Here is a 227,273-nt window from a genome sequence, read left to right as displayed (position 1 = left end):
TTTGCTTTTGCCCAGGTGCTCATTGGGGTAGCCAATGCGGGTATCGAGGCCCGTTACGTACTCGGTGAGCTGCACCAGGTTCTGGAGCTGAGAGCCGCCGCCGGTCAGCACGATGCCAGCCGCGAGCTTGTCGCCGTGGCCAGTGCGCTGAATCTCGGCGTACACCAGCTCGATGATTTCCTCCATCCGGGCCTCGATGATGTGGGCCAGGTTCTTGAGGGAAATTTCCTTAGGAGCCCGGTCGCGCAGGCCGGGGATGCTCACGATTTCGTAGTCGGATGCTTCTTCGGCAATGGCTTTGCCGAATTTCACCTTCAGCTGCTCGGCCTGGTTCTGCATGACGGCGCAGCCCTGCTTGATGTCGCTGGTCACGATGTTGCCACCAAAGGGCAGCACAGCGGCGTGGCGGATGATACCGTCCTTGAAGATAGCCAGGTCGGTGGTGCCGCCTCCAATGTCAATCAGGGCCACACCAGCTTCCTTTTCTTCTTCCGACAGCACCGACATGCTCGAAGCCAGCGGCTCGAGAATCAGGTTATCGATTTCCAGGCCAGCTTTGGTGACGCACTTGTTGATGTTGTTGATGGCCGTGCTCTGGGCCGTGATGATGTGGAAGTTGCCTTCCAGGCGCACGCCCGACATGCCCACGGGGTCCATGATACCTTCCTCGTAGTCCACCTTGTAGTCCTGGGGCATTACGTGGATGATTTCCGAGCCGGGCGGGGTAACCAGGCGGTACATATCGTTGGTAAGACGATTTACATCGTCCACGGTAATCTCCGTTTCGGCGGAATTGCGGGTGATGCTACCGTTATGCTGCAGGCTCTTGATGTGCTGGCCGGCGATGCCCACGTTCACGACGCCAATATTGATTCCGGACTGTTCTTCGGCTTGCCGAATTGCCTTCCGGATTGCATCCACCGTCTTGTCGATGTTCGACACGATACCGCGCACCACTCCTTCCGACACGGCTTTGCCCATGCCCAGGATTTCGAGCTTCCCAAACTCGTTTTTCCGCCCTACCAGAGCGCAAATTTTGGTGGTGCCAATGTCGAGGCCGACTACAATCTTATCGTTTTGCATGAGGAAGGAAGGACGAGTGGGGTGCGGTTGGTGCTATGATTTCAGTTGCAAAAAACGCCGTTTTTGGGCGTTTACGCAAGATTTCGTTACTCACAAATGATTTGATCTTTGAACTCAACGTTGACGCGGTGGTACGTGTCCCAGCCCAAGACCGGAGGAATTTGACGGTAAAATACCATCAGTTTCGCAAATTTTTCCGAAATATTCTCCGGAAAGCCAAATTCTATTCGTTGGTCCCCCACTTGCTGGGTGAAGGAAACTTTGCCATTAGGGCCAATAAATACCTCCGCTACCTGGGCCCGCCAGAACGGATGCTCATCAATATAGCGCAAAAACGCCAGATACTGACGACCGGTGGAATCTTGGAAAAAGCCAGCTTGGAGCGGCCCGCCCCCCAGCCGGGAAATGGGCACCACGCGGGCAGTGAATAACGACGACAACGGCAGTTTCTTGCCCTCGGCATCGAGGTAGCTATCCAGGCGGGTATCGGCGTGTACGAGGCGGGCAATCGGACGGTTTTGGCGCACGTCGGCGTGCAAATTGCCGGCCAGGTCGCGGTATACTTGAGCTTCCTTAACGAAGCTGTGCGCTTTGAGGCGGGCTTCCAGGGCTTTAAGGTCAAGGTCGTCGGGGTGGGCACCCTCGAGCTGCTGGTTGCCATTGCGGGTTAATAAAGCCGTTACTTCCCGCTCACTGATGAAGTAGTTGTTGAACTCGTTGCCAATAGTCACGATGACCTGGCCCACGGGGCGGCTGGCCTGCCGGACTCCGGCAAACACGGCCAGCCCCGAGAGCAGCACGAGGCACCCAGTGGCAAAAATCAGGTTGTTGGCTTTACGCTTCAGCTCCATTCCAGCGAATATCTAAAATATTCCTTAGCCGTGGTACAAGCTGGTCAATATCCCCAGCGCCGACGGTGGCTAACACGTCGAAAGTATCGTCTGATTCGGCCGCAGCCAGGACTTCCGCTTTGGTTTGCAACGACTTGTGCGAAGCCGTTATTTGGGACAAAATCAATTCGGAGGTCACGCCTTCCAGCGGCAGCTCCCGGGCCGGGTAGATGTCGAGCATCACGACTTCATCGGCCAGGCTCAGGCTCTGGGCAAAGCCGGGAGCAAAGTCGCGGGTGCGGGTGAAGAGGTGGGGCTGAAACACGACGCGCAGGCGCTTACCGGGGTACAAAGCCCGTAACGAGCGAAGGAAGGCATCTATTTCACGCGGGTGGTGGGCGTAGTCGTCCACGTACACCTTGTCGCCTTTGGTGACGATAAACTCAAACCGGCGTTTGACGCCCCGATACGCTGCAACCGCACTTTTCAACTGCTCCTCCCCTACGTGTTGTAGTTGAGCAACCAAGCAGGCGGCCAGCATGTTTTCCACATTATGGTAGCCGGGCACGGCCAGCGCCAAATTTTGCACGTCGCCAAGTGGGCTGTGCAGGTCGAAACGGAACTGGTGACCCTGAGCTGTAATCTGGGCGGCGTAGAGCTCGGGACCTTGCTCGGCCGAGAGACCGTAGCGAATAACCCGCACGCCGTTGGCTACCGACTGGGCAATGCTCTGGTCGGCGGTGTGGTTGAGAATAAGCGTGCCGCCGGGCTTGATCTGGGCTACAAACTGCCGGAACGACTCAACCAGCGCCTCCTTATTGCCATAGATGTCGAGGTGGTCGGCATCGGTGCTGGTGACAATGGCAATGTCGGGATGCAAAGTCAGGAAGCTCCGGTCGTACTCGTCGGCCTCGACTACCACTGGAGTCGTTGTCAGTTGTTGGTTGTCTGTTGTTAGCTCACTAGACGGGGGCAGCAGGACGTTGGAGCCCAGGTTCACGGAAATGCCGCCCAAAAAGGCCGCGCAGGGCACGCCGGCGTGGTGCAACAAATGAGCAACCATGCTGCTGGTCGTGGTTTTGCCGTGGGTGCCGGCCACGGCAATGGTGTAGCGGCCGGCCGTGAGTACGCCCAGTACCTGGCTACGCTTACGGATGTCGTAGCCCTGCTCCCGCAGCCAGGCCCATTCCTTGTGGTCTTTGGGAATGGCAGGCGTGAGGACCACCAGCGTCTGGGCGCGGTTTTCGCGCACTTCGGCCGGAATGCTCTCCACGGCATCGTCGTAGTGCACCTGAATGCCTTCGGCGGCCAGGGCCTCGGTCAGGGGCGTGGCGGTTTTGTCGTAGCCGCTTACGCGGTGGCCATTGGCCTGAAACCAACGGGCCAGGGCCGACATGCCAATGCCGCCGATACCCAGAAAATAGACGTTCGGAAATGCGGCTACGGGATTCATGCGCGGTCCATGAGGGCTAAGAGTTCATCCACGATGGTCGTGGTACCGTGGGGATAAGCCAGGCGGCTTACGTTTTGGCTGAGCTGCTGCTGCCGGGCCGGGTCATTGAGCAAAGCCAGAGCCTGGTCGTAAAGCTTCGTGGGAGCTTCAGCGTCCGACACGAGCAGGGCGGCATCTTTATCCACCAGAGCCAGAGCATTCTTGGTTTGGTGGTCTTCGGCCACGTTGGGCGAGGGCACCAGAATGCTGGGCTTGCCGGTCAGGCACAACTCCGACACCGATAAGGCGCCGGCCCGACTGATAACCACGTCGGCGGCGGCGTAGGCCAGATCCATGCGCTGCACAAACTCTAAGGCCTGCAGCTTATCGGCGGCAAATGGGGCTGCTTCGGCGGCAGCTTTAGGGTAGTAGAGCTTGCCGGTTTGCCACAGCAGCTGAATCCCAGCGGCCTGTAGGCGGGTCAGGGCGGCGGCGGTGGCTTCGTTCAGGGTGCGCGCGCCCAGGCTGCCGCCAATGACCAGTAAGGTCTTTTTCTCGGGCGAAAGGCCGAAGAACTCCAGGGCGTCGGCGCGGTTGCCGCTGGCAATTTCGGTGCGCACGGGGTTACCGGTCAGTACGAGCTTATCGGCGGGAAAGAACTTTTCCATGCCGTCATAGGCCACACAAATCCGGTTAACACGGCGGCTGAGCAGCTTATTGACTAGGCCGGCGTAGGAATTCTGCTCCTGAATCAGGGCCGGAATATTGCGCGAGGTGGCCGCCAGCAGCACCGGGGCCGAAGCGTAGCCGCCCACGCCTACCACGGCATCTGGCTTGAACTCCTGGAGCAGCTTGCCCGCCTTGCGCACCGAGCGGAATACTTTCACCGGGAACAGCAGGTTCTGGGGCGTCAGGCGGCGCTGCAGGCCAGCAATATCCAGGCCCACAATCTTATAGCCAGCCTCGGGCACGCGCGTCATTTCCATGCGGCCATTGGCGCCCACAAACAGAATTTCGGCGTCGGGCTGACGGCGACGCAATTCGTTGGCAATGGCCACAGCCGGAAATATATGACCACCCGTACCACCCCCGCTGATTATCACGCGGTACGGCCGGGGCTGGGAAGAGGCGCTATATAAAGTCGTTTTGGGCACTTCTAAGTGGTGAGTTGGTGAGATGGTGAACTGGTGAGCTTGGGGTTCAAGTGGCGCCGATTGAACGACAACGCACTAGTTCACCATCTCACCAACTCACCGCTAGGCGTAAGCCGTTTTCTTCGGGATGCGGACCGTGTCTTCCGGCTCGCCGGTCATGGGCCGAACTTCCCGCTCCCCGCGGCTGACGCTGAGAATAATGCCGATGCTGATACCGGTAAAAATCAGGGAGGTGCCGCCCATGCTCAGCAGGGGCAGCGGCAAGCCGGTAATTGGGCCCAGTCCCACGGCCACGCCCATATTGACCATGGCCTGCAAGACCAGACTAAACGCCAGCCCCGCCGAGAGCAGCCCCCCGAAGGCTCCGTAGCTGTTCATCACCGTTTTGAGCCCTCGATAAAGGAAGGCTAGATACAGGAATAGCACGAAAGCCCCGCCGGCCAACCCGTATTCCTCGATAATAACGGCGTATATAAAGTCGGAATACGGGTGGGGCAAGATGTTGCGCTCCGTACTCTGGCCCGGGCCCTTGCCAGCAATACCGCCGGTGGCAATGGCAATGTAACTGTGCTCCAGCTGGAAGGGCGTCTTTTTGGTCTTGTCGGTAAAATTCGTGATGCGCGACACAAACGTACCCAGGCGCTGTCCGACTACCAGACCGGTACCGCCCAGAACGATGAAAATGCCCACCATGACAGCCATGTGCTTGAGGGGAACCCGCCCAATAAACATCAGCAGCATGCAGGTGGCAAACAGTAGCAGCGCCGTTGAGGCGTTACTCAGAATGATCAGGCCACAGATGGCTCCCACCCACACCATTACCGGCAGCAACGTCGATTTGAAGTCATCGAGGTGCTGCTGGCGGCGGCTAAGCATACTGGCCAGGTGAGAAATCAGGGCCAGTTTGGCCAAGTCGGAGGGCTGAAACGTCTGGTTGATAACCGGAATCGTCATCCAGCGGGAAGCCCCGTTGATGTCGCCGCCCATGAAGAAGGTGAACAACAGCAGGGGCACCGAAATCAGCAGGGCGTAGAGCGACAGGCGCGAGTAGTAGCGGTAGTCGATGCGGTGAGCCAGCCACATGAAGAACAGGCCGATGAAAATCAGGCTGGTGTGCTTGAAAAGGAAATACTCGGTGTTGCCACTCATCTTCTTGTACGCCAGCGTGCCGGTAGCAGAATACACTACGGCAATACTGATGAGCGAAAACAGAATCACAATGGCCCACAGAATAGGGTCACCTTTCAGATTCCGCTGCAGCCAGGTTTTGATCGGGTCCATGATGGTGAAATTGTGAAAAGGTGAACTGGTGAGCTGATGGGCAACGAAGCGGGAGCGGTCATAACGACAAACTCACCATTTCACGATTTCACCATCTCACTGACTGCCGCTGCGAATTGCCGGCCGCGGTCCTCGTAGTTTTTGAACAAGTCGAAGGAGGCGCAGCAGGGCGAGAGCAGCACCACGTCGCCGGGGGCGGCCAGGGCGGCGCCGCGGCGCACGGCGTCGGTCATGCTCCGGGTTTCTTCCAGGTGGGGCACGATGGAGCCGAAGCTGGCCTTGAGCTTTTCGTTGTCGAGGCCCAGGCAGATCAGGGCTTTTACTTTTTCCTGGGCCAAGGGCAGCAGGCTGCTGTAGTCGTTGCCTTTGTCGGTGCCGCCGGCAATCCAGACGATGGGCTGCTGGATTCCGTCGAGGGCAAACCAGGCGGCTTCCACGTTGGTGGCCTTGGAGTCGTTGATGAACCGGGCCCCGTTGATTTCGCCTACAGGCTGCAGGCGGTGGTCGGCGTTGCGGAAGGTAGCCAGGGCGCTTTCAATCTGCTCCTCACTCAGGCCCACCACCCGGGCACAGAGCACGGCGGCCAGGGTATTTTGGCGGTTGTGCTGCCCAATCAGCGGGGAGCCGGCCGTGCTGATCTGTTCCGGCTGCTCATTCAGGCCCGGCGCCAGATTGGTACGAAGCTCGGTTTCTGAAGTATAGTAGCCAGCCAGGTGATAATCGGGGCGGTGGTGCAGACTGAAGGGCAGCAGGTTGGTCTGGCTGAACACCGCGGCGAATTCCTGCTGAATAACCGGGTCGTCGGCGTTGTAAATAAAAAAGCCGCTGCTGTCCATGTTGCGGGTGATGCGCAGCTTGGCGTGGGCGTACTTTTCCAGGGAGTAGTCGTACCGGTCGAGGTGGTCGGGGGTGATGTTGAGCAGCACCGCCACCCAGGCGCGGAAGTCATAAGTGTCGTCGAGCTGGAAGCTGCTGAGCTCCACGACATAGTAGTCGTGCTCGTCGGCAATAACCTGTTCGGCCAGACTGTAGCCCACGTTGCCGGCCAAGCCTACTTTCAGGCCCGCTTCCTTCAGCAAATGGTAGGTGAGCAGCGTGGTCGTGGTTTTGCCATTGGTGCCAGTGATGCAGATGCAGCGGGCCTTGGTGTAGCGCCCGGCCAGCTCTATTTCGGAAATCACCGGAATCTTCTTTTCCCGCAGAGCCTGAATGACGGGCGCCTTTTCCGGAATACCGGGGCTTTTCACCACCTCGTCGGCCGTCAAAATCTCCTCCAGCGTGTGCGTGCTTTCCTCGAAGGGAATACCAGCGGCCGTCAGCTTCTCCTTATAGATAGGCTGAATCGGGCTTTTGTCGGAAACAAACACGGTGTGGCCTTTGGCCTGCGCCAATAGCGCCGCCCCTACTCCACTTTCTGCCGCACCGAGAATGACGATTTTTTTAGACATGGCTTTTGAGAACGTAGACCTTAGAACCTAGAGCTTAGAAATGAGTGGATCAAAAGTCTACGTTCTAAGCTCTGACTTCTGAGTTCTAAAATTTAGCGCAGCTTAAGCGTAACGAGGGTAAAAATGGCCAGCATGATGCCGATGATCCAGAAGCGGGATACAATTTTGGATTCGTGGTAGCCCAGCTTCTGGTAGTGGTGGTGCAGCGGCGACATGCGCAGCAACCGGCGGCCTTCGCCATACTTGCGCTTGGTGTACTTAAACCAGCCCACCTGCAGCATTACCGAGAGGTTTTCAACCAAAAACACGCCGCAGAGCACTGGAATCAGCAGCTCCTTGCGCACAATCAGGGCTAGCACGGCAATAATGCCACCGATGGCCAAAGAGCCGGTGTCGCCCATGAAGACCTGGGCCGGGTAGCTGTTGTACCACAAAAACCCGATGCAAGCCCCCACGAAGGCGGTACAGAAGATTACCAACTCTCCGGAGTTCGGAATGAACATAATATCCAGGTAGTCAGCCAGAATAGAGTTGCCGCTCACGAAAGCGAAAATGGCCAGCGTCACGCCAATGATGGCCGACGTACCGGCTGCCAGCCCGTCGAGGCCGTCGGTGATGTTAGCCCCGTTGGATACTGCCGTGATAATCAGAATCACAATCGGGATGTAGAGGAAGCTGTAGAGGCCGTTGAAAAACGGGCCGGCGTAGGCAAACAGGTTGCCGTAGTTGAGCTCGTTATTCTTGGCAAACGGAATGGTAGTAATCATCAGCTTCACGTCCTGGTACACGGTGCTGGCGTCCACGGCCGAAAGCTGACCATTGGGCAGCAGGTACTGACGCACGGTCACGTCCTTGCTGAAAAACAGCACCCAGCCCACGGTAATACCCAACCCAATCTGGCCCAGCACCTTGAAGCGCCCGCTCAAGCCCTCCTTATTTTTCTGGAACACCTTAATATAGTCGTCCAGAAAACCGATGAGACCCAGCCACACGGTGCTCAGCAGCATAAGCACGATGTAGATATTATCGAGCTTGGCAAACAGCAGCACCGGCACCAGAATGGCCAGCAGAATAATCAGGCCGCCCATGGTGGGAGTGCCCTTCTTCTCCATCTGCCCCTGCAGGCCCAAATCCCGGATACTTTCGCCCACCTGCTTCATCTGCAGCACCCGGATAAGGCGGGCGCCGAAGACCTGGGCAATAATGAGGGATGTAATGACGGCCATAGCCGCCCGAAACGAAATAAACTGGAAAACGCCCGCGCCTGGCAGGTTGTAGTGCTTGTCGAGAAAGGTAAACAGGTAATAAAGCATTGGCGCGGGGTTCAGCGGGTCTCAGTTGGGGTTATTCCAAGCTGCAAAGGTTTGGCTTTTTTGGGGTTGGGCAACTGTTGCGTTTGTGCAGATTTTCTAGTAGTCGGCTGTTAAAAGGCTCTAATGTTGCGAGGCTGAGTTTCACTTTCCCAGCAGCTCAAACATTTCCTGCAAGACCTTCTTGTCGTCGAAGTCATTCTTGACGCCCTTAATTTCCTGGTAGTTTTCGTGGCCTTTGCCGGCTACCAGCACAATGTCGCCGGGCTGGGCCAACGCTACGGCCGTTTTGATGGCCTCGCGCCGGTCGGCAATGGTTAGAACTTTGCCCAAATCGGCGACCTGCACGCCGGCCTGCATCTGCTGCAGGATGTCGTTGGGGTCTTCGAAGCGCGGGTTGTCGGAGGTCAGCACCACGCGGCTGGAGCCCTTGCAGGCCAGGTTGGCCATGATGGGCCGCTTGGCCGCGTCGCGGTTGCCGCCGCAGCCCACCACCGTAATGACCTGCTGGCTGGGCTGGCGAATGTCAGCAATGGTGTCGAGTACGTTTTCCAGGGCGTCGGGCGTGTGGGCGTAGTCCACAATACCAGTAATGCGGGTTTTCTCGGCCAGAATCGGCTCGAAGCGGCCCGGCGCCGAAGTCAGGCCCGATAGCACGGTCAGCACTTCCATCGGCTCCTCGCCCAGCAGCACGGCCGCGCCGTACACGGCCAGGATGTTGTAGGCGTTGAACACCCCGATGAGGCGAAACTGCACGTCGCGGCCGTCGACGTCGAGGTGGAGGCCATGCACAGCATTTTCCACCAGTCGGGCGCGGTAAGTAGCTGGGCCGCGCAGCGAATATGTTTCACGGCGGGCGGCCGTGTTCTGCAGCATCACCATCCCGCGCTTGTCGTCGGCGTTGGTCAGGGCAAAGGCTTTCTTGCCGAGGCTGTCGAAGAAGCCCTTTTTGGCCTTGAGGTAGTTGTCGAAGGTGCCGTGGTAGTCGAGGTGGTCGTGGGTGAGGTTGGTAAACACGCCGCCGGCAAACTGCAAGCCGGTCACCCGGTGCTGGACCACGGCGTGGGAGCTAACCTCCATAAAGCAGTGCGTGCACCCAGCCTTCACCATCTGCGCCAGCAGCTCGTTGAGCCGAATGGCGTCAGGGGTGGTGTGAGTGGCCGGAATAACCTGCTCGTCAATCTGGTTTTGGACCGTGCTCAGCAGGCCTACGTGGTAGCCTAGCTCCCGAAACAGCTTGTGGAGCACCGTAGCGCAGGTGGTTTTCCCATTAGTGCCCGTCACGCCCACTAGCCTGAGCTGGCGCGAAGGATGACCGTAAAACGCCGCCGCCATGTAAGCCATGGCCTCGGCGCTGTCGGCCACTTGCACGTAAGTCGTGGTGGCAACGGTTTCGGCGGGCATTTCCTGGCACACCACTACGGACGCGCCCAGCTCCACAGCTTTGGCAATAAACTGGTGCCCGTCGGTTTGGGCACCGCGCAGGGCGAAGAACACTGCGCCCGGCTTGGACTGGCGGGAGTCCAGGGTGAGGCTTTGCACCGGCGGGTCGTTGGGACCCGCCTGGGCCCGCACCACGAGGTCCGTTAGCAGCGAGGAAAGAGGAACAGCTAGGTTATCGGCAGTATTCAAACGAGGAGGGCGGCAAGAAAACCGCTTTTTCGGGTGAGTAAAAGAGGTAAAACCGGCCTTAGGCTTTGGGCTTGGCCGCTTCGGCGCGTCGGGCAGCTTCCTGGGACAGGCGGTACTGGGCCAGGCGCTTGGCCTTGAGGGCCTTGATACGCTTTGTTTCGTCCTGGTCGACGGCGGTAATCAGCTTGTTTTCGGTGAGCTGGGTAGGCTCGGGTGCCGGCAGGGCCTGGGGAGCCACGGCCGACTTAGAGCCAATCGGCTCCAGGGCCAGGGTCACGACGGTGCCGCGCCGGATGCCACTGCCCGCCGCCACCGACTGCTGCCGTACCCGCCCAGTACCCACCGCCTTGACGCGCAGCCCCCGGTTTTCGAGCAGAAACAGTGCGTCGCGCAGCGTCAGGCCGGTTACGTCGGGCACCCGGCCGGGGCGCACGGCCACCGGCTTCCAGTCCACGGCATTCACGTTCGAGTCAGCCCGGTTGGCCCGCACCCAGTCGTCGCCGGAGGCCTGGGAATGGTTGCTCACGCCCAGCTTCTGGCACACCAGCGTCAGCTCATCCTGCAAGCCGGCCCGCACATACGGCACTTTCGATTTATTAGCAGGAGCCCGGGCCAGCAAGGGGCGCTGGCTGGCCATGTCGCGGGCCATGGCCTTGTCGGCCACCTCCCGGAAAATTGGGGCCGCTACCTGGGCTCCCGACCAGTTGGCTCCTTTCGGCGAATCGACTACCACAATGCAGCTGTACTTGGGGTTGTCGGCGGGGAAATAGCCGCAGAAGCTGGTCGAGTACTGCTTGGTATACTGGCCGTTCTTGAATTTCCAGGCCGTACCGGTTTTGCCGGCAATGCTGTAGTCGGGCGTGCGAATAGCGCTGGCCGTACCTTCCAGCACCACGCCTTCCAGCATCTGGCGCAGCTTGCTCAGGGTTTCATCTGAGCAGATCTTAGGAATCAGCACCTTTGTTTCGAAGCGCTCCAGCACCTTGTCGGCCTGCTTGATTTCGCGCACAATCATGGGCTGCACCTTCACGCCGTTGTTGGCAATGGCGTTGTAGAAAGCCAGCGTCTGCAGGGGCGCCAGCTTGAGCTCGTAGCCAATGCACATGGTGCTGAGCGAAGTCCGGCTCCAGGAACGGTCGTGCGGATCCTTAATATAGGGCCGGGCCTCCCCGGCCATCTGGAAGCCCAGCGGCTGGCCCAGGCCAAACTTTTTCAGGTAGTCCGTGTACTTGCTGGGGTTGGGCGAGAAATGGTCGTTGATGAGCTTGGCTACCCCGATGTTGGAAGATTTCTCAATGACCTGCTTCACCGACAGCTGCCCGTAGGCATGGGTATCGGTCTTGACGGCCCCGGCAATGCGCATGGAGCCCGTGCGGCCGGTATTCACCGTGTCGTCGAGCGAAAGGCTGGGGTTGTCTTCCAGCAGGGCCATCATCGAAGCCAGCTTGAAGGTCGAACCCGGCTCGGTGCGGCCCTGGTCGGCAATGGCGTAGTTGTAATCCTCGCGGTACACGCCGTCGGCCACCTTGCCCAGGTTGGCCACGGCCTTGATTTCGCCGGTCTGCACTTCCATCAGAATCACGCAGCCGTACTGGGCGCTGTTGTCCACCAGCGACTTATACAACGCGTTTTCGGCCACGTCCTGGAGGTTGATGTCCAGGGTAGTTTTCACGTCGTAGCCAGGCTGAGGCTTTACTTCGGTACCGTCGTAGATGGGCTTGTTGCCGCCGGGCAGGCGCTCAAACAAGGCCTCCCCGTCCTTGCCGGCCAGGTGGCGGTTGTAGGTAAACTCCAGGCCCGCGCCGTTTTTGTCTTCGTTCAGGAAGCCGATGGTGCGCTGGGCCAGACCTCCGAAGGGCCGGAAGCGTTTGTCGACCTTCTCGAAAATAACGCCGCCCTTGTTTTTGCCCCCCCGGAAAATGGGCCACTGGGCCAGCATCTTTTTCTCCTGGAAGTTGATCTGCCGGGAGTTGAGTCGCACGTAGCGGAGCTTACCGCTTTTAGCATTCTTCAGCCGGCGGTAATACTCTTTGGGGGTTCGGTCGCCGAAAAAGCGCGACAGCAGCAACGACAGCGAATCAACTCCGCTGTCAAATGTTTTGTCGTCGACCACGCTCGGGTCCCAGGCTACCCGGAAGAAGGGCAGCGAGGTAGCCATGATGCTCTCGTTGTCGGAGTAGATGTTGCCGCGGGTAGCAAATACGGGCTGATACACGATGCGGCGCTCCTGCTCCAGGGCGCGCCACTTGTCACCTTCCTTGAACTGGATGCGCGACACCTTCCAGATGATGGCGCACGAAAACAGGCAGACGCCCAAAAACGCCAGCCGAACCCGGGTTACAATGGATTTTTTAACGCTTCCTTTCATGACTCTGGCGGGAAGGGTTGGTGGTTTTCTTTTTTGTAGTAGTCTTAGCCGCCGGTTTCTTGGCCGTGGCTTTTTTTGCTGCAGACCGCGTTTTGGCCTTCGCCGTGTGGCTACCTGAGCTATGGCTAGTTACGGCGTGCGCCGCAGCCGGCCGGGCTCCAACAGTACCGAGCGAATCGGCCAGCGCCAACGAATCGGCCGCCGACATGGCCGCCAGAGAGTCGGCGGTGATGACGGGCAAGGCATCCAGTTCGGCTTCGTCGAGGCGGCCGGCGGGCACGGTGATGCGGAACGGCGGCGAGGAGCTTTCCACTAAGCCGTAGGCAGCTACTTTGCGGGCCACTTCGCTTTGCTTGCTGGCCTCCATGTAGTCCGACTTCAGGGTTGTGTAATCGGCGCGCAGGTCTTCGGTTTCGAGCTTGAGTTTCTGAATGCTGCGGTTCATGCGGTAGCCCCAGTGGGTGTTGCCGATGTAAATCAGAATCAGAAACATCACGAACAGCACGTGCGGCAGGTACTGCACCGGCAGCCCTTCCCGGAAGATACTGTCGACGCTGGTGAGCCGGTCGAGCAGGGTAAAGACGCTCCAGGTACTGCGGGGCGCGGCCTTCTCACGCTTGGGGGCCTTGGCTCTGGGCTTCGGGGCCGGTTCCGGCTCGGGGGCCGGCACAGGGTCAGGCAGCACCGGCGGGGGCGTCACCTCCCGGGGCACGTTGGCGCGGGGCGGCGTATTAGCGACGGGTTTGAGGGTATTGGTAGCCAAAATCTCGGGAGAGGAAAAGGAGGTTGGCGTATCGGCTTAAAAAGTCAACGGCACGGGGAGGGCGGCGCGGCACGAAAATCCGGCCAAACTCCGCCTCATTCGTCGCGGCGCACCGCAATGCGCAGCTTGGCCGAGCGGGCCCGGCTGTTGAGGGCAATTTCTTCGGCGGTGGCTTCCACGGGTTTGCGCGTGAGCACCTCGAAAGGGGTATTGGTGTGGCCAAACAAGTTTTTTTCGGCTTCCCCGAAGAACTTGCCCTTGGCCATGAAGTTCTTCACCAGCCGGTCTTCCAACGAGTGGTACGACATAACGACGAGGCGGCCGCCGGGGCGCAGCACCTGGGCCGTTTGCTGAAGCATTTCCTGCAGGGCCGCCATTTCGTCGTTCACCTCGATGCGCAGGGCCTGAAATACCTGGGCCAGGTACTTATTTTCCTTGCCCCGGGGCGTGCAGGGCTGGATAGCCTTTTTCAGGGCGGCAATAGTCTGAATGGCCTGCCCGCGCCGGGCTGTGGTGAGCGTTTTGGCCAGGGTCCGGGCATTGGTCACTTCGCCGTACATGCCGAAAATACGGTGCAGTTCGGCCTCGGAATACTCGTTCACAATGTCGGCGGCCGTGCGGTCGGCCTCGGGGTCCATGCGCATGTCCAGGGGCCCGTCGAAGCGGGTGCTGAAGCCGCGCTCCGGCGTATCAAACTGGTGCGACGATACGCCCAGGTCGGCCAGCAGGCCATCTACGGGCAGGGCGTCGCGCTGCTCCAGCTCGGCGTGCAGGTCGCGGAAGTTGGCTCGGATGAAGGTAAACTGGGGCCGGGCCAGTTGCTGGGCTTCGTGCTCGGCGTCGGCGTCCTGGTCGAAGCTGTAGAGATGGCCGGTGGTCAGACGCTCCAGGATGCGGGCCGTGTGCCCGCCGCCGCCGAAGGTCACATCCACGTAGCGGCCATCGGGGCGCAGGTCGAGGGCTTCGAGGCACTCGGTGAGCATCACGGGGCGGTGGTAGGCGGTATCGTTCTCGTAGTCGGGGCTCATGCGGCAAGGGGGCCGCTGGCGGGCGGTGTGTCGGTGGCTAAAAACTTCTGGGCCAGCTTGGAAAAGCTCTGCTGGTCTTTGATCAGGAACTCGTCGTATTTCTCGGGGTCCCAGATTTCGCAACGGTTGCCCAGGCCCACGATAATAGCTTCCTTCTCGATGCCGGAGTAGCGCAGCATGGTGCGGGGCAGCATAAAGCGCCCGATGTTGTCGAGCTCTACCTCGGTCATGCCGCGGAAGAAGTTGCGCTGAAACTGCCGGTACTCCTCGTTAAACTCATCCAGGGCCATCACCTTGTCGTGAATCACGCGCCACGCCTGGCGTGGGTACAAAACCAGACAGGGCTCAAACCCGCGCACCAGCACGAGCTGGTTAGCCGAAGCCTCGGGCAGATTGGCCTTCACCTTGGCGGGCAGCACCAAGCGCCCTTTCGGGTCCAGCTTGCACTCATATTCGCCAGAGAGAAGGTTCATAGATGCCAGGGGTTGCCGACGAGGCGTGGGAACGGGATGATAGCAAAAGTACGCAATGCCTAGGAAAAGGCAACCACGATTTACCATTTTCTACCACTACGTAAAAATGCGTTTTTGAACTAAATAAGCCTGTTTTTATCAATTCAGCGGGCACTACGAGGAAATCCGAGAGGAGTGAGAAAGGTGGTTTTGCCAAAATGGCAGTTAGGCTTTTACAGCTTTACCTCTGGCTTGCATCACTCTTTTACCGTTCCTAAGCCGACCGCCAATAGCGCTGCGGCCCCGCAGATTCTGCCGCCCCTCTGTCCTTTCGTTTGTATCTTTGCCGGCGTGAAACGCCCACTGCGCCACCGGCTCTTCAGCGGCTTTATGGCCCTGCTCGTGCTCCTTACTTCGGTAGGGCTGGCGGTACAGTCGCACACCTGCCGCAGTAGCGGCCTCAGCTCGGCCGCTATTGTATTCAGTGCGCCTGAGCACAAGTGCCCATCTAGGGCGAAGGGCACGGCCCACCAGGAAAACAGAGCGGAATTTAAAAAGTCGTGCTGCGAGTTCGGCACCCACTTTCACAAGCTGGAGGCGGCCCCAGTAAGCCATACCAAGCTACTGCTGCCCACGCCGGTGCTCGGCTGGCTGCCCAGTAGCTATAGCCCCAGCCTCCCCCCTAGCCCGCAGCTGGCTCCCCCGACGCCCTGGCACGCCAGCGACTCGTCGCCACCCCTGCGGGCGGGCCGTGCGTTGCTGAGGTTTGTGTGCACCTGGCAGGTTTAGAATTTCTTCCGGCGCTCCGGGGAGCGAGACCACACCCCGGATTTTTTCCGAGAAGAGTTCTAACTTACTGACTACTATGCCGTCTACTTCAGGGCGACGCTTCACCGCCACGCTTGGCCTTGTGCTGAGTTGCGCGGGGGCCTTCGCCCAATCTGCTGCTATTGCGCCCGTTCAGGGCCAGATTACCGATGCCGTGGCCCAGTCGCCGCTGCCCGGGGCCGTAGTGCGCTGGCTGGAAGCCGCGGGCTCCAGCGCCACCACCGATGCCGCCGGCAAATTCACACTGGTGCGACCCGCTCGGGGCGCAGCCAGCCATTTGATTATCAACTCTATCGGCTACAAAGCCGACACCCTCCTTGTGGAGGCCACAGATCAAAGCTTCGTGCGAGTGGCCCTGCGCCGCTCCGTGGAGCTAGGCGAGGTGACAGTACAGGACCGGGCCCCGGCCTATTCTTCCCTCCCGCCGACCAACACCCAGGTCATTACCAGCCACGACCTGACCAAATCGGCCTGCTGCAACCTGGCCGAAAGCTTCGAAACCAACGCCGCGGTGGAAGTATCGACCACCGACGCCGTGTCGGGAGCCAAGCAGATTCAGCTGCTGGGGCTCGACGGGGCCTATTCCCTGCTTACCGTCGACAACCTGCCGGCGCTACGGGGCCTGGCTACGCCCTACCGCCTGAGCTACCTCTCCGGCACCTGGATTGAGGGCATCGACATCATCAAGGGCATGGGCTCGGTGGTGAATGGCTACGAGAGTATTTCGGGCCAGGTAAACGTCCGCCTGAAGGAGCCCGACAAGGCCGAGCGGCTTTTGTTCAATGCCTACGGCAACGACCTGGGCAAATTTGACCTCAACCTGAACTTGGCTACGCCGCTATCCAAGCAGGTGAGCACGGCCCTGCTGCTACACTCCGACCACCTCGGCCGCCGCGTCGACCGGAACAAGGACGGCTTTCTGGACTTGCCCCTGGCTATGCAGTACAACGTGTTCAATAAGTGGAAGTACAAATCGGGCAACGGCATTGTGAGCGAGTTGGGCCTGGGTGCCCTGCGCGAAACCCGGGAAGGTGGGCAGCTAGGGTTTCGTAAAGATACCCCCGGCAACTATTATGGCACCACACTGACGACGAACCGCTACACCAGCTTTTCCAAAACGTCGTACACCTGGCCCGGCCGCCCGTACCAGAGCCTGGGCTTGCTGCTCAGCGGTACCAACCACACCTTCGATTCCAGCTACGGCGTCCGGACCTACGACGGCACCCAGCGCACGGGGCTGGCTACGCTGCTGTTTCAGAGCGTGCTGGGTACCACAGCCCACACGTACCGGCTGGGGCTGAGTTATTTGCACGACAAATACCAGGAGGCATTTCAGAACGGCTTCTCTTTTCTGGGTACTCCCCCTGTCGAGCCTTACCCGACCGAGCAGCGTAACCGCCTGGAGCAGGTGCCGGGCGCCTTTGCCGAATACACCTACCAGAATGCGCGTAATCTGACCCTGGTGGGCGGCCTGCGCCTCGACCGGCACAACCTCTACGGCTGGATGCTCACGCCGCGCTTGAATGTGAAGTACGACGCCACGGCCAATACCGTGCTGCGCCTGGCCGCGGGTACGGGGTTCCGCACGGCTAATCCTATTGCCGAAAACTCGGGGATGCTGGTTAGCTCCCGCAGTTTTATTATAGCCTCTGATCTGCGGCCAGAAAAGGCTTGGAACGTGGGAGGCAGCTTTACGCAGTACTTCCAGGTAGCTGGCCGGCCCGCCACGTTCGTAACCGACTACTACCACACCACATTCCAGAATCAGGTGGTAGCTGATGCGTATTCGCTGCCCTCGGTGCTGTACATTGCCAACTTGCAGGCGGGCGGACGGTCTTTTTCGCGCAGCTTCCAGACGGAAGTACAGGTTGAGCCCGTTAAAGGCCTGCAGGCCAAGGCGGCTTATAAGTACCTGGATGTGCGCACCACCTACGCCGATAAACTGTTGCCCAAGGCGCTTACGCCCCGCCACCGGCTGTTTGCCAATGTGGGTTATGCCACTGCCTTTGACAAGTGGCGGGCTGATCTGACGGCCCAGTGGTTTGGGCAGCGGCCTTTGGCTCATGCGCCTACCGCTATGGACCTACTGCACGGCCCGATGGTCATGAATCCGGAGCTTCGGTACGCGCCGCGCTATGCCCTGCTCAACACCCAGGTGACCCGGGCCTTTAAGCGGCTGGAAGTGTACGTGGGCGTAGAGAATCTGACCAACTACCGCCAGCCCGATGCCATTGCGGGCGCCAATGCTCCTTTCGGCCCCGACTTCGACGCGGCTATGATTTGGGGCCCTACCTACGGACGACTCACGTACGCCGGCCTGCGCTTTACAATTGAATAACTTCAAGCAATTCTTCCGGCAAGTTCTTTGTTACCGGAACAGTCAAGCTGGACTTTGACCCAACCCTTCTTCCTTTTTTGCTTCGTATGAAAATGCTCCAATCCTTCTGGTTGGCCGCCGCGCTGCTGCTCACCGCCCAGTTCTCCTTTGCGCAAACCGCGCCTACCGCTTCGGCTAAAGCCAAAAGTTCCGCCACGGAGGTCTTCCAAATCAAGACGTCGGCTGTGTGCGACATGTGCAAAGCCCGCCTGGAGAAAACGCTGGCCTACGAGAAAGGCGTGCAGCAAGCTACCCTCGATGTGCCCAGCAAAGTCTTGACCGTTTCGTACCGCCCTGATAAGACCACCCCGGCCACCCTGCGCACTGCCGTGCAGCGCGCCGGCTACGATGCCGACGACCAGGTAGCCGAAACCCGGGCCTACGACCGGCTCCCAGACTGCTGTAAAAAGACCAACAACGTGCACCAGGACGCAGCGCACTAAGCAGCTGTATGACCTGTCCAGGAAAAGCCAGCCTCTCGGGGCTGGCTTTTTTGCTTCCTGACTGCTTCCTCAGGACAGGAAAAGAGCAATTTACAAGCTCAGGCCTGGGCACCGGGGGCTAGCTGCACGTCAAATTCCAGCACCGCGCTAAAGGCCAACGGGCGGGTTAGCCGCCGCCGGTTGGTTCCCGAAATTTCCAGGGTAAAGGCCTCCGCCCGCAAATATTCCAGCAGGTTAGGCTGGCCCAAAGACTCCATCACAATCCGGGTGGGGTGCACGTGCCGCGTGGTGAAGGAGGCAATGGCCACCTTCCGGCCGTTGGCGGTCAGAAAGCAATTGCCGCTTTCCAGGGCGGCCAGCGTGGGGGTGCCGCGCCCAATATTCTGGTTAGCATCCGGGTGCCACTCCAGCCGCACCGAACGGAGCAGCACGGCTATTACGCCGGGCCGCGTCAGGCTGGCCAGGCAGGGTAGGGTGCTGGGCAGCGTGGTTTCGCACAGATAGATGAGGTCCATGCTGGGGTCAATGCGCAGGTTGATGGCCCGCGTATTCAACCCGAAGGCCGACCGGATGGACTTACGCAGACCCTGGTGGTTGGCGATGGTCAGCTCAACGCCCAGAATTACGGGCGGTAGGGCCGCGCTGGGAGTACTGGTGAATCGTTTCATGGCAGAGAGGTGTGTTGGCGGGAGCAGGCATAAGAAGAAAGAGCAATAGCGCCCGTGAATTGAGCAGAACCCGGAAGCCATTTCACTAAAAGGTATCTAAACCAATTACAACGAAGAACTTAAAGTAGAGCAACCCCTTGAAAAAGTAGATGAAAGCTGGCTATTGCTCGACCCATTATTGTTTTGTTCTTATAATAAATTGGATTTATCAATTTATACTTTCTATATTCACCCAACTCCCTGTCTGAAACCCGTGCTATATGAAGATTAGCTGTCTGCTGCTCGACGATGATCCGCTAGTGCTGGATTTGCTGCAAGCCTACGTAGCCATGACCGATGTGCTCGACGTGAAAGCGGCTTTTACCGACCCGCTAGATGCGCACCGTTACCTCATGCACCACGACGTACAGGTGCTGTTTTCGGACGTGACCATGCCCCACCTCAGCGGCCTGGATCTGGTTCGTTCCCTGCAACACCCGCCCCTGGTAGTGCTGATGACTTCCTACCCGCAATACGCCATGGAGGGCTTCAACCTGGACGTAATTGACTTTTTACTCAAGCCGATTTCCCTTGACCGGTTTTTGAAAGCCGTAAACAAGATTGCCGGAATACTACGCACCAGCTTAGTGGAAAACGACGGTAACCAGGATATTCTCTCGGGCTGGGGCTCGTTCTTCATTCGCACCGACGCGCAGTTTGTACGCCTGCACTACCGGGAAGTACTCTACATTGAAGCGCTGAAGGACTTCACCAAAATCAACACGGCCGACGGGCGTACCCACCTCACACTGGTCAACCTCAAAAACATTGAGGAACAGCTACCTCCAGGCCTGTTTGTACGCACCCACCGGTCCTACTTGGTCAATACGGCCCGCATTGAGGCCGTCAGCAACCTGGAGGTACGCGTGGGGGGCCACGCCTTGCCCCTGGGGCAGACCTATCGGGAGCGGGTAACTGAGCGGATTGTCAACCGCTCCCTTATCCGGCGGCAGCAGCCGCAGTAGCCAATGCGGGCGTCGGCTCCGGCGCCGCGGGTGCCGCAACGGGCAGCGTAAACGCAAAAGTGGTTCCCTGCCCTACCCGACTGGTAAAGGTGAGCTGTCCGCCGTTGCGCTCCACAAAGTCCTTGCATAACTGCAGGCCCAGACCAGTGCCTTTTTCCTGGGCCGTACCCAGCGTTGTAAAAGGGGCGTTGCTGCCCAACACCTGGCTAAAGTCGGCGGCCGGAATGCCAATACCGGTATCGTGCACGGCTACGCTCCAGGAGGCACCCTGCAGCGCCGCGGTGAGTGTTACGGAGCCGCCTTCGGGCGTAAACTTGATGGCGTTGCCGAGCAGGTTGCGCAAAATCAGCCGGACCATGTTCACGTCAGCGCGTACCAGCGTGGGTATGGGTAGGTGGTTTTGCAGCAGAATATTTTTACGCTCAGCGTCGCTTAGCAGCAAGGCCAGCGTTTCTTCCGCCAGCACGTCGAGGCGCAGCCGCTCGGGCCGGATCTTGTCGTCCTTTATCTGGGCCGCCGACCAATTCAGCAGGTTATCCAGCAGTTGCAACGTGCTGTTGAGCCCCTGCGTCAGCCGGGCCGAGTGCAGAGCCAGCCGCTCGGGCGGCAACGAACCCATATTCAGCAGCGTCAGCAAGGAATACAAGGAGCTGAGTGGGCTGCGCAGGTCGTGGGATATAATAGAAAACAAGGTATCCTTGGTCCGGTTGAGGCGGCCTAGCTCTTCTTTTTGCCAGCTGATGGCTGCGTTCTTACGCTCCAGCAGCTTATTTATGCGGCTCTGCTGTTGCCGTCCCCGGTAAAGCACGCCCACGATAATGAGCAACAGCAGGGCGCCGGCAGCCAGGGCGTTGCGCAACAGCGTCTGCCGGCGCAGTGTGGCATCCTGAATCTGCCGGTCCTTGATCAGCAACTGAATTTCACGCTCCTTTTTCTCGGTTTCGTAACGCGTTTGCAGCTCGGCAACCTGGGCGGAGCGCTCCTGAGCAAATACACTGTCTTGCAAGCTGGCAACGCGCGTGAGAGCCGCCAACGACTTCTGGTAACGCCCGGTCCGGCGGTAGAGCTCGGCCAGCGCCCGGTATTCTTGGCCCAGCAAGGCCTGGGAGCTACTGTGGCGAGCCATCACCAGTGCCTTGTGCAACGCCTGCTCAGCAGCTTCAAACTGCCCCATCGAGTCATAGGCGGCGGCCATAAGGTGGTAGAGCTGGGCTGGTGCTTCCGCCGCCGCAACAGTTGGTGCCAGCCGGGCTGCCTGCCGGAAGCTTCCCAGCGCGGCTTCGTAATTGCCCACGGCTAAGTATACTTTCCCTATCCCCATCAGGCTTTCACTGTGCCGCAGACTGTCGGTAGCGGCTGCCATTTGCCGGGCTCCGCGCAGGTAGAATAAGGCCCGGCTGTAGGCGCCCTGCTGGCAATACACGCTACCAATAGCGTGTAAGGCTGCAGCTGCGCTAGCCGAATCCCGGTGTTGGAGCCAGCCTTGCAGGGCGCGCGATTGGGAGGCTAAAGCCTTCTCCCACTTTCGCTGCTGGGCGAACAAACTGCCCAACCGGCTCTCGACCTGCGCCACGCCCCGCGACGAGCCCAGGCGTGTAAACGCCCGCAAGGCTACCTGATACACCAAGCGGGCTTGGCTGGTGTCGCCCTGACTACATAGAGTATTGCCCAAACAAAGGCCATCCGCCGCCGCGCCAGCCTGATCATGAGCCTGCTGATCGAGATGCAACGCCCGCCGGAAATGGTAGGCAGCTTGGTTAAACGAGCCCAACTCCTGATGAGCCGAGCCAATCAGGCGGTGGCTAACAGCCTGTTTGCCTACGCTCGTAGCAGCCCGCAACAGAGCCATACCATAGTGCAGCCGTATCCGGGGTGGCGTAGTGGTTAAGACCGCTACAGACTTTCCCCCATCAGCCAACGCTTCCGGCTGTGGACAAGTGGCCCAGGCTGGTCCGACGGACATTAGAACCAAGGCGGCCACAGCTAAAAGCCGGAAGGCTTTGCGGACTTTCGCGCGTGGGTGTGGCAAACGCAGCATGGCTAAGGTGCCCCAACGGTAGGTTAGGCTGCCTGAATATAGCCAGATTCCGGGGTAGAATTTACCTTCTGCCTGATTTCTTTGTCTGCTAATCTTAGCCTGTTGAGCCGTTAATTAAAATGCCCTCAGCCTTCCTTCGTGCGCCACAGCCGCCACCACGGCAGATAGGGCTGGTCGTGGTGCTCATAATGATACCCGAAGAAATAACAGCTCACGAAGGCCCAGAGGTGATGCCGCAGTTGGGTGCGCGACTTATGCACGTTCTCGGGAGCATGCTCACCGCGGTGCGGCAGGTAGGTTCCGAAAAAGAAGAGCTGCACCGTGGCCAGCACCGCCGGTACCATCCAGAACGCAATAACGTTGGGCATCGGGAAAGCCAGCTTCAGCAGGTTGTAGGTCAGGCCCATCAAGGCTATCTGCCACCAAGTCACGTAGTTCAGCGCAAAGCGCAGCAGCCACGGTAAAAAACCCGGGTGCCGGCCGTTGTGAAAGTCAGGATCGGCAGCGGTGCCCACGTGGCGGTGATGCTGGTGATGCCGGGGAAACAGCCGCGGATACCAGTTGAAGGCAAACAAAAAGGCGCAAACTGCCCCAATGGCCGTGTTCAGCCGCTGGTTGGCGCTTACGACGCCGTGCATGGCATCGTGGGCAGTGATAAAGAGGCCCGTGTACAAATGCATCTGTACCAGCACCAGCAGATAGGGCCAGGGCGTGCGCCAGTCGGGGCGGTAAAAGGCCAACAGAAACGTAAGCAGCGCTACCCAGCCTCCAATGATGCCTAACGCAATACCAACGCCCGTATAGCCCAGCGGGGCAGGCTGTACCCGCGTGGAGTGCGGCAGGGGCTGGGACGCTGTTTGGGGCATATTGGGGGATAAAGATGAAATAGCCCGTGAAAGGCGGGTACGTAACGATGGGCAAACGGCAGGAAGCTACGGCTGGTTCGCCCAACTTGGCTTTACATGGCCAGCAGCGCGTCGCGCACGTCTTCCATCAGCCACATCGGCGTGCTCGTAGCTCCGCAGATACCCACCGACTGACCGGGCTGAAACCAGGCCGGACAGAGTTCATCAACCTTGGAAATAAAGTGCGTGTTTGGGTTCGTATCCTTGCAGACCTGGTAGAGGACTTTGCCATTGCTGCTCTTGGTACCCGAAACGAACACCACCTGGTCGTACTGAGCCGCAAATTTACGCAGGTCTTTGTCGCGGTTGCTTACCTGGCGGCAAATCGTGTCGTTGGGATTCACGGCGTAGCCGCGGTGCTCTAGCTCCCCTTTAATACGGTAAAAGCTGTCGGTGCTTTTCGTGGTCTGGCTGTAAAGCGTGATGTTGGACGGCAGCTCGTGGCTCAGCAACTCATCCAGGCTTTCAAACACCACGGCGTTGCCGCTGGTCTGGCCCAGCAGGCCCCGCACTTCGGCGTGGCCATGCTTGCCGTAGATAAAGATTTTCTCCTGCTTGTCGTAGCTGGTCTTGATGCGGTTCTGCAGCTTGAGCACCACCGGGCAGGAGGCGTCAATGAGCGTCAGATCATTCTCCAGGGCCGTTTGGTACGTGCTCGGCGGCTCGCCGTGGGCCCGGATCAGCACTTTCTCGTCGCGCAAGCCGGCAAAGACGTCGTAGTCGATGATGCGCAGGCCGCGCTGCTCGAGGCGCTCTACTTCCTCGTCGTTGTGTACAATGTCGCCCAGGCAATACAGGTAGCCTTGCTCATCGAGAATATCCTCCGCCATCTGAATGGCATAGATTACGCCGAAACAGAAACCGGAATTGGGGTCAATACGGACGCTCAGGTGGTGCGGCATAGCTCGGTAACCAAGGAAGCGGACGGAATGTTACGGCTGGGCTTCACGGAGGCAGAAGATACGAAAAGCAGGTTCGATGCGGTTCTAACGGTTCGACGGTTTCGGATGCAGCCCTTACAGACCAGCACCCTACATCACGCCTCGTACTGCCCGGTTGCTTTTTCCATCAACCTAACGCAGAGTAATTTAGTTTTCTGATTGATATACCCGAAAAAAGCATTTTTGTTTTACTTTTTACCCAAAAAAGTTAAACAAAAATACCAGTGACAAATAAAAAGACCACCCTGTTTGGAGTGGCCCTTTTGCATTACAGACGACTTTGCTAGGCTTACTGACCGACGCGGGCCAGTTGCTGCGCTTCCTCGTCACTCACGTGGCCCCGGTTGACCAGGAAGTTGCGCACGGTCTGGAAAGCTTCCGCGTCTAGGCCAGATTTGGGGTGTTTGAGCAGGGTTTGCACCAGCAGTTGACGGTCTTCGTCCACGTGCTGACTTAGGTTAAGAAAACCAGGCAGGTTGCTTTCCACACTGAAGCGTAGGAAGCGTACCTCCGCGTTCTGGGGCGCCAGGGCCACAGCCTGGTCGAAGGTGCGGCTGGCCGCTTGCACGTAGCTCAGCTTGTTGAACATCGACGCGTCGCGGGCCCGGATGGCTTCGGCAGCGCCTTTGTAGCCCAGCACCACGGCATCTTTGTCGTTGTAGTCGGCCATGAGCTTGTAGAACTTTTCGCCGGCCGTTTTATCGGCAGCGGCTTGCTCATAGTGGCGGCGCAGGGTGGGCAGGTGGTAAGGCGAGGTTTCGGACACAGCGGAAAGAAGTATAAAAAGCGGGAAAAGAGAGAGCAGCAGACGTTTCACGCGAAATGGGGTTCGTGGTCAGATAGCCCGAAGGCGGTAACGAAAGTACGAACCCATTAACAGTAAAAGTTTCGTGTTATCGGGCACGCGCACCCGCTCCCCCAAGATTCGTGCCGCTGGTAGCTGGCGGATTTTATGAAAAAGCTTCAGGTAATACACGTAGGCCAGATACACACCCAGACGGGCCGAGCGGGGCAGCTGCACGATACCCGCGTAACCAGCATCAAAATCGGCCCGAATGTCGGCCTCGATTTCGCGCTTCACCTTATCATCAAACCGCTCATACACCACGCCGGGAAAGTAGACGCGGCCCCGATCTTCGTAGTCGGAGCGAATGTCGCGCAGAAAGTTGATCTTCTGAAACGCCGCTCCCAGCCGCCGGGCCGGCTCGCGCAGCTTGTCAAACAAGGCCCGGTCGCCCTCGCAAAAGATGCGCAGACACATCAGGCCCACCACTTCGGCCGAGCCATAGATGTACTCTTCGTACATCGACTGGTGGTAGCTGCGGTCTTCCAGGTCCATTTCCATGCTCTTCAAAAAAGCATCAATAAACTCCCGGTCGATGCCGTACTGCCGCACCACCAGTTGAAAGGCATGCAGCACTGGGCTCAGGCTAAAGCCCATGGCCAGCGCCTCATCGGTCTGCCGCTTGAAGTCCGCAAACAGGGCCGCTTTGTCGTAATCATGAAACGTATCCACGATTTCATCGGCCCAGCGCACAAAGCCATACACGGCGTATACCGGTAGGTGAAACCGCGGGTCGAGCGTGCGAATTCCCAGCGTAAACGACGTACTGTAGCGCTTGGTAATGAGTTTGCTACAGGCCAGACTGGTTTGGTCGAAGAGGGCAACGTGGTCCACAGGGGGCGGATTTGGGGTCTGAAAGGAAAAGGCACTAACTCGAAGGGCCGGTTATCAATTACGTGGGCAAGTGGCCAAGCAGTTTAGCTGGTTCGATAACCAACTCATTGTCTGATGGTTTGAAATACCGCTGGCAGTATTTCCCGCAGGCTCAGCCGCTCTGGCGGCTCATCGGCGGACCAGCCCCTGCTCCTTCTCCACTTCACCGGCCACTACCTGCCCTGAAATAAGGGAGGGCGGCACACCGGGACCGGGCACGGTCAACTGCCCCGTAAAATACAGATTACTAATCTTTTTGCTTTTGAGAGTGGGCTTCAGAATGGCGGTCTGGCGCAGGGTGTTGGCCAAACCGTAGGCATTGCCCTTGTAGCTGTGGTAGTCGCTTATAAAGTCCTGGTGGGCGTAGCTACGCTTATACACCACCGCGTCGCGGATATTCTCGCCTACGTGCCGCTCCAGCCGGTCCATAATCAAATGGTAATAATGCTCCCGGGTTTGTTCGGGGTCGGGCAGGTTGGGAGCCACCGGAATGAGCAGGAACAGGTTTTCGCAGCCGTCCGGGGCTACCGTGGGGTCGGTCTGCGAAGGGGCCGAAACGTAGAACAAAGGCTTGCTGGGCCACTGCGGCTGCTCGTAGATTTCGTGGGCATGGAGCTGAAAGTCCTCGTCGAAAAACAGGTTGTGGTGGCGCAGCTTGGGCAGGCGCTTGTTCAGCCCGATATAGAAGAGTAACGACGACGGGGCCATGGTGCGCTTGTCCCAGTAGGCTTCGTCGTAGTGCCGGAATTCGGGCCGGAGCAAGTGCTGCTCGGCGTGGTGGTAGTCGGCGCCCGCCACCACAATGTCGGCGGCCAGGAAGCCAGTGGCGGTCTGCACGCCGGTGGCCCGGCCGTTTTCCACTTGTATTTCCTGCACTTCCTGGTTGTATTCGAGCACCACGCCCTGCTCTTGAGCCAGTTGCACCATGCCACGCACAATCTGGTGCATGCCGCCCTTGGGGTACCAAGTGCCCAACGCCAGATCGGCGTAATTCATGAGCGAGTATAGGGCCGGGGTATTTTCGGAAGTAGCACCCAGAAACAGAATCGGAAACTCGACCAGCTGCAGCAGCTTCGGATTCCGGAAAAAGCGGCGTACGTGCTTGTGCATGCTCTGCAGCACATCCATGCGCACCATATCCACGAGCAGCTTAGGGTCGGCAAATTCAAAGACCGAGCGGCTCGGGGCATACACCAGCCGGTTGATGCCCACTTCGTACTTGTATGCGGCCTGCTTCAGAAACTCATCCAGGCGAGCAGCGCTGCCGGGCTCATAGTGCTCAAACAGCTGACGTAGCTCGGCCATTTTCGCCGGAATGTCTACCGCATCATTCGGCCCGAATACTACTTGGTACGACGGGTCGAGGCGCTCCAGCTCGTAATAATCGGACACTTTGCGGCCAAAGCGGGCGAAGTACTTCTCAAATACGTCGGGCATCCAATACCAGCTCGGGCCCATGTCGAAGGTGAAGCCCTGGGCTTGAAAAACCCGGGCCCGGCCGCCGGGTCCCTCGTTCTTTTCGAGCACCGTAACGCGGTACCCGCGCTGGGCTAGGGAGGTAGCCGCCGACAGGCCAGCAAAGCCGGCCCCGATAACCAGGACGTGTGGGGGAGCAGTAGCGGTAGTCAATCTGAGCAGATAGAAGGTGGTGGCAAGCTACAAACCCGCTCCCAACTTTGTTTTGGTAAGCCTCCTGTACCAGGTTTTTCAGACGGGCCGTGTTGGCGGGGAAACAACTTATAAACCAACCCGATCCTACAATAACTTATTATAAAACAACACACTAGCAAGCATATCACAAACTTCAACCAGCAACCAGCCCGCTTTACCGGCTGGAGGCCAACGGCCTGATAAAAAACTACGGGCCGCTGACCTAGAGCTACTGCTCCGTGCCTAGCGGCCCGTATTACGCCCGGACGCGAGTTGTATTCTCCCTATTCCCTACACGCCGGGGGCGTAAACTTTCAGAGCGTCTTTCAGTTCCTTGCGGGCAATGTGAATCCGGTTTTTAACCGTCCCAATTGGAATTTGGAGCTTCTCCGCAATTTCCAGGTACTTGTAGCCAATGTAGTACATCATGAACGGGGTCCGGTAGTCGGCCGAGAGGTTGGCAATGGCCTCGTTGATGTCCGTTACCACAAAGTCGGAAGTGGCTCCGTTGTGGGTGATATAGTTTTCGTCGGTATTGAAATATTGGAAATACTCGGTGCTGTCAATATTGCTATTGCGCTTGGTAATCTTATTGTAATTATTGATGAAGGTGTTACGCATTATAGTGTACAACCACGCCTTCAGGTTGGTGCCGGCCTTAAACTTGTCCTTGTTCAGCATGGCTTTGAGCAGGGTTTCCTGGACTAGGTCCTTGGCATCGTCAGCGTCGCGGGTCAGGTTCATGGCCACGGGCTTCAGGGAGTAGGAAATCTTCTGTACTTGATCGGTGAATTCCAAAGAGGTCATACTGTTTAGCTTTTCGTGGCAAAAGGTTAAACAAATATACGGGAACATTTGAATGTCGACTAGCCTAGTTAAGAATTTTTCTCAACTGGGAGTAAATTCAATGTTGGTACATTAATTCGGCGACCAAGGTACGACCCAGCCACTGCGCAGCCGACGTTTCGGGAATAAATTCGGCTTGCCTTCCTTTTCGGAAGATGAACCGGAATATTCACCCGGTGAAAGAGCCAAGCTGAACTGGCTGAAAACAAGTGCGCAACCCTGTTGAGGTTGCGCTACGGTTCAGCTATAAAGCCAAAATTTTATTTTTCGGCTCTTGTCTTAAGCTCATCTATGAGGGCCAGAAAGTCGGTCATCAGTCGAGGGTTAATGGCGTTGGCGGGCAAGTCCAGATTCTGGGAGCTCATCAGTGGCCCATACAGGACCAGAGAAGAGTCCACGCATAGTTCGGCTAGGTGATTGATGTAGCCCTGTACCTGGCCCCGCTCGGGCACGGCCGTCAGCACGGTGCAAATGGTATGGGGCTGGTACGTCTGGCACACGGCCGTTAGTTCCGATTCGGGCAGGTTCTGGCCCAGGTACAGCACGTGCTGAGTGCGAGCCCGCAAAGCGTAGTGCATAAATAAAAGAGCCAGCTCGTGTAATTCACCCTCAGGCAGAAACAGCACCCAACGCCGAGTCTCACTGGGGCGCACCGGAGGCAGCTGGTCGGTGGCGGCCACAATTTTCTGGCGAATAATATTAGTCACCAAGTGCTCTTGAGCCGGATTGATACTTCCGGTTTGCCACAAAACGCCGATGCGCTGCAAAAACGGGTACATCACGCGTAGCACTGCTGCTTCAAACCCAAGCTGCTGGGTAGCACCGACCAACAGCTTGCAAATCTGGGGCTCGTTCATCTCCAGCGTGGCGGCCAGCAGGGCATTTACCTGACGGCTGTAGTCGTGCGGGTTTTCGCAGCAGGCAATAACGGCCGAAGCCAGTTCCTGCTCACTGAGTTGGGCGACTTTAGAAATCCGGTGGCCCTGCCCACAGAGCGTGGCCACATTTAGCAGGCGACGCAGGTCATCGTCGCAGTAGGTACGGATGTTGGTTTGGGTGCGCACCGGCTGCAGAATGCCGTAACGCTGTTCCCACATCCGGATGGTGTGCGCCTTGATGCCGGAAATGTTTTCCAGGTCACTTATTGAAAATTGTCCCACAATGACCAGCCCTACGAATTTGATGAAGTAGATACGTTTCTGCCCGACCGTGCTGGAGCGGGCTTACGCCGTGCCAGTTCGAGATACTTCGGCGAAACCCAGAGCATGCCAAACTCTTCTGAACCATCGCGGCCGGTGGTTTTATGGTGCATTTTATGCGCCATGTTCAGCGCCCGCAGGTATTTGTTGCTCGACTTACGCCAGAACCGGAGCCGGCCGTGAATCAGCACGTCGTGCACGAAGAAGTACACCGTGCCATAGGCGGCAATACCGATTCCGACCCAGAATGGCCAGCTTTTCTCGTCGGAGCCGTACATAATACCGCCCATAGACAGGGCCCCGTAAAACAGGAAGAAAAAGTCGTTGCGCTCAAAATGGTGCGGGTGCCGCACATGGTGGGAGCGGTGCAAAAACCACAATGCGCCGTGCAGCACGTATTTGTGCATAAACCAGGCGACGAACTCCATTCCCAGAAAAGTAGCCGTCGTGACGGCCACGGCTGCCCACGTTGTCATGGAAAAGAATTAAGCAGTGGAAGAATCAGGGCTTGTATAAAAGCACAAAGCAGCGGTAAGGCAAAAATGTTCTGACCAGGGGCCAGAACATCGTTGTAAATGCAAACAATCTTTTGCCCCTGCCAGGCCGCGCCACCCAAGAGCAAGAGTTAGTTGTCCCAGCTTATTTTCTCCTTGCTCAAAAAGGCCGCAATACCGCGGCGGCAGTCAAGGGAACCGCGGGCTTCGGCATTCATCTGGGCCGCGTAGCGCAGACTATCTTCCAATGCCATTTCCGGGATGCGGGCCAGCATTTCCTTGGTCAGCTCCATGCTCTGCCCGGAGTTTTCGACGCACAGACGGCGGGCAAACGCATACACTTTATCGGCCAGCTCTTCCTTGGGCACCAGGAAGTTGACTAGGCCAAAGTCGGCCGCCGCCTGGGCCGAAATAACGTCGCCGGTGAGCAGCAGCTGCTTGGTACGGGCCTCTCCTATCTTGCGCACCAGAAACACGCTGACGATGGCGGGCAGAAAACCGATTTTCACCTCTGTGTAGCCAAACTTGGCCTCGGGCACGGCAAAGGCAAAGTCGCAGATGGTAGCCAGGCCGCAGCCACCGGCCAGGGCGTGGCCCTGCACCTCCCCGATTACCACCTTTTTGAGGGTGTAAATCTGGTGAAACAGCTGCATCAGGTGGGTAGAGTCGGCCAGGTTATCGGTGTAGCCAAAGCCCTGCAGCTCCTGAATGTAGCCCAGATCGGCACCGGCGCAGAAGGCGGCTCCCTCGGCCCGCAGCACAATTACTTTGCACGATTCATCTTCCTCGGCAAATTCAAACGCTTCCTTAAGCTCCGACACAACGTCGTAGCTGAGGGCATTGCGCTTTTCGGGACGGTTGAGGGTGATATAGCCAATGGCGTCGCGGGTTTCGTAACGAATGTAGCGCAGCGCTTCTAGCTCTTGAGTAGGCAAATTATCCATGACAGGTTCGTTGCAAGGCGGTGAAAAGCAGAGCTGTACGCTACCGAAAAAAACGGCGCACAACCAAAACAGCGTGAGGTCGGGACTGAACCAAACGTAACAAAAATGGTGCTCTAAATAAAGTATATAGCGAGGTTGGGCCCTATTCGGTTTCGGCCAGCACTCCAACTGAGCCGACAAGAGGCCGCGGCCGGATGATGAACGCCCCTTTACTAGTCACGTCATGCGTTTGAAAGCCAGCCGCTTGCAGCAGCGAATCCTGACGAGCAACGTACCAGGATTTGCAGGAAGAATCGAAAACAACCCGGGCACCCGAGCCAAACACTTGGGCTAACTCGCCGGGAGTCACCCAGGCATTGCGGCGCAGCACAACTACCTGTACCGGAGTGGGCTGTTGGGCCCCATCGAGCCGGCCACTCACGAAGGCTAGCGACAGGCCGCGCCACACCGCTACCGTTACCTGGGGCGCAGGCTGGGCTGTGGGCATTGGGGCCTGATTCCAGCCGGTATGATAAGTCACGCGGCGAGCTTCGCGCTGAATAATGCCCGGCACAATGCGGTAGGTCCGCTCGGTTTCCGACAGCGGCAGCGAATCGATAGTGATGATGTGGGCGGTAGCGCCCTGCCAGAAGCCGCACACCGAGCGGCGCGGAATACTATAGATAATCAGCTCTTCGTCAGAGGTCAGCGCACAGGCGGCCCATACGCGGGTGCCGGCAAACCCGGCCATCAGGGCGCAGGCTACTCCCAGCCAGGGCAGCCGCTTAACGGCCAGGAAGACGAGCCCCGCCAGAATCATGGCAAAAATCAGCCAGGCCTGTAGCGGCGTCACGTGCACGTTTTGAATCAGGGCGCCGGGCATGGTGCGGCCAATCCAGAAAATGTACTCGTTGAACAGCCAAATCATTGTCTCAAACAACCAAGCAATGCCCCGGGGCAGCCAGTCGAGGGCCGAAACCACTGTCGCGGGCAGCAACATTCCGCTCACGGCCACCACCCCTTTCACCACCAGCAGCGCCAACCCAACATAAACCGCCAGGGACGAAATGGGCACGGCTACCAGGTTGGAGGCCAGAAAGCTGAGCGGAAACTGGTGGAAATAAAACAACCCCAGCGGAAACGTGGCTACCTGCGCGGCCAACGACAGCGCCATGGCCTGCCAGATCCAGTCGGCTAACCAGCCACCAACCCGCCAGAACTGTTGCACAGCCCGGGGCTGCCAGGGCCGGATGCGGGCCGCCGCTTTATCCTTGAAATCAAGCCAGGCAGCAATACGGGACTGCAAGTACACGATGCTGAGCACAGCCAGAAAGGAGAGCTGAAAACCCACGTCGGCCAGCAGGTAAGGGTCGTAGCAAAGCAGGCAGAAGGCAGCCACAGCCAGCGTATTGTACATATTGCTCTGCCGCCCCGAAGCCCGGGCCAGAATTACGAAGCTGAACATGACGGCCGCCCGCAGCACCGAAGCCGACAAGCCCGTCAGGAAAGCGTAGCTCCAGATAACGCCCAGTCCCAGCCCTGCCGTAATTAGCCGGAACAGCGGCCCGCGCTGACCGGGCAGCAGCCCCAGCAGCCAGGTTACGGCCCCGAACAACAAGCCTACCTGCAAACCCGATACGGCCATAATGTGGGTCGTGCCGGTGCTGGCATAGGCCTGCTTGGTATCCTGGTCCACGTCGTCCTTGATGCCCAGCACCAGCGCCGAAGCCAGAGCATATTCCCGCTTTTCACGCACGTATTGCCGAAAAACTCCATCGAGCACCCGCGCGGCCCGCATGCTGACAGCCTTCAGATACGAGGGCGGCTGAAAGGCAATCAACTGGTACTGGTCGGCGTGAATGAATTGCTGGTGGTACACCTGGTGGTAACCCAGGTAGCGGCGGTAGTCGAACTCACCAGGGTTGAGCGGGGCTTTGGCAGGGGCCGGGCCACCGCGCACGAGCCAGACGTCGCCGTAGCGGGGCACGGTTACGCCCGAGTCGCGCGGCACCGAAACCCGAATGCCGCCCAGTGCCGCCCGCCACTGCCCGGCTATGCGCACGGCCGACACTCGCACGGTGGTGGCGTAGGTAGCGGGTCGGACCACAGTGTAGTCGTCGACGACAGCGCGGTAAAACTCAACAGAACCTTTCAGCTGGCTCAGGTGCTCTGGCTGACGCTTTTCGGTGGCTTGCTGGGTGAGCGTAAGGCCAGCTACAAACAACGCGCACATAGCCAGCAACCCCGCCGCGTCGGTGGGCCCCGAACTGGGCTGACGGCTGGCCCAGGTTTGCAGGCCAATAAAGAGCAGGACAATACTTACCAGGAGCCCGCGCAACTCCGGCAGTTCGGCTCCGAAATACAGGTAAGCCAACACCCCAGCGGCCAGGGCCAGAAATAGGCGCACGAAGGCATACGGAGCCCACTGAATCATAACGAAATAGCCTAAATACCTAACAATAATGCTCTAAAGCACCAAGTATAGGCAAACTAATCCGCAGTTGCTCAGCTTCTGTGCGCCGATTTTCTTCTAAGCTACACCTATTGATTCCAGATCATCTTGAAGTGCTCAATGTCGCACTCGGTGAACTGGTCCCCGACTTTGGTAAAGCCGTGCCGCTCGTAAAACGGTATGGCCCGCAATTGGGCATTCAAGTACACCGTAGCCTCGGGGTGAGCCGCCCGCACATCGTCCAGCACGCGCTTCAGTAGTACGCTGCCCACGGCTTGATTGCGGAATGGCTCCAGCACGGCAAACCGCTCCAGCTTCACCCCGTTCTCGGTGGTGCGCCAGCGGGCCGCCCCACAAGGCGTACCGTCGACGGCACGGGCTAGGTAGTGACGGGCGTCGGTTCGGTCGTGGATGTCGTACTCGGCGTCGGCGGGCACGCCCTGCTCGTGCACGAATACGGTTTCGCGGATGGTAAAGGCGGCGTCCAGGTCGCGCAGGTCAGAAACGGGCTCAGCGGTAATCATAGAGGTAGTAAGGCCTGCAGCAGGCTCAGGAAGATGGAAGTACAAAGTAAAGCCGGCGGCTTCAAAACAAAAGAACCACCAGCGGGGCCAGTGGTTCTTTTTCAGGGTAAGCTCAACGGCCGAGGCCCGTTTACAGCTGCTGCTCGTGATTAACGGGCAAGTTGCTCATCCCGTCATTCTCGGGCCGGGCATCGGGGTGACGGGCTGGGTCGGGCGCCTGGTTAGGGTTGGAGGAGCGGTAAGGCCGGGCCTCGCGCACGGGGCGGTTGGCCTGGTCGCGCTGCTCCTGCACGTCGTGCCGGTCGTAGGCTACCACGATTTCCTTTACCAGACGGTGACGCACCACGTCGTCGGCATTCATTTCCACAAAGCCGATGCCGCGCACATCCTTCAGAATGTCCAGGGCCTGCATCAAGCCCGATTTCTGCTTGGTAGGCAGGTCAATCTGGCTCCGGTCACCGTTGACCATAACTTTCGCCATCGGGCCCATGCGGGTCAAAAACATCTTCAGCTGAGAAGGCGTCGTGTTCTGAGCCTCATCCAGCAGCACGAAGGCGTTGTTGAGCGTGCGGCCGCGCATGTAAGCCAGCGGAGCAATTTCGATGATCTTGTTTTCCTGATAGAATTTCAGCTTTTCGGCCGGAATCATGTCTTCCAGAGCATCGTAAATCGGGCGCAGATAGGGGTCTACCTTTTCCTTCATGTCGCCGGGCAAAAAGCCCAGGCTTTCGCCGGCTTCCACCACGGGACGGGAAATGATGATCTTCTTAACCTCCTTGTTTTTCAGCGCCCGCACGGCCAGGGCCACCGAAATATAGGTTTTACCGGTACCGGCTGGCCCGAGGGCAAAAACGAGGTCATTCTTCATGACGGCGTCCACGAGGCGCTGCTGATTCGGCGTTTTGGCCTTGATAACGCCGCCTTTGGCCCCAAACACGATGACATCGGCCGGCGACGTCATCGCAATCTGCCGCTCCTCCAGCTCGTCATCGGCGGAGGCCAGGTACTGGGCGACGGTTCTATCGGTGATTTGCCCGAATTGGTGATAATGCTCGATTAGGGACGACAGGATTTCATTGATCCTGGCAATTACGGGCGTCTGCCCCTGAATCTTAATTTCGTTGCCTCGCGAAATGATCTTGCTGCCGGGAAAGGCCGCGGCCAGCTGGCGGATGTTCTGATTGTCGGGTCCGAGGAAGTCGACAAGAGAGACGTTTTCGAGCGTGATGATTTTCTCGACCAAACTGTAGTTGCTTTTAAGCTGAGAGAGTTAGAGAATGCTGATGGCGAAAGGGGCACTGGTTCCGTCCAAATCGCCTACTTTTGCCGCCCCTAGAGCAGGGTAAACAATAGTACGAAGAACTGAGAAATTCCGGCATGGGGCTGATTACGTTTCTGTCCGACTTTGGATACCGCGACCATTACGTGGCCGCGGTGAAAGCACGGATTATGCAGCTGGCGCCCACCCAACCGGTTCTGGACATCAGCCACGCTGTCGAACCCTTTAACATCGCGCACGCCTTACACGTTCTCGATTCGGTATTTCGGGACTTTCCCAAGGGCTCGGTGCACCTGGTGGGCGTGAATGACCACGGCGGGGCCCGGGGTAGCTGGCAGGCGGCTTTATTTGAGAACCACTACTTCGTGGCGGCCAACAACGGCCTGCTCACGCTGCTCACCGACGGCAAGCCCGACGAGCTGGTCCAGATTCCGGCCGCGCCGACCTCCTCTCCCACCCGCGACATCCTGGCCCCGGCTGCTGTGCATCTGGCTAAGGGCGGGCTGATTTCCGACCTGGGCCCGACTGCTACCGACTCGTACCAGCTGCTGAACCGGCAGCTACGCCTGCAGGACAACCGCATCACGGGCCACGTCATTCACGTCGACCACTACGGCAACCTGATTACCAACATCAGCCGCACGGCTTTGGAAGTTATTGGCCGAGGCCGGCCCTGCACCATTCATTTCGCCCGCGAAACCGTGCGCGACATTGCTGCTCACTTCCAGGCCTCCGACCCCGGCGACGCGGTGTGTATTTTCAACAGCCAGGACCGGCTCTGCATTGGCGTCAACCAAGGCAACGCCGCTGAGCTGCTCGGTCTTTACTTCGATTCACAGGTAGACATCCGCTTCCCAGTGGAAGGCTAGGGAGAGAGCTTCAACCGTCAAAAACGACTCTAGCATGCTTTAAACAAGCTTTATTATTTTGTTTATTTATTATGTTAAGTATATCTAGTCATTCTGTCAGCTTTTAAGTCCCTTTCCTCCATTGCTTTTGCTGTCTTATGCTGACCCGTATCGTGCGGATGACCTTCCAACCGGAAAAAGTAGCCGATTTCCTGGCCATATTCCGGGATTCGGAAAATAAAATCCGGAATACGCCCGGCTGCCGGCACTTGGAACTGTGGCAAGATGCCGATGTGCCCAACGTGTACTGCACCCACAGCCGCTGGGACTCGGCCACCGATCTGGATAACTACCGCCGCTCGGCGCTGTTTGGACAAGTATGGCCGGCTACCAAAGCATTGTTTGCCGCCCCGCCCCTGGCCTTTTCCGTATACCCGGCGGGCCCGGAGTCCACTTCTTCTCCCCTGTCCACCACCTGATGAGCCCCGACTACTTCGAATTCTACGGCCTGCCCGAAACCTTTCAGCCTGATGCTGCCGCGCTGAAAAGCAAATACTACGCGCTGAGCCGCGAATACCACCCCGACTTCCACGCCACGGCCACGCCCGCGCGGCAGCAGGAGATTTTGCAGCTAGCCACACTCAACACTAACGCCTACCGCACCCTGTCGAACCCCGACCAGCGCATGGCTTACATTCTGAACCGACACGGACTGTTGGAAGAAGGCAAGCAGGAATTGCCCGCCGACTTTCTAATGGAAGTAATGGAGCTGAACGAGCAGCTGATGGAGCTGGAGTTTGAGCCCGACCCGGCCATCGTGCAGCGTGTGGAGCAGGAAGCCCAGGCCCTGACCGCAACTCTGGACGCGGGCATTGCGCCGGTTCTGGCTGGCTATGAGGGCCTACCGTCCGATGTGAAGCCTCAGGCGCTGCAGCAAATCCGCACCTATTATCTGAAAAAGCGGTATTTGTTGCGTATTCACGAAAGTCTCACTAAGTTTGCAACCCGTTCCTGAGTCGTGGGAACGAGATAAGCCCAGATGGCGGAATCGGTAGACGCGTCGGTCTCAAACACCGATATCGAAAGATGTGCCGGTTCGACCCCGGCTCTGGGTACTTTGAGGTAGGGAATCCTACCTACTAGCCTGAAAACGGCCTTTCTAGCATGCTAGAGGGGTCCGTTTTCAGGCTTTTTGCATTTGCACGTTTGACACGAGTTTTTCAGCGAAAGTACCGTAGCGCGAAAAGACGGCCCTTTTCAAGTACGCTTGCCGTGATTCGCCGGGTTATGGTTTTTAAGCCGCTGAGCTTTGCCTAGTGCCCCAAATTATTCGATAACACGCTGGGCTTTTCCAGCCAACTGGGACCGAAAAATCGGTACTTAATGGAGCAACACCTGTTGTCGATGACGTCCTGGGGCCACGTAGCTGTAGCGTAACGGCAACCCGCAATTCGTGCAAATTTGCAGCACCAGGGTCAAGCCTAGCCCGACACCCTCCGCCGAGCCGTCGGAAGCTTTGTGAAAGCGACTGAACAGGCCAGCTTCCTGCAACGACTGTTCCTGGCCGGTGTTTTCTACCGTCAGGGCCTCTGGTGTTAAGCGCACGAGAAGGTGTCCTTGCGCGATATTGTGCCGAATGGCATTGACCAGCAGATTACTGACCAGTACTTCCAGAAGTCCACGGTGAATCTGCATCGGTACGGAGGCCGCAATGTCGGTTTCTAGCGTAAGGCGCCGCGTTGCCACCAAATGCTGTAGGTGGGAAAGTTGCGTGCGCAGGATGGTCGCTACGTCCACGGTTTCCGCGGGGAAAAACAGCTGATTGTCAAGCTGGGCCAGTAGTAGCAGGCTTTTGGTGAGGTGGGTGAGCCTCTGCGTCACGCCCATAATGCCTTCGATGTAGCCGGCTTGCTCTTCCGTCAAGCCCGGCGCCTGAACCAGCAAATCAAGCTGGGTGCGCAACACGGCTAGCGGAGTTTGAATTTCGTGGGCCGCATTTTCCGTGAATTCCTTTTGCTGCCGGTACACGTGCTGGTTTTGGCGCAGCAGCAGCTGCACGGCCTCCTGCAACTGCTGAAACTCCCGGATGGAAGTGGCCGGCAGCGTGATGGGCTCGTTGCGGTTGAGCTTGTAACGCTGTAGTTGCTCGAGCAGCACGTAAAAGGGCTGCCACAGCCGTCGATTCAGCACAAACTGCAGCCCGAACAACCCGAGCACCAGCAGCCCAAACAGCCCTGCGCCCGCCAGCACGATGCGCAAAAGCAGTTGCTGGGTATCGAACAGGGAAACCCGGATTTGCAGCTCGTAGGGGCGGCCCTGAAACAGCACGGCTGAGGAAAGCTGGCGGTAGGGCTGGCTTTTGCCCGTTAGCTCGTTGTACATCAGCCGCTCCCGGAGCTGGTCGGGGCGGCGCGGGGGCGGCGCAGGCAGGGGCACGAACTCCACGTTATGATCCAGCTGATGCCAGTATGCTAGGTCGGCCGGACTGTGCAGATACAGGCGCAGGGCTTTTTCGACCCGCAGCTTGCGTCGGCTCAGGGTCCGGTCGACGTAGGCGTAGTAAAGCTTGTGAATCAGGCCGTAGTACACGAACGTGCCGGCCCCGGCCACCACGCTGGCATACAGCAGAAAAATCAGGGTGGTGCGGGTGAGGAGTTTCATGCAGCCGGGCTAGTACTGAATGGCTATTCTAAATCGGGGTCGAAGCGGTAGCCCAGGCCGTACACCATGCGGATGTAGTTGGGAGCCCCGGCCTCGGTGAGCTTGCGCTTGAGGTTTTTCACGTGCGCGTACACCGTTTCGTAGGTGTCAAACTGCTCGGCGTCGTTACCGGAAAGGTGCTCGGCAATGGCCCCTTTACTGATGACGCGGCCCTGGTTGGCCAGCAGCAGCAACAGCAGGTTCAGCTCAGTACGGGTCAGGTTCAGCGCCTGGCCCCGCAGCGAGGCTAGGCGGGCGGCCACATCCACCTGCAGCTCGCCCACGCTCACCAAGTTGGCGCCGTTGTAGCGGCGGCGGCGCACAATGGCCGCCACGCGGGCACTAAGCTCGGGCAAATGGAAGGGCTTGGGTAAATAGTCATCAGCGCCCAGATGCAAGCCGGCAATCCGGTCATCCACGGCGTTGCGGGCCGAGGTAATGATGACGCCGGCTTCCGGCCGCTGGGCCTTAAGCTCCCGCAGCAGCGCCAGCCCATCCCCGCCCGGCAGCGTTAGATCCAGCAGAATACAGTCGTAGTCATAAAGCAGCATCATCTCCTGGGCCTGATCGAAGGTTGTGGCCAGCTCACACACGTAGTGCTGCCCGCGCAGGTAGCTGCTCATGCCGGCGGCCAGCTCGGGCTCATCTTCAACGATTAATAGTTTCATACGCGGGGTAGGCCGAAGAGCGGAGGGCGGGATAAGTGAATGGTCACTCAGGCAAATAGAAAGAAGCAACGGCTTCCAAATGTATTCTAAATCGGCGGGTATACTCGCTCCAGGTTTCGACCTACTCCTGCCAATCGACCTTCCCGCCCACCCTCTATTTCTGTTGCTATGCTCTCTCTGCTCGGTTTTTTGATGATTAGTACGTTCATGTACCTGATCATGTCCAAGCGCATGTTTGCCATGACGGCGCTGATTCTGATTCCCATTGTCTTTGCCCTCATCGGGGCTTCCGGGCCGAAATCGGCGACATGATGCTGGACGGAGTCAAGAAGATTGCGCCCACCGGCGTGATGCTGATTTTCGCCATCATGTACTTCGGCATCATGACCGACGCGGGCCTGTTCGACCCCATCGTGGCCCGAATTGTGAAAGTGGTGGGCGGCGACCCGCTCAAGGTGGTCCTGGGCACGGCCGTGCTGGCTTTGTCGGTGTCGCTCGACGGCGACGGCACGACTACCTACATCATTGTGGTGGCGGCCATGCTGCCTCTCTACCGGCGGCTGAAAATGAACCCGCTTATCCTCACGGCCACTGCCTTTTTGTCGAGCGCCGTGATGAACATTCTGCCCTGGGGTGGCCCCACGGCCCGCGTCCTGTCGGCCCTGCACCTGGACTCCTCCCAGGTGTTCACCCCGCTTATTCCGGCTATGATTGTGGCGGCGGGCTGGGTGCTGTTTGTGGCCTACATCTTCGGCAAGCGCGAGCAAAAGCGCCTGGGCATCACCGTCATCACCGAAGAGGCCGAAACGCTGGTAGCCGAAGCTCACCCTGAAGAGCTGGCGCTGCGCCGGCCCAGGCTGCTCTGGGTGAATGCACTACTTACTCTGGCCCTGCTCGTGGGCTTGTTTCTGGACATCGTGCCGCTGCCAGTGCTGTTTATGACGGCCTTCGCCCTGGGCATGCTCATTAACTACCCCCAACTGGGCGAGCAGCGGGGCCGCCTGAACGCACACGCCGGCAACGCCATGATTGTGGCCGGGATGGTGTTTGCCGCCGGCATTTTCACCGGCATTCTGGCCGGCACCAAGATGGTAGACGCCATGTCGCTAACCATCGTGACGCTGATTCCCGATTCGCTGGGGCCCCACCTGCCCATCCTGACGGGTATTACCAGTGCCCCCTTTACCTTCTTTATGAGCAACGATGCCTACTATTTTGGCATTCTGCCCCTGGTCACGAAGGCTGCCGCGCAGTTTGGTGTGAGCGTGGTCGATATGGGCCGGGCCTCGTTGCTGGGGCAGTCGGTGCACTTGCTCAGCCCCCTGGTGCCCTCTACTTACCTGCTGGCCGGCCTGGCCGGGGTAGACTTCGGCGACCATCAGCGCTTCACCCTGAAATGGGCCTGCGGCACCGTACTGGTGATGCTCATTACCTGCCTGATTCTGGGCGTGGTGCCGGTGTAGGCAACTTTCCTTCTGACCTGCTTTCTCCCTCTCACCTCCCACCCCACGGCCTGGCAGGCCGCGGCTTCTTATCTACTTATGAAAAAGATTATGTTCTTCCTTCTGTTATTGATGCTGGCCTACGGGCCCACGCGGGCCCAAAACCGGGGCAAGTACAATGGCTGGCTACAATACACGGGTACGTACTCGCTGAACCAGCGCTTCGACGTGAACCTGGGCGCTCAGTACCGCGCTTACAATGGCCTGACCGACAAGCGTCTGCTCCTTGGCCTGGCTAACCTGCAGTATAACCTCAAGAGTCTGCCCATGTCGGTGGCGGCCGGCTACATGTATCTGCAGCTGCAGCCCTACGCCGACGCCGAGCAAACCCAGAAGCTGGATAACCGCGAAAACCGGCTCTATCAGCAGCTCATCGTCAACAATAAGCTGGGCCGGGCCCGGCTGCTGCACCGCTACCGCATCGAGGAGCGCTGGACGCCCGGCGACTTCCGGCTGCGCTTCCGCTACTTGGCCTCATTACGCCTGCCACTGGGTCCCCGGGCCCTGGAAAGCCCGAAATGGTACGTCACCATCAAGGATGAAATTCGCCTCAGCAATGAAGCCAACCCCTTCGACAGCAACCGGGTGTGGGGCGGTGTAGGCTATGTGCTTAACAAGCACCTGGGCGGCGAGCTGCTCTGGATGACCCAGTTCAACGGGGGCTCTGACCGTCCCAACTACCTGGCCTTCATCCTGCGCCACGACTTCGGCTGGTCGGCCGACCAGCCCGAGCGCCGCCCCCGCTTCCTGCCCCAGTAAGCCCTTTTTTCTTTCGTATGCCTACTTACCTCGAACAAATCCTCGAAAACCCGGTGGGCTCCCTGGCCATCGTGGGCAACCTGGTTATCATCGAAAGCCTGCTCTCGGTAGACAATGCGGCGGTGCTGGCCACCATGGTCGGCGACTTGCCCAAGGAGCAGCGCAAAAAAGCCCTGCGCTACGGCATCATCGGCGCCTACGTGTTTCGGGGCCTCTGCATCCTGTTCGCCTCTTTCCTGATTGAGTTCTGGTTTCTCAAACCCTTGGGTGGCCTCTATCTGCTGTACCTGGCCTACGATTATTTCCGGGCGAAAAGCGGCCCGGTAAATCAAGAGCACATGGAGGACAAGCAGCAGAGCTGGTTTTTTCGCCGCACCCTGGGTTTGTTCGGCAAGTTCTGGGCCACCGTAGCCCTGATTGAGCTCATGGACCTGGCCTTCAGCATCGACAACGTGTTTGCCGTCGTTGCCTTCACCGATAACCTGATTCTGATCTGCCTGGGCGTGTTCATCGGCATTCTGTCCATGCGGCTAGTGGCCCAGGCCTTCGTGTTGCTCATGTCCAAGTACCCGTTCCTGGAAACGGCCGCCTTTATTATCATCGGTATTCTGGGGTTCAAGCTGCTGCTCTCCTTGTTCGAGCATTATTTCCCCCACCACCCACTAAGCAGCTTTTTAAGCAGCGAGGCGGCCGATGCGAGCCTGACAGTGCTTACCGTGGCCGTCTTTGCTCTGCCCCTGCTGACCTCCTGGATGAAGCAGCAACGTGCCCGATAAGCGGGGTCTCGTCCGGAAAAAGAGGTGGCGTTTTCTTGTACAACTTAACCGCTAACTGAACCGTCAGCCCAACCTAGCCCCAGCAGCGGGAGATAATTCAGAAAACTGGTACCGCAATCAACCTACCGGATTGGCTGCTTTTGAGACGCTTCACCTGTATAGCTGCCCACGCTAATGGCCTACTGACAAAATAGCCAGCACCAGTTAGTTCAGGAGGGCCACAGTCGTGTCATTGTACCCAACATAGAGCCGTACGTTGGTAAACGTGACAGCTCGTGACTCATATGTCCCCGAGGGTAGCTTCACCAGATTGTAGGTTGATTTGGTGAACTGGTATTCCTGGTTGGGAACTACTTTAACCGTTTGAGTAAAGGCAATGCGCTGGTTGGTGCGAACCGTGTCAGTGAACACGTTAAGTACTGTATACCTTGTGCGAGCAATCATTGCACCCTGAATATTCACGCTGTTCCGGCCCTCCTTGTCGACGACACCAGTTACCTTAATATTCTTATAGGGCGTAACTTTAAAGTTCAGCGAGTTAGTACGTCCGGGTTGCGCATCGAAGTGGCCGTCGTAGCCACGGTCTAAATCATACACCTGATCCTGACGATCCAGCTTAACTTCGTAGTCACGTGTTTCTTTAGCCCCGAAGACAAGCTGATAGTGCCCGGTTTCATCACTATGGGCACCCGCAATGGAATCTATCGAGTGGTTACCGGGGCTGAGAAAACCGCCTGAGATAATCTGGTGTACCACGACAGGCACTCCGGCTACTGGCTGATTGGTATAGGGATTCATTACTCGGCCCTCGACGATAGTGGTCTGGAAAACTTCCTCCTTCTCGGAACAGGAAGTACTACCCAACAGACTAGCGGCAGCAGCATAACAAAGGAATAAGCGTTTCATGGTTCCTGGGATTGAATAGTGGTCTTTGGTGGCAGTAAACCTAGGCAGAACCAGCAGAGACCCGGAAACCAACTTCCACCTTAATTAGACATTATAGCAGGTTACCATAAGAGCCGCAAAAAGCTTATATCCTGCTTTTCCTGCCGAATAAAGGCCACGCACAGTCTAATCTGCATGCTTTATATCAGACATTTTCCCAAGTAGATTCGTAGAGCAGCAGCAAGCACTAGCCCCGCAACACTTCCCCAATAACGCATTCTTGACCTTGGCGGAATATTGAAGTAACATACCAGCGGCAACTTTGCAGCGGAAATTCATCCACGCGCTTGCTCTGACTATGAAAACATTGTTCAACCGCTGCCTGCTCTTCGTGGCCTCATCCCTGCGGCCCACGTCCCTGCCGCCGGATGGCCCCGTCTCCCCTCTGTTTGTATGACGCGGGCTGCCTGCGTTTCCTTTGGCTACCGGCCCGGCTCGTTTGGGTACCGTAAGCCGACTCCACAGGTGCCCCGGCTCCTGCCCGCCTCCCCAGGCCAGCCGGCGGTGCGCCACTTAGTGGCCCCTGGCCCTACTACCTTACAACAAGTGGCTTAATCATTATTACCAGCCTGCTATACCCCCTGCCATTAAGCAAAAAAAGCCCGGAGCGTTCTGCTCCGGGCTTTTTAGTTGGGCGTTGCTTCGCTAGTCCAGGATGTAGCGCAGGCCTACCTGGGCCCGCCAGCGGCTGTTCAGGTCGGTGTTATTGATGAAGGTCTGGTTGCCGCCCCGGAACTGGAACGTGGGGGCATCGGGCGTAGCGGCGGGGTAAGCCGTTTCGATGAAGCGGTTGTTGGCAAATACCCGGCGCACACCCCAGTCAGCGTTGAGCAGGTTGCCCAGATTCTGCACGTCGAAGCTCAACTGCAGCGTATGCTTCTTAGCGCCGGTTTTGACGGAGAAGTCCTGGAGCAGCTTGGAGTCGAGCTGGGTATACCAGGGGCTGATGGCGCCGTTGCGCTCCGTGTACTGCCCGCGGCGGGAGCTCAGGTAGTCGTCCTGCTCGATATAGGCGTTGAGCTGGCTCCACTGCTGGGCGGCCGTTACCAGCACGTTGTTCTGAGCGTCGCGGATGTCGACCAGGTTGATCTGGTTCTGGGAGGCGGGCACAAACAGCAGGTCGTTGCCCACGATACCGTCGCGGTTCAGGTCGCCGGCGTAGGTGTAGGAAAACCGGTTGCCCTGGGCCGCTTCGAAGAAGAAGCTGATAGTCGTGGCCAGCTTGTCGTCGGCATAGGCAAAGCGCTTCCCGGCGGCCCCAATGATGCGGTGCTGCAGGCCAAAGTCGCTGTAGGCCAGCTGGGGGTCGTTGGCATTGCCCACCACGGGGTTGCGCTGATAGGCATCGGCGGCAATTTCGCCGGGGTTTGAGGTAACGTCCTTGGCCTTGGAGTACGTGTAAGCTGCCGTCAGGTATAGGCCGTTGGCGAAGTCCTTCTTGAGCTGGCCGGTCAGGCTGTACTGGTAGCCCTTGTTGGTGTTTTCGAGCACAATCACACCCGCGTCGAGGAAGCTGTCCTGTCCATCAGGACCTTTGAAGGTCGGTGTGATGCGCGGGCCAGATGCCGGGTAAATCAGGCGGTTGTCGGTGCCTTGCAGACGCTCAGTGGGCGTTACGAAGTTGTAGTTGCGGTGAATAGCGGCGTTGCGGTCCTTTGAATAAATGGCTTCCAGCGTAGCCACAATGCCGCCAGGCAGTTGCTGGTCGATGGCCAGGTTGGAGCGCCACACCTGCGGAAACTTGAAGTCGCGGGCCGTACCGTTGATCTGGAAGGTGTAGCCACCGGCGTCAAACTGCGAGTTGGAAGCCTGATTGCTGATCCACACGAACGGAATACGGCCGGTGAAAATACCTGAGCCGCCGCGCAGCTGGGTCGTGTAGGTGTTCTGGTTGAGGGCGTAGTTGAAGCCCAAGCGGGGCGAAAACAGCGGCGTGGCCTTCGGAAACTGCGTCACGTCGACTTGAGCTGGCTGGCCGTTGGAGTCACGCAGCGGGGCGTTGAGGATTTGAGTATTAGCCGGCACCTTGGTGTCATAAATCGGCATATCAGCCCGCACGCCCAGGGTCAACTTGAAGTCGGGCGTTACGTTCCACTCGTCCTGGGCGTAGAGTCCCAGCTGAGCCACATTTACGTCGACGCCCTTCACGGGCCGACGGCCCCCGGCGGTAGCCAAGGCATTCAAATCCACAAAATCAGCCTTATTGGTCGGGTCCGTTACCTTGTAAAACTGGTCAATGTCGAGGCCGCCGAAGAAGGGGTAGCCGTAGCGGGCCAGGTTGAAGGCATTGAAGAAGCTGAACCGCTCGTACGTCAGGCCGGCCGTCAGCACGTGGGCCCCGGCAAAGTAGCTCAGGTTGTCGGTAAACTGGGTAATGTTCTGCTTCAGCTCGTTATTGGCCGAAAACTGCTCGGTGCCCACGCTCACGTAGGTCGTGCCGTTTTTGGTAATGTCAATCTGCGGAAACAGCTTAGCGTCGGGCAGGTCGCGCACGTCGCGGAAGGCCGAAAAGCTAAGCTGGGCCTTGTTGCTAAACTTTTCCCCGAAGCGGGAGTTCAGTTCGCCCACCACCGAGTTCAGGCCGTTGTTAATAGTGTAGCCCGAGTTGGAGTATTGCAGCGTGTTCACGCCCTGCACCCGGGAGGAAGGCGCAATGGCAATGGGGTGCGGACCCTGCTCGCGGAAGCTCTGCAGGAAGTTGTAGCGCACCGAGAAAGTATTGTTGGCGCTGATATTCCAGTCGAGCTTAAGCAGCAGCTTGTCACTGGAAGTACGGTATTTGAAATCCTGGTAAGTGCCTGGGTCGTAGCCGTACACGCTTAGCAGGCGCTGACGAATGGCAATCAGGTCACTTTCCAGCACCCGGCTTACCCCGTCGAGCTGCCCGTTGAGGGCGGCAGTGGCTTCGGCCGCATTCTGGGCGGGCCGAAACGTGAGGCCCGGGTCGTCGCGCCGGGTTATTTCAGCGTTGGTAAAGAAGAACAGCTTGTTCTTAATAATCGGGCCACCCAGGGAAAAGCCAGTCTGGTTGAACTTCAGGTCGGGGTTGCGCACGGTCACGTCGCCGACTTTCTCGCCAATCAGGCTTTCGTTGCGCAGAAAAGTGTAGACCGTGCCCTTAAAGTCATTGGTGCCGCTTTTGGTTACGGCATTCACGCCGGCTCCGGTAAAGCCGCCCTGGCGCACGTCGTAGGGGGCCAGGCTTACTTCGAGCTGCTCAATGGCGTCGAGCGAGACGGGCTGGGAGTTGGTTTGCCCGCCGGGCGTGGGCGCGTCTAGGCCGAAGGAGTTGTTGAAGATCGAGCCGTCGAGGGAGAAGTTGTTGTAAAGCGAGTTGCGCCCCCCGAAGCTCAGGCCGCTGCTTTGCGGGGTGAGGCGAGTGAAGTCCTCCTGGGAGCGGCTGATGGTGGGCAGGGTCCGGATGGCGCCGTTGTTGATGTTGGTCGAAGCCCCGGTCCGGTCCTTGTTGATGAGCCCGTCGCGGTTGCCTTTTACCACCACTTCGTCCAGGGTGCGGCCTTCCTCAGCCAGGGTCACGTTGGCTTCGAAGGTTTTGCCCAGAGCCAGTTGGATGTTGCTTTGGCTGTAAGCCGTGTAGCCCACGAAGGAAACCTTGAGTTCGTAGGGGCCGCCCACGCGCAGGTTGAGCAGGTCAAACTGACCGTTGGAGCGGGTAGCCGTGCCGTAGGGCGTACCGGTGGGCACATGGACGGCAACGACGGTGGCGCCGGGCAGGGGCTCCCCTTTGGCGTCGAGCACTACGCCCTTCATGGCGGCGGTAGTCACGCCCTGGGCGGCGGCAAACTGGCCGTTAGTGAAAAGCACAAAGCCTAACAGCAGCAGTAAATAGGGTTTCAGATTCATACAAAGGGCTTTTTTGTTTATCGGAAGCACTCCTTCCGAATTTCGCCGCGAAGGTAGAATCATGATTTAGTGATGTATGCATAACAATTTACTAACCTGTAAATGATAACACAAGCATAAACAAACCTTAATATACTACCCTTCTCCTACTGCCCAGCTCAAGGCATATTCCTGCGCACCGTAACGGATTTGTTAAGCTGCCCCCAAATACAAAAGCCCTTCGACCAATGGTCCAAGGGCATTTGTGTAAACAGGGCTAACCTAAACAGGCTACTGGCCTTCCGGGAAGTCGGCCGAGTCGCCGAGGCTGGCCACGGCTTCCAGTTCTTTCACGAGGTTAGCAAACTTGTCCCGGGCCCCTTTGACGGCAGCTTTGCCCAGGGGCAGGTGCAGGGGCGGATTTTCCTCTCGTACCAGGTCATACATAATCTGGGCGGCACGCTGCGGGTCGCCGGGCTGCCGGCCGCTGTAGCCCTGAATGCCCTTCAGGTTTTCGCCCACCGTGGCCTGATAGTCCTCGATACCGGTGGTGACGACATTAGCCGAACGGCCGGCCCAATCGGTGCGGAAGCCGCTGGGTTCGATGTTGGTAACCTTGATGCCAAGCGGAGCCACCTGCTGGGCCAGACTTTCGCCAATGGCTTCGAGGGCAAACTTGCTGGCGTTGTAAACGCCCACGCCGGGGAAGGTTTTCAGGCCGCCGATGCTGGTAATGTTGAGCACGTGGCCACTGCGCCGTTCCCGCAGGTGGGGCAATACGGCCCGCAACACGTGCAAAGGCCCGAATACGTTGACGTCGAACTGCCGCTGCACCTCAGCCGCGTCGATTTCCTCGATGCTGCCCAACGAGCCGTAGCCTGCATTGTTGACAATGACATCCAAGTGACCGAAGTGGGCAATGGCGGCGGCAATGCCCCGCTTGACCTGGGCTTCGTCGGTTACTTCGACCACGAAGCCGCGGCCGTTTTCGCCGGCTTTTTGGGTGAACTCGTCGGCTTGCTCCTGCTGGCGGAAGGTAGCGGCTACTTTGTCGCCTTTTTCGAGCAGCAGCTCGGCCAGGGCCGCTCCGAAACCGGTGCTGACGCCGGTAATAAACCAGTGTTTGGGGGTGGTAGCCATTCGCTAGGGGTGATTTTTAAGAGTTGAAAAGCGCCGGCCAAAACCGGCTGGCTGTTTCAACTCGTTCAGGCCGCCTTAGGTTTAGCCCCGCATCCAAATAGGCAACTGCGAAGCTGGTAGCAGCCTAAAAAACCGCCGCTCCGACAGGGAACGGCGGCTGAAAAAGACCTTGTCGAGGTGGCCCGGGCGCTACAGCCGGAACGTAAGCACCGGCGGAAGAGCGTGCCGGGCCACGTTTTCGGCTACGTTGTGGTGCAGAAAATGGCTCAGGCCGGTGCGGGCGTGGGTGGGCATTACGACCAGGTCGGCGTGGGTCTGCCGGGCAAACAGCGGAATACCCACGCTGGCATCGGCGGCGTCAATAACTTCGGGCTCACAGTGTTGCAGGTGGTGGCGCTCGGCAAAGTCCTGAATCCGGGCCATGGCCGTGGCATACTGGTCGATGTCGGGCACGACTTTCAGCAGGTGCAGGGTGGCGTCGGGAAACACGGCCTGAATGCGCTGCAAATCGGGAACGGCGCGGTCGGCCTCGGCCGAGAAGTCGGACGGAAATACGATGTGCCGCACGTTGAACTGCATTTCGGGGTGCTTCACGGTGAGTACCGGGCAGGGTGCGGTGCGGACCAGTCGCTCGGTGTTGGAACCGGCAAAAAAATGCTGCCAGGCACTGTGCTCGTGGGCACCCATCACCACCAAGTCAATCTGCCGCTCGGCAATAACCTCCAGCACCGAGTTGACCAAACTCGACGTGCGCAGCACATCCGTCACCGGCACTTCCGGGGCCAGGTGCCGGGCTTCGGCCATGAGCTCGTGCATCTGCTGCTTGATTTTCTGCAGGTACTTGAGCATAAACACGTCTTCGAGGCTGCTGCCGCCAATACGCCCCCCGGACGAGCTGAAGCGGGGCGTGTCGTTGTGCTCTTCTACGTGTAGCAGCGTGATGGCGCCGCCGGTGCGCTGGGCCAGGCGCACGGCCACGTCAAAAGCATGGTGAGCCGCGGGCGAAAAATCGGTGGGAACCAGGATGTTTTTCATGGGAATCGGGCTGTAGTGAGCAATGCTTGAGGGTAAGACCAACCGCAGAACGGCCGCCGGGCCGGCTCAGCCAGTGCCAGCAAGGCCTGACTGACGAACCAGGATAATATAGCCAATTATTGTAATTTTTACAATAGCCAGCTTCTGTTATGTCACCTAGTTTCCGCAGCCTTTTTGCCGCGTTGCCGACACCTGGTTCTGCCCCGCCTGATTCCGGGTATCTTCACGCCCAGCTACTGCGGCACTAACCCGCCCGATGGATTTGGAGTAGGAACCCTCCCGCTTCTTTCCCATCCGCCCCCGACTTCATGAAAAAACTCTCGTCCAATCTCACGGTACAGGTCTTGACTGCCATAGCGCTGGGCGTGGCAGTAGGAGCCCTGTTTCCCAGCTTCGGCGCTGCCCTCAAGCCCATCGGCGACACATTTATCAACCTGATAAAAATGCTCATCGCGCCCATCATCTTCCTGACGGTGGTGCTGGGCATTGGGGGCATGGGCGACATGAAAAAGGTGGGCCGCGTGGGTGGCAAGGCGTTGCTTTACTTTGAAATAGTCACGACCCTGGCCTTGGTCATTGGGCTAACGGCAGCCAACCTGACCCATCCCGGCGCGGGCATCGACGCACGGGCCGGCGTAGCGACCCAAACGGCAGCCCAGGCTGCCGAAGCCTCGAAATATACCGCCCAGGCCGGCGAAATGAACTGGGTGGAATTCTTCACCCACGTGGTGCCCCACAGCGTGGTTGGAGCCTTTGCCGAGGGCGACGTGCTACAGGTGCTCTTGTTTGCCGTGCTGTTTGGCGTGGCCCTGGGCCGGATTCCGGACGCCTACAGTAAGCCCCTGATCGGCACCTTTGAGCGGTTGTCGCACGTGATGTTTGCCGTGCTGGGACTGGTTATGAAACTGGCTCCGCTGGGCGCGTTCGGGGGCATGGCTTTTACTATCGGCAAGTACGGCATCAGCACGCTGCTGCCGCTGGGCAAGCTCATGCTGGTAGTGTACCTAACGATGTTCCTGTTCATTTTCGGGGTGCTAAACCTGATTATGCGCTACTACGGCCTGAGCTTGTGGCGCTACCTGGGCTTTATCAAGGAGGAAATTCTGCTGGTGCTGGGTACGTCTTCGTCGGAGTCGGCCCTGCCGCGCATGATTGACAAGCTGGAGCGCTACGGCTGCTCCCGCTCGGTGGCTGGTTTGGTCATCCCGACGGGTTATTCCTTTAACCTCGACGGCACGAGTATTTACCTGAGCATTGCCACCGTATTCCTGGCCCAGGCCTTTGATATCGAGCTTTCCCTGACCCAGGAGCTGACTCTAATTGGCATTCTGATGCTGACCAGCAAGGGCGCGGCCGGCGTCACGGGCTCAGGCTTTATTGTGTTGGCCTCTACCCTGGCCGCTACTAAGGTTATACCGGTGGAAGGCGTGGCGTTGCTGCTGGGCGTCGACCGGTTCATGAGTGAGGCCCGGGCTATTACCAACGTCATCGGCAACGGCGTGGCCACGCTGGTCATTGCCAAAAGTGAGGGCGAGTTCGATGAGGAACGGCACCGGTTGGCACTGCAGGGCCAGCTGGTCCCGGCCGAGTCGGACCTGACCCGGGAATCGGCGGGGCCGGGGACCGACAACCGGCAGTAGCCAACGGCGGCCGCAAACCGTTACTTTTGCTGGGCTTGTCGGCCTGATTTCCCGCGCGTCGTTTCCTCTATGCTTTTCTCCTGGCTTCGGCTCAGCTCCTTCAACGCGTTTGTGCTGCTGGGCTTGCTCGGGCCTCTCGGTAGCCAGGCCCAGCAAACTCAACCTGCGCCCAACACTATCCTGTTCGTTGGCAACAGCTTCCTGCACGGCCGCTACAACCCGGTGTTTAATTACAACCCGGAAACGATTACCATCGAGCGGGTTGGCAAACAGAAAACCGGGGCTTGGGGCGGTATTCCGGCCATTTTCAAGAAGTTTGCCGACCAGGCCGGCCTAGCTTACGAGGTGCATTTTCAATGCATCAACGGCGAATCCCTGAAGCTGCACTACGACAGCGCCCGGCATACGCTGCAGCAGCCGCGCTGGAACACGGTGGTTTTGCAGGAGCACAGCATGTACCCGCTGCCCGCCCGCCGCAGCGGCCGCCCCGACACATTCCGCGACTATTCGACCCGCATCGAACAGGCCGTGCACCAGGCCAATCCTGCCGCCCGGCTGTATTTCTACCAAACCTGGGCTCGGGCCGACCAAACCTACCTGCCTGGCAAAGCCTATTCCGGCCTGCCCCTCGACTCGATGACCCAGGATCTGCACCGCGGCTACTACGGCGCGGCCCAGGCCAATGGCCGTTTCGCGGGCGTGGCTCCGGCCGGCGACGCCTGGTTGCGGGCTATGCAGGCCGGCGTGGCCATGCGCAATTCCTACCAGCCCGAAGCGGGCAAGCTCAACCTCTGGGGCGAAGACCATTACCACCCCAGCCGGTGGGGTGCCTACCTGAATGCCTGCGTGCTGTTTGGCGAAATAACCGGCTACGACCCGCGCCGGCTAGGGCCCAACGAACAAGCCGCTGCGGCCTTGGGCATTTCGCCGGCCGATGCCGCCTCCCTGCAGCGCGTGGCCGCCGAACAGGTACTGGGAGCCCGCCCCAACGCTTTTTCGGCAACATCCCGCCAACCAAAATCCGGCAAGAGCAAAGTCAAAATAAAGTCCAAACCAGCCCGTGAGCTGCCCTAAAGCGCCTTACTCTTATTCACAGAAAAGCCCCGCGGAACCTCTGCGGGGCTTTTCTGTTTATAGGCTACTCTGCGTTAAGAAGGCGGGAAGACGGGGCCCGGCCGGGGTATTGTAACTGTGCTGCGCGTCGCCTTACCTTTGCAGAGTCAATTCTTTCTGACCAAAGGATTGTTTTTATACAGAGGCGTGGAGAGACAGGCTCGACGATACGCCGGCAACCCCCAGTGATGAGCTGGAACGGTGCCAAGTCCTGACCATATAAAAACAAGTTGCCGTGGACACTGCCAACAACTTTTCTGCCCTTTCCGCTGCTTTCGTAGCCCAGCCCCAGTCTGCCTCTGCCGCAGGCTGTTGTTGGCCTCTGGCTGGGGCTGGCTGTTGTTGCTAGTTTCCTTCTCCCCTGCCCGCTGACCGACTAGCTCCTGCTCTTCCGGTCCTGCCCCCCTGCTCTGGCTATTAGCCCATTGCTGCCCCTGCCTTGTTGGTTTTTCGCCTGACAGCCCGTTGCTGCGTGGCCGCGCGTCGGTCGGTTCTGGCTGTGGGTTTCTAACGCCTATCAGTTACTGGGCAGGCTCTGCACTTGCGGGCATTGCCGATTCTGCCGCCCAACCGCGGCCTTTCTCTTGTCACACTCCTTTTTTCATACAACTCATGGCCCAGCCCCAAAAGCCGATAGGCATTTATTACGAGCACCCCGAATGGTTCAAGCCCCTGTTTGCCGAGCTTGACCGCCGGGGCCTGCCTTACGAAAAGATTGACGCTGCCCACCACCTCTTCGACCCCTCCGAAACCGAGAGCCGCTACTCGCTGGTAGTGAACCGAATGAGCTCCTCAGCCTACCTGCGCGGCCACGGTCAGGGTATCTTCCACACGGCTGGTTTTGCTACGCATTTGGAGCGTATTGGCACGCGCATCATCAACGGCTCGGCCGCAACGGCCATCGAAACCAACAAGGCCCGGCAGCTTTCCCTGTTTGCTTCCCTGGGCTTGAAATATCCCAAATCCTTCGTGGTCAACCACGCCTCCCGCATTGCCGACGCTGCCCAGCAGCTGCAGTTCCCGATTGTGGTCAAAGTCAACATCGGCGGCAGCGGGGCCGGTATCATCCGCTTCGACACGATTGAGGGCGTAGAATCGGCCGTGGCCGCGGGTCAGATTGACCTGGGCATCGACCAAACGGCCCTGGTGCAGGAGTATGTGACGCCCCGCGGCGGCAACATTCACCGGGTAGAAACCCTCGATGGGAAGTTTCTCTACGCCATGAAGGTGTTTACGACCGGGGAAAGCTTCAACCTCTGCCCGGCCGAAATCTGCCAGATTCCCGAGGAGCAGTCGGCCGAGTTCTGCCTGACCGAAGCGCCCAAGAAAGGCATTCAGGTGGAAGCCTTTACGCCCCCCGCGGAGGTTATCGAAGCCGTGGAGCGCATCGTGGCCGCCGCCAAAATCGACGTGGGCGGCATTGAGTACCTGATTGACGACCGCACCGGCGACGTGCTTTTCTACGACGTCAACGCCCTGTCCAACTTCGTGGCCGACGCCGTGAACGTGGTGGGCTTCGACCCCTACGCCCGCTTCGTGGATTACCTCGAAAGCCAGCTGCCCGGCGTAGCCGCCACCGCCTTTGCTACCGAAGTTCAACCTGAAACCGCCACGGTATAATGCGTTACGGATATTGGATGCCCGTTTTTGGCGGGTGGCTGCGCAACGTCGAGGACGAGAACATGCGCGCCGACTGGGACTACGTCAAGACGCTGGCCCAGCGCAGTGAGGAGTTGGGCTACGACCTGTCGTTGATTGCCGAGCTGAACCTGAACGACATCAAGGGCGAGGAAGCCCCCAGCCTGGATGCCTGGAGCACGGCCGCCGCCCTGGCCGCCGTGACCAAGAAAATCGAGCTGATGGTGGCCGTGCGGCCTACCTTCCACTCGCCGGCCTTGCTGGCCAAGCAGGCCGCCAACATCGACCACATCAGCAACGGGCGCCTGTCGCTGAACGTGGTATCGTCGTGGTGGCAGGATGAGGCCAAGAAGTACGGTGTGCACTTCGAGCAGCACGACGACCGCTACGCCCGCACCGCCGAGTGGCTGCACGTGGTGGACAACATGTGGAAACAGGACCACTTCACCTTCGAGGGCAAGTTCTACCAGGTCACTGACTCGATTCTGCAGCCCAAGCCCGTGTCGCGCCCCCGGCCCTTTATCTACGCCGGCGGAGAGTCGGAGGCGGCCAAGAACATGATAGCAGCCCAGTGCGACGGCTACGTAATGCACGGCGACGAGCCCGAGGCCATCGGCCGCCGCATTCAGGACCTCAGCCAGCGTCGCGACAAGCTCGGTTTGCCACCCATGAAGTTCGGCGTGGCCGCCTACTCAGTGGTGCGCAACACGGAAGCCGAGGTAAAAAAGGAGCTGGAGCGCATCACCAACGTGCAGGGCTCGGCGGCCGGCTACAAAAACTACCAGCAATGGCTGGCCGGCACCCAGCTCGAAAACCAGGTGAGTTTGCAGGATTACTCCGTATCCAACCGCGGCCTGCGCTCCGGCCTCACCGGCACTCCCGACCAGGTGGCCGAGCGTATTGCCGCTTTCGAGGCCGTGGGCGTGGACCTGTTCCTGCTCCAGTGCAGCCCCCAACTCGAAGAAATGGAGCGTTTCTCGGAAGCCGTCATTCAGGTGCTGGCGTAATAAAACGCCCGCACCCGTTTCAGCACGTCATTCCGAGTTCTGCGAAAGATCCGGCGGGCTGACATTGCCAAAATACTCGTCATGCTGAGCGCAGTCGAAGCATCTCTACTGCCACGGTAATCTGCCTATCGTGGTACCAGAGTTGTTCTGACTACGCTCAGCATGACGTTCTTTTGTCTATACTAGCCGATTCATACCGGCTCTATACTCCGCTTTCCGTCCTTTATGAAGTTAGATATTCTGATGATTGCCGCCCACCCCGACGACGCCGAAGTGGGCTGCGCGGGCACGCTGATGAAGCACATTGCCAAGGGCCGCCGCGTGGGTGTCGTCGACCTCACGCGCGGGGAGCTGGGCACCCGGGGCTCGGCCGAGCTGCGCGCCGAGGAAGCCGCCGACTCGGCCCGCATCCTGGGGTTGCACATGCGCGAAAACCTGGGCATGCGCGACGGGTTCTTCCTCAACGATGAGGCCCATCAACGGCAAGTCATCCAGGTTATCCGCCGTTTCCGACCCTCTATTATCCTGACCAACCCCAACGTGGACCGCCACCCCGACCACGGCCGGGCCGCCAACCTAGTCCACGACGCGGCATTTCTCTCGGGCCTGCCCAAAATCGAAACCCTCTGGCAAGACCAGCCCCAGCCCGCCTGGCGGCCCGACCTGATGCTGCAAGTCATCCACAATACCTACGTCAAGCCCGATATCGTCGTGGACATCACCGAGTACTGGGACCGGAAGCTGGAGGCCGTAACAGCGTTCAAAAGCCAGTTTTACCACCCCGACTACGAAGACCCGACCTCGACTTACATTTCCTCCCCCGACTTTCTCAAAATTCTCGAAGGCCAGGCCCGCGACTGTGGCAAGTACATCAACGTGCCCTTCGCCGAGGGCTTTACCTGCCGCCGCCTGCTGGGCGTCGACGACCTGTTTCAGCTGCGCTAACCGGCCTACACTTGGGGGTTTGCCGCATCCTGCGTAATATTGAAACTGTTGTGCTATACTTTTTTGGGCCTGATAGTTACTGAATGCAGCTTTATACTCCCGGGCTCCACATCTTGGCTACGTTCCGCGCCCCAGTGGCCCACCTGACGGATGCCGCGGCCTGCCAGGCGTTTTTCGACCAGCAGATTAATCGTTTAGGGCTAGTAAAAGTGGGCGAAGTGTACCACTCGTTTCCCAACCACAGCTTTACGGCCGTGGTTGGCCTGACCGAGTCCCACCTGAGCATTCACACCTGGCCCGAGTTTGGGCAAGCCACTTTCGACGTGTTTTTGTCGAATTACCAGCGCGACAATTCGGCCACCGTCCGGCAACTGTATGCTGAAACGCTACGGTTTTTCGAAGCCACCGAGCTGACCAAAACCGAAGTAGCCCGATGAGCGGCCAGGTTACTTCTCTCGAAGCCCGGGTCGCCTGCCCTAGCTGCCTGGCCCAGCTCACGTATTATGACCCGCTAGCCAGTACTGTCTTCGGCTGTCCGGAGTGCCACACCCTGTTTAAGCGGCAGCCCAACGGGACGACCGAGCGGCTTAAGTCGTTTCAGGACGTGCCGCGGGAAGCGCCTATCCTGCCGCTGGGCAGCATCGGGACCATGCCCGACGGCCTACAGTACCGTGTAACGGGCTACATGCTCCGCAAGGAAGCCAGTTCGCCGGCCCGCTGGCTCGAATTCATGCTCTTCAACCCCGATACGGGCTATGCCCAGCTGGCCGTGTACGAGGGGCACTGGACGTTTATCAAGCCTTCCGACCAGGAGCACAAGGGCCTGCCGGGCCGCTCGGGCAGCCACCGCGTAGCTCTGGACGGCGACACCACGTTCCATATTTACAACAAGTACCAGCCCCGCATCCTCTACGCTACGGGCGAGTTCGACTGGAACGTCCTGGACGACGAGCAGCTGACCGTCACCGAGTTTGTGGCCCCGCCCCTGATGCTGGTCGAGGAAAAGGCCAAGAACCGGCCGGTGCACTGGTACCGCGCCGAGCACATCGAGCCGAAGCACATTGCCCAGGCTTTCGGGCTGACGATGTCCCGGCTACCCTACCGCTCGGGCGTGGGTGCCGTGCAGCCCCCGCCCGGCGGCAACTCCTGGCCCGCGCTGAAGAACCTGACCTGGCTGCTGCTGATTTTGACCCTGCTCACCGAGCTGGTCATGGTGGGCGTGCGCCCCCGTCGCGAGCTACTGAATCAGGAGTTTGTCAGTGACGTGGGCGCTGCCCCGCTGGCTACGGCCGACGCCACCGGCAAAGTTCAGGTCTCGGAGTCCTTTGAGGTGCACCAGGGGCCGGCGGTGCTCAACTTCGAGGTACACAGTTCCGTGAACAATACCTGGCTGGAGCTACCCGTGAGCTTGGTTAATGAGCAAACCGGACAGGGCTTCGAGTTCACCAAGAGCATTGAGCACTACTCCGGCGTAGAGGATGGCTACAGCTGGTCGGAGGGCAGCGTGGAGGCCGAGGCTACCCTGGCCGAGGTGCCGCCCGGCCGTTACCACCTCAACCTCTACCCTGCCACCGACTACAACCGGCAGGTGACTTTTTCGGTCACCGTCACCGAGAATCCCTGGGTGCCCAGCAACCTGCTGCTCGTCGTGCTGGCGCTGCTGCTTTACCCCGCCGTGCTGTTCTACCGCCGCCACAGCCACGAGCACCAGCGCTGGGAACAAAGCAACTTCCCACCCCCGCACCTGACCTAACGCCTTTTCGCCCGCCCCTATGCTCCGCGACTTGCTGAATCTGCGCCTTTACCTCGTCCTGGCTTTGCTTACCTACGCCAGCTACCTCTACATCAGCCTGCACGGCGTGCGTCTGCTCGGCGACGACAACGAAACCACCGAAAACCTCAACGGCACCGGCGGCCACTCCAGTGGCCACAGCGGCCGCTCCAACTTCTACCATAAATAGGCGAATGAGTGATTGAGTAAATGAGTGAGTTGTCGCTCTTGACTCGCATCCACGCCATCCATCTACTTCACTCATTCACTGAATCACTAACTCACCGATGGAATACCTCAACTTCAAGCTCATTACCGCCTCCATCGTGTATTCGGTGCTGGGCATTCTGATTCTGGTGCTCAGCTTTATCATCATCGACAAGCTCACGCCCAAGACCCTCTGGAAGGAAATCGTGGACGAGCACAACACGGCCCTGGCCATTGTGGCCGCGGCGTTTATGCTCTCGGTAGCCCTGATTATCAGTTCCGCCATTCATGGCTAACCAGCCCGTGCTGACGCCGCCCAACCAGCAGAGCCGCCGCACCAGCAGTAGCCCCGACCACCTGCCGGCCCTGCTGCTGGGCTCGGTGTTCGTCATTGCCACCTGCGGCCTGATCTACGAGCTGATTGCCGGCACCCTGGCCAGCTACCTGCTCGGCGACTCGGTCACGCAGTTTTCTACTATCATCGGGGCCTACCTGTTTTCGATGGGTATCGGCTCCTGGCTTTCCCGCTACCTCGACGGGCTCCTGCTCAAGTGGTTTATCCGGCTCGAAATCCTGGTGGGACTGGTTGGGGGCTTCTCGGCGCCCCTGCTCTTTGTGCTCTTCGAGTACGTCAGCTCCTTTCGGCTGATTCTTTACTCCCTGGTAGGCCTCACCGGCATTCTGGTAGGCCTGGAAATTCCGCTGCTGATGCGGATTCTGGAAAACCGCTACGAGTTCAAGGACCTGGTTTCCCGGGTTTTCACTTTCGACTACATCGGGGCCCTGCTGGCTTCGCTCATCTTCCCGCTGGTGCTGGTGCCCCAGCTCGGTTTGATTCGCACGTCCCTGTTTTTCGGTGCTCTGAACGTGGTGGTGGCCGCCGTGGCGCTCTACCGCTTCCCCGAAACCCGGCCCTACCGCCGCAGCTTTGCAGGTATTATGGTCGGGACCCTGCTGCTGCTGGCCGTGGGCTTTGGCTACGCCGAGCGCATCATGACCTACACCGAAACCATGGCCTTTCAGGACCAGGTTATCTACAGCAAAAGCACTGTGTACCAGCGCATCGTGCTCACGCGCAACAACCGTGAGCTGCGCCTGTTCCTCAACGGCAACCTCCAATTCAGCTCCGCCGACGAGTACCGCTACCACGAAGCCCTGGTACACCCCGCCATGCAGGCTCTGCCGAAAGCCCAGCGCGTCCTCGTGCTTGGCGGCGGCGACGGCCTAGCCGTGCGCGAGCTGCTTAAGTACCCGCAGCTCCAGCACATCCGCCTCGTCGACCTCGACGCGGGTATGACCCATTTATTTCAGCACAACCCCATGCTGCTGGCCCTGAACAAGGGCGCCCTGAACCACCCCAAAGTGCAGGTTATCAACGGCGACGCCTACCAGTGGGTGCGCCACGACACGACCCGCTATGACCTGCTGGTCGTCGACTTTCCTGACCCCTCCAACTACTCCATCGGCAAGCTCTACAGCACCTCGTTTTACACCGAGCTGCACAAATTACTGACTCCCAATGGGCTGATGGTAGTACAAAGCACCTCGCCCTACGTGGCCCAGAAGTCGTTTTGGTGCATCAGCCACACCCTGCAGGCCGCCGGCTTCCACACCATTCCCTACCACACTTATGTGCCTTCCTTCGGGGAGTGGGGCTATGTGCTGGCCGGCCGCAACGGCCACTGGCGCGGCGACGGCGCTTTGCCCAAGGGCCTGCGCTACCTCACCCCTGCCACGCTCAAGGAAATGCTCCACTTCCCGCCCGACATGGCCGAGGTGCCCACCGAAATCAATCAGCTCAACAACCAGGCCCTGGTGCGCTACTTCGAAGACGACTGGGGTCCCTACACCCACTAGCCCTCCGGAAAAAAGCAGAACGTCCTTACGAGCGAAGCAACGCGCAACCGAGGAATCTCGCGGGCTGACGTTGTCAACGTAACCCAAGCCGCCTCCCCAGTAAAGCCTTGCGGTAGCCCATCCTCGCCGGCTACCTACTTTCTCCGCCTTTACCATGCCCGCTCCTGATTTCTCCCAATGCCCCTTTCTTCCTGGCCGGCGCGAATTTCTCGGCCGGACGGGCTTGAGCGTAGCCGGGTTGCTGCTGGGAGGCTCCGGTTTGCTCGAATCCTGCGCGCCCGGCTCCCCGCGGGCCCATATCCGGGGCAGCCTACGTGGGGCCAATAAGGCCACGGGGCATAAGCTCTGGAAGCCCGACCAGCTGCCGCCATCCGCCCGCACCGTCCGTACCGACATTGTCATCATCGGCGGGGGTGTGGCGGGGTTGTCGGCTAAGCGCTGGCTGCACCGCCACGGCCGGCAGCAGGTGCTGCTGCTGGAACTCGATGCCCAGGTCGGCGGCAACTCCAGCTCCGGCCAAAACCCCACGTCGGCCTTTCCCTGGGGGCCCACTACCTGCCCCTGCCCGACCCACGCAACACCGAGCTGCTGGATTTTCTGCGCGAAACGGGCACCATCACCGGCACCGCCCCTACCGACGGCCGGCCCATTTACAACGAGTACCACCTCTGCCACGACCCCGAAGAGCGCCTGCACCTGCACGGCCACTGGCAAACCGGCCTCGTACCCGAGCTGGGCGTCCCGGCCGCCGACCGCGCCCAGATTGCCCGCTTCTTCGAACTCATCGAAACCCTGCGCCACGCCCGCGGCCACGACGGCCTGGACGCCTTCCGCATTCCCGTCGACCTGTCGTCGGCCGATGAGCAGTTCCGCCAGCTCGATACGCTTTCCTTTGCCGACTACCTCACCGAGCACGGCTTTACCTCCGAGTACCTGCGTTGGTACCTCGACTACTGCTGCAAGGACGACTACGGTACCACGGCCGCCACTACCTCGGCCTGGGCCGGCCTGCACTACTTCGCCGCCCGCAAAGGTGATGCCCACAACGCTAGCAGCGCCGACGTGCTGACCTGGCCCCAGGGCAACGGCTTTCTGGTCGAACACCTGCGCCGGCAAACTCCCGCCGGCATTCTGCCCAACACCCTGGCCTACGCCGTGCAGGAAACCGCCACCGGCGTGGCCGTTCTCACCTACGACGCCGCCACTCACGAAACTTGCCGCATCGAGGCCCGGCAGGTGCTGCTGGCCACCCCGCAGTTCGTGACCCAACGCCTGCTGCAAGGTATTCCTGGCCTGTTCCGCCCCGCCCGCCCCCTGCACCACGCGCCCTGGGTAGTGGCCAACCTTACCATCGACGGCCTACCCCAGGGCCCCGGCGCGCCGCTGAGCTGGGACAACGTTATCTACGGCAGTGCGTCGGTGGGCTATGTCAATGCCAACCAGCAGGATGTGGCCCTGGGCAGCCAGCAAAAGGTCATTACCTACTACTGGCCCCTCACCGCCGAGCCACCCAAAGCGGCCCGGCAGCGCGCCTACCGCACCAGCTACGACCAGTGGCTGACCCAGATTCTGGCTGACCTGGAAAAAGCCCACGTCGGCATCACCGCCCGCGTCCGCCACGCCGATGTCTGGGTGTGGGGCCACGGCATGGTGGCACCCACACCCGGCACCCTTTGGCACGCTGGGCGGCAGCTGGCCACTCAGCCCCTGCGCCAGCGGTTCTTTTTCGCCCACACCGACTTGAGCGGCATGTCTATCTTCGAGGAAGGCTTTTACCAGGGCATCCGGGCCGCCCGCCAACTGCTCGACCTTCCCGCATGACCCGCCCCCATCACCTGCCGCCGCCCCAGCCCTGGATTCGCTCCGCCGCCTTCGACGGGCTCTGGGTATTGTCGCCGCCCTTCGTGGCCCTGCTGCTGGTCCTGCTTCTGCCCGCCACTTTCCGTACCTCCGCCCAGATGCCGCTGCTGGGCTGGCTCGTGCTGGTCGTCTTCATTGATGTAGCCCACGTCTACAGCACGCTGTTCCGCACCTATTTCGACCCGACCCGGCGGCGGGAGCAGCAGCGCCTGCTTTGGCTGGTGCCGCTGGGCTGCTACGCCGCCGGGGTAGCCCTACATCAATTTGGCAGCTTGGTCTTCTGGCGGGTGCTGGCCTACCTGGCCGTGTTCCACTTTATCCGTCAGCAATACGGCTTTCTGCGCCTCTACCAGCGCCAGGAGCCCACCCAGCCCCACCGCTGGCTTGATACGGCGCTGGTCTATTATGCTACTATTTACCCGCTGCTGTACTGGCACTTCTCGGCCCCGCGCAACTTCACCTGGTTTGTGGAGGGCGACTTTGTGCAGCACGATTGGCCCGCCGGGCGCTGGTTTGCTACCGGGCTCTACGTGGCGTTGGTACTGCTGTACCTGGCCAAGGAAATCCGCCAGTGGCTGCTCTTACGCCTCATCAATTGGCCCCGCAACCTGCTGCTGGCCGGTACGGCCGTGTCGTGGTATTTTGGCATCGTCTATTTTAACGGCGACCTGGCCTTTACTCTGCTCAATGTAGTATCGCACGGCATTCCCTACCTGGCCCTGATCTGGATCAGCCGCCCGGCCGCTGCCAACGCCCGCGTGGCCCGGCCGCTGGGTCAGATTGTTGCCCTGGTTGGCTTTCTAGGGTTGCTTTTCGGGCTGGCTTACCTGGAAGAAGGTATCTGGGACGGGCTGGTGTGGCGGGAACATGCAGCAGCATTCGGTTGGTTTCAGCAACTGCCTGCCATCAGCAGCACCGGCATTTTGGCCTGGGTAGTGCCGCTGCTGGCTTTGCCTCAGGCGACCCACTACGTTCTGGATGGCTTTATCTGGCGCCGGCCCAAACCAGCAGCATGAGCACCTACCGCTACCTCGGCGACCGGCTAGCCCGCCTTACCCACTCGCCCTTGGTCGGCCAGCTCTGCCACGCCGTGTACGACGAACGAGGTAAGTGCATCCGGGGCCGCAACGGCTCCATGCTAGTTGAGTTTGCCACGGGCCCGGCCGTCGTATTGGCCCGACAACTACGCAAAACCGGCGCTCCGGCCAGTTAAATCCGGCTACGCCGTGTGCAGCTCAATGAGCACGGCCGTCGAGCCGCCCGCGTCATCATCCGTTACCAGCAACGCCTCGTACCGCCCGGCACCCAGGGCCTTACGCACCACGATGCTTTCCACCTTGCCCCGGTAGGGTTGGCCATCCGGCAAGGCCAAATGAGCCAGCTGGAGCAGCGTAGCCTTGCCAACCGGCTGTGGGGCCGGCAACACGCCCACGAAGCTGCCCAGCACTTCGCCATCGGCAATGGCATCCTGGGTATCCTCTACCGAAGCCGTTATAAAGACCTTGTTATCGAAGGTACAGGCCCCGGAAAAACCCGCCGCTTTGCCCGCAATAGTAGGAAGCTGGAATGTTTGCTGCTGCACCGGCGGCACATCGCGCTGGTGCCGGATGCACTCCAAAGCCGCCGCCAGGGGCAGCCGAAATACGATATTGCCCGCTTCCGCGCCCACCGTGCGCTGAAACAACAGCAGCTCGGTAGCCGTGGCCGCCGCCGCTTCCAGGTTCAGCGTGATGCCACTGGGCAAAACCTGCCGCAAGGCGGCGTACAGCCGGCTCAACGACAAAGGCTGCACCGTAGCCGAGCCAGGCCCTTTGGGTAAGTCCACCCAAAAACCTTGCTCCCGGGCCGCCGTAGCTCCCGAGCCACAAGCCAGCAGTGCCGTTTCCTGGCCCGAAACAATGGCCGTCAGACACTCCAGGTCGGGCTTGCGGTCCTTCGGAATCCGGCCCGAGCTGAAATGGGCCGTTTCAAACAAGGCTAGCGGGGCATTCGGGGCCAACGACTGGGCCGAGCAGCTGTAGAGAAACGGGGAATCGTCGCCGATGATGTAGGCTGTGTCGCCGACCAGCTCAATGCCCGAGGCCGAGGGCAGGTTGGGCAGCTCATATTGACGGACGATGGTTGCTTTCATGCGGCAGAAGGGCTAAATCAGCGGATACACGCGGCGTACGAGGCCGCCAAGCAGTTGGTATTCGCAGAAACCTACTGCTTGGTTATCGTAAACTCTACCCGGCGGTTGAGCTTGCGGGTTTCCTCCTTGGCGTTGCTGGCCCGGGGTTTGGTGCCACCAAAGCCTACGGTCGTGATGCGGCTTTCGGCAATGCCCCGCGTGGCCAGGTAGCGCTTCACTTCCTTTACCCGGTCTTCAGAGAGCTGCTGGTTCAGATCAGCCCGGCCCTGATTGTCGGTGTGGCCTTCCAGCCGAATTGTTACCGTGGGGTTGTCGGTGAGGGTACGGGCCAGGCGGTTGAGCTCGGCGTACGAGGCAGGTAGCAGCGTGTATTTGCCCTGGGCAAAAATCAGGGTGGGCAGCTCCAGCTTGGCCCCTACAGCCGCCGGTACCAGCGCTATTTCCCGGGTCAGGGACGCGGCCATGCGCACCGTATCGGTACCGGCCAGATAGCCCGAGCTGGCTGCCGCCAACCGGTAGCTACCCGGGGGTAAGGAAAACTGGAACGAGCCCGTGCCGTCGGTGCGCACCGTGGCGTTGAAAGCAATATCGTTGTCGAGCCGGATGGCCTTTACTTCGGCCTTGACCGGGGTGCGGGTTTTGGCGTCCAGCACTTTGCCCGTCAGCAGGGCGCGCCTGGCCACGGTAGGAGCTGCTGCCACGGCGGGGCGCGTCGTATCGGCCAGCGGCGGCACGCTGGCGGCCGTGCGGTACAGGTCGGCCGGGCCGTTGGGGGCACGCGAGGCCGCGTAATAGGCTTGCTTGCCATCGGCGCTGAGCATGAAGTACGCGTCAAAACCCGGTCCGTTGAGCGTCGGGCCCAGGTTGCGGGGCTCCGTCCACTTCGACCAGGTTTCGTCTAGGCGGGTACTCACAAAAATATCGGCGCTGCCGTAGCCGGCGTGGCCGTAGGAAGAGAAATACAGGGTTTTGCCATCCGGAGCCAGCCAGGGCGCAAACTCAAAGCCCGGCGAGTTCAGCACGCCACCCAGGCTCTGGGGTTCACTCCAACTACCATCAGCCTTGGGGCGGCTCACGTACAGGTCGTTGCCCCCAAACGAGTCGCCCCGCTCCAAGGACAGCAGCAGGGTTTTCTGGTCGGCGGCCATGAAAAAGGTCGTCGCGGCACCCGCCGAGTAGTAGTTATTAATGGTCAGCGGCTGGGGCCGGTCGGGTTTGCTTTTCGTGCTGGCCGCCCGGCTGATCAACGACGCACCTTCGTCGCGGAAGCTACCGTCGCGCTCATACAGCCCGCGTACCAACAATTGGCCACCATCGGCCCCCACCACCGACATCACCCCGTTGTTCTGGCGGGTGTTCAGGGCATCGAGCCGCACGGGAGGGGCCCAGGTTTGCCCATCCGTCGACTGGCTTACCCAGATATCCCCCGATTCGGTATTGCCTTCGGTATTGCCCGCGAATTTGGTGCGGGCAAAGTATAGCGTCTTGCCATCCGGGGCCAGCACCGGCTGCAACTCGTTGCCGGGCGTATTTAAGGCAGTCAACGGCTCAACCGGGCCGAAACCAGACTGGCTGGCGTCCAGGTTGAGGTGCAGCTTGAATAGGCGCCACTGCTGCGTGGCTCGGTTAGCCGGGCGCTGCGCCACCACGGGAGTTCCGTTAAACTTGTCGGCAGCGGCAATGGCAGCACACTTATCATTGCCCCGGTTTACCAGCTCATAGCTACCAATGGGACCGGCTGGCACCAGTTTCCATTGTTGGTAGAGGCTGCCCGTCCAGGGCCGCTGAGCCAGGGGCGCGTTTTCATCGGGCTTCTCGACGGTGAGGCACTTAGCGCTGTGCTTGGCTTCAAGACGGTAGTATTCGCCGCCGGGTGTGATGCGCACAAACCGCCACTGCTGGCTGGCCGCGTGCGTAAACTCCCACTGCACTGCCGCTACCCCGGCTTCCGATGACGACCCGGTGATATCCAGGGAACGGCCGCTGCCGCGGGCCACTACCCCATACCACGCATTTTCTTCCGGAATAAAATCACCCTGCTGGGCCAGTAAAGGCCCGGCCAGCAGCAGAAACAGGAACAACAGGAGGCTACGCGGGGAACGAATCATGCACGCAATAAGGATGAACTGGCGTGCAAGTTAAATGAAATCCGGGGCTGCCCCGGGACCCGGGCTACCGTGCATGCGCCCTGAAGCCTACTCCGCCGGAAGTAGCCACAAGCATTTTGCGCGGTAGCCCGGGTTGTTTAGTACCAAAGCTGTTCAGTCGTTGGTATTGTTGATATACTTGAAGCGGACGAACCGCTCGTTCTCATAAATAGCGGTAAAATGCCCACCTGAGGCCTTCGAATCCGTTTTGCGCTCAGTTACCCGGTTCGTTTTGGCGGGCGTAGGAGCAGTTGGGAAAGCGCTGGGCATCAGTGGGGGCACGTGACAGATGAAGGATAGAATTTTGGATGCCATGATGTGTTGGGTTAGGTGTTGAAATGGAAGAGAAATTTCAAATGCGCGCGGAACTCAAAGTGAAGACAATAACTGAGTAACTCATACAGACAGCTTCATGACGAATATAAAGATATTATCATTAGCTTGTACGTTATTTAGTTAAATTTTTTCTAAGAATAGTATACTTGCGCAAAGCACTACTATCTAGCTCGTTTGAGCCAGTCCTATTACTGGCTTCGCATAATCTAGGCTCAAGCGCGTTTGCAGGTAATCAGATGGGAAAAACCCTTGCTACTCGTGTAGGAGAGCCTATGCCAGCAACAGCACCAACCTGATTGTAGGACAACATGTAAAGCATGAGTAACCACTGTATCCATAAGCGGAAATCTTGCTGTAGAACCTACCTACCAGACAGTAGATTAGATCTACTATTCACAATCAACTACACTTCTCAATCGGGCAAGCAAAGCAGCGCTTCACTCACAAATACAGTTTAAACTTAAACAAATACTAATCACTTTCCAAACTTCACTGATATTAGCACATTTCAATTAATACCTGATTAAATCATAAATACATCGGTTTACCAACCTTGATTTAAACGTTTTTGCAGCGAATTAGCGGCCAATAGACCGTATATGTTACCCCTTCAGCTTTAGCGGGCATGCCAAAATTTTGCACAATTCAGTTTTACGCTGCTCGTACCTAGAAAAGCAACGAGGCGCGACTCAGGGAGCCGCGCCTCGTTGCTTTTGCTATCAGAAAGCCTACTTCATTCCGTATTTGGAGCGAAACTTCTGGTTCAGGTAGGTTTGCTTATTGGTCATGTTGAAAGCCCGGCCATCGATAAAGGCGTGGGTCACGTTATTAGTCCGCATGTCGAGCAAGTCGCCGCTGCTTACCACGAGCGTAGCACTTTTGCCGGCTTCGAGGCTGCCGTAGTCCTTATCGAGGCCCATGATGCGGGCTGGGCTCAGCGTAACGGCCGTCAGGGCCTGCTCCTTGGTCAGGCCATGGCCGGCGGCGGTCCCGGCAATAAAGGCCAGATTGCGCGAGCCAGCCGTTTCCTGGTCGCCCTCGTAGTCGAGGCAGAACCGCACCCCGGCTTGTTGCAGCAGGCTAGGCAGCTTGTAGGGCAGGTCGTAGTCGTCGCCGGCGCGGCGGGGCAGGGCGTGAATGCGGGACAGCACCACGGCCACATCGTTTTGCTTGAGAAAGTCGAGCATCATCCAGGCGTCGCGGGCCCCGATGACGGTGACTTTCTGCACGCCCAGGCGTTTGGCAAACCGGACGCCTTCAATGATTTCCTTGCCGTAGTCGGCGTGAATAAACAGCGTTTTGGAGCCGTCGAATAGGCCGCTCAGCGACGAGAGGCGCAGGTTTTCCTTGCGGCTGGCTGGCAGGGCGCGGTAGGCCGAGGCCTCCGAGAGCAGTTGCTCCAGCTCGCGCAACTGCTGCTGCCGTGCTTTTTCGCGCCGGTCTACAGCTGTCTGGTCTTCGCTCGGGTTGAGTTTGATGACCATCGGAGGCCAGTTCAGGTGCAGGCCGTCGTCGGCTTTTACGGCTGCGTCCTGCCAGTTCCAGGCATCGAGCTGCACGATGCTGCTCTGGCCCGAGAGCATGCCGCCCCGGGGCGTCACTTGAGCCAGCAGCACGCCGTTGGTGCGCACCGTGGGGATAATGTCGGAATCGGTGTTGTAGGCTATTAGGGCCCGCACGTTGGGGTTGAGCATGCCCACTTCCCGCTCGTCGACGGTTGCCCGGATGGCTTCTACTTCGGTCAGGCCCAGGGTTGTGTTGGGCAGAATCAGGCCGGGGTAAATTTCCTGGCCTTTCACGTCGACCACCTCGTAGGCCGACTTATCCTGGCTAAAGCCCGACTGGGCTCCGGCGTAGGTGATGCGGCCTTTGTCGAAAGCCACGGCGGCGTCGGGCACCACGGTGCCGTTGCCTACGTGCAGCGTGCCGCCCACGAGCAGCACAGGCTTGCTCTGGGCCGGCGCCGGGGCAGGCACTTGGGCCAGCAGCGGCGTGGCCGTGAGCAAGCTTAGAGAAAGAAATAATGCGGAAAAACGCATGAGAATGCAGTTAAGTAGGTTGAAGCAGCCAACTTTTCAGAGCGAAAAGGGCGGCCGGCTTAGTTGTCCAGTTCCTTGTCTTCGCCCATCGTGTCGCAGTGGAAGTGCTTGTTGGCCTTGGCCGTAGCACCTTGCGTGGGGGCGCCGGCTTTCTTAGCGTCCAGCATTTTCTGCACGATGCGCAGCCGCTCCTTTTCCACTTCCTGGCGCATGCGGGCGTCCGACTCGACGTCGAACATCTGACGGCCATCGACGAAGGTGCGCTCCGGGTGGGCGTAGATGCTCAGCGGGTGGTCGGTCCAGAGTACCACGTCGGCGTCCTTACCTTCCTTGATGCTGCCCATGTTCTTGTCGAGGTGGAGCATCTTGGCCGGGTTGATGGTCACCAGCTTCAGGGCCTCCTCTTCCGACAACCCGCCGTACTTCACCGTTTTGGCCGCTTCCTGGTTGAGGCGGCGGCTCATTTCGGCGTCGTCCGAGTTGATGGCCACGTTCAGGCCCGCGTCGTGCATAATGGCCGCGTTGTAGGGAATAGCGTCGCGCACTTCGTTTTTGTAGGCCCACCAGTCGGAGAAGGTACTGGCATTCACGCCGTGGGCCTTCATCTTGTCGGCCACCTTATAGCCTTCCAGAATATGGGTGAAGGTGTTGACCTTAAAGCCCATTCGGTCAGCTGTGTTCAGCAGCATGTTGATTTCGCTCTGCACGTAGCTGTGGCAGGTAATGAAGCGCTGCTGGTTCAGGATTTCGACTAGGGCTTCGAGCTCCAGGTCGCGGCGCGGGGCCTCTCCTTTCTTCTGCTTGCCCTTGCCCAGCTTGTTCCAGGCTTTCCACTCCTGCTCGTACTCCTTAGCGCGGGTGAAGGCATCCACGAACACCTGCTCCACGCCCATGCGGGTCTGGGGAAAACGCAGCACGTTCATTTCGCCCCAGTTGCTTTGCTTCACGTTCTCGCCCAAGGCAAACTTGATGAAGCCCGGCGCATCCTCGATTTTCATCTGCTCGGCCGTCATGCCCCAGCGCAGCTTGATCAGGGCCGACTGCCCGCCGATGGGGTTGGCCGAGCCGTGCAGCAGCTGAGCGGCCACCACGCCGCCGGCCAGGTCGCGGTACACATCGATGTCCTCGGCATCGACGACGTCGCTGATGCGCACCTCACTGGTCACGGCCTGGGTTCCTTCGTTTACGCCCTCACTGATGGCAATGTGGGAATGCTCATCAATGATGCCGGGCGTAAGATGCTTGCCGGTACCGTCGATGCTGCGGCCACCTTTGGGCACACTTAGGTTCTTGCCAATCTTCTGGATTTTGCCGTTTTGTAGCAGCACGTCGGTGTTTTCCAGCTTGCCGGCGGCCTCACTGGTCCACACCGTGGCGTTCTTGATGAGCACCGTTTCCTGCTGGGGCACCTGGGTGCGGCCAAAGGCTACAAAGGGAAACAGGGCCTGCCCAATCTGTATGGGCTCAGGCGCTTTAGCCGAGTCGCGGCGGGCAGCGCGGGTAGCTTCCTCCTGGCGCTGGGCGCTCCACTTCACCTGCGAAGCGTCGGCCAGTTGCCCGTCGCCCTGGAACAGGCGGGTTTCGGGCGTATAGAAGCCGCTGAGGCGCACAGCTGCGCCCTTGGTTTTGGGCGTGGGGTTATACACAATAGTAGCCAACTCCCCATTTACCGATAATGCCCCGCGCACGGTATCCTTGGGCGCCATTACAATGCGCATTTCGGGAGCTTCAGGCTTGCCGGCCACTAGCATTTTCAGTTCGGGCTGACTGCCTATTTTGAGCGTATACATACCGCGGTAGTCGCTGGGCACGGTGCTGAGCTGGTAGCGTTGCCCCTGCACCCAGTTGTCGAGCAGTACGTTGTCGTCGGCAAAAAGGCGGTTGGAGCACACCAGGAAGTTAGCCACCATACCGGCCTTGAGGCTACCCACCTGATTCTGCATTTTCAACAGCTCGGCGGGCGTCGCGGTGAGGGCGCGCAGGGCCTGCTCCTCGGTGAGACCATGCTGAATGGCCTTTTTCAGATTGGGCAAGAACTTCTTCTTGTCCTTGAGGTCGGCGGCCGACAACACGAAGGGCACACCGGCTTTGGCCAGGATGGCCGCGTTGGCCGGGGCCATTTCCCAGTGCTTGAGCTCCTCGAGCGAAATGCGGGAGGCGTCATACACGTCGTCCACATTATAGGCATCGGGGAAGTTCAAGCTGACAATGAGGGGAGCTTTGGTAGCCTGAATATCGGCCAGGCGCTGGTACTCGTCGCCGCGGCCTTTCAGGATGTATTGCACCCCGAACTCGTCGCCTACCTTATCGGCCCGCAATGCCGACTGCTTATCGCGCACGTCGAAAATCTGCGGGAGCTGGCGCTGTTGGTTGAAGGCCCTGAGCGACAGGTTTTGCTCTTTGGTTGGATTGCGCTGGTTCCAGTCGGCGTCGAGGTAGGTTTGACGCAGCAGCGCGATGCTGCCCATCAACGAGCTGGGGTAATCCTGGGTGCTGCTGCCTTTGTCGAAGGAAAAGGCGGCGGCGGCGCGGTCAGCCAGCACTACTTCCTGTTCCTTACGGGCCGTATTCAGCGTGACCAGCGCCGCGGTGCCGCGGGCAATGCCGTCGGCCTGCTGGGTGAGCACCGCGCCAAAGCCCAGGCGGCGGTAAGCATCGGCCTGGTCGTCGTTGACTTTGAACAGTTCAGCGGCGCTGGTTTCGGGGTGAATAGCCTGGTTCCAGTCGTAGGCCCCGGCTTTCTGACTTTCAAACTGCGGTCCGCTGCGGCGGCCCTGGCGCTCGGGTGCTTTCACTTCGGGCAGGCCGTAGCTGGCGTACAGATCAACGAAGCCGGGATAGATATAGCGCCCTTTGAGGTCGGTAACCACGGCCCCGGCCGGAATTTTCACCCCGGTGCCCACGGCCTCTACCCTACCGTCCCGGATAAGCAGGGTCGCGTCGGTGAGGCGGGTTTTGTAGTCGGTGAAAATGGTGGCGTGGGTGAAGGCGTACAGGCCCGGGCGCTGGTCGTAGACGCCGTTGCGCGGGTAGGTGCTGGGCTGGGCGTAGGCAACCACGCTGCTCAGCAGCAAGCCGCCCGCCAGGCCTAGCTGGCGTAGAAATAGTGACATGGAAAAACGGTGGATGGTGATGAAGAAAGCATCAGAGTGGAAAGGTAGCGGCAGACTCGCACTTTTCGGCCGTTTCTACTGAAAAATCCGCAAACGAAGACGGGCCGTAAGCTCAACTTTTCCGGGATAAGCACAGTACCTACACATATTCCCCGCTCTAACCCCTCCCGACCATGCGCAAAGGCACCCAAGTCAGCTGGAAATACGGCACCGGCACGGCCACCGGCAAGATTGAAGAAACCCACAAGGAACCCGTGACGCGCAAGCTCAAGGGCAGCGACATCACCCGCAACGGCACCCCGGAAAACCCGGCTTATGTCATCGTGCAAGACAACGGCGACCGGGTCATTAAGCTGCAAAGCGAAGTGAAGCCGGTAAAGAAGTAAGAAAGTAGCTTTTCTGGTCTCTTCACTCCGGATTGTAAACGTTGGGCCGTTAACAAAAAGGCCCCTTCTGCATGCAGAAGGGGCCTTTTCACGCTATTACGCAGTGGCTAGCGGTTGTTGACGTCGGGCTCGATAAAGGCCTGCTCTTCCATTTCGGTAGGCACTACCACAATGCCTTTCTGCAGCATGGAGTTGCGTTTGCCGTAGAGGAAGTACACGACGAAGCCCAGGGCCATCCAGCCCATTGCTACCTTCAGCGTAAAGGCGTCGAGGGCCAGAATCATGCTGGTGCACACCAGAATACCCATGATGGGCACGAAGGGAAACACAGGCGACGACAGCGGCGCGCGGAACGGACGATGCTGCTCGGGGTCGGAGCGGCGCATGATCCAGACGCCGGCCGATACCAGCACGAAGGCCAGCAGGGTACCAAACGAGGTCAAGTCGCCGGCCAGGGAGCCGGGCACAAACGCCGCAAAGCCGCCCACGAACACGAGCAACGCCAGGTTCGATTTATAAGGGGTAGCAAAACGCGGGTGCAATTCCGAAAACGCCTTGGGCATCAGGCCGTCTTTGGCCATGGAAAAGAACACACGGCTCTGCCCCATCAGCATCACCAGGATTACGGACGAAAAACCCAGCAGGATAGCCACCGTTACGGCCGTGCTCAACCACTCAAAACCGGGCATGTGCGCCTTGATGGCGTACGTTACGGAAGCTTCCCCGCCCTTAGCCGGATCAGCAAATTCACGCCAGTTAGCCACGCCCGTCAGCACGTGCCCGAACAGGATATAAAGCACGGTGCAAACGGCCAACGAGCCGAGAATACCGATGGGCATGTCACGCTTGGGATTCTTGGCTTCCTGGGCGGCGGTGCTCACGGCATCAAAGCCGATAAAGGCGAAGAACACGATGGCCGCGCCCCCCAGAATACCACCCCAGCCGTGCTTGTTCCACTCCGTGTACTCGCGCACAACGGTGCCGGCCGCGTTTTTCACGGGCTCCGCGTTTTCGGGAATCAAATAGGGCGTATGGTTGGCGGGGTTGATAAACTGCCAGCCTACGGCAATGAATACCAGCACGATGGCCACCTTCAGGAACACCACCACAGCATTGAACAAGGCCGACTCTTGGGTGCCCTTGATCAGCAGCAACGACAACGCCACGATAACCAGCAGCGCGGGCAGGTTGATAATGCCGGTTTCCGTTACGCCATTTACCACGGCGCTTTCAAACGGGGAATGGCTTAAGCTGTAGGGCACACTGGTGCCAAAGACCTCTAAGAGCTTGTTCAGGTATTCGCTCCAGGCAATAGACACCGTAGCGGCCCCCAGCGCGTATTCCATGATCAGCGCCCAGCCAATAATCCAGGCCACAAACTCCCCCATCGTGGTGTAGGCATAGGTGTAGGCCGAGCCGGCAATGGGAATCATGGCGGCAAACTCGGCGTAGCACAAGCCGGCGAATACGCAGCCGATAGCCGCTACCACAAACGCCAGTGTGACGCCGGGGCCCGAGGCCTGGGCTGCTGCCGCAGCCGTGCGCACAAACAGGCCCGCACCAATAATGGCGCCCACGCCCAGGGCCACGAGGTTGCCCGCGCCCAGTGTGCGCTTGAGCGTGCCGTGCCCGGTGGAGTTAGCCTCGCCCAGTAGCTGAGCTAGTGGTTTTTTGGCGAAAATATTTGCCATACAATAGAAAAGAGAGAAGAAAGAAAGGTGAGAGGTATGGAATTTTCAAATTCGGTATCAGGAGCCCGAATATAGGCGATAATCAGCATTCGGCGGTTAAAGAGGCCGGCACCACTGTATAGTTGCACGGCGCAGTTCCCAAACTCAGTCCTCCACTCCGGCCGGTTTCGGCTCCGGCACTTTCCGGCTTGCCCTATGGCCCGTGAAAGCTCACTCGCAGTTCCTGAAGCGTTATGCGTAGGCGCAACTAAGGCACTCATCTATAAAGCCTGCATACTCTGCAATTAAACCTAATAATTTTGTTATCACTTACTAATCAATTATTTATTCTATTCAACCCGGGTGTAACCCTCGGTATTCTTGCGCTTTTTTAGCCATAAGCTCATCCTGTATTGCGGAGGTGCGTATACACCGCACCTCGGGAGACAGAGCTTTTTCAGTTTTGGTACGACAATTGAAGAGCGCCCAATATCTCCTGTATTTTCTTTCCTTTCTACAACTTGATCATGAAATCTACCACCATAATCCCCCAGCTCCTCGTAGCTTTCGCGTTGCAGGCTCCTGCCTTTGCCGCTCCCGTTGCCGCCCCTATTGCTTCTACTTTCCAGCAGGGCACGATTACCGCTCAGGCTGCCGCTATTCTCAACCGCTTTGAGCAGGGTATTCCCGGTGGTCTGACGACCACGCAGCGCGACCAGATCCGTCAGGCCGCCGAGTCCTATGCCCGCGACCGGGCCACGATCAGCGCTGAGGCTCAGAAGGTGTTTGAAGCCACTTTGCAAGCGGTGCTCAACCCCAGCGTGTACCAGGATGTGTACGTGGCCAATCGTGACTATTTCCTTTCTGGCCGCGGCCAGCGCCCAGCAGCTGGCCCTCGCACCAACGTGCAGCAAGGCTCCGCTATTCTGACCCGCTTCGAGCGTGGCATTCCCGGTGGCCTGACCACCACCCAGCGCGACCAGATCCGTCAGGCCGCTGAGTCGTATGCCAACAACCGCACGACGGATGCAGCAGGGGCTCTGACGGCATTCGAATCGACCTTGAAGGCAGTATTGAATCCCAGCGTGTACCAGGATGTGTACCTGGCGCGGCGGGACTACTTCCTCAACGGCCAGGGCGGTGGTGCCCAGCGTCGTCGCTAAATCAGATGTAGCTTTTTGAAAGCATTACACAAAAGCCCCACCCGACTCGGGTGGGGCTTTTGTGTGATAACTCAATACCCGGCCGTGGATAGAAAACCAGGAACAACAACGGCGCCCGGCTGGCTTATGATCTACCGAGCCGTCAGGAGCAGTTTTTGCGCGTACCGCTGGCCTTGGGAGGTAGACAAGATGATCTGATACATACCCGCGGCCCGGCCTGATAGATCTAGCTGCTGCTGTCCTTTGAGTAGCTGCTGCGTTTGCTGCACCCGCCCGGCCAGGTCATACACGGTAATCTGCTCACCCCCCGCGGCCGGGGCAGCTAGTTGCACCACTCCCGTGGTCGGATTGGGATACAGACCCAGCGCCAGCACTTTCTGCGGCGAGGCGGCCTTCAACACCGAGCCTCCCTTGTAGCGCATAATCATATACTGGTTATAAGTGTAGCGCCCCGGCGAATAGTCAAACGAAGTAGCAAGCCAGAGCATCCCATCGGTGCTGGGCGCTAGCTGCGCATAGCGAATATTCTCGTCAGCAATAATAGACTGCCAAGTGGCGCCTTCATCCTTTGAAATGGAAAAATCTGATCCTACTAAGCGATAATTCGGACTTACAGAATAATACCCCCAGCTTACATAAGTGCCCCCCGAGCCCGGAATTGCCGTTAGAAGCTGGCTACGCACGGGCCCCTGAGGTGTAACCGGGTTCCAGGAAGCGCCACCATCACTGGTGCGCAAAAGGCGCTCCGTGCCTGAACCGGTATTGCTGCCGCCCGCCGTTCCAAACGCTATACCATGCACCCCATCCCGAAAGGTTAGTCCGGTCAGCTTGATACCACTGCGCGTAGCCGACCATGTCAGGCCGGCATCGGTTGTCCGCAAGATTGTATTCGCCGTAGTACCCAGCCACAAGGAATTGCCAATCAGAGCATAGCTAGGCGTAACAGACTCCTTGCTACCAGTTGCTTGGATGGTAGTAGCCACGCTCGTCCAGGTACTGCCCCCATCGGTTGTGCGGTAAATTTGCCAGTTGCTCCCAGCAGCGGTAGCCACGAAAGCCACGCCGGTAGTAGGCGTAAAAAAGTAGATATGGTCAAAAGCCGCGGGCAAAGCAGCTGACACCACGCTGAAATTAGCGGGCCCGGCCGTCGTGCGGAGTAGCGTACGAGTAGCCGAAACAGCATTCTGGGTAATTACCCACGCCCGCTGGTCGTCCAGGGCAAACAGGTTTTCGGCAAAGGACCCAGCAGGCGGGGTAGTGAATGAACCCGCGGCTACTTCGTGCTCCTGCCAGGTTTGCCCATTATCCGTTGTGCGCAGAACCGTGGAGTTGTAGTACCCCCGCACGGGAGCCTTGGTAAACATCCCCCACACCACGTTCGGCTGCGGCGACTTAAAGCCGGATACATCACCGCCCGGAATGTCGGTAAAGTAATTGGGCGCGTTGGGCACTGCTTCCCAAGGGGACTGGGCTGTAGCGCTGAAAAATGGGGTGCTGCCAACCAGCAGAATAAGTACTTGTCTGAATTTCATGGGTGTATCAATTAATTCACTGCTCCCAAGGTACCGCTTTTCGGAGCCAGGCTAATATTAATTCTATGCTATTCACGGCTACTTCAACCGTACTTTCCCGCCGCCGTTTGTTATATTTGACCTATTCGCCTGCTTTTCGAGGCCGGGCGACTCACCAACCGTACACCCCATGAGTCCGCTTCCCAGTAGTACCGCGTCGGTACAGATTCAGCAATTCTACGACAAGGGCCTGGCCCACGCCAGCTATGCCATCCGCTGCGGCCGCCAGGTCGCCATCATCGACCCGGCCCGGGACCCGCAGCAGTACTACGATTTTGCCGATGAGCACGAGGCCGACATCGTGGCCGTCATCGAAACCCATCCGCACGCTGATTTTGTATCGTCGCACCTGGAAATAGCACAGGAAACCGACGCTGTTATTTACTGCAGCAAGCTGGTAAAGGCCAGCTACCCCCACCGCCCCTTCGACGACGGGGACCGTATTTCGCTGGGCACTGTGGAGCTGCACGCCATCAACACCCCCGGCCATTCGCCCGACAGCATCTCTATTCTGCTCATCGACGACCTGGCCCAGACCCGGGCCGTCTTCACCGGCGACACGCTTTTCGTGGGCGACGTAGGCCGGCCCGATTTGCGCGAGAGTGAGCTGGTAGGTGGCCACAAGCGCGAGGAACTGGCGGCCCAGATGTACCATAGTACCCGCAATAAGCTCATGACGCTGCCCCCCACTACGCGGGTGTATCCCGCCCACGGACCGGGCAGCCTCTGCGGCAAAACCACCAGCACCGATCTGGACAGCACCATCGGCAAGGAGCTCAAGACCAACTACGCTCTGCAGCCCATGAGCGAGCAGGAGTTTGTGAAAGTGCTGCTGGAAGACCAGCCCTTCGTGCCCAAGTATTTCGGCCACGACGTGCAGCTCAACAAGCAGGGCGCCCTGCCCTTCGAGGACAGCATCCGGGCCGTGCCCCGCGTGCAGCCTAATGCCGCGCTGGAAAACGCAGTGGTGGTAATTGACACCCGCCCGCAGGCCGAGTTTAAGCAAGCCCATTTGCCGGGCGCCATCAATCTGCAGGACGGGGGCAAGTTTGAAACCTGGTTGGGCTCGGTAGTAGGCCCCAACGAGCCGTTCTACCTCATTGCCGATTCGCAGATTGCCTTGGATACCGTGATTCGCAAAACCGCCAAAATCGGCTACGAGGCCAACATCAAAGGAGCCCTGCTGACGCCCTCGGTACTGCCTGCCACGAGTCCGGCAGTCGATGTGGAGCGGGTGCGCGAGCGGCCCGGAGATTTTACCATCGTCGACATCCGCAACTACACCGAGGCCAAGCAGCCTGTCTTTGCCGATGCCCTAGTGATTCCCTTGCCCGAGCTGCGGGAGCGCGCCCAGGAAGTACCGACCGACAAGCCCATCCTGGTGCACTGCGCCGGCGGTTACCGCTCGGCGGCGGGCAGCAGCATTTTGGAAGCCGCCCTGCCCGGCGCGGAAATCTATGATTTGAGCGAGGCTATTACCGACTTCCAAAAGCAGGCGGTTCATTAATCAAAATGATTAGCGGAAAACGCGGAGGTCTGCGGAGATTATACTCTGCGGACCTCCGCGTTTTTGTGTGACCATCAGCTGCGGGAACCCAATCCGCAGCTAGTATCTTTGAAGAATATGCGCGTACTACACACTGCCGACTGGCACCTGGGCCAACGCTTTATCAGCGGCCACGAGCGAACCGACGAGCACCGCTACTTTCTGGAGTGGCTGGTGGAAGTGGTGCGCGAGCAACGGGTGGAAGTGCTGGTCATCGCCGGCGACATTTTCGATACCGGCTCGCCCTCCAACCAAGCCCTGGAGCTGTATTACTCGTTTCTGCTGAACATGCGCGGCACCGGCTGCCGCGACATTGTGGTGGTGGGCGGCAACCACGACTCCCCGGCCACGCTCAACGCCCCGGCCCGGCTGCTGCGCCACCTGCGGGTGCACGTGGTGGGCTGCGTGCCCGACTGCTTCGACGACCAGGTGCTGGTGCTCGATGACGCGGATGGCAAACCCGGCCTGGTGGTGTGCGCCGTGCCTTTCCTGCGCGACCGGGACGTGCGCCTCTCGGTGCCGGGCGAGTCGGCCGAGGAGCGCGAAGCCCGCATCAAGCAGGGCATTGCCGACCACTACGCCCGCGTAGCCGAAGTAGAGCGGGTATGGCAACTCAAGGAGCTGGGGCTGCCGGTGCTGGCTACCGGCCACCTCTATGCTGCCGGGGCGGCTCCTTCCGATTCGGAGCGCACGATTCACGTGGGCAATCTGGGCCAGGTTACGGCTGACCATTTCCCGACTATTTTCGACTACGTGGCTCTGGGCCATTTGCACCGGCCCCAGCGCGTGGGCGGCCGGGAGCATATTCGCTACAGCGGCTCCCCGATTCCGCTCTCATTTTCGGAAATTGACCATCCCAAGGAAATCCTGCTGCTCAGCTTTGCCGACGGCAAGCTCCAAAGCCTGGAGGCGCTGTTGGTGCCGGGTACGCGGCGGCTGGCCCGTTTCCACGGCGACCTGGCCGAGGTTATTACCGCCCTAACTACCTACGACAATACCGGATTCCAACTGCCGGCCTGGGTAGATGTGGAAGTACGCTCCGAGCTAACCCAGCTGGAAGTAGCCGAGCAGTTGCTCAAAACCATCGAGCTGCTTGACCGCAAGCACATTGAGGTCTTGTCGCGCCGCCACTTCCGCCTGGTCACGCTGCGGGCCCTGGGCGACGAGGCCGACGAAACCCCGCTGACGCCCAGCTTGCACGACTTTACCGAGCGGGAAGTGTTTGAGCGCCGCCTCGCCGACGAGCCCGAGGACAGCCGCCCGGAATTATTAGGCACCTTCGACGAGTTGCTGGAGTGGATGCACCAGGAGCAGCCGTAAGTACATCATGTTGTCAGAAGAGCAAACGCCACCAGCCGAGCGGCACTTGATAATTCGGGACCGGATACCACAATTTCCTGCCGCTTACGCCCGGTTCGATTACTCGGCTCTGGAAAAGCTGCTCACCTCACCTTTGTGGGCTTCGGTAAGCATTGATTACTGCTATACCGATCTGGAGCTGCCCAAAGTCTACGACTACGTTTTTTCACGGGCAAATCCGGCCAAAGCCTGGCGGCAGCGCAGCATTGTGCGCTACGCTTTCAGCTACGGCCATTTGCTTGATCATCTGTCGCATGGACACGCTGTGCATTGCCTGATTGAGTTTCCGGATTCCCTACCTAGTATCTTTACTGAATTGCCGCTCAACAATGGCGGGCTGACCATGCACCCCGGTATTGGCTTATGCACGGCCGAAAACTGGCCCGCTATTTACGAGCACCTCTCCCGTCCCGAATGAAGATTCTCCGCGTCCGTTTTTACAACCTGAACTCCCTGCGCGGGCAGCACGAAGTCGATTTTGCGGCCTCGCCGCTGTCGGATGCGGGCTTGTTTGCCATTACCGGCCCCACCGGCGCGGGCAAAACCACCATTCTGGATGCTATTACCCTGGCCCTCTACGGCCAGGTGCCCCGCCACGACGGCAGCGGCCCCGAGCAGGTGATGAGCCATGGCACCGGGGAAAGCTGGGCCGAAGTCGAGTTTCAGGTAAACGACAAACGCTACCGGGCTAAGTGGGGCCAGTACCGCTCCCGCAAGAAAGCCGATGGCAAGCTCCAGCCGCCGAGCATGGAGCTCAGCGAGTACCAGGAGCCCCAAAACCCCGACGACGAGCCCCAATGGCCGTTTTTGGAAACGTACAAGTCGAAGGTGCCGGGCCGGGTGGCCGAACTCAGCGGCCTGGAGTACCGACAGTTTCTGCGCTCGGTGCTGCTGGCCCAGGGCGAATTCACCAAGTTTCTGAAGTCCAGCCCCGGCGAGAGGGCCCAGCTGCTGGAAAAGATTACTGACACCCGCAAGTACTCCGATATTTCGAGGGCCGCCTTCGACAAAGCCAAGCAGGAAACCCAGCAGGTAGAAGTACTGCGCGCCGGCCTGGCGGGCGTTACCTTGCTCAGTGCCGAGGAAGTAACCGAGCTGGAAGCCGAAGTTGCTGGCTTCACAACCCAGCTCAGCACCGCTACGGCCGAGCAGCAGCGCCTGAGTGAGGCTCAACTCTGGCTGCGCCGCCTAGCCGACCTCACCGCCCGCCAGCAACACGGTCAGCAACGGCTGCTGCTGCTGGCCCAGGAAGCCGAGGCCTTGTCGCCAATCCGGCAGCGGGTGAGCCGGCACGAGCAGGCCCTACCCTTCCGCACGCCCTGGGCTTTGCTGCAGCAGGCCCACACCCTGATTCAGCGGTTGCAGCGCGAAGCCGAGCAGCTGCAGGGAGAGCTGCCACGGCTGCAGGAGCAACTAACCCAGGCCCAGCAAGCCCGCCAGCAGGCTCAGCGCCGCCGCGACGAAGCCGCTGAAACCCAGCAACAGCAGGAACCCAAGCTGCGCGAGGCCGAAAAGCTGGACACTATCATCCAGCTGGCCGAGGTTCAGCTGCAGAAAGACAAGCAGGAATACGACCTCAACAACGAGCAGTGCAAGCAGCTTAAGGCCAATGCTGAGCAAGCGGCAGGCAGGCTGCGCGAATTGCAGGCTCAACTCAAGGAGCTCGGTAAGTGGCTGGCCGTGAATGCCAATGTCAGTGAGCTGGCCGAGCTGTTGCCCGAGCTGTCGGCCAACATTCAGGACTGGGAGCACCTCAACGCCGAGCTGGGTCAGCTGCGCCAGCGCCTGCAGGAGCTGCACCAGCGCCAGCAGCAGGCCGCCACGGCCGTAGCCAAGTACGAGCAGGTCGCTGCCCAGGCCCGGCAGCACCTCTCCGACCTCACCAGCCAGCAGCAGGCCGCTACCGCCGACCGAAACCGGTGGCTGCGCCGCCTGCGCCATCAGGTAGCCGCCTTGCAGAAAGACCAGGAAGCCCAGCAGCAGCACTGGGACGACTTACGCCGCAGTCTGCAGATGCAGCAGTTGGTCTTGTCGCACGAGGGCACCCGGGAGTTGCTGGTGGCCGGGGAGCCTTGCCCGGTGTGCGGGGCCACGGAACACCCCTACCTGGCCGGCGTGTTGGGCATCAGCTCCGACTCGGTGCAGCGCGACACCCAGCGCGAGGAAGAGCTGGGCCAGCGCGTGCGCGCCCTGGGCACCCGTTTCAACCGCCTGAACACCTACGTGACCATGCTGGAGCAAACCAGCGGCGACGCCGAGCTGGGACTGGATGAGCCGATTCAGCTGCTGCCTGAAAGTGAGGAAAGCAGCGTGGGTGAGCATATCCGCGCCTTGGTGAAGCAGCTGCAGGAACTAGAGCGGCAGCGGGGTGGCCTGGAGCTGCAACTGGCCCAGGCCAGCAGTCAGCAGGCCAACGCCGCCCAGCAGCAGCACGACTACACCCAGGACGCTACTAAGCTCAACCAGCAGCTCCGTGACGCTGAAGAGCGGGTACCCACCGTGCGCGGGGTTATTGCCAGTCTGTTGCTCAATTTCGGCCTCGAATTCACCGACCTCAACGGCCGGACCCTGATGAAGCTGGCCAGTGACCGGGCTGCCGAATTCAACCAGAAACAGCAGGAGCAACACAAGGCCCAGCAGGAATTGGCGGGCATCAGCGCCACGTTTGACCAAACCGAGCAGGAACGGGAGCGGCTGCAACTGTGGCTACGTACCCGCAAGCAGGAATTGCTGGAAAAGCACGCCGCCATGCAGCAGCAGAAGCAGGAGCGCCACGAGCTGTTTGCCGGCGCCAACGTGGCGGCCGCCCGCCGGGAGCTGGCCGCCGCCGTGGAAGAAGCTACCAGACAGCTGGATCAGGCCACGGAAGCTCAGAAAAACCGGGAAACGGCTTGGTCGGTGGCGGCTGAGAGCTTGCGCAAAAGTGAGCAGGAAGCCCGGCGCCAACAGCAGGAACACGAGCAGCAGCACGCCGCCTTGGTGGCCGAGCTGCAAACCGCCGGCCTGGCCCCCGACCCCGCGGCCCTGGCCACCCTGCTGCTGCCCGATACGGAAGTGCGCCGCCTGGCCGACCAGCTCCAGACCCACGAGCAGGCCGTGGCTACCACCCAGCAAAACCTGACCGAAGCTGCTCAGCAGTTTCAGCAGGAACAGCAGCGCAACCTAACCGCCGAGCCCGCCGAAACCGTCAGTGAGCAGCTCCAAGCATTGAATGAGCAGCTGGCCCAACTCAACCAGCAGCTTGGGCAGCGGCAGCAGCGTCTACTCGACCACCACCGCGGTCTGGAGCGGCACGCGGCTTTGGCCCAACAGCTCGAAAAGCAGCAACAGGAAGCCCGGCGCTGGCGGCAGTTGGCCGAACTCATCGGCTCCGCCGACGGCAAGAAGTTTAGCGAGTTTGCCCAGGGCCTGACCCTGGCCCGCCTCGTAGACTTGGCCAACCGCCACCTGCACCGCCTCACCGACCGATACCGCATCACCCGCAACCCCGAAGAGCACCTGGACCTGCTTATTATCGACGAGTATCAGGCCGGTAACAGCCGCTCAATGAACTCCTTGTCGGGTGGGGAAAGCTTCTTGGTCAGTCTGGCCCTAGCCCTGGGCCTTTCGGAGCTGGCGGGCCGCAAAACCCAGATTAACACGCTCTTTATCGACGAAGGATTCGGCACGCTCGACCCCGACACGCTGGAGGTAGCGTTGTCGGCCCTGGAAACTCTGCAGGGCACGGGCAAAACCATCGGTATCATTTCTCACGTCGAAGCCCTGAAGGAGCGCGTCAGCACCCAGATCAACGTGCGCAAGGGGGCCGGCGGCGTCAGCTCCCTGCGCGTGGTAGGCTTCGGGGTCGAAACCGAATAGCTGCTACCCGGCGCTGCCCGGCTGTCCGGCAGCCCTGATTTCGGCCCACGTCCAGTAGCGGCGGGGCTGAATCAGGGCGTAGCCTTGGCGAAAAAACTGCACTACGGCTTGCTCCAGCACGTCTTCCGTAATGGACGAGGCAAAGATGGGCCGCTGATCGGGGTCGGCGTAGCGCTCCACTTTCGTCAGCGCTTTGCCCGCCAGGCGCAGTAGTGGCCCCGTGTCGGTGATGCCGTCGAACGTCCAGCGGTGGGGCGGCGCTTCCTGTTCGTTCAGCTGCGCGGCCAGCCCGTCCAGTGGCAGGCGCGGCAGCGCTGGCCTCGATTCCAGGTCAACCCAGGTGGTGTATTTATACTCCAGCTCGTAGCGCTGCCCGTCGTAGATGCTCAGCACGATGTCGGCCCCACCCGTAGGGCCAAACAAGGCGTAGTACGGCAGTGGCTCGGGCGTGCGCACTACCACCAGCCCGATTTCGGGGTAGTGCGTGAGCCGCGTGGCTGGTCCCCGCATAACGGCCGCCGCTAGTTGTACCCGCTGATATTCTGGCTCCCAGGCGGCTCGCCCACTCGCCGGGTTTTGCAGCACTTGGGCGAAGCGGGGCAGAAACCAGTTGAACTTCTCGACGCAGGCCTCGTCCTCGCGGCGGCGCAAAACCGGGGCCCCGAAAGGAGGGTAAAACCGCTCTTTTTCCTCAGCATTCAGCCAGCACACCAATTGCAGGGCCTGGTCGGCCAGGGTGCTACTGCCCTCCCACTCCCGAAAGTCGCCGAGGCGGGCCGTCTGCCGCAGCAGATCTTCGTGCTCCAAGGCCAGGTCGGGGTAAAGCAAGCTCCAGACCCCGACGAAACCATCCACGTCGAAGTGGTTGGCCGTGACGGCCGGAGCGGCCAGGCCGGGCGTAGCGGGCTGGCGCAGGGCGCGCAGCACCGAGCCCGCGCTGGTATCGTCGCGCAGGAGCGGCGGCGTAGGGGCTCCGCGCCAGTGAGCCAGCACCAGGGCCGCGCCATTAGCCGTACTGTCGACCACAATCGTGGGCTGCTCCCGAAGCGTAGCAAAGGGCACAAACTGATAAGCCATAGTAGATCTTCGTGAACAAGCCGCCTACTGCCGTGGCCGCTACACCCAAAGCTAGGCTCTTCCGGGCTCAGAACTACTACCGGCGCCGGCGGTTGGAAATATGCTCGACCCGGCTGCGGCGAACCCAATGCAAATATTTCTGCAGTTCCGGGGCTTGCTGCAAGGCCTCCACCGTCGGATACTTTCGGGCCAGCTCGCGGTTGGTAAGCAGCAAATGCACTGTGCTGTGGCAGGGCTGGCAAAGCGCCACGGTAGGCCCATAGCGCCCACCTTCCTCCCGGGGTACCAAGTGGTGGCGCGACACGGCGCTTACTTCCCGTTCACAGAGTTCACAACGCTTCTCACTCTGCTTAGAAAAATCCAAACGCACCATCCAATTATCGGATTTACTTTGCCTTCGTCCCATAAGCAAAAGAAGAGCAAGTGGTTGCACTACAGATATCTGGCACGCTTTTTATAAATGGCTAGCGACGAGAAATAAAAAAATATGTTGCATCTACATTCCTTTTAATTCTATATTTGGTTGCGGGGATGGAGTGTATACCTGCCAAATCTGCATTTGCACTTCTTTATGAGCTTTTAAGTAGTCGGCTCCCCAGCCGATTTTCTTTATAACATCTTCTCTTTCGCTTTCAGTCAGTACCTCCTAACCTTTTTTCATATACACCATGCGTGACTTTACTCTCAACTCTTCCCTTCGCCTTTCGCATCTGCTCCGGGCAGCCGGCCTGGTGGTAGCCTTGTTGGTATTGACTCCAACAACGTCCCGGGCGCAAACCTGGCTGGTATCAACGGATGCCTACATCAAAATGGGCGTTATGGACAAATTCGGCCAGCTGGGCACTTACACCGCCCGTTTTGTAGTCACCAACCAGGCCAACGGCAAGGAATTTATCCTGGTGAAGCAAGTGGAAAAGGGCCAAAACGGCATCGATGTGCTGTTTCCCTCCGAGCCTTCCGACCCGGATTATTTCAAGACCGAAGCCGGGGAAGCCGCTAAAGGCACTCCCGGCCGTTACACCTGGGAATGCCAGGTAGGCGGAAAGAAGGTTGTGGGTGGCCGCTTCACCTTCCCCGAAGTTGGCAATGATATTACGGTAGTTGACCGGCGCTAAGCCGGCTCCTGCTACCGCTCAGATGAGCCCGCCGTTGCTGCCGCAACGGCGGGCTTTTTCGTGCTACCCCAACTGTCCGGCCGCCCGGCTGCGTATATGCAGGCAGTGCCCTGCCGCCCGGCGAGTGGGCTTTCCTTGGCTCTCATTTTTCAGTCATGCCAAAAAAATCCTTTAGCGAGCTTATTAACAGTCCGGGTATGCCGGTGCTGGTCGACTTTTACGCCGACTGGTGCGGGCCCTGCAAAACCATGGCCCCGATTCTGGAGCAGGTAGCCGCCCAGCACCAGGGCAAGCTCAAAGTCATCAAGATTGACGTAGACAAGAACCCAGCCGTGGCCCAGCAATTCCGGGTGCAGGGCATTCCTACCCTGATTTTGTTCCACAAAGGCCAGCCCGTGTGGCGGCAGTCGGGGGTGGTGCCGGCTCCCCAGCTCAGCCAGACCGTGCAGGCATACCTGTAGGAAAGCAACCTTTCTGATTCAGCGGGGCTCTATTAGAGAGTATTGGCTGCCCAACGATAGTCAGCTTTCCTGACCGGCGCCGACTGGTGCTTGCCACGCACCGAGCCCACCGCTTTGGGCTCGGCCGCAAACTATCCGCCGCATGTGGGCGTTTGACGGGCTAGGCTGACTATCTTTGTGTTAGCTTATGATCTAGTTGCCCCAATGCGTTTAGTGAGTTCGATTCTTCGATTTAGTATTTTCTTTTTGTTAAGTGTAGTGCCCGGCGGGCTACTAGCCCAGCAGCGCTTTACCATCAGCGGCTACGTGCGCTCCGGGGCCGACCGCAGTGTGTTGCCGGGCGCCTCGGTGGCTGTGCCCACGCTGGGTACCGGGGCCACCGCCGACGCCGAAGGATTTTATTCTCTGACGCTGCCCGAGGGCCGCTACCAACTGAGCATTTCCTTTATCGGCTACCAGACTCAGACCCGGGAGCTGAACCTGACCAAGTCGCAGCGGATTTCCTTTAGCTTGCCTGAGGCCAGCAACCAGCTTGGCGAAGTCGTGATTGAGGGCACGGGCACGCTGGAGCAGAAGCTGCAAACCACCCAGATGAGCGTGGAGCACCTCAACGCCCGCGACGCCAAGCTGCTGCCGGCCCTGTTTGGGGAAGTCGATTTACTTAAAACCCTGCAACTCAAGCCCGGCGTGCAAAACGGTGGGGAAGGCACCAGCGGCCTGTTTGTGCGGGGCGGCTCGGCCGACCAGAACCTGTTCCTGCTCGACGACGCGGTGGTGTACAACCCGAGCCACCTGTTCGGCCTGTTTTCGGTGTTCAATGCCGACGCCATTCAAAGTGTGGACCTCTACAAAGGTGGCTTTCCGGCTCAGTACGGCGGCCGGCTTTCGTCGGTGGTGGATGTAAAGACCAAGGACGGCAACCCCGAGAAGCTGGGCGTCAGCGGCGGCCTGGGGCTGATTTCGTCGCGCCTAACTCTGGACGGGCCCATCGTGAAAGACAAGGGCGCCTTTTCGCTGTCGGGCCGCCGCACGTATTTCGACGTCTTCACCCGCCAGATCAATAAGCTCAACAAGGACACTGAGGACTACAGCCCCATTCCCGACTACTATTTCTACGATTTCAACGCCAAGGCCAACTACAAGCTGGGCCAGAAAGACCAAGTGTTTCTGACCGGCTACTACGGCCGGGACGTGTTCGGCTTCAACAGCACCGGGGGCTTCAACTTCGACTTTACCTGGGGCAACGCCGTGGGGGCGCTGCGCTGGAACCACGTTTTTTCGCCCAAGCTGTTTTTGAACACTACTGTTTCGGCCACGCGCTACCAGTACCAGATTGCCAACAAGCTCGACCAGTTCGGCTTCAGTTTGTCGTCGGAAATTCTGGACTATGCCTTGCGCTCCGACCTCGACTACCTGGCTTCCGACAAGCATACGCTCAAGCTAGGCGTGAGTGCCACCAACCACCGCTTCAACGTGGGTCGGCTCTCGGCCAGCAGCACCGACGGCAGCCTGAACATCGGCTCTGAAATCATTTACCGAGGCCAGGAAGCGTCGGTGTATGCCTCTGACAACTTCAAGGCCAGTGACAAGCTGCAGCTGGATTACGGCCTGCGCCTGACCGGTTTCCAGAGTGGCTCCGACCGGTATGCGGCCCTCGAACCGCGCGGGGCCGTGCGCTACTCCCTCACGCCCAAAACGTCGGTGAAGGCCAGCTACGCCATGATGTACCAGTACGTGCACCTCGTCACGAATTCGGGCGCGTCGTTGCCGACCGACATCTGGTATCCGTCCCGTCTCAACGTGAAGCCCCAACGCTCCCAGCAGGTTGCCACCGGCATCAGCTTTTTGCTGGGCGAAGGCAAATACCTGCTCACCGACGAGGTGTACTACAAGTGGGCCCAAAACCAGGTGGATTTCCGCGACGGGGCCCAGTTGTTTGCCAACGAAGATCTGGACGCCGAATTCCTCTTCGGCAAGGGCTGGTCGTATGGCAACGAAATCTACCTGGAAAAGAAATCGGGCCGCACCACGGGCTGGCTCGGCTACTCCCTGGCCTGGACCCAGCGGCAGTTTCCGCCGCAGCGGGGCAGCAGCGGCGTCAACAACGGCAAGGTATTTTACCCTACCTACGACCGGCGCCACAACCTGACGGTGGTGGGTCTGCACCAGCTCAACGAGCGAATCAACCTCACGGCTTCCTTTGTCTTTACCTCGGGGGCACCCACCACGCTACCCCAGGGCCGCTTTCTGGTCCAGGATATTTTCGGCGACAACCCGATGGCCGTTCCGATTTATCCCGACCGCAACACCTACCGCATGGCCCCTTACCACCGCATGGACCTGGGCATGGTGTACAAGCTGCGGCCCAAGCGCGGCGAATCGGACCTGACCTTCTCGGTGTACAACGCCTACAACCGGCGCAACCCCTACTTCATCTATTTCGAGCAGGTGCGCAATAAGGAAACCAGGGAGGTAACCAATTTCCGGGCCCGGCAGGTGTCATTGTTTCCGGTTATTCCCTCAGTCACATATAATTTCAAGTTTTAGGCTCTTCTGTAGGCCTGGCGTTGTTAGCAGTAGCGTATGAATTCCCTCTCTTTCCACCAAAACCGGTATCTACGCAATTTCTGGCTTCGGCTACCGCTGGCGTTAATTAGCCTGCTGGTATTGACCACAGGCTGCAATCTGCAGAAGGATATCGACGTGGAGCTCCCCGCTTTTCCGCCCCAGCTGGTGGTAGAGTGCTACTTGGAGCCCGGCCAGGTGCCTCGCATGACGGTCAGTGAAACCGTGCCCTACCTAAGCAGCCCCACTCCCACCCTGCTCACCGACGTGTCGGTGGTACTGACGCTGCCCTCGGGTCAAAAGGAGGCTTTTCGCTTCTCGCCCGGCCTGGATACGCTTACCAAAAAGTTGTATACCCATCGGGGCAGCCAGCCGCTGGTGGCCAAGCCCGGCGACACGTTCACCCTGGATGTGCAGGATACCCACGGCCGCCACGTGACGGGCCGGGCCACCATGCCGTCCCGGGTAACCATTGATTCGCTGATCTGGAAGTTCAACGACAAACCCACCGAAGAGCGCCGCGCTTATTTGCTGGCCAAGTTCCAGGACCCGGCCGCTACGGCCGACTTCTACCGCCTGCAGATTCACCTGGACAGCATCTCGGATAGTCCCAACCGCGACCTGGAAGTGGATGACCGCCTCACCAATGGCCAGTTTATGACCCTGGGCACCAGCTACCGGTACTCGGCCAACGACACGCTGCTGGTTACGCTCTATCACCTCGACCAGCCTTATTACCGCTTTCTGCAGTCGGTGGACGAGGCCCAGAATGCCAACGGCAACCCCTTCGCTCAGCCTGCCGCCGTGCGCTCGACAGTAGAAGGCGGTGTGGGCGTCTTCACCATCCTGAGCTACCACCGCCGCCGGATTATTATCCGCTAGAGCGTAGCTATTGAAGCTTGAGTAACTACCAAAAAGGCCCGCGGAAGTAGTTCCGCGGGCCTTTTTGGTAGCGCTAAGGTAAGCCTACTGCTGCTCCAGTACCGTGCGCAGCAGGGCCGTCAGGCGGGGCTCGGCCTCGGCGGCCACGCGCAGGATGTCGGCAATTTCCACTCGCTTAAGCTTGCCGGGGGAGCACAGGTCGGTGATAACCGATATGGCCAGCACCGGCAGGCCCATGTGCACGGCGGCAATAACCTCGGGTACGGTGCTCATGCCCACGGCATCGGCCCCGATGGTACGCAGGTAGCGGTATTCGGCCGGGGTTTCGAGCATAGGACCAGGCAGGCTGGCGTACACGCCGCGCCGCACTTTGTCGGCGAAGCCCAGCTGCTGGGCGGCTTCCTGGGCCTGGGTCAGCAAGGCCTGGCTGTAGGGCTCCAGCATGTCGGGGAAGCGCGGGCCCAGCGCGTCGAGGTTCTTGCCTACTAGCGGGTTGGTCGGCTGCAGGTTGATGTGGTCCTCGATGAGCATCAGGTCGCCGTAGTCGTAGTCGGGGTTGAGGCCGCCCGAGGCGTTGCTCACAAACAGCTTCTGAATGCCCAGCAGCTTCATAACCCGCACCGGAAATACCACCTGGGGCATGGAGTAGCCTTCGTAGTAGTGAAAGCGGCCCTGCATCACCAGCACCCGGTGGCCCGCCAGCGTACCGGCCAGCAGGTTGCCTGAGTGGCTTTCCACCGTCGACACGGGGAAGTGTGGAATCTGGGCGTAGGGCAAAGTGAAGGCCACGTCGATGTCGTGAACCAGGGCGCCCAGACCGGTACCGAGGATGATACCGAATTCGGGTTGAAAGTCGCCAATGAGCTGGCGGATGTGGGCGGCGGCTTCGCGGAGGTCTTGCATAAGGGAGGAAAGAATATTTGCAATAATAAGCACTACAACCCCACGCCAAGAAACCTCAGGCTATCTGGTAGCAAAGAGGAATATTTATCCTTGTACATTTAGCTGCACCTATATACAATTCATTCACACCTATGAAGAACTACCTACCACTTATTACCAGCATTTGCTTGGCTTCCTGCTCTACCGACTCAGAAGTAAAGCCAGCAGAAATTAAGCCCGCTACTGCCAACTTTGAAATGCCGGAGAGCAATGAGGCAAGCATTGCAACAGTCTTTCAGAATAAGTCACTGGCAGCCAAGCGCTACGCCTGGAGTTTCGGCGATGGCAGCACGAGTACCGACGAAAACCCCACCCACACTTACACTAGAACCGGACAGTATTTGGTAAAGCTCAAGGCTTTTGGCGAAAGGAATGATTCCATTACCAAAAGCATCACGATTCTACCGTATAAGATATTTACACATTCCTCCACGCGTATTGGTGGGGTGTACAGCTGTAAAATTGTCACGTTTGTGAAACCACCCGGGAGCCCTCTTTCTATACACCGGCTTGCGGATAAGGACATAACGATTACTGAGCAAGCCCCTGATAAAGTGCTCTGGGATTCCAATACCCTTATATATTCTTCTTCATCATCCACTTCCAGGCAACTACCAGGAGGGCCATACCACACGTTTGGTGCCCCTACCGACATCCGGCGCAAGACTGTATTAGCCTTCTTCTACACTAGCGGCGATAGTGCGGTTTTTCTGATAGATGAACTACCTGGCCATGGTTCAATACAGACGTATTACCATGGTAAGCGCCGGCCTTAGCCTACCAATCTCCGTAACGACAACGGCCCGGTTCAGCATCTGAACCGGGCCGTTGTCGTTACGGTAAGTTTCCTTACTGAATGTTCAGCTCAAACGGCAGACGGGCCTGTACGCCGCTCATCGTCGAGAGCTTCTTGTACTGCTCATACATGGGGTACATCGGGCCCATTTCCTCCTTTATCAGGTGCTGGCGCACTTCGGTACTGGTGGTGTTGAACACGTTTTCGAGCATGTTCTTCTGGCGAGGCAGGCGCTGCAGCTGGTAGTCGTCCTCCTTTAGGTTGGCGCGGCGGGCGGCAATGCGCACGGCGTCCTCAAACGAACCGAGCACGTCGACCAAGCCGCGGGCCTTGGCTTCGGTGCCCGACCATACCCGACCCGAAGCCAGGCGGCGCAGGCGCTCTACCGGCATGTGGCGGCCGGCGGCAGCTTTGGTGGTGAAGTCGGCGTAGATGCGGTCTACTTCCTGCTGCAGCTGCTGCTTCTCGAAAGCGGTGAGCGGGCGGGTGATGGTGGGCAGATCGGAGAACTTGCCGGTCGTGACCCGGTCGGTGGTGATGCCGAGCTTGTCGCGCAGCAGGGGCTGAATGTTGGGCAGCACGCCAAATACGCCGATGCTACCGGTAATCGTATTAGGATGGGCCACGATGGTGTCGCAGGCCATGGCAATGAAGTAGCCGCCCGAAGCCGCCACGTCGGACATGGAGCACACGATGGGCTTCACTTTCTTGGTCAGCACTACTTCGCGGTAGATAATGTCGGAAGCCAGCGACGAGCCGCCGGGCGAATTTACGCGCAGCACCACGGCCTTTACCTTGTCGTCGAGGCGGGCCTTGCGGATGGCTTCGGCAAAGCGGGTGCTGCCGATGTTGTCGTTGCCGCCCTTGCCGGTCACGATGTCGCCGTCGGCGTAGATAACAGCAATACGGTTGCCGCTGCCGGCCTCGTCAGCCTTGTCGTCGGCGTCGGCATAGTCGGAGAGGCTTACCAGGCTGAGCTTTTTCTTGATATCCAGGCCCACTTTGCCCTTCATGAAGTCGAGGGCCTGGTCGTAGTAGCCCAGGTTGGTCACCAGGCCGAGGCGCTTGGCGTCGTCGGCGTTGTGCACCAGCATCGAGTCGGAAATCAGCTTGAGCCGGTTTAGCGGAATGCGGCGGGCCGAGGCCACGTTCTGCAGCATGTAGTCGTTGATGGAGTTCAGAAACGACGAGGTTTGCAGCCGGGCCGAGTCCGACATAGAGTCGCGGAAGTAGGGCTCCACGGCGCTCTTAAACGAGCCCACGCGGAAGATGTAGGGCTCAATACCGGCCTTCTCGAACAGGTTCTTGTAATAGTAAGTCTCCGAGCTCAGGCCGTTGAATTCGAGCGTACCCTGGGGGTTGAGGTAGAGCTTGTCGGCCACCGAGGTCAGGTAGTAGCTTTTCTCGGAGGCAATGTCGTTGTAGGCCACGATAAACTTGCCCGACTTCTTGAAGTCCAGCAGCTCGTTGCGGATTTCCTCCAATGAAGCCATGCCGGCCTGCACCAGCTCCACGTTCAGGAAAATACCCTTGATGTCGTCGTCCTGTTTGGCTCGCCGGATGGCCAGCTTAAGCTGCTCCAACCCGATGTTGTCGGCCTGGGAGCTAAACAAAGCCCCAAACGACTCCCGACTTTCGCGCTCGGCTACGGGCCGGTCGAGCTTGAGCTCCAACACTGAGTCTTTGGCCACCGTGGCGGAGTTGTCGCCGCTGACGGCTGATACCAGTAGGCCCAGGCCGATGATAAAGGCCAGCACGCCGAACAGTACCAGCCCGGTAAGCGTGGCCAGCACGTATTTCAGAAATTGTCTCATGGAAAAAGGAAAGGAATAGCGGGTTGGATAGGCAAACAAATGTAGAAGGCTTTCGGCACTCCTGCATAGAGGAGAAAAAGCTGGTTAGCGTTGCTTCTAAGGTGTCTAACGAAATCCGGGGTTTAATACTTTAGCCCCCTGAATATTGCCAATCAGTCTTAGTGCTGGCTCTGGCCCAGGCTAGCATCGATGTCGGCACTGCTGTCGATATCCGGAATTTGGCTCCAGAGTAAAATTAGCACGGCCAGCAAAGCCAGGAAGATAACGACCCCGATTCGCACCACACGTTTCATGGCTAATCATTTAATACCCGTACTTCTCGCCCCACCACTGGCGTAGGCGCTCCTGCATCTTGTGCTCAGCGGCGTTGTTGCCGGGATGGTAGAACACGGTGCCGCTCAGAGCCTCGGGCATAAATTCCTGGTAAGCAAAGCTGCCTTCGTAGTCGTGGGAATACTGGTATTGGTTGCCGTAACCCAGCTCTTTCATGAGCTTGGTGGGCGCGTTGCGCAGCGGGATGGGCACGGCCTGCACGCCCTGCTGCCGCACCAGGGCCCGGGCCTCCCGGATACCTTTATAGCTGGCGTTGCTCTTGGGCGAAGTGGCCAAATATACCACCGTCTGCCCCAGGATAATGTCCGACTCGGGCATGCCGATAACCGTCACGGCCTGAAAGCAGCTCTGGGCCAGCATCAGGGCATTGGGGTTGGCGTTGCCCACGTCTTCGGAGGCCAGAATCAGCAGGCGGCGGGCAATGAATTTGGGGTCTTCGCCGCCTTCCAGCATCACGGCCAGCCAGTAGAGGCCCGCGTTGGGGTCAGAGCCGCGGATACTCTTGATAAAGGCCGAAATGACGTCGTAGTGCATTTCTCCACCCTTATCGTAGCGCGCCAGGTTTTGCTGGGCCAGCTGCTGCACCACGGCGTCGGTAATGACGATTTCGCCGGTAGCTGGGTCGGGCCGGCTCGACTCCACCACGATTTCGAGCAGGTTGAGCAGCTTGCGCGCGTCGCCGCCCGAAATCAGGAGCAGGGCCCCGTACTCGGCCACGCGCACCTTTTTCTGCTTGAGCACCTCGTCCTCGGCCAGGGCTTTGTCCACTAGCTCGGTCAGCACGTCCTTGCTCAAGGGCTCCAGCACGTAGACCTGGGCCCGGCTGAGCACGGCCGGAATAACCTCGAACGAGGGATTCTCCGTCGTGGCCCCGATGAGCGTGACGATGCCCTGCTCCACGGCTCCTAGCAAGGCATCCTGCTGGGACTTGCTGAAGCGGTGAATTTCGTCGATAAACAGCACCGTGCCCCGCTGCCGCTTGGCTTTCTCGATGACGTCGCGCACGTCTTTCACTCCGGCATTCACGGCGCTCAGGGCAGCAAAGGGCTGGCCCAGGGCCTCGGCCAGCAGGTGAGCCAGGGTGGTTTTGCCCACGCCGGGCGGGCCCCACAGAATCAGGGAGGGCAGGCGCTTGGCGTTGAGGTAGCGGCGCAGCACGCCCTCGGGCCCGATGAGGTGCCGCTGCCCGGCGTACTCATCGAGGGTGCGGGGGCGGCGGCGCTCGGCCAGCGGAGCACTGGCTGACACGGGCGGACGGGTGGGCGCTGCGGAAGAAGGTTCGGAGTCGAAAAGGGAGCCGGTAGCCATAGGAAAGGAATGAGGCCTAAAGGTACGGCGCCGGGCGGCGTGGCGTTTGGGACGAGCCCACAAGAAAACTCCCAAGCCCGGCCGTGGTTACTCGTGCACCTCACGCACGGTTCCTGTCCTACCTTTGCCGCCGATGAAAAATACGCTCCGCGTCCATGCGGCTTTATTCGTGGTGGCCGTCATTTACGCGGCCAACTACAGCTTGTCCAAAGATGTCATGCCGCACTACATGGGGCCCTTCGGCATCGTGACCCTGCGGATTCTGGGTGCGGCCCTGTTCTTTGCCGTCGTCAGCCGGCTGGTGGCACCCCACGACCGTATCGTGGGCCGGGCCGACAACATCCGGGCAATTCTGTGCGGGCTTATCGGCATTGGCGGCAATCAGCTGCTGTTCTTTTCGGGCCTAAACCTGACCTCGCCCATCAATGCCTCCCTGCTGCAAACCATTGCCCCGATTGTGGTCGTCATTGCCTCGGCCGTGCTGCTGCGCGAGAAAATAACTCTGCTGCGGGTGCTGGGCATTGCTCTTGGTGCTATTGGGGCGGCTACTGTCATTCTGAGCCGGGAAGTGGGCACCACAGTGTACCCCAACGCCATGTTGGGCAACCTGTTTATTCTGCTTAACGCCACGGCTTTCGGGGTGTACCTGGTTATTGTGACGCCGCTGATGCGCAAGTACCACCCATTCACGGTGCTGGCCCGCATTTTCCTGGTCGGGGCCTTCGTGGCCGTACCTTTTGGCTGGCGCGGCGCCCTTTCGGCCGACTACGCCAGCTTCCCGCTCTACATCTGGGCTGAAATCGTGTACATGATTGTCTGCCTGACAATTCTGGCTTATCTGCTCAACAACTGGGCCCTAAAGTACGCCTCCCCCGCCCTGCTGGGCGTGTACATCTACCTACAGCCGATTCTGGCCGTGCTTATTGCCGTAGCGTTGGGCAAGGACCATTTCACCTGGGCCCGGGCCTTGCAGGCGGCTCTTATTTTCGGGGGCGTATTCCTGGTGAGCCGTAAGCCCAAACCCGCCCCGGACCCAGCCGCCGTGCCCCTGGAAACGGTGGCGGACTAGCTGCGCGAGCACCGGGCGGCGTAGCTAGTCCGCCCCCGTGCCAACAGTTAGCACGGCCTGCTACTGTATATGAAACAGCTCAGTACTTGATTGTTGACTTGCATAGCAATACCTTCAGCCGGACAGCAGGTTCGCGGTATGCTGCTACCCAATAATCTTGATTATGGCTATTTCTACAGACAAAATTTCGGAGCGCAAAGCTGCCTCCGCAGCTGAAGCAACGCCCACTGCTCACGCCGTCAAACGGCCAACAGGCCTTCTCAACAACCGCTCCGATGCGGCAGTGCAGCGAAGGCTGCAGGAAAAGGCCGATGACAGCCCACAGGTACGGCAGTTGCAAGCCTACCAAGCCATGGCCGACAACCGGACCCAACCCGCAGCCCAGGCCGTGGTGCAGCGAGCATCCTTTTTTACTGGCCCCGAGGAGCAGCAGGCAAGATACAACACAGAAAAATTTGCTGATTTTGCCGAGCTTGAGAAGCTGGCTCAAAGCCTGCTCGAAAAAGAGGATAAGAACGGCGTCAAATCCTTAATTGAGGCCCTACAGCGCGATATTAAGCCCGCTGTCAATAAGAGAAGTACTTGGGCCCAGAAAAACCAGGCGGGCATTGAAAAACTGCTGGCTCACCTGACTCAGGGTGGAGCCGCCCCCAACTGCCCCAGACACCGCAGGCCGAAACTCTCACGTTTGATCTGGCCCTGAGCGGGCAAGATCAGGCCAGTATCGTTCCAGGCAAGTTCAGCTCTTTTGAAGGCGAGCAGGGCGACATTCACTTTGCCAAGCACGGCCACGAGTTCGAGGCTGCTAGCAAAGCTGACTACATCAAGCTCGCCAAAGCATTTGGGGAAAATGGCTCCATGCAATACCTGGAAGCTATTATTGGTAATACCTACATCAAAACCGACCCTGCAGGAATGCGCAACCGGGCCGTTTTTATTGCCAACGGCAAAAAAATACGCACATTTTACGTCTGGGACCCCGACTTCAGCTACGACCCTTTCGGGTACGCCATTTACTACACGATTACCAACAACATGGGCAAGCCGCTCAAGAGCCTGGACCCAGCTATCAGCCGACAGCTCAGCGCCGTCGGTGTGGACTTACAGCGGGTTGAAAACGACTACATTCTTAAGTCGCTGAATAACTACAAGAGCTACGCCACCATCAGCAGCGAAACCAAGCTGCCGATCAGCGAAATCCGGCTTGCCGAGCAGTGGGCCCATTCGCATCAACTCCTCAACTATCCGCTGGCCGACCAGTAGCCGCCTCGCTGCTCATCGCAACCTACTGCTTCACCTTATGCTCGTGGCCCACCCCGTCTGCATTATACATCCTACCAACTAAACCTGTCTGCAAGGCCTTGGGAAGCCTGACTACCGAAATATATAATTTATGCGGAGTTAGCCTTCCTGCTGCTGACCCTGCCAGGATGCAGTGTGGCCAAGCATTTCGCTCAGGATTCGCTGGGTTTGCTCGGCATCTACCGCATCGAGCTGGATTCGTTGCTGCGCACTTGCCGGCGCTAACGAGGCGATTAGAAGACATTTACCAGACAAGCTACTTTTCCGTATAGGAGAAGTACACCTCACTATTTCGGCTGAAGGCATGAATCTGGATGCGGAATTACGGGAATTACAAACGCAGGAGGCCGCCTTTTACGTGCGCCTCGGGTTGCTGCTCGAACTGCTCACCCTGGCTGATGTGAGCGACTGGACCGACGAAGCACTATGGCGCGACGAGGAGCCGCAGGAGTTTTTCGTGACGCTTTACGGCCTGTTGCGCACCGGTAAGCCCCGGGTCCCGACCTACCTCAAATCCGCCTTTCCTGCCGAAGCTTACTCGGCCCGGCCCCTGCTAGGCTGGCTGCAACAGCAATGGGCCACGGGCCGCTGGCCGCTCAGCCAGCTGATTCGCTCCCTGTACCGCCTGCGCACCCTGGTACATTCCGATCAGGAAGTGGGCTGGATCTACGCCCTGGCTGCCGACTACGAGCAGGCTGCCGGCGGCCCGCCCGAGGAACTGCTGCCGGTGCAGCAGGAAACCGAAGCCTTTTTGGCCTGCTACCGCGAGTATACCTTTGCCAACCGCGAAAAGTGGCCGCAGCTCGACGCCAAAGTGGAAGGGTATCTGGCTAACTTGCGCCAATAGCAGCCGACTGTTACGTTCTTGCCAGGAGTTCGGTCTGGGGCTGCCGCTACCTTAGCTTGCCTCTGCTGATGACGCCCGAAGAAATTGCCGACTTTACTGCCAGGCTCGCCGCCGAGACGCCCGCGACGGAAGCCTCTTTTGGCATTTTCCAGTACGGCGGCGGGCCTGACGAAAGCTTTATCCGCGCCAACAAGCAGGGGTTACAGCTTTTTGCCGCTGAAATGCTGCAAGCCGCGGCTCGGGTAGATGAAACGCTGGCGCATGAAACGAAATCCATCATCCCGCTTGGTTTTGCAGAGCAGGAGTGGCTGGATGGCGAGGTATTCATGCAGTATATCGAGCCGCTGGCGGGCCGCCCAGAGCCAGAGGTTGCGCATACTGTGTCGTCAACGCTATTCGATAAGCTAATGACCTATGGCCTGCAGGCTGTATTTTTTATTTTGCTTATTGGCCTATTTGTGGGCACTGTTAATGGTTTGAAAACAATGGCAAGCTGGATTTTCGGGTAATTACCAGAGGAACCGGTAGTGGGGCTGCTCACACGCTGGAGTATTATTACCCGGACTAAAATCCTACCGGCATCCTATGTTGGCTACTTTATCCCCCAACTATTAAGTAAGAACCCTTACTCTCCGCCACCGAATTCATGAAAGATATCCTTACCAAGCTCAAACTCGTCGATTATTTTACGACTGAAGTCCCAATTCAGCAGGCTGAGTTCGTGGCCAAGTTTCAGAATTCGGTTGACGAAGGCGACACGGGAGTTTTCTCCGGCGCTTTCGATATGTTTTCTTCCAGCAAGAACGAGTACCGCGGCCACGTTTATGCCAACGGTTTTAAGATCAAGAGGAAAAGGAAGTTTTTTGATGCCAACATGAGTCTGGCCGCAGCTGAAGGTAGCTTCACGCAGCAGGACCAGAACGTAGTTATTGCTACCGAAGTGAATGGCTTCTCCGGTTTGATGATTCCCTTTTTCGGCTTCATCCTGGTGTTCTACGCCATCTTCCTGGTAGGCTTTCTTGTATCGGCAGGCAGGAATGATGGTCAGGCTTTCGTAGCCTTGCCGTTAATTTTTTTCCACGCTTTGTTCATGCTCGGCATTCCGTATTTCATGATGCGTCGGGGGGTGAGCAAGATGAAGCACGAGTTAGAGCGGGAATTTTATTACATGACCAAAAAGTAAGCACCGGGGCCTGCCCGTCGCTACTTTCGGCTTGTTTCGGACACAAAAAGGCCCGCTGCACTGCTGCAGCGGGCCTTTTTTATAAACTAGTTAGAAACAGCTTACAGGTGAATCACCTCGCCGTACGCGGCGGCGGCGGCTTCCATCACGGCTTCCGACATGGTGGGGTGCGGGTGCACGGCCTTGATGATTTCGTGGCCGGTGGTTTCGAGCTTGCGGGCTACGACTACCTCGGCAATCATTTCCGTGACGTTGGAGCCAATCATGTGGGCACCCAGCCACTCACCGTACTTCTTGTCGAAGATAACCTTCACGAAGCCGTCCTTAGCGCCGGCGGCCGAGGCCTTGCCTGAGGCCGAGAAGGGGAACTTACCCACCAGCACGTCGAAGCCTTTGTCGCGGGCCTCTTTCTCGGTGAGGCCTACCGAGGCAATTTCGGGCTGGGCGTAGGTGCAGCCGGGAATGTTCTGGTAGTTGAGCGGCTCGGGGTGGTGACCGGTAATCTGCTCAACGCAGATGATACCTTCGGCCGAAGCCACGTGGGCCAGCGCCGGGCCGGGCACGATGTCGCCGATGGCGTAGATGCCGGGCACGTTGGTCTGGTAGTAGTCGTCCACAATCACGCGGCCCTTCTCCACCTTGATGCCCAGCTCTTCCAGGCCCAGGTTTTCGAGGTTGGTAACCACGCCGGCGGCGCTCAGTACTACGTCGCAGGCAATCTGCTGGTCGCCTTTAGCCGTTTTGATAGTCACGTTGCAGCCTTCGCCGCTGGTATCCACCTTCGTTACCTCGGCCGAGGTCATGACCTCAATACCGATTTTCTTGAAGGATTTCTCCATCTGCCGCGACACTTCCTCGTCTTCCACCGGCACGATGCGGGGCAGGTATTCCACCACCGTTACCTCGGTGCCCATGGTGCGGTAGAAGTAGGCAAACTCGACGCCGATGGCGCCCGAGCCCACAACCACCATTTTCTTGGGCAAGGAAGGCAGCACCATGGCCTGGCGGTAGCCGATGATTTTCTTGCCATCAATCGGCAAGGCGGGCAGCTCGCGCGAACGGGCGCCGGTAGCCAGAATGATGTGCTTGGCCTCTACGGTTTCTTTCGAGCCGTCGGCTTTGGTTACCTCCACCTTGCCGGGGGCCAGCAGCTTGCCCACGCCCGATACGGTTTCGATTTTATTCTTTTTGAACAGGAAATTGATGCCTTTGCTCATGCCATCGGCCACGCCGCGGCTGCGCTTGATAACAGCCTCGAAGTCGAAGCCCGTTTCGCCCACCGTCAGGCCGTAGTCCTGGGCGTGCTGAAGGTACTCATACACCTGAGCCGTTTTGAGCAGGGCTTTGGTCGGGATGCAGCCCCAGTTCAGGCAGATTCCGCCGAGCGACTCGCGCTCTACCACGCCTACCTTCAAGCCGAGCTGGGAAGCCCGAATAGCAGCTACGTAGCCTCCGGGGCCGCTGCCGATAACGACTAGGTCGTATTGCAATGCCATATTAGTTTGTGTTTTGTAAAGAATTGTTTTATCCTTACCAGGAAAACAACTCTTCAGTGGTAACGAATTGAATCTGCCAGCGGGCTTGCGACGGCTCATTCTGGTGCGGTAAAGATAAGGAGCGAATCCGTCTTCCCGCACTTGGTCATGGCAGCGGCTTGGCGGGTGGGCTCCGCTACCGCCGGGAGAGTTTTTTCTGCCCCCGATTTCTACTCCGAACTCAACCCAAACTACCAGATGAAACACGTTTCCGCCTTCCTGCTTTTCAGCGCCCTGGCTTTGCCGGCGGCCCATGCCCAGTCGCTGGTGCCGGCAGTGGCTGCCGCCCCCGTAGCCACGACCAGCATGGCCGCTGCTCCGGCCAAGCGCCTTTCCAACAGCGAGTACAAAGCCCAGATCAAAGCGGCCGACGCCACGCTCAAAACCAAGCCCAAAGACGTGGACGCCCGCCTGAGCCGGGCCACGGCCCACCTGGAGCTGAAAGACTACGAGGAAGCCGTGGCCGACTATACTGCTTTGCTACGCACCCAGCCCACCAATCAGGAATGGTTATATCTGCGGGGCACGGCCTACCTGCGCGGGGAGATGTTTCAGCAAGCCAATAACGACTTCACCAAAATTCTCAAGGCCGACCCCAAGCACAAGCCCAGCCTGCTCTACCGGGGGGTGGCCCGTATGAAAATGCAGAACTTCAAAGGCGCTATTCCCGATTTTGGGGCCATCATTGAGCAGGAGCCCGAAAATGCCGATGCCCTCGAATACCGCGGAGTGTGCTATTCCTACTCGGGTCAGGATGCCCTGGCCGTGCAGGATCTGGAGAAAGCCGCGGCCCTGAACCCCGAGGCGGCCAAGACGCTGAAGCGCTACCGTCCATCGAAGTAACGGGCCGACTACAGCCCAGCTTTATGAAGCGCCCCGACCAGCCCGGCCGGGGCGCTTTTTTCGAAAAAAGCACAACCTCTGCGGCGACTTCACGTCTACACGCTGAGTGCACGGAAAGCCCCGATGGGCGGCCCTCCGGCACCGCGTTGGTACGTGAAGTTTCTTTTGACTATCTGCTTTTTACGAAATGAAAAACCGCATACTCTACTTCGTGGCGGCTACCGCTACGGTTCTGCTTACTACCCAGTGCGCATCCACGGCCGAAAAGGACACGCCCGGCTCGGGCCGGGCCACAGCCACGGAGGTTTCGACCCCGCGGGTACCCACGGCTCCAGCCGTGACGGATGCCTCGACCGGGGCCACGGCTTCGGCCGTTGCTTCTGCACCTGCCACCAGCCCTGGCACGGCCGCTACGATGCCAGTAGTGGAGCCGGCGGCCCGCAAGAACAACGCCGACTACAAAGCGGATATCCGCACGGCCGACGTGGCGCTGAAAGCCAAGCCCCGCGACGCAGATGCGTTGTTGCTGCGGGCCAAAGCCAAAAGCCACCTGAAAGATTACCGCGAGGCCTTAGTGGATTACAACGCGGCCCTGCGCCTGAAGCCCACCAACGCCGAGGCTTACTACAGCCGGGGCCTGACCCGCCTCAAACTCAAGGAATACACGCCCGCCATCAGCGACTTTACCAAGGCCCTCAAGTACCGCCCCGACGATAAGGAGGCTTATTTCGGGCGAGGTGCAGCTAAAATGCAGCTCTTCAACTTCAAAGGCGCCATTCCCGACTTCACCCGCGCCATCAGCATCGACAGCAGCTACGCCGACGCCTGGGAATACCGCGGTATCAGCTACTCCTCCATCAACAAGCCCAAAGAAGCCCAAACCGACCTAGAAAAGGCCACCAAGCTAAACCCCGAAGCCAACAAGAGCCTGCGCCGCTACGCAGGCAAAGAGTAGGACTTAGTTACTGATTGTCAGTTGTTAGCATACGACTGTCATCTTGAACGGCGCGAAGCAAAGGATATGCCTCGCCTACCCCACTGCACATTATACCAATAGGCAAAAGCCCTTTACCACTACTGCGGTAAAGGGCTTTGTCACTTAGGTCAGGAAGGTCCCTCGCCGCCTCATGCGCGGAATGCTTAGGATGACATCCTAAAACCGAACAGCTGGCAACGAACAACCAGCAACTAAACCTTACTTCCGGCCGAAGAGCAGCTTGAGGTAGAAGCTGGGTTGGCGCAGCCGTTCCCGCAGATCAAGGTCGAGGAACATGCCGGAAATGGTTTCGGCCAGCGTCGGGTTGTTGGCGGCACGGTTGGCTACGAAGTTGAACAGGCTGGGAAACTGCAGCAGGCGTTGCAGCCAGTGACTCAGGCGCAGTTCCTGGCCCAGGCGGCGGTACACGGCCGCGTCGTACTGCCGCAGGAAGGCGGCGGAAGTGTCGTGGGCGGCCAGGGCGCGGGCGGCCCAGTCGGCGGCGTGCCGGCCGCTTACCATGGCGTGACTGATGCCTTCCCCGCTGAACGGGTCAATCAGAGAAGCCGCGTCGCCGAGCAGAAGGTAACCGTCGCCGGAAATAACGCGCCGCCTGGAGCCCAGGGGCAAGCCGAACCCTTTTATTGGGCCGAGGCGCTTGGCATCCCGAAACCGGTCTTTCAGGGCCGGGTGGGTAGCCAGCATTTCGGTCATTCGCTCCCGCAGGTTTACCTTTTTGGCCGATACGGCCTTGGTCAGCATGCCGGCGCCTACGTTGGCCTGCCCGTTGGGCAAGGGAAAAACCCACAGGTAGCCCGGTAAAAAATCCTGGATAAAGTGCAGCTCGATAAAGTTGTCGGGACTTAGGCCCGTCACACCTTCGTAGTAGGCCCGCACCCCGGCGCAGTGGTGGGCCGGCTCCAGAGCATGCCCCGCAATCTGGCGTGCAAAGGCCGACTGGGCCCCGTTGGCTACCAGTAGCAGCCGGGCCGAGGCTATTTCATCTCCCCCACCCGAGCGCACCAGCCAGCGGCCCTCAGCCGTGCGTTCGGGCGGGGCCACGTCCACGCCTTCCAGCAGCTCGATTTCGGGCCGCCTACGCACTTCCTCTACCAGGAAGTTGTCGAAATCCAGGCGCTTCATGACGTGGCCGGCGGCAGCATCCACGGTCTTATTGTAGCGCGGCTGAAAGGGCACGCCCAGGCGCTGCCCGTTGGGCGCGAAGAAGTCGATGCCCCAGGATGGCACCTGCCCGGCCGAGGCGGCAAGGCGGGCCGGCAGCTCGGGACCCAGGCGGCGCAGTTCGCTAAGCACCTTGCCACTAAGCGCGTCGCCGCAGATTTTGTCGCGTGGGAATACGGCCTTATCCAGCAGCAGCACCGGCTGACCCGCATTGGCGAGGTGGAGTGCGGCGGATGCGCCGCCCGGCCCGGCTCCCAGAATACAGATATCGACGTGGCGCATAGTACTGGTTGTTCGTTGGTAGTTGTCAGCTGTTCGGCTGGTGTTCGGCAGCTGAAATTAGGTACGAAGATGGGACTTAATGCTGGCTTTGGGCGGCCCCGTGTAGTTCTGCTTTGCGCAAGCATGTGCCTTGCTCCCACTTTCATTCGGCCACCTTGCGAAGTGAAACTTCGCAGTACCAAAGGCCTTGCCCGGCGCAAAAACTAACAACTGACAACTACCAACTAACAACTATATCAGCCTATCTTCGCCGCATGACGAAACTGCTCGACGGAAAAGTGGCCCTCATTACGGGTGCTTCCAAAGGAATTGGCCGCGCCATTGCGGTGTATTTCGCCCAGCTTGGGGCTAATGTGGCATTCACCTACCTCTCCAGCGTGGAGAAAGGCCAGCAATTGGAAGAGGAGCTGGCGGCCCACGGCACCAAAATCAAAGGCTTCCGCTCCGACGCCTCCGACTACGCCCAGGCCGAGAAGCTGGTGGAAGACGTGGTGGCCGAGTTCGGTAAGCTGGACATCCTCGTAAACAACGCCGGCATCACCCAGGACGGCCTGCTCATGCGCATGAGTGAGCAGCAGTGGGACCAGGTACTGGCCGTCAATCTGAAGTCAGTGTTCAACCTGACCAAGGCCGCCACCAAGCCCATGATGCGCGCCAAGAGCGGCAGCATCGTGAACATGACCTCGGTCGTGGGCATCAAGGGCAACGCCGGGCAGGCCAACTACGCCGCTTCCAAGGCCGGTATTATCGGCTTTACCAAGTCGGTGGCCCTGGAGCTGGGCTCGCGCAACATCCGCTGCAACGCCATTGCGCCAGGCTTCATCGAAACCGAAATGACCGATGCCCTCGACCCCAAGCAGGTGGATGAGTGGCGCAAGGCTATTCCGCTGCGCCGCGGCGGCACGCCCGAGGACGTGGCTAAAGCCACCGCCTTCCTCGCCTCCGACGACAGCAGCTACATCAGCGGCCAGGTGCTGCAGGTAGACGGCGGCATGCTGACCTAGGCGAGAACCCTCATTCAGTACCCGTTACAGACAGCGCGGAGCTTCGGCTTCGCGCTGTTTTGCGTTTTGGGGCCAGCCAAATGCTGGGCTAAGGAATCGGGCAGTACCTTTGTCGGGAACTGGCGGCCAGTCGAAGCCGGAACATCTGGAGCAACTGGCGGTTAGTACCCGTTGCTGCGACGCTTTTTTGTAAAAACATGGCCTTGCGTAAAGTAAAGCAGGGTCTTACTCGTCAGCGTATAGGATAGGCGTAACGCGCCTTACCTGCCCTCCCCTTTCTAATGTCTTAGCGCCTTTTCCGCGCCCGGCCGTACGCCGGGCTCCGGAATTGCGCGTGCCGACGCTCCTCGCCATGAAATTTCTGGTAGCCTTTACCCTGCTTACCCTGCTTACCTTAGGCTCAGCCTTTTCGCAGCCTCGTCCGCAAGCCTCTTATTTTTCCGGAGCCTCCACGGCCCGGCCCGCGGCCCGCATAGCCCTGAAGGCAGCCCCCCAGACGGTTAGCCGCCTAGTTAGCTTTGTCGCCAGCCCGATTGTGGCTGCTTCGCCCAGCGTACTAGTCGAAAGCTACTTTTACGAGGGCCAATACGTGCGCCGGGGCCAGGTGCTGGCCAAGCTACGGGTGCGCTCTTCCAATGCCACCGCCTACCTCAATGCCCCACACGACGGGGTGCTGGCCCGGGCCACGGTGCAGGTGGGCGAACTGCTCACGCCCCAAGCACCCTTAACCACCCTTACCGACCAAACCCGCCTACTCGTGCGCCTGACCCCGGCCGCAGCCCAGCAGCTGCACCCCGGCGACAGTGTGCAGGTGGCGCTGGCCAACACGCTGGGCGCGCCCGTGCGGGGCAAAGTCACGGGCTGGAACGGGACAACTGCCAAGCCTGAGCTCCAGTTGCAGCTGCGCAAATCCGTAGCCGGCGCAGCCGTGGGTACAGCCTTGAGCGTAGCCGCCAATCCGGCCGCGGCAGAAGCTACGGTGGCCGAGGTACAGAAGTAGCCACTACACTCAGTGCAGCGCGGAGAAGTCAGCCGGTAATTCCTTGTCCAAACCAGGGTTTGTGGGTAGGTTTGATGGACCATCACCGTTTCCTATGGCCCTTGCTGCCCAGTCAAAAATTTCATTTAGAAGCGCTGTAGCGGCGGCCTTGCTTGTTTTTCTGCTGGTGGCTGGCGTGGCTTACCCCCGCGTGGCCCGTCGGGTTGGCCGCTACCAGGCCATGCGTCAGGCTTCTGCCGCCGTGACCCAGGTGGCGCCCAAACTTCACGATGGGGACCTGATTTTCCAGACCTCACAGTCGGCGCAGAGCCGGGCCATTCAGTTGGCCACGAAGTCGGAGTACAGCCACTGCGGCATCCTGTTTCGGCGAGGTTCGGAGTGGCGGGTATTTGAGGCCGTGCAGCCGGTGAGCGAAACTTCCCTGACCAAGTGGGTAGCCCGCGGCAAGGATGGCAAATTCGTAGTAAAGCGTCTGCGCGACGCCGAAACAGTACTGACGCCCACCGCCTTGCAGCGCCTGCAAGCCGCCGGTCAGCAGTACGCGGGCAAAAACTACGACCTATACTTCGGCTGGAGCGACGAGCGAATTTACTGCTCGGAACTGCTCTGGAAGATGTACAAAACCGCCACCGGCCGCGAAATCGGCCAGCTTCAGACGCTGCGGGAGTTTGACCTGAGCCACCCGGCCGTGCAGGCCAAACTGCGGGAGCGGTACGGCAAGCAGATTCCCCTAGATGAAAAGGTCATTTCCCCGGTCCGGATGCTAGAAAGCCAGGAGCTGGTGACAGTACGGTAGACCGGCAGGCTCTAGCGCCGAGGAAAGCGGAAGCCCAATCGTCCTGCTTCCAAAGCTATTTGCCTTTAAATATCCTGCGCCTTAGCGGTTCAAATCCACTCTATGCATATCTGTCGTCATAAAACACAAATTCCAGATGTTTTCTTGTTCCAGCATATAGCCAAACAGAATATATACTAACATTGGATAATGGTTTCCTTCCTTCCAAGCTGTATGGCAGGAGCTGTTGCATATACTTAACCACAGCAGCTTCAGCGGAAACCCGGCGGCGCGGAACCCATTCTGTGCCTAACTTCGCCCTGCTCTAGTGTTCGGCACTACGCCTTGCTTTTTTGCAAGCAACTTCCCGGCTCGTTTTCGGGTTCTTAGTGCTCCATTCTTCGCCCCTCGCCTTTGCTATCCACCGCTGCTTCTCCCTGGTTAATCTTGCTGTGCCTGGCCGTAGGTGCGGGTTATGCGGCTCTTCTGTACTCGGCTAAGGCTCCCTGGAGCAAGCCCGTGAACTACGCCCTGGCCGCCTTGCGCTTCGTCGTGGTAAGCTTTCTGTGCTTTCTGCTGCTCTCGCCTTTCATCAAAACCACGACGACGACCAAGGAACAGCCTACCATTGTGCTGGCCGTGGATAATTCCCAGTCAGTGGGTTTGTTTACGCCCCAGCCAGTGCTCAGCCAGGCTACGACGGGGCTTACCCAGCTGGCGGCCGCGTTACGCGAGAAAGGCTTTCAGGTCGAAACCCGCACGCTTGGCGGCGCCACAGCCCGCCCGGCCCGTCCGGATTCACTACAATTTAAAAATACTTCTTCCGACCTCGACGGGCTACTCACCGGCATCGGGGAAAGCTACGACGGGCGCAATCTGGCCGGGGTAGTACTCGTGTCGGACGGCATTGTAAACCAGGGCCGGAGCCCGGTGTATTCCGAGTTTCAATTCCCGATTTACAGCGTGGCGGTGGGTGATACGCTACCCAAGAAAGACGTGCGCCTGGCCCAGCTGACCTACAACCGCGTGGCCTTTAGTGGCAACCGGTTTCCGCTGGAGGCCGAAATCGACTACAGCGGCTTCAGCAGTGGGGAAGCCGCCGTGCAGTTGCGCGAAAACGGTCGGGTACTCGAAACCCGCCGTGTGCCGCTCACGGGCAGCCGCCGCAGTCAGAAAACGACCTTCCTGCTCACGGCCAACGCTCCCGGCAAGCACCGCTACGAAGTGGTGGTGCAGCCCCTGCCCGGCGAGTTTACGACGCTCAACAACAGCAAAAGCGCCTACGTGGAAGTAGTGAAGGGTCGGCTGAAAGTGCTGCTGGCCGGTGCCGCCCCTCACCCCGATCTGAAAGCCTTGCGAGCGGCCATTCAGCAAAACGACAACTTTGCCCTAACCACCTATCTGCCCGGCATTACCCCCCTAGCGGCCCAGGATTACGACGTGGCTATTCTGCACCAGCTACCGGCCCGGGGCGGGGTGGGCGCCGAGGTGCTGGCCGCGGTGAAAAGCCGCCGGATTCCGACCCTCTACATTGTGGGGGCCCAGTCCGATTTCAACGCTTACAACACGTTTGGTACGGGCCTGAGCATTACGCCCCGCGGCTCCCAGACCGACGAGGTGACGCCCGTGCTCAACCCCAGCTTTTCGCGCTTTACCTTCGAAGAAGATGCCCTGCGGCGCTTCGCGGCCTACCCACCGGCGGCCGTGCCTTTCGGGGATTTGCGGGTAAATAGCGGGGCTGAAGTGGCCTTGTACCAGCAGGTAGGACGCCTTAAAACCCAGAAGCCCCTGCTGGTGCTCGGTGGTAGTCCGGCCCAGCGCCAGGCGACGCTGCTCACGGACGGCAGCTGGCAGTGGCGCCTGCAGGAAGCCGCCGACCACGCCGACCGGCCCGAGGCCTACGACCGGCTCATCATCCGGACGCTGCAGCTGCTCACGGCCAACGCCAACAAGAAGCGTCTCGACGTGTACCCAACTCAGGACGCCTTCAGCACCGCCGATGACGTGACCTTTGCCGCTGAAACCTACAACGCCATTTTCGAACGAATTTACGGCCAGCAGATCAAGCTGGCTCTGACCGACGAGCAGAACCGCACCCGCACGTTTAGTTTCACCAACAGCGAAGACGGCTCTCCCCTGCACCTGGGCAGTTTGCCCGGCGGCCTCTACCGCTACGCAGCCAGCGCCACGCTCGGCGGCCAGCCCCAGCAGGACCGCGGTGAGCTGCTGGTGCAGGAGCAGCAGCTCGAAACCCTGGAGGCCCGCGCCGACCACAACCTGCTCTACCAGCTGGCCCGCCGCAGTGGTTCGCGCCTGTATTTTCCCGGCCAGTTTGCCCAGCTCACTCAGGATATTCAGAAGGCCAACGCCAAGCCCGTGCTCTACAGCCAGGAAGACCTCAAGGACTTGATTAACCTGAAATGGCTGTTTTTCCTGCTGCTGGCCCTGGTTACGGCCGAGTGGGCCACCCGCAAATACTCCGGTGGCATTTAAGCAAGCAACGCGAAGCAGCGCTTCACGAAACATTAAACGATACCCATTGCAGCAGCGTCCACGCCTCGCGAAGTCAGACTTCGTGTTACGTTGGCAAGCCGCTTTACCCGTGCTATGAAAACTAGTTCCTTCTTTCTTTTCGCCGCTACTTTCCTTGCTGCTTGCAATTCGTCGCCGGAAAAGCAGGCCGAAGCAGTGGTGTCCGAATATGTGAGCAACCGCCTCGATAGCCCGGCAGATTACCGGGCCGAGAAGTTCGACACCAAGCCCTACACCCGCCAGGACTCGGCAGCCTACGCGGCCAGCGTGGCCCGGCTCAACGCCAGTGGTAGCACTCCGGCCCCGGCGGCAGTGCCACAAGTAGCCAACGGCACAGCCCAGATTGGCACCTTCGTACGCCATAGCTATCGGGAGCAAACCAAGGACGGCGACGTGCGGCGCGACAGTGGGGAGTTCGTTGTGTCGCCCAAGGGCGACGTTATTGAGCTCATTCCCAGCTACCGACTCAAGGCCCGCTAACGACAGAGCGGCACGCGGCTTAGTCGGCCGTTTTCCACCGGCTCAGCAGCCCGTAGCCGACCAGCAAGGCCGCGGCAAACCAAGCCAGACTGCTCCATTCGGCCAAGCCTATACCGGACTGAACCGTGAGCAGGCCCTGCGCATCTTTGCCCACCAGGCTCAATACTCGGGTTGGAGCAGCGTAGGGCACCCAGTCGACGTGCTCCCAGCGTAGCAGCGTCAGAGCCGCGACCAGCCCCCCAATACCGAACGCGAAGGGTAGTGCAAAGCTACGCCACCATAGGGCGGCTACGTATTGAATACCCAGAATGCCCAATGTGGCCAGATACGTATGCGCCAGCAAGGGTATTACCCCGGCCAGCGGCACCGGGTAGGCCCCAAACAGCAGCTCAGGCCGGAGCCAACCCAGCAGTTTGCCGGAAGCCAGCAGCAAAACCACATACACCACCTGGGCCAGCAGATTGAGCTGAAGCAAGACCAGCAGCTTGCTTCCGAGCACGGCCCCGCGGCTGACGGGTAAGGCGTAGAGGTGCTTCCAGGCCGTAGCGCGGTTTTCGATGGCCACCAGCAGGCTGGTTAGCAGAATCAGAAATAGGGGCAGCAACAGCACCGAGGCCGTTTGCCAGCTCATGTGAATGTAGTGCCGCCACGGATTCTCTCCGGCCGCCAGCAGCTTTTCGCCGCGGAAATAAATTATCAGAAAGTTGAGCAATACCGGCAAGGCCCCGCCGCCCAGGGCCAGCCACAACGCCAGGGTACGGCGCAGCTTAAGCCAGTCGGCGGTGTGGGTACGACGCAGCAGCAGAAAAGGCGTGGGCGAATGCAGGGGCAGGCTCATGGGGTGGGCGTGGTTTCGGTGAGTTGCAGAAAGGTTTCCTCCAGCGTGGGCTGCTGGCAACTGATATGGTACAGGGGCTGACCGGCCGCTACCAGCTGCCGGGCCAGCTCGGCCACTTGCTCCCGCGACTCGTAGGGCAGCAGCAACGTGCCCGCGCCCGTAACCCGGGCCCTGCCCAGCGCAGCGGGCAGCAGGTTGCGGCAGGTATCGGCGCTGTCGGTTTCGATGAGGAGCTGCTGGTTGTCGCGCTGCCGATTCTGCAATTCCGCCATGTGGCCCTGAAACACCAGTCGCCCGTGCTGAATGATACCCACGTGGGTAGCAACTCGCTCGATTTCGCTGATCAGGTGGCTTGAGAGCAGAATGGTTTTGCCCTGCTCCCGCTGCAGACGCCGCAGCAATTCGCGCATGTCGATGATGCCGTTGGGGTCGAGGCCGTTGGTGGGTTCGTCGAGGATGAGCAGGTCGGGGTCGGGCAGCAGGGCTAAGCCCAGTCCGAGCCGCTGCCGCATGCCCAGCGAGTATTCCCGCACCGGACGGTGGGCCGCCTCCGTGAGTCCGACCAAGGCCAAGACTTCCTCCGAGCGGCCCCGGGCCAGGCCGCGCAACGTGCGGGTTACCTCCAGATTGGCATGGCCACTGAGGTGGTCATAGAGCGAGGGGTTTTCAATCAGGGCACCCACGCGGGTGAGCAGGGCCACGCGGTGCCGGGCCAAGTCGTGACCGAAAAGGCGAACCGTGCCCGCCGGGGCCTGCAACAGGCCCAGCAGCAGCCGGAGCGTTGTGCTTTTGCCTGCCCCATTGGGTCCCAAAAAGCCATAAATACTCCCCTTGGGTACAGCCAGGGATACATCGTGCAGAATAGAACGGGCGCCGTAGGAAAAGGAAAGCTGGTTGGTTTCAACAAGAGAAATAGAGCTCATACAAGGCATTTGGTTGGTAGCAGGTCAAAACTACCGGCTGGTCACCAAGCCCCGCAGGTTATTCAACCAACCCGCCCCGACCGAGCGGAAAACCCCTTTCCGGACCCACAACTCCAGCCTGGCAGCCTCTGGTTGAGCCCGCCGGCCCGTTGGTGGCGCTGCCACCTGTATTCAGGTGCTGAAAGCGGCTGATGGTTGAAAATAGCCCGGCTTATTCGGTCGCCGGAAGCTACTTTGGCGGTTCATTACGTAGCATCTTTCCCACTAATCATGTCGCCCTACCCTGCCTCAATAATGCCACCGCCCTGGCTACCTGCTGCCAGCCGGGTCCCGTTGTGGGCGCATCTGTCCTTATGGGCCGGGCTGGTGGCAATAGATGCCCTACAGATCTATTTTGGCCTCCACGCCCTAAACCGCACCACTGTAAGCCATGCCTTCGATTGGCAGTATGCCCTCGTGCACGGGGTCCTCACCGATATTCTGTACGCGGGATTATTCTACGTCAACTGGCTGATCCTGATTCCCAACATCCTGGCCCACAACCACGTCTGGCGCTACGTGCTGGCCGTAATCGTGACCATAGCCGTATCCGTAGGCCTGCGGGTGGTCATTTCCCGGTACACAATTCCGGATGGCGGCACTGAACCCATTAACCCGTCGCGGCAGGTAGAGCCTTATATTCTTTGGGGCCTGATAACGCTCTTTTTCAGCTCCGGTCTAAAGGTCACCAGCGACTACCTGCAGGGCCAGCGCAACCGCCGGGAACTGGAGCGCCAAAACCTGCTCACCGAGCTGGCTTTGCTCAAGGCCCAGGTCAATCCGCACTTTCTGTTTAACACCCTTAACAACATCTACGCCCTAACCAAGCAGCAGTCGGCAAGGGCGCCGGAAGCCGTGCTCCGCCTGGCCGAAATCATGCGCTACATGCTCTATGAAAGCAATTCAGAGCAGGTCTTGCTGGCTAAGGAGCTGACCAACATCCGCAGCTTTCTGGACTTGCAGCGCCTGCGTCTGCCCGCAGCCGACGCCGAGGCCATTGTCTTTCACAGCCGCGGCGTGCCCAACGACTCAACCTATCAGATTGCGCCCATGCTTTTGCTGCCCCTGGTCGAAAACGCTTTTAAGCACGGCGACCTGGCCATGCGCCCCGAGGCCGTGCGCCTGACCGTGGCGCTAACCACCGCGGGCGAATTGCGCTTCGAGGTACACAACTTCGTCGATGCCAACGCCCACTCCCCTCAAGAGCAAGCCGGTGGTCTGGGCTTGGTTAATTTGCGCCGCCGCCTGAACTTGCTCTACCCCAACCGTCATACCTTACACGTCGAGAGCCAGCCCACGGAGCATACGGTGGTGCTGACCCTGGCCGCCGCGCTTTAACTATGGAACCGGAAACCCCGCTGCGCAAAATCTTCTGCGTCCTCATCGACGACGAGCCCCTGGCCCTCGACGTGCTGGCCGATTATTGCGCGCAAATTTCCTTTCTGGACGTGCGCGGGCAGTTTCATGAGGCCCTGGCGGCCCTGGCCTTTCTGCAGGACAACCCCGTAGACCTGGTTTTTCTCGACATCCACATGCCCCGCCTTACGGGTTTGCAGCTGGCCCAACTGCTGCCCGCTCCGGGCCCACGCATCGTGCTGACTACGGCCTATGATTCCTACGCCGTGCGCAGCTACGAGTTAGGCGTGACGGACTACCTACTCAAGCCCATTTCGTTTGAGCGGTTTTTACAGGCCGTCAACAAGGTGCGCCAGGCCCTGATGCCCCCGCCCGCTCCGGCCCCGGAAGCTGCGCTGGCGGCGCCCGATGCTATGTTCGTCAAAAACGAGCACCGCCTGCTGCGCGTGGCCTTCGATGATATTCTCTACATCGAGGGCATGAAGGAATACCTGATGATTTATACCACCCAGGGCAAAATCCTGACTTTGCAATCCTTCCGGCGAGTGGAGGAAGTACTGCCGCCCGAGCGGTTCGCCCGGATTCACAAGTCGTTTTTGGTTTCGCTCCAGCGCATCGAGCACCTGGAGCGGGGCAAGGTGCAGGTGGCCGGCCGCCTGCTGCCCATCGGCGACACCTACCGTGACTCGTTTGCCACCCTGATCCGGGCCCACAATCAGCTCTAAAAATGTATATACAACAAACCTGCTGGTAGCTTTTCGGGGCAAGAATCCGTTATTCTGGTTTGTTTTTACTGCTGCTTTATGACCTTATCCTGCCCTTTGCTCTTGCTTGGTGATATAACCGGGCTTCTGTGGTTCGTGGGTATCGGGCTGGCCCTTGGGTTTCTAGCCTTTCTCGTTGCCATTCTGAACGTCGGCAAGCGGGACTTTGTGGACAAGGCAGATACAGCTGAGGGGAAGTCCCGCCGCCTGGGCCTATTGCTGGTGGGAGCCCCTTTCCTGGCGTTACTGCTGCTCTATTTGCTGATAGCGGGGCTATAATTTTGGCTGAACGCGTTACACAGCTTAGGCTGCTATTTCAGCCCCTAGCGTGGTAGGTGCTCTGCGGATTGGTACCTTTGTGTGTTCCGCCTGGTTTATAGCCGCCGGAAAACGGACCTATACCGGCTCATTCTCGATTCCCGGGCGGGCAAACCGTCTTCTTCTGCTTTTTCTTACCCCACGTTTTTCCTGCTGATGCGCTACGTTCTCGTCAACAAACCCTACGAAGTTCTCACCCAATTTACCGACGAGAACGGCCGCGCCACGCTCAAAGACTTCGTGCCCGTGCCTGGCGTGTACCCCGTTGGCCGCCTCGATTACGACAGCGAAGGCCTTGTGCTACTCACCGACGACAAAGGCCTGCAGCACCGCCTCTCGGAGCCCCGCTACAAAGTACCCAAAACCTACCTGGCCCAGGTAGAAGGCATTCCGACCGAGGAAGCCCTGGCCCAGCTGCGCCGCGGCGTCGATATCAAAACCAGCTACACCGCTCCGGCTGAAGCCGAATTGCTGGCCGGCCCGCCTTCTTATTTGTGGGAACGCAGCAAGCCTATCCGCTTCCGGGCCGCCATTCCTACTTCCTGGCTGAAAATCACGATTTCGCAGGGCATGAACCGGCAGGTGCGCAAGATGACGGCCGCCGTAGGCTTTCCCACCCTGCGCCTGGTCCGCACCCAGATTGCTCACCTGCCCGTAGACGGCCTCGCGCCCGGGCAGTGGCGGGAACTGACCGAAGCCGAAGCCGCCAAGCTGCGCTCAGCCTACTCGGCCACCAAAATGCCGGGCGAACGGACTGTAGCACCCAAGTCGGCTGCCGGAGCCGCTAAAGCCGACGCACAGGCCAAACCAGCCAGCGCCGGCCGCTCGGCAGGGCCAAAATCTGCCGGTTCTGGCTCAACCGGCACCCGTCCTGCGGCCGGCAAAGGCGGCCGCTCCTTTGACTCGGACAAGCCCAAAGGCCGCTCCGGCGCCAAGCCCGGTGCTAGCGGGGCTGGCCGCAACTCCGGCGGCGGGGGCCGTTCAGGTGGGGGCCGTAGCTCGAGCCGCTAATGAAACGTAGGCTGCTCTGGCTGGCATTGCTGGGTTTTCTGGCCGTCAACGGCGTGGCTTTTCTGCATGCCTGGCGCTTTACCCACTTCACCGACGAGCCCGGCACCCACACCGACAACCCCGAGCAGCTTTCGGCCCTGGATAAAGCCTGGGTGTTGCTGACGGGCATCAAAAACCCCAAGCCCCGCAACGTCGGCGCGCCGGCTTTTGCGTTCAGCACCGTTACCATCCCGAGCTCCAACGGGCAGTTGGAAGCTTGGTACAGTCCGGTGGAACACGAGAAAGGCCGCGTGGCCTTGTTTCACGGCTACACCAGCAACAAGTCCAAGCTGCTGACTGAGGCGGGCACGTTTCGGCAGCTGGGTTACTCCGTCCTGCTCGTTGATTTTGCCGGTAACGGTGGCTCCGAAGGCTTCCAAACTACGGTCGGATTCCGCGAATCGGCTGATGTAAAAGCGGTATTCACCTATCTACAGCAGCAAAACGCAACCACGCCTATCATCCTCTACGGCGCATCTATGGGTGCCGTGGCCATCCTGCGGGCCGAGAGTGAGCTGGGCGTGAGGCCCGCAGCCAATATCATCGAGTGCCCCTACGGCAGCATGCTCCAGACGGCCCAAAACCGCTTCAGCTCCATGCACGTGCCAGCCTTTCCCATGGCCAACCTGCTCGTTTTCTGGGGCGGGGTGCAAAACAGCTTCTGGGCCTTCGACCTCGACGCTACCGAGTTTGCTAAAAAGGTAATGGCTCCTACCCTGCTCATGTGGGGCGAGGCCGACCCGCGCGTCACCCGGGCCGAAACCGACGCCATTTATGCGGCCTTACAAGGGCCCAAGCAGCGCCGCGACTTCCCCGCTGCTGGCCACGAGCCCTATTGGCATAAGTACCCAGCAGAATGGAGAAACACAATTGGTGGGTTTCTAAAGCAGTTTTAAAGTATAAATCGACTCTCATCCTGAGGCACAGCCGAAGGGCCTTGCTCGCCTATCCCACGACAGGTCTTACCAATGTAAAAAGCCCTTTACTATCCCGGTAGTAAAGGGCTTTTCACATTGAAGAGCATTTCTTATAACATGGGGGCAGGTCACGGCGCGTGATGCATGGAATGCTCTGCTTAGGATGACACCCAAAGGGAATTGCTTCAAGTGGGCCTCTCCCCTGCCCCGCTGTCAGCATATCCTGCCGGCTACTTCCCCGTAAAAGTCAGTCCGTCGTAAAACCTGCCTTGGGAGTCGGCTAAAATGACAATGTGTCACAGAAAAACCGCCTTTTTCGGGCTGGTACGCTGCTTGTCATTAGTCCGACGCGAGTGATTCGCAATCTGAAGCAGACACATCCAACACTTACATACATCCAATCAAATGGGAAAAATAATCGGTATTGACCTCGGCACCACCAACTCGTGCGTGTCCGTTATGGAAGGCAACGAGCCGGTGGTGATTCCAAATAGCGAAGGCCGCCGCACGACTCCGTCGATTGTGGCGTTCCTCGACAACGGTAAGGGCGAGCGGAAAGTCGGTGACCCGGCCAAACGTCAAGCCATTACCAATCCCCAGAACACGATTCAGTCGATTAAGCGCTTTATGGGCCGCGGCTTCTCGGAAGTAACCGAAGAGTCGAAGCACGTGTCGTATCAGCTGGAGAAGGGCTCTAACAACACGGTAGCCGTTAAAATCGGTGACCGCCAGTATACGCCCCAGGAAATTTCGGCCATGGTGCTTCAGAAAATGAAGCAGACCGCCGAAGAGTATCTGGGCACGACGGTAACCGAAGCCGTTATTACGGTTCCGGCTTACTTCAACGACGCCCAGCGCCAGGCTACTAAAGAAGCCGGTGCCATTGCCGGCCTCGACGTGAAGCGCATCATCAACGAGCCTACGGCCGCTGCCTTGGCCTACGGCCTCGATAAAAAGCACAAAGACCAGAAGATTGCCGTCTATGACTTGGGTGGCGGTACCTTCGACATCTCGATTCTGGAACTCGGCGACGGCGTATTCGAAGTACTGAGCACCAACGGTGATACCCACCTCGGTGGCGACGACTTCGACCAGGTAATCATCAACTTCCTGGCCGAGACTTTCGCCAGCGAAAACGAAGGCCTCGACCTGCGTAAAGACCCCATGGCTCTGCAGCGCCTGAAAGAAGCCGCTGAGAAAGCCAAGGTTGAGCTGTCGAGCTCTTCGGAGACGGAAATCAACCTGCCCTACGTAACGGCTACCGCCTCGGGCCCCAAGCACCTGGTGGTAAAGCTGAGCCGCGCCAAGTTCGAGCAGCTCGCCGATTCGCTGGTGCGCCGCTCGATGGATCCCGTGAAGAAAGCCCTGCAAGACGCTGGCCTGAGCACGTCGGATATCGACGAGGTAATCTTGGTGGGTGGTTCGACCCGCATTCCCCGCATTCAGGAGGAAGTAGAGAAGTTCTTCGGCAAGAAGCCTTCGAAAGGCGTTAACCCCGACGAAGTAGTAGCCATTGGCGCTGCTATCCAGGGTGGGGTACTGACCGGCGAAGTCAAAGACGTCCTGCTGCTGGACGTAACTCCGCTGAGCCTCGGTATCGAGACCATGGGCGGCGTGATGACCAAGCTGATTGAAAGCAACACGACGATTCCGACCAAGAAGTCCGAGACCTTCTCGACGGCTTCCGACAACCAGCCTTCGGTTGAAATCCACGTGCTGCAAGGCGAGCGTCCCTTGGCTTCCCAGAACCGCACTATCGGCCGCTTCCACCTCTCCGACATTCCGCCAGCACCCCGCGGCGTTCCGCAGATCGAAGTAACCTTCGACATCGACGCCAACGGTATCCTGCACGTATCGGCCAAGGACAAAGGCACCGGCAAAGAGCAGAAGATCCGCATTGAGGCTTCTTCCGGCTTGTCGGATGCTGACATCGAGCGGATGCGCAACGAGGCCAAAGCCAACGAAGAGGCTGACAAGCAGGAAAAGGAGCGCATTGAGAAAGTCAACCAGGCCGACTCGATGATCTTCCAGACCGAGAAGCAGTTGAAAGAGTACGGCGACAAGCTGAGCGCCGGCAACAAGACGGCCGTAGAAAATGCCCTGGCCGACCTCAAGAAGGCCCATGAGAGCAAAGACCTCGGCCAGATTGGCACCGCCATGGAGGCTATCAACGCCGCTTGGCAGGCCGCTTCGCAGGAAATGTATGCTCAAGGCGGCGAAGGTCAGCCCCAGGGCTACCCCGGCGGTGATGGCCAGGCTCAAGGTGGCAACGGCCAGCAAGGCCAGCCCCACGACAACGTGACCGACGTTGACTACGAAGAAGTCGACGGGAACAAGTAATTTGTTGATTGATGATAGAAAAGGCCGGGAGCATTGCTTCCGGCCTTTTTTTGTTGGTTACGTTATGCAGAAATTTATTCGGCGCCCCTGCTCCGGGCTTTATACCGGCAGTTGCGTAAGCCAAACCTTGGCGTCGGCTTCATTATCGAAGAGCCGGTACGTAAGGGCCGACTCCTGGGCTTCGTTCATGACCAGATTGACCGACAAGCGGGCAAAAACGTCTTGGGGCAGAATTACAGCGCCGTATATCTCGTCGCCCTGCGCAGTGCGGGAAACCCAGTAATTTTGGATCCAGGTACGCTCATCCTCCGTGTAAGGTGACATCTGCTGCTGGTCGCCGAGCATTTTGCGCCAGCCCCGATTGCGCAGCAACTGGCTGGCGTGGGTCAGGAAGGCCTGCATGTCGCTCAGCTTTCTTTTGCCGGGATTGTAGGCCACAATGGCATAACCATCAGGGTGTTCGAGCAAGCGCCCGACAGGATTTTCGAAATACAACCGGGGGGTTGTTTGTTCAGACATGTTGCAGGTAGATCGGAGGAGAAGGATACCAGGCGAAATCTGGCACAAAACCAATACGCGAAGCTAGTGAAGAAGGATGCCGCAAAAAAAGACGGACATTACCTTTTACCAGTTGAAGCAAGTATATTTCCCGACGAAATACATTCTTTTTACCAACTGGCATTCTAAGCTATCCTTTTCCTATAGTATAGTTTATTCAGGATACTCCCGCGTATTTATGGCATCATTCATTGTTATCGGGGCCGGCATTGGCGGCCTTACTACGGCTCATGCGTTGCTGCGCCAAGGCCACGTGGTGCAGGTGCACGAAGCGGCGGCCGAGCTGCGTGAAGTCGGGGCTGGAGTGGTGTTAGGGGCCAATGCCATGCGTGGTTTGGCGCAGCTAGGCCTCTATGATGCTGTTCGGGCGCAGGGCACGCCCATTAGCAGGCTGTCTTTGTGCGATGAGCGGGGCCACGTGCTGCAATCGGCCGACCCGGCTTTTTTTGCCCGCCAGATTGGATTCGACAACCTGGGCATTCACCGCGCGGCCTTACAGCGGGCGCTGCTGGCCAGCTTACCCGCCGACGTGGTCCGACTAAACTCACGCTTCGAGCGGTTCGCCGAAACCGAAGGAAAAATTACTGCCTACTTCACCGATTCGACCAGTGCCGAGGCCGACGCGTTAATTGGGGCCGATGGGCTGCATTCCCTGGTTCGGCGGCAGCTGTTGCCTCAGAGCCAGCCCCGGTATGCGGGGTACACGTGCTGGCGGGCCGTAGTTGATACCAGCCAGCTGCCGCTACCCGTTGGCGACTCCTACGAAATCTGGGGGAGCGGCGGGCGCCGCCTGGGCTACGTACCCGTGGGCCACAACCGCGCCTACTGGTTTGCCTGTCTCAACAGCTCCACGCCCCGCAATCCGCACTTTCAGGCCTTTACCGTGGCAGACCTACAGCGCACCTTTGCCGATTTTCCTGCACCTATTCCGGCGCTGTTGGCCCTCACGCAGCCCGCCCAGCTATTGTGGAACGACATTCTGGATTTGCCCCCGCTACGTCGGCTAAGCTATGGCCGGGTGCTGCTGCTGGGCGACGCGGGCCACGCCACTACGCCCAATATGGGACAGGGAGCCGGCCAAGCCGTGGAAGATGCAGCCGTGCTAGCTGAATGCCTGATTAAAACCCAGGAGCTACCCAGCGCTTTTCGTTGCTTCGAACAAAAGCGCCTGCCCCTTACCACCCGCATTGTAAACACCTCCTGGCAACTGGGCCGCCTGGCCCAGCTGGAAAACCCGCTGCTGATTAGCTTGCGCAACCTGGGTATGCGCTGGCTACCGAAAGCCGTTAGCCAGAAGCAGATGGCTTGGCTGTACGAGCTCTAAAAACGCGGTTAGGTCGTCAGCTCCCGTTTTGGCTTCAAACCAGCTTCTTCCTCTTTTTCCTCTTCATCTTCCTCCTCGAAGCCCTCCTGGATTTTCTCCTCGGCTTCCTCGTAGTCGCCGGTGTCAGCCTGTTCGCGGTTTTCTTCCTGCTCAGCCTTATCGTGAGGCTCGTAGCTGAGCTTGAGGTAGATGGGAAAATGGTCGGAGCCTACGTAAGGCAGGCGCTGAATATCATCTACCTTAAAATCGGGCGACACGAAGACGTGGTCCAGGGGCCAGCGCAGCAGGGAGTAGTCGGCGTGGAAGGTGGGCAGCAGGCCCCGGCCCACGCGCGGGTCGAGCAGGCCGCTGATGCGGCGGAATAACTCGGAAGTGTGGGACCAGGCCACGTCGTTCATGTCGCCAAACACGATGGTCGGCTCCTCCTTCTCCCCGATTTCCTTGCCCACCAGCAGTAGTTCCGCGTCGCGCTTGGTGCTGGTTTTGGACTCGGCCGGGGCTGGCGGCTTGGGGTGCAGGCCAAAGATACGCACCCAGGTTTTGCCGTCCGGCAACTGCACCCGGCCGTGGAGCGAAGGCACGTCATCATCGAGCAAATACTTGATTTCGCAGCCTTTCAGGGGCAAGCGCGAAAAGAACAGCAGGCCGTAAGTGTTGTCGAGGGGTTCGTGGCAGGTATAGGGGTGGGTGGCTTCCAGGGGCTTGAGCTGCTCATACCACCACTGGTCGGTTTCGACGGCCATAATCAGGTCGGGGTCGGTTTGCTGCAACACGGCCAGGGCGCGGGCTCCTTGCTTGTTGTACTGCAGCACGTTCATCACGGCCAGGCTCAGGTGGCGCGAGCCGTCGGGCCGGGTGCTGTCGGCAATCTGCTTGCTGGCTACCGGCGTATAGGGCACGATGCGGAAGGACTGGTACACCACGGCGGCCCCCAAAGCTCCCAGCAGACCCAGGCCCCAGTAGCCATCCAGCCGGTGCCAGCCCAGCAGCAACGCCCCGGTGATGGTCAGCAGCGTGACGGCCACAATCTGCAGGCGGGGAAAGTCGAAGACGCGAATCCACCAGGCGGTTTCGCGCAGCAAGGGCAAAAGCGTAGCCACCAAAGCCGCCACTGCCAGGAGCAGCGTCAGCCCGTGGGCCAGCAAAATCCAAAGGGGAGCTTCGAGGTCAGGCACTTACGAGTGGAGTTGGGTGGGAGAGTGGAGTAGTAAACTGGTGAGATGGTGAGAGGGGGAGTTTTCAGTAGAATAGAGCGAATGGAACAACAACTGACGAGTTCACTAGCTCACCTATTCATCGTTGAAGCCACCTTTGCGCAGCTCCTCAATGGTGCGCATCACTTTGTCTTTGAGCGCAGTACGGTACTTTTCCAATACATCCGCCAGTCGGGCGTTGCTCAGGGCCAGCATCTGCGTAGCCAGTACGGCAGCGTTGGCGGCCCCGTCGATGGCAACGGTAGCCACGGGCACGCCGGCCGGCATCTGCAGCATAGACAGCACTGAATCGATGCCGTGAACCGACGTGCTAGAGTTGATGGGCACCCCGATTACGGGCAGCGTGGTGAAGGAAGCCAGCATGCCGGGCAAATGAGCTGCCCCGCCTCCACCGGCAATAATAACCCGCATACCGCGCTTACGGGCAGTTTCACCGTACTCGATAAGACGATACGGCGTGCGGTGGGGCGACACCAGGGTTATTTCGTGGGGCACACCGAACTGCCGCAGCACCTCGGCCGCGGCAGACATGATTTTCAGGTCGGACTGGCTGCCCATGACGATGCCCACCAGGGGCGTATCACGGTAATCATCGGCGGGGGTGGCTGCGGGAGAAGCAGTTGTCATGCAAATAGGAAGAAAAAAAGGCGGGCCTCAGGCCGTATAAGCGCTTGTACGCGACAGTAACGCCATGGTTGACTTTCCAAACATACCATTTTAACCGCTTTGCCGATTCTCAATCCCTCGTACCTTTACCCGCCTTCCACCTCCCCGCTCCGGTACATGGAAATCCTACTTGCCACCTTCACCACGCTGTTTTCGGTCGTGAATCCCTTCGGGGCCATGCCGGTCTTCCTGACCCTGACCGAGGACGACACGCCCAGCCACCGCGCCCAGATCGGGCTGCGGGCCTGTATCTACATGGTGGGCGTGCTGTCGGTATCGTTTTTTGCCGGGCAATATGTACTTAACTTCTTTGGTATCAACATTCACCACCTGCGCATTGCTGGCGGCATCCTGCTGATGCGCTCCGCCTTCGATCTGCTCACGCCGGGCGGCAACCGAGCCAAGGTATCAGAAGCCACCCTGGAGGAAAGTATGCACAAGGAGGACATTTCCTTTACTCCGCTGGCCATGCCCATGCTGTCGGGGCCCGGCTCCATGGCCGTGTGCATCGGCTTGTTTACCGAAAAGCTGACCTACCTCGACATGGGCCTGATCTTCTTCGGCTTTGTGCTGGTGGCCGCAGCGGCTTATATTATTCTGATGTCGTCGTTGCGCCTGACGCGCTTTCTGGGCCGGCCCGGCATGGCGGCCCTGGCCCGCATCATGGGCTTTCTAACCCTGGCCATCGGCGTCAATTTCCTGGCTACGGCCATCAAGGCCCTGTTTCAGGAGTAGCCGTTTCGTCTGCCTCCGCCTTTCCATTTTCCCGCGTATTGTCGGCTTTTTCGGCCTAGCTCCGGTTAGAGGCCGTATTAACGAGGCCTTATCTTCCCGAAAGCTGACTTTTACCCCACTCCGCCATGGCTGCTTTTGATACAACCGAACACTCCCACCGCCGCTACAACCCGCTAACCGGCGAATGGATTCTGGTGTCGCCCCACCGCTCCAAACGGCCCTGGCAGGGCCAGCAGGAAGAGCCCGAAGCCGAAACCCGCCCCGCTTACGACCCGACCTGCTACCTCTGCCCCGGCAATACCCGCGCCGGCGGCATCGTGAACCCCAGCTACGAGAGCACCTTTGTGTTCGACAACGACTTTGCCGCCCTGCAGGCCGATGTACCCGCGGGCACCGTCAATGTGAACGGCCTGCTGCGGGCCGAGGCCGAATCGGGGGTGGCCCGGGTTATCTGCTTTTCGCCCCGCCACGACTTGACGTTGCCCGAAATGGAGCCGGCCGCCATTCGCCGCGTCGTGGATGTGTGGGTAGAGCAATACCAGGAGCTTGGGGCCCGAGCGGACATCAACTACGTGCAGATTTTCGAGAACAAGGGCTTTATGATGGGCTGCTCGAATCCTCACCCCCACGGCCAGATCTGGGCCCAGCGCACCGTGCCCGCCGACCCGGCCAAGGAAACCGTGCAGCAGGCGGCCTACTTCCAGGAGCACGGCCGCAGCCTGCTGCTCGACTACGTGGAGCTGGAACTCAAAGAGCAAACCCGGGTGGTGTACCAGAACGAGCATTTCGTGACCCTGGTACCATTCTGGGCCGTGTGGCCCTTCGAAACCCTGCTCCTACCCCGCCGCCACGTCACTTCCATCGAGCAACTCACGGATGCCGAGAGGGACAGCTTTGCCGCCGCCCTACGCGACCTGACCATCCGCTACGACAACCTGTTCCAGATTTCCTTCCCCTACTCGGCCGGCCTGCACCAGCGTCCCACCGACGGGCAGGCGCACGAAAGCTGGCACCTGCACATGCACTTCTTCCCGCCCCTGCTGCGCTCAGCCTCGGTGCGCAAGTTTATGGTAGGCTACGAAATGCTGGCTAACCCCCAGCGCGACATCACCCCCGAATGGGCCGCCGAGCGGCTCCGCAGCCTGACCACAGTGCATTATAAGCAGACCGCGCAGTAGGCTGTTTTTCTGTCCTTGCGAGCAACGTGGAGCAACCCGCCCTCTGCGCAGTAAGGCCTAATCTTTTACCAGAAAGCCCCTTATTCCAGCTGGAGTAAGGGGCTTTTCCCGTTAGAACACTCCGCCCATTTCACAGGACGGATGGCTGCGCATTGCTCGCAAGAGCAGATGAAATAAACTCTCGTCCAAGCATTGCTGCCCAGTAGGCCGTAACTTGCGCCCGATTTCCGGCATCTCTGCCTTTTTCTATGCTCAAGAACGACCTCCTGCTCCGCGCCGCCCGTGGCGAAGAAACCGAACGTACTCCCGTGTGGCTTATGCGCCAGGCGGGCCGAATTCTGCCCGAATACCGTGCCCTGCGCGGCCGCCTGAGCGGCTTCAAAGAGCTGGTCGAGACGCCGGAGCTGGCGGCGGAAGTAACGATTCAGCCCGTGGATGCCCTCGACGTGGACGCGGCCATCATCTTCTCCGACATCCTGGTGGTGCCCGAGGCCATGGGCCTGACCTACGAAATGGTGGAAGCCCGCGGGCCGCTGTTTCCCGAAACCATCAAAACAGCCCAGGACGTAGCCCGCATGCGCGTCGCCGACCCCGAAGAGCACCTGGGCTACGTGCTTGAAGCCATCCGTGTGACCAAGCGGGCTTTGGGCGGCCGGGTGCCGCTCATCGGCTTTGCCGGCGCGCCCTGGACGATTCTGGCCTACATGGTAGAAGGCCACGGCTCCAAGACCTTCAGCAAGGCCCGGCGCATGCTCTACACCAACCCCGAGCTGGCCCACGAGCTGCTCGACAAAATCACCCGCACCACCATCAGCTACCTGCGGGCCCAGGTAGAGGCCGGCGCCAACCTCATCCAGGTGTTCGACTCCTGGGCTGGCATTCTGCCCCCCGACCACTACCAGCAGTTTTCGGCCCGTTACATTGCCGCCATCTGCGACGCCATGCCCGCCGACGTGCCCGTGACGGTGTTTGCCAAAGGTGCCTGGTTTGCCGTATCCGACTTCGCCCACTTCAACTGCCGCACCATCGGCCTCGATTGGAACGAGGACCCGCGCCTGGTGCGGGCCGCCATCGGCGACGCCAAAACCCTGCAGGGCAACCTCGACCCCTGCGCCCTTTACGGTTCGCGGGAGCAGGTTCAGACGGCCACCATCGAGATGCTACGCCGCTTCGGTCCCCAGCGCCACATTGCCAACCTGGGCCACGGCGTTTACCCCGACACTGACCCCGACAACGTGCGTGTCTTCATCAATACCGTGAAGGAATTCAGCACCCTGGCCCGCGAAGGCGCTATTTAGAAAATAACGTGTCCTTGCGAACAGCGCGAAGCCATCCGTCCTCTGCGAAGGTAGCCCTGCCCTTTTTCCAGAAAGCCCTTTCTCGTTGCGACGGGAAAGGGCTTTTGCGTGGATGAAGAAACGCTTACTCGCGTCTCCGTCGTTGAACAACAATCGTTGCTATGGCGCCCACGAGCAAACGCAAAAACTACATTCGTAAGGAAAGGCTTTCTGCTAAAAAGGCGGGACTACCTGCGCCGAGGACGGATGGCCGCCGCTTGATACGCGGAATGCCCTTCTTCCTCGTAAGGACAAGAGGATATTAGCTCACCAGCACCTGAGCTGCCTGCGCCTCTTCCAGCAGCCGCTGCTTCTCGATCGGCACGACGCCTACCTGCTCGCAGACCAGGCCGCCGCCGAGGTTGGCCAGAGCGGCAATGACCGGCGGCTCCAGGCCCAGGGCCACGCAGAGGGCAGCAATGCTGATAACCGTGTCGCCGGCGCCGGATACGTCGGAAATCATGCGCAGGTGGGCCGGGATGTAGCTGCGGCCACTCTGCTGCGACTCGCTGAACACGCCCCGCTCCGAGAGAGTGACGAGCACGATTTCGGGCTGTAGCAGCTCGCGCAGGCGCTCCACGGCGGCTTCGAACTGGGGCCGGTCGGCGTCGGTGTCGCCAAACTCGAGCTTCAGGCCCTCGCGCAACTCTTTGAGGTTGGGCTTAAACAGGGTGCAGTGCTGGTAGGCCAGGAAGTTCTTCTTCTTGGGGTCGACGACGGTGGGAATGCCTTTTTGCCGGGCCAGGGAAATGAAGTGGGCAATGCTGCCAGAGTTGAGCACGCCCTTGTCGTAATCTTCAAAAATTACCACGTCGGCGCGGTCAATCAGGGCTTCGTAGCGGGTCTGCAGGGCGGCAGCCTCGCGGTTATTCAGGTCGGTTTCCACTTCCGAATCGATGCGCAGCAGGTGCTGCCCGGCAGCCAGGATGCGCTGCTTGACGGTCGTAGGCCGGTCGGGGCTGCGCACGATGCCCTCGGCCGAGAGGTCCTTGTCGCGCAGCAGCTCCAGCAGCTGGTCACCGCCGGTGTCTTCGCCAATGACGGCGCACAGCAGCGGGGTAGCACCCAGGGCCTGCACATTCAGGGCCACGTTGGCGGCCCCGCCCAGGCGCTGCTCGGTGCGACTCACATTCACCACCGGCACCGGTGCCTCGGGCGACAAACGGCTGGCCTTGCCCCAAACGTAGGCGTCCATCATCACGTCGCCCACGATGAGTACGGTCAGGTGGTTGAAGGCAGCAAATACGGCGGGCAGAGTGGCAAGCGAAGCGGCAGTCGACATTAGAGCAATTCAAAGGGAAGCCGCAAAGGTAAACAGGCGCAGCGGAATAGGTAGTTGGGAGGTTGCCTGGTGTTTTTTCGGCTGTCATCCTGACCTTAACGAAGGGCCTTCCGGATCCACTAATGATTTTGTACCCATGCAAAAAGCCCTTTCCACGCGAGTAAGAAAGGGCTTTCTGATAGAAGGAAGTTTATCACCAGCAGGAAACGGATTGCTGCCGCTTGATGCGCGGAATGTCGTGCCTGCTCGCAAGGACAGTTTTTTACACCAGCTTGTCTAGGCTTACTTTAATACGGCGGAAGGCTTCCTGTAGCTTTTCATCGGCGGCGGCGGTGCTGAAGCGGATGCAGTTGGGCGCCCCGAAGGCCTCGCCGGTGACGGCCGCTACGTGGGCCTCGTTAAGCATGTAGAGGGCCAGGTCGGTGGCGGTGTTGATAACGGTGCCATCCGGGGCAGTACGGCCGAAGTAGGCGCTGACGTCGGGGAAGATGTAGAAAGCACCGCTGGGCGTGGGTGTCTTGAAGCCCGAAATTTCCTTGACCTGCGCTAGCACCAAGTCGCGGCGGCGGCGGTAGGCGGCCACCATTTCATCGGCCGAGGTCCGGCCCCCTTCCAACGCTGCCAGGGCTGCGCGCTGAGCTACCGAGCAGGTGCCGGAAGTAATCTGGCTTTGCATTTTCTCGCAGGCGGCGGCAATGGCCTTGGTGGCGGCCAGGTAGCCCACGCGCCAGCCCGTCATGGCGTAGCCCTTCGAAAAGCCGTTAACGGTGATAACCCGCTCCTTTACTTCGTCGAACTGAGCCAGGCTGGCATGCTCACCCACGAAGTTGATGTACTCGTAAATCTCGTCGGCAATGACGTGGATGCGGGGGTAGCGGGCCACGACTTCAGCAATGCGGCCCAGCTCCTCCCGCGAAAACACCGCCCCCGTGGGGTTGCAGGGCGAAGAGTACATGATGAGCTTGGTGCGGGGCGTAATGGCCGCTTCCAGCTGCTCGGCCGTCACTTTATAATCGTTCTCGAGGGTGCCCAGCAATGTCACGCTCACGCCTTCGGCCAGGCGCACCATCTCCTCGTAGCTGACCCAATAGGGCGCAAACACGATGACCTCGTCGCCGGGGTCCACCAGGCTCAGCACTGCGTTGGCCAGGGCCTGCTTGGCCCCGGTGCTCACCACGATGTTCTCGCACTGATAATCAAGATTGTTTTCGCGCTTGAGCTTGTCGGCAATCGCCGTGCGCAGGTCCACGTAGCCGGGCACGGGCATGTACTTGGTGTAGCCCTCGTCCATGGCCTTTTTGGCGGCTTCACGAATGTATTCCGGCGTGGCAAAATCCGGCTCACCGAAGCTCAGATTAATCACGTCGATGCCCTGAGCCATCAGCTCCCGGGCTTTTTTGGCCATGGCAATGGTTTGAGACTCCTGCAGAGCACTGATGCGCTCCGACAAAACGGAAGTAGTAGGCATGGCAGTAGAGACAGACATACAAAACAGGTTGGGGTGGGATACTGCAAAAGTACGGATTTGCCCACGGATCAACCTTGCCACCACTTCAACAGCGAAAGCAGCTAGCCAACCAGAGAAGACCAGAAAGCTTGTAACAAAACGGGCTGTAACAAAATAAATTTGTTACAGCCCGTTTTGTTACAAGCTTTCTGGGTCAGGTTAGCGCGTTGAGGTGGTGAGGGTAGGTTACCCCTGCCGGCCTAGCTCACGCAGGCAGCGCAGCATAATGCTTACATCCATGGAAGGCTCGTAGTCTTTGGCGTAGAGCAGTTCCAAACGGCGGCGGGTGGCTTCGGGCAGGGCATCGGCGGCATGGGCCGCGTCGGCGGGGGACAGAATGGCCCGGGCCGTGCGGCGCGGGCCCACGGCATGGCGCAGCCCCACCCAGGTACTGGCCCCGCCCAGCACGCGCAGGCAGTTGCGCAGAAAGCCGCCCTTTTCCTTCTGCACCCAGATCAGCAGCGGGGCTCCGGCGAGCAGCAGCAAACTCAGCAGCACGTCGAAGACGCGCTTGGTACGAGCCTGCTGGGGCTGGTAGAGGTTCAGGGCAATATCGAGGGCGTAGTAGTCGCCGGGCGAGTCTTTCGAGGAACTGCCGATGATGTACTGGCTGTCTTCGGGCAGGATTTTGTAGGCCACCGGCGGATCCTGGGGCAGGCTTACCATCAGGGCAATAATCTGGCTGGCCGACAAATCCTTGCCGCAGAAAATCAGCTCATCCAGGTCGTAGATGCGGATAATGTCGTCGAGCTGCCTCACCTCCCCTAGCGGGTCGTCCGGTGAATGAGTGAATGAGTGATGGAGTGAGTTTTGTGGCTCGGCATTATCGGGCGTCACGTAGCCGATGATGCGGGCCTGCACGGCGGCGGTTTCGAGCAGGCGGCGCACCCGGCGACTTTCCTCGGCCGAGCCCACGATGGCCACGTTTTTTTGGCGCCGCTCGTTTAGGCGCAGGTCACGGTAGCGGTAGAAATGCAGGGCCAGGCGCCGCCCCACCAGGGCCGCAATGCTCCAGACCCCGCCCAGAATGATGAGGGCCTTGGAAAAGCGGTAGGCGTCGAGGAAGTTGGAAAAGGCCGAAATCAGGACCGTACCGATGAAAATACCCCGTACGATGCGGCCGGTTTTGGTGGGCTGGTCGTAGGCCCCGCTGAAAAAGGCCGAGGTGAGCCACACCACAATATAGGCCGGCACGGCCACGAGCATAAACTCGGGCGGGTAGTCGGTGCGCACGTACTTGTGGTTCTGCTCCCAGTAGGACTTCAGAAAGTACATGCCCCCGTAGATCAGGCCCGCGTCGAGCAGCACCGGGGCGGCTTGCAAGAGCAGACGCTGGCCCACGGCCAACCCCGCCCGCAGCCAGATAGCCAGGTTGATGAGCAACGAAAACGTGCCGGCCCGCTCGGGCGCGAAGTGCTTGCGGGCAAAAATCACCATGGCCCGGTAAAACACAAACACGTAGTTGACGCTGGTGCGCTTGGTACTCTCACCCTTGTAGTGAATGATGCGGGTACCGGGGAAATAGTAGTTTTTCCAGCCGCCCTGGGTCAGGCGGTACGAGAGGTCAATGTCCTCGCCGTACATGAAGTAGTCTTCGTCGAGCAGGCCCACCTGGTCGAGGGCGGTGCGGCGCATGAGCATAAAGGCCCCGCTGAGCACTTCAATTTCGTGGGCCTGGTCTTTGTCGAGGTAGCCGAGGTGGTAGCGCCCGAACGTGCGCGACTTGGGAAACAGGCTGGCCAGCCCGAAAATCTTGTAGAAGGCCACGGCCGGCGTGGGCAGGGCCCGTTTGCTTTCGGGCAGAAACTTGCCTTGCCCGTCGAGCATCTTCACGCCCAGCCCCCCGCCGTCGGGGTGCTGGTCCATGAAGTCGCAGCAGGCCCGGAAGGTGTCTTCCTCTACCACCGTATCAGGGTTGAGCAGCAGGATATATTCGCCCTGGGCCACGCGCATGGCCTGGTTGTTGGCCTTGCTGAAGCCCGGATTGTCCTTGTTTTCAATCAGAATGACTTCCGGGAACCGGGCCCGCACCATGGCCACCGAGCCGTCGACGGAGTTGTTGTCGACGACGAAGACTTCGGCCGGGGCCCCGAGTTTTTCCACCGCCCGCCGCACCGACAACAGGGCCTGCTCCAGAAAATAGCAGACGTTGTAATTAACAATAACGATGGACAGCTTCACGGGGTGCAAAGGGAGCAGCAGATTAGGGCGGCGAAAGTTACGCACTTAAGCCCGTATCCCGGCCTGGCGGCCAATTGGTCCCGACAATCCTGGGGTTTGTCCCATAAGTATGGTAGTGCCCTCCAATTGCCGTAGGCTTGTATCGAACCCGGCGTTAACGGACTTTATCTTCTTATTCTATCCTCATCTTTATTTAGCATGGCACCACCAGTGTATTCGCTATCCTCACTCAAAACTCTGGGGCTGGCAACCGCAGTCAGCTTTTTAGCTCCGAGCTGCGCCCCGAATGAAGTAATTGCGCCCGACGCACCCACCACCAAATCCCAGCGGGAGAAGGTTGATTACTCGGGCGAGGAGCTGTTCCGGGGCATCTTCTTCTTCGAGGGCCGGGTGGCCGAGCAGATTCCGTCCTTCGACGCCTACCGGGCCACAATCCGTAAGGCCGGCGTTCAGCACCCCGAGGTGCTGGTGAAGCGGGCCCAAACTGTGGACGCCCTGGTGAAAGGCGTGCGCAGCATCTACCCCACCTACTTCATGGAGCTCAAGCAGGCCATTGCCTCCGAGAACTTTGAGCGCATCAAGGGCGCCATCCGCAAGGGCACGGCCCTGAACGAAGCCGCCGCCCTCTCTACCCTGACTACGCCCGAAGACAAGCAGGCGTTCCTGCAGCGTCGGCAGGTAATTCAGGCCCTGAACATGGCCGACTACGACTTCAAGAAGGAGAAGGACCTCAAGCGCTTCGTGCAGGACTCCAAGCAGGCCCTGGCGGATGCGGGCTACGAGTCGAGCCAGGCTGTCCAGGACGAGGTAGAATACGCCTTCGTGTACCAGCAAACCGACGTGTTTGCCTACCAGTACACCTCGGTCTTTATTGCCGAGAGCGTGCACGCCTGGTTTGAGCAGCTGGCCGACCAATCGGGGGCCAGCCAGCTGGAAGTAGAGCTGCTCATCAAGGAGCTTTCGCACAAGCTCAACTAAGCGGGGCCGCTTCCTTTCGCCGGGCCAGCCTTCCCCGCTGTGCGTACCAGTGGCCATCGGCCACGCGTTATACTTATCTTATCCAGTGTTATTTATTATTAGCCTCTATCGTTATGCTTCTATCCATTCGTGACGCTGCGTCACCTAAAATTTTGGGCCTGCTGCTGGCCGGCAGCTCGTTGCTGGCCAGCTGCGCCAAAGAAGATTCGGTGGCGCCGGATACGACCGTCGCCCAGGCCAAGTCGCAGGACTACACGGGCGAGGACCTCTACCGGGGCATCTTCTTCTTCCAGGGCGAAGCGGCAACCAAGGTACCGGCCTTCGACTCGTACCGGGCCATGATTGGCAAGCAGGTAGCGGAGCATCCGGGCCTGGCCGCCGCCCGGAACCGGAATATCGACCTGATTGTAGCGTCGGTCCGCAGCCTGGACCCCACGTATTTTGTCAAGCTCAAGCAGGCCATCAGTTCCCAGGACTTCCAGCGCATCAAGGCCGCTATCCGGCAGGGTACTACCCTGAACGAGGCCGTAACGCTCAATACGCTACCTTCCGCGGCCCAGAAGCAGAGCTACCTGCAGCGAAAGCGCGTGCTGCAGTCCCTGGATATGAAGCGTTACGACTTCAGCAAGGAGCAGGACATTACCCGCTACACCCAGGATGCCAAGCAAGCCCTGACGGCCGCCGGCCTGGATACGGCGCCCGTCATGCTGCAGGAAGAGGCCTCCTTCGTGATGGTCTACCAATCGGGGGACTATGTGGCCTACCACAGCGTGTCGGTTTTCGTGGCCGAGGTGGCCCACGCCTTCTTTGAGTTCATCAATGAGCAGTCGGGCGACAACAAGATGGAAGTGGAAATGCTGATTAAGCAGCTGGCCCTCAACCTGAATTAATCCGACACTGGTGGGTGCCGGTGGGGCTTACCTGCGGCCAGCAAGGCGCACAACAGCCTCTGAGTCAACACACAATTCCCCCATAACAACTCTTTATTTTCTCATTTTCTCAATTTTCCATTTTTCTACCTTTTAACCTTTATTGTTATGATTAACTCAATCCGCAACTCGAAATTCACGAAGTCGGCCATGATGCTGGGCCTCACCTCTTTCCTGGCCGTAAGCTGCGCCAAGGATGAACTGCAGGCTCCCGCGCCGGTAGCTACTGCCGCCAAGGCCGATGTTTCGGGCGAAACCCTGTTTCGCGGCATTTTCCTGATGGAAGGGGATATTGCCAAGAAGCTGCACACCCTCGACTCGTTCCGCCTGGCCATGGAGAAGGCCGCCAAGAACGACCCGACCTACGAGCAGAAGCGCCAGAAAGGCAACGACCACCTCGTGGAACTCGTGCGGAAGCTCGACCCCAACTACTTCAACGAGCTGAAAGGCGCCATAGCCTCCCAGGACTTCGCCAAGATTGACGGCACCATGCGCAAAGGCGGCATGCTGATTCAGACCGTCACCGTTGGGGCCCTGTCGACGTCCGCCTTCCAGAAGCGCAAGGCTGTCATTGAGAAGATGGACATGAGCAAGTACGACCTCAAAAAGGAAAGCGACGTCACCCGCTTTATGCAGGACGTTAAGCAGAAAGTAGACGAGGCGGGTGGTGATGACGCTTCGGTGCAGCTGCAGGAAGAGGCGATGGTCGTGGCCCTGGCGCTGGCCGCCGTAGTAGCCGCCGTAGCCTGGGAAGCTGTAGCCGTGGTGAACGTAGCCGTGGTAGCTACGGTAGCCGTGTACGCTGCCGCCCTGATGTGGCGCCCCGCCGGCACCGACGCGGCCGATGGGCAGGGCAGCCTGGAAAAAGAACAGTTCATCAAGGAAATTGCCCTGAGCCTGAACTAAGGCAGTCAGGTACCGGAAAACCTGGAGGCCTCCTGGCCACGCCCCGGAGGCCTCCACCGTTTTGCCTTGCTGCATCCTTTACGCTATAGTTATATCCACTACGCCTTATCCTTCCGTTTATGTTTGCTTATCTGCGTAAATCGACCTCTGTTAAAGCCTTGAGCCTGTTGGCTGTGGGCACCTCCCTGATGATGAGCTGCAGCAAGGACCAGGTGCAGCCCTCCGCTCCCGTTGAGCACCACGCGGCCAGCGCGGCTGCCTACAGCGGCGAGGAATTGTTCCAGGGCATTTTCCTGATGCAGGGCGACGTAGCCGCCCGGATTCCTTACTTCGCTCCGTTGCGTTCAGCTATAGCGAAAAACCTGCGTGAGCACCCGGAGCAGCAGCAAAAAAGGCAGCAGGCAGCTGAGCGGGTTACCCAACTGATAAAGCACCTGGAGCCCGGCTATTTCGCCGAACTCAAGGCGGCCATAACATCCCAGAACTTCAACCGCATTGAGGAGTCGTTGCGCAAAGGCGCAGCGCTACACAAAACGGTCATTCTTTCCTTGTCTTCCAGCGCCCAGCGTACCCAGCAAGCCGAACTGCTCAAGCAACTGGACATGAGCAAGTACGACTTCCGTAAGCAGGAGGACCTGGAGCGGTATATGGCCGATGCCAAAGCCCTCAGCGCCCACGCCGCTACGGAAGCCGGGGTAGCCGACCAACTAGAGCAAGGCCTTGTTATCGATGAAGGTGTAGTCATCGTTGTTGCCTACTGGCAGATTTACGCCTGGAGCCTTTATGCGGCCATCATCCTGCCGACCATCCAGAGCCCAGACAGCCAAGTCAGCACGGTAATGCAGCAGCGGGCCGATCTGGAGAAGGAGAAGCTAGTGCGTGACCTGGCTTTTCTTGCCAGCGGTCAGCACAACTAACTGTTGATTCACCGGCCTGAGTGGCCTCTCCTACCGCGGGAATAGCCCAGCGGCCCGCCTGCTACCTTGAACCGCAAGGAGCCTTCGTCAGAACGGCTCCTTGCGGTTTTTTTGCGGGGTTAGCCCAGAGCCCATGAGCCACGACGATGCCCTGCCACGGGCAGCATGACTCTGGCCGCCGGTGGAGGTGCCATTGGGTTATAGCTGACCGCAAACGCCCTGTTTATCCCGATAAACAGGGCGTTTGTGTAATAGAATTTAGCTGTTGAAAACGGCCGTTTATCTTCCTTTCACTAAATAAAACCCACCGTTATGGGGGCTTGATGCAGTTATTTCTACCACACTCTACTACCTGCTACTTATGGAAATTAAACGCTTCTCTTTCTACCTCACCGTGCTGCTGCTGGGCTTTGTCCTGGTTTCGAAGGCCGTGCAGGCCTCTGTCGGTGTCAATGCCACGGAAACGACTTTTCAGGAGCGCTACGCCTTTAGCGTGCTGCTGCCCGAAGGCTGGGGATTTTTTACTAAGAGCCCGCGCGACGAGAAACACGTGCTCTACCGGGTTTTGCCCGACAAAACCCTGGCAGTAGCCACGCCTAAGAATGCCGATCCGGAAAACCTGTTCGGCTTTTCACGCCGGAGCCGGCGCACAAGTATGGAATTCAGCCGGGTAATGGCCCACATCAAGACCAAGGACTGGGACAAGTACCAGACCTACTCCCTGCACGACCTGCTTTCCTCCGATACCATTGCCGCCGTGCAGATACCCTACTCCACCAAGCAGTTCAACCAGCTGGAAAAGGGCACTTATATCGTGAAGCGCTACTCCATCGTGCCCTGGGCCTGGGCCCAATACCCCGAGCACTACACCAACCCCGAGCAGTACCTTAAACTAACTATTAAGTAAGCATCGCCATGTATAAGAACACGTTACGCGCCCTCGATACCTACGCCTCCGTTAATCCTTTCACCTGGGTCTACGGGCTGGGCCGCAGCCTGATTGCGCTCGGTACGCTGATAACGCTGGTGCTGAGCAGCCCCACTATTCTATTCGACGAGCAACTGTTCGGCAAAATGAGCCTGGATTCGTCGTTGGAAAACTTCAACATCTACTTCCTCTTCGGCTTCGCCAACCTTAGCTATGCCTACGCGCTGAGCATCGTGGTGCTGCTGCTGGTGATTTCGGGCGTGTTTCCGCGCTACACCGGCATTCTGCACTGGATAGTAACGTACAGCTTTTTCCAGTCGGGCAGCATTGTGGAGGGCGGGGACCAGATTGGCTCGATTCTCACCATGCTCCTGATTCCGGTGACCCTGCTCGACGGCCGCAAAAACCACTGGGTGAACACGCCCCAGGCCAGCCCGAACTACTACGCCAACTTTATTGGCCGCGGGATGCTGGCCCTGATTGCCCTGCAGATGGCCGTGCTGTATTTTCACGCGGGCATCGAGAAAATGTACAAGCTTGAGGAGTGGAAAAACGGCACCGCGGTGTACTATTTCTTTAATGACCCCCTGTTTGGCTACCCGGCCTGGATGCATGGCATTCTGGCTCCGGCCCTGACCAACGGCTACGTCGTGACGGCGCTTACCTGGGGTACCATGGCTTTTGAGGTCGTCCTGTTTGGCTCGCTGTTTATGGCCTCCCAAAAGCGCAAGCAGCTGATCTGGCTGGCGCTGGGCTTCCATCTGGGCATTGCTCTGGTCTTTGGGCTGGTCAGTTTCTTCTGCGCCATGGCAGGCGGCCTGATCTTGTATATGATACCGGTAGAAACAAAAATTCCGGTTCTGCGCCGTCGCAAAACCGGAATTTCACAGCTGGCTACTCCGTATGAATTCGCGCAGCGCTCAGCGGTGCTCGAGCCCGCTACGGCCTGATAAAGGTTGGGTTATTTGGCCTGACGGGTACGCTCCACGATGGAGCGGCCCAGGGTGATTTCGTCGGCGTACTCTAGCTCGCCGCCCATCGGGATGCCGCGGGCAATGGTGCTGATGTGCACGTCGGGAAACTCGCGCAGCTTGCGCGACAGAAAAAACGCGGTGGTATCGCCTTCCATCGTAGGGCTGATGGCCAGGATGATTTCCTTGATTTCCGACTCCGGAATGCGGGTCAGCAGCGTGTCGATGTGCAGGTCGGAAGGGCCAATGCCCTCGATGGGCGAAATCACGCCGCCCAGCACGTGGTACACGCCCTTGTACTGCCCGGTGTTTTCGATGGCAATAACGTCGCGGATATCCGACACCACGCAGACCATGCTATGGTCGCGCAGCTTGTTGGCGCAGATGCTGCACTCTTCCGTGTCGGAGATGTTGTGGCAGGTTTGGCAGTAGGTTATTTCAAAGCGCATTTTGGCCAAAGCCTCGGCTAGGGCACTGGTGGCTTCGGTTTCGGCTTTGAGCAGGTGCAGGGTAAGCCGCAGTGCCGTTTTACGCCCGATACCGGGCAGCTTGGCCAGCTCACCAACTGCGTTTTCTATCAGCTTGGAAGGAAACTCCATCAAGTAATGTGCGAATGTGGTTGAATGTGCTAGTGTGCTAATGCAAGAAGTGCGCTACACTAGCCATCTTGACCATTAGCACATCAGCACATTAACAATTAGCACATTAGAATCAGAGTACGTCGGCCGAAATTCCCCGGTCGTGAATGGCGGTGCACATGCTGGCCAGTTCCTCGTACGCGCCGTGCTTAACGGTGCACTGCCCCTTGTGGTGAATCAGCAGGGTGCACTGCTCGGCTTGCTCAGGCTCGTGGCCGCACACGTCGATAAGGGTCCGGATGACGTGCTCGAAAGTATTTACGTCATCGTTGTACACGATTAAGTCGCGCACGTCGATGGTTTCTTCCAGCAGGAGTACATCCTCGTCGTAGTCGATTTGCGGTTTGGTCGTCATGGCACAAAAGTACGGAAAATCGGGTAAAAAACCGTGTTTACCAGGCTCGCCCGGCGTAGTATAACCCGCTAGCGGCCAGAATCGTTTCCGGGCTTTACGCTAATATTTCAGGGGTTCTATATGCCGGCCGGACCCGGCAAAAGGCGGAAAGACAAGGCCGATAATTCCCGCGGGGTTGTTCGCAAATCCGGCGTAATTTCCAGCCTTGAACCTTCCCTCCTTTCCCTCTTTATGCCCCATTCCCCCTTGCGCCTAGGCTTCGTACTCGTGCTGGCGCTGGTGAGCCTGCTGCCGGCCCGGGCCCAGCAGCAGCGGCTCGCCATGGACGATGCCTTCCTCAACCGCGACCTGCAACCCGAGAACCTACTGCAACTGGCCTGGATTCCGGGCACCAAAGCTGAATTGGCCTATGTCCAGACTAAGGAAGTAGAGCCTTCAATTACCAGACACACCTTGGTTCGTAGCTATGCTGCTGACACCACCTTGACTGTAGCACTTAGGAGCACTCCACTTGCCGCAGCACTCTATCAAGCTGGTGCCAAGGTAAGTGTCTTAGGTCTGCCAAAAATGAGCTGGCAGAATGACCACACAGTATTAACCGTTAACTCAGGAGATTCTGTATCAAGGGCCGTTTATGCGTACGACCTGAAAACGAAAAAAGCTAATAGGCTATTCCTGTATGATGAGCAAGCGCAAAACATCGACTATGACCCGACCAAAACCCGCATAGCCTACACCAAGGCTCAGAATCTGTACGTGTCGCTCAGCGGCCGCGAAAACGAGGCCGTGACCCAGGAAACCAACCCGGGCATCGTGAACGGGCAGGCGGCCCACCGCTCGGAGTTCGGCATTACCAAGGGCACGTTCTGGAGCCCTAAGGGTCAGAAGCTGGCTTTCTACCGCATGGACCAGACGATGGTAACCGACTACCTCATCGTGACGGTGCTGCCCACTCCGGCCCAGGCCGTGTCCATCAAGTACCCCATGGCTGGCGACAAAAGCCACGAGGTAACCGTAGGCGTGTACGATCTGCACACGCGCAAAACAGTGTTTTTGCAAACCGGAGAGCCCCGGGAGCAATACCTGACCAACCTGAGCTGGAGCCCCGACGAGAAGTTTGTCTACGTAGCCGTGCTCAACCGGGCCCAGAACCACATGTGGCTGCGCCAGTACGACGCGACTTCCGGGGCGTTGGTCAAGACTTTGTTTGAGGAGCAGGACGACAAGACCTTTGTGGAGCCCTTGCACCCGGCGCAGTTTGTGCCCGGCCACCCCGACCAATTCATCTGGCAAACCCAGCGCGACGGGTATAATCATCTTTACCTCTACTCCACCAATGGCAAGCTGCTGCGCCAGCTCACTAAGGGCCCCTGGCAGGTAACCGAGGTGCTGGGCTTTGCCGACAACAACCGGGAAGTCGTGTTCCAGAGCACGGCGGCCAGCCCTTTGCAGCGCCGCATTTACAGCGTAAAGCTCAGCGGGGGCAAGGTGCGGGAACTCACGCCCGAGGCCGGTACCCACACGGCCACGCTCAGCCCCGACGGCAGCTTCCTGCTCGACAATTTCAGCTCGGCCACCACGCCCCGCATCATCCGGACGGTGAGCGTGAAAACGGGCAAAACCGGCCAAACCCTGCTCACGGCCCCCAACCCCGTGGCCGCCTACCAGCTGGGCCAAACTAAGCTGTTTCCCATCAAGGCCGCCGACGGGCAAACTGACCTGTACTGCCGCCTGATTACGCCGCCCAACTTCGACCCCAGCAAGAAATACCCGACAGTGGTCTACCTCTACGGCGGCCCCCACGTGCAGCTCGTAACCGACTCCTGGCTGGGCGGCTCCAACCTGTGGATGCAGCTTATGGCCCAGAAAGGCTACGTGGTATTTACCCTCGACTCCCGCGGCTCCGGCAACCGGGGCTCGGCTTTCGAGCGGGCCACCTTCCGGCAGCTCGGTACCCAGGAAATGGCTGACCAGCTCAAGGGTGTGGAGTATCTGAAAAGCCTGCCCCACGTGGATGCGGCCCGCATCGGCATTCACGGCTGGAGCTTCGGCGGCTTCATGACCACCACGATGATGACGCGCAGCCCCGGCACGTTCAAGGTGGGTGTAGGCGGCGGCCCGGTTATCGACTGGCGCCTGTACGAGGTGATGTACACGGAGCGCTACATGGATACACCCCAGGAAAACCCCGAAGGCTACGACCAGGCCAATCTGCTCAACTACGTCGACAAGCTTCAGGGCCGCTTGCTGCTCATTCACGGCACCGTGGACGACGTGGTGGTATGGCAGCACAGCCTGGATTACCTTAAGGCGGCCGTGGATAAAGGTATTCAGCTCGACTACTTTGTGTACCCCGGCCACCCGCACAACGTGGGCGGCAAAGACCGGGTCCACCTCTACACCAAAATAACCCAGTACTTCGACGAGCATTTATAGGCCCGTCGGCTTTTGTTTCCACGCTCCCACCCTAGTGTTTTCCGCATGAAGTCTTTCGTAGTGGCCCTGTGCGGCCTGTTGCTGGGCGGCCCGCTGGTGGCCCGGGCCCAGTCGCCCCAGTCGGGGGCCCTTCGACTGCCCTACCGCAGCCCGGTATCGGGCGACGTGGTGGAACTGAGCGTCGACTCAGTTGACTATATCAAGGCTACTGCTCTCAATGAGGCGGTCTTCAAAAACTTCAGCGGGCAGGTATTTGCCAGCCTGGGCTATGCGGCCGCCCACTACGACGGCCTCAACAGCCTGCTCCGGCAGGCTGGTTTTCCGCAGGTCGACAATGGACAGTTCAGCTACGGCGGCGGGGGCAGCGTACGGTTCAAACGCGTGGTGCTGGGCATTGAGGGCGTGGTGTACGATAGCAGAAGAAAACAGCAGAACCTGCAGACCGAGCTTAAGTCGTCGAATGCGCTCAACTACCTCGGATACGCTTTTTTCAACCGCAAGCACACGCAGTCCTTCACTCCCACGCTGGGCGTCACCTACGCCTCGACCGATATTACCTTGACCGAACTCGACCCGAAAAGCTCTACGACGGCCGGCTCCTTGCTCACTGGGCCCGCTTTTGCCCGTATCCTGCACTACCGCAGCACCGGGCTGGCGCTGGGCGCGCACTACGAGGTCTATCCCTTTGATGCCGCCGTGCTAAAGCGCTGCGTCGTGGGCCTGCACCTCAACTACTCGCCCCGAATAGGCAAAGGCCACTACTACGCCACCGACCACAAGCAGGGAATAGCTGGCCCCGACCTAAATCCGCTGCTTTTCTCGGCCCGCGCAGTGTTTGGCTTCGTGTTTTAAAGAAGTTATATCGATCCGCAGAGAGCAACCTGCCCAACGGCGCCATCCTGAGCAGAGCATTCCGCGCATCAAGCGGCGTGACCTTTCTTGCCCCCCCAAAACAGGTAGTGCCAACAAAAAGCCCTTTACCAGCACACGGTAAAGGGCTTTTGCACTTTTAACAAGCTTGTCCCCAAGGTGAGGGAGGTCACGCCGCTTGATGCGCGGAATGCTCTGCTCAGGATGACAGGCGAAACAAGTACTCTAGATGCTGCTCAACTATGCTCGGACTACCGCCTAAGCATCATTTTACCGCTTGATCTGACGGTTGATGGTTTCGTCGGTAATCTTGTCGTCGTCCATCAGCAGCAGGGCTTTGCTCAAGATAATAGAAAGCACCGCGTCGCCCTCGAAGGGCAAAAACACGTCGGCGGCGCTGGGCGCTTTGGCCGACCGGTCGGGTACGATGCAGAGGTACTGGTCGTTGGGCTCCATCAGGATGTTGCCCGAGCCCAGGTGAATCTTGTAGGTGCGCAGCTTGCCGCGCACCACCAGAAACCGGTCCTGAATTTCGCTCACCTTCCCAATTTTCATGCGGGGCACCAGCCGCTCCAAGGCCAGTTTGCGGTTTTTGGCTACTTCGCCCAGCTCCCCAAAGCTGTAGCTTTCCCAGTAGTTACGATAAGCCGGCAGCCCACCATTGTCGCGCCATTGCGGGTCGTTACCCACGCTGGCTACGCCCACGAACAGATCCACGTCGCGCATTACCTCCGAGAACACCAGCGGCGGCACTTCCGGGAGCGGTACCGTTCCGTGGCCCGTCACGAAGCGTACTTGGTCGGTGCTGACGTAATTCCAGATTCCGGCGTCGTTCCAGGCATCGTCGGCGTTTACTTCGCTTACCCAAAACTGGGCTTGCAGGCCATACGCGGGCAACTCTAGCGTCGCTGAGTCCGATTCGTAGCCTTTGTCGTAGGCTCCCATCAGGCGGTAGCGCCAGCCGCGCAGCTTGGTCAGGGAGTTAAACTGGTGCTGACGCAGAATGTGGGCCGCCATGCGGTTGGAATACGTGCCGGTCCGCTCCTCGGGCGGGGTGAGCAGGTAGAGCTCCCGGTAGGCTTGCTTCAGGGGCTGGCGCAATTGCCGGGCATCCAGCAGCTGGCGCCAGGCCAGCACTTCCGTCATGGAAACCAGCACGGGATGCCACAGCTGCACCTGAGTTTCGGCCCCGGGAGCTGCCACTGGTTGCCCCTGGGCATTGTGCCAAGCTTCATCGAGCCACAGCGCATCGGTGTGGGAGCCGTCGGGGTGATGAAAGCGCCAGATCAGCGGCCGGACCAAGTAGCTGAGCAGCTCATGCTCGAAGTAATACTGCTGAAACCAGGCTAGCGGCAGCCGCCGGCCCTCCACGAAGCTGCGGTCGAGCCGCTCGCGCTGGGCTGTCAGGTTTTGCTGCACCTGGGTTTGGGTTTCCTTCAGCTCTTTCAGCTCGGCGGCGTGGGTTTTCTTCAGGGCCGCCGGCACCGATTTCAGCTCCTTGCCGTCCTTGTGCCACTGCACTTCCGCCTTACCCTCGACCAGTTGCAGCCGGGCTTGGTAGTCGCCGTAGTGGTATTCGGCCCGACCCTGGGTCAGGCCCAGCGTGGGCACGGCCATGTCTTCAATTTCGGCGGGCGTCACGCCCAGCTCCAGCGCAGCTTTTTCAAGGTAGCCCTGAATTAGCGCCTGAGTATTGGACTGCTTTACTTTCAGCTTCAGCCTCGACAAGTGCCCCACCCCCGGCAGGCCGCCCTGGGCCAATGCCAGCACGCAGGCATTGCCCAAGCTGGAGGCTATTTGCCCCTGCCCCGGAACCTTACGGTAACACTTTAGCGCCAAGTCCTCCAGGACCGAGTACATGGCCGGCATGAGCACCAAGGCACTCGTCCACACCAGCCCCTTGGCTGGATTCAGGTTCGGACCCGTCAGCAAATAGGAGTTGGAGTACGTGCTGGGGTCGTTGTCATACGAATACGTTTGAACGGGCAGCTGGCTTAAGCAGGTTAGCCACACGCTGTACTGCGCCGCCACAGTAGCCTGGCCAATAGCAGCAATGGCCGCCTCTGCTTCCTTCTTAAACTTGGCCGTGGGCTGGGCCCCGCTGGTTTTTTGCCACAGCTGTAATAGCCGCAGCCAGGGCTGGGCCGTGGCCGGGGGCAGTTGCGCTACAAACGCATTCAAGGCCTGCCCGAAAGCATCGTTGTCCGAGAAAATAACCGTCGGCAAATGGTTTTCCCCGTTCTGGCCGAGAAGTTCCTGCACTTTCACCCGCAGCTTCATCAGCCCCGTGTCGGTGGAGTTGACGGCCATAATGGCCAGCAGTTGCCGCAGATAATCGAGTATCTCCGCTTCCAACGGCTGCTTTTTCGCCTGCTTTTCCAGCTGCGCCAGCGTGGGCAGCACCGGAAACAGGGCCATGGCATTGGCAATGCCATTGATATTGGCTCCTTCCAGCTTCAGCCCGTAGAGGTGAAGTAGCCGCACATAGTCGGCATTGGTCAATTCTAGAGTACTGCGCACCAGCACCTTGAGCAACATATCCAGATCGTAGTCGAACGAATAGCTGCCTTCCGGTCGGCGCATTTGGGCCGCCACAGCCAAAACCAGCCGGCCTTTGTAGGCCGCGTCCCGGTCTTTGAGTTCCTGATACGTCGCCAGATCGGTCAGCTTGTAATAACTCAGCTTCCGCTCCTTGATTTCGCGCAGATACGCCTCAATGACGGGCTGCATCTCAACTACTTCGGGCGGGGTGGGAGCTGTTTCAGGTATACTAGCCATAGAATAGCAAGAATTGAAAAGCGAATGGGCAAATAACGGTGACTGGGGCCAAAACCCCACCCGCATCAGCCGCCCACCAGCGGCGTAAGCTTGATAAAGCTGGCCGTAGCGCCGCTGCCCAGCCACACTTCCTCTTCCAGGCTATCCACCTGCCGGTCGTTGACGAGTACGAAGTAGCTATTTTGCAGAAAGCCTTCCAGCGCCTTGTAGAGCTGGGTTTCAGTGTCAATTGGCTTGGCCGTGCGCAGCAGCCGGAAGCCGTTAAGCACCTGCTCCGACTCCAGGGGCTGCACCAGGCCCTGAAATATTTCCTGCTGCCGACTATTGTAGGCCGCTACTTCCTGCTGCACGCGCTGGGCAATTACGTCGCGCACGGTGAGCATCTCCTGGGTAATTTCCAGCTCAAGTCGGTTGAGGATGCCGCCCGCTACGGTTTCATCCTGAATGGTGAGTAAAGCCATAAAATGAATGCTGATATTGGTGAAATCTTCCGGTTAGGCGTCCGCAACTAACGCCGTTAGCCAAGGCAATGTACTAACAAAGTTAGCAAAAGCAATTCTTTAGCACCTGTTTTTGCTTCGGGGCGTATTGTCCTGTTAGTTTCCGGTTTCCCTCTTGCCCTGCTCCTGTCCTATGCCCGTTCCGTCCTCCGAATTCAAGAAAGCCCTCAAACGCCTACCCGATGCTGACAAGGAAAAGCTGCTGCTGCGGGCCGTGCGCCGCGACGCGGAACTCTACGAAACCCTGGTTTTCGAGCTGCTGCCGGATGTGACGATAGAGCAGGTGTATGAGCAAACCACCGACCGGATTCACGAGCTGTTCAACGTGGCCGTTACCGGGCGCCTGCTCAACCGTAGCCTCAACAAGGCCCTGGGCAAGGCCGTAAAGGAAAGTGCCCGCTCCCGCCGCATTACCAAGGATAAGCGCCTGGAAATAGACCTGAACCTGTACGCCCTGCGTATCATTTTCGACAACTATACCGGGCAGTTCGACTCGCCCTACAACGGCTTTTACGTAAGCACTGCCCGGCTCACGGCCCGCACCGCTCAGCTTATTCTGACCAACCTGCACGAAGACCTCTGGCTGGAGTACAAGCCCGAGCTCGACGACTTTCTGCAGCAGCTCCACGGCCGCAGCAAAAGCCGCAACCTGCGCTTCGAGCTGCCCCGGGAGCTGGTCGTGCCAGGTTAGAAGCAGGATTGGGAGTAGTGCTTTTTTCTTTTTTCCTTCTGTATGCGCCGCGTGGTCACGCAAAACCCGAACACCATGCTCAGCCCAATCAGATTCCCTCCCCACCCCAGCCGACGGCCAATAGTCAGCTGACGACGACGCGTACAGTCATAAAAAAGCCCCCGCCGTGTAGCACGGCGGGGGCTTTTTTGGTGGGCGCTAGGCCAGTTATTGCTTGGCAATAACGTTGAAGCTCAGGGTGAAGTCGTTGTCAATGGCTTTGTCGCCAATGCTTTCGAAGAACGACTTCGAACCGTATTTGATGTCGAACTGGGTCCGGTCGATGGTAGCGGTGCCCGAGGCGGCGGCTACACCATTCTTCACGCCGATTTTGGCGGGGAAGCTGATTGGCTTGGTGATACCCTTGATGGTCAGGTCGCCGGTTACGGTAGCGTTGTTAGCGTTGGCAGCCGCGCCTTTGATGGGGGTAATCTTGGTGATTTTGAAGGTCGAGGTCGGGTTCTTCTCGATGCCGAAGAAGTCGTCGGCGCGCAGGTGACCCACCAGTTTGCCGTTGGTGTCAGCGTCGGTGATGTCGGTTACCTTCAGCGAGTTCATGTCGATTACGAAAGTGCCGCCAGTGATTTGGTTGCCTTTTACTTCCACGTCACCGCTCTTGAACTGCAGCGTGCCGTTGTGCTGGCCCGTCACTTTTTTACCAACCCAACCCAGGGTGCTGAGCTGGGGCTGAACTTTATACACCGTAGCGGCAGCCTTGGTGCTGGTGGCTACTTTCGGAGCCGAAGGATCTTTGGCAACGGCCGGAGCAACCATGATAGACGCAACGAACAGAGCGGAAAGAGCAATTTTTTTCATGACTAAAGGGTAGTGAAGGGGAAACAGTATGGAGTTGACTGAGAAACGTCAGTCGCGGATTTTATCGAGAATGGTATTGAGCTGCTGGGCTTCTTCCAGCGTGAGCGTCTTCAGGCCGTGGTGCAAGTCCACGCGGGCATCCATGCGCTGGAGCAGTTCCAGGCCGCTGTCGGTGATGCGGATATCCACAGCCCGGCGGTTGCTGGGGCACACGGTGCGCGTCACCAGGCCCTTGGCTTCGAGCTTATCGACAATGCGCGAGGCGTTGCTGGTTTTGTCGAGCATGCGCTCAATGAGCAGGTTGACGGTGGCCGGTTTGGGGTGCTGACCGCGCAGGATGCGCAGAATGTTGAACTGGGGCAGGGTGATGTCGAATTCGCGGAACGAGGCGGCCTGCTGCTGCTGCAGCCAGCCCACAGTGTAGACCAGATTGATCAGGCCTTTCTGGTACTCGTCCTTGAACACGGGCTGCTTGATTTCGTCTTCGATTCTCATGGTCTGCATTCAGCCGGGCTGGATTACGTTGCAAATATATGTACATACATTTAATGTCGCAACATAGTTCGCCGAAATATTTTTTGATTGTCTAAATCCGGCAAAAACAGAATTGCGGCAAACCCGTAAGCTCAGCGTATTAACCAAACACCGCGCCATGAATCGTCACTTCCTCTCCGCTGTTCTGTTGCTGGCGCTGGCCAGTCCGCTTAGCGCCTGGGCTCAGTCCTCGCCCCAACCGAAGCCTGCCCGCCCCGTCGGCGCCATTTCGGCCAACAACGCCGACCAGTTTCTGATGCGCGACGGCGAAGTAGTGTTGCGCTCGGGTTCCGGCACTAAGCCCCTGACCCAGAACGTGGTGTTGAGCAACGGCACGAAAGTTAATTACAAGAGCGGCATTGTGGAGCTGCCTGGTGGCAAAAAAACCACCCTCAAAGAAGGCGACTACGTGACCATGCAGGGCGACATTGTGTTTGCTACGCCCGGCAGCGCCGCCGCCTCCCGCGGTACTACAGCCCCAGCCAGCGGCCAGTTTGAACAGTACGTGGACCGCAACTCTCCGCCCACCACGGCCGACATGGAAACCCGCCTGACCAGCCTCAACAGCCGCATCACGCTCATGGCCCAGAAAATCCAGCTGCTCAACGACAAAATCAGTTTGCTAAGCTCCAGCACCCAGCGCCCCGCCGATACCAGCCAGCTCGACCAGCAAATCAAAGCTCTGGATGAAAAGCTACAGCAAGTGAAGTAGTGCGGTACTGCTGGCTCCGTTAGGAGCATAAATACAAGGCGTCACCTGTCTGGGTGGCGCTTTACTTGTTTTACAGACGTTGTTTGAGCAAGTTGGTTGACGGCAATGTTTGCGCAGAAATAGTGTTTATCTGCCGAACGGACGTGGTTTCGTTTCCTTTCAATGATTAATACCCGGGTAAGCTTAGCATTGGCGCCGTCCAACTCTTCACTTCTCTTGATAGTCAGCTGCCCCGGCAGGTAATGCAGCAGAATAGTGTCTCCTTTTAACTCGTACCGCCCCTGAGCCGTGTTTATACCATTATGAAGTATTTCAAAATCGTTGTTTCGGCTATACAGCTGGATATAGTGTAGCTCGTCGACTGCCGAAAAGAGAATATCCTTCCGCACACTGCAGGATACCAGAAGTACCATCAAGCTGATTCCGAGGTGCTTTACCATAGTATTCTTACGCATTACTACCGGGTTGAATCATGCCATTCAACTTACTACCGGCCGGAGCGTTTTCCAGCACACGGGCAGCGGCGTAAGCACGCCTTTTTCTTCCCGCACCAACCCGAATGGCTCGTCGCGCAGAATGAGGAAGCCGTCCAGGTCGCAGACGTCGGCCAGGTGACTGATCTGCAGAGCCGACCAGATGCCGAGCGAAGTTTCGACCATGCAGCCCAGCATCGTTTGCAGGCCGTGGGCGCGGGTTTGCTGCAGCAGGCGCAGGCCGTTGAGGTAGCCGCCGGCCTTCATTAGCTTCATATTTACGCCGTGAAACTGCTGGGCAATGCTCTTGAAGTCGGCGGCGGCAGTAACGGACTCGTCGGCAAAAACCGGCCAGGGCGAGCGGCTGCGCAGGTAGCGGTAGTCATCGGGGCAATCGGCGGGCAAGGGTTGCTCCAGCAGGCGCACCCGCAGGCCGGGCAAGGTTTGGGCCCGCTCCAGAAACTGCAGCAGCGAGTCGGCATCGGTCCAGGCTTCGTTGCCGTCAATGAGGATTTCGCGGCCAGGCAAGGCCTCAGTCAGGGCCCGCAGCAGCTCGAAGCCACTATCCTGATTTACCTTGACTTTGAGCTGGGCAAAGCGGCTCATGCCCTGCTCTTGCACAAACCCGGCCACCGCCCCGGGTTCCATGATGGGCAGGGTAAAAGCCGTAGCCACGGGCCGGCTTGGGGCGGGCACACCCAGCCAGGCTGCCACCGACTGCCCCCGCAGCGCGGCTTCGCGGTGCACAAACGCCGACTCCAGGGCAAAGCGCAGGGCGTGGGACGGCGTATGGGCCGAAAGAAATTCTTCCAGCTCGGGCAGGTGGGTGCAGTGTCCCAGGCCGGCCTGCACCAGGGCGGCAAATTCGGCGGTCAGCCCCTCGGGGGTTTCGCCGTAGCGCACGTTGGGCGCGGCCTCGCCCCAGCCCGCAGCAGAGCCCTCCCCTACCCGTACCAGCAGGTTGGTTTTAGTATCGGAAGCATTGCGGGAAATCTTCCAGGTAAAGCGCAGCGGCAGCTCGTAAGCGGCCATCGTCCAGGGTAACGGCACGGGGTAGATACAGTAGAGTAGAATAGATTACAGAGTTACGGAAAAACAAGATTGAAAGGAGCAATTCACCACGAAAGCCAAAAACCTATCTTTGCTCAGATTCCCGCCTTGTATCCCCTCCGTTTTTTCTCCCGCATGAAGTTTTCCCGCCTTGCTCTTTTGGTCCTGCTGCTGCTCGTGGTGGCCGGGGTCCTGACCGTTTTGCACGCTTACGAACTCCTGGCGTTGCCTGCCGCCGTGCCCATGGCCGCCCGCTGGCTGGCACTGGCCGCCATGGTGGCCTACGCCGCCCAGCGCCGCTCCCTCACCTTCTGGATTGTCACGAGCATGTTTGTAGGTGCGGAGGCCGGAGCCGACTTCCCCACGCAGGCCCAAAACCTGAAGGTGCTCAGCGACGTGTTCCTGCGGCTGGTTAAGACCATTATTGCCCCGCTGGTATTTGCCACGCTGGTGGTGGGTATTGCCGGCCACGCCGATTTGAAAAAGGTGGGCCGCATGGGCGTCAAGGCCCTGGTGTACTTCGAGATTGTCACCACGTTTGCCCTGTTCATTGGTCTGGCCGCCATCAACCTGACCAAGGCCGGCCGCCTCGACCCGGCCGTGCTAGCCGCGGCCCAGGCCAACAACAACGTCAACGAAACCATTGCGGCGGCGCCCAAGCAAAGCGCGGCCGACATCATCACCCACATTTTCCCCGAAAACATTGCCAAGTCCATTGCCGAGGGCCAGGTGCTGCAGGTGGTGGTTTTTGCCATCATCTTCGCCATCGGCCTAGCTATGGTGCACGACAAGCACCGCCGCCCGATGGTGGAATGGTCGGAAAGTTTGTCGGAGGTGATGTTCAAGTTTACCAACGTGGTGATGTTCTTCGCCCCGCTGGGCGTGGGCGGCGCCATTGCCTACACCGTGGGCAAGATGGGCTTCGGGCCCTTGGTGAATGCCGTGCAGCTGCTGCTGACGCTCTATGCGGCCCTGATTGCCTTCCTGCTGCTGGTTCTGGTGCCGGTGGCCCTGATTGCCCGCATTCCGCTGAAGCGCTTCGTGCAGGCCATTGCCGAGCCGGTCAGCATTGCCTTTGCCACCACGTCGTCGGAGGCGGCTTTGCCCCGGGCTATGGAAGCCATGGAAAGCATCGGAGTACCGCGCCGCGTGGTAGCCTTCGTGATGCCGACGGGCTACTCCTTTAACCTCGACGGCACCACGCTGTATCTGTCGTTGGCGGCCGTATTCGTGGCCCAGGCCGCCGGCGTGGAGTTGTCGTTTGGGCAGCAACTGGTGATGGTCTTTACCCTGATGCTGACCAGCAAGGGCGTGGCGGGCGTGCCGCGGGCTTCGCTGGTGATTCTGCTCGCAACGGTGGCTTCGTTTAACCTGCCTTCCTGGCCGGTATTCATCATTCTGGGCATTGATGCCCTGATGGACATGGCCCGCACGGCCGTCAACGTTATTGGCAACTGCCTGGCCTCGGCCGTTATTGCCCGCTGGGAAGGCGAGTTTGTCGACAACTACGTGGCTCCCCCCCTCGACGACCTGGCCGAAGCCGACAGCAGCCTGGCCCAGCACGCGCATTAGGCCGCCCGGCCTACGCAACTACTGCCGGCCCGAAACGTTCTGAAGCAGCCAACCGGCCAACTGGTTTCCTTACTTCTACTTACAACTCTATGAAATACGTACTCCGGATATGCTTGCTGGGCTTGCTGGCGTCATCGTTTGGCTGCCGCTCCCTGGACCAGGCGCTGTTTACGATGCCAACGGCCCCCTTGTCGACGCGCCTACCTGTGCTTAAAACCTCGGTGGAAGCCGGCCCGCTGGCCAAAAAGGGCAAAGGCGCAACCAGCGAGGATTTGCAGAAGTTGTTTCAGCTGGAGCTGGAGCAAAACCTGATGGATGTCAAGGACACGACCACCTACGGCTCCATTAAGCTGCGCGTGACCAAGGCCAGTGCCAAGCGCACCGGCAACGGGCTGCGCATCTTTCAGTACACCACCTTGCTGACGCCCTTGCTGCTGGGGGTTCCACTGGAATACCACCAGTCTGACTTGCAGGCCGAGGTACAGGTTATCGACGTGCACGGTTCCGTGCTGGCCCGCTACACGGGCAAAGGCAGCTCTAAAGTGAAGGTGGCTATGTACCACGGCTACTCCCGGAAGGGTGCACCCCGCCTGGCCGATGTCGAATCAGTACGTCAGGCTCTGAACCAGATCCGGCCCAAAGTAGAAGCCGACGCCAGCTCCCTGCGCGGGCAGCTGATTATGACGGCCTACCCCAACGAGGTCATTATCCAGGAAATACCGGGTATGGGCGGCAGTCCCGCCAAAGCGGCGCCTGATTCGACCCGCAGCAAGGCCGGCAACTAAGCCCGTTTGCCCCAACTCCGACTACACGGCGGCTCCCCACGGAGCCGCCGTTTTTGTTGGGCAGCCGTCTTGCTTGGTTTGCTACCCAGTGCCGAGCACGGCGGAGGTAGCTCGTCCCAGGATTTTAGGACCGAAAGTGCAACCTTTACCACAACACTTGCTCCTTTGGCGCGAGTGCGCCACCTTGGTTTTGCCCTCTCCCCATTCTAATCCGTTTACTTGCATGAAACACTCCGTCCAGACCTGGCTGCTCGCTGCCGGTCTTCTGGCTGCGCCCCTGGCTCAGGCGCAAAAAAAGGCTGCCCCGGCGGCCGCCACGCCAGCCGCCGCCTCTGCTACGGCCCCGGCTTTTCCCTACCCCATGCAGCAGAAGCAGCTGGCCAACGGCATGAACGTGGTGACCGTTCCCTTCGACTCCCCCGGCCTGGCGTCGGTGTTTTTAGTGGTGCGGGCCGGCTCCCGCGACGAAGTAGAGCCCGGCCACACCGGCTTTGCCCACTTCTTCGAGCACGTCATGTTCCGGGGCACTGAGAAGTACAGCAAAGAGCAGTACGACCAGGTGCTCAAGTCAGTAGGCGCCTCGGCCAATGCCAACACGTCGTTGGACCGCACCGTGTACCACATGACCGGCAACGCGACGATGCTGGAGAAAATGCTGGAAGTGGAAGCCGACCGGTTTCAGCACCTCAAGTACGCCGAGCACGATTTCAAAGCTGAAGCCGGGGCCGTGAAGGGCGAATACACCAAGAACTCGGCCTCGCTCTACACCCAGCTCAACGAGAAAGTAGCCGACGCCGCCTTCGACAAGCACACCTACGAGCACACCACCATGGGCTTCTTCAAGGACGTGGTGGACATGCCCAACCAGTATCAGTACTCGCTGCAGTTCTTCGACCGGTTTTACCGTCCCGAGTACACCACGTTGCTGGTAGTCGGCGACGTGAAGCCGGAGCAAGTAAACCAGCTGGCCGACAAGTATTTCAGCATGTGGAAGCGGGGCTCCTACCAGCCCGCCATTACCCAGGAGCCCGAGCAGACGGCCCCACGCTACGTGCACATTCAGAACGCCAACTTCCCGCCCCTGGTGAGTTTGAGCTACCGCGGCCCGGCCTTCAACGACCAAAGCAAGGACCTGCCCGCCCTGGATATCCTGACCACGATGCTGTTCTCCGACAACTCGCCGCTGTACCAGAAGCTGGTGGTGAAAGAGCAGAAAGTGCGCTTCGTAGGCGGCTCGCCCAACTATACCCGGGACCCCTACCTGACCTCCATCCGGGCCTCAGTGGTGAAGCCGGCCGACATGGCTTACGTGAAGGATGAGATTACCAAAGCCCTGGAAGACCTGAAGACCAAGCCCGTGGATGCCAAGCGCCTGGCCGATACCAAGTCGGCGCTGAAGTACAGCTTCCTGATGGGCCTCGACTCGCCCGACCAGATTGCCAACGGCCTGGCCGAGTTTATCTGGCTGACCGGCAACCCCCAGAGCCTGAATAATTTCTACGCCCTCTACGACCAGGTAACGCCGGCCGACATTCAGGCCGCGGCCAAGAAGTACTTCGTGCCCGAGCATCTGACGGTGGGCACCATCGGGCCCAACGCCACCGGCGGCGTGCAGTAGGCTTTTTTAGTTGTCAGTTGGTAGGCTTGGTGAGCCCAAGACTTAAACTCAACGACCCTACCAACTGACAACGACCAACTAACAACTACTTTTCTCCATGAAACATACTTTTTCCCGCCTGCTGCTGGCCGCGGCCTTGCTCGGCCCGGTTGGGGCGAATTTCGCGCAAGCCGCCGACGTGGTGGAATTGCGCCAGCCCAACGCCTCGAAAGTGGTGGTAAAGCTGCAGTTCCGCAACGGCTCTTCCGCCGACCCCGTGGGCAAGGAAGGCCTGACGTTCCTGACCAGCCAGCTCGTAACCGAAGGCGGCACCAAGGCCTTGACGGCCGCCCAGCTCAAGGACTTCCTGTACCCGATGGCCACCCAGTACTACGCCACCACCGACAAGGAAGTCACCACCTTCACCTTCGAGTTTCACAAGGACTTTACCGACAAGTTCTACCCCGTGCTCCAGGGCCTGATCTTGACGCCCAGCTTCACCCAGGAGGATTTCGACCGGCTCAAGTCCAACCAGCTCAACTATGTGGAGCAGGTTATCCGGGCTTCCTCCGACGAGGACTACAGCAAGTTTGCCCTCGAAGACCAGCTTTTCCGCGGCACCCGCTTCCAGCACATGACCCGCGGCACGGCTGCTGGCGTACGTAGCCTCACGCTGGACGACGTGAAGAAGCACTACGCCGCCGCCTTCGGCAAAGACAACCTGACCATCGGCATTGCCGGCAACTACTCGGCTTCCTTTGCCAAAAAGCTGAAGGACGACCTGGAAAAGCTGCCCAAGAGCACCGCCAAACCCGTAGTGCCCACCGTGGCGGCACCCAAGGGCATCCACGTCGAAATCATCAGCAAGACCGACGCCCTGGGCTCGGCCGTGTACGCCGGCTTCCCCATCCAGACCACCCGCGCCAATGACGACTTCGCGGCCCTGATGGTGGCCAACTCCTACCTCGGGGAGCACCGCAAAAGCTACGGCAAGCTCTACGACAAGATCCGGACGACCCGCTCGATGAACTACGGCGACTACAGCTACATCGAGTGGTATGAAAGCGGCGGGCAGAACATGCTGCCCGTGCCTGGCGTGCCCCGCCATGCCAACTACGCCAGCCTGTGGCTGCGCCCGGTCCAGATTGCCGAAGGTTTGCGCAAGCAGTATCCTACCGAGCTAGGCGGCCTGACGGTGGGCCACGCCCCGTTTGCCCTGCGTCTGGCCGTGCGCGAAATGGATAATCTGGTGAAAAACGGCATGAGCAAGGAAGACTTCGAAATCACCCGCACTTTCCTGCGTTCCTACGTGAAGCTCTACGGTACCACGCCTTCCAAGCAGCTCGGCTTTTTGCTCGACTCGAAGTTCTACGGCCGCAAAGACTACCTCAAGGAACTCGACGGCCAGTTTGCCAAGCTCACCCTCGACGACGTGAACAAGGCCATCAAAAAGCACTGGCAGACCCAGAACATGTACGTAACCATCGTTACGGACGACAGCGAGGCCCAGCCCCTGGCCGACGTGCTCAAGCAGAACACGCCTTCGCCGATGAGCTACGCCAAGGTCGTCAGTGAAGGGCTGCCCAAGGAAGTGGTAGCCGAGGATACCCAGGTGGCCAACTACAAGTTGAACGTGACGGAAGTAAAGGTCATCGATACCAAAGACACGTTCAAGTAAGCTTCTTATCCGCTTCAAAGTATAACAAAACCGCTTCAGCACGCGCTGGAGCGGTTTTTTTTCGTTCCTGATTAAACGTTGCCGCCGATGGCCCATCTATGGTTCTGAAAATTGCAACAACGGCTCATTATCATTTTATGAAAGCAACCCTGCTTAAATCCCTGACCTTCCTGCTGGCGGCCCTGCTCAGCGGCCCGACCCTCCTGGCCCAGGGCCACCACGGCGCCGACAAGCCCGGCCGCCAGGAAGTCAAAGCCTACTACCAGGCCAATGTGCTGCCCGTGGTGCGGCAGCAGCGCCAGAAGCTGGAAGCCCAGCTCGCCACCGACGACAAGGCTCAACTGGCTACCTACCGCAAAGAACTGCAGGACTTGCACCAGCGCCGCCAGGGGCTAGTCGAAAGCCTGAAAGCTGCCGGCACCCCGCAAAGCCCCCCTATTCTGACCGAGGCTCAGAAACAGCAGTTGCAGGAGCTGCGCTCGGCCAGCCGGGAAATCATGGTGAAAGTAGGGTTGCTGGCCAAGAAGTATGAGGCGCCGCTCGCTCAACTGGCTCAGGAAATTCAGCCCCAGAAGGAGAAATGGACCACCGACCTCAAAGCCATTGCCGCCAAAAATGCCACGCCCGAGCAGCTCGAGAAGCGGAAGGAATTTGGTGGGCACCACCGGGGGGGTTCCGGCAGCCTGGGCCAGTTTTTCCGTCCTGCCCGCTTCCTGCTGCTTGACCCCAACGCTCCCGCAACCCCGGCCACGACGGTCCCCAACGCTGGCCTGAACGTGTACCCGAACCCTGCCGCAGCAAACAACCAGCTGGACTACTCGGTGCAGAAAGCCGGGCCCGTAACTATCGAAATACTGGATGGCCGCGGCAACACCCTGCGCCCCGTGCTGCAAAACCAGCATCAGGATAAAGGCAGCCACACGCTGACCACCAACCTGAGCGACCTGCCCGCCGGTACTTATTTCTACAAAATCACGACCCGCTCGGGCTCCGAAACCAAGCGTTTCGTGAAGCAATAAGACAGCCTACTTTGTCGTATAAGAAGCCAGCTCCACTCCGGGGCTGGCTTTTTGTTTGCCCAGATTTGCTTCAGCGCCGGGATGCTACCCGCCGGGCGTTACCTTTACGGCTGCTATGCTACGCTCCTTCCTTACCTGGTTTCTTCTGTTTGGTACCCTGGCCCTGTCGGCTTGCTGCGCCAACAAATCCTGCGACTGCCGAGACACGCTCGACAACGTGGTACTCCTCCGCTTCGACGTGACGCCGGGCAGCCCCAACGCCTTTGCCCGCAAGGATGTGGACACCATCATTATTACCCGCAAGCCCCTGGCGCCGCTTAGTCCCATCAAACCCGACACGCTGCGCCTAATCCGCACTTTGGCCCAGGCCGATGACTCCATTGCCCTGGGTCAGGGCCGGACCTTCCCCAGCGCAGCCCTGCCCTTTTTCAAGTACCAGTACAAAATCTGGCCCGCTAGCGACCCCAAACAGGTTTTCGTAGTGGATTCGCTGCACGTGCAAAGCCGGCCCGAGGCCGTGGATGGCTGCTGCACCTGCTACCAGGTTATCCGCAAGGACCTGCACCTCAACGGCGATACCATCAACTTGCTGGACCCGACCGGGCAGGATAAGCCGATGTACGTGCAGCTAGAAAAACAACCCTGAGCTCGTCAGTAGCTTGTTTAAGTTAAGCTGCTTTCCGGCCGACGTCCGGGTGGCGGCCCCCTGCGTATAGTTGGTAATAACCTTTAGCTTGGCGGGTGAATCAATCTACCGGGCCGGGTTGTTATACCAGCACTTATGTTACGAGAACCTACTGCCCGCCCTATTATAGCTCCTTCCCCGGCTTTTCCTTTCAAGACTACGCTTAGTCTGGAGCCGATTATCAGCTACTGGCAGGCCCGCGAAAATGATTCTAACCCCGGCGTGGCCCTGCTGGCCCGCTCCATTGGGGAGCAAGTGGCCGCGGCACCCTGGTGTCGTGGCGCCATTACCGACCTGAGCGTGCTCGACTGCAGCTGCGACCTGGTCGAAACGCTGCTGATGGCCGTGTTTCCGCCGGCTTCATTCGGCACCGACATCAGCGGGGCGGTGGCTCCGTTTCAGCGCCTGAGCTTTTACCACACGCCCCGGTTTGCCGACGTGCTGCTCAATACCAACAAAACCGTCAAGCAGCCGCTGAACTTCGACCCACGCACCATGGATATCTACATGGCGCGCATGGTCTACCAGCTGATTCTGGATAAGGTATACGGCGTAAACCTGCCGCTGCAGGGCACCATCATCTTCACCGTACCCGACTACAACATCGGTTCCTACCGCCACTACGGCGTGGGCTACACCTCCACGTTTATCGACGTGCGGGTGGTGGGTGAAAAGCCCGAGCTGACGCCCGAGCAGATTGAATTCCTGAGCCACAACCTGCACCGTGCCGACCTCTGGCACGAGCTGCTGCCGCCCGAGCGGTTCGAGCTGGAAGGCTTCAACATTCTGCACCTGGTGGACGTGACCGAGCAGGAAATTCTTTCCGAGCTCAAGTACGACCTGCTGGAGCGCGACGTGCTGCAGGCCTCCGACCGGCTGGAGCAGATTCAGGAAAAGCTGCGGGTACTCTTCGGTCGGCCGTTTCTGCAGCTGGGCATTGCCGCTTACGACGAGAAAAAGCAGGCTTTCGTGGATTTTGGCCGCAAAATCAACCACAGCTTCCTGACCAAGCAGCTCAACAACCAGGACTCTTCCTCGGGCTTCCGCCGCATCTACAACCAGCTGCTGCAGGACCGCCAGCCGCTAGTGCTGCAAAACGTAGAGCAGGCCGATATTCCCGAAGATCTGCGGGAGCAGATTCTGGGCATCGGCATCAAAAGCACCATCCTGGCCCTGCTACCCTACGGCGACGACACCGTGGGCTTGCTGGAGCTGGGCTCACCCAACGTCGGCGACTTGGATGAGTTCTGCATTGAGCAGGTTCAGCAGTTTGTGCCCCTGTTTGCCGTGGCCGTCAAGCGCAACTCTGAGGAAATTCAGACCCGGGTGCAGGCCATTATCAAGGAGAAGTTCACCGCCATTCACCCCACGATGGAGTGGCGCTTCACCGACGCGGCCCTAAACCTGCTCAACAAGCTCGAAGACGGCAACAAAAACGCCGAAATGGAGGCCATTGTCTTCCACGACGTCTACCCGCTGCACGGGGCCAGCGACATTCGGGGCAGCAGCACGGCCCGCAACGAAGCCATTCAGGGCGACCTTATCGAACACCTTACTCTGGCCAACAAAGTCCTCAAAAAGGCCTCCGAGTTTCAGCAATTGCCCATTCTCGACGAGCTCAAGTTCTACGTCAACAAGAACCTGCGCCGCCTGCGCCAGGGCATCCTGACCGGCGACGAGGTGAGCATCTTCGAGTCGCTGAAGACGGAGGTGGAGCCGCTGTTTGAGTATCTGAGCAATAATACGCCCGAGCTGCGGCCCGTCATTGCCCAGTACTGGAGCAACATTGACCCCGAGCTGGGCATTCTCTACAAGCGCCGCAAGGACTTCGAACAGAGCGTGACCCTGCTCAATGACACCGTCAGCGACTACCTCGACGAGGAGGAAGCCAAGGCCCAGCAGATGTTTCCGCACTACTTTCAGCGCTTCAAAACCGATGGGGTGGAACACAACATTTACGTGGGTGGCTCCTTAGTGGAAAACAAGCCCTTCGACCTGGTTTTCCTGAAAAACCTACGATTGTGGCAGCTGCTGGTCACGGTGGAAATCACGCGCCGCACGGCCGCCCTCAAGCCCAAGCTAGCCGTGCCGCTCGACACTACCCAGCTGATTCTGATTCACGGCCAGCCCCTGAGCATCCGTTTCCGCCAGGATGAGCGCCAGTTCGACGTCGACGGGGCCTACAACATCCGCTACGAAATCATCAAAAAGCGCGTTGATAAGGCCACCGTGCTTGGTACCGGGGAGCGGCTTACCCAGCCCGGCAAAATTGCCCTGGTCTACGCCCAGCTTCGCGAAGCCGCCGAGTACATGGAGTATATCGACTACCTCCAGGACCGTGGCCTGCTCGAACCCGATGTAGAGGAACTGGAGCTGGAAGAACTCCAGGGTGTCAAAGGCCTGCTGGCACTACGTGTGACGGTGAAGCTGTGATAAGCTAAGCAATGTGCTGATGTGCTAATACCCAACGTGTCATTGCGAGGCGTGAGCCGCGGCAATCCGTTCTTTAACATGAAAAGCCCTTTCCTACCGCGTGTAGGAAAGGACTTTTCATGTTAAAGGATGCTAGTCGCTAGTAGATGGCGGATTGCTTTGCTCACAATGACATGAGTTTGCATTAGCATATTCAACCCTCATTAGCACTTAAGCACATTAGGAATTTCTCCACCACAGGTGCAGACCGGAGCGCAGGAGCATGAGCCAGCCCAGGCCGGCGACGAAACCAGCCAGCACGTCGGTGGTGTAATGCACGTGCAGGTAGATGCGGGTGAAGCCGATGAGCACGGCCCACAGCAGCAGGGCTGCGGCCAGCCAGAAATGGCGGCGGTGGCGCCACAGCAGCCAGGCCAAACAGCCGTAGAGGGCCATGCCAATCATGGCGTGGCCGCTGGGGAAGCTCAGCCCCATTTGCGGAAACAAAGCTGTATCGGGGCGAAGGCGGTGAAAGTGAGTTTTGAAGATCTGGTTGAGAATGGCTGCACCTGTCACGGCCCAGAATACCTCCAGAGCTTCCCGCTTCCGCTTTTGCCAGGCCAGTACGCCCGGAATCAGCAGGCCGGTCCCGACCAGAAAAGGCGCGGAGGCGAAAAAGGTGATGCCGACCACCCAGGGCGTAAGGCCGGGCGCGGCGGCTCGGAGTTGGTCCATCTGAGCAAACCCCCACTGGTCGAGCCCGGCGGAGTGCTGCACGAACACAACCCGCGTCAGGTAGAAAAAGGCGGCCAACGAGCTCAGAAAAACCAGGAGCAGCACGCCTACTTCCACTACCAGGAACATAAAGAGCGTGACTAGGCGCGTGAGGAGCTTATCCATGGCAGAGTATACAAGGTCCAATCGGGCGGGCTGCTACAGCACCGCTGGGGCTGGCAAACAACAAAAAAGCCGGCCCTTTTGGGACCGGCTTTCGTGGTGCGCTCGGAGAGACTCGAACTCTCACACCTTGCGGAACTGCCGCCTGAAGACAGCGCGTCTACCAATTTCGCCACAAGCGCATCTGATTGTTGAAGGGCAAAACTCCCTGTTGGAGTGTCTTTCAACGATGCAAAGATACGCGGCCGGGAAGTAGTTTATCAAGCTTTTGGTGAAAAAAATTGCGAAAAAACTTCACCAGAACGCTATTCAGGCTGTTTTTCAGCTAATTGCGGCGCGTATTTATATCGTTTTTTTACCGCTTTTTCGATGTACTTCAGCAGCGGAATAGCAATTAGCAGCCATACTAGCCCGGCTGTGAAGCCGGCCAGCACGTCGGAAGCATAGTGTACCCGCAGGTAAACGCGGGTCAGCCCAATGAGCAAAATCAGCAAGACCAGCACCACCACTAGCAGCCAGCGCAGCACGCGGTGGCGGCGCACGTGGGTCAGGACCAGATAAATCAGCAGGCCGTAGAACGAGGCACTGATCATGGCGTGCCCGCTGGGGAAGCTCAACCCCGAAGCCGACACGAGCGGCAGCAGCGGCCGGGGCCGGCGGTAGGTGGTTTTTAGCACCAGATTCAGCGTGATGCTGCCCAGGGCTACTACTGGCACCAGGAGCGTGTACCAGCGGTGCCGCCGCACAAACAGAAAGTAGCCAATCAACAGCAAGGCCACGGCCGTGATAAAGTTGCGCGACGCCAAAAACGTTATTCTCTCAACCCAGCCGCTCTCATTGGCTCCCAGTATATGGCGGGCCCAGTGAAAAGCCCGTGCGTCAAATACGGCGGCATCCTGATCCAGCACTTCCCGCCCCAGCGCCAGAAAGCCCACGATGCCCAGGGTTCCTAACCCCAGGGTTACGGCAAATTCGGCCGCAAATAACATGAAGCCCGCCACGATTCGGCGTAAGTAGTTGGTCATTGCTGGGCAGCATTGGTACGCTTTGCTGCATACGAAGCCCGTCCCTAAATAGGCGGTTTTCGCGGGCACTCTTACTAGTGCAGAATTGTCGATACATTACCACCCCTTCCCCTCCTGCTTTTGCGCATGCCTTCTGCCGATACCGGCTTCGACCGGGTTGCCCCCTTCTACGACCCTTTGGCCCGCCTCGTATTTGGCGACGCGCTGCAGCGCGCCCAACAGGCAGCCTTGGCCGGCCTGCCACCGGGTCGGCCCCGGGTCCTGATTATCGGCGGGGGCTCGGGCTGGGTGCTGGGCGAAGTGCTGCAGCGCCGTCCTGATGCCCGGGTGCTCTACCTGGAAGCTTCGGCCATGATGCTGGCCAAGTCGCGCGCGACGCTGCTGCAAACCGCGCCCCAGCATGCCGGACAGGTAGAATTCCGGCTGGGCACCGAGCGTGACCTGCGCCCTGACGAGTCGTTCGACGTCATCCTCACCTTTTTCTTTCTGGACTTGTTTGAGCCCAGCCGCCTGCAAGCTATTCTCGGCGCCCTGAACCGAGTCCGGCGGCCGGGCGCTCCTTGGCTGCTGGCTGATTTTCGGCCGGCCCAAACGCTCTGGCAGCGTCTGCTGCTGCGAGCTATGTACCGCTTTTTCCGGCTCACAACCGGCATCAGTGGCCGCGACATGCCGGACTTGCACCCGGAGCTGCGCAATTTAGGCTTGCAGCTGCAACAGCAACAATTGTTTTTTCGGGGTATGGTAGAGGCCAGCGTCTTCAATTAAGGCTCATCCTACAGAGGAAAAACAAGCAGGGCCACCGAAGTAGCGCCGCCGCGCCCTATTTTTAGGCATCCATCCCTGTTTCTTCTGTCCTATGCGGAAATCCGCCGCCACTCTTCTTCTCGCCCTGGCCCTCCCCTTCGGAGCACTGGCCCAGGCCCCCGTGCAGTATACCGTTGCCTTTCCCAACGCGGTGCACCACGAAGCCCAGGTTACCGTCGTCTTTTCGGAGCTGCCCGCCGGGCCCCTGCAGGTACGCATGGCCCGTAGCTCGCCGGGCCGCTATGCCCTGCACGAATTCGCCAAGAACGTCTACGACGTGAAAGCCACCGACTCGAAAGGCAAAGCCTTGAACGTTAGCCGCCCCGACCCCTACGGCTGGGACGTGAGCGGGCACGACGGCACAGTGCGCTTTACCTATACCCTATTTGGCGACCGAACCGACGGCACTTATGCCGGCATCGACGCTGTTCACGCCCACCTAAACATGCCCGCCACGCTGGCCTACGGCAAAGGTCAGGAACAGCGGCCGGCCCAGGTCAAGTTTGAGCTGCCTACCGGCTGGCAGGTAGCCACGCAGCTACGCCCCGAAGCTGCTACCGGCACCTATTACGCCCCGCACCTGCAATATCTGATGGACAGCCCCACCTCCCTGGGCGCGCAGAAAGTGCGCTCCTGGCAGCATCAGGGGCGCACCATTGAGATGAGCGTACTGCACGAAGGCACCGACGCCGAGCTGGACGCTTACGTGGACCAGACCAAGAAAATCGTGCAGGAGGCCGCCGCCATTTTCGGAGAACTGCCCGCCTACGATTTCGGCCGCTACACCTTCGTGGCCAACTACCTACCCCAGACCAGCGGCGATGGTATGGAACACCGCAACTCTACCTCGCTGACCAGCAACCGCCCATTGCGCGGCCCCGGCGCCATTGATAATCTGGGGACGGTGTCGCACGAGTTTTTCCACGCCTGGAACGTGGAGCGCATCCGCCCCCGCGACCTGGAGCCCTTCGACTTCGACCGGGCCAATATGAGCAACTCGCTCTGGTTTGCCGAAGGCTTCACCCAGTATTACGGCGACCTGCTGCTGCGCCGGGCCGGGGTATTCAGCGACGACCAGTATTGCCAGGAATCCGTGGGGCCTTTGGTGGGTGCCATGCTTAACTCGCCGGGGGCGGCCCGTTTCTCGCCGGTGCAGATGAGCCAGCAGGCTCCTTTCGTGGATGCCGCCGCCGCCATTGACCCCAACAACCGGGGCAATACTTACCTGTCGTACTACTACATCGGTGGGGCCAATGCCCTGGCGCTGGATATGATGCTGCGTCAAAACCATAAGACCACGCTCGACGCCTATATGCGGGCCGTGTGGCAGCAGCATGGTAAGGAGCAACAGAACTACGCCCCCGCCAAGCCTTACACCCTGACCGATTTGCAGCGTATTCTGGGCGAAGTGAGCCGGGACACGGCCTTTGCCGGGCAGTTTTTCCGCCAGCATATTCTGGGTCACGAGTTGCCGAAGTTCAATGAGCTGCTAGCCCCGGCCGGCCTGACGGTGCGCCGCGCCCGGGCCGGGCAGGCCAGCCTGATGAGCCGCCTGAGCTTCAACGCGGCCGACAGTACGGCCAGCCTAGGCAGCACCTTGGTAGGCAGCCCACTTTACCAGGCCGGCCTCGACCGGGAAGACGTGCTGCGCAAGATTGACGGGCAGCGCCTGAGCAACGCCAAGGCCGTGCAGGACCTGCTGGCGGCCCACAAGCCCGGCGACGTGGTGCCGGTGGAATACCGCACCCGCGGCGGCATCCGCACTGTCCAGGTAACCTTGGCTGAAGACCCCACGCTGGAAGTGGTGACTAACGAAACCGCTAAAAAGCCCGTGACCAAGGCCATGAAGAAATTCCGGGCCGACTGGCTAAACGGCAAGGCTAAGTAACAGACTAGTTATCAGCCGCTGCGTTGATAGAAATATGATTTGGAGTGCTGATCAGGCAAGACAGGACCCGGCTAGAACCCACCAGGGAGAATAGGTAACCCACTGCCGAGGCTTTGCTGCCGTAGGCTAAGCCTTGGCCGGAGCGAGTATCTTTCATCAGCTCTACAAAACTAGGTGGAGGCATATAATGACCATTGACGACCTCTAATTTGATAGGCTCTAACTCGATTCGCCCGAGGTGGCAGCACCAGGGACTTGTTGCCGGCAGCTCACTACCGGTTTGGAGCAGTTGGGTGCGAATCTTTACTTCTACGACTGTATCCGGCTCATCCAAGAGCAACAGCAGAAACAGAATGCCTTCTGCGTAGTGGTAGGACAACAGTTTGGCGTCGCCGGAGGCCGCCACAAGTTCTTCTAGGGTCATTTCGTATGACGGGTTTGCAAAGAATTTAACTACGCCAAGTACAAGCAAAACGGGCCGCCCACTGTGGGCGGCCCGTTTTGCATTTCAAATATTGCTTAATCTTACTTGCGACGGCCAAAGAAGCGCAGCAGGTAGAGAAACAGGTTCACGAAATCGAGGTAGAGCGTTAGGGCACCCCACACGGCAGCTTTGCGGTCGGCACCTTCGTCGCCGTAGCCGATGAAAGCCAGGTTTTTTACTTTCTGGGTGTCGTAGGCCGTGAGGGCCACAAACAGGGCAACGCCGATGAAGCTGGTAATCCAGTACAGCATCGAGCTGGCCAGGAATATATTCACTACTGAGGCAATGAGGAGGCCAATCAGGGCCATGAACAGCAGGTTGCCCCAGCGGCTCAGGTCAGTGCCCGTGACGAAGCCGTAGAGGCTCATCACCCCGAACGTGCCGGCCGTAATAAAGAAGGTAGAGGCAATAGACTCAGCCGTGTAAACCATGAAAATAATGCCCAGCGTAACGCCATTGAGCAAGGCGTAACCAGCAAAAGCGCCGACGGCCTGGTTGGGCGACATCTCAAACAGGTTGCGGCCCAGCTAGCCCACCACGAACGGCTCCAGGATAATCAGGCCGAAGAACACCAGCCGGTTGCCAAATACCACTTCCTGGATTTCGGGCGAAGCGCCTACCAACATGGCTACACCACCAGTCAGGGCCAGGGCGCCGGCCATCCAACCGTAGACCTGGGTCATAAACCGCACCTGGATCTGGGCAGCTTCTTCAGCCGGGATAATCAGCTCGGGCTGTTCGGATTGATTTTCGGGTACAAACTCTTCTATAAAAGGGAATTGGGGTAAGAAGTAAACAATAGTGTCTGGCTAAAGTACAGCCCTAAGAGAATAAGCTCAACTCCAGCAGTCTACATTTGCCGTCCACCCGCCTAGCCTATTGTAATGCCCAAAGATTTCCGGCTCGTATTGCTCTACGCCATTATTCTGCTCGATGTGGTGGTGGGCGCGGCCATCGGGCCCATTATGCCCGGGTTTGTGCGTGGTCTGCCCAAACCCCAGCTCTGGCTGTCGGTAGGCACGGCGCTGTTTCTGGGCGTGCAGCTGTTTGCCGCCCCGGTGCTGGGCAAGCTCTCCGACGGCTTCGGCCGCCGCCCGATTCTGCTTCTGTCGGCCGTGGGTACTTTGCTGGCCAACTGCCTACTGCTACCGGTGCGGGCCGGCCTGTACTTCGCAAACCGGCTCAGTGACGGGTTTACCAACGGCATGTACGCCACGGTGCGCTCAGCCATTACCGATATTTCGCCGCCCGAAAACCTGTTCAAAAACCTGGGCCTCGAAGGCGCCATTATATCCCTGGGCTTCGTGCTGGGGCCCATGGTGTCCGGAGCCTTACTCACAGTGGACGCCGTGGAGCCCGCCGAGCAGGCCCGCTACGTGGTAGGGCTGGCCGTCGGGCTGGCCGCCGTGAACATCGGGCTCAGCCTACTGCTGCGCGAAACCCACACCCAGCCCAACGGCGTGCGGGGCAGTGAGCTGCGGGGCGAGCTGAGCCGGGCCGTTAACGTGCTGACCATCTGGAGCCGGTTGCAAGCCAAAGACCCCGACGGCCGGCTGCGCACCATTGTGCTGATGCAGGTAGCCCTGACGATGAGCACCGGCTATTATTTCTACTTCGTGCCCTTCGCCAGCCTGGGTGCTCAGCAGATGGATGCCCGGGCGCTGTCCTACTTTTTCATGTATTTCGGGGCGTTGAGCATTGCCATCAATTACGGCTTCTACACCTTTCTGGCCGACCGGCTCAACAAGCCCCGGGCCATATTCTGGCTGGCTCTGGCCAGCGTGCCGATTCTGGGCGCTTACGGCCTGATTGGCGCTTCCCGCCCGGCGCTGTACGTGGTAGTTACGCTCGACTGCCTAACTATTTCTCTGATTCAGGGGCTACTGGAAGGCCTGCTGGCCCAGCGCACCACCGAGGCCGACCGGGGTGAAATATTCGGCCTGAACCAGGCAGTACAGGGCCTGGCCAGCTTCATGACCATTCTGGTGGGTGGGGTGTTGTCGGTGGCGCGGCTGGAGCTGCCCTTTGCCTGGTTTGCGCTGTGCGTGGGGGCCGTGGCCTGGCAGGCGGGGCGCATGTTGCGCGCTACCCCCAGCAGCTACAATCAGCCTTCCCAGTAAATCCGGACGCACACCACTACGAGCAGCATCACCGCGCCCAGCACCATGATGCGCAGGCCGTGGAGCCGGTCGGGGGCGGTGAAGGCGTGGACCTTGCGGCCGTCGGGCAGAAGTTTGCGGTGCGTGTAGAGGTGCCAGCCAATGAAAAAGGCGAACAGGCCACCCAGCAACGCCGAGGCGTAGCCCCACAGAATCCAGGCTTTCTGCGAAGGTTCGGGGCGGGCCAGGTCGGCGGTGCGCTGCTGCCGCAGCAGGCGGGCGGCTTCGGGGCTGATAACCGTGCCACGGTCCTGCAGAATCTGCCGGGCCAGGGTCACGTCGAAGCTGTTCCACTCGTCGGGCTTGAGTAGCACGTCGGCCAGCTCGGCATCGGTGAAGGTGAACAGGTAGTGCTCCGGGTCGACCTGGCTAATAAGCTGCTGGTTTTCGGCTTCTTCCAGACGGCGGGCCGTTTCGAAGTCGGCCGGTTGCAACTTTACCACGAAATGGGTACTCGTCTCGTTGTGGGCAAAGCTGGGGTCGAAGCTAGGCTTGTCGAAGCTGATTTCGAACGGCACCTCGTGCTGCCGCAGCAGTTGCAGCAGTGGGGCGGCAACTTCCGGGTTTGGAAACTGTTGGTAGAAAACGAAGTCGGCCATAGCGGGTACTGGAAAAGGGGCCACTAAATAGAGAAATTTTACCGTTGAGTCGGTCGAGGGCATTCTTTTTCCAGCGCCATCGTTTCGTATCTTGTTACACTGATTAACTTTCTTTGCGCTCTTACCACCCATTTTCCTTGGCTATGCATCGTTCTATCCTCACTGTAGCGGTATTGCTGGGCCTTTCGGCCGGCGCGGCCCGGGCCCAAACGGCCACGCTGCCCACGGCCCCCGTACCCGCCGACGCAGCACCCAAGTTGGGGCTTATCGGTCCGCGGGCGTCGTATAGTCTGAATGCCGGCTTTATGACGGCTGGGCGGTTTGGGTCGGCTTCCTACCTCACGCCGCTGGCCTCGTACCAGCTCACCAAGCGTTTTTCGGTGTTTGCGGGCCTCACTTATATGCACATCGTGCCCGGTATCGGGGCTACTACGCCGGAAGGGGCCCGCACCGTCGGCCTCAGCGGGCTGAACCGCTACGTCATTCAGGGAGGCGGCGCTTACGCCCTGTCGCCGCGCGTGACGCTGGTCGGGTCGGCCTGGAAAGACCTGACCCCGAACACCTTCGGCAACGGCGTGAATCCTTACGCGGGCTTCACCAACCAGGGTTCGGGCGTGAACATGCGGGCCGACTTCAAAATCACCGAGCACATGACCATTTCGGGCGGGGTGCGGGTCTCCAACGGCGTGGCCCCGGGCTATTCGCCGTTTTCCATCGGTCCCTACGGCTACTAACCTCCTTGCACAGTCGGCAGTATACCTAGCAGCCCCGGGAAGTTTCCGGGGCTTTGCTGTTTCTTTGGCTCCCGCATCTTCGTCTGACCACTGCCCGCATGGCTGCCCAACCTACTTACCTGCGCAACGAAGCGCTCCGCACCGTGAAATCCGGCTACGCCGGCAACAAGCTATTTGGCAGCCAGTTTGCCAACGGCGAGGAGCTGTACACGCCCGAGTTCAGCAACGTGTTCCGGTGGAAGTTTCTGACTGAAAACCCGCAGAAGGAAGAAAAAAAAGCCGATACCTGGGCCCCGGGGGTGGTCGACTGCACCGAGTTCCTCAAGGGCCGCGAAGATGGCCTAGTATGGCTGGGCCACGCCACCTTCGTGCTGCGCACCGAGGGCACTACCCTGCTCTTCGACCCGCTGCTGTTCGATTCGGCGTTTCTGAAGCGGCGCCACCACCTGCCCTGCCAGCCCGAGGCGTTGACCAATATTGACCTGCTGCTGCTCAGCCACGGCCACCGCGACCATCTCGACGAGGCATCTATCAAGCTGGTGGCCCGCCAGAACCCGGGGCTGCGGGTGCTAACTTCGCTGCGCATGGCGCCGCTGCTACGCAGCATGGCCTCCGGGCTGCAGGTGCAGGAAGCCGGCTGGTGGCAGCAGTACGATTTGGGACCTGCCACGCCCGGGCTGGAAATCTATTATTTGCCCGCCGCCCACTGGCACCGCCGCGGCCTTACCGACCTGAACAAAGTGCTCTGGGGCAGCTTTCTGATCCGGACCCAGGGCAAGCTCCTCTACTTCGGTGGCGACTCGGCCTACGCCGGCCACTTCGAGGATATCGAGCGGCAGTTTGGCCCCCTGGATATCTGCCTGCTGGGCATTGGGGCCTACAAGCCGGCTTTTATGATGCAGCTCAGCCACACCAACCCCCACGAGGCGGCCAAGGCGGCCAACGTGCTGCGGGCCGGCCACTTGGTACCTATGCACTACGGCACCTTCGATCTGAGCGACGAACCAGCCTCCGAACCCATCCGCACCCTGCAGGATGTGGCCCAAGGCGGCATGCTCCGCCCCGACCTGCACGTGCCCAAAGTGGGCGAAGTGCTGCGTTGGACGGAGTGGGAATAAAGCAACCCCACCCCACTAAAAAAGGCCGGCCCACGCAAAGTGAGCCGGCCTTTTCTAGTTTCACAAGACGACTATTGGCGCACCACTTTCTTCACCACCAGTCCGGCGGCGGTGTGCAGCTGCACAGTGTAGAGGCCGCTAGGCTGGGCGCTCAGGTCCAGCACAGTGTGGCCCTGCCGGGGCTGCAGCACCAGGCGCTGCACCACCTGGCCCAGGCTGTTGACTACCTCGACCCGCACCGGTGCCTGCTCCTTAAGTTCCCCCAGCTTCAGCGTGACGGTGCCCGTCGTGGGATTGGGGTAGAGCTGAGTTTGGGCCGCAAGGGCGGCATTGGCTTGCACACCCAGCGTGATACTCTGAAAGTCGCTGAAGCTGTCCTTGCGGTTATTTTCGTAGGCTTTGCCGAGTGAGGTAACCATCTGCTCTACTTGCCGGTCAATGTCGCCGTTGGGGTTGTACTTGCGCAGGTACCGGTACCCGTAGGAGATAATCCAGGCCCCGTTTTGCCACGTTTCACTTTCGTACTTGCTCAGGTTGCCATAAGCATCGTTGAGGAAAGTGTAACGGGAGCTGTTGACCCAGCTGCCGAAAGAGTAGTACTCGGCCGTTTCCTGAACGTCGCCTGGCTGGGGTCCATACACGTAGTTGCCGCGCGTGGAGGGTCCCCAGGCCGTCCCGTTCCAGGTCTGGGTTTCGTAGTAGGTGATGCGCTGTTGGGCATCGTGGGTACGCTGCAGGCGGTAGTTGCTGACGTAGGCTCCAGCTTCCAACTCCTGATACTCCACCTGCGAATACAGGCTGCTGGTTGGCGTGGGGTAGGTGTAAATGCTGCGGCCCCGGGACGAGTAGGTGTTGAGGAATGTATCAAGGGTTTCCTCCACCGTTTGCACGATCTGGCCGGTAGCGTTGTAGGTGTAGGCCGAGCGGGCGCCGAAGCTGTTGACCCAGGCCCCGTTTACCCAGTTCTGCCCTAGGTAGCTTGTCCGGTTGTTGCGGCTGTCGTAGGTGTTCAGCAGCTGGCTAACATTCTGCCAGGCTCCGGCCACCCACTGCTGGTCCAGCGTGCTGGTAAAGTTGCCCTGCGCGTCGTAGGTCCAGGTAGTGCGTTTGTCGTTTTGCCAGGCGCTGCCGGTCCATTTTTCACCAAGAGACAGGGTTTGTCTCCCGGTCGCATTGTAAGCATACGTAAGCCGCGCCTGAAGCTGCTGGGTGGCCGAGTCGGCTATTACGACTAAGCTGGGCTGGCCATCGGCCGTGTAGCTGGTGGTATGGTGCATAGGAGCCTGCCACTGCTGGGTGGCAGAGTTCCAGTCGTAGGTAATCCGCTTGGCGGGCAGGCGCAGCGCCGGGCCGCGCCGGGCCGGGGCTAGCCCTGGTCCGGCCAATTCAGGTTGCGGAGTACGGGGCCGCCCCAGCAACTCTTGCAACCGGGTATCAGGAGTAGTTTGGGCCAGCGCCGCCGTGGTAGTCAGGGCACAGGCCAGGCCGAGTAGATAGTGTTTCATGCTATAAAGCAGGTTGTCGTAAAAAAGCAGCCTTAAAAGTACTGCTTTTCCAGGCCAGTCCGGCGGCTGCCTGGGAGTCGGAGCCGGCTTTTTTATTGAGCCTACCAGCTCCCTGACTACGCGCGAAAGCCAGGCCGCTTGGGTAGCCTGGCTTTCATTACCATGGTCCAAAACGCACCTGGCCCCTACTGGCGCACCACCTTCTTCACGACCAGCCCGGCGCTGGTGTGCAGCTGCACGGTGTACACGCCCGCTTGGAGGCTGCCGAGCTCCAGCCGGCTCTGCCCCTGGCGCACTGGCAGCGTGAGGCGCTGCACCACCTGGCCCAGGCTGTTTACCACCTCGGCCCCTACCTGCGACTCGCCCAGGCCGGCCAGCTCCAGCGTCACACTGCCGGTGGTGGGGTTCGGATACAGTTGGGTCTGGGCGGCCAGCGCGGCGTTAGGCTTCGCACCCAGGGTGATGCTCTGATAGTCGCCGTAGATACGCTTCAGCCCGTTGTCATACGCTTTGGTGGTGGTGTTGTAGTTCTGGCGAACCCGGGCAATCAGGTCGTTGTTGGCGTTGTAGCGCACCAGGTAGCGGTAGCCTTCGGTAATGGACCACGCGCCGTTGCTCCGCATTTCGCTCTCGTAGAGCAGTTCTGTGCCGAAGTCGTCGTAGAGGTGGCTATAGCGGCCTAAAAGCACCCAGGCATTGTTGATGCGCTCCTCACTCTGGCCCCGGCTGCTGCCGTTGGGCTCGTAAACGGTCGTTTTGCGGGAGCGAAGCTGCCAGACTCCATTCTCCCATTGCTCCGTTACCGACGATGTTTCGTTGCCCTGGCTGTCGTAGACAAGGCCACTGACGCGCCGCTGGTTTTCATAGGCCCCGTTTACCCACTGCTGGTCGATGCGGGCACTGTAGGCCAGCGCCGTTGGGCTGGGGTAGGTGTACTGCCGGCGCGGACCATGCTCGTAGGTGTTGGTCCAGGGGTCCAGATACTCCTGGGTTTCCTCCAGCACAGCCCCGGCCGCGGTATATGTTATCGTATTCCGGTGCGCGTGGGTGGTCGCCCAGGCATTGTTGCGCCATTCCTGGCTTGTGTAAGAGGTTTCGTGGTTGTGCGAGTCGTACCCAATCGTCGTGCGGTTCCGGTTTTGCCAGGCCCCGTTGCGCCACCCCTGGTCCAGCAGCTCAGTCAGAAGGTTGGCGCTGTTGAAGGTTTCCAGGGTGCGGCTGTTGTTCTGCCAGCCCAGCCCGTCCCAGACTTCCTGCAGACCGCTGGTTTGCAGCCCGGCCGCGTTGTAGGTAAAGCTGATCCGCTCCGTGGGCCGCTGCGTGGCCGAGTCCGACTCCACCAGCTGCGTGCGCCGGGCCTGGTTGTCGTAGGTGTTGCGCTCCACGGTGCCCGTGGTCGACCAGGTGCTGGATGGGTAGTGCCACTGGTAGGTGGTCACCTTGCCCGGCTTGCGGGCTGTGGCGCTGGGGCCGGCGGCAGGCGTCGTTACTGGTTGGCGCTGCAGCTCGCTGGGGAACAGCCGGGGCTGGCGAACTGGTGGGGCCGTCTGGGCCAGCGTGGGGTGGTAGCTAAGCAGGCCGAGGGCCAGAATAAGTAGCTGTTTTTGCATAAAGTCAACGGGTAATCAAGCCGGATGATCTGTAAAGCTACTGAATATCCCCAGCAGCCGGAAATCTGAGGCAGCCGGCCCAGGCTCTCTCAACGCCGGCCGGCCCCGGCTTCCCGCCAGAGTACAAAAATCTCCCGGCCACCTACCCGCCACCTGCCCGCCGTCTACCCTGGACCTCCCCGCCATCTCCCCCTCCCCAGCAGCATAGCTTGGCTCTCGGCCTCACCCCGGATAAATCCAAGTTAACCTCCTCCGCTACCGCAGATTTTCGCGGCAGTCTGGCGGCGCACTGTATCTTTACCAGTTCATTTCCCGCGTCGTATGTCCCCTACCCTGGTTCTGAGCCTGATTGCCGGCTACTTCACCATCCTCATCGTCATTGCCCTGCTCACCTCGCGCAAGGCCACCAGCGCCAGCTTTTTCGTGGCCAACCGCAACGTGCCCTGGTACATGGTAGCCTTCGCTATGATTGGCACTTCGCTCTCGGGCGTGTCTTTTATTTCGGTGCCCGGTATGGTCAAAGCCCAGGCCTGGAGCTACATGGCCGTCGTCATGGGCTATCTGGTGGGTTATCTGGTTATCGGCACGGTCTTGCTGCCGCTGTACTACAAGCTCAATCTGGTATCCATCTACACCTATCTGGAGCAGCGCTTCGGCTTCTGGAGCTACAAGACTGGGGCGGCCTTGTTCCTGATTTCGAGGGCTATTGGGGCGGCCCTGCGCCTCTACGTGGTGGCGGGCGTGCTGCAAGTAGCCGTCTTCGACGATTTGGGCGTGCCCTTCGCCGTCACGGTGGCCGTGAGCATTCTGCTGATTTACCTCTATACCTTCCGCGGCGGCCTCAAAACCATCCTCTGGACCGACACCTTTCAGACCCTGGCCATGCTCACGTCGGTGGGCATCTCAGTCTACCTGATTTCGGATGAACTCAACCTGGGCTTTCAGCAGGTCATTACCACGGTGCGGGAGTCGGAGATGTCGCAGGTATTCTTCTGGGAGTGGACCGACTCGCGCAAGTTCTGGACCCAGTTCATTTCCGGTATGTTCATCACCATCGTCATGACTGGCCTCGACCAGGACCTGATGCAGAAAAACCTGAGCTGCCGCTCCCTGGGCGACGCTCAAAAGAACATGTTTTGGTTTGCCCTCATCCTGGTGCCGGTCAACGTGCTGTTTCTGTCCCTGGGCGTGCTGCTCTACCAGTACGCCGCCGCCAAGGGCATTACCCTGCCCGTGAATGCCGCCGGCAAAGTCATCGGCGACGACGTGTTTCCGCTGCTGGCCACCGAGCACTTCTCCTTGTTTGCCGGCATCGTCTTCATCCTGGGCATTATTGCCGTTACCTACTCCTCCGCCGACTCGGCCCTGACGGCCCTCACAACCTCCTTCTGCGTCGACTTCCTGACTATCAGCAAGTACCCCGAGGAGCGGCAGAGCGTGCTGCGCCAGCGCACCCACCTGATGTTTACCGTGGTGCTGGTTGTCATCATCCTCATCTTCCGGATGCTCAACGACCAGAGCCTGATTTCGGCCGTGTTCAAGGCCGCCGGCTACACCTACGGGCCGCTGCTGGGCCTCTTCAGCTTCGGCATCTTCACTAAGCGCCAGCTCCACGACCGGTTTGTGCCCTGGATGTGCGCCTGGCCGCCGGTGTTCTGCTACATTCTCAACGCCAACTCCAAGGCCTGGCTGGGCGGCTACGAGTTCGGCTTCGAGATTCTGCTCGTCAATGGTCTGCTGACTTTCCTGGGGCTGCTGGCAATTTCGCGCCAGCCCGCCGCCGAATTGAACCCTGCCTAACCTAGGTTGTTTAGGCAGAAGCCGTTGGCTTGGGCTTTCCGTGCGTACCTTTGTGCGCCCGGAACCCCGTGCGGCTTTTCCTTTTCCCAACGGTGGTTTTTCGGCGCTTTGCTTCCATGAAACATCTTTTCTTCATCTTCCTGGCCCTAGGTTTGACGCTGGATTTGGCCGCTCAGGCCCAGCAGACGGCGCCGGCCAAGCAGCCCATTGTGCTCAAGCCGGGCCGGATGCAGGCCCAGGCCCGCCCCGCGGCCAACCGCCCCGACGTGCCCCCGCAGTACGTGGGTGGAGCCCAGGCCCTGAGCAGCTTTTTTCAGGAGAATGTAAAGTATCCGGAGGCGGCCCGCGTCAATAAGGTTACGGGCACGGTACTCACCAGCTTCACCATCGAGCCCGACGGCCGCGTGGCTAATCCAACGGTAGTGAAAAGCCTCAGCCCCGAGTGCGATGCCGAAGCCCTGCGCGTGCTCACGCTGATGCCGGCCTGGAAGCCCGCCACCCGCAAGGGCCAGCCCGTCGCCATTCAGGTGCAGCTGCCCGTGCCCTTCGGCGACACCAGCACGCTGAAAGTGGAGAAAGGCAAAACCAAATTTGAGTAGTTAAAGGAAGAACTCAGAAATGAGAGCCTAGAACTTAGACTGCTGCTGAAAAGTCTAAGCTCTGCGCTCTTTCTTCTAAGTTCTGCTAGATAGAATACATGGCCAGAAGTGGAATGAATACCAGCGGCACGACCCTTGATCCGGACGGGCCCAAAAAGAAAATAACGAAAGAAAGCTTCCGGCACGGCCTGCGGATTTTCCGGTACGTGCTGCCCTATCGTCTTAAGTTTATCGTGGGTTTGGTGCTGCTGACCTTGTCCAGCGCTACGACCATGGGCTTTCCCTGGGTAATCGGCAAGCTCACCGACGCGGCCAACGGCAAGCCCTTCGTGCTGCCCAACGGCGTCACGCTCAGCATCACCCAGATTGCGCTGGGCCTGTTTGCCGTTATTCTGCTCCAGGGCACGTTCTCATTTGGCCGCATCTGGTTTTTCACCCAGGTCAGCGAGTTTACCGTGCGCGACATTCGCCAGGCGCTCTACCGCAAGTTTGTTACCCTGCCCATTCCCTACTTTGAGAAGCACCGCGTAGGCGCCATCACCTCGCGCATCACTTCCGACGTGGGCCAGATTCAGGACTCGTTTTCCCTGACCCTGGCTGAGCTGTTCCGGCAGGTCACTACCCTCATTGTGGGCGTCACGTTCATCATGCTCGTGTCGGTGAAGCTGTCCTTGTTTATGCTGCTCACCTTCCCGCCCATCGTGATAGTAGCCATGCTGTTCGGCCGCAAAATCCGGGTGCTGGCCAAAGCCACGCAGGAAGAACTGGCCAAGACGAACGTCATTGTGGAGGAAACGCTGCAGGGCATCAACACGGTAAAGGCCTTTACCAACGAGCTGTTCGAAACCAACCGCTACGGCACCTCCCTGAACCGGACGTTGCAGGCCGCGCTGCGTAGCAACCTCTACCGGGGCGGCTTCGTGTCGTTCGTGATTATCGGTTTGTTTGGCGGCATTATCATGGTGCTGTGGCGCGCTGCTTCATTGGTAGCCGCCGGCCAGATGACCATTGGCGACCTAACCTCCTTTGCTCTCTACACCATCTTTATCGGCGCTTCGGTAGGTGGCCTCGGGGAACTCTATGGCAAGGTGCAAAGCACGCTGGGCGCTTCGGAGCGGATTCTGGAAATCCTCGACGAGCCTTCCGAGCCCACTCACCGCCCCCGCGTGGCCGGCACGGTACCCCTGCAGGTGCGCGGCGACATCGAGTACCGCAACGTGGCCTTCAGCTACCCCACCCGCCCCGATTTGCCGGTGCTCAAGAACATCGACTTCGACATTCAGGCCGGCGAGAAAATTGCGCTGGTAGGCCCCAGTGGCGCGGGCAAAAGCACCATCGTGCAGCTGCTGATGCAGTTCTACGAGCTCAGCGGCGGCAAAATCCTCATCGACGGCCGCGACCTGCAACAGTATGACCTGACCGAGTTGCGCCGCCACATTGGCATCGTGCCCCAGGAAACGTTGCTCTTCGGCGGCTCCATTCGGGAGAATATTGCCTACGGCAAAATTGACGCTACCGACGCCGAAATCACGCTGGCGGCCCGCAAGGCCAACGCCTGGCAGTTCATCGAGTCGTTTCCCGAAGGCCTTGATACGCTGGTCGGTGAGCGGGGCGTGAAGCTTTCGGGCGGGCAGCGGCAGCGCATTGCCATTGCCCGGGCCATCCTGAAAAACCCCGCCATTCTAATTCTGGACGAAGCCACCTCGGCCCTCGACTCGGAAAGTGAAAAGCTGGTGCAAAGCGCCATGGACGAGCTCATGCAGAACCGCACCAGCATCATTATTGCCCACCGCCTGAGCACCATCCGCAAGGCCGACAAGATTCTGGTTATCGACGCGGGCCGCATCGTGGAGCAAGGCACCCACGACGAGCTCAGCCACAGTGAAAACGGGCTGTACGCCAATTTGCTCAAGCTGCAGCTAGAGGTAAGCTAGTCGCGGACCGAATATCGTCAACTCATAAAAGGGCGAGGCTTCAGCTTCGCCCTTTTTTTAATACCTAATTGAAGAATACATTTCAGCAACAACTTGCCTGTAAACTTCCATTTCGTAGATAATTTGCTTTCGGCATCATAAATAAGAACTATCTATACTATAATTTAAACGGCGATTGGAGTCGAGCTAATACTTAATTAGCTTTATGATACAATACAATACCATTCTAAATACTGTGATAGGAATGCCAACCAAATTAACAGTTATCCACACCGGCCAATATCTAGGTGTCGACCAGATTTCAAACATTTTTTCTAGAGTTATGGCTGATAATATTCCTTATGAGTTGCTCGAAACTCAGGCTTATAGAACAGTTTCGTTTGTAGCCTTTAAAGCGCCTCTACAGGTTGACATATTACGATTGCACAAACTTATTACAGATCGTGACCCATTGGCGGAGCTGTATATTAATGGACGACCTTATTCGCCTTCTATTTATTAGTAAGTCAGCATATATTTTATGCTTAGCTTTTACTATCTAACCACTTAAAAGCAATTACTAGGATACAGCGTAAACTGATTTCATCTTGGGTAACATCCCTCTTGATACAAGCCAGCTACTTGAAGTCGCACCCTGCGCCGTTTCCTTTGCCGAGTTTCAGGCCATTCACCAGCAGCAGCAGCGGTTGCGCTACCCCGAGCAGCCCACTCCCAAGCCCGAAACGTCCGACTCCTGGAAAGTGAAAGTGCAGCGCTGGGCGGCCGTGGTAGTAAGCGGCTTAGCCGGTGGACTCTGGTTCGGGCCGGGGCACTGGGTAACCTGGCTGGTACTAGTGACTCTCTTCACGGTGCTGGGCTTGGCGCATCAGTGGTGGGATTACCGCCGGGCCTATCGGCAAGGCCCCGTCCGGCAGCGGCCCACCAGCTTCTTGGTAGAACCGCCCGGCGTACACGTCACGCAGGATGGCACGCAGCGTTTCTTTTCCTGGGCGGAGTTGTACAGCGTGCAGATAGTAGGTAGCTGGGTGCTGCTCTACACCTCGGTGGAGCACTGCTACTACCTGAACCTGGAGCTGGTGCAGCCACCGGCCACAGCCGCGCAGGTACTGGGGCTGCTTCCTGAACCCGTGTTGGCGGCGAAATAAGCGTACTTTCGGCTTCTATGCAGCCCCTTGTTTTTGCCGACGTTCGGATTTCTTACCCCGAGTTTCAGAAGATTAATCAGCAGTTTGCCCTCAAAACCCGGTGGTTCCGATTTTTGCTGCTGCCCGCTCTGGTCGGCTTCGTGCTCTGGAACACGCCCACCGAGGCGGAAGGCGCTACGGCTACCGGTGTGCGGGTGGGCGCGACGCTGCTGGTGATGCTGGCCTCCATGGGTTACGCGGTATTCAACTTCAACCGCACCCTGAAAAAGCAGTACGCGGCCAGTCCGCTGCTCCAAGCTACGGCCACATACACCCTCACCGAAGCCGGAGTGCGCGTGGAAAGTCCTATCTGGCGCGGCACTACTGCCTGGGGCGCCTTGCGGGGCTTCCGCCACCTGAACGGCTGGATCTACCTGGTCAGCAGCTCGGCCGGGGGCTACCTGCTGAATCCGGCCTGCCTGCTGGCTCCGGCCACCGAGACCGACGTGCTGACCCTGCTGCAACGCCACGGGTTGCGTCCTCTCTAACTTTCTTGCATGGCTCCTTTCGTCTTCCCCAACGTGCGGACTTCCTTCCCGGAATACGCCCGCACCAGCTTGGTTTTCACCTTTAAGAGCAATCCGCTGCTGTGGGTTATTCTGCTGCCCGTCTTCAACGGCTTGTTTGCGCTGTATGTGCTGCTGACCGGCCAACGCACGCTGCCCGAACTCTGGGACGCCAACAAGATGAGCCTGCTCATGCTGCTCTTTGTGCTGGGCTGGCCCGTGCTGCTCTGGCGCAGCCTGCGCAAGCAATATGACGCTTCCCCGGCCCTGCGCTCAGGGGCCCGGTACACGCTTTCGGATGAAGGAATGGCGGTGCTGCACGCCCTGGGGCACGAGGACTACACCTGGTCCGCCGTAACCCAGGCCTGGCACATCGGCTCCTGGCTGATTCTGCTGACGTCCCAGAACGTGGGCTACTTTCTGAACCTGCGGGAGCTGGCCGGGCCTGCACAGGCCACCGACGTGCTGGCCCTGCTGCGCACCCACGGGGTGAAGGTAAAGTAAGCGCGCAGGGTTGAGCTCTAAATACGTATTTTTACCCGTCTAAACTCCACAATCCTCTCTGTATGCTCTCTACTTCTCTGCTGAAGTCTTCTTCCCGCACCCTGGGCGCTACCCTGCTCGTGGGCGGCTTGCTGCTGGGCGGCGCGGCCCAGGCCCAGATTTCTACTCCCGCGGCCAGCCCCAAAAGCACCGTAACCCAGCGCGTGGGCCTCACCGACGTTACCATTACCTATTCCCGCCCCAGCGCCAAGGGCCGCACTGTATTCGGTTCCCTGGTGCCGTTTGGCAAACGCTGGCGCACCGGCGCCAACCAGACCACGACCATCAAGTTCTCGGACGACGTGACTCTGGAAGGCAAGAAAGTACCCGCCGGGGAGTACGGTCTCTACTCCATCCCGAACAAGGCCGAATGGCTGGTAGTGCTCAACAAAAGCACCAAGCAAGGGGCCGACGTAGACGGCTTCAAGGACGACCAGGACGTGGTGCGCTTCTCGGCCAAAACCTACAAGCTGGGCACCAAGGTGGAAACCTTCACCATCGGTTTCTCCGACATCACGCCCGCCACGGCCAACGTGGACATGCAGTGGGAGCTGACCGGCGCCAAGTTCAAGCTCGGCACCGACGTGGACCCCAAGGTAATGGCCCAGATTGATGAGAAAGTGGTGAAAAACGCCAATGCTTCCGCCAACGACATGGCCGCGGCCGCCGTGTACTACCTCGACAACAACAAGGACATGAAGCAGGCCCTGGCCTGGATTCAGAAAGCCAATGAGAAGGACCCCAAGTTCTGGAACGTCCACACGGAGGCTAAAATCAAAATGAAGCTCAAGGATTACAAGGGCGCTACCGCCTCGGCCGAACAGTCGCGCAAGCTGGCCCTCGACGCCAAGAATGCCGACTACGTGAAAATGAACGAAGACCTGATTGCCGAAGCCAAGAAAGGCAAATAGTCAACGGCTCAAAATAGTAGCAAAAAGCCCTGGTCAATGTAGTTGGCCAGGGCTTTTTTATGCGTCCTTGCGAGGAAACATGACAGGCGGGGTTATGCTGGGTGGACCCGGGCTTTACTGGGTTCAGGGCTTAGCTGCTGCAGAAGCAGCCCTAGCAGCATGACCAGGGCACAGCCAATGATGTTGTACCAGAGGTAGGCAATATCGGTGGTGAAGAAGAGCAGGAAAATGAGCAGCTGGGTGATGATGGCGGCCCGGAAGACGGCGCGGCTGCCAATGCGTTGCAGGAAAAAGGCCACGACGAAGATGCCCAGAATGGTACCGTAGAAGATAGAGCCCAGGATGTTGACGGCCTGAATCAGATTTTCGAGGCGGGCGGCAAACAGGGCGAAGCCGATACCGAGCACACCCCAGCCGATGGTGGCCCAGCGCGAGGCACGCACGCAGTGGAGCTCGTCGAGGTGGGGCCGGGTGGGGCGGTAGAGGTCGATGATGGTGGTGCTGGCCAGGGCGTTGAGGCCGGCGGCTGCCGAACTCATAGCGGCGCTCAGCACCACGGCGATAAGCAAACCCACCAAGCCGCGGGGCAGATACTGTAGCACGAAGGTCAGGAAGACGTAGTCGGTGTCCTTGGCTTCGGCGGTGGGAGCAGCTTGTTTGAGGAAATCCTTGGTTTCGGTGCGCAAGCCCTGGGTAGCGGCCTGGGTGGTTTGCAAATGGGCCTGAGCAGCGGCAATCTGGCCTTCGTCCTGGGTTTGCAGGGCGGCTACCAGGTCTTGGGTAGCAGCGCGCTGGGCGGCAAACAACAGGGTGTGGCGCTGCTCCAGTACCTGCAGCTGCGGGGCAAACTGCGGGCTTTGAATTATCTGCTCCCGTACCGGAATGTTGAAAGTAAGCGGGGGTTGGTTAAACTGGTAGAACACGAACAGCAGCACCCCAATGAGCAGGATGCCGAACTGCATGGGCACTTTGACGAGGCCATTGAAGAGCAGGCCCAGGCGGCTTTCGGTGATACTTTGGCCCGAGAGGTAACGCTGCACCTGACTTTGGTCGGTACCGAAGTAAGACAGGGCCAGGAAGAGGCCGCCGGTCATGCCGGTCCAGAAGTTGTAGCGGTCCTTGGGGTCGAAGTGGAAGTCGATGAGGTTCATCTTGCCGTGGAAGCCAGCCACCTGCACCGCTTCGCGGAAACCAACTCCCGCGGGCAGGTAGTGCACCAGTAGGTAGCCCGCCACGACCATGCCAGTGAAGATAACGCCCACCTGCCACTGCTGGGTAACGGCCACGGCGCGGGTGCCGCCGGCCACGGTGTAGCTGATCATAAGCCCCCCAATAAGCCAGACGGTAAGGCTCACGTTCCAGCCTAGAATAGCCGACAAGACTAAGGCCGGGGCGTAAAGCGAGAGGCCATTGGAGAGGCCGCGCTGCACCAGAAACAGGATGGCAGCCAGGGTGCGGGTGCGCCGGTCGAAGCGGGTTTCGAGGTATTCGTAGGCCGTGAAAACTTGCAGACGCTGGTAGATGGGCACGGCCACGGCGGCAATGAGCACCATGGCCAACGGCAAACCGAAGTAGAACTGTATGAAGCGCATCCCATCGTCGTAGGCCTGGCCGGGAGTGCTCAGAAAGGTGATGGCCGAAGCCTGGGTGGCCACGATGCTCAGGCCGATGCCCCACCAATTGGCCTGCCGGCTGCCGAGCAGGTAGGCGTCCAGGGTTTGACCGGCGCTACGGGTGCGCCAGGTGCCGTAGCCGACGATAAACAACAGGGTGCCGCCGAGCACCAGCCAATCGAGCAGGCTCATGCGAAGAGGCGGGTGAGGTAGAGGAACAGGGCCAGCTCTAGACCAAGGGCGGTCAGGACCAGGACGTACCAAGCCCGCCAAGAGGGCAGCAGCGGCGGTTTCTCAGAATCGGGGGCGGCGGGGGGCAAGGGCGGCAAGGGTTAGAGAGCGGAATCAGGGAGCAAGATAACAGGGCAACGGGTGAAGGACAGCGGAAATGTGGGAAGGTTGGCTGGCGGACTGCGGATGACGGGTGGCACATGGCAGGAGCTAGCTGTCTGCCGGTAGAAAGCACCTGGCCCACGGCCGGAGTTGTCTGACTGAGGGTAGCTGCTAGCTGGCAGGCGGCAGGAGGCACCGGGTCGGCTCCTCTCCTCCCCTTGCAGATTGTACCAACGGGCAAAAGCCCTGTACTGCCACAGTAGTACAGGGCTTTTGCCCGTTGGTTGAACTTTGGCCCTGAGTCCAGGGAGACCCAGCCGCTTGGTAGGCGGAATACTTTACGTACTAAGGCGAGGTTGGCAACGTCAGCACGCGAGAAGATGTCTCGCCAGGGCTCGACATGACGTTCTTAGGCCTCTTTATACTCCTTACCGTTTTTTAGTCTTCGACTGTGGCGGGAACCAGGGCAGGCTGGGAGCCGGCCAGGGCGGGCAATTGGGCGAGCTGCCCGGAAAGAAAGGTAAAAAGCACTACCAGCCAAACCGAGAAAAGCACGTCGGATAAGTAGTGCATGTCGAGAATGAGGCGGCCAAGGGCTATGAGGGCCGGGAAGAGGAGCAGCGGCAGGCGGTGGCGTGGGTAGGCGACGGCCAAAGGCACGAATAAGCTGCAATACACGGCCGTGTGGGTGGAAGGGAAGGAGCCGGTGTGGGGGGCATCGTGCCAGAAGCCCAAATCGTGGTAGGAGCCGGTGAATAGGGCGGCGGGGCGCAGGCGGAGCAGCACACCCTTGAGGACCCGGGCCGCAACCATACTCAGCTCATGAGTGAGCAAAAGCACCAGAAATAAGCCGGCGGCGGGACTGCGCAGCACCCAGCGGCAGAGGATGAACCCAAGGCCAAGGGCCAGGAAAATCAGGGGAATGCCCAGCAAATGAGTCTTGCTCAGGTCGTGGAGCCGGTCGGCGCGGCTGGTTAGGGCCTCAAAGAATGGCCGGGCCGGGGCGCAGTGCTCGTGCAGGAACAGGGCCAAGGGCTGGTCGAAAAAGGGAATCAGCAGCAGGCAGGGGGCGAGAAGCCCGATACTCAGGCGCAGGAACTGGCGCGGGGTAAGCAACGCGGGTGCGGGCATAGGCTGAATAAGCGGGTTGGTGGAGCTACCCAGTTGAGCCCTGCAACCATACCTAGCTGCTGTTTCGTTCATTTGCCCCTTCTCCCCATGTCCTTGGAAGGCACAACGTGAAGCCGTCCGTCCTCTGCAATGTACCCAGCCTTCTAATGTAAAAAGCCCCTTACTCCAGCTGGAATAAAGGGCTTTCTGGGTAAAGGTCAGGCCTTACTACGCAGAGGACGGACGGCTTCGGCTTTGCCTCACCAGACACGAGTTTTTTCTACTTCCCGAGTGACACCATGTTGGTGAGCAGCCGGTAGGCGCCGGGAACGCCGGCGGGTAGTTCGCGGAAGAGGCTGAGCCCGGTGTAGATGTAGTGGCCACGGCCGTAGTCGGCGACGAGGATGGCGCTTTCCTTGGCCGCTTCGCCGGGGTCGTGGCTGCTGATGACGGTCTGGTATTTGGGGTCCCAGGAGCTGGGATAGTAGAGGCCCTGCTCCTGCACCCAGCCCTCGAAGTCCTTGGCGGTGATTTTATTGGGTGTGTTCAGCAACGGCTGTTTGGGGTTGAGGAAGGTCACGGCGGCGTTTTCAACCGTCACCCGGTCACTGCTGAGCTTGAGCGGGTAGGGTCCAATTTCGGGCAGCACGGTGCCGCGGTTCACCACATACTGCACCACCACGTTGCCCCCGTTTTCGACGTACTTGAGCAGATTGGGCTGCAGGGTTTTGAGCCTATCAACGGTGTTGTAGGCCCGCACGCCCAGCACGACGGCGTCGAAGCGGCGGAGGTAGTCGGCGCTGAGGTCCTCGGGCTTGAGCAGGGTCACGTTGTAGCCGATTTGGCGCAGGGCGTCGGGCACTTCGTCGCCGGCTCCCATGAGGTAGCCGATTTCCTGGCCCTTGCGCTTGAGGTCCAGCTTCACGAGCGGGGCCACGGCTTCGGGAAACAGCGTCTGGGTCGGAATGTGGTTGTACTGGATAACCTGGTAGCCGCGGGAGTATGCCTGGCCGTCGACGGTGGCCACGGCGCGTACTTCGGACTTGCCTTCGGCGGCACCGGGGCCGGGCTGCACCTGGAAGAAGACGGTTTGCTCGCCATCCTTATTAGCCAGGTCGAAGGCGGCGGTGGTCGGCTCGGCTTTCCAGCCAGCGGGCAGGGCTAGGGTCAGAGAGCCTTTCACACCAGCGCGGCCGGCGCGTAGGGTCACAGGAATGGTTTTGGGCGCGTTGTCGGCGAAGACGTAGGCCCGGCCGCCGATGTTGACAGCTACAGGAGGCACGACGGTGAGGGGGCGGTACTTCTCCCCTTCTACCGGGTCGGTGCTTTTGTATTGAACGGGGATTTCGTAGAAGATGTCTGCTCCCGCTACGGAAACTACAACTGCTAAACCAACAGCATTAGGAGTTTCAGGCGAGCCGATAAACTGGTATTGCGTTAGCGAATGATATTCATCCGGCAATGTGCTTAATCCTCTACGGCGAGCAGCGGTGGACATTGCAGCATCACTCCCAGAGGGCAAGCTTAAAGTTTCCGGAACACTATACATCCCAACTGTACCGGGTTTCCGCAGCCAATAAGGCTGAGCTACTTCTTCGAAAGGATTTAGTTTCACCTTTCTCTTTAGAATCATCGGCTTTCCAGGTGGCAGGCTTATACTAGTATCAAGGCGAATAAAATCTCCATAGATACCCGTCATTTTCACAGGAAGAGCCGAACGATTTAATGCCTCTATATTCAGCTGCAAATGTTGCGAGGCGGCAATGGCGGCTTCGGAAGCTGTTGCTTCTATATATAAACCGAGGCAGGCTTTTATCAGATTATCTACCTGTTCCCTCTTCTCATGTTGCCAAAATGATAAATCAGGAGCATTTCCATTCCAGGCAACTGATTTGACAGCTAATGCCGACCGCACCTTCAAAAGCCCAGCTACACTAGCACTTGGGTTACTCGCGTCATACTTGCGAATCACCTCGTCAATCATTTTCCCAATAGCCGCGCCACCGGGCACCCGGTTCCAGCTCTGGTCAATGCCTTCGAAGGGGTCTTTACTGGCTTTGTTGCCTTTTACCTGCTGCAAGTATTCCAGGGCCTCGCCGCGGGTGGCAGCCGAGCCGAAGCCCTGGCTTTTGTGCTGGGAGCGGCTGCGGGCGGCAATCTCGCCGTAGCTCTGACCCAGCAGCGGGTTGTAGCCGCCGGCGTCGAGCTTAAGGTAGCCGTCCATGTTTTCGCCGGGCTTCACGAAGAAGGAGCCGGTGTTCCAGAACAAACGCTTGGGCTGCCACACCTGCACGTATTTCAGCTGCTCGGGGAAGCGCTTGGGGTCCCCGGCGGCGTCGAAGGCTTCGGCGGCCAGGATGGCGGAGGCGGTGTGGTGGCCGTGGCCGGCGCGAGCGTCGGGCGGGAAGCGGGTGATGAGTACGTCGGGCCGGCGCTGCCGAATCACCCAGACCATGTCGGCCAGCACCTGCTCCTTGTCCCAGATAGTGAAGGTTTCCTCGGCGGTTTTGCTGAAGCCGAAGTCGTTGGCGCGGGTGAAGAACTGCCGGCCCCCGTCGATGCGGCGGGCCGCCAGCAGCTCCTGGGTGCGAATCACGCCGAGCTGCTCGCGCAGCTCGGGGCCGATGAGGTTCTGGCCCCCGTCGCCGCGGGTGCAGCTCAGGTAGCCGGTTTCGAGCAGGCGGCCGTTGGCCATATAGGCAATCAGGCGGGTGTTTTCGTCGTCGGGGTGGGCCGCCATGTACATCACCGAGCCCAGCACGTTGAGCTTTTTGAGGCCCAGCAGGATCTCCGAGGAAGTGTAGGTTTTGGGTGCCTGGGCCTGGGCAGTGGGCAGCCAGGAGCCGCAGGTCAGCAGAAGCAAAGCCGTAGCGCAGCGGGCCACGGAAGAGGAAAAGAAGCGCATAAGCGAACAAACCGAATTAGGGCCGTGAAGTTAGCAGACGGCTGGGCACCGTGGTGTTTTTGGGTTCGTTCTCCTACAACGTGCTGAGCCGGGCGCTGTCAATGATTTTCCAGCCCTGGGCCTGGCGCTCGTAGATGAAGATGGAGTCCCAGCCCAGGCTTTGCTGTGCCTGCCCGCGCACGATGAGCACGTAGCGGCCATCGGCCGAAAACAGCGGCAGGCTGGCGTAGCTCACAAAGCGGTCCTGCTGCGGACCGTGGTTCCACTCCTCTATTTCCTGCCGAATCTGCTCCTGTCGCGCCGGGGTCACAAAGCGCACCTGCCGGGCTAGGTTGGGGCTAAGCGTATCGGCGGTGCTGCCTACAAACACGAACTGGCCGAGCAGCTCCGGCCGCCAGACAAAGCGGCGCTGGGCGGCAGTATCAAACTGCAACACCTGCCGCCGAAACTCGCGGATTACGGCCGGGGGCGTATCCAGAAAATAAGCCGATGCAGTGGTGGAATCAAGGCCGGGAGCCAGCTTATCGGCAATGCGCTGATCGAGGCTGTAGGGCTGGCGGCTGAAAAATGCCCCCCCGTCGCTGCGCACGTCGTAATGGTCCTGGATAGAGAGGCTGATGGTAGCGCGCAAAAAGGCGTGGCAGGCAGCTGGGTCGGGCGTGGTCAGGGCGGGCTGGCGGGCCGGGGCGGGCTGCTTGGCGGACTGGCTTACAGGCGGTTCGGGGCCCGAACAGGCGCCAAGCAGAGTAGCGGCACCCAAGGCATATAACAGAATTCTCATGGCGGAATACGCTTTCTACAGGCTGGAAAGGCCGGTAAGATAAACCTTGCGCCGAACGAAGTAATCCACCCCGGGCCGTTAGGGCCAAGTAAGCGGACTATTCTGCTTCAGCCAATCTCCGCCCTGCTGACTCTTGAGAAGCCGACGAACCCAAAGTTGCTGTCGTTCCCCGGGAACATATAGCGGTACGATTATGGTTTGGGGAGCTGAAAACCGGCTGACGCGGCAACGATTCCAGCGAATTAGCGTCAGTAGCCTATCTTTCCCCGCAACTTCTCCCCTCGACTTATTGCCGCATGAGTGCATTTCCCCAATCTTTTCTGACTTCTCTGGGTCTGGCGCTGCTCGTGCCGGCCGCTTCTTTTGCGCAAAGCGCGGCCCCGGCCACCACGCCCCCGGCCGTGGTGCAGCAGTGGACCCACCTCGACCCGCAGAAGGACAAGGTAATGGGTATCAGCACCCAGCGCACGTACGACGAGCTGCTCAAAACCCGTTCGGCCTCGCCCGTCATCGTGGCCGTTATTGATGCCGGCATCGACACGACCCACGAGGATTTGAAGCGGGTGCTGTGGAAAAACCCTAAGGAAATCGTTGGCAACGGCATCGACGACGACAAGAACGGCTACATCGATGACATTCACGGCTGGAACTTCCTGGGCAACAAAGACGGCCGCAACGTGGACATTGACCTCTACGAGGAAACCCGCCTGGTTGCCAAGCTCAAGCCGCTCTACGAAGGCAAGGTGCGCACGGCAGTGCCCGCCGCCAAGCGCGCCGAGTATGACCTCTACCAGAAGGTGAAAAAGGATTACGCCGACAAGCTGAAGGAAGAAACCGAGCAATACCAGGAGTACCAGCCCCTGGCCGAAAACCTGGCCGGCATCAACGAGCAGCTCAAGACCGTGCTGGGCGTGCAGCGCATCGACACGGCCGTGCTGCGCCGTCCGCCGGTACAAAGTCTCGACGCCCGCCTGCGGCCCAAAATCGAGCAGCTTACAGCCCAGCTTTACGAAAGCCTCAAGTCCTCGGGCCTGCCCGACCTCGACGCGGTAGTAAAGCAAGTGCAGGAAGGCACCGTCGAAACCAAGAAGCACCTCGACTACTCGCTCAACCTCGATTATAAGCCCCGCGCCATCGTCGGCGACGACGAGGACAACGTAAAGGACCGTAATTACGGCAACCCCGATATTACCGGTCCCGACGCGCTGCACGGCACCCACGTGGCCGGCATCATTGCCGCCGACCGCGACAATAACCTCGGCATACAGGGCGTAGCGGGCTCCTCGGTGCGCATCATGGGGGTGCGGGCTGTGCCCAACGGCGACGAGCACGACAAGGACGTGGCCAACGCCATTCGCTACGCCGTCGACAATGGGGCTCAGATTATCAACATGAGCTTCGGCAAGTACTACTCGCCCCACCGCGACGCCGTGGAGGATGCCATTCGCTACGCCTCCTCCAAGGGGGTGTTGCTGGTGCACGCGGCCGGCAACGAGTCAAAGAACGTGGACGTGGTGACGCACTACCCGGCTCCAGTGCCGCTCACAGGCACGGCCTACCCCAACTTCTTAACCGTAGGAGCCTCAGGCAGCACCAATGATGCCCAGCTCACCGCCAACTTCTCCAACTACGGCAAGAAAGTCGATGTTTTTGCTCCCGGTGTAGGTATTTATTCCACTATGCCTGGCAGCAAGTACGGCAACGAAAGCGGCACCAGTATGGCCGCACCCACGGTAGCCGGGGTTGCGGCCGTGCTCAAGTCGTACTTCCCCCAGCTCACCGCCGCCGATTTGAAGCGCATCATCATGCAGTCAGCCCAGCCGGTGCATACCAAAGTACCCGTGCCCGGCGACAAGAAAACCGTCGACTTCACCCAGCTTTCCAGCACCGGCGGCGTGGTGAACCTCTACAAAGCCGTGCAGCTAGCCACCCAGCAAACCCAGAAAGGCAGCAGCTCCGGTCAGTAGAGTTGTTGATGCGAATGCGGGAAACGTGCTGATTACCGCCTGTCCTTGCGAGGCTGTAGCTGAAGCCATCCGTCCTCCGCTTAGTACGACCTGACCTTTACCCAGAAAGCCCTTTATTCCAGCCGGAGTAAGGGGCTTTTCTCTTTAGAAGGCTCCGCATAGCTCAAGGGACGGACGGCTTCGGCCTAGCAAGGACACGAGGAACATTAGCACCTCTGCACATTCAGCCACATTCGCACATTAAAAAATTACCTTTGCGGCATGACTGCTGCTTCTCTTGTCCTCTCTGATATCTACATCTATCCTGTCAAATCCTTGGGTGGCATCCGCGTGACCGAGGCTACGGTGGAGCCCCGCGGCCTGCGCCACGACCGGCGCTGGCTGATTGTGGACGAGCGGAACCAATTCATGACTCAGCGGCAGACCTCCGAAATGGCCTTGCTGAAGGTACTGCCCGCCTATAATGGCTTTCTGATTACTCATTCGGCGCGCCCAGAGATGCTGCCGCTCTACGTGCCCTTCGAGGCCACGCCCGAGCGCACGTTGTTCGTGACTATTTGGGACGACATGGTTTTTGCCTGGCGCGGCACGCCCGAAGCCGACGCCTGGGTAAGTGAAGCCCTAGGCCGCTCCTGCAAGCTGGTGTACATGTCGGATATGGTGATGCGCCCCACCGACGACGGCGAAGTGCCCGGCAACGTGAGTTTCGCCGATGCCTATCCGTTTCTGCTGGTCGGCCAGGCCTCTCTGGATGAGCTCAACAGCCGCCTGCCGGAAGCCCTGCCCATGAACCGGTTCCGGCCCAATTTGGTGTTTGGCGGCGGCCAGCCCTACGAGGAAGAAAGCTGGCGCAATTTCCGCATCGGCGAACTGCTCTTCGAGGGAATCCGGCCCTGTGGGCGCTGCGCCGTAACGACCATCGACCAGCAAACGGCGCAGAAAAGCGCCGAGCCCCTGCGGACCATGGCCCCCTACCGTACCCAGGGTGGCAAGGTCATGTTTGGACAGAACGTGACGGGACCCGGCAGTGGCACGCTTCGCCTCGGCGACACGCTGGTGGTGCAGAGCACGCTGGCTTAAAACGGGATTTGGGAGACTTTGGGAAGGTTTAACCCGTATTTGGGCTCACTCAGCGCTCAAACGGGGTTTTCGGTCCTAAAACTGGCGCTGTCAAAAAGTTACCTACTAGCTTTGTTGATTGCTGAAAAAGCTATTAGCTTTGAAAAATCAATTAAAACCGTAAATAATTCAAATACCCTCGCTCTGGTTCATTTATCCATGAACTAGCTTGTTACGGTTGAGTTGCATTTTTACTGGCTCTTTGATCTGCTTGCTCCGCCCTGTCCTTCCCCCGACTCCTATTGTGCATGATTAAGTCTTTTGCCTTCCCCCGGCTTTTGGTGTTTCTCCTGTGGCTGGCCTGCTTGCTACCAGTAGCCAGTATCCACGCGCAGGACCCAAAGTCGGTGCCGGCACTGCATGCGGCCTGGACCGACCTGTTGCGCCGGCACGTGACCCCGGAAGGCTTCGTTGATTACGAAGGTTTCCTGGAGGAGGAAGACCAGCTCGACGCTTATTTGCAGACGATTCGCAAAACTCCCCCCGCTGCTACCTGGTCGGCTGCCGATAAGGAGGCTTATTGGATTAACGTGTACAATGCAGCCACGATTTACACCGTGCTCCAGTACTTTCCCGTAGCCAGCATAAACGATATCCGCGTCAAGGAGCTCAAGGGCTACAAATCGGTTTGGGAGGCAGGCTCAGTCAACGTGGGCGGCAAAGTATACTCGCTCAACGCCATTGAAAAAGAGGTGCTGCGGGCCGAGTTCAAAGACCCCCGGGTACATTTTGCCCTAGTATCGGCCGCTACTTCCAGCCCGCCCCTGCTCAACGAGGCCTACGATGGGCCCCGGCTCCAGCAGCAACTCGATGCTCAGGGCCGCCTGTTTCTGGTCCGCTCGGCCCTCAACCAGGTTAGCCCCAACACCGTGAAACTCTCCAGCCTGTTCGACTGGTACGCCGCCGAGTTTGGCGAAGGTGAAAAGCTGATTGCCTTCCTGAACCGTTACGCCGCCGTGAAAATCGAGCCCACTGCTGCCGTGGAGTTTCTGCCCTTCGACTGGTCGCTCAACAACCGTCCCCGCGGCACCGACACCCAGGCACTGCGGCAGCGTTAAAGCAGCACGCTCCGCTTACCCACAGTCTGAAAAGCCCCTGCAAACAGTGTTTGCAGGGGCTTTTTGCGAAACCTTAAAAAAGCCAGCCTTGGTAGTAGGTCAAGCTTGGTAAAGAATTGGCTAACCTAACAGCGTCTTGCTCACCAGCAGGGCCACCGCCTACACGCCGGTAAATTTCACCGTCGCAATGGGCTGCGTCTCGTCGCACCGGATCAGGTGGGGCTGGGTAGCCAGCAACGCGGCGGAGTCTTTGTAAGCAAAGTCGAATTCCTGCAGAATGCTGCTATCAAAGTCGCCCTGCCGGTTTAGCAGCTCCGGAAAGCGTTGGCGGTAGGCATCCTTCTCGGCTTTCTTGAGCGAGTGCCAGAACTTGAGGGTGTCGGTACGGCTGTAGTGGCGGCCCGCCCCGTGCGCACAGCTCCACAGGGCCTGCTCTACCAGCGGATTCCAGCGGTTGGGCTTCACAATCAGGGAGCCCCGACTCATAGAAAGCGGGATGACGACCTCGCCCTCCGGCAGCAGCTGCGTGCTGCCCTTGCGGTGGGTTACGCCGTCGGCTCTGAACTCCAGCAGATTGTGGCAGCTGTCGGCAAAAACCGGGCTACCAGCCTCCACATACTGGTTGCGCTGCAGGAAATCGTAGGTTTTGTACACAAATTCCTGCCGCCGGCTCGCCGCGTAGCGCAGCACCCGCTCGTATTCCCGCCGATAATCCGGCGTCGCCAGCTCAATGGGCAGCCACTCCCGGCCGGGGTTGTAGTGCTCCAACAGGCGGCAATTCTGCTGGTACATATAAATGCCCAGGTTGCGGCTGCCGGTATGCACGATGAGGTAGAGGTAATCGGCCGACTTTTCCAATGCCAGAAAGTGGTTTCCACCGCCCAGCCCTTCTTCCGTCATGCGGTGCACTTCCCGCTCCAGAGCGCGGTAGTGCTTGGCTTTATCAAAGGGGCGCAACATTTCCCGCCGGGGAATTCGCAGGTAAGCCACTCCGCAGCCCATATCCTTGCCAGTTACCAGCGGATAAAAAACCTTGGTTGTTTGGAAGGCTACCCCAACCGGAATAGAACGTTCGGAGCAATAATGAATATCGGGGAATACGGCAATCGGCCCGATATTTTGGTTTTCCTCGAAGGCGAGAAGGGACTGTAGCGCGTTCTGCTCCACGGCGCTACGATCCGTAAAGTAGGCTGTTTTCACAGGGTCTGCTTTAGGATATACTACTGTGCTGTAAGGACGCGCGCCGGGAAGCAGCCGCATAATGCGCGCAAGGTGAGGGCCTCAGCATAGGCCGCTACAAAGGTAGAGAAATCTATAATTCGGAGTCCTTGCCCCCTCAACAGCTTTTTTAGGGTTTTTCGGCCTCGCCGGGCGGCTTTTTGCGCTTTATGGTGTTACGCTTACCTATGAATCGAGAATTCCTGCTGTCTTTTCTGCGCGACTTAGCCGCCAACAACCACAAAACCTGGATGGATGCCCACCGTGGCGACTATCATAAAGCCCGGGCCATTTTCACGGAGCTCACCGCCGATTTGCTCCAGCGCAGCCAGCGCTTCGAGCCGGGCCTGACCGGCCTCACCCCCGGCGACGTGATGTTCCGCATCAACAAAAACGACCGGTTTCAACAGAGCGACGAGCCCTATAAGCGCCACATGGGCTCGGGCCTGAAGCCCGGCGGACGGCACAGTCCGTGGGCCGGATACTTCGTAGCCGTGGAGCCCGGCGGTGAAACCTACGTAGGCGCCGGACGCTGGATGCCCGAACCCTCCCAGTTGGCCCGGATTCGCCAGGAAATCCACTACTCTCCCGATGCCTTCCATGATCTGCGCCAGAATCCGGCTCTGCTGCGCGAATTCCCCGCGGGCCTCGACATGAGCCAGAGCCTGCGCACGGCCCCGAAAGGCTACGACCGCACCGACCCCGACATCGAGTGGCTACGGCTCAAAAGCTTCTTCGTGTGGCGCTCCTTTTCCGACGAGGAAGTGCTACGCCCCGACTTCGCGGACCGCGTCGTCCAGGCCTGGCAGGCTGCCCAGCCCTGGGTGCAGTTCCTGAACGAAGTCATGGCCGAAGGGTAGAAAGCCAGACTAATACGATATGAAAAAGCCCCGTTGAGGTCATCAACGGGGCTTTTTCGTACTAAGCAGACCTTAGAACAGACCGAACAAGGTGCTGTTAATCTTTTCGATAATAACGCCCAAATCCTCCGGATTATTGACGTAGTCGAGGTTATTGACGTCCACAATCAGCAGCTTGCCAGCCTTGTAGTTGCTGATCCACTTCTCGTAGTGCTCGTTCAGGTTTTTGAGATACTCAATCTTGATGTTGTTCTCGTAGTCGCGGTTGCGCTTGTCGATCTGCTGAATGAGCTTGGGCAAATCGGCTTTGAGGTAGAGCAGCAGGTCGGGTGGGTCCACCATGCTGATCATCGACTCGAACAGGGCCAGGTAGTTCTGGTAGTCCCGCTCGCTCATCAGGCCCGACTCGTGCAGGTTGGCCGCGAAGATGTGGGCATCCTCGTAGATGGTACGGTCCTGAATCACGCCTTTGCTGGCGCTCTGCAGCTTTTTGATGTGCTGGGTCTGGCGAAAACGGCTGTTGAGGAAGTACACCTGCAGGTGAAACGCCCAGCGCGGCATGTCGTCGTAGAAGTCCTTCAGGTAGGGATTGTGGTCGACATCCTCCAGGAAAACCTCCCAGTTGAAGTGATGCGCCAGTTTATTAGCCAGCGTGGTCTTGCCGGCGCCAATGTTGCCGACGATTGCAATATGCATGAGCGGGGTGCAGGTAGCGAAACGAAAAAAGTGGCTACAAAAGTAGCGGAAACCTGCCAACTGACCGCACCCAAATCGGGCTCAACAATACGCTAGTTTTCCTGAGCAAAATAATGTATCTTCCTAGCTGCGTGCTTTTTCGGCAACGCTTTACCCCACCGAAAGCCAGTTGCGCGCTTTGTACGTAGGTTGTCCGGCCCGCTGTTGTGCTTGCCGTTTTTACCTTCTGCCCATCCGTTCTGACTGCCGATGCCTCCCCTCTCTACTCTCTGCACTGATCTGGGAACCGTTACTGATGCGTACGGCCGGCCCATTGCCTCTTTTCGGGTATATCCTGAGCAACAACTACTCTACATTAGCTGGACGGGGAATATCACCGGCCCCGAAGTCATTCAGGTAGCCAAGGCCGCCGGCCCCATCCAGGCACAGTACCGCTGTCCGCTGCTGCTCAACGACAAAACCGACTCCACCGGCGAATGGTCGGAAGCGCTGGCCTGGCTGGAGTACGAATGGCTGCCGGCGGCCCTGCACGACGGCCTGCGTGCCTTCGCCTACGTCTTTTCGCCCGACATGCAGAACCAGATTATCAGCCTCGAATTTGCCGAGCGTGTGGGCAAACAGCTCCCAATTCAGCTTTTCTACGACGTAGATACCGCCCTGGAATGGCTGCGTCGGCAGCGCGTAGCGGCCTGAAAAGCAAAACGGCACCCAGGTAACGGGTGCCGTTTTAGCTCAAAATATATTCACCGGAAATTACTCGCGCATGATATCCTTCACGTTGCGGGCCTTCTCCAGGGTGCGAAACTCGCCCTGCATCGAGCGGATGCGGACCCGCTCCTCCAGGGGTAGCTGTTCGCGCACCTGCTCATAGCGGGCATTCAGCCGGTCCATGACGGCGCTGGCGGCGCTCCAGTCGGCCTGGGTCCAGCCCTGGCGCTGGGCCCGGGTGTTTTCCAGCAGGTGCAAGTACAGCTCGGGCAGCTCGTTGGCCCGGGCCCGACTGATGGTTACGGTTTCGTTGAGCAGGCGGCGCTGGGCAGTGCTGGCCGTTTCAGGCTCCCGAGCAGCCGCATCCAGGCTATCCTGCTTGGATTCCCAGTTTTGGTAGCGCTTCTTCTGGGTGTTGTATTCCCGCTTCGACTGGTTCGACAGGCTGTCGACGGCCCGGTCGAGGCGCTTGCTCTGGCGGTCAAAATCTTCTTTTATGCGGGGTAATTCGCGGCGGACGCCTACTTCGGCGCGGTCCAGCTTGTCGTTTACCCAGTCGCTGAACACGTCCAAATCCCGCTCGATGGCCGAGGGCGTGGAAGCGGCGGGCTTCTTGGCCGGAGTAGATTTTTGCTGGGCCGAGGCATCCAGTGTGGTAGCACTAAAGGCAGCTACCACGAAGCTGAGCGGAAGCACGAATCGTTTCATAAGGCAGGGTACAGGGCGAAAAAATACAAACGTCGGGCCGGGTGGCCGTCGTGTGTTCACTGGCAATTTCTGGCCCAAAACGTGGTTCGGAGCTGTCGGGGTTCGTTTTTTCGCTAAAAAATGCCGTTTTTGCACCTTATGTCCGCTTCCATTCCATCAGCTATTACCATTCAGCCCGCCACGCTGGCCGATATTCCGACGATTATTCAGCTGGCCGAAGCCACCTGGGAGCCGACCTACCGCTTCATTATCTCGAAGGACCAGATTGAGTATATGTACCGCGTGATTTACACGCCGACCTCTCTGCAGCGTCAGATGAGCGAGGATGGGCATACCTTTCTGCTGCTCTACGCCGAAGGCCACCCGGCCGGCTATGCGTCCTTCTCCCGCTTGCCCGCCGGCGACGAGGTGTTCAAGCTGCACAAGATTTATATTCTGCCCTCCCACCAGGGGCAGCGTCTGGGCCAAAAGCTGATTGAGGCCGTCGAGGAAGCCACCCGCCAGATTGGGGGCAAAACCCTGGAGCTGAATGTGAACCGCCACAACCCGGCCATTTCGTTCTACGAGCGCCTGGGCTTCCAGCGCCACCGTGAGGAGGACATTGCCATCGGGCCTTATTGGATGAACGACTACGTAATGCGCAAAGAACTGGCGTAATTGCGCTGTCTTTTGCCTTCATCCAACTCCGTACCCGCATGGGCCTTTCTACTTTTTTGCCGCTGCGCCGTTTGCTGGGCGTAGCGTCCCTGCTGCTCGTCAGCCAGCTCAGCTTCGGTCAGATTCTTAAGCAGAAACACCTGGAGCTGATCAAAACCCGGAGCGAAACCTGGAACCGCGCCTTCAACAGCCGCGACACCACGGCTTTCTACGGTTTGTTTAACCCGGGCATCGTGGTAAGCACCGCCAGCGGCAGCCGTAGCAGCGAGGCTGCGGCCCGCCAGTGGTTCCGCAGCCGCTTCCGCCAACGCCCCGACGTAACCTGGATGAACCGCACGATGAACGTGGAGCTTAGCGACCAAGGGCAGCTGGCCTACGAAACCGGCGAATGGGCCCAAGCCTGGACTGACACTCAGGATAAAACCAAAAACCGCATTATTGGTAAGTACTGGCTGATGTGGAAGTTCGAGAATAACGCTTGGACGATTCTCTCGGCCACGTACACGCCGCTGTCGTGCGCCGGCCGCTCCTGCCTCGACTAAGCGCCTGCCCCGCTCCTCAATTTCGCCTCACTTCTTGACTTTAACCACATGGCTACCAAACTAACTGTACTCAGCAACGGCTCCCTGCGCGTGGAGGGTGATTTCGAACTCGTAGACGCCCAGGGGCAGCCCTACGGCCTGGCCGGCCGGGAACGAATCAGCATCTGCCGCTGCGGCCTGTCGAAGAACAAGCCCTTCTGCGACGGTTCACACAAAGGCCACTTCGAACACAACGCCGAAGCCTTCGACCTGCCCGCTCCCAAAGTGAGCTAATACACCAAAGACGTGTCATTGCGGAAGCGAAGCAACCCGTCTTCTGCTGGTGACAAATGCCCTTTTACCGAAAAGCCCTCAACCGTAACAACGATTGAGGGCTTTCTACATCTCAGAGAACGGAGTGCTTCGCTCGTAATGACTCGTTTCCTTCTGACATGAAACTTAGGCGCCCTGGAATAGGGAGTTTACCAGCTCCACGTATTCCTGGCGGGCAGCGTCTTTGCTTTTGCCGCTGAGGCTGGCCCAGGCATCGTATTTGGCTATGCCTTTGAAGTCGAAGCCACCGGGCCGGTCGCCGGATACGTCGCCTTCGGATGCTTGTTTGTAGAGGGCATAGAGCTGGAGCAGCACCATGTTGTTGGGCTTAGAGGGCAGTTGCTGGGCGCGGGCGGCGGCGGCTTCGAATTCTTCGTGAGTGGCCATGAGGATGGAGAAAGAGTAGAGTACGTGAATAACTGGCCTCCTAAATAAGGCCGCTGTCAAGGTACGGATTCCGGCGGATTTAGGCGGCATGCAGCGTTTTTCTATGTTGTACCTTACTGCCCCGATTCACGCCCATTTCCTCAACCATGCTGCTTTCTACCCGCGTTACGCTCACTGCTTTCCTTCTTTGCGCTTTGCCTGTGGCTCCGGCCTGGGCCCAGAAAACCTACCTGCACTGCGGCCGCCTGCTGGACATGCGCGCCGCCAAGGCCCAGCCCCAGACCGAAATGACCATTGTGGTGGAAAAGGGCCGGGTGGTGGCCGTGGAGCGCGGCTACACCACCGGCAGCGGCACCGACAAGGTCATCGACCTGAAAAACAAGACCGTGCTGCCCGGCCTCATTGACTGCCACGTGCATCTGGAAGGTGAGACCAGCAAGGACGGCTTTCTGAAGGAGCTGACCGAAAACCCGGCCGACGTGGCTTTCGGCTCCCTCGACCACGCTCGCAAAACCCTGCTGGCCGGCTTTACCACCGTGCGCGACCTGGGCGGCTCGGGCGTGAATGTGGCCCTGCGCAACGCCGTGAACCGCGGCCAAGTAGTGGGCCCACGCGTGTTTACCGTCGGCAAAGCCATATCGGGTACCGGCGGCCACATGGACCCCACCAATGGTTACCGCCAGGACCTAATGGGCGTACCCGGCCCGGCCGACGGCGTAGCTAACGGCCCGGAGCAGTGCCGGCAGGCCGTGCGCGAGCAGTACAAGCGCGGCGCCGATTTGATTAAGATTGCCTCTACCGGCGGGGTGCTCAGCGTGGCCAAAGATGGCAGCAGCGCCCAAATGACCGAGGAAGAAATAAAGGCCGTGGTAGAAACGGCGCGGGATTTGGGTTTGAAAGTAGCCTGCCACGCCCACGGGGCCGAGGGCATGAAGCGGGCCATTCGGGCCGGCGTGACCAGTATTGAGCACGGCACCCTGATGGACGACGAGACGATGAAGCTGATGAAGAAGTTCGGAACCTGGTACGTGCCGACCATCACGGCGGGCAAGTCGGTGGCCGATTCGGCCAAGATTCCGAACTACTACCCGCCCCTGGTGACGCCCAAGGCGTTGGCTATTGGTCCCAAGCTCCAAACAACCTTCGGCAAAGCCTATAAGGCCGGGGTGAAAATTGCGTTTGGCACCGACGCTTCCGTGTACCGCCATGGGGTGAATGCCCTGGAGTTTCAGTACATGGTAGAAGCTGGGATGCCGGCCTACGAGGCGCTGCGCGCGGCCACAGTTTCGGCGGCCGAGCTGCTCAACCAAACCGAAAACCTGGGCACCCTGGAAGCCGGCAAGCTGGCCGACGTAGTAGCCGTAGACGGCGACCCAACCCAGGATATTAAGGTGATGCAGCAGGTGCGCTTTGTGATGAAGCAAGGCGTGGTGTACCGGCAGGAGTAAGCCCAAGAAGCGGGCTAAAGTAAGCTCCGCGCTGGTCTGGAGTTAAGCTACTACCGTCGAGCATATTGTACTATACTCATCGTTGAGCTTAGCCTTGCCGCGCCTAACCTAATGGCCAAAATGCAGTATAGGGTTTCAGCCGCCCCTTTCTGACCTATGAAACAAGCTGAAATATCTGCCCTCGTAAAGCGCTTTATTCAATACAAGCTCACCCTGGCTTTTGCCGAAAGCTGCACGGCCGGGATGCTGCCCTCGGGCCTGGTGGAAGCCCAGGGCGTGAGCAGTGTGCTGCTGGGCTCCATCGTAACCTACCACCCCGAGGCTAAGCACAAGCTGTTGGGTGTAAGCAAGCAAACCCTGGAAATCTACACGGCCGAGTCGCAGCAGGTGACCAACGAAATGGTGATGGGTTTGCACAAGAAAATCGGGGCCGACGTGTGCGTGGCCGTAACGGGCTTGTGCGCGGCCGGCGGCTCCGAAACCGACGAGAAGCCAGCTGGCACGCTCTTTTTCACCTTTCTCTATCAGAACCGCGCCGAGGAACACCGCGAGGTATTTCTCGGCGACTGCCTGAGCGTGCGCCAGCAGGCCGTCGATTTTGTATACCACAAGCTCAACGAACTCCTGGACCGCTTCCCGCCCGACCAGGAAAAGCTCACGGCCTAGTCAGGCCGCGGGCGGGCCAGCAGCATTATTTTTAGGTTCTGGTGCACCACGTCGCCCATGCTGCGGCACCGGTCGAAGGCGTTGGAGCCGTAGTGCGCGTTGAGCTGAGCTTTGAGCTGGGCAGTTTTCTCGTCGGTAGAAGTTTCGTCGCGCCGCATGATATCCATTAGGTTCTTGAGGCGGTAGCGTTCCAGGCGCACGCGCCGGGCAATCAGGGTTCGTTCCTCGGCCTGATACTGCCGGATGGTTTCGGTGGTAAGCAGCTTGCTGCACATCTGCACTACCTTGCGGTTGTCCTTGAAAAACTGGGGCAGATACATGTTTTTCTTACCCTCGTAGCTTTGCTGGTCGAAGTCGATGGCACGCACGCGGTACTGCTCGTCCTCGAAGTCGGGGGTGGCAATGATGACGTAGTTGTAGGCCCGCATGTCGCCGAGCAGGCGGGCAAAGCAGCGCTCATTGAACTTGACGAACTCCTTGGCAATGCGCACCTGGTTGAGGTGGGGCCGCTGCAGATGGTCGCGGATAAAATCGTCGCCGGGAATGCCGGCAATGTGTTCCTCGATGAGCGAATCGCCGCAGACGAGGTAGTTGATGCGGTTCGGCGACAACAGGTGCTCCAGCTCCAGGCCGTACACCCGGGAGGCGTCGGCCCGCTTCACGTAGAAATAGTCGTAGTTGTCGTTGAGCTGATTGACGATGCGCACCCGGAACGGGTTGCTGTTGCCGAACTGGCAGTAGTCGATACGGTCGGCCAGGAGGTGGTCGGTAAACGACAGGTCGCCGTCGGTGCGCAGCAGAGCATACACCTCGGCCAGCCCCGCCGACAGCTCGACCAGGGTGCTGGGCTCGTAAAAAACGGTTTGCCAGAGCGTGTCGCGGCCGTTGCGGTCCATCAACGGGAAGGAGCCGCTGTAGCGCAGCAGGTCGCGGTAGGTGACGGGCAGCTTGCTTTCCCGGTCGTACTCGTGCAGGTATTCGCGCAGCCCGGGGCTGATGCTGTAGGTGAGCTTCTTCCTGGAAATAAGGGTCATAGGCAGTTGTTCGTTGCTAGTTGTCAGTTGGTAGGCTCGGTTTTTTATCCACTGGCTGACTCCCAGGCGGGTCTCAAGTTGCCGCTTTTTCGGAAACCCTTGTTCGGCTGAACGCCAAATTGGCCCTGGCAGGCTAGCGACGGCGCGCAAGCCCCCTGACTAACGCCCCCAACAACGAACAACTGACAACTAGCAACGAACAACTAACAATCTATTAATCCAAAATTCCGAACTTGCGGAGCCTGCATTTTGGGCTTTACTTCTTCTTATGAAAAAGCATGTACTAACGCTGGCCTTCGTGCTATTATGCCCGTTTTTCTCGTCGGGCTGGGGCTTTTTAGCGCACCGCACCATCAACCAGGTGGCAGTCTACACCTTGCCTAAATCCATGCAAGGGTTTTATTACCGCCACTTGCCCGAAATCGTGCGGCTGTCGACGGCCCCGGATGAGCGGCGCGAGGACGACCCTAAAGAGGCCCCCAAGCACTACATCGACATGGACCATTTCGGCGACGACCCGTTCGGCTCCATGCCCAAGCTCTGGGAAAAAGCCGTGGCCAAGTATTCGGCCGATACGCTGCGCAAGTACGGCACCGTGCCGTGGATTGTGCTCGAAACCAAGACAGCCCTGACCGAAGCCTTCCGGCAGCGTGATTCGGTGGCCATTATCCGGCTCTCGGCCGAGCTGGGACACTACGTGGCCGATGCCTACGTGCCCCTGCACACCACCGAGAACTACGACGGGCAGCTGACCAACCAGCACGGCATGCACAGCCTGTGGGAGTCGAAAATTCCGGAGCGCCACCTGGCGGAGTGGAAGCTGGACAGCGAGAAGGCCGAGTATCTGAAGGACCCGCTGCGCTCCATCTGGACGGCCGTACAGGAGTCGTACGGTTTCTTGGGCGACACCTTCGACAAGGAGGAAAAAGTGACCCGCACCTTCACCAACGAAACCAAATACACCTTCTCCCACAAATTTGGCAAAACCCGCCGGGCCTATTCCGACGCCTTTGCCGATGCCTATTACAAGGAAGTAGGCGGCCAAGTGGCTTACCGGCTCAAGCAGGCCCCGACGATGGTGGCCTCCATGTGGCTGACGGCCTGGCAAGACGCAGGCAAGCCCGACCTGGACCAGCTGCTGGGGAAGAAGCCCAGCAAAGAAGAAAAAGAAAAGCTGGCCCTGGAGCTCAAAGCCTGGGACAAAAACGAACTGGCCGCCCAGGATCTGCTGCTGGCAACCCACAAGGAGAAAACCGTGGAGCGTCCCGACCAGATCAACTCGGCCCAGGATATGGCCCCGGCCCCGGTCGAAACGCCGACTCCAGCTCCGGTGGCAGCTCCGGCAGTGCCCGCTGCCGAGCCCGAAAAAGTAAAGGTCAAGACCAAGTCGGACGAGGGCAGCACCAAGCGCAAGGAGAAGAAAAAGAAGGAGGACAAGAAAGAAAACGACGGCTGGAACTAGCTTCTCAGCAGGATAAACAAGCCGAAAATCTGGCTACCGAACAGTAGCGGGACCAGTAGCAAGGGCGTAATGCCTGGCCTACTGGTCCCGCTTTTTTATTCACTTCTCATCCTGCAGACGCTTTACATTTGGGCTGGGGGCCGAGTAAGCAGCCAACGCTTTACATTTGGGCGCCGGGCACCGTATACGGGAGCCCGACTTTTCCGGGGTTTCAGGCCCCTAGCCTACCGGCATTATTCCTCCGCTCTGACCTTTCTGCCCATGTTTTCTCTTTTCCGCCCAGCCTGCTGGCCTACTCTATCCTACGGTATACTGCTGACGGCAACCCTGGCCCTGGGCAGTTGCAACCAGACCCCGCCCCCAGCCGAAACCGCCGCTCCGGCAACTCCCACGCGCCCACCCGTGCCGGGCCCCGAACTGACCAGCCTGCGCGACAGCAACGCAGTGGCCTTGCTCACGGAATACGGCAAAGCGTATCCCGGCTCGGAAGTCATTGTGCACACCCGCCTCGGCGACCTGCGCGTGAAGCTCTACGACGACACGCCGATTCACAAGGCTAATTTTCTGCTACTGGCCCGCAAAGGCGTATTCGACGAGACGGTGTTCAACCGGGTGGTCAAGGGATTTGCCATTCAGGGGGGCCGGTCCGAGCACCGCTCCATTCGCATGGCCAGCTACCATTTGCCGCCCGAGGTTCGGCCGGCCCACTTTCACAAGCGCGGCGCTCTGGGCATGGCTCGCTACGACGACGAGCAGAACCCGGGCAAACTGTCCTCCAACAAGGATTTTTACTTCGTGCAGGGCGAAAAGCTCACACCGTATCAGGCTCAAGCTATGGCCGGGCGCAAGCTCACGGCCGAGCAGCTCAAAACCTACGCCAACCTGGGCGGCGTGCCCTCCCTGGATGGCCAGTACACCGTGTTTGGCGAAGTAGTGGAGGGCCTGGAGGTCATCGACAAGATTGCGGCCGAGCCCGTCGACCCCTATAAGTGGCCCAAAAAGGACGTCGGCATTAAGATTGACATCGTGAAATAGGCGTCCTACTCGGGGCGACGCACCTCCACCAGCTGGGTTTGGAGCACGTCGCCGGCCTCAATCTGGAGCAGGCCCTCCAGTTCGTCGCGGGAGTAGCCGATAGTGTTGCTGGAAGCCTGAAAATCGGGCTGGGTTAGGTCGGCGGCGGGGTCGGTGGCTTCCTTGCGGGCCGGGTGCAGGTAGGCGCTGTCGGGCGTGACGCGGTAGAGGTGATAAAAGAAATACCGCTGCTCCTGAGTGCCCTGGGGCTGAAACCGGACCACGTACACGTCGCCCACCTGCGGGTTGTCTACCCGAAGCTTCACCTCGGTGGGCGGCGGAGGCGGCACTTCCGTGGCGGCCGCGGCCGGCTGCTGGGCGGCGGTTTTCGAATCGGACGACTGGCAGGCGCCGCACAGCACGAGCGGCAGCAGGAAGGCGGAGAGCAGCGTTTTTTGCATGCCGCAAGATACGGGCAGCTCGGGAAAAGGCACGGATTCTTCCCCGCGGCCCCTCACCCCTCTCCTATCGGCTACTATGCACCGCACCCCGGCTCCCATATACTGCCCACGACCTGGCCTGCCCTCGGCGCACCGGCCAAAGCCGCCACCAGTCCCGAAAAGCCGGATGCCGCCCTTGAAGCAGTGAAAATAGCTGCCGGATGCCTCTTCGGTCGTTACGGATGAAGCATCAGTCGATATAGATGGAGCTTTGGTTGCTACAGATAGGGCTCCGGGTGCTGTTGATACGGCTTCAGTCGTGCCAAGATGTAGACGGGTGAGCTGGTGCGTTACCAACTGTCATTGCGAGGACGAAGGACGAAGCAATACGTCCTTTGAAATGCGCTGAGTCTTCTAAACCAAAAAGCCCTGACGTTACGCTAACGTCAGGGCTTTTTGGTAAAAGGATGTTTGTCACGAGCAGATAACGGACGGCTTCGGCCCTCAGCCTCGCAATGACAGTTGGTAACGCACTATCTTACCGCTACCATATCTTGGCGCGCTGGGCTTGGACGCGCACCATTTTGGCGTCTTCCTTACAGCCGAAGGCCTCGTAGAACTGGGGCATGTTCTGCAGGGGACCGTTGGTGCGGTACTGGGCCGGGGAGTGCGGGTCGGTCAGGATTTGCTGGCGCACGGCCTCGGGGCGGGCGTTGGTGCGCCACACCTGAGCGTACGAGAGAAAGAAGCGCTGCTCGGGCGTGAAACCGTCAATCTTGGTTTTGGGCTTGCCGGCCATGGCCTTTTGCAGGGCCGTGTAGGCAATGTTGAGTCCGCCGAGGTCGGCCAGATTTTCGCCCATCGTGAGCTTGCCGTTTACGTGTACCGAGTCGAAGGGCGTGAAGGCGTCGAACTGCTGGCCCACCACGTCGGCGCGCTTGGTGAAGTTGTCGGCGTCCTCCTTGGTCCACCAGTCGCGCAGGTTGCCTTCGGAGTCGTACTGCCGGCCCTGGTCGTCGAAGCCGTGGGTGATTTCGTGGCCGATAACGGCACCGATAGCCCCGTAGTTGACGGCATCATCAGCTTTGGGGTCGTAGAACGGGGGCTGCAGAATGCCGGCCGGGAACACGATTTCGTTCATCGGCGGGTTGTAGTAGGCATTCACCGTGGGTGGGGTCATGCCCCACTCGCCGCGGTCAATCGGCTTGCCCAGCTTGCTTTCCTCGTCCTTGGCAGCCCACTGGCGGGCGGCCAGCACGTTCTGCAGGTACGATTCGCGCGAGATGGTCAGGGCCGAATAGTCCTTCCACTTGTCGGGGTAGCCGATTTTGACGGTAAAGGCGTTGAGCTTTTTCAGCGCCTCAGCCTTGGTGGCGGCGCTCATCCAGGTGTTCTGCTGAATGTGCTCGGCCATCGAAGCCCGGATGTTGTTCACCAGCTCCATAGCCTTCTGCTTGGCTTCGGGCGTAAAGGCTTTGTCGACGTACACCTGGCCGAAGGCTTCGCCCAGGGCAGCATCGGTCGAGCGCAGCATACGCTTCCAGCGGGGCTGCATCTGCTTGGCGCCGGTCAGCACCTGGCTGTACTTGAAGCTTTCATCTACGTAAGCCTTGGGCAGGGCACTAGCCACCGACGACACCAGGTGCCAGCGCAGGTAGGTTTTCCAGTCAGCCAGAGGCTCGGCCTTAAGGGCTGCGTTGGCTTCCTTGAGGAAAGCGGGCTGGCCTACAATAACCTCTTTGGCCGCGCCCAGATTGGTTTTAGCCAGAATCACGGGTAAACCAAGGTTGGGATACTGCTTCTGCAGCTCCGCCACGGTCATTTTGTTGTAGTTGGCGTTCGGGTCGCGCAGGTCTACCGGGCTTTTGGAAGCCTTGGCCATGCGGGTTTCGATACGCATGATGGTCGCCGCGTTTTTGGCCGCGGCGGCCGGCGTTTCGCCCATTAGCTTAAACACGTTCGTGATGTACGTGAGGTAAGCGGCCTGCACGGCTTTAGTGCGAGGGTCGTTTTTGAGGTAGTAGTCGCGGTTGGGCAAACGCAGGCCGCCCTGGTAGATCTGGACGGCGTACTGGGTGCTATTTTTCTCGTCCTGCCCCACGCCCATGCTGAACACCGAGCCGGTACCAATCTGCTGCTGGTGGGCCAGCTCGGCCTGCAAGCCTTTCAGGTCCTTGATGGCGTCGATGCGGGCCAGTTCGGGCTTGAGGGGCGTAATGCCGGCTTTTTCAATGGCCATCGAGTCCATGGCCGAGGCGTAGAAGTCGCCTACCTTCTGGGCGTTGGTGCCTTTGGCGGCACTGCGGTTGGCGGCAGCTTCCTCCAAGATCTGGCGCTGCACGGCCTGGTTCTTATTATAAAGCTCGTTGAAGCTGCCCCAGCTGGTTTCGGAAGCTGGAATCGGGTTGCTCTTGAGCCAATTGCCGGAAGCGTACTGGAAGAAGTCGTCGCAGGGCTGCACCGACTTGTCGATGGTCGTCACGTCGAGGCCCACGCCTTTTACGACGGGCTCTTCGGCGGGGGTAGCAGTCGCCGTAGCAGGCGTGGCAGCCGCGGTAGCGGTAGTACTGGCGGGCGTGTTGCTGGCAGCGCACCCGGCCAGAATCAGGCCGGCGGTAGCCACGGAGGCCAGCGTCAGGCTGTTTTTGTTTTTCATGTGGGGAGGATGAGTAAGAGAAAGGCGGATTTCGGTTAGAAAGGTAAAAAAAAAGCCGTAGCCCCAGCAGTTGGTAATAATGAGCCGGGCAGCCGCACTTTTTCTTGCCCCACATCCAACATTGGCCGGACCGGGGAGTTACATAGCCTACTTCCAGCCCTTTGGCGGCCGGAATTGTCTGGCCGAGGTACGTTGCCGCTGCCCGAATTCGTACCTTGCCCCTCGTATGCCGCCCCTGTATAATCGTCGTCCGGACCCGGGCCTGTCTGGTCCGCTGCCCCCTGCCCCGCTGCCGCTGGCCGAGCTGCTGGTGCGTGTGCGGCAGGCCGTGGAAACGCGCTTCGCCGAGTCGTACTGGGTGGTAGCCGAAATTGCCGACCTGACTCCACCCCGCCACGACGGCGGCCACTGCTACCTCGTGCTCACCGACCAGCACGTAACCGGCCGCGGGGCCCAACTCAAGGCCCAGGCCCGGGCCACCATCTGGAGCCAGCGCTACCAGCAACTGGCCCCGGCCTTTGTCGACCAGACCGGGCAGGAGCTGCAAACGGGCCTGAAGGTGATGCTGCGGGTGCAGATTAAATTCCACGAGCAGTACGGTCTGAGCCTCGACGTGCTCACCATTGACCCCAGCTACACCGTGGGTGATTTGGCCCGGCAGCGCCTCGAAACTGTGCGCAAGCTAGAAGCTAAAGGCCTGCTGGAACGGCAGAAGCGGCTTCCTCTGGCTTTGGGGCCGCAGCGGCTGGCTGTTATTTCATCGCCCACCGCCGCGGGCTTCCAGGATTTCGTGCAGCAGCTCAGCGAGTCGCCCTACGACTTTGCCGTGAGCCTGTTTCCGGCCACCATGCAGGGCACCGAGGCTCCTGCCAGCATTCTGGGCGCCCTCGACGCCATCCGGCCCCGGCGCGCCACCTTTGATGCCGTAGTGATTATCCGCGGCGGCGGGGCCAAGACCGACCTGCTGGCTTTCGATGATTATGGCTTAGCAGCAGCCGTTGGAGCCTTTCCCCTACCCGTACTGACCGGCATCGGGCACGAGCGGGACGAAGCCGTCTTGGACCTGGCTGCTCATCTGGCCCTGAAAACGCCTACGGCGGTAGCGGCCTTTCTGGCCGAGCGCCTGGCCCGCCTCGACGCCGTATTCAACGGCTACGCCGAACGGATTCACGAACTGGCCCGGCAGCAGCTCTCCGACGCCGCTGATTTGCTCCAGCAGGCCGGGCGCTTCGTGCACCGCGCCGCCCAGGAGCAGCTCGATGAGCACCGGGCTGAGCTGTATCATCGTATTCGCAAGGCCGCTACTGCCCCAAGAGAGCAGCTGCGCCAGCAGCACCGGCAGCTCGGTCGGCACCGGCAGGGGCTGCGCCGCGCGGCCCGGCGTGCTTTGGCGCAGCAGCAGCAGGGTCTGCGCACATTTGGCCGGCAGCTGGCCCAGCGGTTTCGGCGGCTACACCGGCGGCGTCGCGAACAGCTGCTGCGCCACCACTACCAGTTGCAGCTAGCCGCCGAGCGTCTGCTGCACCGCGCTACGCTGCGCCTCAGTCAGCTTAGCCCCCCCCGCTGCCCGAAGCAACGGCCCTGGCCCGCCACGGCTACGTGCAGCTCATTACCGACCACCAGCAGCCCGAACACACCTTGCAGCCCGGCGACGAGGTACGGCTGCTGCTACCCCACCTTACCCTGGCCGCCCAGATTACGGACCGCACGCCACATCTGGCCCCCACTTCACTCCCTACTGCAAGCTCCGCTTCTCCCGAATGACCAACGATACCACTTACCGCCAAGCCATTGAAGAGCTCGAAACCATCCTGCGGGCGCTGGAAACCGATACCGTCGACGTAGACGACCTCACGGCCCGGGTGCAGCGCTCCGCCGAGCTGATTCGCTTGTGCAAGCAGAAGCTGCGCAATGCCGAATCGGCCATTGAGCGCGTGTTTGAAAACCTGGAAGAGGAAGACGACGACCAAGGTCCTGATCCTGACGAGCATGACACGCCACCGGGTCCGGTGCGCCCTCATCCCAATGGCCGGCTACCCTTTTAGGCTGAGTGAAAACGAAGTAAGACTGCTTGCATCCAATACGGTTTGCCCTATATTTGACTGTTCAGCGGTTGAGCATTTTTGTTCTACAATTTCTTACTTACTTCCTAACACACTCTTGCATGAATACTTTTGACGGCAACGAAGGCACCATCGTAGATGAGACGGTAGCAGCGGGCATGACCCACAACTACAATGAGTGCCCGGATGATTCTAAGCCCGTATTTAAAGGTCAGTTTTTTGGTAAAAACAAGCTCAAGGAATTAATCGATGATTGCGGGTCCGAGTTTGTGGGCATCCGCATCTACAACGCCATCGACGATAACGGGCAGGGTGGCTTCGTACTGGTCGGCGTGAAGGCAGATATGGATGACATGTACAACCGCGTAATGCTGGCCACCGGCCCAACTTGTCCTAACTGCTGCGCGGCAGACAGTCCGCTTACGAATTAGTGCTATTCCATGCCAATGCCAGACCACACTCTGCTGGTGACTATAGCCAAGCAATTGAACCTGCTCTCGGTTTGTTGTTACTTGCTCCCAGTAGCCGTGTGTGTCTGGCGTTGGCCGGTGTTGCCGCATCGGCTGCGCATCGGGGCTGCCCTGCTACTCATTCTGGTACTGAATGTCTGGGCAGAAGTAGGGCGGCAGGTGTGGCACAACAATATTTTCTCCACCTACCTCATTCTCTGGTCGGAGACGCTGTTTTTGAGCTACGCATATTACAAGACCTTCAATACCCGGCTAAATCAGCAGCTGCTGGTAATGACCGTAGCAGTTTTCCTGGTTACTGCCATTGTCGAGTATGTATTCTGGGCCGGGCTGTACGGCACCAAGACCTACACCCGTATGGCTCAAAGCCTGCTGCTAATCGGGGCGGCGCTAATGTATTTCGAAAAGATCCTGCGGGAGTTACGCAATATCCGTCTGGAGCGCGACCCCATGTTTCTGGTGAGCGTCGGCGTTACCCTGTACTATTCGGGCACGTTAATGGTATTCGTGCTGGAAGATTCCATGCAGAAAAACTACCAGATCAATCAAATCTGGTTGATGTACAGCATTCAGTCAGTTCTACTGATTGCCTTCAACTGCCTGTTGGCCTTAGCCTTATACAACAGCAGCAAGAATTCAGGCACGGTACTGCTACCCGGCTCTACCAACGTTTAACTACGCATAGCTGCGACCAGTTTATAAAACTTTACAAAGTAGCCAAGGCCCCAGCCAGGGTTACTGGGCAGGTCCAATTCCGGGCCCGGCTTGTTTTGCTTACCCTCCGCTCCAGTACCACACCTTTTGCCCATGTCTATTCCTTATCGTCCCACCCGTGGATAGCGCGTGGTTAGTAGAGTTTGCCAAGCAGTTTAATAATGTGGCGCTGCTTACTTATCTGATTCCGTTGGGAATTGGCATCCGTCGCTGGAAACGGCTGCTTCCTGCTTACCGGCCCCTGTTTTGGTTTGTGCTACTGCCCGGGGCCCTGCTGAATGGGGCACTGGCGGAATATGGCCGGCACGTGCTCCACAATAATATCCTGTTTTTGCGTCTGGCCACGATTGGGGAAAGTCTACTGCTCGGGTGGGCCTACTACTACGCCTTTCACTCTGGCCGCAGCCGCTATATTTTACTGACAGCAGTAGGGCTTTTTCTGGGCTTGGCTATCCTTGAGCCGTTGAGCTTTACTCAGGCTTTCTTTATTAGCTACAACACGTTTATTCACCTGATTCAGAGCATTCTCCTCGTAGGAGCCGCCGTAGCGTATTTTGAACAGACGCTGCGGGAGCTGCGCAACATCGACCTGGGCCGGGACCCCATGTTCCTAGTCAGCGTGGGTTCTATCCTGTACTATGCAGGCACGGTGATGGTCTTTGTATTTGAGATGCAGATGCAAAACCAGCCCGACCTGATCTGGATTATGTACATCATCCAATTTATTCTGCTGATTGTTTTTAACACCTTTTTGGCCCTGGCGCTCTGGAACGGCGACCAGTCGGCCGAGCAGGTGCCCGCCGCCCCGGAGTGGCCCGGTCCGCACGCTTAAAAGGCGGCATTTCACGTATTGGGGCTGGGCTCTGTACTTTTTATTCCCGGAATTATACATCCTATTGAGGAATTCGTATTTTTCTCTCGCCTCTTTCGTTCTACCACCCTCCTTTGCCACGCCTTGCATGCAGATTCCTTCGTGGCTTCTTACGGTTTGTGAATATCTGGAGCAGATAGCCGGGCTGGTAGTACTGCTGCCGCTGGGGCTGGGGGTGTGGCGCTGGCCCCGACTACCCACTACCCTGCGGCTGCTGACGGGCTACCTGGCATTTACGGAAATCGTGCTGCTGACTTCGAGCCTGGTGGAATTGTACTGGCCGGTGTGGAGCATTAGCCTCTGGCACTTGTTTACACTGGTGCAGACCCTGCTGTTTCTGCGCATTTATTACCTCACCCTGACTTCACCCGCGCTACGGCGCCTGCTTCCCGCCGTAGTCGTGGCTTTCACTGCGTTTGCTCTTCTGGACTCTTTGTACCTGGAAGGCCTGCACCAGATGAATTCCTACACCCATGTGCTGCAAAGTGCCCTGCTCATTGGGCTGGCCCTGCTTTATTTCGAGCAGCTGCTCAACGAGCTCCGCGTTATCCGCTTGGAGCAGGACCCACTTTTTTTGGTAAGTACCGCGGTAGTTTTGTATTTTTCGGGTACCGTACTGCTGTATGTGTTCGTCAACAAGCTTTCTGCACCCGCTGATTATGCGAGCCATCAGGTGATTTATACCCTCAATTCTATGGTTAATCTTATTCAGTACGTGTTGTTTGCGCTGGCGTTTTGGTACGCGGGCCAGTCGTTATCATACCACTCCCGCTCATGAACAGCTGGCTGCTTCCCGTGATGCTGGCTACGCCGGTACTGCTGCTTTTGGCCTTGGGCATTGTGGGTTTCGTGCTGCGGTATCAGCGGCGGTTGCTGCGTCAGCAAGAACAGCTCCGGCAGGTGCGCGACGCCTCCCAGCAGCAGGCTCTGGAAGCAGCCCTACTAGCCCAGGAAGAGGAGCGCCGCCGCATTGCCGCCGACCTGCACGACGGTGTGGGCACTACCCTGGCCATTGCCAAGCTTCACCTGAGCACGCTTGGCCAGCCTAGTCTTACCGAGGAAGCCACCGCCCTGCTCGACCAGGCCATTGGGGAAGTACGCCGCATCTCCCGCAACCTACTGCCGGCGGCCCTGCAAAAATTCGGTCTACCCTTCGCCCTCGACGCCCTGGCCCGTACCGTACCAGCCGATGGGCCCACGCACGTCATCATTGAACAGCGTGGTCAGCCCCGCCGCCTCGACCCCAAGCGGGAACTGATTGTATTTCGGGTGGTGCAGGAGCTACTGGGCAACGGGCTGCGCCACGCCCACGCCGACACTATTGAGGTGAGCATCGATTTTGGCCCCGACTATCTCTCGCTCCAGTACCGTGACAATGGCGTGGGCTTTGACCCGGCCGCCGGTGACCTTCCTCCTACGGCAGGCGCTCGTACAGGACTAGGGCTCACCAACTTACGCAGTCGGGTGGCAGTACTCCACGGCACACTGCGCCACGAATCGGCGCCAGGTGCGGGCAGCAAAGTTTGGATTTCCTTCCCTATTCCGTATCTTCCCGTCGATCAAAAGCCCGCCCTAACTACCTCTATATGAGCGCACCTATCATCCGCTTAGCCGTCGTTGATGACCATATTCTATTTCGTAAAGGACTACGGGCCCTCATTAGTGGCTTTCCCGATATGGAAGTGCTCTTCGAAGCCGGTGACGGTCAGGAGCTTCTTGAACACCTTGACCAAGGCATTGTGCCCGATGTAGTACTGATGGATTTGCAGATGCCCACGCTGGATGGCCTGCAAACTGTACGCCTGATGCGCGCCCAGTACCCCCGTGTGCGGGTTGTTATCATTTCCATGCACGACGAGCCCGAACTCATCGACAGTCTGCACAGTGAAGGGGCCCACGGCTACTTGCTCAAGAATGCCAATCCGGAAGAAGTGCGCGGTGCCATTCTGGCCGCGGCCGGCTATGCACCCCGCCCGAGTATGGCTATCCTGTAACCACTGGGCGTGCCCTTCCTTTCCTTCTGACGCCATCGGCCCCGATGGCGTTTTTGTTGTGCCGACGACTTACTACAGTCCTTTTCTACCCTGGTTTTTACGTGGCTTGCTTTGTTAGCGCGCCGCTTGTTTTTTGTTCTATCTGCTTATACATGCCTAATTTTGTTAGCAGCGTACTGCTATTACTCTTCAGCGCCAGTGCTTATTCGGTAGCAGCCCAAACCTATATCGTTGACCTTAACAAGCAGCCCATTGCCTTAGAGGCCTCGGGACAATACCGGGTAACACGAATTATTGATGCCCGCCCAGACCGTACGCGCCTGGGAACGGTATATCAGGGCCTAGATAACACCCTCACGTCAGCTGATTTTGCGGCACCCCTGGAAGCAGCTTTGTTGCCTCCGGTGCAGCGGACCCAGCCCAACGGCAATGCGCGACCCGTAAGCATGCGGTTTCACGTGCTGAGCATCGGTGAGGATATCCGCTCGACAGCCGAAACTGGCACAGTCGAGCTCATGGTTGATTTTCTGGAAAAGCGCGGCGATACGTATGCTGTGCTGGCCACTCACGCCGAAACCCTGGAAAGTAGTGGCCTGGACGTTACCAGCAAGCACGCGGGGCTGCTTTCCCAGGGTCTGCAACACAGTCTGCTTACGCTAGCAACGGTGCCTGCTAATGCTTCAGCCGTAGGAGCCCTGCTGACCGAAGCCGAAGTACTGAATGGGCAAGGCGGCCTTATGGCTTTGCGTTACCCCATCCAAACCGAGCCCCCGCGCCGGGGCATTTACCAGACCTTTGCCGAGTTTCAGGCCAATCAGCCGGGTATCAACCAGGAGCCATTCGTGCTCACGCATCGGACCCGCACCGGCAAGCAATGGGCCGGCGCCGACGACGTGGACGCCCACTACCTCTACATGAGCCCCGACAAGCCCGAGCGGCCGGTGCGTAACGTCTGGGGCATGTGCGACGGCGAAAAGCTCTACATCTGGCACCGCGGCAACTTTTTTGAGCTTCGGCCCCAGGGCCAGTCCTATACCTTCACCGGGGTTACGCCCGCCAATTCGTCGGATGTAGCTACGGCAGCAGTGGTAGGCGGCTTAGTTGGTGGGGCGCTGGCCGGGGCCATATCCGGGGGGCAACCCCGCCCCTACGAACTGCACCTGGCTACGGGGCGGGTACTGGCCACGGCGGCTTCTGTTACAGTCGATAAGGACGGCTTTGCCCGGGCCGATACCGCGGCTATTTACCTGTACCGCCGCCCCGATGCCGCGCCCACGCAGGCCCTGACGGTATTGGTCAATGGCAAAGAGGCCGGCACCTTGCTGCCCAACAGCTACCTGGCCCTGAGTTGGAACGACCGGCGCCGCCAGATTGAGCTCTGTGCACAGGGCACCCAGCAAGCCTGTCACAGCTTTGTGCCCGACTTTTCCGTCGCCACTTACCTGGAATGCACGATTCCAACGGCCGTCGATGCGGCGCCGGCTTTTAAGAAGGTGATACCCAAGGAGGGAATTTTCTACGTCAAGAAATTCCGCAACCGCCTGGGCCGCCGCTAGCTCAGCTCGGTGCTCGGGTCCCAGAAACGGGTTTTGAAGTCCTGCACCTGGTCGTCGACAATCTGAATTCCTTCAGCTTCGAGGAAATCCTGCATAGCCGTGGGCGTGGCAAAGTGCTGCCGACCCGTGAGCAGGCCCAGCCGGTTGACGACCCGGTAGGCCGGAATAGCCTCCGGACCTACGCTGGGGTGCGCAGCCATCATGGCCCAGCCCACCATGCGCGCCCCGTGCCGGGCACCGAGGTAGTGGGCAATGGCGCCGTAGGTGGTCACGCGGCCGCGCGGAATCAGGCGCACCACGTCGTGCACGTCGCGGAAGAAGTTGCGGTGGGCTTCAGTGGGCTCTTTCGGGGTTTTCATAGGGCTACAAGTACGGGGAAATGAGCCGCAGGATACGGGTTCAGGCAAGCTCAACACTAGGTTTCGGCAGGCGAACCTCCTGGGTTTAAGCCCGTAGAGGGATACTCCTGCACGGCAGGACCCAATCTTTTCTTTCCTCACCCACTACCCTACTTGCTATGTCTGACAAACTCAAAAGCCTCGACGACCTGTTCCAAGAACAACTCCGCGACCTGTACAGCGCCGAAACCCAGCTGACCAAGGCCCTGCCCGATATGGCCAAGGAAGCCCGCGACCCACGCCTGCAGCAGGCCTTCGACCAGCACCTGATTGAAACCAAAAATCAGGTGGCCCGCCTTGAGCAAATCGGGCGCGGCCTGGGCCTTGAGCTGAGCGGCCATACTTGCAAAGCCATGCAGGGCCTGGTAGCGGAAGGCAAGGAAACCATTGCCGAAGATGCTACCGACGAGGTAAAAGACGCCGCCCTAATTGCCGCCGCCCAGCGCGTAGAGCACTACGAAATTGCCGGCTACGGCACCGCCGCCCACTATGCCCTGCGCCTAGGTCACACGGAGTCGGCAGAGCTGCTGCGCCAGACGCTGCAGGAAGAGCAAGCTACCGACACGCTGCTCAATAACCTGGCTAAGAACTACATCAACGCCAAAGCTATGTAAGTAGCCCCGCGCTACACAAAAAAAGCCTGCAACCAGCAGGCTTTTTTTGTGTCTTACCCCCTGTTAACAACTTTAAACCTGCGGGCTGGAAACAGGTCTTACTGGCTAGGCCAAAATGGACCGCAGGATTTGGCCGAACCCTTCCGGGCGGCCCGTCGTTGTTGAACGTCAGCCGGCTACGAAGGCAGCTACGGATTGAATCGAGTTGGGAAACATCCCCTTATACATGCAATACGAACAAGAAACGGTACAAACTGAGTCGCGCCCTGGGCGCAAAGTGTTGTGGATTGTACTAACGGTGGCTGTTATTGCCGCCCTGGCTTTTATCAAAATCAAGTATTTCCCCTCTCCTAACGCCGATGCCAAAGGTGGCGGTGGCGGCCGCGGCGCGGCCGGGGGCGGTGCCGGCAAAGGTGGCCCCGGCGGGGCAGGCGGGGCCAAGGGCGGCGGCCAAAAGCTGCCGGTGCAGGTGTACGTGGTGAAGCCCACCAATCTCTCGGACGAAGTAGCCGCTACGGGTTCGGTAATGCCGGATGAGGCGGTGGTGATTAAGAGCGAGCTGTCGGGCAAGATTACCAGCCTCAATATCCGCGAAGGACAGCCCGTGCGCAAGGGCCAGCTGCTGTTCAGCATCAACGCCGATGAAGCCCAGGCCGCCATTCGCAAGCAGCAGTACAACATTCAGCTGTTTCGGGACCAGGAAAAGCGGCAGCGCACCCTGCTGGACAAAGAATACATCAGCGCCCAGGAATACGAGCAGGCCAACAACCAGCTCCTGACGGCTCAGGCCGACCTGAAAGCCCTGCAAGCGTCGTTGGCCAAAGCCTACGTGCGGGCTCCTTTCGACGGCGTGTTAGGCCTGACCACTGCTACTGTGGGCACCTACGTAAGCCCCGGCACTGAAATTACGACCCTCTCCCGCGTGCGGCCAGTCAAGATTGACTTTGCTGTGCCCGGCCGCTTTGCCTCCAATGTGCGCGTGGGCGACGTGGTAAGCGTAACCGACGAAGGCACCAACAAAAAGTACGACGCCAAGGTCTACGCCATTGACCCGCAGATTGACCCGGTAAGCCGGACCCAACCCGTACGGGCCCGCTACGCCAACGCCAGCAACGAGCTGCGCCCCGGCGCTTTCGTGAAAGTAAACCTGCAATTGGGCGAGTCGACCGACGCGCTGCAGGTGCCGACCGAATCGGTGATTCCGGAGGCCAGCGGCTACAGCGTATACACCGTACAAGCCGGCAAGATGGTACCGAAGAAAGTAAAGATTGGTATTCGCTCCGATAAAGTAATCCAGATTACCGACGGCTTGGCCGTGGGGGACTCCGTAATTCGCACCGGCATTCTGCAAGTGAAGCCTGGCGACGCGGTACGCGTGACCAAATAGATTTTCCGCCGGGTCTGCCAAGGGTTGCCGCACAATTTGGCGGGGCCGTGTACTGCCAGACCCGGCGCCTACCCTTGCAGCAATAACCTATGAGCTTATCATCCACCAGCATTAACCGCCCGGTCCTCGCCATCGTGATGAGTCTCGTCATCGTGATATTCGGCGTCATCGGGTTTCGCTACCTCAGCATCCGGGAATACCCGAGTGTGGACCCACCTATTATTACGGTTTCGGCCAGCTACACCGGGGCCTCGGCCGACGTAATGCAGGGTCAGGTAACCGAGCCGCTCGAAGAAGCCCTCAACGGCATTGCGGGCATCAAAAACCTGACCTCGAACTCCCGGGACGGCCGCACCCAGATTACGGTCGAGTTTGACCTCGATGCCGACCTGGAAACGGCCGCCAACGACGTGCGCGACAAAGTTTCGGGGGCGCAGGGCCGCCTCCCGCGCGACATTGACCCGCCCATCGTGAGCAAGGCCAATGCCGACTCCCAGCCCATTGTCATGACCTACCTCAGCTCCAACCAGCGCACGTTGCTGGAGCTGACCGACTACGCCAACAACACGCTCAAAGAGCGTCTGCAGACCATTCCGGGCGTGTCGGAAGTACGGGTGTACGGCGAGCGAAAATACTCCATGCGCCTGTGGATGGACCCCGTGAAGCTCTCGGCCCTGAGCGTAAGCCCCGTGGACGTGCAGGCCGCCCTTACCCGGGAAAATGTGGAGCTGCCCAGTGGCGCCGTGCAGGGCCAAAATACCCAGCTCACGCTGCGCACCATGGGCCGCCTGACCTCGGTAGAGGACTTCAACAACCTGATTATCCGCAAGGATGAGTCGTCGTTGGTGCGCTTCTCCGACGTGGGCTACGCCGAGCTCTACCCCGAAAACGACCAGACCATCTTCAAAGTAAATGGCGTGCCAATGGTGGGGTTGGCCGTCATTCCCCAGCCCGGCTCCAACCAGATTGACATTGCCGACGAATTCAACAAGCGGATTGAGCTCTACGGCAAGGACTTACCCAAGGACCTAATACTCAAGCCGGGTTTCGACAACTCGGTCTTCATCCGCAAGTCCATCAACGAGGTGGAGCACACCATCATTGAGGCCTTCGTGCTGGTGGTTATCATCATCTTCCTGTTTTTGCGCGACTGGCGCTCCACGCTGATTCCAGTAGTAGCCATTCCGGTGTCGTTGGTGGGTATTTTCTTCGTGATGTACCTGCTCAACTTCTCTATCAACGTGCTGACGCTGCTGGCCATCGTGCTGGCCATTGGCCTGGTGGTCGACGACGCCATTGTGGTACTGGAAAACATTTACTCCCGCATTGAGGAAGGCGAAGACCCCAAAACGGCTGCCATCCACGGCTCCGAGGAAATTCTGATGGCCGTTATCAGTACCACCATTGTACTGGCAGCCGTGTTCCTGCCGGTGGTGTTCCTGACGGGCATTACCGGCCGTCTGTTCCGCGAATTCGGTATTGTGGTGGCCGGCTCGGTGCTGATTTCGGCCTTCGTTTCGTTGACCCTGACGCCGATGATGTGCTCCTTGCTGCTCAAGCGCCAGGAAACCCACAACTGGTTTTACCGCAAGACTGAGCCCTTCTTCCAAAGCATGATTGGCGGCTACCAAGACAGCCTGCAAACCTTCCTGCGCAACCGCTGGCTGGCCTGGCTGGTGGTGGCCGGCACGGGCGTGGGCATCTGGTTTTTCATGGGCGCCATTCCCTCGGAGCTGGCCCCGGTAGAAGACCGTAGCCGCGTCAATATCAACGCCACGGGTCCGGAAGGAGCTTCCTTCGAGTACATGGACGCCTACATGGCCCAGGTTACCAAAATGGCCATGGACTCGGCGGGCGACAAAAGCCTGAGCAGCGTGTTTGCCGTGACTTCGCCTGGTTTCGGCGGCGGCTCCAACTCCGGCACAGCCCGGGTGCTGCTGCTTGATGCCGACCAGCGCCCCCGCACCCAGGACCAGATTGCCGCCGGCCTCAGCGCGGGCGTGAAGCGCCTGACAGCGGCCCGCACGTCCGTTTCGCAGGACCAGAGCATCGGCGGCGGTGGTGGGGGGGGCGGCTTGCCGGTGCAGTTCGTTATCCAGACCCAGGACTTCGACAAGCTGCGGGCCGCCGTACCGAAGTTTCTGGATGCCGCCCGCCAGGACCCGACCTTCCAGTTCGTGGACGTGAACCTGAAGTTTAACAAGCCCGAGCTGCGCGTAAATATTGACCGCGAAAAGGCCCAAAGCCTGGGTGTGTCGGTGCAAAGCATCAGCCAGACGCTACAGGCCGGGCTCAGCGGGCAGCGCTTTGGCTATTTTATCCGGGAAGGCAAGCAGTACCAGATTATTGGGCAGGTGGCGCGCGAAAACCGCAACCAGCCGCTCGACGTGCGCCTGCTCTCGGTGAAAAGCGCCGACGGCTCTTTGGTGCAGCTCGACAACGTTATCAGCCTGACGGAGAGCAGCACCCCACCCCAGCTTTACCGCTTTAACCGCTACAACTCGGCCACCTTCTCAGCGTCCTTGGCCCCGGGCAAGACCCTCGGCGACGGAATTGCGGCCATGCGCAGCATTGCGGAGAAAAACCTGGACGACACCTTCTCCTCCGAGCTGTCGGGTGCTTCCCGCGACTTCGAGGAAAGCTCCTCCTCGCTGCTCTTTGCCTTCGGCTTGGCTCTTATCCTGATTTATCTGGTGCTGGCCGCCCAGTTTGAAAGCTTCCGTGACCCGATCATCATCATGGTGACGGTGCCGCTGGCCTTGTCGGGCGCCTTGCTTAGCTTGTGGTACTTCAACCAGACGCTCAACCTGTTCTCCCAGATCGGCATTATCATGCTGGTGGGCCTGGTGACCAAGAACGGTATCCTCATCGTGGAATTTGCTAACCAGCAGGTCGAGAACGGCAAGGACTACATGACCGGTTTGATTGAAGGCGCGACGGCCCGCTTCCGCCCCATCCTGATGACCTCGCTCTGCGCCATTCTGGGTATTCTGCCCATCGCCATTGCCACCGGTGCGGGCGCCCTGAGCCGGCGGGCCATGGGTATCGGCGTGGTCGGCGGCCTGTTCTTCGCCACGGCCCTGACGCTGTACGTAGTGCCGGTGATGTACTCATATTTCGCCACGGCCAAAAACCACAAGCCCAAGCCGGAAGAAGTTGAACAGAAGCAAGCCGTAACCGCTTAACCTATTCCGCAAAGCCAGCTTTGCCCGTACGCGGCAGGCGCCGGCTTTTCCCTCTATTTGTTTGTAGTTCGTTTCGAATGCAGTTTCCTTCCTCTTCCCGCTACTTTCAACACCTCGGTGCCTGGCTGCTGCTGGCGTTGCCGCTGCCCGTGCTGGCCCAGCAGCCCACCACGCCGGCCGGGCGCCCGACGTTGCAGCCGACGGCCAAGCCCCAGACGGAAAAGCCCGAAACGGTGGCCCCGGCCGCCCCACTTACGCTGGCCGAAGCTATCCGCATTGGGCTGGAAAACAACTACAACATCCGCCTGGCCCGCACCGACGAGCAGATTGCCGAAAACAATGTGACCCGCGGCAATGCCGGCCAGCTGCCCACCGTGAACGGCAACCTGACCCGCAACTTCAACCGCAACAACGTGCGGCAGGAGTCCTCGAGCCGACCGGAGCCCAGCACGGCCAGCAACGCCCTGTCGAACCAGCTCAATGCCAACGTGGCCGCCACCTGGACGGTGTTCGACGGGTTCGGAATGTTCATTGCCTACGACCGGCTCAAGGCCTTGAATCAGAGTCAGCAGCAGCTCACGCGCGCCACGCTGGAGGAAACCGTAGCCGATATTACCAGCGCCTACTTTGCCGTGGTGCGCGAATCGGGCAAAATCAAGTCGATTGAGGAGGCCCTGAAAATCGGCCAGGCCCGCATCGACCTGACCCAGGCCCGGGTGGATGTGGGGGTGAGTGCCAAGGTAGAGGTGCTCACGGCCCGCGTGGATTTCAATGCCGACCGGTCGGCCCTGATTCAGCAGCAGGAAGCCTTAGCCACGGCCAAAATCAACCTCAACAACCTGCTGGGCCGCTCCGCTCGCCTCAACTTCCAGCCCGCCGACTCCATTGTGGTGGCCCGCAACCTGGACCGTGACGCCGTGGCCCAGGCCATTCAGCAAAACAACCCCGCCTGCAAAACGCCCGCACCAATATCGAAGTGGCTACCTACGACCGGAAGCTGGTGCGCGCCTCCCGCTTCCCCCAGATCGGTCTGACCTCGGGCTACGGCCTGAACCGCAACGTAAACGGTGCCGCTTTCTTCGGCAGCCAGCTCGTAACCAACACCAGCCGCAACTACGGCCTCAACTACGGCGTGGTGGCCTCCGTGCCGATTTTCGACGGCTTCAACCGCCGCCGCCTGGAGCAAAATGCCCGCATCGGGGAAGAGCAGAGCCAATTGCAGCTCAGCCAGACGCAGCTAAGCCTGGAAGCCGAGGCCGAGCAGGCCTATGCCCAGTACCAGAACCGCCTGCAGCTGCTGGAGCTGGAAGAAGCCAACATTTTGCTGGCTCGCGAAAACGTGGCCATTGCCCTGGAACGCTACCGCCTGGGTTTGCTTACGCCCCTGGCCTTGCGCGAAGCTCAGCGCACCCAGCTCGACGCCGAAGTGCGCCTGCTCGACATCCGCTTTCAGGCCAAGCAGGCCGAAATCGTGCTCCGCCGCCTGAGTAGCGGGCTGGTGCAGCAGCAAGGCGGGTAACCGATAACCACTCCGAGAAGAAGCGCCGGAACTCAGCACATTGAGCTCCGGCGCTTTTCCTATCTTGGGCCTTTCGTACTTCGTCCCGAAGCTTCGGCTAGCCTTCCTGAATGTCCGGTTCTCCGCCCACTGCCTGCAGCATACTCTACCGCCCCGACCTGCACCTGCTGATAGTCCGCTGGCCCGGCGATGCGCCCGTACCCCAGCTGCAAGCCGATTTTGAAGCCGTGCTCCAGGAAGCCGAACAACATGGCGTAGCCCGCTGGCTGCTGGACGTGCGGCGCCGTGACCAGCTCAACCCCGAACTGGGCCAGTGGACCAATTATACTTTTTACCCACTGGCCAGCACCCGCTTGGCCCCGCTTCCGCTGCGTATTGCCGTGCTTTGCTCCCCCACCCGCCTGACCATCTACGACTCGGATGCCCAGCAGCGAGAGTACCTGACCTACGGCTTATCGGCCGAGCGGCCTTACCAGCTGCGACTGTTTGGGGATGAAGGTGCGGCTATGCAGTGGCTGTTCACTTAAGCTCTACCTGTTTTTGCCAGTGGCGCTAGCTGGTGCGTTTGACGTTCAAGACACCACCTGGCTGCCTGCACTACTTCACTTCCAGCGTCCGGAGCTGCTGCAGGGCCTCCTGGGTTTCCTTGCGCTTGGCGGCTTCCTTCTCATCTTCGTCCTTGGGTTCCTTGGGCGTAGTGCCGTAAAAAGCCAGGATATTTTGCTTCTGCGGGCCACTGATGCCGTCGAACTTCTCTTTGGCTAGTGTCCGCAACCATTCGCCGTAGGTTTCGTCGGCCAGGGCGTATTCGCCGGCTTTGGTTTGGTGGCCGGTGTCGAAGTCGGCGTTGGCCAGGCGTGGTGCCGGCGTGGTGCCCAGGGTGTCTTTGGGCTCCTGCTCGACCAGGGCGCAGTACTTAATAATTACCTGCCGGAAGCTGGCCTTGAACAACTCCTGGGCCTCGGGCGTGGGCGGCCGAAACGCAAAGGGCTTGAGCGGCCCGATCTTGGGCATTACCCGCACGAAGTACGACAGAATCCGGGCTCCGGTGCCGGGGTGCTCGTAGGCCGTGCCGAACTGCTTGCGGAATTTTCGCTCACTCTCCTGGTACACGTACTCGCGGCGGCGGGCCAGGGGGCTGAGTTTGCGGATTTCTTTTTTCTGGGACTGCCAGGCGGCCCGGCTAGCTACCGGAATCAGCTGGCGCACGGCGAAGCGGAAGGACCCGATGCTCAGGTCCACGTTGAAAATGACCTTGCCCAGCTCCAGGCCGTAGGTTTTCTTGAAGGCCACTTCCAGCACCCGCTTGCTTACCTGAAAGCCCACGTAGCGCTGGTAGTCGCTGGTGCGGTAGCGGCCATTGGCTACCTGCACCACGTCGAAGGCAAATTCCAGCTGGGTGTGCTGCTTGGGCGCTTCCACGTAGGTGATGTTCCGGCCAAACTTCTGCCCCAGCTCCGGGTACACCAGCGGCATGGCTTTGTTCGTGCCCTCGGGGTGGCCGTTGATGTCGGCCGCATAGTGGCCCAGCGCGCCCAGGGCAAAGGCATACTCGTTGCGGTCCTGGGCCTCATCGAGCAGGTTGCGCACGAAGTCGCCCGAGCGCACGTAATGGGTCAGATTGGTAAAGAGCTCTGAACCAAAGGGGTAAAACCCCATGTCCTGAATGATGGAGCCGCCGTAGGCATAGGCCTTGGCTTCAAGCAGCTGCTCCTCGGTGGCGCCGGGGTAGCGCTGCTGCAAGAGCGGCGCCAAGCATCGTTTCCAGGTCGAGTCAATATTGGCCTGGTGGGTGAGCACCGAATAGCCAGAGGCGGAAAGCGGCGCGAGCAACAGGGCCCAGACGCTGCAGAATAACCATTTGAGCATGCAATAGGAGGCTGCCGCGCGGGACTACGATGCCCAGGTGGGAAGCGTTGGATGTACGCGAAAGCTGAACCGGAGTTGTAAGCCAGGCGCGGCAGCCCTGCGTGCCCTATAGGAAGTGGTAGAGAAATGTAATAATGCCACTGAAGGCCGGCTTTTTCGCGTCTTTTACTTCCATTATTACCTCAATTCGGGCCTTGGCCGTGCCGCGCAGATTTTTCACGGTCAGCACCTTGGCCCGCAGCCGCACCTCGCTGTTGACCGTCACGGCCTGGTTGAAGCGCAGGGCCTCAATCTCGTAGTTGACCTGCATTTTCAGGTTCTCGATCTGCGCAACCTGGGTCCAGAGATAGGGCAGCAGCGCCACGGTGAGGTAGCCGTGGGCAATGGTAGCACCGAAGGGTGACTCAGCTTTTGCCTTTTCGGGGTCGGTGTGAATCCACTGAAAATCCAGGGTGGCAGCAGCGAATTGATTGATTTGCTCCTGGGTGATGGTGTGGTACTCGGATATGCCGAGGTCCTGACCCTCGTACTGTTCCAGCTCCTCAAGACTGTTAATGATTACCGTGCTCATGCGGTGGAATTAGGTGATTTAAGCGGCCAAGGTAAGACTCTTCACCGCGGGATAGTTGCCCAATCCAGCCTCTACGTGGATTTTGAGGGGCGGGCTGCCGGCAGTGGGCCTTCATATTCTCTTCACTGCGCGCTCCGGAAGTTTGGCCCGTCGATTTGGCATAAGCGGCGCTGCCTAAAATTGAGAATGGTCGCCCCGTATGCCTGCTTCTCCCGTATTTTAGCGGGCCTGCCCGCCGGCCCGCGTCTTTCCCGCCTTGTTTTCCCCTGCCCCCTATGAACGTTCTGATTGTTGAAGATGACAATGCCCTGGCTCAGGAGCTGGCCCTGTTTCTGCAGCACGAGCACTATTACTGCGACTTTGCCCGCACCGGGGCCGAGGCGTCGGAAAAGCTTTACGTGAATGAGTACGACTTCGTGTTGCTGGACCTGGGCTTGCCCGATCAGGATGGATTGCAGCTGCTGGCCGAAGCCCGCAAACAGCACAATCTGCAGGCGTCCATCATCATTCTCAGCGCCCGGGGCTCCGTTGATGACCGCATCAGCGGGCTACAGCTCGGCGCCGACGATTACCTGCCCAAGCCTTATTCCTTGCTAGAGCTGGGCTCCCGGATGCAGGCCATCACCCGCCGCAAGCACGGCGTGACGCAGGAAACCCTGTCGTTCGGCGGCTTCGTGATTAACCTCAGCGAACGGTCGTTGCGGCACGGCGGCACGGAGGTGGTGCTTACCCGCCGCGAGTTCGACCTGCTGCACTACCTGCTGCTGCACCGCGGCCGGGTGCTCACGCGCATGCAGCTCAGCGAGCATATCTGGGGCAACATGATCAGCGACCGGGACGACCACGACTCGAACTTCATCGATGTGCACATGAAGAACATTCGCAAGAAGCTTGGCGCATTTGATACCCACGACTGGATTGAGACCGTGCGCGGCATCGGTTACCGCTTCAAACCAACCCAGGACGTGTGAAACTCCAGCAAAAGCTCGTTCTGCTAACGACCCTGTCCAAGGCCCTGATGGCGGTAATACTGCTGCTGGCCCTGCCCTGGATTGTGGAAACCCTGGCCTTGCGCCACACCGATGCCTCGCTGCGCAGTGAGCAGCAGCGGGTGATGCGCCGCATCGGCCAGATCGGCATTACGAGCTTCCTGACCGAGCCGTATCCCAACCAGAAAGTTCACTACGACCTGCTGCAGGACGAGTTCATCGAGTTGCGCCACGCCGTCGGCACCCAGTCCGATACGGTGGCTACGCTGCCGCGGCAGCAGCACGGCGAGCTGGTCGACTTTCGGGTGCTGCGGCACACGTTTGCCCTGGAGGGGCAGCGCTACACGGTTGAAATCGGGAAGAGCATAGCCTCGGTTGAGGACGTGTACGCCCTGCTTCGGTCCCTGGCGGCCTATGCCCTGGCCTTTGCCGTGCTGACTACTTTGCTGATCGAGCTAGGCGTTATCAACTACCTGCTGCGGCCTGTGGACCAGATTGTGGAGCGGCTGCGGGCCGTACAGGGGCCCATGCCGGCGCCCCTACCGCCTCTGCCCACCACCACTTCCGATTTCAAATACCTAGATGCCACCATCCGGCGGATGCTGCAGAAAATCCGGCTGGTGTTTGAGCAGGAGCGCGAATTTATTGCCAATGCGTCGCACGAGCTGCTCACGCCGGTCAGCATTCTGCAAAACCGCTTCGAGAACATGCTGCAGGCCGAAAACCTGCCCGAGGAAGCCGAGCAGCAGATTGTAACTTCCCAGCGCACCCTGCACCGGCTCACGGCTACCCTGCGCACGTTGCTCATGATTTCGCGCATCGAAAACGAGCAGTACGCCCGCAACGACCAAGTAGTGGTGCGCCAGGTGCTGCACGACGTGGTGGCCGAGCTGGAAGACCGGATTGCCGACGAAAACCTGACCGTGGACTGGGCCCTGGAAGGCGAGCCGACCATTGGGGCGGCCAACGGCAGTCTGCTGTTTACCTTTTTCTACAACCTGCTCAGCAACGCCGTCAAGTACAACCACACCGGCGGGCAAATCCGGATTTCGGGCCAGCAACTGGCTGGACAGCCGTATACGGTGCAGCTCTTCAATACCGGCAAGCCTATTCCGGCCGAGCACCTGCCCCACTTGTTTGAGCGGTTTCGGCGGGCGGGCAACGCGCACTCCGCCGAAGGCTACGGCCTGGGTCTGGCCCTGGTGCGCACTATTGCCCAATTTCACGCCCTGCGCCTGCAAGTGGCTTCCTCCGAGCAGGGCACTACCTTTACCATCTGGCTGCCGGCCACGCCACTTTCCGCTTAGCAGCGCCCCGCAGGAAAAGCAGTAAGCCAACTCAAAAGCCGGGACTTCGTTCTAGTGGAAGTACCTTTCGCCCGCTAACCCGACTTATTTGTCCAACCCGACTTCCATAGCGCTCTGCCTGCGGGCTTACCTGCTGCTCGGGCTGCTATGGCTGGCCGCAGGGCCGGTTGGGGCCACGCCGCGCCAGCTAGTTACGGTTCGGCCCGGCCACCTGGGCGCAGTGCATCAAACCCAGCCGGAACGGACCGACGTGCTTCAGTTGGAAGCGTGTCCGCCACCGCACCTGGGGCTGTTCCGCCCGGATGCTCCTGCTTTGGCTCTGCTGCTCCCTGCCGATTTTCCAGGATTTTTCCGGGTTCGGCTCCCCGTGCCGGGTCCTATTACGCAGGTGCCAGCTTCGGCCGCCAGCCCGCTGCTGCGGCCCCGGTTGCGCGCGTCGGTCTCACCCAACGCCCCTTAGGGTCAAGACCTTGCCTAGTGACCGTAGAGGCGTGCTATTACGTACGCTCTAGCGGCCGGCTCCCTTTCCTGCTGATTTTGCTTCGGCTGCGGCTCTAACCTAGCACTGGCGGCCGGGGTATCCATGTATAGCTGGGCTCCAGTGGCTTCCCCAAACGGGCGGCTTGCGGAGCCCGGCCTTCTCCCTTTGCATCCTATGCCTCTCTACACTACCACGCTGGTTATTCTGGGAGTGGCCATTCTAGGGGTAGCCTGGCTACCGTCGTTGCTGGAAAAATACCCGCTGTCTTACCCGGTGCTGTACCTGGGTCTGGGAATGGCCATCTATGCGCTGCCCCTGGAACTGCCCACCGACCCATTTGCGCATCAGGAGTTGATAACCCACATTTCCGAGCTCTGCGTCATTGTCGCCCTCACCGGCACCGGCCTCAAGATTGACCGGTCCTTCTCCCTGCGTACCTGGCGCACGCCGCTACTCTTGGTGCTGGTCCTGATGGTACTAACCATTGCTAGCCTGACGCTGGCGGGCTGGGCCCTAGTAGGCTTACCGCTGGCCTCGGCCCTGCTGCTGGCTTCGGCCCTGGCCCCCACCGACCCGGTACTGGCCGGCGACGTTCAGGTCGGGGACCCCGGCGAAGGCCGCGAGGATAACGTGCGCTTTGCCCTGACCGGCGAGGCGGGCCTCAACGACGGGCTGGCGTTTCCCTTCGTGTACCTGGCCCTGGCTCTGCTGCCCGCCGCCGCTGGTTCTTTGCCCGAAAAGCTAGGGCACTGGCTGTGGCTGGACGTGGTATACCGTACGGTGGCAGCCCTGGTGTTTGGTGTGGTGTCGGGCAAGCTGCTGGCCTACCTGATTTTCAGCCTGCCCAAGCGCATCAGCATCAAGACCGGGGCCTACGGCTTCGTGGCCCTGGCCGTCACGCTCATCACCTACGGCCTCACCGAACTGGTACACGGCTACGGCTTTCTGGCCGTGTTTATTGCCGCCGTGACGCTGCGCAGCCGGGAGCGGCGCCACGAATACCACAAGCAGATGCACGCCTTCACCGACCAGCTGGAGCGCCTGTTCATCGTCGTCATTCTGATTTTGTTTGGCGGCGCCATCATGCGCGGTCTGCTGAGTGAGCTCACCTGGACCGGGGCGGCCCTGGGGCTACTGCTGCTGCTCGTCATCCGGCCCCTGGGCGGATTGCTCACCCTGGCCCGCTCTTCCCGCGTTACGCTGGCCGAGCGTATTATCATTTCCTTTTTCGGAATCCGGGGTATTGGCTCCATTTTTTACCTGGCTTTTGCCCTCACCAAGGCCGAGTTTCCCGCGGCACGGCAGCTCTGGTCCATTCTGGGCTTCACGATGCTGGTGTCTATCTGCCTGCACGGAATCCTGGCTACGCCGGTCATGGACTGGCTGGATCGGCGCCACGGCCGTACAATAACGGCCGAGCTTAGTAACGAAACCACCGAAGCTGATTAAGGCTTACTTTCTCGTCGCGCATGCTCATTCCTCAACTCATCGTTTTGCGCCAGTTGCGCCAACGCTTATCTCCTTCTATGTCCTCACCTACTTCTTTGCCCGCCGACGAACCGGGTCACTTATTTCAAAAAATCAAAAGCGTCGGCCTCATCGTGCTGGGCATTCTGTGCGCGGGCATGGGCCTGAAAGGCTTTTTGCTGTCGAGCCACTTCATCGACGGCGGCGTGACGGGTATTTCCATGCTGCTATCGGCCGCACTGGGCATTCCGCTATCCTGGCTGCTGCTCATCATCAATCTGCCCTTCGTCATTTTGGGCTACCGCCAGATCGGGCTGGGCTTTGCCCTGAAAAGCGCCGCCGCCATTGCCGGGCTGTCGTTGGCCCTGGCCGTGGTTCCTTACCCCGATGTGACCAAAGATTTGCTGCTGACCTCCGTGTTCGGCGGCGTCTTCATCGGGGCCGGTATCGGGCTGGCGATGCGGGGCGGAGCTGTGCTGGATGGTACCGAAGTAGCCGCGCTGCTCATCAACAAGCACACGCCCCTGCTCAAGGTAAGTGACGTTATTCTGGTCCTCAACGTATTTATCTTCGGCGTGGCGGCCTTTGTGCTGGGTATTCAAACAGCCATGTACTCGATTCTGACCTACGTGGCAGCTTCCAAAACGCTGGACTTTCTGCTCAATGGCATCGAGCAGTATACTGGCGTTACCATCATTTCAGCCCGTAGCGAGGCCATTCGCGAAGCTATTACTACCAACCTGGGCCGGGGCGTAACCATTTACCAGGGCAAGCGCGGCTACGGCAAGCGCGGCGACCGGGACCTGGACATGGACATCGTGTTTACGGTCGTAACCCGCCTGGAGCTGCCCCAGCTGCGCACCGAAGTTCGCCGCCTCGATCCGCAGGCCTTTGTCATTCAGCACAGTATCGATGATGCGGAAGGCGGCATGGTCAAGAAGCGGCCGTTTCACTAACCGGTTTGGGCTTCATGCAACGTTCATCTGCAACAGCGGATTTTTAGAGTATGCTAGCCTATTCCACCTTCCGGACGCTGTCCGGGCCCGAGCAGCAGGCCTATGCCAAAGTCTGGGGCGTCTTCATGGTCACGCGCTCCTGCGGCTCCTTCGTGGTCGACCTTTACTGCCTGGATGGCTACTACTGTGAGCTGTGGCGGCAACTGCCCACGGCCGGCGTGGCCTATGTGCGGCCGTTTGTTGAGCAAGCTGGCCTCTATCCCTACCTGAACCTGATCAGCTTGCCCCACAATCTGCTGGCTTAGCCCCACGTATTCGAGGCAACAGTTTACGCGCTGGTACTGCATCCTACTTTGGAGGCAGTACCAGCGTTTTGATGTTCACTGGTGCCCAACGCCCTTCTTTTGCGGTAGGCCGGTTGCCAACCCTGCACCAAAAACTAACAAACGTTTGTTTTTGTAAGCAAACCCGTCTACTTTTAGTAGCCTTTTCGTTTCTCTCACCCTGTTGCCATGCTTTTCCAACCGGAACTAGAACGGATGCCACTCGCTCAGCTGCGGGAGCTGCAGAATGCTCGTCTGAAGCAGCAGGTTGACTATGTATACCACCGGGTGCCCTTTTACAAAGCAAAGTTTGATGCTCTGGGCATTCATCCTTCTTCTTTTAAGGGTCTGGCAGACATTACCAAGCTGGGCTTTACCCACAAAACCGACTTTCGCGACACTTACCCTTTCGGTCTGTTTGCCGTGCCCCAGTCCGAGGTAGCCCGCCTGCACTGCTCCAGCGGCACCACCGGCAAGGCGACCGTGGTAGGGTACACGGCCGAGGACCTCAATACTTTCGCGGAGGTAGTAGCCCGGTCCTTGGCCGCGGCGGGCTGCCGCCCGGGCATGAAGCTGCAGAACGCCTACGGCTACGGCCTGTTTACGGGCGGCCTGGGTATTCACTACGGGGCTGAAAAGCTGGGCCTCACCGTGATTCCCGTGTCGGGCGGGGGCACCGACCGGCAACTACAGCTGCTCCAGGATTTTCAACCCGAAATCATCTGTGCCACGCCCTCTTACGCCCAGGTGCTGGCCGAGGAAATCCGGCGGCGGGGCATTCCCGCCGATGCCCTTAACCTGCGGCACGCCGTGCTGGGCGCCGAGCCCTGGACGGAAACCATCCGCCAGCAGGTGGAAAGCGGGCTGCGGGTGCAGGCCACCAACATCTACGGGCTGAGCGAAATTATGGGTCCGGGCGTGTCGCAGGAAGACGTAGCGGAACGGGGCACGGGCAGCTACATCTGGGAAGACCATTTCTACCCCGAGGTTGTCGACAAGGATACCGGGGAGCCAGTGGCCGAGGGCGAATTGGGCGTGCTGGTGTTTACGACGCTCACCAAAAAGGCCATGCCCATCCTGCGCTACTGGACCAACGACATCACCAACCTTTACTACGGGGAGTCCCGGAGCCGGACCCACGTGAAGATGGGCCCGATTCGGGGCCGGTCCGATGACATGCTCATCATCCGCGGCGTCAACTTCTTTCCTACCCAGGTCGAGGCCATTCTGCAGGAGCTGCAGCATCTGAGTCCGTATTACCAGGTAGTAGCCTCCCGCCGCGGCAGCCTCGATGAGGTGGCTGTTAGTGTGGAAATCAGTGAGGAGCTGATGCGCCGCCTGGAGCTGACGACGGTAACGGAAGCCGCCCTCGGGCAGCACGAGTGCCTACGGACGCTGCAGGGCACGTTTGCCAAGAAAATCAAGGACAACATTGGCCTGAGCATGCAAGTACAGCTGGTGGGCTTCGGCGAATTGCCGCGCAGTGAGGGTGGTAAGCTGAGCAAGGTCCAGGACCTGCGCAACGTGCCGTAGCCTTAGCCGCGGCAAAATGCGGCGCTTCTTCTAGCTTTACCTCTCTTACATCCCCATCCAAACCCACCCGCCCTTTCTTGCACGCTTTATTTTCGGTAAGCTGAATGGCTAAAAAAGTTAAAACCAACAAACGGCAGGTTATTTTGGAAGAAGCCGCCAAGCTCTTCAAAGCCAAGGGCTTTAGCGGCACGTCCATGCGCGACCTGGGTTCCCAGGTAGGCATGGAAGCGGCCAGCATGTACAACCACATCAGCTCCAAGGACGACATTCT

At 59.3% G+C, this 227,273-nt stretch carries 207 protein-coding genes, 2 tRNA genes and 1 riboswitch (2 of these 210 only partly in view); of the genes, 123 read left to right on the top strand and 86 right to left on the bottom strand.

Annotated elements, in window-relative coordinates; translation table 11 throughout:
• From ftsA to mraZ, 12 genes are all read right to left on the bottom strand, one after another.
• Positions 1–1,083: the 5' portion of a cell division protein FtsA gene (gene ftsA, locus MUN80_RS12285; RefSeq protein ID WP_244724444.1), read on the bottom strand. 279 nt of this gene lie to the left of the window's left edge; 1,083 of the gene's 1,362 nt are visible here — the first part of the coding sequence; its start codon is at positions 1,081–1,083; its stop codon lies beyond the left edge, outside the window.
• Positions 1,084–1,169: 86 nt separating this feature from the next.
• Positions 1,170–1,934: a cell division protein FtsQ/DivIB gene (locus MUN80_RS12280; protein WP_244724429.1), complete on the bottom strand. Its 765-nt coding sequence runs from the start codon at positions 1,932–1,934 to the stop codon at positions 1,170–1,172.
• The gene (gene murC / locus MUN80_RS12275; protein ID WP_244724427.1) at positions 1,918–3,366 is read right to left on the bottom strand and encodes a UDP-N-acetylmuramate--L-alanine ligase; all 1,449 of its coding nucleotides are present in this window, start codon (positions 3,364–3,366) and stop codon (positions 1,918–1,920) included. The genes MUN80_RS12280 and murC overlap by 17 nt, the downstream gene beginning before the upstream one ends.
• Positions 3,363–4,499: an undecaprenyldiphospho-muramoylpentapeptide beta-N-acetylglucosaminyltransferase gene (gene murG / locus MUN80_RS12270; protein ID WP_244724425.1), complete on the bottom strand. Its 1,137-nt coding sequence runs from the start codon at positions 4,497–4,499 to the stop codon at positions 3,363–3,365. The genes murC and murG overlap by 4 nt, the downstream gene beginning before the upstream one ends.
• Before the next feature lie 102 nt (positions 4,500–4,601).
• Positions 4,602–5,780: an FtsW/RodA/SpoVE family cell cycle protein gene (locus tag MUN80_RS12265; protein WP_244724423.1), complete on the bottom strand. Its 1,179-nt coding sequence runs from the start codon at positions 5,778–5,780 to the stop codon at positions 4,602–4,604.
• Positions 5,781–5,860: 80 nt separating this feature from the next.
• Positions 5,861–7,228 (bottom strand): UDP-N-acetylmuramoyl-L-alanine--D-glutamate ligase, encoded by a 1,368-nt coding sequence (gene murD, locus MUN80_RS12260; protein ID WP_244724421.1) that lies wholly within the window; start codon positions 7,226–7,228, stop codon positions 5,861–5,863.
• A gap of 92 nt (positions 7,229–7,320) precedes the next feature.
• Positions 7,321–8,541, bottom strand: coding sequence for a phospho-N-acetylmuramoyl-pentapeptide-transferase (gene mraY / locus MUN80_RS12255; RefSeq protein ID WP_244724419.1), 1,221 nt, complete (start codon positions 8,539–8,541; stop codon positions 7,321–7,323).
• Between the two features lie 141 nt (positions 8,542–8,682).
• On the bottom strand, positions 8,683–10,170 hold the full coding sequence (locus tag MUN80_RS12250; protein ID WP_244724417.1) for a UDP-N-acetylmuramoyl-L-alanyl-D-glutamate--2,6-diaminopimelate ligase: 1,488 nt from the start codon (positions 10,168–10,170) through the stop codon (positions 8,683–8,685).
• A gap of 58 nt (positions 10,171–10,228) precedes the next feature.
• The gene (locus MUN80_RS12245) at positions 10,229–12,538 is read right to left on the bottom strand and encodes a PASTA domain-containing penicillin-binding protein (protein ID WP_244724415.1); all 2,310 of its coding nucleotides are present in this window, start codon (positions 12,536–12,538) and stop codon (positions 10,229–10,231) included.
• A complete protein-coding gene (locus MUN80_RS12240) occupies positions 12,522–13,301 on the bottom strand; it encodes an FtsL-like putative cell division protein (RefSeq protein WP_244724413.1) in 780 nt (259 codons plus the stop codon). The genes MUN80_RS12245 and MUN80_RS12240 overlap by 17 nt, the downstream gene beginning before the upstream one ends.
• A 95-nt stretch (positions 13,302–13,396) precedes the next feature.
• Entirely contained in the window at positions 13,397–14,329 is a 933-nt protein-coding gene (gene rsmH, locus MUN80_RS12235) for a 16S rRNA (cytosine(1402)-N(4))-methyltransferase RsmH (RefSeq protein WP_244724410.1), read from the bottom strand.
• The gene (gene mraZ, locus MUN80_RS12230) at positions 14,326–14,802 is read right to left on the bottom strand and encodes a division/cell wall cluster transcriptional repressor MraZ (RefSeq protein WP_244724407.1); all 477 of its coding nucleotides are present in this window, start codon (positions 14,800–14,802) and stop codon (positions 14,326–14,328) included. The genes rsmH and mraZ overlap by 4 nt, the downstream gene beginning before the upstream one ends.
• A gap of 330 nt (positions 14,803–15,132) precedes the next feature.
• Here mraZ and MUN80_RS12225 point away from each other — a divergent pair, with 330 nt between their 5' ends.
• The 3 genes from MUN80_RS12225 to MUN80_RS12215 all read left to right on the top strand — a co-directional run bounded on the left by MUN80_RS12225 (position 15,133) and on the right by MUN80_RS12215 (position 18,429).
• The gene (locus MUN80_RS12225) at positions 15,133–15,570 is read left to right on the top strand and encodes an HYC_CC_PP family protein (protein WP_244724404.1); all 438 of its coding nucleotides are present in this window, start codon (positions 15,133–15,135) and stop codon (positions 15,568–15,570) included.
• 76 nt (positions 15,571–15,646) lie between these two features.
• On the top strand, positions 15,647–17,947 hold the full coding sequence (locus MUN80_RS12220; RefSeq protein ID WP_244724401.1) for a TonB-dependent receptor: 2,301 nt from the start codon (positions 15,647–15,649) through the stop codon (positions 17,945–17,947).
• 86 nt (positions 17,948–18,033) lie between these two features.
• On the top strand, positions 18,034–18,429 hold the full coding sequence (locus MUN80_RS12215; RefSeq protein ID WP_244724399.1) for a heavy-metal-associated domain-containing protein: 396 nt from the start codon (positions 18,034–18,036) through the stop codon (positions 18,427–18,429).
• Positions 18,430–18,527: 98 nt separating this feature from the next.
• Here the strand turns inward: MUN80_RS12215 and MUN80_RS12210 are convergent, their stop codons facing one another.
• Positions 18,528–19,097: a hypothetical protein gene (locus MUN80_RS12210; protein ID WP_244724396.1), complete on the bottom strand. Its 570-nt coding sequence runs from the start codon at positions 19,095–19,097 to the stop codon at positions 18,528–18,530.
• 260 nt (positions 19,098–19,357) lie between these two features.
• Here MUN80_RS12210 and MUN80_RS12205 point away from each other — a divergent pair, with 260 nt between their 5' ends.
• Positions 19,358–20,101: a LytR/AlgR family response regulator transcription factor gene (locus tag MUN80_RS12205; protein ID WP_244724393.1), complete on the top strand. Its 744-nt coding sequence runs from the start codon at positions 19,358–19,360 to the stop codon at positions 20,099–20,101.
• Here the strand turns inward: MUN80_RS12205 and MUN80_RS12200 are convergent.
• The 13 genes from MUN80_RS12200 to MUN80_RS12140 form a co-directional block, all read right to left on the bottom strand.
• Complete coding sequence (locus MUN80_RS12200; protein WP_244724390.1) at positions 20,076–21,950, bottom strand: sensor histidine kinase; 1,875 nt, start codon at positions 21,948–21,950, stop codon at positions 20,076–20,078. The two genes, MUN80_RS12205 and MUN80_RS12200, sit on opposite strands and share 26 nt — an antisense overlap.
• 314 nt (positions 21,951–22,264) lie before the next feature.
• Positions 22,265–23,005 (bottom strand): fatty acid desaturase, encoded by a 741-nt coding sequence (locus MUN80_RS12195; RefSeq protein ID WP_244724387.1) that lies wholly within the window; start codon positions 23,003–23,005, stop codon positions 22,265–22,267.
• 92 nt (positions 23,006–23,097) lie between these two features.
• Positions 23,098–23,946 (bottom strand): 4-hydroxy-3-methylbut-2-enyl diphosphate reductase, encoded by an 849-nt coding sequence (locus MUN80_RS12190; RefSeq protein ID WP_244724385.1) that lies wholly within the window; start codon positions 23,944–23,946, stop codon positions 23,098–23,100.
• 328 nt (positions 23,947–24,274) lie between these two features.
• Entirely contained in the window at positions 24,275–24,751 is a 477-nt protein-coding gene (locus MUN80_RS12185) for a hypothetical protein (RefSeq protein WP_244724370.1), read from the bottom strand.
• 69 nt (positions 24,752–24,820) lie between these two features.
• The gene (locus MUN80_RS12180; protein ID WP_244724368.1) at positions 24,821–25,663 is read right to left on the bottom strand and encodes a phytoene/squalene synthase family protein; all 843 of its coding nucleotides are present in this window, start codon (positions 25,661–25,663) and stop codon (positions 24,821–24,823) included.
• A 168-nt stretch (positions 25,664–25,831) separates the two neighbouring features.
• Positions 25,832–27,331, bottom strand: coding sequence for a bifunctional phytoene desaturase/3,4-desaturase (gene crtID, locus MUN80_RS12175; RefSeq protein WP_244724365.1), 1,500 nt, complete (start codon positions 27,329–27,331; stop codon positions 25,832–25,834).
• Positions 27,332–27,643: 312 nt separating this feature from the next.
• Positions 27,644–28,159, bottom strand: coding sequence for a sigma-70 family RNA polymerase sigma factor (locus tag MUN80_RS12170; RefSeq protein WP_135394044.1), 516 nt, complete (start codon positions 28,157–28,159; stop codon positions 27,644–27,646).
• Between the two features lie 299 nt (positions 28,160–28,458).
• Positions 28,459–29,358, bottom strand: coding sequence for a MerR family transcriptional regulator (locus tag MUN80_RS12165; RefSeq protein ID WP_244724362.1), 900 nt, complete (start codon positions 29,356–29,358; stop codon positions 28,459–28,461).
• 11 nt (positions 29,359–29,369) lie between these two features.
• Positions 29,370–29,873, bottom strand: coding sequence for a sterol desaturase family protein (locus tag MUN80_RS12160; protein ID WP_244724359.1), 504 nt, complete (start codon positions 29,871–29,873; stop codon positions 29,370–29,372).
• Between the two features lie 149 nt (positions 29,874–30,022).
• Complete coding sequence (locus MUN80_RS12155; protein ID WP_244724357.1) at positions 30,023–30,835, bottom strand: enoyl-CoA hydratase/isomerase family protein; 813 nt, start codon at positions 30,833–30,835, stop codon at positions 30,023–30,025.
• A 142-nt stretch (positions 30,836–30,977) separates the two neighbouring features.
• Positions 30,978–33,248, bottom strand: a complete 2,271-nt coding sequence (locus tag MUN80_RS12150) for a ComEC/Rec2 family competence protein (protein WP_244724346.1) — start codon at positions 33,246–33,248, stop codon at positions 30,978–30,980.
• Between the two features lie 107 nt (positions 33,249–33,355).
• The gene (locus MUN80_RS12145; protein WP_244724344.1) at positions 33,356–33,790 is read right to left on the bottom strand and encodes a GNAT family N-acetyltransferase; all 435 of its coding nucleotides are present in this window, start codon (positions 33,788–33,790) and stop codon (positions 33,356–33,358) included.
• Positions 33,791–33,920: 130 nt separating this feature from the next.
• Entirely contained in the window at positions 33,921–35,033 is a 1,113-nt protein-coding gene (locus MUN80_RS12140; RefSeq protein WP_244724342.1) for a PhoH family protein, read from the bottom strand.
• 134 nt (positions 35,034–35,167) lie between these two features.
• Between MUN80_RS12140 and MUN80_RS12135 the strand changes: the two genes are divergently transcribed.
• The 4 genes from MUN80_RS12135 (at position 35,168) to MUN80_RS12120 (ending at position 37,032) form a co-directional block, all read left to right on the top strand.
• Entirely contained in the window at positions 35,168–35,938 is a 771-nt protein-coding gene (locus tag MUN80_RS12135) for an SAM hydrolase/SAM-dependent halogenase family protein (RefSeq protein WP_244724341.1), read from the top strand.
• Positions 35,939–36,075: 137 nt separating this feature from the next.
• Positions 36,076–36,396, top strand: a complete 321-nt coding sequence (locus MUN80_RS12130; protein ID WP_244724330.1) for a putative quinol monooxygenase — start codon at positions 36,076–36,078, stop codon at positions 36,394–36,396.
• Positions 36,396–36,932: a Fe-S protein assembly co-chaperone HscB gene (gene hscB, locus MUN80_RS12125; protein WP_244724320.1), complete on the top strand. Its 537-nt coding sequence runs from the start codon at positions 36,396–36,398 to the stop codon at positions 36,930–36,932. The genes MUN80_RS12130 and hscB overlap by 1 nt, the downstream gene beginning before the upstream one ends.
• 18 nt (positions 36,933–36,950) lie before the next feature.
• Positions 36,951–37,032 (top strand) — tRNA-Leu (locus MUN80_RS12120).
• Positions 37,033–37,297: 265 nt separating this feature from the next.
• Here the strand turns inward: MUN80_RS12120 and MUN80_RS12115 are convergent.
• Together MUN80_RS12115 and MUN80_RS12110 are read right to left on the bottom strand one after the other, a co-directional pair.
• On the bottom strand, positions 37,298–38,578 hold the full coding sequence (locus MUN80_RS12115; RefSeq protein WP_244724318.1) for a sensor histidine kinase: 1,281 nt from the start codon (positions 38,576–38,578) through the stop codon (positions 37,298–37,300).
• A gap of 23 nt (positions 38,579–38,601) precedes the next feature.
• Positions 38,602–39,285 (bottom strand): response regulator transcription factor, encoded by a 684-nt coding sequence (locus MUN80_RS12110; protein ID WP_244724316.1) that lies wholly within the window; start codon positions 39,283–39,285, stop codon positions 38,602–38,604.
• A 168-nt stretch (positions 39,286–39,453) separates the two neighbouring features.
• On the opposite strand from MUN80_RS12110, the gene MUN80_RS26110 reads away from it, so the two are divergent.
• From MUN80_RS26110 to MUN80_RS12095, 4 genes are all read left to right on the top strand, one after another.
• Positions 39,454–39,597 (top strand): hypothetical protein, encoded by a 144-nt coding sequence (locus MUN80_RS26110; protein WP_311136290.1) that lies wholly within the window; start codon positions 39,454–39,456, stop codon positions 39,595–39,597.
• Entirely contained in the window at positions 39,594–40,748 is a 1,155-nt protein-coding gene (locus MUN80_RS12105) for a CitMHS family transporter (RefSeq protein ID WP_311136289.1), read from the top strand. The genes MUN80_RS26110 and MUN80_RS12105 overlap by 4 nt, the downstream gene beginning before the upstream one ends.
• Positions 40,749–40,826: 78 nt before the next feature.
• Positions 40,827–41,546: a DUF2490 domain-containing protein gene (locus tag MUN80_RS12100; protein ID WP_244724314.1), complete on the top strand. Its 720-nt coding sequence runs from the start codon at positions 40,827–40,829 to the stop codon at positions 41,544–41,546.
• A gap of 17 nt (positions 41,547–41,563) precedes the next feature.
• The gene (locus tag MUN80_RS12095) at positions 41,564–42,322 is read left to right on the top strand and encodes a MeeY/MeeF family manganese export membrane protein (RefSeq protein WP_244724311.1); all 759 of its coding nucleotides are present in this window, start codon (positions 41,564–41,566) and stop codon (positions 42,320–42,322) included.
• 204 nt (positions 42,323–42,526) lie between these two features.
• Here the strand turns inward: MUN80_RS12095 and MUN80_RS12090 are convergent, their stop codons facing one another.
• The 4 genes from MUN80_RS12090 to MUN80_RS12075 form a co-directional block, all read right to left on the bottom strand.
• Positions 42,527–43,228, bottom strand: a complete 702-nt coding sequence (locus MUN80_RS12090; protein WP_244724309.1) for a vacuolar protein sorting-associated family 26 protein — start codon at positions 43,226–43,228, stop codon at positions 42,527–42,529.
• Positions 43,229–43,912: 684 nt separating this feature from the next.
• A complete protein-coding gene (locus MUN80_RS12085; RefSeq protein WP_244724307.1) occupies positions 43,913–47,131 on the bottom strand; it encodes a TonB-dependent receptor in 3,219 nt (1,072 codons plus the stop codon).
• A gap of 270 nt (positions 47,132–47,401) precedes the next feature.
• A complete protein-coding gene (locus MUN80_RS12080; protein ID WP_244724304.1) occupies positions 47,402–48,250 on the bottom strand; it encodes an oxidoreductase in 849 nt (282 codons plus the stop codon).
• Between the two features lie 189 nt (positions 48,251–48,439).
• Positions 48,440–49,285 (bottom strand): universal stress protein, encoded by an 846-nt coding sequence (locus tag MUN80_RS12075; RefSeq protein ID WP_244724301.1) that lies wholly within the window; start codon positions 49,283–49,285, stop codon positions 48,440–48,442.
• A gap of 308 nt (positions 49,286–49,593) precedes the next feature.
• Between MUN80_RS12075 and MUN80_RS12070 the strand changes: the two genes are divergently transcribed.
• From MUN80_RS12070 to MUN80_RS12005, 14 genes are all read left to right on the top strand, one after another.
• On the top strand, positions 49,594–50,925 hold the full coding sequence (locus tag MUN80_RS12070) for a dicarboxylate/amino acid:cation symporter (protein ID WP_244724299.1): 1,332 nt from the start codon (positions 49,594–49,596) through the stop codon (positions 50,923–50,925).
• A gap of 69 nt (positions 50,926–50,994) precedes the next feature.
• Positions 50,995–51,999, top strand: coding sequence for a DUF4886 domain-containing protein (locus MUN80_RS12065; RefSeq protein ID WP_244724296.1), 1,005 nt, complete (start codon positions 50,995–50,997; stop codon positions 51,997–51,999).
• Positions 52,000–52,170: 171 nt separating this feature from the next.
• Positions 52,171–52,264, top strand: a riboswitch (SAM riboswitch).
• 386 nt (positions 52,265–52,650) lie between these two features.
• On the top strand, positions 52,651–53,658 hold the full coding sequence (locus MUN80_RS12060) for an ATP-grasp domain-containing protein (RefSeq protein WP_244724293.1): 1,008 nt from the start codon (positions 52,651–52,653) through the stop codon (positions 53,656–53,658).
• Positions 53,658–54,683 (top strand): LLM class flavin-dependent oxidoreductase, encoded by a 1,026-nt coding sequence (locus MUN80_RS12055; protein ID WP_244724283.1) that lies wholly within the window; start codon positions 53,658–53,660, stop codon positions 54,681–54,683. The genes MUN80_RS12060 and MUN80_RS12055 overlap by 1 nt, the downstream gene beginning before the upstream one ends.
• Before the next feature lie 225 nt (positions 54,684–54,908).
• Entirely contained in the window at positions 54,909–55,628 is a 720-nt protein-coding gene (gene bshB1 / locus MUN80_RS12050; RefSeq protein WP_244724281.1) for a bacillithiol biosynthesis deacetylase BshB1, read from the top strand.
• A gap of 83 nt (positions 55,629–55,711) precedes the next feature.
• Complete coding sequence (locus tag MUN80_RS12045; RefSeq protein ID WP_244724278.1) at positions 55,712–56,065, top strand: S-adenosylmethionine decarboxylase family protein; 354 nt, start codon at positions 55,712–55,714, stop codon at positions 56,063–56,065.
• Positions 56,062–57,381, top strand: coding sequence for a DUF4178 domain-containing protein (locus tag MUN80_RS12040; RefSeq protein WP_244724275.1), 1,320 nt, complete (start codon positions 56,062–56,064; stop codon positions 57,379–57,381). Before MUN80_RS12045 ends, MUN80_RS12040 begins: the two co-directional genes overlap by 4 nt.
• 19 nt (positions 57,382–57,400) lie before the next feature.
• Positions 57,401–57,589, top strand: coding sequence for a hypothetical protein (locus MUN80_RS12035; protein ID WP_244724273.1), 189 nt, complete (start codon positions 57,401–57,403; stop codon positions 57,587–57,589).
• 97 nt (positions 57,590–57,686) lie between these two features.
• Complete coding sequence (locus MUN80_RS12030; RefSeq protein ID WP_244724270.1) at positions 57,687–57,902, top strand: DUF350 domain-containing protein; 216 nt, start codon at positions 57,687–57,689, stop codon at positions 57,900–57,902.
• On the top strand, positions 57,895–59,463 hold the full coding sequence (locus tag MUN80_RS12025; RefSeq protein ID WP_244724267.1) for a polyamine aminopropyltransferase: 1,569 nt from the start codon (positions 57,895–57,897) through the stop codon (positions 59,461–59,463). Before MUN80_RS12030 ends, MUN80_RS12025 begins: the two co-directional genes overlap by 8 nt.
• 154 nt (positions 59,464–59,617) lie before the next feature.
• Positions 59,618–60,532, top strand: coding sequence for an FAD-dependent oxidoreductase (locus tag MUN80_RS12020; RefSeq protein ID WP_244724264.1), 915 nt, complete (start codon positions 59,618–59,620; stop codon positions 60,530–60,532).
• Positions 60,526–61,284, top strand: coding sequence for a hypothetical protein (locus MUN80_RS12015; protein ID WP_244724261.1), 759 nt, complete (start codon positions 60,526–60,528; stop codon positions 61,282–61,284). The genes MUN80_RS12020 and MUN80_RS12015 overlap by 7 nt, the downstream gene beginning before the upstream one ends.
• A complete protein-coding gene (locus MUN80_RS12010; protein WP_244724258.1) occupies positions 61,281–62,339 on the top strand; it encodes a hypothetical protein in 1,059 nt (352 codons plus the stop codon). The genes MUN80_RS12015 and MUN80_RS12010 overlap by 4 nt, the downstream gene beginning before the upstream one ends.
• Positions 62,336–62,536: a hypothetical protein gene (locus MUN80_RS12005; RefSeq protein ID WP_244724255.1), complete on the top strand. Its 201-nt coding sequence runs from the start codon at positions 62,336–62,338 to the stop codon at positions 62,534–62,536. Before MUN80_RS12010 ends, MUN80_RS12005 begins: the two co-directional genes overlap by 4 nt.
• Before the next feature lie 6 nt (positions 62,537–62,542).
• Here the strand turns inward: MUN80_RS12005 and MUN80_RS12000 are convergent, their stop codons facing one another.
• The 5 genes from MUN80_RS12000 to MUN80_RS11980 form a co-directional block, all read right to left on the bottom strand.
• Positions 62,543–63,454: a DUF6929 family protein gene (locus MUN80_RS12000; RefSeq protein ID WP_244724253.1), complete on the bottom strand. Its 912-nt coding sequence runs from the start codon at positions 63,452–63,454 to the stop codon at positions 62,543–62,545.
• A gap of 71 nt (positions 63,455–63,525) precedes the next feature.
• Positions 63,526–65,562 (bottom strand): RICIN domain-containing protein, encoded by a 2,037-nt coding sequence (locus MUN80_RS11995; protein WP_244724250.1) that lies wholly within the window; start codon positions 65,560–65,562, stop codon positions 63,526–63,528.
• Positions 65,563–65,715: 153 nt separating this feature from the next.
• A complete protein-coding gene (locus tag MUN80_RS11990) occupies positions 65,716–65,916 on the bottom strand; it encodes a hypothetical protein (protein WP_244724247.1) in 201 nt (66 codons plus the stop codon).
• Between the two features lie 749 nt (positions 65,917–66,665).
• The gene (locus MUN80_RS11985; protein ID WP_244724244.1) at positions 66,666–67,976 is read right to left on the bottom strand and encodes an amidohydrolase family protein; all 1,311 of its coding nucleotides are present in this window, start codon (positions 67,974–67,976) and stop codon (positions 66,666–66,668) included.
• Positions 67,977–68,035: 59 nt separating this feature from the next.
• Complete coding sequence (locus MUN80_RS11980; protein ID WP_244724241.1) at positions 68,036–71,089, bottom strand: amidohydrolase family protein; 3,054 nt, start codon at positions 71,087–71,089, stop codon at positions 68,036–68,038.
• A 173-nt stretch (positions 71,090–71,262) separates the two neighbouring features.
• Here MUN80_RS11980 and MUN80_RS11975 point away from each other — a divergent pair, with 173 nt between their 5' ends.
• A complete protein-coding gene (locus MUN80_RS11975; RefSeq protein ID WP_244724238.1) occupies positions 71,263–71,475 on the top strand; it encodes a hypervirulence associated TUDOR domain-containing protein in 213 nt (70 codons plus the stop codon).
• Between the two features lie 107 nt (positions 71,476–71,582).
• Here the strand turns inward: MUN80_RS11975 and MUN80_RS11970 are convergent, their stop codons facing one another.
• On the bottom strand, positions 71,583–73,166 hold the full coding sequence (locus tag MUN80_RS11970; protein WP_244724236.1) for an amino acid permease: 1,584 nt from the start codon (positions 73,164–73,166) through the stop codon (positions 71,583–71,585).
• Positions 73,167–73,672: 506 nt separating this feature from the next.
• On the opposite strand from MUN80_RS11970, the gene MUN80_RS11965 reads away from it, so the two are divergent.
• Positions 73,673–74,308, top strand: a complete 636-nt coding sequence (locus MUN80_RS11965; protein WP_244724233.1) for a hypothetical protein — start codon at positions 73,673–73,675, stop codon at positions 74,306–74,308.
• Between the two features lie 131 nt (positions 74,309–74,439).
• Here MUN80_RS11965 and MUN80_RS11960 read toward each other — a convergent pair whose 3' ends face one another.
• A complete protein-coding gene (locus tag MUN80_RS11960) occupies positions 74,440–75,840 on the bottom strand; it encodes a T9SS type A sorting domain-containing protein (RefSeq protein ID WP_244724217.1) in 1,401 nt (466 codons plus the stop codon).
• Between the two features lie 169 nt (positions 75,841–76,009).
• Between MUN80_RS11960 and MUN80_RS11955 the strand changes: the two genes are divergently transcribed.
• The 4 genes from MUN80_RS11955 to MUN80_RS11940 all read left to right on the top strand — a co-directional run bounded on the left by MUN80_RS11955 (position 76,010) and on the right by MUN80_RS11940 (position 82,642).
• Entirely contained in the window at positions 76,010–77,386 is a 1,377-nt protein-coding gene (locus tag MUN80_RS11955; RefSeq protein WP_244724214.1) for an MBL fold metallo-hydrolase, read from the top strand.
• Positions 77,387–77,503: 117 nt separating this feature from the next.
• Positions 77,504–78,745, top strand: a complete 1,242-nt coding sequence (locus MUN80_RS11950) for an exonuclease SbcCD subunit D C-terminal domain-containing protein (RefSeq protein ID WP_244724211.1) — start codon at positions 77,504–77,506, stop codon at positions 78,743–78,745.
• A gap of 7 nt (positions 78,746–78,752) precedes the next feature.
• Entirely contained in the window at positions 78,753–79,202 is a 450-nt protein-coding gene (locus MUN80_RS11945; RefSeq protein ID WP_244724209.1) for a hypothetical protein, read from the top strand.
• A complete protein-coding gene (locus tag MUN80_RS11940; protein WP_244724206.1) occupies positions 79,199–82,642 on the top strand; it encodes an AAA family ATPase in 3,444 nt (1,147 codons plus the stop codon). Before MUN80_RS11945 ends, MUN80_RS11940 begins: the two co-directional genes overlap by 4 nt.
• Before the next feature lie 3 nt (positions 82,643–82,645).
• Here MUN80_RS11940 and MUN80_RS11935 read toward each other — a convergent pair whose 3' ends face one another.
• Together MUN80_RS11935 and MUN80_RS11930 are read right to left on the bottom strand one after the other, a co-directional pair.
• Entirely contained in the window at positions 82,646–83,719 is a 1,074-nt protein-coding gene (locus MUN80_RS11935) for a DUF6687 family protein (RefSeq protein WP_244724203.1), read from the bottom strand.
• A 76-nt stretch (positions 83,720–83,795) separates the two neighbouring features.
• Entirely contained in the window at positions 83,796–84,092 is a 297-nt protein-coding gene (locus MUN80_RS11930) for an HNH endonuclease (RefSeq protein ID WP_244724200.1), read from the bottom strand.
• Between the two features lie 295 nt (positions 84,093–84,387).
• Between MUN80_RS11930 and MUN80_RS11925 the strand changes: the two genes are divergently transcribed.
• The 4 genes from MUN80_RS11925 (at position 84,388) to MUN80_RS11910 (ending at position 88,742) form a co-directional block, all read left to right on the top strand.
• Positions 84,388–84,834, top strand: a complete 447-nt coding sequence (locus MUN80_RS11925; protein WP_244724197.1) for a hypothetical protein — start codon at positions 84,388–84,390, stop codon at positions 84,832–84,834.
• Positions 84,835–84,989: 155 nt separating this feature from the next.
• Complete coding sequence (gene trxA / locus MUN80_RS11920) at positions 84,990–85,295, top strand: thioredoxin (protein ID WP_244724194.1); 306 nt, start codon at positions 84,990–84,992, stop codon at positions 85,293–85,295.
• Between the two features lie 258 nt (positions 85,296–85,553).
• Entirely contained in the window at positions 85,554–87,842 is a 2,289-nt protein-coding gene (locus tag MUN80_RS11915; protein WP_244724191.1) for a TonB-dependent receptor, read from the top strand.
• A gap of 36 nt (positions 87,843–87,878) precedes the next feature.
• Complete coding sequence (locus MUN80_RS11910; RefSeq protein WP_244724189.1) at positions 87,879–88,742, top strand: DUF4249 domain-containing protein; 864 nt, start codon at positions 87,879–87,881, stop codon at positions 88,740–88,742.
• Positions 88,743–88,826: 84 nt separating this feature from the next.
• On the opposite strand, the gene MUN80_RS11905 is transcribed toward MUN80_RS11910, so the two are convergent.
• Positions 88,827–89,645, bottom strand: coding sequence for a purine-nucleoside phosphorylase (locus tag MUN80_RS11905; RefSeq protein WP_244724186.1), 819 nt, complete (start codon positions 89,643–89,645; stop codon positions 88,827–88,829).
• A gap of 131 nt (positions 89,646–89,776) precedes the next feature.
• On the opposite strand from MUN80_RS11905, the gene MUN80_RS11900 reads away from it, so the two are divergent.
• Entirely contained in the window at positions 89,777–90,460 is a 684-nt protein-coding gene (locus tag MUN80_RS11900; RefSeq protein WP_244724183.1) for a PKD domain-containing protein, read from the top strand.
• Between the two features lie 73 nt (positions 90,461–90,533).
• Here MUN80_RS11900 and sppA read toward each other — a convergent pair whose 3' ends face one another.
• From sppA to MUN80_RS11890, 3 genes are all read right to left on the bottom strand, one after another.
• Entirely contained in the window at positions 90,534–92,294 is a 1,761-nt protein-coding gene (gene sppA / locus MUN80_RS11895) for a signal peptide peptidase SppA (RefSeq protein WP_244724181.1), read from the bottom strand.
• A 158-nt stretch (positions 92,295–92,452) separates the two neighbouring features.
• The gene (locus MUN80_RS25980) at positions 92,453–92,587 is read right to left on the bottom strand and encodes a hypothetical protein (RefSeq protein ID WP_262922065.1); all 135 of its coding nucleotides are present in this window, start codon (positions 92,585–92,587) and stop codon (positions 92,453–92,455) included.
• A 10-nt stretch (positions 92,588–92,597) separates the two neighbouring features.
• Positions 92,598–93,935, bottom strand: coding sequence for a replication-associated recombination protein A (locus MUN80_RS11890; RefSeq protein ID WP_244724162.1), 1,338 nt, complete (start codon positions 93,933–93,935; stop codon positions 92,598–92,600).
• A gap of 133 nt (positions 93,936–94,068) precedes the next feature.
• On the opposite strand from MUN80_RS11890, the gene MUN80_RS11885 reads away from it, so the two are divergent.
• The 6 genes from MUN80_RS11885 to MUN80_RS11860 all read left to right on the top strand — a co-directional run bounded on the left by MUN80_RS11885 (position 94,069) and on the right by MUN80_RS11860 (position 98,336).
• The gene (locus tag MUN80_RS11885; protein ID WP_244724159.1) at positions 94,069–95,004 is read left to right on the top strand and encodes a DMT family transporter; all 936 of its coding nucleotides are present in this window, start codon (positions 94,069–94,071) and stop codon (positions 95,002–95,004) included.
• Between the two features lie 163 nt (positions 95,005–95,167).
• Complete coding sequence (locus MUN80_RS11880; RefSeq protein WP_244724156.1) at positions 95,168–95,707, top strand: hypothetical protein; 540 nt, start codon at positions 95,168–95,170, stop codon at positions 95,705–95,707.
• A 155-nt stretch (positions 95,708–95,862) separates the two neighbouring features.
• On the top strand, positions 95,863–96,267 hold the full coding sequence (locus MUN80_RS11875; protein WP_244724154.1) for a hypothetical protein: 405 nt from the start codon (positions 95,863–95,865) through the stop codon (positions 96,265–96,267).
• Positions 96,268–96,610: 343 nt separating this feature from the next.
• Positions 96,611–97,153 (top strand): hypothetical protein, encoded by a 543-nt coding sequence (locus MUN80_RS11870; protein WP_244724151.1) that lies wholly within the window; start codon positions 96,611–96,613, stop codon positions 97,151–97,153.
• Between the two features lie 68 nt (positions 97,154–97,221).
• Positions 97,222–97,662: a hypothetical protein gene (locus tag MUN80_RS11865; RefSeq protein ID WP_244724148.1), complete on the top strand. Its 441-nt coding sequence runs from the start codon at positions 97,222–97,224 to the stop codon at positions 97,660–97,662.
• A 137-nt stretch (positions 97,663–97,799) separates the two neighbouring features.
• On the top strand, positions 97,800–98,336 hold the full coding sequence (locus MUN80_RS11860) for a hypothetical protein (protein ID WP_244724145.1): 537 nt from the start codon (positions 97,800–97,802) through the stop codon (positions 98,334–98,336).
• A 101-nt stretch (positions 98,337–98,437) separates the two neighbouring features.
• Here MUN80_RS11860 and lpdA read toward each other — a convergent pair whose 3' ends face one another.
• Positions 98,438–99,832, bottom strand: a complete 1,395-nt coding sequence (lpdA, locus tag MUN80_RS11855) for a dihydrolipoyl dehydrogenase (RefSeq protein ID WP_244724143.1) — start codon at positions 99,830–99,832, stop codon at positions 98,438–98,440.
• A gap of 237 nt (positions 99,833–100,069) precedes the next feature.
• On the opposite strand from lpdA, the gene MUN80_RS11850 reads away from it, so the two are divergent.
• A complete protein-coding gene (locus tag MUN80_RS11850) occupies positions 100,070–100,714 on the top strand; it encodes a tetratricopeptide repeat protein (RefSeq protein ID WP_244724141.1) in 645 nt (214 codons plus the stop codon).
• Positions 100,715–100,901: 187 nt separating this feature from the next.
• The gene (locus MUN80_RS11845) at positions 100,902–101,669 is read left to right on the top strand and encodes a tetratricopeptide repeat protein (RefSeq protein WP_244724138.1); all 768 of its coding nucleotides are present in this window, start codon (positions 100,902–100,904) and stop codon (positions 101,667–101,669) included.
• A gap of 240 nt (positions 101,670–101,909) precedes the next feature.
• On the opposite strand, the gene MUN80_RS11840 is transcribed toward MUN80_RS11845, so the two are convergent.
• Positions 101,910–103,154 carry an NAD(P)/FAD-dependent oxidoreductase gene (locus MUN80_RS11840; RefSeq protein ID WP_244724136.1) on the bottom strand — a complete coding sequence of 415 codons (1,245 nt, stop codon included), beginning with the start codon at positions 103,152–103,154 and terminating at the stop codon, positions 101,910–101,912.
• 254 nt (positions 103,155–103,408) lie between these two features.
• Between MUN80_RS11840 and fabG the strand changes: the two genes are divergently transcribed.
• The 5 genes from fabG to MUN80_RS11815 all read left to right on the top strand — a co-directional run bounded on the left by fabG (position 103,409) and on the right by MUN80_RS11815 (position 108,945).
• The gene (gene fabG, locus MUN80_RS11835) at positions 103,409–104,158 is read left to right on the top strand and encodes a 3-oxoacyl-[acyl-carrier-protein] reductase (RefSeq protein WP_244724134.1); all 750 of its coding nucleotides are present in this window, start codon (positions 103,409–103,411) and stop codon (positions 104,156–104,158) included.
• Between the two features lie 352 nt (positions 104,159–104,510).
• Positions 104,511–105,158 (top strand): HlyD family secretion protein, encoded by a 648-nt coding sequence (locus MUN80_RS11830; protein ID WP_244724131.1) that lies wholly within the window; start codon positions 104,511–104,513, stop codon positions 105,156–105,158.
• 148 nt (positions 105,159–105,306) lie between these two features.
• Positions 105,307–105,954 carry a YiiX family permuted papain-like enzyme gene (locus tag MUN80_RS11825; RefSeq protein ID WP_244724128.1) on the top strand — a complete coding sequence of 216 codons (648 nt, stop codon included), beginning with the start codon at positions 105,307–105,309 and terminating at the stop codon, positions 105,952–105,954.
• A gap of 426 nt (positions 105,955–106,380) precedes the next feature.
• Entirely contained in the window at positions 106,381–108,426 is a 2,046-nt protein-coding gene (locus MUN80_RS11820) for a VWA domain-containing protein (RefSeq protein ID WP_244724125.1), read from the top strand.
• 114 nt (positions 108,427–108,540) lie between these two features.
• Positions 108,541–108,945 (top strand): hypothetical protein, encoded by a 405-nt coding sequence (locus MUN80_RS11815; RefSeq protein ID WP_244724123.1) that lies wholly within the window; start codon positions 108,541–108,543, stop codon positions 108,943–108,945.
• Between the two features lie 19 nt (positions 108,946–108,964).
• Here the strand turns inward: MUN80_RS11815 and MUN80_RS11810 are convergent, their stop codons facing one another.
• Positions 108,965–109,783 carry an ABC transporter permease gene (locus MUN80_RS11810; RefSeq protein ID WP_244724120.1) on the bottom strand — a complete coding sequence of 273 codons (819 nt, stop codon included), beginning with the start codon at positions 109,781–109,783 and terminating at the stop codon, positions 108,965–108,967.
• Positions 109,780–110,706: an ABC transporter ATP-binding protein gene (locus tag MUN80_RS11805; RefSeq protein WP_244724117.1), complete on the bottom strand. Its 927-nt coding sequence runs from the start codon at positions 110,704–110,706 to the stop codon at positions 109,780–109,782. The genes MUN80_RS11810 and MUN80_RS11805 overlap by 4 nt, the downstream gene beginning before the upstream one ends.
• A gap of 270 nt (positions 110,707–110,976) precedes the next feature.
• Here MUN80_RS11805 and MUN80_RS11800 point away from each other — a divergent pair, with 270 nt between their 5' ends.
• The 5 genes from MUN80_RS11800 (at position 110,977) to dnaK (ending at position 117,490) form a co-directional block, all read left to right on the top strand.
• The gene (locus MUN80_RS11800) at positions 110,977–112,083 is read left to right on the top strand and encodes a sensor histidine kinase (protein WP_244724114.1); all 1,107 of its coding nucleotides are present in this window, start codon (positions 110,977–110,979) and stop codon (positions 112,081–112,083) included.
• 2 nt (positions 112,084–112,085) lie between these two features.
• Complete coding sequence (locus MUN80_RS11795; protein ID WP_244724111.1) at positions 112,086–112,826, top strand: LytR/AlgR family response regulator transcription factor; 741 nt, start codon at positions 112,086–112,088, stop codon at positions 112,824–112,826.
• A gap of 513 nt (positions 112,827–113,339) precedes the next feature.
• Positions 113,340–114,194: a pseudouridine synthase gene (locus tag MUN80_RS11790; protein ID WP_244724108.1), complete on the top strand. Its 855-nt coding sequence runs from the start codon at positions 113,340–113,342 to the stop codon at positions 114,192–114,194.
• Positions 114,194–115,129 carry an alpha/beta hydrolase gene (locus MUN80_RS11785; RefSeq protein ID WP_244724106.1) on the top strand — a complete coding sequence of 312 codons (936 nt, stop codon included), beginning with the start codon at positions 114,194–114,196 and terminating at the stop codon, positions 115,127–115,129. Before MUN80_RS11790 ends, MUN80_RS11785 begins: the two co-directional genes overlap by 1 nt.
• A gap of 426 nt (positions 115,130–115,555) precedes the next feature.
• Positions 115,556–117,490, top strand: a complete 1,935-nt coding sequence (gene dnaK / locus MUN80_RS11780; RefSeq protein WP_244724103.1) for a molecular chaperone DnaK — start codon at positions 115,556–115,558, stop codon at positions 117,488–117,490.
• Between the two features lie 99 nt (positions 117,491–117,589).
• Here dnaK and MUN80_RS11775 read toward each other — a convergent pair whose 3' ends face one another.
• Positions 117,590–118,009 (bottom strand): hypothetical protein, encoded by a 420-nt coding sequence (locus tag MUN80_RS11775; protein WP_244724100.1) that lies wholly within the window; start codon positions 118,007–118,009, stop codon positions 117,590–117,592.
• A 217-nt stretch (positions 118,010–118,226) separates the two neighbouring features.
• Between MUN80_RS11775 and MUN80_RS11770 the strand changes: the two genes are divergently transcribed.
• Complete coding sequence (locus MUN80_RS11770) at positions 118,227–119,372, top strand: FAD-dependent monooxygenase (RefSeq protein ID WP_244724097.1); 1,146 nt, start codon at positions 118,227–118,229, stop codon at positions 119,370–119,372.
• Positions 119,373–119,380: 8 nt separating this feature from the next.
• On the opposite strand, the gene MUN80_RS11765 is transcribed toward MUN80_RS11770, so the two are convergent.
• Both MUN80_RS11765 and purE read right to left on the bottom strand, forming a co-directional pair.
• A complete protein-coding gene (locus MUN80_RS11765) occupies positions 119,381–120,547 on the bottom strand; it encodes an endonuclease/exonuclease/phosphatase family protein (RefSeq protein ID WP_244724094.1) in 1,167 nt (388 codons plus the stop codon).
• Positions 120,548–120,661: 114 nt separating this feature from the next.
• A complete protein-coding gene (purE, locus tag MUN80_RS11760; RefSeq protein ID WP_244724091.1) occupies positions 120,662–121,213 on the bottom strand; it encodes a 5-(carboxyamino)imidazole ribonucleotide mutase in 552 nt (183 codons plus the stop codon).
• A gap of 156 nt (positions 121,214–121,369) precedes the next feature.
• On the opposite strand from purE, the gene MUN80_RS11755 reads away from it, so the two are divergent.
• The 3 genes from MUN80_RS11755 to hemE all read left to right on the top strand — a co-directional run bounded on the left by MUN80_RS11755 (position 121,370) and on the right by hemE (position 124,463).
• Positions 121,370–121,987, top strand: coding sequence for a MarC family protein (locus tag MUN80_RS11755; protein ID WP_244724088.1), 618 nt, complete (start codon positions 121,370–121,372; stop codon positions 121,985–121,987).
• A gap of 125 nt (positions 121,988–122,112) precedes the next feature.
• The gene (locus MUN80_RS11750; RefSeq protein ID WP_244724085.1) at positions 122,113–123,165 is read left to right on the top strand and encodes a UDP-glucose--hexose-1-phosphate uridylyltransferase; all 1,053 of its coding nucleotides are present in this window, start codon (positions 122,113–122,115) and stop codon (positions 123,163–123,165) included.
• A 248-nt stretch (positions 123,166–123,413) separates the two neighbouring features.
• The gene (gene hemE, locus MUN80_RS11745; RefSeq protein ID WP_244724082.1) at positions 123,414–124,463 is read left to right on the top strand and encodes a uroporphyrinogen decarboxylase; all 1,050 of its coding nucleotides are present in this window, start codon (positions 123,414–123,416) and stop codon (positions 124,461–124,463) included.
• Positions 124,464–124,764: 301 nt separating this feature from the next.
• Here hemE and MUN80_RS11740 read toward each other — a convergent pair whose 3' ends face one another.
• The 3 genes from MUN80_RS11740 to MUN80_RS11730 all read right to left on the bottom strand — a co-directional run bounded on the left by MUN80_RS11740 (position 124,765) and on the right by MUN80_RS11730 (position 129,472).
• Complete coding sequence (locus MUN80_RS11740) at positions 124,765–125,784, bottom strand: bifunctional heptose 7-phosphate kinase/heptose 1-phosphate adenyltransferase (protein WP_244724079.1); 1,020 nt, start codon at positions 125,782–125,784, stop codon at positions 124,765–124,767.
• Between the two features lie 262 nt (positions 125,785–126,046).
• Positions 126,047–127,270, bottom strand: coding sequence for a pyridoxal phosphate-dependent aminotransferase (locus MUN80_RS11735; protein WP_244724076.1), 1,224 nt, complete (start codon positions 127,268–127,270; stop codon positions 126,047–126,049).
• 207 nt (positions 127,271–127,477) lie between these two features.
• Positions 127,478–129,472 carry a glycosyltransferase gene (locus tag MUN80_RS11730; protein ID WP_244724073.1) on the bottom strand — a complete coding sequence of 665 codons (1,995 nt, stop codon included), beginning with the start codon at positions 129,470–129,472 and terminating at the stop codon, positions 127,478–127,480.
• A gap of 198 nt (positions 129,473–129,670) precedes the next feature.
• Between MUN80_RS11730 and MUN80_RS11725 the strand changes: the two genes are divergently transcribed.
• The 6 genes from MUN80_RS11725 (at position 129,671) to MUN80_RS11700 (ending at position 135,080) form a co-directional block, all read left to right on the top strand.
• Entirely contained in the window at positions 129,671–130,450 is a 780-nt protein-coding gene (locus MUN80_RS11725; protein WP_244724072.1) for a sporulation delaying protein family toxin, read from the top strand.
• A 113-nt stretch (positions 130,451–130,563) separates the two neighbouring features.
• The gene (locus MUN80_RS11720; RefSeq protein WP_244724069.1) at positions 130,564–131,340 is read left to right on the top strand and encodes a sporulation delaying protein family toxin; all 777 of its coding nucleotides are present in this window, start codon (positions 130,564–130,566) and stop codon (positions 131,338–131,340) included.
• A gap of 147 nt (positions 131,341–131,487) precedes the next feature.
• On the top strand, positions 131,488–132,285 hold the full coding sequence (locus MUN80_RS11715) for a sporulation delaying protein family toxin (RefSeq protein ID WP_244724067.1): 798 nt from the start codon (positions 131,488–131,490) through the stop codon (positions 132,283–132,285).
• 119 nt (positions 132,286–132,404) lie between these two features.
• Positions 132,405–133,202, top strand: coding sequence for a sporulation delaying protein family toxin (locus MUN80_RS11710; protein ID WP_244724064.1), 798 nt, complete (start codon positions 132,405–132,407; stop codon positions 133,200–133,202).
• 361 nt (positions 133,203–133,563) lie between these two features.
• Complete coding sequence (locus MUN80_RS11705) at positions 133,564–134,109, top strand: SdpA family antimicrobial peptide system protein (protein WP_244724062.1); 546 nt, start codon at positions 133,564–133,566, stop codon at positions 134,107–134,109.
• An 8-nt stretch (positions 134,110–134,117) separates the two neighbouring features.
• A complete protein-coding gene (locus MUN80_RS11700) occupies positions 134,118–135,080 on the top strand; it encodes a sporulation-delaying protein SdpB family protein (protein ID WP_244724059.1) in 963 nt (320 codons plus the stop codon).
• A gap of 11 nt (positions 135,081–135,091) precedes the next feature.
• Here MUN80_RS11700 and recR read toward each other — a convergent pair whose 3' ends face one another.
• Together recR and MUN80_RS11690 are read right to left on the bottom strand one after the other, a co-directional pair.
• Positions 135,092–135,700, bottom strand: a complete 609-nt coding sequence (recR, locus tag MUN80_RS11695) for a recombination mediator RecR (protein WP_244724048.1) — start codon at positions 135,698–135,700, stop codon at positions 135,092–135,094.
• Positions 135,701–135,812: 112 nt separating this feature from the next.
• Complete coding sequence (locus tag MUN80_RS11690; RefSeq protein WP_244724045.1) at positions 135,813–136,094, bottom strand: ATP-dependent Clp protease adaptor ClpS; 282 nt, start codon at positions 136,092–136,094, stop codon at positions 135,813–135,815.
• Between the two features lie 231 nt (positions 136,095–136,325).
• Here MUN80_RS11690 and MUN80_RS11685 point away from each other — a divergent pair, with 231 nt between their 5' ends.
• Both MUN80_RS11685 and MUN80_RS11680 read left to right on the top strand, forming a co-directional pair.
• Positions 136,326–138,530: a S9 family peptidase gene (locus MUN80_RS11685; RefSeq protein WP_244724043.1), complete on the top strand. Its 2,205-nt coding sequence runs from the start codon at positions 136,326–136,328 to the stop codon at positions 138,528–138,530.
• Between the two features lie 45 nt (positions 138,531–138,575).
• Positions 138,576–139,382 carry a hypothetical protein gene (locus tag MUN80_RS11680; RefSeq protein ID WP_244724040.1) on the top strand — a complete coding sequence of 269 codons (807 nt, stop codon included), beginning with the start codon at positions 138,576–138,578 and terminating at the stop codon, positions 139,380–139,382.
• A gap of 288 nt (positions 139,383–139,670) precedes the next feature.
• On the opposite strand, the gene MUN80_RS11675 is transcribed toward MUN80_RS11680, so the two are convergent.
• Complete coding sequence (locus MUN80_RS11675) at positions 139,671–142,178, bottom strand: DUF4132 domain-containing protein (RefSeq protein WP_244724037.1); 2,508 nt, start codon at positions 142,176–142,178, stop codon at positions 139,671–139,673.
• Between the two features lie 65 nt (positions 142,179–142,243).
• Positions 142,244–142,639: a hypothetical protein gene (locus MUN80_RS11670; RefSeq protein ID WP_244724034.1), complete on the bottom strand. Its 396-nt coding sequence runs from the start codon at positions 142,637–142,639 to the stop codon at positions 142,244–142,246.
• A gap of 172 nt (positions 142,640–142,811) precedes the next feature.
• Between MUN80_RS11670 and MUN80_RS11665 the strand changes: the two genes are divergently transcribed.
• Positions 142,812–143,369, top strand: coding sequence for a hypothetical protein (locus tag MUN80_RS11665; protein ID WP_244724032.1), 558 nt, complete (start codon positions 142,812–142,814; stop codon positions 143,367–143,369).
• A 207-nt stretch (positions 143,370–143,576) separates the two neighbouring features.
• On the opposite strand, the gene MUN80_RS11660 is transcribed toward MUN80_RS11665, so the two are convergent.
• Both MUN80_RS11660 and MUN80_RS11655 read right to left on the bottom strand, forming a co-directional pair.
• Entirely contained in the window at positions 143,577–144,224 is a 648-nt protein-coding gene (locus MUN80_RS11660) for a YceI family protein (protein WP_244724030.1), read from the bottom strand.
• A 48-nt stretch (positions 144,225–144,272) separates the two neighbouring features.
• Complete coding sequence (locus MUN80_RS11655; protein ID WP_244724028.1) at positions 144,273–144,719, bottom strand: MarR family winged helix-turn-helix transcriptional regulator; 447 nt, start codon at positions 144,717–144,719, stop codon at positions 144,273–144,275.
• 157 nt (positions 144,720–144,876) lie between these two features.
• Here MUN80_RS11655 and MUN80_RS11650 point away from each other — a divergent pair, with 157 nt between their 5' ends.
• Complete coding sequence (locus tag MUN80_RS11650; RefSeq protein ID WP_244724025.1) at positions 144,877–145,470, top strand: DUF6799 domain-containing protein; 594 nt, start codon at positions 144,877–144,879, stop codon at positions 145,468–145,470.
• A 41-nt stretch (positions 145,471–145,511) separates the two neighbouring features.
• Here the strand turns inward: MUN80_RS11650 and MUN80_RS11645 are convergent, their stop codons facing one another.
• Together MUN80_RS11645 and MUN80_RS11640 are read right to left on the bottom strand one after the other, a co-directional pair.
• Positions 145,512–145,925, bottom strand: a complete 414-nt coding sequence (locus MUN80_RS11645; RefSeq protein WP_244724022.1) for a hypothetical protein — start codon at positions 145,923–145,925, stop codon at positions 145,512–145,514.
• 24 nt (positions 145,926–145,949) lie between these two features.
• Complete coding sequence (locus MUN80_RS11640; RefSeq protein ID WP_244724019.1) at positions 145,950–146,975, bottom strand: dipeptide epimerase; 1,026 nt, start codon at positions 146,973–146,975, stop codon at positions 145,950–145,952.
• A 153-nt stretch (positions 146,976–147,128) separates the two neighbouring features.
• Here MUN80_RS11640 and MUN80_RS11635 point away from each other — a divergent pair, with 153 nt between their 5' ends.
• From MUN80_RS11635 to MUN80_RS11605, 7 genes are all read left to right on the top strand, one after another.
• Positions 147,129–148,565, top strand: a complete 1,437-nt coding sequence (locus MUN80_RS11635; RefSeq protein WP_244724017.1) for a dicarboxylate/amino acid:cation symporter — start codon at positions 147,129–147,131, stop codon at positions 148,563–148,565.
• An 89-nt stretch (positions 148,566–148,654) separates the two neighbouring features.
• A complete protein-coding gene (locus tag MUN80_RS11630) occupies positions 148,655–149,350 on the top strand; it encodes a hypothetical protein (RefSeq protein ID WP_244724015.1) in 696 nt (231 codons plus the stop codon).
• A gap of 223 nt (positions 149,351–149,573) precedes the next feature.
• Positions 149,574–150,968: a M16 family metallopeptidase gene (locus tag MUN80_RS11625; RefSeq protein WP_244724013.1), complete on the top strand. Its 1,395-nt coding sequence runs from the start codon at positions 149,574–149,576 to the stop codon at positions 150,966–150,968.
• A 97-nt stretch (positions 150,969–151,065) separates the two neighbouring features.
• Positions 151,066–152,625, top strand: a complete 1,560-nt coding sequence (locus MUN80_RS11620; RefSeq protein WP_244723998.1) for a M16 family metallopeptidase — start codon at positions 151,066–151,068, stop codon at positions 152,623–152,625.
• A gap of 137 nt (positions 152,626–152,762) precedes the next feature.
• Complete coding sequence (locus MUN80_RS11615; protein WP_244723994.1) at positions 152,763–153,644, top strand: T9SS type A sorting domain-containing protein; 882 nt, start codon at positions 152,763–152,765, stop codon at positions 153,642–153,644.
• A 115-nt stretch (positions 153,645–153,759) separates the two neighbouring features.
• A complete protein-coding gene (locus MUN80_RS11610; RefSeq protein WP_244723991.1) occupies positions 153,760–154,290 on the top strand; it encodes a hypothetical protein in 531 nt (176 codons plus the stop codon).
• A gap of 135 nt (positions 154,291–154,425) precedes the next feature.
• Positions 154,426–156,762: a GAF domain-containing protein gene (locus MUN80_RS11605; protein WP_244723988.1), complete on the top strand. Its 2,337-nt coding sequence runs from the start codon at positions 154,426–154,428 to the stop codon at positions 156,760–156,762.
• A gap of 219 nt (positions 156,763–156,981) precedes the next feature.
• Here the strand turns inward: MUN80_RS11605 and MUN80_RS11600 are convergent, their stop codons facing one another.
• The 3 genes from MUN80_RS11600 to MUN80_RS11590 all read right to left on the bottom strand — a co-directional run bounded on the left by MUN80_RS11600 (position 156,982) and on the right by MUN80_RS11590 (position 158,663).
• Positions 156,982–157,641 carry a phosphatase PAP2 family protein gene (locus MUN80_RS11600; RefSeq protein ID WP_244723985.1) on the bottom strand — a complete coding sequence of 220 codons (660 nt, stop codon included), beginning with the start codon at positions 157,639–157,641 and terminating at the stop codon, positions 156,982–156,984.
• A gap of 94 nt (positions 157,642–157,735) precedes the next feature.
• Positions 157,736–157,820, bottom strand: a tRNA-Leu gene (locus MUN80_RS11595).
• 123 nt (positions 157,821–157,943) lie between these two features.
• A complete protein-coding gene (locus MUN80_RS11590; protein WP_244723983.1) occupies positions 157,944–158,663 on the bottom strand; it encodes a phosphatase PAP2 family protein in 720 nt (239 codons plus the stop codon).
• A gap of 126 nt (positions 158,664–158,789) precedes the next feature.
• Here MUN80_RS11590 and MUN80_RS11585 point away from each other — a divergent pair, with 126 nt between their 5' ends.
• Together MUN80_RS11585 and MUN80_RS11580 are read left to right on the top strand one after the other, a co-directional pair.
• Positions 158,790–159,428, top strand: a complete 639-nt coding sequence (locus tag MUN80_RS11585; protein ID WP_244723981.1) for a class I SAM-dependent methyltransferase — start codon at positions 158,790–158,792, stop codon at positions 159,426–159,428.
• 91 nt (positions 159,429–159,519) lie between these two features.
• Positions 159,520–161,355: a M61 family metallopeptidase gene (locus MUN80_RS11580; protein WP_244723978.1), complete on the top strand. Its 1,836-nt coding sequence runs from the start codon at positions 159,520–159,522 to the stop codon at positions 161,353–161,355.
• A gap of 4 nt (positions 161,356–161,359) precedes the next feature.
• Here the strand turns inward: MUN80_RS11580 and MUN80_RS11575 are convergent, their stop codons facing one another.
• The 3 genes from MUN80_RS11575 to MUN80_RS26185 all read right to left on the bottom strand — a co-directional run bounded on the left by MUN80_RS11575 (position 161,360) and on the right by MUN80_RS26185 (position 162,522).
• Positions 161,360–161,779 (bottom strand): hypothetical protein, encoded by a 420-nt coding sequence (locus MUN80_RS11575; RefSeq protein ID WP_244723975.1) that lies wholly within the window; start codon positions 161,777–161,779, stop codon positions 161,360–161,362.
• Between the two features lie 101 nt (positions 161,780–161,880).
• Positions 161,881–162,345 (bottom strand): Bax inhibitor-1/YccA family protein, encoded by a 465-nt coding sequence (locus tag MUN80_RS11570; protein ID WP_375373979.1) that lies wholly within the window; start codon positions 162,343–162,345, stop codon positions 161,881–161,883.
• A gap of 21 nt (positions 162,346–162,366) precedes the next feature.
• A complete protein-coding gene (locus MUN80_RS26185) occupies positions 162,367–162,522 on the bottom strand; it encodes a hypothetical protein (RefSeq protein ID WP_375373978.1) in 156 nt (51 codons plus the stop codon).
• A gap of 201 nt (positions 162,523–162,723) precedes the next feature.
• Here MUN80_RS26185 and MUN80_RS11565 point away from each other — a divergent pair, with 201 nt between their 5' ends.
• A complete protein-coding gene (locus tag MUN80_RS11565) occupies positions 162,724–163,959 on the top strand; it encodes an MFS transporter (RefSeq protein ID WP_244723972.1) in 1,236 nt (411 codons plus the stop codon).
• Here MUN80_RS11565 and MUN80_RS11560 read toward each other — a convergent pair.
• Positions 163,944–164,597, bottom strand: coding sequence for a hypothetical protein (locus MUN80_RS11560; RefSeq protein WP_244723960.1), 654 nt, complete (start codon positions 164,595–164,597; stop codon positions 163,944–163,946). The two genes, MUN80_RS11565 and MUN80_RS11560, sit on opposite strands and share 16 nt — an antisense overlap.
• A gap of 143 nt (positions 164,598–164,740) precedes the next feature.
• Here MUN80_RS11560 and MUN80_RS11555 point away from each other — a divergent pair, with 143 nt between their 5' ends.
• Both MUN80_RS11555 and MUN80_RS11550 read left to right on the top strand, forming a co-directional pair.
• Positions 164,741–165,331, top strand: a complete 591-nt coding sequence (locus MUN80_RS11555; protein ID WP_244723958.1) for a hypothetical protein — start codon at positions 164,741–164,743, stop codon at positions 165,329–165,331.
• 98 nt (positions 165,332–165,429) lie between these two features.
• Positions 165,430–166,449 carry an MBL fold metallo-hydrolase gene (locus tag MUN80_RS11550; protein ID WP_244723956.1) on the top strand — a complete coding sequence of 340 codons (1,020 nt, stop codon included), beginning with the start codon at positions 165,430–165,432 and terminating at the stop codon, positions 166,447–166,449.
• A gap of 71 nt (positions 166,450–166,520) precedes the next feature.
• On the opposite strand, the gene MUN80_RS11545 is transcribed toward MUN80_RS11550, so the two are convergent.
• Both MUN80_RS11545 and MUN80_RS11540 read right to left on the bottom strand, forming a co-directional pair.
• The gene (locus MUN80_RS11545; RefSeq protein WP_244723954.1) at positions 166,521–167,954 is read right to left on the bottom strand and encodes a T9SS type A sorting domain-containing protein; all 1,434 of its coding nucleotides are present in this window, start codon (positions 167,952–167,954) and stop codon (positions 166,521–166,523) included.
• 185 nt (positions 167,955–168,139) lie between these two features.
• Complete coding sequence (locus tag MUN80_RS11540) at positions 168,140–169,564, bottom strand: T9SS type A sorting domain-containing protein (protein WP_244723952.1); 1,425 nt, start codon at positions 169,562–169,564, stop codon at positions 168,140–168,142.
• A 321-nt stretch (positions 169,565–169,885) separates the two neighbouring features.
• On the opposite strand from MUN80_RS11540, the gene MUN80_RS11535 reads away from it, so the two are divergent.
• The 7 genes from MUN80_RS11535 to MUN80_RS11505 all read left to right on the top strand — a co-directional run bounded on the left by MUN80_RS11535 (position 169,886) and on the right by MUN80_RS11505 (position 177,041).
• On the top strand, positions 169,886–171,364 hold the full coding sequence (locus MUN80_RS11535; protein ID WP_244723950.1) for a sodium:solute symporter: 1,479 nt from the start codon (positions 169,886–169,888) through the stop codon (positions 171,362–171,364).
• 116 nt (positions 171,365–171,480) lie between these two features.
• Positions 171,481–171,963, top strand: a complete 483-nt coding sequence (locus tag MUN80_RS11530) for an energy transducer TonB (RefSeq protein WP_244723947.1) — start codon at positions 171,481–171,483, stop codon at positions 171,961–171,963.
• 98 nt (positions 171,964–172,061) lie between these two features.
• Complete coding sequence (locus MUN80_RS11525; RefSeq protein WP_244723944.1) at positions 172,062–173,897, top strand: ABC transporter ATP-binding protein; 1,836 nt, start codon at positions 172,062–172,064, stop codon at positions 173,895–173,897.
• Positions 173,898–174,484: 587 nt separating this feature from the next.
• A complete protein-coding gene (locus tag MUN80_RS11520; RefSeq protein WP_244723941.1) occupies positions 174,485–175,042 on the top strand; it encodes a hypothetical protein in 558 nt (185 codons plus the stop codon).
• Between the two features lie 17 nt (positions 175,043–175,059).
• Positions 175,060–175,569, top strand: coding sequence for a hypothetical protein (locus MUN80_RS11515; RefSeq protein ID WP_244723938.1), 510 nt, complete (start codon positions 175,060–175,062; stop codon positions 175,567–175,569).
• A 9-nt stretch (positions 175,570–175,578) separates the two neighbouring features.
• Entirely contained in the window at positions 175,579–176,091 is a 513-nt protein-coding gene (locus MUN80_RS11510) for a hypothetical protein (protein ID WP_244723935.1), read from the top strand.
• Positions 176,092–176,153: 62 nt separating this feature from the next.
• On the top strand, positions 176,154–177,041 hold the full coding sequence (locus MUN80_RS11505; protein WP_244723932.1) for a DUF2911 domain-containing protein: 888 nt from the start codon (positions 176,154–176,156) through the stop codon (positions 177,039–177,041).
• A 92-nt stretch (positions 177,042–177,133) separates the two neighbouring features.
• On the opposite strand, the gene MUN80_RS11500 is transcribed toward MUN80_RS11505, so the two are convergent.
• The 4 genes from MUN80_RS11500 to MUN80_RS11485 all read right to left on the bottom strand — a co-directional run bounded on the left by MUN80_RS11500 (position 177,134) and on the right by MUN80_RS11485 (position 183,783).
• Positions 177,134–178,846, bottom strand: a complete 1,713-nt coding sequence (locus MUN80_RS11500) for a sodium:solute symporter family protein (RefSeq protein WP_244723929.1) — start codon at positions 178,844–178,846, stop codon at positions 177,134–177,136.
• Positions 178,847–179,425: 579 nt separating this feature from the next.
• A complete protein-coding gene (locus tag MUN80_RS11495) occupies positions 179,426–180,118 on the bottom strand; it encodes a phosphatase PAP2 family protein (RefSeq protein WP_244723927.1) in 693 nt (230 codons plus the stop codon).
• A gap of 259 nt (positions 180,119–180,377) precedes the next feature.
• Positions 180,378–183,002 (bottom strand): PIG-L family deacetylase, encoded by a 2,625-nt coding sequence (locus tag MUN80_RS11490; protein ID WP_244723924.1) that lies wholly within the window; start codon positions 183,000–183,002, stop codon positions 180,378–180,380.
• 73 nt (positions 183,003–183,075) lie between these two features.
• Positions 183,076–183,783 (bottom strand): hypothetical protein, encoded by a 708-nt coding sequence (locus tag MUN80_RS11485; protein ID WP_244723922.1) that lies wholly within the window; start codon positions 183,781–183,783, stop codon positions 183,076–183,078.
• Between the two features lie 296 nt (positions 183,784–184,079).
• Between MUN80_RS11485 and MUN80_RS11480 the strand changes: the two genes are divergently transcribed.
• From MUN80_RS11480 to MUN80_RS11470, 3 genes are all read left to right on the top strand, one after another.
• Complete coding sequence (locus tag MUN80_RS11480) at positions 184,080–185,750, top strand: S8 family peptidase (RefSeq protein WP_244723920.1); 1,671 nt, start codon at positions 184,080–184,082, stop codon at positions 185,748–185,750.
• 261 nt (positions 185,751–186,011) lie between these two features.
• Entirely contained in the window at positions 186,012–186,830 is an 819-nt protein-coding gene (locus MUN80_RS11475; protein WP_244723918.1) for an MOSC domain-containing protein, read from the top strand.
• Positions 186,831–187,117: 287 nt separating this feature from the next.
• Positions 187,118–187,927 carry a DUF547 domain-containing protein gene (locus MUN80_RS11470; RefSeq protein WP_244723916.1) on the top strand — a complete coding sequence of 270 codons (810 nt, stop codon included), beginning with the start codon at positions 187,118–187,120 and terminating at the stop codon, positions 187,925–187,927.
• Positions 187,928–188,086: 159 nt separating this feature from the next.
• Here MUN80_RS11470 and MUN80_RS11465 read toward each other — a convergent pair whose 3' ends face one another.
• Positions 188,087–189,127 (bottom strand): RtcB family protein, encoded by a 1,041-nt coding sequence (locus tag MUN80_RS11465; protein WP_244723914.1) that lies wholly within the window; start codon positions 189,125–189,127, stop codon positions 188,087–188,089.
• A gap of 206 nt (positions 189,128–189,333) precedes the next feature.
• On the opposite strand from MUN80_RS11465, the gene MUN80_RS11460 reads away from it, so the two are divergent.
• On the top strand, positions 189,334–190,005 hold the full coding sequence (locus MUN80_RS11460) for a DUF2461 domain-containing protein (RefSeq protein ID WP_244723912.1): 672 nt from the start codon (positions 189,334–189,336) through the stop codon (positions 190,003–190,005).
• A gap of 72 nt (positions 190,006–190,077) precedes the next feature.
• Here the strand turns inward: MUN80_RS11460 and MUN80_RS11455 are convergent, their stop codons facing one another.
• A complete protein-coding gene (locus MUN80_RS11455) occupies positions 190,078–190,701 on the bottom strand; it encodes a deoxynucleoside kinase (protein ID WP_244723910.1) in 624 nt (207 codons plus the stop codon).
• A gap of 249 nt (positions 190,702–190,950) precedes the next feature.
• Between MUN80_RS11455 and MUN80_RS11450 the strand changes: the two genes are divergently transcribed.
• Positions 190,951–191,394 (top strand): hypothetical protein, encoded by a 444-nt coding sequence (locus MUN80_RS11450; RefSeq protein ID WP_244723908.1) that lies wholly within the window; start codon positions 190,951–190,953, stop codon positions 191,392–191,394.
• 60 nt (positions 191,395–191,454) lie between these two features.
• Here MUN80_RS11450 and MUN80_RS11445 read toward each other — a convergent pair whose 3' ends face one another.
• A complete protein-coding gene (locus MUN80_RS11445; RefSeq protein ID WP_244723892.1) occupies positions 191,455–192,117 on the bottom strand; it encodes a DUF6565 domain-containing protein in 663 nt (220 codons plus the stop codon).
• A gap of 138 nt (positions 192,118–192,255) precedes the next feature.
• Here MUN80_RS11445 and MUN80_RS11440 point away from each other — a divergent pair, with 138 nt between their 5' ends.
• The 3 genes from MUN80_RS11440 to MUN80_RS11430 are packed head-to-tail and all read left to right on the top strand — an operon-like array spanning position 192,256 to position 193,589.
• Entirely contained in the window at positions 192,256–192,774 is a 519-nt protein-coding gene (locus MUN80_RS11440; RefSeq protein ID WP_244723889.1) for a GNAT family N-acetyltransferase, read from the top strand.
• A 38-nt stretch (positions 192,775–192,812) separates the two neighbouring features.
• The gene (locus MUN80_RS11435) at positions 192,813–193,316 is read left to right on the top strand and encodes a YybH family protein (RefSeq protein WP_244723887.1); all 504 of its coding nucleotides are present in this window, start codon (positions 192,813–192,815) and stop codon (positions 193,314–193,316) included.
• A gap of 48 nt (positions 193,317–193,364) precedes the next feature.
• Positions 193,365–193,589 carry a CDGSH iron-sulfur domain-containing protein gene (locus MUN80_RS11430; protein WP_244723885.1) on the top strand — a complete coding sequence of 75 codons (225 nt, stop codon included), beginning with the start codon at positions 193,365–193,367 and terminating at the stop codon, positions 193,587–193,589.
• Between the two features lie 165 nt (positions 193,590–193,754).
• On the opposite strand, the gene MUN80_RS11425 is transcribed toward MUN80_RS11430, so the two are convergent.
• Positions 193,755–194,015 (bottom strand): acyl-CoA-binding protein, encoded by a 261-nt coding sequence (locus MUN80_RS11425; protein WP_244677923.1) that lies wholly within the window; start codon positions 194,013–194,015, stop codon positions 193,755–193,757.
• A gap of 146 nt (positions 194,016–194,161) precedes the next feature.
• Between MUN80_RS11425 and MUN80_RS11420 the strand changes: the two genes are divergently transcribed.
• Together MUN80_RS11420 and MUN80_RS11415 are read left to right on the top strand one after the other, a co-directional pair.
• Positions 194,162–195,463, top strand: coding sequence for a metal-dependent hydrolase family protein (locus MUN80_RS11420; RefSeq protein ID WP_244723883.1), 1,302 nt, complete (start codon positions 194,162–194,164; stop codon positions 195,461–195,463).
• A gap of 156 nt (positions 195,464–195,619) precedes the next feature.
• Positions 195,620–196,129 (top strand): CinA family protein, encoded by a 510-nt coding sequence (locus tag MUN80_RS11415; RefSeq protein WP_244723881.1) that lies wholly within the window; start codon positions 195,620–195,622, stop codon positions 196,127–196,129.
• Here the strand turns inward: MUN80_RS11415 and MUN80_RS11410 are convergent.
• The gene (locus MUN80_RS11410) at positions 196,126–197,163 is read right to left on the bottom strand and encodes a hypothetical protein (RefSeq protein WP_244723879.1); all 1,038 of its coding nucleotides are present in this window, start codon (positions 197,161–197,163) and stop codon (positions 196,126–196,128) included. The two genes, MUN80_RS11415 and MUN80_RS11410, sit on opposite strands and share 4 nt — an antisense overlap.
• A 268-nt stretch (positions 197,164–197,431) precedes the next feature.
• On the opposite strand from MUN80_RS11410, the gene MUN80_RS11405 reads away from it, so the two are divergent.
• Together MUN80_RS11405 and MUN80_RS11400 are read left to right on the top strand one after the other, a co-directional pair.
• Complete coding sequence (locus MUN80_RS11405; RefSeq protein WP_244723876.1) at positions 197,432–198,625, top strand: zinc dependent phospholipase C family protein; 1,194 nt, start codon at positions 197,432–197,434, stop codon at positions 198,623–198,625.
• A gap of 261 nt (positions 198,626–198,886) precedes the next feature.
• Positions 198,887–199,660, top strand: a complete 774-nt coding sequence (locus tag MUN80_RS11400) for a peptidylprolyl isomerase (RefSeq protein WP_244723874.1) — start codon at positions 198,887–198,889, stop codon at positions 199,658–199,660.
• A gap of 5 nt (positions 199,661–199,665) precedes the next feature.
• Here MUN80_RS11400 and MUN80_RS11395 read toward each other — a convergent pair whose 3' ends face one another.
• On the bottom strand, positions 199,666–200,100 hold the full coding sequence (locus tag MUN80_RS11395; RefSeq protein ID WP_244723872.1) for a hypothetical protein: 435 nt from the start codon (positions 200,098–200,100) through the stop codon (positions 199,666–199,668).
• A 523-nt stretch (positions 200,101–200,623) separates the two neighbouring features.
• Positions 200,624–202,735: a M13 family metallopeptidase gene (locus MUN80_RS11390; protein ID WP_244723870.1), complete on the bottom strand. Its 2,112-nt coding sequence runs from the start codon at positions 202,733–202,735 to the stop codon at positions 200,624–200,626.
• A gap of 226 nt (positions 202,736–202,961) precedes the next feature.
• Here MUN80_RS11390 and xseA point away from each other — a divergent pair, with 226 nt between their 5' ends.
• The 9 genes from xseA to MUN80_RS11345 all read left to right on the top strand — a co-directional run bounded on the left by xseA (position 202,962) and on the right by MUN80_RS11345 (position 210,403).
• Entirely contained in the window at positions 202,962–204,530 is a 1,569-nt protein-coding gene (gene xseA / locus MUN80_RS11385) for an exodeoxyribonuclease VII large subunit (protein WP_244723868.1), read from the top strand.
• Positions 204,496–204,780 carry an exodeoxyribonuclease VII small subunit gene (gene xseB / locus MUN80_RS11380; RefSeq protein WP_244723866.1) on the top strand — a complete coding sequence of 95 codons (285 nt, stop codon included), beginning with the start codon at positions 204,496–204,498 and terminating at the stop codon, positions 204,778–204,780. Before xseA ends, xseB begins: the two co-directional genes overlap by 35 nt.
• Positions 204,781–204,899: 119 nt before the next feature.
• Complete coding sequence (locus MUN80_RS11375; RefSeq protein ID WP_244723864.1) at positions 204,900–205,229, top strand: hypothetical protein; 330 nt, start codon at positions 204,900–204,902, stop codon at positions 205,227–205,229.
• A gap of 15 nt (positions 205,230–205,244) precedes the next feature.
• Positions 205,245–205,943 (top strand): hypothetical protein, encoded by a 699-nt coding sequence (locus tag MUN80_RS11370; RefSeq protein WP_244723862.1) that lies wholly within the window; start codon positions 205,245–205,247, stop codon positions 205,941–205,943.
• A 157-nt stretch (positions 205,944–206,100) separates the two neighbouring features.
• The gene (locus MUN80_RS11365; RefSeq protein ID WP_244723859.1) at positions 206,101–206,814 is read left to right on the top strand and encodes a hypothetical protein; all 714 of its coding nucleotides are present in this window, start codon (positions 206,101–206,103) and stop codon (positions 206,812–206,814) included.
• A 127-nt stretch (positions 206,815–206,941) separates the two neighbouring features.
• Positions 206,942–207,631 (top strand): hypothetical protein, encoded by a 690-nt coding sequence (locus MUN80_RS11360; RefSeq protein ID WP_244723856.1) that lies wholly within the window; start codon positions 206,942–206,944, stop codon positions 207,629–207,631.
• The gene (locus MUN80_RS11355; protein ID WP_244723853.1) at positions 207,628–208,443 is read left to right on the top strand and encodes a sensor histidine kinase; all 816 of its coding nucleotides are present in this window, start codon (positions 207,628–207,630) and stop codon (positions 208,441–208,443) included. Before MUN80_RS11360 ends, MUN80_RS11355 begins: the two co-directional genes overlap by 4 nt.
• Positions 208,440–208,847, top strand: coding sequence for a response regulator (locus MUN80_RS11350; RefSeq protein ID WP_244723851.1), 408 nt, complete (start codon positions 208,440–208,442; stop codon positions 208,845–208,847). Before MUN80_RS11355 ends, MUN80_RS11350 begins: the two co-directional genes overlap by 4 nt.
• 152 nt (positions 208,848–208,999) lie before the next feature.
• The gene (locus MUN80_RS11345; RefSeq protein ID WP_244723849.1) at positions 209,000–210,403 is read left to right on the top strand and encodes a hypothetical protein; all 1,404 of its coding nucleotides are present in this window, start codon (positions 209,000–209,002) and stop codon (positions 210,401–210,403) included.
• Here the strand turns inward: MUN80_RS11345 and MUN80_RS11340 are convergent.
• A complete protein-coding gene (locus MUN80_RS11340; RefSeq protein ID WP_244723847.1) occupies positions 210,400–210,762 on the bottom strand; it encodes an MGMT family protein in 363 nt (120 codons plus the stop codon). The genes MUN80_RS11345 and MUN80_RS11340 overlap by 4 nt on opposite strands.
• Before the next feature lie 158 nt (positions 210,763–210,920).
• On the opposite strand from MUN80_RS11340, the gene MUN80_RS11335 reads away from it, so the two are divergent.
• From MUN80_RS11335 to MUN80_RS11310, 6 genes are all read left to right on the top strand, one after another.
• The gene (locus MUN80_RS11335) at positions 210,921–211,415 is read left to right on the top strand and encodes a YciE/YciF ferroxidase family protein (protein WP_244677908.1); all 495 of its coding nucleotides are present in this window, start codon (positions 210,921–210,923) and stop codon (positions 211,413–211,415) included.
• Between the two features lie 226 nt (positions 211,416–211,641).
• Entirely contained in the window at positions 211,642–212,802 is a 1,161-nt protein-coding gene (locus MUN80_RS11330) for an efflux RND transporter periplasmic adaptor subunit (protein ID WP_244723845.1), read from the top strand.
• A gap of 89 nt (positions 212,803–212,891) precedes the next feature.
• A complete protein-coding gene (locus tag MUN80_RS11325; protein ID WP_244723843.1) occupies positions 212,892–215,987 on the top strand; it encodes an efflux RND transporter permease subunit in 3,096 nt (1,031 codons plus the stop codon).
• 77 nt (positions 215,988–216,064) lie between these two features.
• Positions 216,065–217,021, top strand: coding sequence for a TolC family protein (locus MUN80_RS11320; RefSeq protein WP_244723833.1), 957 nt, complete (start codon positions 216,065–216,067; stop codon positions 217,019–217,021).
• Positions 216,964–217,506 (top strand): TolC family protein, encoded by a 543-nt coding sequence (locus MUN80_RS11315; RefSeq protein WP_511181482.1) that lies wholly within the window; start codon positions 216,964–216,966, stop codon positions 217,504–217,506. Before MUN80_RS11320 ends, MUN80_RS11315 begins: the two co-directional genes overlap by 58 nt.
• Positions 217,507–217,616: 110 nt before the next feature.
• A complete protein-coding gene (locus MUN80_RS11310; protein WP_244723830.1) occupies positions 217,617–218,033 on the top strand; it encodes a hypothetical protein in 417 nt (138 codons plus the stop codon).
• Positions 218,034–218,103: 70 nt separating this feature from the next.
• On the opposite strand, the gene MUN80_RS11305 is transcribed toward MUN80_RS11310, so the two are convergent.
• A complete protein-coding gene (locus MUN80_RS11305; RefSeq protein WP_244723828.1) occupies positions 218,104–219,375 on the bottom strand; it encodes a zinc dependent phospholipase C family protein in 1,272 nt (423 codons plus the stop codon).
• Between the two features lie 106 nt (positions 219,376–219,481).
• Entirely contained in the window at positions 219,482–219,946 is a 465-nt protein-coding gene (locus MUN80_RS11300) for a MaoC family dehydratase (RefSeq protein ID WP_244723826.1), read from the bottom strand.
• A 275-nt stretch (positions 219,947–220,221) separates the two neighbouring features.
• Here MUN80_RS11300 and MUN80_RS11295 point away from each other — a divergent pair, with 275 nt between their 5' ends.
• From MUN80_RS11295 to MUN80_RS11260, 8 genes are all read left to right on the top strand, one after another.
• Positions 220,222–220,917: a response regulator transcription factor gene (locus MUN80_RS11295; RefSeq protein WP_244723825.1), complete on the top strand. Its 696-nt coding sequence runs from the start codon at positions 220,222–220,224 to the stop codon at positions 220,915–220,917.
• Positions 220,914–222,242 (top strand): sensor histidine kinase, encoded by a 1,329-nt coding sequence (locus tag MUN80_RS11290; protein WP_244723819.1) that lies wholly within the window; start codon positions 220,914–220,916, stop codon positions 222,240–222,242. The genes MUN80_RS11295 and MUN80_RS11290 overlap by 4 nt, the downstream gene beginning before the upstream one ends.
• Positions 222,243–222,330: 88 nt before the next feature.
• The gene (locus MUN80_RS11285; RefSeq protein ID WP_244723817.1) at positions 222,331–222,702 is read left to right on the top strand and encodes a hypothetical protein; all 372 of its coding nucleotides are present in this window, start codon (positions 222,331–222,333) and stop codon (positions 222,700–222,702) included.
• 195 nt (positions 222,703–222,897) lie between these two features.
• Complete coding sequence (locus tag MUN80_RS11280) at positions 222,898–224,172, top strand: cation:proton antiporter (protein WP_244723816.1); 1,275 nt, start codon at positions 222,898–222,900, stop codon at positions 224,170–224,172.
• Between the two features lie 20 nt (positions 224,173–224,192).
• Positions 224,193–225,146, top strand: coding sequence for a YitT family protein (locus MUN80_RS11275; RefSeq protein WP_244723815.1), 954 nt, complete (start codon positions 224,193–224,195; stop codon positions 225,144–225,146).
• A 50-nt stretch (positions 225,147–225,196) separates the two neighbouring features.
• A complete protein-coding gene (locus tag MUN80_RS11270) occupies positions 225,197–225,451 on the top strand; it encodes a hypothetical protein (RefSeq protein ID WP_244723814.1) in 255 nt (84 codons plus the stop codon).
• 234 nt (positions 225,452–225,685) lie between these two features.
• The gene (locus MUN80_RS11265; protein WP_244723813.1) at positions 225,686–227,002 is read left to right on the top strand and encodes a phenylacetate--CoA ligase family protein; all 1,317 of its coding nucleotides are present in this window, start codon (positions 225,686–225,688) and stop codon (positions 227,000–227,002) included.
• A gap of 104 nt (positions 227,003–227,106) precedes the next feature.
• A protein-coding gene (locus MUN80_RS11260) for a TetR/AcrR family transcriptional regulator (RefSeq protein WP_244723812.1) crosses the window boundary here: on the top strand, positions 227,107–227,273 show its 5' portion. Its footprint extends 415 nt past the window's final position; only the first 167 of its 582 coding nucleotides appear in the window; its start codon is at positions 227,107–227,109; its stop codon lies off the right edge, out of view.

The organism is Hymenobacter cellulosivorans (genome assembly GCF_022919135.1).
In the GTDB taxonomy this organism is placed as follows: domain Bacteria; phylum Bacteroidota; class Bacteroidia; order Cytophagales; family Hymenobacteraceae; genus Hymenobacter; species Hymenobacter cellulosivorans.
This window is presented reverse-complemented; position numbering and strand designations above follow the sequence as displayed.

What these genes read in the sequence shown, in the direction of transcription:
- MUN80_RS12280 (WP_244724429.1), bottom strand. Translation starts at nt 1,934, where the DNA reads ATGGAGCTGAAGCGTAAAGCCAACAACCTGATTTTTGCCACTGGGTGC.
- murC (WP_244724427.1), bottom strand. Translation starts at nt 3,366, where the DNA reads ATGAATCCCGTAGCCGCATTTCCGAACGTCTATTTTCTGGGTATCGGC.
- MUN80_RS12265 (WP_244724423.1), bottom strand. Translation starts at nt 5,780, where the DNA reads ATGGACCCGATCAAAACCTGGCTGCAGCGGAATCTGAAAGGTGACCCT.
- murD (WP_244724421.1), bottom strand. Translation starts at nt 7,228, where the DNA reads ATGTCTAAAAAAATCGTCATTCTCGGTGCGGCAGAAAGTGGAGTAGGG.
- mraY (WP_244724419.1), bottom strand. Translation starts at nt 8,541, where the DNA reads ATGCTTTATTACCTGTTTACCTTTCTCGACAAGCACTACAACCTGCCA.
- MUN80_RS12245 (WP_244724415.1), bottom strand. Translation starts at nt 12,538, where the DNA reads ATGAAAGGAAGCGTTAAAAAATCCATTGTAACCCGGGTTCGGCTGGCG.
- rsmH (WP_244724410.1), bottom strand. Translation starts at nt 14,329, where the DNA reads ATGAGCCCCGACTACGAGAACGATACCGCCTACCACCGCCCCGTGATG.
- mraZ (WP_244724407.1), bottom strand. Translation starts at nt 14,802, where the DNA reads ATGAACCTTCTCTCTGGCGAATATGAGTGCAAGCTGGACCCGAAAGGG.
- MUN80_RS12220 (WP_244724401.1), top strand. Translation starts at nt 15,647, where the DNA reads ATGCCGTCTACTTCAGGGCGACGCTTCACCGCCACGCTTGGCCTTGTG.
- MUN80_RS12215 (WP_244724399.1), top strand. Translation starts at nt 18,034, where the DNA reads ATGAAAATGCTCCAATCCTTCTGGTTGGCCGCCGCGCTGCTGCTCACC.
- MUN80_RS12210 (WP_244724396.1), bottom strand. Translation starts at nt 19,097, where the DNA reads ATGAAACGATTCACCAGTACTCCCAGCGCGGCCCTACCGCCCGTAATT.
- MUN80_RS12205 (WP_244724393.1), top strand. Translation starts at nt 19,358, where the DNA reads ATGAAGATTAGCTGTCTGCTGCTCGACGATGATCCGCTAGTGCTGGAT.
- MUN80_RS12200 (WP_244724390.1), bottom strand. Translation starts at nt 21,950, where the DNA reads ATGGCTCTGTTGCGGGCTGCTACGAGCGTAGGCAAACAGGCTGTTAGC.
- MUN80_RS12195 (WP_244724387.1), bottom strand. Translation starts at nt 23,005, where the DNA reads ATGCCCCAAACAGCGTCCCAGCCCCTGCCGCACTCCACGCGGGTACAG.
- MUN80_RS12190 (WP_244724385.1), bottom strand. Translation starts at nt 23,946, where the DNA reads ATGCCGCACCACCTGAGCGTCCGTATTGACCCCAATTCCGGTTTCTGT.
- MUN80_RS12170 (WP_135394044.1), bottom strand. Translation starts at nt 28,159, where the DNA reads ATGACCTCTTTGGAATTCACCGATCAAGTACAGAAGATTTCCTACTCC.
- MUN80_RS12160 (WP_244724359.1), bottom strand. Translation starts at nt 29,873, where the DNA reads ATGACAACGTGGGCAGCCGTGGCCGTCACGACGGCTACTTTTCTGGGA.
- MUN80_RS12155 (WP_244724357.1), bottom strand. Translation starts at nt 30,835, where the DNA reads ATGGATAATTTGCCTACTCAAGAGCTAGAAGCGCTGCGCTACATTCGT.
- MUN80_RS12150 (WP_244724346.1), bottom strand. Translation starts at nt 33,248, where the DNA reads ATGATTCAGTGGGCTCCGTATGCCTTCGTGCGCCTATTTCTGGCCCTG.
- MUN80_RS12145 (WP_244724344.1), bottom strand. Translation starts at nt 33,790, where the DNA reads ATGATTACCGCTGAGCCCGTTTCTGACCTGCGCGACCTGGACGCCGCC.
- MUN80_RS12135 (WP_244724341.1), top strand. Translation starts at nt 35,168, where the DNA reads ATGGGGCTGATTACGTTTCTGTCCGACTTTGGATACCGCGACCATTAC.
- MUN80_RS12130 (WP_244724330.1), top strand. Translation starts at nt 36,076, where the DNA reads ATGCTGACCCGTATCGTGCGGATGACCTTCCAACCGGAAAAAGTAGCC.
- hscB (WP_244724320.1), top strand. Translation starts at nt 36,396, where the DNA reads ATGAGCCCCGACTACTTCGAATTCTACGGCCTGCCCGAAACCTTTCAG.
- MUN80_RS12115 (WP_244724318.1), bottom strand. Translation starts at nt 38,578, where the DNA reads ATGAAACTCCTCACCCGCACCACCCTGATTTTTCTGCTGTATGCCAGC.
- MUN80_RS12110 (WP_244724316.1), bottom strand. Translation starts at nt 39,285, where the DNA reads ATGAAACTATTAATCGTTGAAGATGAGCCCGAGCTGGCCGCCGGCATG.
- MUN80_RS26110 (WP_311136290.1), top strand. Translation starts at nt 39,454, where the DNA reads ATGCTCTCTCTGCTCGGTTTTTTGATGATTAGTACGTTCATGTACCTG.
- MUN80_RS12105 (WP_311136289.1), top strand. Translation starts at nt 39,594, where the DNA reads ATGATGCTGGACGGAGTCAAGAAGATTGCGCCCACCGGCGTGATGCTG.
- MUN80_RS12100 (WP_244724314.1), top strand. Translation starts at nt 40,827, where the DNA reads ATGAAAAAGATTATGTTCTTCCTTCTGTTATTGATGCTGGCCTACGGG.
- MUN80_RS12095 (WP_244724311.1), top strand. Translation starts at nt 41,564, where the DNA reads ATGCCTACTTACCTCGAACAAATCCTCGAAAACCCGGTGGGCTCCCTG.
- MUN80_RS12090 (WP_244724309.1), bottom strand. Translation starts at nt 43,228, where the DNA reads ATGAAACGCTTATTCCTTTGTTATGCTGCTGCCGCTAGTCTGTTGGGT.
- MUN80_RS12085 (WP_244724307.1), bottom strand. Translation starts at nt 47,131, where the DNA reads ATGAATCTGAAACCCTATTTACTGCTGCTGTTAGGCTTTGTGCTTTTC.
- MUN80_RS12080 (WP_244724304.1), bottom strand. Translation starts at nt 48,250, where the DNA reads ATGGCTACCACCCCCAAACACTGGTTTATTACCGGCGTCAGCACCGGT.
- MUN80_RS12075 (WP_244724301.1), bottom strand. Translation starts at nt 49,285, where the DNA reads ATGAAAAACATCCTGGTTCCCACCGATTTTTCGCCCGCGGCTCACCAT.
- MUN80_RS12070 (WP_244724299.1), top strand. Translation starts at nt 49,594, where the DNA reads ATGAAAAAACTCTCGTCCAATCTCACGGTACAGGTCTTGACTGCCATA.
- MUN80_RS12065 (WP_244724296.1), top strand. Translation starts at nt 50,995, where the DNA reads ATGCTTTTCTCCTGGCTTCGGCTCAGCTCCTTCAACGCGTTTGTGCTG.
- MUN80_RS12060 (WP_244724293.1), top strand. Translation starts at nt 52,651, where the DNA reads ATGGCCCAGCCCCAAAAGCCGATAGGCATTTATTACGAGCACCCCGAA.
- MUN80_RS12055 (WP_244724283.1), top strand. Translation starts at nt 53,658, where the DNA reads ATGCGTTACGGATATTGGATGCCCGTTTTTGGCGGGTGGCTGCGCAAC.
- bshB1 (WP_244724281.1), top strand. Translation starts at nt 54,909, where the DNA reads ATGAAGTTAGATATTCTGATGATTGCCGCCCACCCCGACGACGCCGAA.
- MUN80_RS12045 (WP_244724278.1), top strand. Translation starts at nt 55,712, where the DNA reads ATGCAGCTTTATACTCCCGGGCTCCACATCTTGGCTACGTTCCGCGCC.
- MUN80_RS12040 (WP_244724275.1), top strand. Translation starts at nt 56,062, where the DNA reads ATGAGCGGCCAGGTTACTTCTCTCGAAGCCCGGGTCGCCTGCCCTAGC.
- MUN80_RS12035 (WP_244724273.1), top strand. Translation starts at nt 57,401, where the DNA reads ATGCTCCGCGACTTGCTGAATCTGCGCCTTTACCTCGTCCTGGCTTTG.
- MUN80_RS12030 (WP_244724270.1), top strand. Translation starts at nt 57,687, where the DNA reads ATGGAATACCTCAACTTCAAGCTCATTACCGCCTCCATCGTGTATTCG.
- MUN80_RS12025 (WP_244724267.1), top strand. Translation starts at nt 57,895, where the DNA reads ATGGCTAACCAGCCCGTGCTGACGCCGCCCAACCAGCAGAGCCGCCGC.
- MUN80_RS12020 (WP_244724264.1), top strand. Translation starts at nt 59,618, where the DNA reads ATGCCCGCTCCTGATTTCTCCCAATGCCCCTTTCTTCCTGGCCGGCGC.
- MUN80_RS12010 (WP_244724258.1), top strand. Translation starts at nt 61,281, where the DNA reads ATGACCCGCCCCCATCACCTGCCGCCGCCCCAGCCCTGGATTCGCTCC.
- MUN80_RS12005 (WP_244724255.1), top strand. Translation starts at nt 62,336, where the DNA reads ATGAGCACCTACCGCTACCTCGGCGACCGGCTAGCCCGCCTTACCCAC.
- MUN80_RS12000 (WP_244724253.1), bottom strand. Translation starts at nt 63,454, where the DNA reads ATGAAAGCAACCATCGTCCGTCAATATGAGCTGCCCAACCTGCCCTCG.
- MUN80_RS11995 (WP_244724250.1), bottom strand. Translation starts at nt 65,562, where the DNA reads ATGATTCGTTCCCCGCGTAGCCTCCTGTTGTTCCTGTTTCTGCTGCTG.
- MUN80_RS11990 (WP_244724247.1), bottom strand. Translation starts at nt 65,916, where the DNA reads ATGGCATCCAAAATTCTATCCTTCATCTGTCACGTGCCCCCACTGATG.
- MUN80_RS11985 (WP_244724244.1), bottom strand. Translation starts at nt 67,976, where the DNA reads ATGCGTTTTTCCGCATTATTTCTTTCTCTAAGCTTGCTCACGGCCACG.
- MUN80_RS11980 (WP_244724241.1), bottom strand. Translation starts at nt 71,089, where the DNA reads ATGTCACTATTTCTACGCCAGCTAGGCCTGGCGGGCGGCTTGCTGCTG.
- MUN80_RS11975 (WP_244724238.1), top strand. Translation starts at nt 71,263, where the DNA reads ATGCGCAAAGGCACCCAAGTCAGCTGGAAATACGGCACCGGCACGGCC.
- MUN80_RS11970 (WP_244724236.1), bottom strand. Translation starts at nt 73,166, where the DNA reads ATGGCAAATATTTTCGCCAAAAAACCACTAGCTCAGCTACTGGGCGAG.
- MUN80_RS11965 (WP_244724233.1), top strand. Translation starts at nt 73,673, where the DNA reads ATGAAATCTACCACCATAATCCCCCAGCTCCTCGTAGCTTTCGCGTTG.
- MUN80_RS11960 (WP_244724217.1), bottom strand. Translation starts at nt 75,840, where the DNA reads ATGAAATTCAGACAAGTACTTATTCTGCTGGTTGGCAGCACCCCATTT.
- MUN80_RS11955 (WP_244724214.1), top strand. Translation starts at nt 76,010, where the DNA reads ATGAGTCCGCTTCCCAGTAGTACCGCGTCGGTACAGATTCAGCAATTC.
- MUN80_RS11950 (WP_244724211.1), top strand. Translation starts at nt 77,504, where the DNA reads ATGCGCGTACTACACACTGCCGACTGGCACCTGGGCCAACGCTTTATC.
- MUN80_RS11945 (WP_244724209.1), top strand. Translation starts at nt 78,753, where the DNA reads ATGTTGTCAGAAGAGCAAACGCCACCAGCCGAGCGGCACTTGATAATT.
- MUN80_RS11940 (WP_244724206.1), top strand. Translation starts at nt 79,199, where the DNA reads ATGAAGATTCTCCGCGTCCGTTTTTACAACCTGAACTCCCTGCGCGGG.
- MUN80_RS11935 (WP_244724203.1), bottom strand. Translation starts at nt 83,719, where the DNA reads ATGGCTTATCAGTTTGTGCCCTTTGCTACGCTTCGGGAGCAGCCCACG.
- MUN80_RS11930 (WP_244724200.1), bottom strand. Translation starts at nt 84,092, where the DNA reads ATGGTGCGTTTGGATTTTTCTAAGCAGAGTGAGAAGCGTTGTGAACTC.
- MUN80_RS11925 (WP_244724197.1), top strand. Translation starts at nt 84,388, where the DNA reads ATGCGTGACTTTACTCTCAACTCTTCCCTTCGCCTTTCGCATCTGCTC.
- trxA (WP_244724194.1), top strand. Translation starts at nt 84,990, where the DNA reads ATGCCAAAAAAATCCTTTAGCGAGCTTATTAACAGTCCGGGTATGCCG.
- MUN80_RS11910 (WP_244724189.1), top strand. Translation starts at nt 87,879, where the DNA reads ATGAATTCCCTCTCTTTCCACCAAAACCGGTATCTACGCAATTTCTGG.
- MUN80_RS11905 (WP_244724186.1), bottom strand. Translation starts at nt 89,645, where the DNA reads ATGCAAGACCTCCGCGAAGCCGCCGCCCACATCCGCCAGCTCATTGGC.
- MUN80_RS11900 (WP_244724183.1), top strand. Translation starts at nt 89,777, where the DNA reads ATGAAGAACTACCTACCACTTATTACCAGCATTTGCTTGGCTTCCTGC.
- sppA (WP_244724181.1), bottom strand. Translation starts at nt 92,294, where the DNA reads ATGAGACAATTTCTGAAATACGTGCTGGCCACGCTTACCGGGCTGGTA.
- MUN80_RS25980 (WP_262922065.1), bottom strand. Translation starts at nt 92,587, where the DNA reads ATGAAACGTGTGGTGCGAATCGGGGTCGTTATCTTCCTGGCTTTGCTG.
- MUN80_RS11890 (WP_244724162.1), bottom strand. Translation starts at nt 93,935, where the DNA reads ATGGCTACCGGCTCCCTTTTCGACTCCGAACCTTCTTCCGCAGCGCCC.
- MUN80_RS11885 (WP_244724159.1), top strand. Translation starts at nt 94,069, where the DNA reads ATGAAAAATACGCTCCGCGTCCATGCGGCTTTATTCGTGGTGGCCGTC.
- MUN80_RS11880 (WP_244724156.1), top strand. Translation starts at nt 95,168, where the DNA reads ATGGCTATTTCTACAGACAAAATTTCGGAGCGCAAAGCTGCCTCCGCA.
- MUN80_RS11875 (WP_244724154.1), top strand. Translation starts at nt 95,863, where the DNA reads ATGCAATACCTGGAAGCTATTATTGGTAATACCTACATCAAAACCGAC.
- MUN80_RS11870 (WP_244724151.1), top strand. Translation starts at nt 96,611, where the DNA reads ATGAATCTGGATGCGGAATTACGGGAATTACAAACGCAGGAGGCCGCC.
- MUN80_RS11865 (WP_244724148.1), top strand. Translation starts at nt 97,222, where the DNA reads ATGACGCCCGAAGAAATTGCCGACTTTACTGCCAGGCTCGCCGCCGAG.
- MUN80_RS11860 (WP_244724145.1), top strand. Translation starts at nt 97,800, where the DNA reads ATGAAAGATATCCTTACCAAGCTCAAACTCGTCGATTATTTTACGACT.
- lpdA (WP_244724143.1), bottom strand. Translation starts at nt 99,832, where the DNA reads ATGGCATTGCAATACGACCTAGTCGTTATCGGCAGCGGCCCCGGAGGC.
- MUN80_RS11850 (WP_244724141.1), top strand. Translation starts at nt 100,070, where the DNA reads ATGAAACACGTTTCCGCCTTCCTGCTTTTCAGCGCCCTGGCTTTGCCG.
- MUN80_RS11845 (WP_244724138.1), top strand. Translation starts at nt 100,902, where the DNA reads ATGAAAAACCGCATACTCTACTTCGTGGCGGCTACCGCTACGGTTCTG.
- MUN80_RS11840 (WP_244724136.1), bottom strand. Translation starts at nt 103,154, where the DNA reads ATGCGCCACGTCGATATCTGTATTCTGGGAGCCGGGCCGGGCGGCGCA.
- fabG (WP_244724134.1), top strand. Translation starts at nt 103,409, where the DNA reads ATGACGAAACTGCTCGACGGAAAAGTGGCCCTCATTACGGGTGCTTCC.
- MUN80_RS11830 (WP_244724131.1), top strand. Translation starts at nt 104,511, where the DNA reads ATGAAATTTCTGGTAGCCTTTACCCTGCTTACCCTGCTTACCTTAGGC.
- MUN80_RS11815 (WP_244724123.1), top strand. Translation starts at nt 108,541, where the DNA reads ATGAAAACTAGTTCCTTCTTTCTTTTCGCCGCTACTTTCCTTGCTGCT.
- MUN80_RS11810 (WP_244724120.1), bottom strand. Translation starts at nt 109,783, where the DNA reads ATGAGCCTGCCCCTGCATTCGCCCACGCCTTTTCTGCTGCTGCGTCGT.
- MUN80_RS11805 (WP_244724117.1), bottom strand. Translation starts at nt 110,706, where the DNA reads ATGAGCTCTATTTCTCTTGTTGAAACCAACCAGCTTTCCTTTTCCTAC.
- MUN80_RS11800 (WP_244724114.1), top strand. Translation starts at nt 110,977, where the DNA reads ATGTCGCCCTACCCTGCCTCAATAATGCCACCGCCCTGGCTACCTGCT.
- MUN80_RS11795 (WP_244724111.1), top strand. Translation starts at nt 112,086, where the DNA reads ATGGAACCGGAAACCCCGCTGCGCAAAATCTTCTGCGTCCTCATCGAC.
- MUN80_RS11790 (WP_244724108.1), top strand. Translation starts at nt 113,340, where the DNA reads ATGCGCTACGTTCTCGTCAACAAACCCTACGAAGTTCTCACCCAATTT.
- MUN80_RS11785 (WP_244724106.1), top strand. Translation starts at nt 114,194, where the DNA reads ATGAAACGTAGGCTGCTCTGGCTGGCATTGCTGGGTTTTCTGGCCGTC.
- dnaK (WP_244724103.1), top strand. Translation starts at nt 115,556, where the DNA reads ATGGGAAAAATAATCGGTATTGACCTCGGCACCACCAACTCGTGCGTG.
- MUN80_RS11775 (WP_244724100.1), bottom strand. Translation starts at nt 118,009, where the DNA reads ATGTCTGAACAAACAACCCCCCGGTTGTATTTCGAAAATCCTGTCGGG.
- MUN80_RS11770 (WP_244724097.1), top strand. Translation starts at nt 118,227, where the DNA reads ATGGCATCATTCATTGTTATCGGGGCCGGCATTGGCGGCCTTACTACG.
- purE (WP_244724091.1), bottom strand. Translation starts at nt 121,213, where the DNA reads ATGACAACTGCTTCTCCCGCAGCCACCCCCGCCGATGATTACCGTGAT.
- MUN80_RS11755 (WP_244724088.1), top strand. Translation starts at nt 121,370, where the DNA reads ATGGAAATCCTACTTGCCACCTTCACCACGCTGTTTTCGGTCGTGAAT.
- MUN80_RS11750 (WP_244724085.1), top strand. Translation starts at nt 122,113, where the DNA reads ATGGCTGCTTTTGATACAACCGAACACTCCCACCGCCGCTACAACCCG.
- hemE (WP_244724082.1), top strand. Translation starts at nt 123,414, where the DNA reads ATGCTCAAGAACGACCTCCTGCTCCGCGCCGCCCGTGGCGAAGAAACC.
- MUN80_RS11740 (WP_244724079.1), bottom strand. Translation starts at nt 125,784, where the DNA reads ATGTCGACTGCCGCTTCGCTTGCCACTCTGCCCGCCGTATTTGCTGCC.
- MUN80_RS11735 (WP_244724076.1), bottom strand. Translation starts at nt 127,270, where the DNA reads ATGTCTGTCTCTACTGCCATGCCTACTACTTCCGTTTTGTCGGAGCGC.
- MUN80_RS11725 (WP_244724072.1), top strand. Translation starts at nt 129,671, where the DNA reads ATGGCACCACCAGTGTATTCGCTATCCTCACTCAAAACTCTGGGGCTG.
- MUN80_RS11720 (WP_244724069.1), top strand. Translation starts at nt 130,564, where the DNA reads ATGCTTCTATCCATTCGTGACGCTGCGTCACCTAAAATTTTGGGCCTG.
- MUN80_RS11715 (WP_244724067.1), top strand. Translation starts at nt 131,488, where the DNA reads ATGATTAACTCAATCCGCAACTCGAAATTCACGAAGTCGGCCATGATG.
- MUN80_RS11710 (WP_244724064.1), top strand. Translation starts at nt 132,405, where the DNA reads ATGTTTGCTTATCTGCGTAAATCGACCTCTGTTAAAGCCTTGAGCCTG.
- MUN80_RS11705 (WP_244724062.1), top strand. Translation starts at nt 133,564, where the DNA reads ATGGAAATTAAACGCTTCTCTTTCTACCTCACCGTGCTGCTGCTGGGC.
- MUN80_RS11700 (WP_244724059.1), top strand. Translation starts at nt 134,118, where the DNA reads ATGTATAAGAACACGTTACGCGCCCTCGATACCTACGCCTCCGTTAAT.
- recR (WP_244724048.1), bottom strand. Translation starts at nt 135,700, where the DNA reads ATGGAGTTTCCTTCCAAGCTGATAGAAAACGCAGTTGGTGAGCTGGCC.
- MUN80_RS11690 (WP_244724045.1), bottom strand. Translation starts at nt 136,094, where the DNA reads ATGACGACCAAACCGCAAATCGACTACGACGAGGATGTACTCCTGCTG.
- MUN80_RS11685 (WP_244724043.1), top strand. Translation starts at nt 136,326, where the DNA reads ATGCCCCATTCCCCCTTGCGCCTAGGCTTCGTACTCGTGCTGGCGCTG.
- MUN80_RS11680 (WP_244724040.1), top strand. Translation starts at nt 138,576, where the DNA reads ATGAAGTCTTTCGTAGTGGCCCTGTGCGGCCTGTTGCTGGGCGGCCCG.
- MUN80_RS11675 (WP_244724037.1), bottom strand. Translation starts at nt 142,178, where the DNA reads ATGGCTAGTATACCTGAAACAGCTCCCACCCCGCCCGAAGTAGTTGAG.
- MUN80_RS11670 (WP_244724034.1), bottom strand. Translation starts at nt 142,639, where the DNA reads ATGGCTTTACTCACCATTCAGGATGAAACCGTAGCGGGCGGCATCCTC.
- MUN80_RS11665 (WP_244724032.1), top strand. Translation starts at nt 142,812, where the DNA reads ATGCCCGTTCCGTCCTCCGAATTCAAGAAAGCCCTCAAACGCCTACCC.
- MUN80_RS11660 (WP_244724030.1), bottom strand. Translation starts at nt 144,224, where the DNA reads ATGAAAAAAATTGCTCTTTCCGCTCTGTTCGTTGCGTCTATCATGGTT.
- MUN80_RS11655 (WP_244724028.1), bottom strand. Translation starts at nt 144,719, where the DNA reads ATGAGAATCGAAGACGAAATCAAGCAGCCCGTGTTCAAGGACGAGTAC.
- MUN80_RS11650 (WP_244724025.1), top strand. Translation starts at nt 144,877, where the DNA reads ATGAATCGTCACTTCCTCTCCGCTGTTCTGTTGCTGGCGCTGGCCAGT.
- MUN80_RS11645 (WP_244724022.1), bottom strand. Translation starts at nt 145,925, where the DNA reads ATGCGTAAGAATACTATGGTAAAGCACCTCGGAATCAGCTTGATGGTA.
- MUN80_RS11640 (WP_244724019.1), bottom strand. Translation starts at nt 146,975, where the DNA reads ATGGCCGCTTACGAGCTGCCGCTGCGCTTTACCTGGAAGATTTCCCGC.
- MUN80_RS11635 (WP_244724017.1), top strand. Translation starts at nt 147,129, where the DNA reads ATGAAGTTTTCCCGCCTTGCTCTTTTGGTCCTGCTGCTGCTCGTGGTG.
- MUN80_RS11630 (WP_244724015.1), top strand. Translation starts at nt 148,655, where the DNA reads ATGAAATACGTACTCCGGATATGCTTGCTGGGCTTGCTGGCGTCATCG.
- MUN80_RS11625 (WP_244724013.1), top strand. Translation starts at nt 149,574, where the DNA reads ATGAAACACTCCGTCCAGACCTGGCTGCTCGCTGCCGGTCTTCTGGCT.
- MUN80_RS11620 (WP_244723998.1), top strand. Translation starts at nt 151,066, where the DNA reads ATGAAACATACTTTTTCCCGCCTGCTGCTGGCCGCGGCCTTGCTCGGC.
- MUN80_RS11615 (WP_244723994.1), top strand. Translation starts at nt 152,763, where the DNA reads ATGAAAGCAACCCTGCTTAAATCCCTGACCTTCCTGCTGGCGGCCCTG.
- MUN80_RS11610 (WP_244723991.1), top strand. Translation starts at nt 153,760, where the DNA reads ATGCTACGCTCCTTCCTTACCTGGTTTCTTCTGTTTGGTACCCTGGCC.
- MUN80_RS11605 (WP_244723988.1), top strand. Translation starts at nt 154,426, where the DNA reads ATGTTACGAGAACCTACTGCCCGCCCTATTATAGCTCCTTCCCCGGCT.
- MUN80_RS11600 (WP_244723985.1), bottom strand. Translation starts at nt 157,641, where the DNA reads ATGGATAAGCTCCTCACGCGCCTAGTCACGCTCTTTATGTTCCTGGTA.
- MUN80_RS11590 (WP_244723983.1), bottom strand. Translation starts at nt 158,663, where the DNA reads ATGACCAACTACTTACGCCGAATCGTGGCGGGCTTCATGTTATTTGCG.
- MUN80_RS11585 (WP_244723981.1), top strand. Translation starts at nt 158,790, where the DNA reads ATGCCTTCTGCCGATACCGGCTTCGACCGGGTTGCCCCCTTCTACGAC.
- MUN80_RS11580 (WP_244723978.1), top strand. Translation starts at nt 159,520, where the DNA reads ATGCGGAAATCCGCCGCCACTCTTCTTCTCGCCCTGGCCCTCCCCTTC.
- MUN80_RS11575 (WP_244723975.1), bottom strand. Translation starts at nt 161,779, where the DNA reads ATGACCCTAGAAGAACTTGTGGCGGCCTCCGGCGACGCCAAACTGTTG.
- MUN80_RS11570 (WP_375373979.1), bottom strand. Translation starts at nt 162,345, where the DNA reads ATGTCGCCCAACCAGGCCGTCGGCGCTTTTGCTGGTTACGCCTTGCTC.
- MUN80_RS26185 (WP_375373978.1), bottom strand. Translation starts at nt 162,522, where the DNA reads ATGACCCAGGTCTACGGTTGGATGGCCGGCGCCCTGGCCCTGACTGGT.
- MUN80_RS11565 (WP_244723972.1), top strand. Translation starts at nt 162,724, where the DNA reads ATGCCCAAAGATTTCCGGCTCGTATTGCTCTACGCCATTATTCTGCTC.
- MUN80_RS11560 (WP_244723960.1), bottom strand. Translation starts at nt 164,597, where the DNA reads ATGGCCGACTTCGTTTTCTACCAACAGTTTCCAAACCCGGAAGTTGCC.
- MUN80_RS11555 (WP_244723958.1), top strand. Translation starts at nt 164,741, where the DNA reads ATGCATCGTTCTATCCTCACTGTAGCGGTATTGCTGGGCCTTTCGGCC.
- MUN80_RS11550 (WP_244723956.1), top strand. Translation starts at nt 165,430, where the DNA reads ATGGCTGCCCAACCTACTTACCTGCGCAACGAAGCGCTCCGCACCGTG.
- MUN80_RS11545 (WP_244723954.1), bottom strand. Translation starts at nt 167,954, where the DNA reads ATGAAACACTATCTACTCGGCCTGGCCTGTGCCCTGACTACCACGGCG.
- MUN80_RS11540 (WP_244723952.1), bottom strand. Translation starts at nt 169,564, where the DNA reads ATGCAAAAACAGCTACTTATTCTGGCCCTCGGCCTGCTTAGCTACCAC.
- MUN80_RS11535 (WP_244723950.1), top strand. Translation starts at nt 169,886, where the DNA reads ATGTCCCCTACCCTGGTTCTGAGCCTGATTGCCGGCTACTTCACCATC.
- MUN80_RS11530 (WP_244723947.1), top strand. Translation starts at nt 171,481, where the DNA reads ATGAAACATCTTTTCTTCATCTTCCTGGCCCTAGGTTTGACGCTGGAT.
- MUN80_RS11525 (WP_244723944.1), top strand. Translation starts at nt 172,062, where the DNA reads ATGGCCAGAAGTGGAATGAATACCAGCGGCACGACCCTTGATCCGGAC.
- MUN80_RS11515 (WP_244723938.1), top strand. Translation starts at nt 175,060, where the DNA reads ATGCAGCCCCTTGTTTTTGCCGACGTTCGGATTTCTTACCCCGAGTTT.
- MUN80_RS11510 (WP_244723935.1), top strand. Translation starts at nt 175,579, where the DNA reads ATGGCTCCTTTCGTCTTCCCCAACGTGCGGACTTCCTTCCCGGAATAC.
- MUN80_RS11505 (WP_244723932.1), top strand. Translation starts at nt 176,154, where the DNA reads ATGCTCTCTACTTCTCTGCTGAAGTCTTCTTCCCGCACCCTGGGCGCT.
- MUN80_RS11500 (WP_244723929.1), bottom strand. Translation starts at nt 178,846, where the DNA reads ATGAGCCTGCTCGATTGGCTGGTGCTCGGCGGCACCCTGTTGTTTATC.
- MUN80_RS11495 (WP_244723927.1), bottom strand. Translation starts at nt 180,118, where the DNA reads ATGCCCGCACCCGCGTTGCTTACCCCGCGCCAGTTCCTGCGCCTGAGT.
- MUN80_RS11490 (WP_244723924.1), bottom strand. Translation starts at nt 183,002, where the DNA reads ATGCGCTTCTTTTCCTCTTCCGTGGCCCGCTGCGCTACGGCTTTGCTT.
- MUN80_RS11485 (WP_244723922.1), bottom strand. Translation starts at nt 183,783, where the DNA reads ATGAGAATTCTGTTATATGCCTTGGGTGCCGCTACTCTGCTTGGCGCC.
- MUN80_RS11480 (WP_244723920.1), top strand. Translation starts at nt 184,080, where the DNA reads ATGAGTGCATTTCCCCAATCTTTTCTGACTTCTCTGGGTCTGGCGCTG.
- MUN80_RS11475 (WP_244723918.1), top strand. Translation starts at nt 186,012, where the DNA reads ATGACTGCTGCTTCTCTTGTCCTCTCTGATATCTACATCTATCCTGTC.
- MUN80_RS11470 (WP_244723916.1), top strand. Translation starts at nt 187,118, where the DNA reads ATGATTAAGTCTTTTGCCTTCCCCCGGCTTTTGGTGTTTCTCCTGTGG.
- MUN80_RS11460 (WP_244723912.1), top strand. Translation starts at nt 189,334, where the DNA reads ATGAATCGAGAATTCCTGCTGTCTTTTCTGCGCGACTTAGCCGCCAAC.
- MUN80_RS11455 (WP_244723910.1), bottom strand. Translation starts at nt 190,701, where the DNA reads ATGCATATTGCAATCGTCGGCAACATTGGCGCCGGCAAGACCACGCTG.
- MUN80_RS11450 (WP_244723908.1), top strand. Translation starts at nt 190,951, where the DNA reads ATGCCTCCCCTCTCTACTCTCTGCACTGATCTGGGAACCGTTACTGAT.
- MUN80_RS11445 (WP_244723892.1), bottom strand. Translation starts at nt 192,117, where the DNA reads ATGAAACGATTCGTGCTTCCGCTCAGCTTCGTGGTAGCTGCCTTTAGT.
- MUN80_RS11440 (WP_244723889.1), top strand. Translation starts at nt 192,256, where the DNA reads ATGTCCGCTTCCATTCCATCAGCTATTACCATTCAGCCCGCCACGCTG.
- MUN80_RS11435 (WP_244723887.1), top strand. Translation starts at nt 192,813, where the DNA reads ATGGGCCTTTCTACTTTTTTGCCGCTGCGCCGTTTGCTGGGCGTAGCG.
- MUN80_RS11430 (WP_244723885.1), top strand. Translation starts at nt 193,365, where the DNA reads ATGGCTACCAAACTAACTGTACTCAGCAACGGCTCCCTGCGCGTGGAG.
- MUN80_RS11425 (WP_244677923.1), bottom strand. Translation starts at nt 194,015, where the DNA reads ATGGCCACTCACGAAGAATTCGAAGCCGCCGCCGCCCGCGCCCAGCAA.
- MUN80_RS11420 (WP_244723883.1), top strand. Translation starts at nt 194,162, where the DNA reads ATGCTGCTTTCTACCCGCGTTACGCTCACTGCTTTCCTTCTTTGCGCT.
- MUN80_RS11415 (WP_244723881.1), top strand. Translation starts at nt 195,620, where the DNA reads ATGAAACAAGCTGAAATATCTGCCCTCGTAAAGCGCTTTATTCAATAC.
- MUN80_RS11410 (WP_244723879.1), bottom strand. Translation starts at nt 197,163, where the DNA reads ATGACCCTTATTTCCAGGAAGAAGCTCACCTACAGCATCAGCCCCGGG.
- MUN80_RS11405 (WP_244723876.1), top strand. Translation starts at nt 197,432, where the DNA reads ATGAAAAAGCATGTACTAACGCTGGCCTTCGTGCTATTATGCCCGTTT.
- MUN80_RS11400 (WP_244723874.1), top strand. Translation starts at nt 198,887, where the DNA reads ATGTTTTCTCTTTTCCGCCCAGCCTGCTGGCCTACTCTATCCTACGGT.
- MUN80_RS11395 (WP_244723872.1), bottom strand. Translation starts at nt 200,100, where the DNA reads ATGCAAAAAACGCTGCTCTCCGCCTTCCTGCTGCCGCTCGTGCTGTGC.
- MUN80_RS11390 (WP_244723870.1), bottom strand. Translation starts at nt 202,735, where the DNA reads ATGAAAAACAAAAACAGCCTGACGCTGGCCTCCGTGGCTACCGCCGGC.
- xseA (WP_244723868.1), top strand. Translation starts at nt 202,962, where the DNA reads ATGCCGCCCCTGTATAATCGTCGTCCGGACCCGGGCCTGTCTGGTCCG.
- xseB (WP_244723866.1), top strand. Translation starts at nt 204,496, where the DNA reads ATGACCAACGATACCACTTACCGCCAAGCCATTGAAGAGCTCGAAACC.
- MUN80_RS11375 (WP_244723864.1), top strand. Translation starts at nt 204,900, where the DNA reads ATGAATACTTTTGACGGCAACGAAGGCACCATCGTAGATGAGACGGTA.
- MUN80_RS11370 (WP_244723862.1), top strand. Translation starts at nt 205,245, where the DNA reads ATGCCAGACCACACTCTGCTGGTGACTATAGCCAAGCAATTGAACCTG.
- MUN80_RS11360 (WP_244723856.1), top strand. Translation starts at nt 206,942, where the DNA reads ATGCAGATTCCTTCGTGGCTTCTTACGGTTTGTGAATATCTGGAGCAG.
- MUN80_RS11355 (WP_244723853.1), top strand. Translation starts at nt 207,628, where the DNA reads ATGAACAGCTGGCTGCTTCCCGTGATGCTGGCTACGCCGGTACTGCTG.
- MUN80_RS11350 (WP_244723851.1), top strand. Translation starts at nt 208,440, where the DNA reads ATGAGCGCACCTATCATCCGCTTAGCCGTCGTTGATGACCATATTCTA.
- MUN80_RS11345 (WP_244723849.1), top strand. Translation starts at nt 209,000, where the DNA reads ATGCCTAATTTTGTTAGCAGCGTACTGCTATTACTCTTCAGCGCCAGT.
- MUN80_RS11340 (WP_244723847.1), bottom strand. Translation starts at nt 210,762, where the DNA reads ATGAAAACCCCGAAAGAGCCCACTGAAGCCCACCGCAACTTCTTCCGC.
- MUN80_RS11335 (WP_244677908.1), top strand. Translation starts at nt 210,921, where the DNA reads ATGTCTGACAAACTCAAAAGCCTCGACGACCTGTTCCAAGAACAACTC.
- MUN80_RS11330 (WP_244723845.1), top strand. Translation starts at nt 211,642, where the DNA reads ATGCAATACGAACAAGAAACGGTACAAACTGAGTCGCGCCCTGGGCGC.
- MUN80_RS11325 (WP_244723843.1), top strand. Translation starts at nt 212,892, where the DNA reads ATGAGCTTATCATCCACCAGCATTAACCGCCCGGTCCTCGCCATCGTG.
- MUN80_RS11320 (WP_244723833.1), top strand. Translation starts at nt 216,065, where the DNA reads ATGCAGTTTCCTTCCTCTTCCCGCTACTTTCAACACCTCGGTGCCTGG.
- MUN80_RS11310 (WP_244723830.1), top strand. Translation starts at nt 217,617, where the DNA reads ATGTCCGGTTCTCCGCCCACTGCCTGCAGCATACTCTACCGCCCCGAC.
- MUN80_RS11305 (WP_244723828.1), bottom strand. Translation starts at nt 219,375, where the DNA reads ATGCTCAAATGGTTATTCTGCAGCGTCTGGGCCCTGTTGCTCGCGCCG.
- MUN80_RS11300 (WP_244723826.1), bottom strand. Translation starts at nt 219,946, where the DNA reads ATGAGCACGGTAATCATTAACAGTCTTGAGGAGCTGGAACAGTACGAG.
- MUN80_RS11295 (WP_244723825.1), top strand. Translation starts at nt 220,222, where the DNA reads ATGAACGTTCTGATTGTTGAAGATGACAATGCCCTGGCTCAGGAGCTG.
- MUN80_RS11280 (WP_244723816.1), top strand. Translation starts at nt 222,898, where the DNA reads ATGCCTCTCTACACTACCACGCTGGTTATTCTGGGAGTGGCCATTCTA.
- MUN80_RS11275 (WP_244723815.1), top strand. Translation starts at nt 224,193, where the DNA reads ATGCTCATTCCTCAACTCATCGTTTTGCGCCAGTTGCGCCAACGCTTA.
- MUN80_RS11270 (WP_244723814.1), top strand. Translation starts at nt 225,197, where the DNA reads ATGCTAGCCTATTCCACCTTCCGGACGCTGTCCGGGCCCGAGCAGCAG.
- MUN80_RS11265 (WP_244723813.1), top strand. Translation starts at nt 225,686, where the DNA reads ATGCCACTCGCTCAGCTGCGGGAGCTGCAGAATGCTCGTCTGAAGCAG.